Raw genomic sequence first — 224,123 nt, 5'->3', positions numbered from 1 at the left:
GCCTGCGCGATTGGCTGCACGATCTTGGGTTGACCATCCACACGGAACGTTGCACGGAAGGCCGTTGCATCGGCATCGAAGTAGAGATGCATGGACGTTGCCATTTCGATGCCGCCCGCCTTCGTCAGCGTCCGATAGAAATTCAGGTCAACAAGCGAGATATCGCCTTGCGAACTGAACGCGGCGGCGTGCTGGCTGACCATGATCGGGCGCCCCATCAACGTGCCGTAGGGCGAGCCTTGGGCGCCTGCAGAAATCGGCAGATAGATGGGGTAGTTACCCAGCGTCAGGCCGAACAGCGAGGGCAGGGCGTCGGGCGTGATGAGCCACACAGCGCGCGGGAACGAGCCCGGGGGCAGGCGCGAAATCATCTTCGTGATGTTGGCGAGCAACACTGTCTGCGTCGCTTGGCCGCTTTCCTTGGAGACGGCCACGGAGGCGGCACCGTTGAATGCGCCTTCGGGCTGGCCCGCGCCAGTGCCGTAAAGAATGGCTTCGTTGGTCTTCCAGCGGATCGAACGAGCCATCAAACCCGGCAGGTACGATTGCAGGGCGTTGGTGTCGGCCAGCAATTCGTCCGTAATCGGGGTAAGCGCCATCAACTTGTGCAGGCGCATTTGCGAGGTGCCGAGCTTCGGTTTCGTTGCGGTGGCCGCGCTGGCTTCTTGTTGCCAGTACGCACGAACGCCGTCAGTACCCCACGGGGTCGTTTCATCCTTCGGGAACACCATCGAGTTGCCGCCGACGTTGACGTTATCCGTCATCGGCAACAACGCATCGTCTTCCAGCGAGAGCGTGAAGATTTCGCCCGAGAAAGCAGGAGGTACGAGGAAACCGCCATCGACGCCGCCCGCTTCGTTGCCGTAGGTGGTCGGCGCAGAAGCACCGATCAGCAAACGGCGGTCAGGCAGCGAGCCTTGATTGTTGGCAGCGGCCTGCACCGAACGTGCGAACTCGCCGAAGCTGCAGAAACCGCGCTTCGGGTCGCGTTCCACGTTTTCCACGACTTCCACGCGGGCGCCTTCTGCGGCCGGCAGCGTGACCGAGCGTTCGGCTTCCGCCTGGGCTTCTTCGCGGGCGATTTGCGCGTTGATGCCGTTGATTTGGGCCGTGAGGGCGTCGTACTTGCCGACTTCCTCTTCGGTCATCTCGCGGGCATCCGCGTTTGCGGCGTCGAGAAGCGTGCGGGCTTCCGCGACGGCCTTTGCCTTGCGCTCTTGAAGCGCACGAATGGCTTTGTTCATTTTCAGGGCTCCAGAAATGAAAAAACCCGCCAGAAGGCGGGTGTGTTTGGGTGCGGCCGATGGGCCGCGATGGCGGGGCTCTACGGAGCCCTGAAAGGGGTTACGTTTCGCGCGGCGTGTAGCCAGCGCTGGCAGAGACGGCGGCGGCTGTCAGTTGCGTCATATCGTCGGGATTGGCCCACGACACATAGCCGTTGAGTGACACAACAAGGTCTTTCGTGTCGTCGGGTGCGAGCAGGTCGATAACACTGGCAGCGTTCGCCAGGACGGCGGCGTGGTCGGCGGCGTGCGGGGGCTGCTGCGCAATGATTTCGTCAAACTTAGCGGCCACGGCGGCGAGTGCTTCGGCCTTGTTTGCGGCGCGAACGCCAAACGAATAGCTCATCGTGTCACCTCGGGTTATTTGCTCAAAAGGTCGATTTCGCGTGCGCGCATGTCATGAGCGCTCGCGCGGTTCTTACTCTTTGCAGACAGGTTGCGGCTCATGCTCTTGATGACTTCTTCAATGGTCATCACGCCATCGACCATGCCTTCGGATTTCGCAGCAGCGGCGCCCAGCACGCGGCCTTGGCCCATGCCACCGCGCACCGCATCGACGTTCACGCCGCGATTGCGGGCCACGGCGCGCGTAAAGGCACCGTAATACTCATCAATGCGGCCTTGCATGGCGGTGCGTGCCGCCTCGCCCAACGGTTCGTAGGGGTTGCCTTCGGTCTTGTATTTGCCCGCGCTCACAAGCGTCGTCGCAACGCCGTTCGCGTCCAACGCCTTGCTGTAGTCCTGATGGGCGGCATAGACGCCAATCGACCCGACTTCGCCGCCCGGCGTAACGTAGAACTCGCTTGCGGAAGACGCCAGCCAGAAGGCGGCAGAGGCGGCAAGGCTGTTTGCAATAGCCACCACAGGTTTCGTACTGCGGGCGCGGTAAATCTCGTCAGCCAATTCCTGAACGCCATAGACAGAACCCCCAGGGGAATCAACGTCAATCAGGATTGCGCCGATGCTGTCGTCGGCCATGGCCGCACGGAACGACGCGGCGAAGCGCTGCGTGCTCATCGAGCCCGGGCCGCTGATATCGTCGGCCATGTTCCCGCGCTGCGTGACGACGCCATACATGGGCAACACGGCAATCGCGCCGTTGCCCGCGCGGTTCGCGCTTTCGCGCCGTGCGGTGATCGTTTCGGCATCTGCGCGCACCGATGCCATGATTTCGGCCGTTGCGGGCAGGCCCGAATGCCAACGCGCCAGGACGAACGCGGCCGCGCTCAGTCGTTCAGGCAGCAGCGCCCAGGGCGTTGAAAGGAATTCCGAAATCAGTAGTTCGCGTTTCATTGCGTGCCCCTCATGGCAAGCTGCGCAAGTTTCAGCGTCGCCGTTGCTTCGTAGGTCTGTGCATCGATGTGCCCGCCTGTCGAGTCGAGCAATGCACGCTGTGCGATGCAGTATTCGAGTGCGGAGGCGGCCGGAACCGAAAGGGCGCCGCCGATGAAGTCGGCATGCTTGGCAAAGAAGTCGTTAAGCGCCGCCTGCGGGTCGTCTTTGCAGTAGGCCGAATGCACGCTCATGGCTTCCTTGCGCGCGACGCGCTCGGCCGCGGCCGTCGCCAGGGCCAGCAGCCGGGCGTTTGGTTGCTCGTTGTTGCTGGGCTCGCCGCTGCCGTCGCCGCCGTCGTTCTGCGGGGGCAATGCGTCGCCGCCTTCGTCGCCGTCGGCGGTGTTTTTTTCGGCTTCGTTCTCTTCAACCATGTTCAGCGGGCGCAATGGCTCGTCCAAACCCTCAAGCGGGTTCAACGACTCCATCAAGCGCGCTTCATTGCGTGTGAGCCAGCCATCCAAAATGCCGTTGTGGTAGTACATCGACCGTGCCTCGGCGTCGCCGCGCAGCAGCGCCGTGACGGGGAATTCGATGTTCAGGTCGCTGTCTTCTTCAAGGAAGGTGAAGCGGATTGCTTCCTCCCAGCGCACAAGCCACGGGCGCAGCGTGTGCATGACGTATTCAAGCGACTGTTGCTCAATGTTCGAAAACGTCGCTTTCTCAAGATCGCCAATCATGTGCGGCGGCACGCGGAAGAGGCGGGCGATTTCGGCAATCGAAAACTTGCGCGTTTCGATGTATTGCGCGTCGTCGTTGCTCACCTTCACTTCGTGAAACTTCATGCCCATCTCAAACACGGCGACCTTGTGGCGGTTCGTGCCGGTCTGCGATTGCTGGTAACGCTCACGGAACAGGCGCCGTTGCTCGTCGTCTCTGAACTGGCCCGGGTATTCGATCCAGCCGGGCGGGCGCGCGTCGTTCATGAAGAAGCGCATGCCGTAATCCTGGGCGGCAATGCCCAGGCTGACCGCCTTGCGCGCTTCCTGAATCGGGTTGTATCCGACGACGCCGTTGCCGCTCAGACCGCGCAAATGGAACACCTCGCCACGTGTCAACACGATCTCGGTGCCATCGAGCTGGCGATAGCGATATCGCCAGCTCGTGTCGGACAGCATTTCGATAACCGTACGGTCGGGATGCAGCGGCAGCAGGTCGGTGACTTCACCCGCGCGATTCGACACGATCCGCGCGAAGCCGTTGCCCCGTAGGGCGAGGTGGCCTTGCAGCATTTCGCGGAACTCAAGCGGGTTTTGGTAGGCGTTTGGCCGACGTGCAAAGAGTGTGTGCAGCCAGTGGTTCTTAACGAGCGTTTTGCCGCCGTCCGCGCCTTCCCTGTAGAGGCAAAACGGCAGCGTTGCGATGCCTTCGGCCAGCACGCGCACGCACGCATACACGGCGGTAAGCTGCAATGCCTGGTCGGACGCGCCGACGTTGGCGCCACGCATCGGCACGGGCTCAAACCAAAAGTTGCCCCAGGGCGAGCGGTCGCCGCTGTCGCCCTCGTCTGCGCGGACATTCAGGAACATCGTTAGCTCCGAGACATGAGCGCGGCAAACAGGGTCAAGCCGATGACGAGCGCACCCACAGTCACGAACGCGGCCGGAATGTTGATCAGCGCAACACCTGCGCCAACCAACACCACGCCGGTAGCGAGCGCGATGTTGTAGGTAAGTGGGCTCATACGAAGTTCATCGAGTAATCGTCCGGCATGACCGGGAAAAGCTCAGTGCCAACCATCGCGCGCCCCGTGCCCATGATGATTGCGACGGGGCCGTCGATCTTGTTTTCGGGCTTTTCCTTGCGTGGGTAGATGTTTTCTTTCGCGTCTTCCTTGGCAACGACGTTTGCCATCATCCAAGCCAAGACGGGGTTGCCGTCGTGATGAAACCGGCCCGACTTCACGGCGGCGCCAACTTCTTTCATCGCGGGGGACATGTTCTGTACGGTCTGGCGGTACTCAACGACCGTTGCGCCGTCCTTCGCCAGTTGGTGCGCAAGCTGCGTTGCGCGCCACGGGTCGTAGACGACTTCACGCACGTCGAAACGCTTTGACATGTCGCGTACGTCTTCGCGGATCAGGTCGAAATCAATTTCGGCGCCATCGGTTGCGATCAGGTGGCCTTGCGCAACCCACTTCATGTACACGGCCTGATTCGTCTTGTTCTCTTCGATGCTGTCTTCGGGCAGGTAGTACCGGCCAAAGGCGTAGTAGTGGTCTTGGCCGTTGATCTGACGCCGGAACAATTGGACGAATGCGCAAATGTCGTTCTTGCTCGCAAGGTCGAGCACGAACCAACATTCCTCGCCCTGGAATTCGTCAATGGACAACATCGGGTCGCTGCACAGCGCCCAATGCTGCATGTTCATCCACGCTGCGCGTGCGGAACACCACAGGTTCAAGTGCTTCGTCTTGAAGCGGTTTTGCTCAATGGGGTTCATCACTGCGCGCCGCTGCTGCGCGAGTAAGAAATCCTCCATGACCGACACACCGAAATTCGGGTTCGCCTTGCGGACGATGGCCGGGGATGCCCAATCGTCTTTTTCGTCAAGGCTGTAGATGACGCCGAATAGCTCGTCGTTCTCAATGACGCCATCAAGAACGCGCTTTAGCTCTAGGTGCTTGTCGTAACACGGTCCGGCTAGGTTGTAGCCCGCCGTCGTGATGATCAGCGTTAGCGGCTGTTCCCGCGCGCCCATGCCCGTTTGCATGGTGTCGAGCAGGTCGGGCGTGTCGTGTTCGTGGAATTCATCGATGATCGCGCACGACGGTGATGCGCCGTCGCCCGGTTTCCCGATGACCGGTTCGAACTTGGACCCGTCTGCATCAATGACCATCGACTTAGCCCACAAGTCGATGCCGCAATAGCCTTTCAGGGCAGGCGTGCGCTCCACCATCAAGCGCGCAGGCTTGAACACTTCCCACGCTTGTTTTTCAGTGGTCGCGCCGCTGTAAATCTCGGCGCCGAATTCGCCGTCGCAGGTGAACATGTAAAGGCCAATGATGGCCGCTATCACGCTCTTACCGTTCTTGCGGGGGATTTCGTCGTAAATCTCCCGGAACCGCCGCAAGCCATCCTTTTTGCGCTTCCACCCGAAGGGAACCACCAACAGGAAGCATTGCCAGGGTTCAAGCGCAATGTTTTGACGCTGCGCCGCCCATTTGCCTTTGGTGTGCGGCAAGCGCTCACCAAACGCGCAGATCGCTTCGCCTGCCTCAGGATCAAAGCGATAGGGGTATCCCTTCGCCTTGGCCGCTTCAAGGTCGTCTAGATGCCTTTTGCAAGCCGAGACGACGTATTTGCCAGCCGGAATCTTTCCGGCCACCACGTCGCGGGCATAGCGGTTCGCTTTATCAACATGTGGGCAGCGCATGACCTTGCAATACGCCGATGGGGTGTAAGAACGAGGCCGTGTTTAGCGGCCTCGCTTCACCAAATCCGCAAACGGGTTCTTTGCTGCATCCGGCGCCGCCTTGGCGACACGTGACCGGCTGGATGGCGTCATGCCGAACTCAATCAGCATTTTTGCCATCTGGTCGAATGCCTTGTTGGCGATTGCCAGGAACGGCGATTGCACCGGAAAGCCGCTCGGCGCTTTCACGACCGGCCCATACTTCGCCACCTGTTCATTGGCATGCCTCCAGCGGGCGAACGCCTCGCAATAGAGGGCCAGGGCTGCTGCGTCCATGGACGTCAATACGCCCGCGTCTTCAAGCTGCTTTGCCACCGTGGGCCAGTGCTTTGCGGCTTCCACTGAGAGCCATTCCGGCGCCGGGGCGCCTCTTGGCGGCTTCGGCTCATCCTCGGGCAATGGGCGCTTGCCGGGATTGCCGCGCACGAGTTTGAGCGCTGTCGGCGTTGGCTTTCTTCCCCGCATGATGGTCGTGTGTTGGAGCGTGAAGGTCGGCGCTACCCCGCCGCTGTGCCGTTGGAGACGGCCATCGCTTGCTTTTCACGCAGTGAGCGTTGCCGCTTGGGATACGGCTTTGCCAGCGGCGCAACACGGTTGCGCATGCCCGCATCAAGCGGCATGACATAGGTGTGTTTCCATTCAATCGGCCCCCAGGTCACGCGTGCGCCTGTCAGGCGCGCAATCGCCTGCGGTGAAGCCGTTCCATATTTGCTGTCCGCCGTGCGCTTGTGCATCGACACGCCGTCAATGAGGATGGCACGCTGCGGCTCAGATGAGCCCATATAGAGCCAATTTCCGGCCTGATAGATGCCGCCGTGGTGGCCTTGGGCCGGGTCGGCATAGGAGACGATGAGCCGCAAGCCCGGGGATTGCTGGAGGAGCATCCGCACGGCGAGCGCGACGATTTGTGAAACCGGCGCCGTGTGCCGGGTGAGCGCAACCCGCACAAGCTCACACACCTCGGTTTGGGCCAAGTTGTAGCGCGTACCGATATGGTTGTTCGCACCTCGGCCAAACAACACAACGCCGATGAACCTACCGTCTTCCCACACGCCGACCTTGACGAGCTTGCCCGCAGGCATGCATTCGGAGTAATGCCAACGCTCGCAGGCGAACAATGCCGCCTCATGGCTGGCCCAATCCCCGCGTAACCGCGATTCAGAACGCATGGCCGCACGCAGGGCACACCGTCTTGGTTTTTTCGTCTAGGCGGCCTTGCTCATCTGCGCTCGCAGGCGCAAACGACGGGTCACTCATCGCGCCGGCAAGCTCTTTGGCCGAGAAACCGATGACGCCCAGGTCGAAGCCATTGCCGTCAAGCTCGGTCAATTCAAGCGCCAACAAATCCTTGTCCCAACCTGCGGCCTCGGCTAGCTTGTTGTCAGCCAGCACGTAGGCGCGGCGTTGCGCATCCGTCAGGTGTGCGAGGCAGATAACGGGAATTTCGGTCATGCCGAGTTGGCGCGCGGCCAGGACGCGCCCATGGCCCGCAATGATGGTGCCGTCAGCATCAACGAGGACCGGGTTAGTCCAGCCGAACTCACGCAGGCTTGCGGCGATCTGCGCGATTTGCTCGGCGCTGTGTGTGCGAGCGTTGCGCGCGTAGGGGATTAGGGCCTCAATCGGGCGATATTCGACGCCTAACCGGGTTTTGGCTTTGTGCATACCCCTTACCTTAATTTCGCGCATACAAAAATTGAGGCTCAGGCGCGGTCTTTGGCACTCGCTGCCCAGCGATTTGACGCCCCCTCCCTCCCGCAGAACCCCCGCTGCGGGCCGCTTGGCGGGGCGCCAGCAAAAGGGCGCAAGCGAGCGGCAAGGGCTGCGACTGCGACCACGCTGCGCGCGTTGGAGCGCGTTCTAATGCGCCTCACGTGGGCGAGCCAATCGCACCCGACCGAAGCCGCCGTCTTCGGCTGCTGTCTTGCGGTCGTGACACGGTTTGCAAAGGCTCTGCCAGTTAGACCGATCCCAAAACAACGCCGTGTCGCCACGGTGCGGCGTCTTGTGGTCAACGACCGTCGCAGGAGTGATGCGGCCTTGCTCAACACACACCCGGCCCATGCATAAGGGATGGTCACGAAGGAATGCCGCACGGGCTTTAAACCATGTGGACGTGTACCCGCGCTGATTTGCATTGCCCCGATTTGCATCCATGCGCTTGCGCATTGCCGCTAAATGCTCGGGACAAAGACCCTCTCTGTTTTGGACAAGCAGCGCGCAACCCGGTTGCCTGCATGGGCGTTTAGCGCGTTCGGGCATGAAATAGAAAAGGCGCCCGAAGGCGCCTTTTGTAAATTCGCCCAAGCCTGGGCGGGATGCAATCGCTGGGGGGACTGATTGCACGATGGACAAATCATAGTGAACTTGTCCCAGGGCGGCAAGAACGCCCCGCAAATCGAAAGAGGGCGCAACCGCAATGGTGTTCCTCTGTGTTGACGCGTGATTCGAACTCGCAGGCAAAAAGAGCGGGGCGTGTGATTTTTTCTGAAGACCAGGACACAAACTTTGACAATTTTCCGGTTGAAGTCGTGGTATCGGTATGGTTTTCACCAAGCGCGGGAGACGGGCATGTCAGGCGGAAAAACGGAATACCCAATTGCGACCTTGAACTCAGTTACCGAGCGAGGCGGGCGTGTGTCCAAGGTCTTTGGCAATGCGAGCCTCTACGACCTCGGCATTGCGTGCGTCGGGGATATCGTCAGCTACGAAGATGGCACGGAAGCCACCATTATCGACGGCGCCGGTCTTGGGGCCGTGTTTTCGGGAAAACCCGTCGCGCTGGTCGGTTCTCGCCTTAGCAACGGCGACAGGATCGTGAAATCTACGCAAACCACTCATTGCATTGTGGAGCATGAAGGGAGGTCGATCCCCGGTCTGTTTGACCCGAACTATGTCCCACCGGCCATTGCTTAAAGGGAGGGTGTCCGCATGATGAAAAAAATTGCCCGGTTTGGCGACTCCACGACAACTGGGGGAAAAATCATTTATACGCCTGGCACGTGCATGGACAACGGAAGAGTGTGGGCAGTCGCTGGAAGCCTCGCCACCTGTGGCGAATGCAAGGGCTCTTTCGGTATCTCTGCCTCTGCTCATGACACAACTGACGAGGGTAAGGCGGCAGTGGTGGACGACGATCTAGTTCTATGCCCGTGTGGAAAGAATCGTGTTATTGCCGGTGCAGACGCTGGTACTTCTACTGAGGTTGGTCACGCTTCGCATAAGACCGTGGACGGTCAGCGCGAAGCAGAGCCACATCGGCTTTCCGATTCTGCGCAATCATTTGACGAACAATATGTTCTCTTTGATTCCGATAGCGGCGCGCCATTGGCGAATGTTCACTATCGAATTTGTACTAGCTCAGGACAGGTCTTTAGCGGTGTGACAGATGCCTCGGGTCTTACTCAACGTGTCAAAACTTTTGGGGCGGAATCGCTTCGCCTTGAAATTGTACAGTGAGGAATGAATATGGCCAATTACGAACTCATCCACGACACAGCAACCACAAATACGGTGCCGGAATCCAAAGTGCCGGTCCCTGTAAACACCGCTAGAATATGCCCAAATTACTCCAATGCTGAGTTTCGAAAGCTCGTAATGAAGCTTAGGGGCGCCGCAGTGATTCTTATTAATGATCGAATTGCGGACGTTGCACGGTGGGATAATGCTGCAAAGGAGCGAGCAGAATTCTGGTTTGGGCGAGCGGATGATGCCCTTCGCTTGAAATTGAGGGACGGGCTTCCAAAGCTGGCTTCCTCTATGAAAGAGTTGGTCCCAGAAAACATTATTCGCTGGGATGAGCAAGAACAACGGAATATTACGTGCTCAGTCGTACCTGACAGCGGGATGAACGACGCCGCAGTGTGTAAGCCGGACTCTGCACGAAGAATTATTGCTATTTACTCTCATTTTTGCACGCTTGACGACGTTTTCGTCGCTGACAAGTGCAAGCTGAAAGCACTAATTCACGAGTGCTCTCACTATGTGGATACATTCAATTCTGATGACGTTGTCTATGGTCATGGACATGGCCTCTCAATCTGGGCGCGGACAAGCGTAGAGCAAGCCCATAAAAACGCTGACAACATTGCGTGTTATGTAGCCCACTATGAAGATATGCGCGAATTTAGGGCGAGAGGAATATGGGTGGAATGATGAAAAATTTCCTGCGTGTGTTTCTTCTATTCGTTGGCATACTGTCTTGTATTCATGCACATGCCTGCACCGTATCGGAGAGTTTCCATGAGAGTGTTCCTCTGAATTATACGGGAATCCCTGGGGAGTATCGACTTAGGATGGTCGATATGGTGCTTGAGGCTAGAAAATGGCCGGACGCGGATATAATTGCCGAAATCGTCACGAATGCTGCTGCCGAAGAGGATAATCCTTCAGCCTTGGCAAAATCGAGAGGTGAGCAGTTGAGGGATTTTTTTATCCAATTGGGAATTAAACCGGAACATGTTTTCGTGTCGTCATCGCAAATCCTTGATAAGCCGTTTCCTTTCGATCGCCACACAGGGCGCGGAGGCTATCTGCAACTTGCTGTGAGTCTTTCGCCCTGGTGTCATCACGGTTGCCAACACCTTTGCGACGATCCACGGGTGACGCCGACAACAAGAGTTATCAAATGATTTATCGCCTGAATTAGGGCACTCTGCGGGGTGCTTTTTTTCTGTCCGGGCGGCAAGTCGAACCATACGGCTAATTGGTCGCACACTTTGAGGACATGAGTGAATTTAAGAAGAGGAAGATATGGGTGGAATAATAGGCAATCTCTTTCGTTTGCTTCTTCTGATCAGCAGCCTATCTTGTCTCTGTGCAAATGCCTGTACGATATCTGAGGATTTCCGCGAGGGCGTTCCTCTGAACTATTCGGGCATTCCTGGGGCGTACCGCCTGAAGATAGTTGATATGGTTCTAAATGCGAGAAAATGGCCCGACGTGGATATAATGGCCGAAATTGATACGCTTGCGTATATAGGCGAAAAAAATCCCTTGGCGTTGGCGAAATCGAGAGGTGAGCAAATTAAGGATTTTTTAATTCAATTGGGTGTCAAGCCTGAACATATTTATGTTGACGCGCATATCATTAAGGAGCCTTTTCCTTTGGATCGCTCAACGGGACGCAGTGGATATCTGCAACTAGGTTTTGGTCTTTCGCCTTGGTGCAAGAACGGCTGCCAACATCTTTGCGACGATCCACGGGTGACGCCGACAACAAGAGTTATCAAATGATTTATCGCCTGAATTGGTGCACTCTGCGGGGTGCTTTTTTTCTGTCTGGGCGACAAGTCGAGTCATGCGGCTAATTGATGTGATGACTTCCAAGTCAAGAAATTGAAGAAATAAATTAATGAAAAAATTTCGCTTCCTTGATAAAGCCGTCATCCGCCCACTGTGGAAACTCTCGGATGAGACCTGTACTGCCGTTGATGTGGACGAGCTGTCTATGGACAAGGCCCCGCCCAAGCTGACCTATCAGGAGCCGCCACCGCCAGCTCCAAAACCTCCGCCGAAGCCCAAGCCCAAGCCCAAACGGGACGCATTGGATACGCTCATCGCCCTTGATAACGCCATCACCCGTTACAAGGCTTGGCTGAATGAGCCACCAGCACCCAAGCCAGCCCCGGCACCGGCACCGGCACCTGCCCCTGCGCCCAGGAGGCCGAGGGTTAAGCCGTTTGACCTGCTGGATATCCCGGGCGCCATGGACAGCATCGGCTGGCCCGTCGCCGCCAAGCTCCAGCGCCGATGGTTTGCCGGGGCGCTGAACTACGCGAACACCGATGAGGGCGCGGCACATGGCATCAACCAGAACGGTCAGCCCTTCCCGCCCAGCATGATCGACACCACCACGTGCACCCTCGATTGGATTTTACGTTTCCCGCGGGCAAAGGAAGCGTTTGAAGCGCTGCAAAAGCGTGAACTGATGTTTAACCGTAATGCCATAAAGGCACTAAGACGTACCTTTGAAAAGGTGGCGCCAACTAGAAATTGCTTGAGTACGTGGAATGTTTGTGATGGAAACATGCACGAATACCACAAAAGATTTAATTTTCAACATATCACGGTTGATACTGATTTTATTAGTAAATCTAAAATGGCTGTAAAGGGGGTAATCGATCCTCTTTGGATGGATGATTTGTATGGGGCGCTTGGTGCGTTCTCTTTTTGTGTGGCAGTGGATAGCTATTCTTGGCAAATTTACACCAACGGGCAGGCGCGATTGGAAATCTACGGGGTATCAATTTATGCGCGCGATGTTTTTACGTTCCACGATCGGTCAGATGAAAATGGAACGCAGTATCTCGGTCATTGGAATAAGACGGGATTTATCGTTGTTCCAGAGGCGACTGTTGCTGGTGAGTTGACCAAATCGAACGGGTACATGTATCCCGTCGCTGTAAACAACTTAATCTCGGAAAGAAAGGTTTACTATCCAGTGAGAAATAAAGACTATCGGAACTGGCAAATTCAACACCAACAGGGAGGTGACTTTATTATCTATTCTGATAGGCGGCGCGTTCCGGTTTCGAATCTTGTTTTTGAGTTTGATGCATGAGGCGCGGCTATATTTATTTCATGGTGTTGGTCCTTGCCATTGCTGGCATCCGATATATTTTTCTGGCTGTTCAGCGGCTGCATCCTAGTGAGTGTAGGGAGCGAGAGGTCCAAGAGGTATCATCAAAAATGCGGCGGCAGGGGGTCGTTCCGCTTTACGAGGCACAAATTTGTGCTATCGGCATGCGGCCGAAATATTTGTTCAGGCTGTACGATAAAAGCACGAGGGAACTGATGACGGAGCGAACTTTCTACGATAATGATCCGGGAATGAATTGGGGGGATCATGAGGTTTGGTATGGGGATAATGAATTTGTCCAATTACCTCCCACACTTTGGGATCGCTTCACGGCAAAATTACCGTGAATCATGATGGTACTTATTGGTCATCGGTTTTAAAGTGAGGGGGAAATGTGCAAGGCATTGGCTACACTGCAATTTTAGTCGTCTTGTTGACGGGGGCATTCTTCTTGTGTGTGCCAATGATCGGGTGTTTCATATATTTCGTTGCGCTCAGATGCAATGCAAAAGACAGCGAAAGGCAGGGGAATCGGGAGCGTCGGCGCAAGGGATTTAAGCGCTTTGTTAAATGGATGTTCATGGTTCTTTTGGTGCTGCTCTTGTTGGCCTTGTTTTGGCGGCATCTTGAGTTGAGCCAGAACGGATACCTAAGCACGTGGTTGATCGGTATGGTGGCTGTCAGTCCCTTTGATGTGGTGATGCTCGGGTTTTTTGCATTATTCGGGGCATGCGCGGGCTATCTGTTGGCAAATATCCCGCTTCCGTGGTTTGGGAGGAATGGGCGTTAGCAAACAGCCAAGCTGTACTTACGCTTCAGCGATAGCCCAACCATCCGCAGAGGCTTTAACAAAGACGGGCGTCAACAGGTCAAGCGCGCGCGTTTCCAGTTTGCCCAGGCGATAGCCCACTTCATCCGCGCGACGGTGCACGGTACTGCGGCTTTTCCCGAAAAGCTCGGCAACATCCCGGATGGGGATCGGCGTTTGCCGCAAGTCCGCGTAGTGGCGCCCGACAAGCAAATCCATCATCGGCATGGGCACATCATCAAAGCCGGGCCGCAGCCAGTCGGAAAGGGTCTTGATTGCCTGCGTGCGGTCACGGTCGAAGAAGTAGCGCCGCTCGCCGTCGTCGTAGTCGTGATAGTCGGTCAACCCGAAGCGGGCGCGCACGCTGGCGGACTCGGGCGGCGGCAGCAACCGCACAACCATGTCGCGGATGTTCGTGCATTGCTGGTGCACCTCAAGCGCGGTCAGGCCGTCAAAGCACACGGTGCTAACCCGCAAGCCTTCGCGGACTTCTGACTCTTTGACAAACTGCCGCATGATTTTCGCCATGATGCTTTCCGGCGTGACCGGGTATGCCCGCATGAGGTACGCGAAATGCAGGGCGCGGGGAACGGAAAGGAAGATAGCGGGCATCTTTATACCTCTGTAGGGACAAGGCTATAAACGTCCACGATGACGCCGGGACACTCGGCATAGCGCTTGGTCAACACCATCTCGCAAAGCTGCGAGTCGTCTGCGAAGAGAATGCCCGCCAAGCCGTCTAGAACGGCCTTGACGACGTTATCGAGATCGGGCTTGGGGGTGGGCAACTCCAACCCTTCCAAAGCGGCTGCACGCCGTTTCTTGGGCCACGATTTCGGGATCGGCAGGAACACGGCCATCGTCACGCCGAGCGGCCCGGCCAGTTGTTCGAGCTGCTGCCCGTGCATGACGCCGGTTGCGGTCACGCGGACGTGGGTTTCGTATGCCCGCGTCTTGCTCGGCGTGTATGTCTGTGTGAACTCGTGCCCGTTGGCGCGGATGGTGCGGAAGCGCGGGCGGCCTTTGGGGATCGGGACGCCCGTGATGGCAACGCGGATGGCTTTCATGCGCGCCCCCGCTTGCCCAGGATGCAACGCACCTTCGCCATTTCCGCAGCGACGCGCTCGGGATTGGCGACGGCCTTGCCCGGCGCGGGCAGGGAAGGGACGTGCTTCGGGACGGGCATCACCTCGCCGCACATGACTTCCGCCAACGCTGCCGCAAAGCGGTTGCGCAGCGCGTCGAGCGATTGGTTGAGCATGTCGAACTGGCCGACACGCGTTGCGGCCCAATACACGGCCGGATGGCTCCAAACATCGAGGCCTTCCGCACGCAACCGCAGTTGCAGGCACGCTTCGGCCATGGCCGCATCGACGTTGATTTCGGGGCGGCACGCTTTGATGAACTCAGCCGCAGACGGCGGCCAATCGCAGTGCGCGCGGCAGAACTTCAAGCCCGTACGCACCTCGTCAGGCGACAAGCCCGCTTCTTCGAAGGCTTCCACCCAGGATTCCCGCCAGTTGGCGATTGCCTGTTCGCTCTGAAAGCGCTGACGCCACACGCCCGGGTAAGCGCCATCGAGCCGGTTGTAAAGGTGATCCATCCACGAAATGCCGAGCGACGGATGCGGGCGCAGCCAGCGGCTTGCGGGCTGCATGGTTTCGGCAGGGTTGGCGGGTGCGTTCATGCGTCGGGCCTCCGGTTGCGGTTGACGTAGGCGGTGGGGTCGAACTTCGCGGCGTTGCCCTGGGCTTTCGCCAGCCCGGCCCAATCCGCCCGGATGGCTTCCATGAACGCCGAATCCCAATCCGCGTAGCGATAGCCCTTCGCGTGGCACTTGGCCCGGAACGATTCGAGATGCGCGGTCAAGTTGCCGTAGCCCTTGGCGCAGGCCCATTCGCTGACACGGGGGCTGATGCCGAAGTCGGGCGGCATGGCCGTTTTGCGTTTCCCCCCGGGCTTGGTCGTCGCCGCGCAAGGGGGGGGCACACTCGCGTTAGCGAGTGTGGGGGGTGTATTGGAATCCGGAATCAGGAATCCGGAATCAGGAATCAGGAGTTTTTGCACCGTGCTTGCATGGTGCTCGTCTGGTGCGCGTGATTCAGATGCGCCCGCGTGTTCCTGCGTTGCTTCGCAGGTATGGATTTCTTGCACCATGCTTGCCCCGGTCGAGTCTGGTGCGGGCACCGTGCTTGCAGCTTCTTTTACGTGGGGGTTTTGGTGCTTGGCGAAATTCACGACCTGAATGAACCGCGCGTCGCCCACAGCGTAGCGTTCGATGAAGCCCAGGCGAGCCAAGGCCCACAGGAGCGCATCAACGTCGCATTCGTCGTAGGGGAGCGCTTCGACCTTGATGCGCCTGGGCCGGTCTTCAAGGCGCCCGGCGCGGTCTGCCATACACCACAGGGCTTGGAACAAGAGCCGACCAAGCGGCGAAATTTCCGCGAGCCGCTCACTCAGAAAGAATGAAGGCTTGATATTGCGAGCGCGTGCCATTGTGTTGCCTCGCATCTATTCGTATTGATGGGCAACCGCAATGGCCTTTGCCGTCGACTTCAATTCACGCAAGCGCTGCATGCGCATTTTTTCAATGCCAGCGTCGTGAAGGATTGCGCCATAGTGCGGGTATTCATTGCCCAACAAATCAACCCAATTCAATTCGGGCCGCAAGGCAATGAACAACCGCACGTAGTGGTGCGGAATCTCGTTGCGCACTGCGAAATGCGAGACCCGGGAACGGGTCACACCCGTGATGCGCATGACGTTGGAAACGCCGCCAAAGGCGGCGATGATCTGGCGGGCATCCATGTTCCTGGGCTCCTGTCGAATGAGGATGTTTAAGGAAAAATGAGGAAAAATTCAGAAAAGCAGGGATAAATGAGGATGAATAAGGACTAAATTTTTTACGGAAGTATCTATCGGTGGCGGATTTACTCGGCTATTGTTTTCACATCCTAGACGCGCAATTCAGAAAAGTCACAAGCGCACCGTAAAAACCCAAATTCAATATTGGGGGTGTCCATGCTTAGGCTTTTCCGTCAACGCAAATACCTGCGTTCGCTCTCACGTGCCAATCGGCGCTCTTGGTTCAATCAGTGGCGCAACGCATCCCCTCGTATCCCCATCGGTGCATTGCACCTGCCGAAAGCCGTGATCGGCAGCTATTGCTATGTGAGGTTCGAATGAGCACGCCCGTGGATACCTTCCGCGTGCGTGCATCGTCGTTCGGCCGCTTGATGGACTGCGCGCATTCGTGGGAGTGGACCTACATCGATGGCAAGGGCAAACCGGCAGGCTTGCGGGCATTGCTCGGCATCGCGTTGCACGCGAGCACGGCGACCAACGATCAAGCGTTGATCGAAGGGCGCAAGGTGACGCCGCTTGAGTCGGCCGCCGTCTTCGTCGATGAACTGAACCACCCCAAACAGGAAGTTGACTACGGTTCCGACGACCTGACGAAGAAGGAAGCCCAAACGATCGGGCTTGCCCTGCACACGATGTATTGCACGACGGTGGCGCCGCACATGCGCTATATCGACGTGGAAACCAAGCTCACGCCGATGCCGATCCAATGCGGCGGGGTGATCATCGAATTGACCGGCACGATGGACCGGGCGCGCGTCTGCGAAACCGCACGCGGCCCCGTGATCCCCGATCTGAAAAGCGGGCGCGGGGTGGTCGTCAACGGGATGGCGAAGATTAAGGGCCGCTCTGCGCAGCTTGGCATTTACCAATTGCTCTATGAGCACACCAAGAATGTGCGCACCGCCGGCGCCCAGGTGATCGGGCTCGGCACGACTTCCAAACCCGCTGTTGCTGTGTCTCAAGTGTTCGATGCGCGCCGCGTGATCGTTGGTGACAACGACTCGCCCGGGCTCATCGAGTACGCGGCCGACATGTTCCGTACCGGCCTTTTTCCCCCCAACCCGTCAAGCGTGCTGTGCGACAAGCGCTATTGCGCGCGTTGGGATTCCTGCAAGTTCCACGAGTAGACCCGCCATGAACGTAACGATTCCTCCCGGCCTTGCGGCCGTTGCAGGCACGCGCGACGTGATTACAACCGCCGAAGCTGCCGCCATTCTCAACTTCAAGGAAAACACCTTGCGCAAGTGGTCATGCCACGAGCGCGGGCCGATTCGCCCGGTGCACATCAACGGGCGCTTGGGCTGGAAAGTGACCGACATTGCCGAACTGCTGGCACATGGGGAACGGTAATGAGCGAGCCCAACAACCAACCCAACGCGGCCGACATTGCCACGATCAAACAGACGGGCAAGAGTGTTGCGAAAGACGCGGGCATGAACAACGTTCGCGCTTACTTCGAAAGCCAAAAGGGCATGTTGGCCGACGTGCTGCCGCGCCATCTGACGCCCGAACGCATGTTGCGCATCGCCCTGGGCGCGTTGCGCACGACCCCGAAGCTCATGCAGTGCACGACGCAAACCCTGTTCGGCGGCGTGGTGCAACTCGCCCAGCTTGGGCTTGAACCCAATACGCCGTTGGGCCATGCGTACCTGATTCCGTTCGAGAACCGGCAGAAGGGCATCACCGAAGTGCAAGTCTTGATCGGCTACAAAGGCTTGATCGAGTTGGCCCGGCGCAGCGGGCAGGTGATCAGCATTGCGGCGCACGAGGTCTGCGAAAAGGACTATTTCGTCTACGAGTACGGCCTGGATGAAAAGTTGGCGCATCGCCCGGCCATGGGCGACCGTGGCCCGGTGGTGAGCTTCTACGCGGTGGCGCTGCTGAAAGACGGCGGACACGCATTCGAAGTCATGTCACGCAAGCAAGTGGAAGCGATCCGCGACGAAGCGCAGAACTACAAATTCGCACGGGACAAGGCCGCGAGCGTGTGGGGCAAACACTTTGTCGAGATGGGCCGCAAAACGGTGCTGCGTCGGCTGTTCAAGTATCTGCCCGTCAGCGTCGAAATGGCCGCCGCCCTTGCCATTGACGACAAGGCCGACACGGCGGCAGCGGTGGCCGATCTTGACCACATCATCGAAGGTGAATTTGCCGTCGTGCCCGATGAAGACGCGGCCGTCTACGCGGGCCAGGAGCAAGCACCGCCCGCAGTGGAGAACAAGCCTTCGCCCACGGTCGATATGTCGGATCTCAAGCAAGGCGAGCCGGTCGCAGCGCAGCCGCACCGCGACCCGACCACTCGCCGCCGTGCCCTGGACTAACCCCCTTGACGCTCGGCTGTCCCTGTTGAGCGGCTTGTCTCGCCGTCGCCCCGAGTGGGTCAGGGAAGGCCGGGCACCCCACGCCATGAGCCTATCGACCGCCCGGCAATCCATCTTGCTTGATGGGCAGACGGCCATCGCTCGCAAGGTCTTTGATTTCGTGCCCATTCAAGACGCATGGACCGCGCATCAAATCGCACAAACCATGCATCGGACAACGCGCGCACTCATGGATTTTCGCGTGCTGCAAGCCTGCCTCTCTGCCCTCACTCACTCGGGCCTTGTGTGTGAAGCCAAGCCCGGTCTCTATCAACGTCAAGCGCTACGCGTCGCAAACATGAATGAGCCCATCCCCATGAAGGCCGCAGCAAAGAGCGAGCCGCCGCGCGCCAACCCGGCGCAACCGCAACGCCAGCAATCGGCCGTCGATCTGCTGTCCGAACTGGCCGAGCGTGCGCGCACCTTGGCGACCGACTTGGAAGCCGCCGCCGAATTGATCGTCAAAGAGCAGGAAGAGAAAGAAGCGCACTTGCAAAAGCTGGCGCAGTTGCAATCCATCCTCAAGAGCTTGGCCTAACCCACGGAGAACACACCATGACTGACCACACCAACACCACGAGCGGCAAGGAAATGGCATCGGAAACCATCGCGGGCGACCTGCTGCGGGGGCTGCTGACCGAACTCCGCTTCATGCCTGACATTTGGCAAAAGCTGTCCGAGAAGGAACAGACGCAAATCGTTGAACGTTGCCGCGAGCGCGTGACGAAGAACGTGCGCGACGCGGTGAAGCTCATTGCGTCGGCTGGGCGTGTGTGTGTGACGGGCGATCTTAAGAAGGTGAGCATGTCCGATAAGGTCGAAGCGGTGTTCGCGTTGCCGATGCGTGATCCGTCGTTGGCCGAACTGTGCGAAGCCAGGGGGAAGGCTTGCTTGATCGTCGTTGCAAGTGCGGACGAACACATGGGCGGGGTCGATGCGCCGATGGCCGATCCCGATCAACGCGAGCTGCCCGACATTGACGCGGCCGGTTCCATCATCGAGCAAGCGCGCCGCCGCTCGAAGGACGCAGGCAACAAGGGCACCGATGAAGGCGAACCGCAAGGGGGCAAGTGATGCGCCTGACAAACATCGAAATCGAAAACTTCTGCGGCGCGCGTAACGTCTCGCTTCCCATCACGGAATTCGTCACGCTCGTCTGCGGCCCGAACGGCGCGGGGAAGTCGTCCATTGTCGATGCCGTTGATTTGGCGCTGGCGGGTTCCGTTCGGCGTTTCGAAGACAAAGGCGACTATGCCGCCCTTGTCTCACGCGGCGCCAAGCTCGGCACGGTGCGTGTGTCGTATGACATTGACGGCCAGGAAGGCAGCAAGTATGCAGAAATGCCGGACGGATCAACGACGACGCAAGGCGCCGTTGTGCCGGGCGGCGTTGAATTCATGACCAATGCTCGGCGCTTCGCAGATTTGGGTACGGACGAGCGGCGCACGACCCTCTATGACCTGTTGGGCGTCCAAATGACGCCGACCAACATTGCGGGGATGCTGCGCAAGCGCGGATGCGACGCCTACTTTGTGGAAGAGGTCGCGCCGCTTGCCTTCGATGGGTTTGCAACGGCATGCGCCTACGCCCAAGACCGCGCCAAGGAACAGCGCGGCGTGTGGAAGGGCATTACACGCGAGACGTACGGCAGCAAGAAAGCCGATGGATGGAAGCCCGCGCAGGTCGCGCCGTTCGATGAAAACGCGCATGTGGCGCACATCGAGAGGGCTGGGCGCCTGGACGACGATCTGGCGTTCAAGCTGCAAGTGCTCGGCGCCCTGGAAGAACGGCAGCGCCAACAGGAAGCGGCGGGCCATTCGCTCGTGTGCCCGTACTGTGGCGGATGCGTGGCGCTCGCTGGCGGTGGGTTGATCGAGCACGACGGCACGCCCGCGCCCGATCTGTCGGCGGAAATCAGCGATCAACGCGACGCCATCGCCGATGCGCGCACGCACCTTGCGGAAACGAACAAGGCCATCGAAGCCTCCGAAGCGCTGCGCGACGCCGCCAGCAAGCATGCACAAATTGAAGAGGATGCAGCGAAAGTGCATGAAGCGGTTTGCGCCTGGGTGCAGATTGCCGACATGCTTGCGCCCGATGGTATCCCGGCCGAACTGTTGGCGCAGGCTGTCAAGCCCTTTAACGACACGCTGCGTATGCACGCCATTCTTGCGGGCTGGCCGATCCCGCGACTCAATGACGCGATGTTGCTGCAAGTCGATGACCTGCCTTACTACGTCCTGAGTGAATCGGAGCAATGGCGCGTCGATGCGCTCGTGACGGCGACCATTGCAACGCTGTCGCATACGCGCTTCATGGTGCTGGACCGTTTCGACGTGCTGGACGGCATCGGCCGTAGCGAACTGCTGGAGTGGATGGAGAAGGCGCGCGCCCATCTGGATTGCGTTCTGTTGTTCGGCACGCTCAACAAAGCCCCTGCCAGCGAACCGGGTTTTATGCGTGTGTACCGTGTGGACAACGGCGTTGTGTCGGTGATTTGAAGTCGCGCGATAAAGGCGAATCACGACCCCATGGGTTGAAATGTCACGGCGTGATAGAAGGCGGACGCACTAGGAACTCGCCGAAGCGATTTTGATTGCAGCTTCAAAAAGCCCGGTAACAGAGAAAGAAATGCAAGACGTGATCCGAGGTAATGGCAATTGTCCCCCGGATATCGTACGCACATTGTGCGTCCCGACCCTGGGCGGGTTTCTTGTCAAGGTCGGGTTCCGGCATACGGTGGAGCACGGTTGCGAGCCCCTATTTATTGCAAAACGAGGGTAGACACGGAATGTGTACGAATGTAAAAACTCACAAAAGATCAGAAATACAAGGGTGAAACATGAGCAAACGCAGGGCGCAAGCGGCATTTAGGCAAGGCAATACGGGATAACGCCTAGTCCACGCTGCATCGACGACTTTTGCGCTAGACACGCAATCGGCATTTCTTTGTCTAGCGCTTTCCGCTGTTTCTTAAAGCAATTCCTGACCATAGGAAGGGGGCTTGTTGACGTTTTTTTCTGATGTAAATGTAGTTTATATCTGAATTTAGCAACGATTATATCGGGAGGTAAAAATGCCGGAAGTGACCGAGAAAACAGGGCAGCGTAACGTTTTCTGGACAGCGCAAGAGCGGGCGTTCGTGGCTGCCGAAGCGTTGAAAATCAGCATTAAAAATAAGTCGTTGACCGAGATGAAATGTATTCGGATGGCGCAAGCGAAGTTGCCAGCCGAACGTCAGCGCCCGAACCTTTGGGATTGGCCCGCTGCTTCTAAATGGGTCTTGCCGCTTTGGGCGCAGTTGCTTGAATTGACGGGCGCAGGCAAGACGATGGAGGAAGCCTTAACGGTCATGACCGAGCCGGGCAAAGCGCCCGCGCCCGTCGAGCAGGTCGAAGAGGTGAAGGCTGAGCCCGTCGAGCATCGCGGCCTTGTGCGTTGGAACAACGCAGAGCGCAAGCAAATTGCTCGGCGCATGTACCACTACATGCAGGCCGGAGAGACGCGCCTGGACGCGTTACGCGCCGCTGTGCGTGAACTGCCGAAGGAGCGGCAACGCACCATCAACACGATGTCACTGGTCGGTGACTGGATCGACGAAGCGTTGACCGAAGCCGCGCGCAACTTCCAGAGCTTCAAGGAACGCGAAGCCATCGAGCAGGCCCAAAGCGAATACCTCGCACAAGAGCAAGCGGCGGCCGTTCAGCGCGGGATTGAAGAACGCATGACGGCAATGACGCTTGAGGATTGCGTGCGCATGATGGCCCAAAAGGCCGTTGGCTTGATTGTTGCCGACATTGAAAAGGCGGTCGATAAGGCAATCAGCGCACGCATTGCCAACATGCCGGGCGTGATGGCGTCGCCCGTGCTGCGCGCATCGTTGGGCATCCAAGGCGTGCAGGCAGAGAATGTGCGCACCGTGCCGCGTGACCATCGCCCGCGCGTGTGTGTCGTCGGCTTGCTCAACCAACAAGAGCAGGACGTGAAACACGCGTTCGGCGACGCGCTCGAATTCGTCTTCGTGAAGTCACAGGGCACGGGCGGCAGCGGCGCGCATGGCGGGCACGGGATGCTTGAACGTGGCGCCCGCTGCGACCTGGTTATCAGCATGGTCAACTTCAACGGGCACGACGTGGACAAGGCTGCCAAGAAATTGAACGTGCCTTTCGTGCGCGTCAATGGCAGCGTGTCGGCGCTCAAGAAGTGGCTGACTTCGTGGATGAACGGGGAGGTGGCGTTGCATCATGAGCGCACAACCGCGTGAAGCCCTGGAAATGTGGACCGTGTACGAACGGCCCAAGGAATACCCGCAAGGTTTCCTTGCGCGGCGCTGGATCGTCACGGATATAGCGATGGCGACAGAGACGTACTACACCGCGCCGACACTTTCGCAGGTGCGCGAGTGCTTGCCGGGTGGGCTGTTTTGCCAGCCGCGTGCAGAGCTTGACGACCCGGCGATTGTTGAAACGTGGTTCTAAGGCGGTAGAGAGCAGCACGAGCTAGGGCAGTAGACACCCGCAACGGGTTGACCCTGCCAACGTTGCAAGGCCATTTCCGAATAACAACAAGGCCATGCAATGCGCGCCATTTGGCGCATGCAGTACACGCGCGATGCGCGGGATTGCCGCATGAACAACAACGAAGAAGTAGACCCCCACATGGCTGCGCAGCTTTGCGCGTATCTGCGCACGAGTCTGACGCTGTATGGGAGCGGCCCGATCCGCAGTCCGATGGTGCGCCGCCATGAAGAGAACTTGCGCGCCTGGATCGCAATGATTGAGGGCCTTGTACCCGCTTGCAAGGTGGTGAAGTCGGCGCACGTTCAAGACTGACAGCCCCCTAGGAGTCCCCACAATGAGCGAAGTATTTTTGCCGTGCCCGTTCTGCGGCGCGCAGGCCGAGCACATCCACGTTTATGCGGGCGAAGAGGTTGTGAGGTGCGTAGAGTCGTGCGCCGGGTTCAGTGGCGAGACCTTGGAAGCGGCGGCGACGCGTTGGAACACGCGCGCCGATGCCGCGCACGCGAGTGCCGACATAAAGCAGGCATGGCGCGAGGGTTGCCAATACGGCCTGACTGTCGGCCGCAAAGACCCTGCCGTACAGGAAGCCGCCTACATGCGCGGATACAAGGGCGCGCAGGCCATTTCGCAAATGCTGCTTGAGGCGGCACGCGATGCGCTCAACGCCAGCGCACGCCTGTTCGCCGATGAGATGACCGACATGCGCCTCAAGATGGTTCAGAAGGCGCTGCGCAACATCAACGCGGCGATTGCAAACGGCATCGGGGCCGACGTTGCCCAGGTGTACGCCGCTGGCTGGGGCAAGTGCGCTAAGTGGGCCGACCGGGCCGACCTTGTTTCCGATATTGGCTCACCCGCCTACGAACGTGACCGCATCGCGGCAATGGCGAAGCTCGGGGGCGAGCAATGAAGGATCAATGTTTGTTTGAGATTCGGCAACGCGGCGTTGCGGTCGCTGCCGTTACAGGTCCGCGCGCTGATGCCGTTTGCGAGGCGTTGCGCTGCGCGTTGAAGTACGAACAGGACGGCGCCGTTGAAGTCGTGGAATTGCTCACGCTCTACACGACGCCCGACGCAGGAAGCGCCAATGGCTAGGAACAAACAATCGAAGTGCCCGCACCCGGATTGCGTGGGCGGGTTTGTGTATGAACCGGCAAACGCTGACGCGCAACAAGAACATCGGTTCGCAAACAAGCACGTACAGAAACCCGGTCGCTCGCGTTACCCGTGCCCCGTGTGTAGCGGCACAGGACACGTGCGAAGGCACAGGTAACGGCATGGGAGGCTGCGCTTGGACATTGCGCCGTCAAAGGTGAAACGGGTTAGGACGATTGAGCACCGCAACCAATTTGGGAGGAAGAACCAACGCGGCGGCATCTGGTGCGACGCGTGCCCGGCACTGGCAACAAAGGTTGTTGAGGTCGAGCCGGACGAAGCAGGCGAAGGCGTGTCTTCGTCCTTCACGTGGCGGTTGTGCGACGACTGCGCGGACCTTGCGAGGCAAGGTTATTGGCGCACGTTGTATTGCCGGGTGAAGGCGGTAAAGCGGTTCAGGACTGGCGAAGGTAACGAATAGACAGGGGACTGATATGACGAACGATGAGGAACAACAGCACACGTGTAAGCCCGGCAACCTGGGGGACGCGTGGACGCAATTTGAAATCGACATTGCGGAGACGGACGCCGCGCGCTTGGACGATATGAAGTCATGCTTCTACAGTGGAGTGCTCGCGTTGCTGGCCGTGATTCACGCGGCGTGTGAGACGGCGCCGGAGGGCAAGACGGGCGAGACCGTCGCCGATGCGTTGAACGCGGCCGAGCGGGAAACGCGCGCCTTTTTCAATGACGACGAAATCCCCGATGGTCCTATTACGCTCAAGGTGTTGACCGTCGAGGCGGTGACGGCTGATGAACTCGTCGCCAAGGTGCGCGAGGTCTTGCCGCTCACGCCCGAGCACGAGGCAGAAATCCGCAAGATGCACGCCGCCCGCGCGGCACGGATTGCAAAGCAGCACTAGCGGGGGCAAGCCATGACCGACACTGACGAAATTTGGAAAGTGCCTGAGCTTGCGGCCTACCTGGGAATGGCGGTTAGCACTGTCCGCAGCTACGTCACGAAGTATCCCGAGCGCTTGCCGCCGCGTATCTCAGAGCATGGGCATGCCCGCTGGCGTAAATCGGTGGTCTTGGAATGGGCCAAAAAGGCGGGGCGGGAAGACGGCAGAGCGGGGGCGGCGCCGGGCCAGGAGAACGCGGCGCGGCCCCGCTAAGTGGGTTCCGTGGGTATCGCTGACGTGTAGCAACAACGGACGGCTCCCAAATCGGGGGCCGTTTTTTGTATGTGTCCGGATGGCGTTACTTGGGCGCCGGTCCCGTACATGGGCCTTACACGCGAGCTAGGGGCGAAAAAAAAGTTAGCCGGTACTAACCGGCTAACTCTTTTAAATACTGGTGGGGCGTGAGTGACTCGAACACTCGACCTACGGATTAAGAGTCCGCTGCTCTACCAACTGAGCTAACGCCCCGCGAAGAAATGAGACTATATCAACCTTTTTCAGATCGCGCTAGTCCCTCGTGCAATTTTTTTCGAATCGCGTGCATGGACGTATAGCGCATCGATGAATTGGGCGACGCCGTGCGTCGGATGTTTGTCGCGGTGGCGCACGATGAGCAGCGGTCGGGCGATGCGGGGCAGGCCGCTGTTCACCTCCACCAAGCGGCCGTCGCGCAGCGCATCGGCCACTACGTGGCGCGACAGGCAGCTGATGCCGTAGCCCGCAGCCACCGTGCGCTGGATGGCCTCCGAGTGGCCGAGTTCCAGCGCCACGTGCAAGGGCCCCACCACCGAGGCGATACGGCTGTCGACAAGTTCGCGCGTCCCTGAGCCGGGCTCGCGCATCAGCCAGCCAGCTTCGCGGAGCGCGGCGTGCGAGACAGGGGTTCCGCCCCGCGTGAGCGGGTGCCCTGGGGCGGCAACGATCACCATTTCATCGTCGAGCCACGTTTCGATTTCCAACGCCTCGCCGCGGCAGGTGCCCTCGATCAGGCCGATGTCCACCTCGAAGCGCTGCACGGCGTCGACCACATCCTGTGTATTGCCGATCAGCACGTCGAGCTGGCTGCCAGGCGCGATCTGCTGCTGAAAGCTCGCGAGCAGAGCAGGCAATACGTAGTTGCCGATCGTGCTGCTGGCCGCGAGCTTGAGCCGCACGCTGGCGTGTTGCGTAGCGTGTTCGAGCGCATCGGCGTGATCCAGCAGCGCCTGCGCCTGTGGCAGCAATTGGCGGCCGAGCGCATTCAGGTGCAGACGGCGCGCGTGCCGATCGAACAGCGGATGCCCGAGCGTGGTCTCCAACTCCGCCAATGCGGCACTCACCGCCGACTGCGACAAGCCGAGCTGCTCACCGGCAGCGGAGGTCGTCTCGCACCGGGCGATGGCCGCAAACGTGGCCCATTGACGCAGGGTGACGCGCGGGGCTTTATTATCCATAGAACTGGTTGTTATTAGAAAAATTACCTGTTTTACATGTTATCACGTGCCGCATATCGTTATGCGTATAGCGAATAAGCAAGGCGTATGTGATGACAATTGCACAGAAACAGCTGGCACCCCAAGGCATCGCCCCGTGGTTCGATGGTCGCGCGCTGATTGGTGTGGGCGCGCTGTTCGGCTTCGCGGGGGTGGCGGTTGTGCTGGGTGGGATGGCGTGGGCGGGCCGGCTGGGTTTGAGCGCGCTCACGCTGGCCATCTTGCTGGGGATGGCCGTGGGGCATGTGCCGGGGCACCAGCGCTGGCTGACGCCAAGTGCCATTCAGTTTGCGCGCCACACGTTGCTGCGCGCCGGGGTGGTCCTCTACGGGGCGCGGCTGACGCTGACGCAGATCCACGACCTGGGCGCCTCGGGCGTGGCGATCCCCCTATTGGTGCTGGTGCTGACGATGGCGGCCGGCTCGTGGATCGGTACGCGTTGGTTTGGCCTTGCCCGCTCCCAGGCGATGCTGGTGGCGGCTGGCAGCGCCGTGTGCGGTGCGGCTGCGGTGTTGGCGGTGGCGCCGGCCGTCAAGGCGCAGCCGCGCGAAACCGCTGTGGCGATTGCCAGTGTGGTGCTGTTCGGCACCGTGGGCATCTTCCTGTATCCGTGGCTGTATGGGCTGCTGCCGCATGCCGGCATGGCCATCGCGCCGGAGCACTTTGGCGTTTATATCGGCTCGACCGTGCATGAGGTTGCGCAGGTCATCGCGGCAGCGCGGCCGCTGGGCGACGATGCGACGAATGCGGCCGTAGTAAGCAAGATGGTGCGTGTGCTGGCGCTTGCTCCGCTGCTCGTGGTGCTGGCGTGTACCGCGCCGGCGGAGGGCAGTGGGGCGGTCAGTGAGTCCCGCGCATCGCGTAAGGCTGCGCTGCGCAAAGCCGCCGGTCACGCCTGGAAAGCCATGCCGTGGTTCGCTGTCGGGCTGCTGGGCGTAACGCTGCTGAACTCGGCAGGTGCCATTCCCGCCGCATGGCACGCCCCCATCGACGCCATCGACACCGCCATGCTGGCTTGCGCGATGTTCGCCATCGGCACGCAGACACATGTGCCGATGCTGTTGAAGTCCGGCGTGCGCCCGCTGTTGTGCGCGGCGGTGCTGTGGATCGGGCTGGTGGCTGTCGGCGCGCTCGTCAACGTGGGTGTGCGCTGGCTGGTAGGTTGATTCTGCGTGCACAGCGACGACAAATTCTCTTGGAAGGCGTGCAAGTCGCCCGGCCGCACGCGGCGCTGATGCTTTTCGAAGATGCGACCTAGTATGAAAGCCTCTCAGAGAAACGGAGGCCCCCCATGCCGCAGCATCCCGTGGTTTCAAGAGACGAGTGGCTCATCCAGCGCCGGGCACTGCTGGCTCGCGAGAAGGAAGCCATCCACCTGCGCGACGCCATCAATGCCGAGCGCCAGGCGTTGCCCTGGGTGAAGGTCGATACGGAATACGTGTTCGACACACCCGATGGTCAGAAAACGCTCGCCCAGCTGTTTGATGGCCGCAGCCAGTTGGTGGTCTATCACTTCATGCTCGGCCCGGGCTGGGAAGCGGGTTGCCCTGGGTGCTCGTTCCTGTCGGATCATTTCGGCGGCATGCTCCCGCACCTGAATCATCACGACGTGACCTTGGTCGCCATTTCTCGTGCGCCCATGGCTGAGATCGCGGCCTATAAGAAACGGATGGGCTGGCACTTCCCGTGGGTGTCGTCGTTCGGCACGACCTTCAACCACGACTACCGCGTGAGCTTTTCACCCGAAGAACTCGCCAGCGGCGCAGTCGACTACAACTACACCGCCACGCCTCGTGAGCAAGCGCACGACGAGCTGCCCGGCATGAGCGTGTTCTACAAAGACGAGGCGGGCAACGTGTTCCACACGTATTCAACGTATGCGCGCGGTCTCGAAGATATGGTCGGCACATTGCTGCTGCTCGATCGCGCGCCGCTGGGCCGTAACGAGACCGGCCCCATGTCGTGGGTGCGCCGTCACGACGAATACGAAGACGCGCCGAAACCGCATGCGTGCTGCACGTCGTAAGACAGAGCGGGAGGAAGGCGGGAAAGGGATTGGTGCCCGGAGCCGGGATCGAACCGGCACGCGCCGATGAGGGCGCAGCGGATTTTAAGTCCGCGGTGTCTACCAATTTCACCATCCGGGCATGGCAGCCGATGCAAGACAATACATGCACCGATGCCACAAAAGAAAACGCCCCGCACGAAGCGAGGCGTTTTCTATTATTTGGCTCCCCGACCTGGGCTCGAACCAGGGACCTACGGATTAACAGTCCGGCGCTCTACCGACTGAGCTATCGGGGAATCGCTGTAGCAGCGAAGAAATGAATTCTAACTAGTTTCTGATCTCGCCGTCAACACCTTTTTTACGCTGACGGTAAAAATTGGAGATCAGCGTTCGAGGTACTGCTCCTTGTCCTTCACGTCCTTCCATTCGTCGGCGTCGGGCAAGGGAGCTTTGGTCTTGGTGATGGACGGCCAGCCAGCGCTTGCGAGGTCGGCATTGATGGCGATCCACTTCTGCTGATCGGCCGGCACGTCCTCTTCCGCGTAGATGGCGTTGACCGGGCACTCGGCCACGCAGACGGCGCAGTCGATGCACTCGTCCGGATCGATGGTCAGGAAGTTCGGGCCTTCGCGGAAGCAGTTGACGGGGCAGACGTCCACGCAGTCGGTGTACTTGCAGCGGACACAGCTTTCGGTAACGACGTGAGTCATTTCGCTTGGAGTTGAAGCTAGGAATTCGTGGGGAGCGCGGTCACGGCGGGTGCCGAGCCGGCAAACACGCATTGTAACGCAGCCGCCGTGCCCAACCGCTGCGTCATCCGTGCGCTGTCAGACAGTTTTGGCATGTGGTTATGCGTTGGCGTAAGGTTCGGCGCGGTGCTCATTGCGCATGCTCGATCACCATCTGCACGCGTGTGATGCCGTTGAACGTGTTGTTATCGAGCCGGTAGGCCACGTAGGCGGACCCGCCAAGCGGCTCGGCGTGGTTGAACCAGATGGCGTCGAAATGCTGCTTGCCGCGGCCGAGCTTGAGCTTGAGGTGCTTGTCTTTCAGCACGGCTTGCGACAGCACATCGAACTCCCCGCAGAAGCTCGGTGCGGGAAAGCCCTGGCCCCAGACGTGGGTTTCGAGCAGTTCGACGAACTGCGGCGTGAAGCATTCGGGGTCGGCCTCGCCATCGGTTTCGAGCACGCGTGAGAGCAGCGCCTCGGTCAGCCATTCGCGGCCGACGGCTTCGAAGGTGGTGACAAAGTCATCGAAGCCGTCTTCGCGCAGCGTGAGGCCGGCCGCCATCGCATGGCCGCCGAATTTGACGATGAGCCCGGGGCGGCGCTTGTGCACGGCATCCAGCGCATCACGCAGGTGGAAGCCGGGGATCGAGCGGCCGGAGCCCTTGATGACGCCGTCGTCGCCGGGCGCGAAGGTGAAGACGGGGCGATGAAACTTGTCCTTGATGCGCGAGGCCACGATGCCGATCACGCCCTGGTGCCAGGTCTCGTTGTACACGGCGATGGTGTGGCGGCCCGCGCCATCGAAGGTATTCATGCCGTCGAGAATGGCCAGCGCTTCTTGCTGCATGCCGGCTTCGATTTCGCGGCGCTCGCGGTTCATGCCGTCGAGTTCGGCGGCGATGGCCATGGCGCGGTCGTAGTCGTCGGTGAGCAGGCATTCGATGCCGAGCGACATGTCGGCCAGGCGCCCGGCGGCGTTCAGGCGCGGGCCCAGGCCGAAGCCGAGGTCGAACGTCGATGCACGACGTGCCTCGCGGGCCGCCACGCGGAAGAGGGCGGCGATGCCCGGGCACATCCGCCCGGCGCGCATGCGCTTGAGGCCCTGCGCGACCAGCAGGCGGTTGTTCGCATCAAGCTTGACGACGTCGGCCACGGTGCCAAGCGCCACCAGGTCGAGTAGTGCATCCAGGCGCGGCTGATCCTGCGGTGTGAAGACGCCGCGCTGGCGCAGTTCCGCCCGCAATGCGAGCAACACGTAGAACATCACGCCCACGCCCGCCAGGTTCTTGCTCGGGAAGCCGCAGCCCGGCTGGTTCGGGTTGACGATGACGCGCGCCTCGGGCAACTGCGCGCCCGGCATGTGGTGATCGGTGACGACCACGTCGATGCCCAAGGCATTGGCCGCGGCCACGCCCGCCACATCGGCGATGCCGTTGTCGACGGTGACGAGCACGTCGGGCTTCTCGCGCGCGGCCAGCGCCACGATCTCGGGCGACAGGCCGTAGCCGTATTCAAAGCGGTTCGGGACGATGTAGCTGACTTGCGCGCCCAGCATGCGCAAGCCGCGCACGCCGACGGCGCAGGCGGTGGCGCCGTCGCAGTCGTAGTCGGCAATGATCAGCAGGCGCTTCTTGGCGGCGATGGCGTCGGCCAGATAGCGCGCCGCATCGTCGATGCCCTTGAGTTGCGATGGCGGGATCAGGTCGGCCAATTCGGTCGACAGTTCATCGGGCCGGGCGACGCCGCGTGCGGCCAGGATGCGCGCCAGGACAGGATGGATGCCGTGGCCGGCCAGCGTACTGGCGGCGTCGGTGGAATGCGAACGGACAGCGATGCGGGTCATTCAGGCAGACATCGAAAGAGGGGACAGCGCATCGCGCAGGGTGCGGGCGCGCGTGAAGCGGCGCAGCCAGCCGGTCAAGTCACGGCGGTTGGCGCGGTAGTGGGCGTAATGCGAGTCGCCGGTCAGCACGAGCGAGACGGCGTCGATGCGACCATCGGCCAGCGCATCGGCGGCGGGGGTGAACCAGTCGCGGTCATAGGCGCGCAGGGTTTCGATCCAGTCGTACCAGTCGGCGGACAGATAGGGGCGGGTGGCGGCATCCAGCAACGCGGCGGCGCTGGTGTCGTCGAACGGCACGGCGGCCAGCGTCTCGGCGCACAACTCGGTGGCATTGGCGGCGTGGCACAGGCCCGCGAAGAATGCGTCGTTGCCGATCATGCGCTCGGCAATCGGCCGGGTGTTGACCAGCGCGCCCTGGCCGAACAGCCAGACGGAATTGACCGGCAGCAGGCCGCGCGCCTCACGCGCCTGATTGACGGGGTGGTCGTACCACGTCATCTGGATCTCGTTCTGGAACTTGCGCCAGGCGCGTTCCTGCTCGCCCTTGTGCATCCAGATGTCGATGTTGTGGCCAGAGGCGCGCTGCGGGGCGGCGGCAATGAGGTCGCCGAAGGGCGAATCGGCGACGTACCAGCGGGCGGCGTGCGTGGCATCGAGCGTGATGCTCATCTCGGCGACCAGCGGCGCGATGGCGGCGCGCAGCGTTTCGGCGTCGGCGGCCTCCAAACGGAGCTGGGCCGGGTCCAGCATCACCAGATGGTCCCGCGCGGCGTGGATGTGCACCGGCTGCAGGCAGGCCCAGGTGCGCGTGTCGGCGTGGCCGCCATCCGCCAGGCGCATGTACGGGGCGGACGGCAGGGGCGAAATCGGTAGCCCGGCGTGCGCCGCCAGCCAGCGCTCGTGCGGCAGCGTGGGCAGGTAGGCGTCGTCGTGGCGCTCGCGTTCTGCCTCGCGTGCGCGGGCAAGCAACCTTTCCAGGCCCGGCAAGGTCAATTGACGGTAAGCGTCGTCCGCCACCTCGGCAGCGGGTGCGCAAAACGGGACAATCAGGGTGAGTTCAGGAATCATGGCTCCGAGATTGTAAACTTCCGGCTCGTCGGCCAGTGAGCCGGCAGAATCACATCAAATTGCACCCACGGGGAATCCCCTTTGAAATTTCCATACGAATGGCAGATCGGCTGGCGGTATACGCGTGCAAGCAAGCGCGCCAGCCGCAACAGCTTCATCTCTTTCATCTCGCTCATCTCGATGCTCGGCATTGCGCTTGGGGTGGCGGCGCTGATCATCGTGCTCTCGGTCATGAACGGCTTCCAGAAGGAAGTGCGCGACCGCATGTTGTCGGTGCTGGCGCATATCGAGGTGATGGCGCCCAACAGCTTGCCCGACTGGCAGCGCACCGCCAACGAGGCCATGCAGAACAAGGAAGTCATCGGCGCGGCGCCGTACGTGGGCGCGCAGGCCATGATCACGCGCGACGATGCGGTGCGCGGCGTGCTGCTGCGCGGCGTGTCGCCCACCGATGAGCCGAAGGTGTCGGACATCGGCAAGGACTTCAAAGCCGGCAGCATGGACGACCTGAAACCCGGCGAATTCGGCATCGCGCTGGGCAAGGAACTGGCGCGGGGCCTGGGCGTGCAGGTGGGCGACAAGGTCACGCTGCTCGCCCCGCAGGGCACCATCACGCCGGCCGGCGTGTTGCCGCGCCTGAAGCAGTTCACGGTGGTCGGCACGTTTGAATCGGGCCACTACGAGTTCGATAGCTCATTGGCGTTGGTCAATATGGAAGACGCCGAGCGCCTGTTCCGCCTCGATGGCCCGACCGGCGTGCGCCTGAAGCTGGTCGACATGGACCGCGCGCCGCAGGTGGCCGAGGCACTGTCCCGCACGCTGACCGGCGAGCTGTACATCCGCGACTGGTCGCGCCAGAACCGCAACTGGTTTGCCGCCGTGAAGACCGAGAAGAAGATGATGTTCATCATCCTCACGCTCATCATTGCCGTGGCGGCGTTCAACCTGGTTTCCACGCTGGTGATGACGGTGACGGACAAGCAGGCCGACATCGCTATTCTGCGGACCATGGGGGCGCAGCCGGGCTCGATCATGAAGATCTTTATCGTGCAGGGCGTGGCGATCGGCTTTATCGGCACGCTGCTGGGCGTGGGCTTTGGCACACTCATCGCTTACAACATCGACGTGATCGTGCCGTTTATCGAACGGATCTTCCACGTGCAATTCCTGCCGCGTGACATCTATTTCATCAGCGAACTGCCCTCGGACCCCCGCGTGAACGACATTGCAACCATCGGCATCATTTCCTTCATCCTGGCGTCGGTGGCGACGCTGTATCCGAGCTGGCACGCCTCGCGCGTGAACCCGGCGGAGGCGCTGCGTTATGAGTGAGGCTGTCATGACTTCCATGGAAGCGCCAGCCGCCATGCCCCAAGGTGCGCAGGGTGCCGTGGTGCAGGCTGAAGGGCTGTCCAAGTCGTTCAAGCAAGGCGGTTTGAACGTTGATGTGCTCAAGGGCGTGGACATCCGTATCGGCGTGGGCGAGAAGGTTGCCATCGTGGGCGCGTCGGGCTCGGGCAAGAGCACGCTGCTCCATGTGCTGGGCGGGTTGGATGAGCCGACGTCGGGCCGCGTCTCGCTGTTGGGCAAGCCGTTCACCGCCATGAAGGAGCGCGAGCGCAACACGCTGCGCAATCAGGCGCTGGGCTTCGTCTACCAGTTCCACCATCTGCTGCCGGAATTCACCGCGCTGGACAACGTGGCTATGCCGTTGCGCATCCGTGGCGTGGAAGAGGCGCAGGCCCGCCATACCGCGCAGACGATGCTGGAGCGTGTGGGCCTGGGTCCGCGCACGGCGCATCGCCCTGGCGAGCTGTCCGGCGGCGAGCGCCAACGCGTGGCCATTGCGCGCGCACTGGTCGGGTCTCCCGCTTGCGTGCTGGCCGATGAGCCCACCGGCAACCTGGATGACCACACCGCCGCCGACGTCTTCGACCTGATGCTGGAGCTCACGCGCACGCTGGGCACCAGCTTTGTCATCGTCACGCACGACATCGACTTGGCTGGCCGTTGCGACCGCGTCTTGCGCCTACGCGACGGCCATCTGCATCAGGAGCGCTGATCGAAACGGCACTATCGGAATTGGCGGATTCCAGCGGGCCCGCCTTTCCGGTACGTTGCCGGTTTTTCCAACGCAGGACCGACCATGTGGATCGACACCCATTGCCATCTCGACGCCCGCGAGTTTGATGCCGACCGCGACACCGCGGTGGCGCAGGCGCATGCGGCGGGGGTGAACCACATTGTCGTGCCGGCCGTGGCGCGCTGGAATTTCGATACCGTGCGTACGCTGGCGCACCAGCATGCCGGCTGCAGCTATGCGCTCGGCATCCACCCCATCCACGCCGCACAGGCCAGTGACGACGATCTTGTCGAACTGCGCCGACAGGTGGCGGCATCGATGGACGATCCGCGCTTTGTGGCCATCGGCGAGATCGGGCTCGATTTCTTCATCCCCGATCCGAATGTCGAGCGGCAGAACGTCGTGTTCCAGGCGCAATTGCGCATCGCGCGCGAATTCGATTTGCCGGTGTTGATGCACGTGCGCAAATCGCAGGATCAGGTGGGTAGCGCGGCCATCAAGGCCGGCGTGCGCGGTATTGCGCATGCCTTCAACGGCAGCCCGGAGCAGGCCCGGCGCTTTGTCGACGCCGGTTTGAAACTCGGGTTTGGCGGCGTCTTCACCTTCTCGCGCGCCAACCGCGTGCGCCGGCTCGCAGCCGACATGCCAATCGAGGCGATCGTGCTCGAAACCGACGCGCCAGATCTCGCACCGTCCTGGCTGTCTGACGACCAGTTTGGCGAGCAGGCTGGGGTGCGCAATGCACCGGCAGAAGTGGCGCGCATTGCTGCAGCGCTGGCGGAACTGCGCGGCATTTCCATCGAGGCGCTGGCCGAACAGGCGCGCCGCAATAGTCTCGAGGCCATTCCTCGCCTTGCACCGCTGCTGCAAGCCTGACGCGCCCCCATGCGCTCGGGTTTGATCGGCTTTGTGGCCGGCTGCATGGTGCTGCAGACGCAAGCCACGCTTGCACCCATGTGGCAACCGATGGCTGTGCTGGCGCTGTGCCTGCTGCTGGCGTTCATGGCGCGGCGCCGGGTACGTCTTCTCCCCATGTTGCTCACGGCGATGGCCATTGCCGCCGGCTTCGGGTGGGCGGACTGGCGTGCGCAGCAACGTCTGTCTGTTGTGCTCAGCCCGGCGTGGGAAGGCAAGGACATCCTCGCGACGGGCGTGGTGGCCGATTTGCCGCAAGTCGATGACGAGGCGACGCGCTTCCTCTTCCAGATCGAATCCAGCGATGCGGGCGACGCCCTGCCGCCGCGCGTGCGGCTGTTGTGGTATGGCGCACGCGGCTGGGGCAAGGCGGACGAGGAGGGCGCCGAGCCCGATCGGCGTGCCGGCATTCCCGACCTGCAACCCGGCCAACGCTGGCAGTTGACCTTACGCGTCAAGCGCCCGCACAGCCTCATCAACCCGGGCGGTTTTGACGGCGAATACGCGCTGCTCGCCAACAACATCCGCGCCACAGGCTACGTGCGCACCGGCAAGCGCGCCCAGAACACGCCACTGGAAGATGCCGAAGCAGGCTTCTGGCTAAGCGTCGAACGCTGGCGGGCAGCGGTGCGTCGCCACATCCTGGCCGCACTGCCCGATGCACGTTACGCGCCGGTGATCGTCGCGCTGGTGGTGGGCGATCAAAGCGGCATTGCCCGTGAAGATTGGGAGCTGTTCCGCCGCACTGGTATCAGCCATCTTGTTTCGATTTCGGGCCTGCACATCACGATGATTGCGGGTCTGTTCGCCACGTTCTGGATGGCCTTATGGCGCTGCTCCTTCGGTCTTGCGCGCTGGTTGCGCATGCCGTTGCCGCTGCGCATGCCGACCCCGCGTGCAGGCGCCATCGCGGCGATGCTGGCGGCGTTTGGCTACTGCCTGCTTGCCGGGATGGGCGTGCCAGCGCAGCGCACGCTGCTGATGCTCTCAACGGTTGCCGTCGCTCGGCTGACCGATCGCAATGTGCCGGTCAGCCTGTCGCTGTGCTGGGCTGCTGCCGTGGTGGCGGCGGTGGACCCCTGGGCGGTCATGTCAGCCGGGTTCTGGCTGTCTTTTGGCGCGGTGGCGATCATCTTCCTTGCGGCGCAGATGGTGCTGGATGGCCAGCGCAGCCGCGAAGTACAGCCCTGGTGGGGCCGTGTCCAGCGAGGCTTCTCCGGCGCAACGCGCATTCAATTTGCCGTCACGTTCGGTTTGTTGCCGCTGACGTTACTGCTGTTTCAACAAACCTCCGTGGTGTCGGCGGCGGCCAACGGGCTGGCGATTCCGGTGGTGAGCTTTGTGACCACGCCGCTGGCCTTGATTGGTGCAGCGCTGCCGGATCCGCTGGCGCAACCGGTGCTCGCGCTGTCGGAAGCGAGCTTCGCTTGGCTGATCGTCTGGCTTGAATGGCTGGCGCGACCGGTCTGGTCGGTGTGGGTGGCACCGATTGCGCCACCGTGGGCATTGGTCCTGGCAACGGGCGGGGTGGTGCTGTTGCTGGTTCCGGGTGGGTTTCGCGCATGGGCTTGGCGAGCGCAGGGCGCCGTGCTTCTGGTGCCGCTGGTGCTGGCGCGCGTGCCAGTGCCGCTGCCGAGCGAATTCCGCGTGGTGGCCTTCGACATTGGCCAGGGTGCCGCCACGCTGGTCGAAACCGCCAGCCACCGCCTCCTATTCGATACCGGTCCGCGCTATGGCGATGACGCGGATGCCGCAGCCCGCGTCATCGCCCCGTACTTTCGCGGGCATGGCGTGGACGAACTCGACGCGCTCATCGTCAGCCACGAAGACAGCGACCATGCCGGCGGCACCGAAACGGTGATGGATGCGGTGCAAGTGCGCACCATGTTGGCGTCTTTGCCCGAGAAACACGCCCTGCGCGACGTGGTCGAAACCCATGGCATCAGCCTGACAGCCTGCGTGGCGGGGCAGACCTGGACGTGGGATGGCGTGGACTTCGAGGTGCTTCACCCGGTGGCGGCGCCCGCCGATGGTGCGGCCGTCTCCAGCAACGCCCGCAGTTGTGTGCTGCGGGTTGGCAACGGCCGCCATGCCGCCTTGCTGACGGGCGATATCGAGAGTGCCCAGGAGGCGGCGCTGGTGTCCGCTGAACCGGAGCGGCTGATGGCAGACATCTTGCTTGTACCGCATCACGGCAGCAAGACAAGCTCCAGCGGCGCGTTCTTGGACGCGGTTTCCCCGCAGGTGGCGATTTTCCAGGTCGGCTACCGCAACCGGTACGGACATCCGCACCCGCAGATATGGCAGCGCTACGTAGCGCGCGACATCGAGCGGCTGCGCACGGACAAGACCGGTGCCGTCGTCATCCAGACGCACGGCGATGCACTGGAGGTCCAGACGGCGCGGTCCATGCGGCCACGCTATTGGTCCTCCGCGCAGGAAGTGGAAGCCCTGGCGACAGCCACAGACAGAATTGGTGCGCTGCCGTAAAACTTGGTTGCACAGCGGGTTGGCCCCATTGTGGCGCGTAAAACTGCCGTGCTATAAAAACCGCATGTTGCGCAACCGCGTGGCATGGCAGTCCGTCAGGGGAGAAAAGCATGGCAGTCCGGTTCTACGATGAAATGCTTAACTGGCACGGGGAACCCAATCCCCACGCTGCCGAACCGGCCCCGGCCGCGCTCGTCCAGCAGGGCGAGGTACGCGGCCACTATGGGCGCTTCGCCGAATGGCTGGGCGCGCAGTCCGCCACCACGCTGCAAAACAAGCGTGCCGAGGCCGACCTGATCTTCCGCCGCGTCGGTATCACCTTTGCCGTGTACGGCGACAAGGACGAGTCGAACAGCGGCACCGAGCGCACGATCCCGTTCGACATCATCCCGCGCATCTTTCCGGCCAGCGAATGGGCCACGCTGGAGCGCGGCCTGCGACAGCGCGTCGACGCGCTCAACCGCTTCCTGCGCGACATCTATCACGAGCAGGACATCCTGCGCGCCGGGGTCATCCCGCCCGAACAGATCTACAACAACGCGCAATATCGCCCCGACATGCTCGGCGTGAACGTGCCGCGCGACATCTATGCGCACGTGGCCGGCATCGACATCGTGCGGGCAGGCGAGGGCGAGTTCTACGTGCTGGAAGACAACCTGCGCGTGCCCTCTGGCGTGTCGTACATGCTGGAAAACCGCAAGATGATGATGCGGCTGTTTCCAGAACTGTTTGCGCGCAATCGTGTGGCGCCGGTCGCCCACTACCCGGACTTGCTGCTCGACATGCTGCGCAGCGTGTCGCCGCAGAACATTGCCGACCCGACCGTGGTGGTGCTGACGCCGGGGATGTACAACTCGGCGTATTTCGAGCACGCGTTCCTGGCCCAGCAGATGGGCGTGGAACTGGTGGAAGGGCACGACCTCTTCGTGCAGGACGATCACCTGTATATGCGCACCACGCAGGGGCCGCAGCGCATCGACGTCATCTACCGTCGCGTGGACGATGACTTCCTCGATCCGCTGGTGTTCCGCCCGGATTCTTCGCTCGGTGCGGCGGGCTTGCTGTCGGTCTATCGCGCGGGCAATGTCACCATCTGCAATGCGATTGGCACCGGTGTGGCGGACGACAAGTCGATCTACCCGTACGTGCCGGACATGATCCGCTTCTACCTGGGCGAGGAGCCGATCCTGAACAACGTGCCGACCTACATGTGCCGTCGCCCGGACGATCTGCAATACGTGCTCGACCACATGGGTGAACTGGTGGTCAAGGAAACGCACGGCGCGGGCGGCTACGGCATGTTGGTCGGCCCGGCGGCCACGAAGGAAGAGATTGCCGCGTTCCGCGAGGTGGTGAAGGCGCACCCCGATCAGTACATCGCTCAGCCGACGCTGGCGCTGTCAACGTGTCCGACGTTTGTGGAATCCGGCATCGCGCCGCGCCATATTGATCTGCGGCCGTTCGTGCTGTCCGGCAAGGACGTGCGCATGGTGCCGGGCGGCCTCACGCGCGTGGCGCTGCGGGCAGGCTCGCTGGTGGTCAACTCGTCGCAGGGGGGCGGGACGAAAGATACGTGGGTGCTGGAGCGCTGAGCGCTCGCACATTGTCGCAGCTCGCAATCGACAAATCGAATACGCAAAGGGAACGCCATGCTCAGCCGCACCGCAGACCACCTTTTCTGGATGGCGCGCTACACCGAACGGGCCGAGAACACTGCCCGCATGCTCGACGTGAACTATCAGACCTCGCTGCTGCCGCAATCGGCGGAAGTGGCGGAGCAGGGCTGGTGGGCGATGCTCGATATCTCCGAACTCACGCGCGTGTTTGACGAGCGTTACGGTTTGCTCTCGCGCGATGACGTGATCGACTTCATGGTCCGCGACATGACCAACCCGTCGTCGATCATGAGCTGCCTGCGCGGCGCACGCGAGAACGCCCGCGCCGTGCGCGGCTCCATCACCACCGAGGTGTGGGAGACCATCAACACCACGTGGCTGGAGGTGCAGCGCCTGATCGGCGAGGGCATGCTGCGCGATGATCCGTCGCAGTTTTTCGAGTGGGTGAAATTCCGCTCGCACCTGTCGCGCGGCGTGCAGCTTGGCACCATGCTCAAGGACGACGCGTTTTACTTCATGCGCCTGGGCACCTTCCTGGAGCGCGCCGACAACACGGCGCGGATTCTCGACGTCAAGTTCCAGTCGACGCCCACGCGCGACGAGAGCGCCGCCGAACACGCGGACTTCTATCACTGGGCAGCGATTCTGCGCTCCGTGTCGGGCTTCGAGGTCTACCGCAAGATCTACCGCAATGTGATCACGCCTACGCGCGTCGCCGAACTGCTGATCTTGCGTAGCGACATGCCGCGCTCGTTGCTGGCCAGCATGGATGAGGTGGTCGGCATCCTGTCCACTGTGCGCAACAGTCAGTCCGCCGAGACCGAGCGTCGCGCTGGTAAACTCCACGCCGACCTGCGGTATGCCCGCATCGAAGATATTTTTGCGGTTGGCCTGCACGCGTGGTTGACCAACTTCCTGGAGCGCATTGGCGACCTGGGTAACAGCATCAGCCAGGACTTCCTGGTGCCTCTCGATGTGGTGTGACGCGCAGGGCATTTTGTCTTTATCAAGGCGCGGCCTTTGGGCTGCGCCTGTGCCATCGTGAAATACCAAATTCGACATACGACGGTCTACCGTTATGCCGAGCCGCTGCGCCATAGCGTGCATGAACTGCGCTTGACGCCTCGTAGCGGCCCCCTGCAGCAAGTGGATAGCTGGCAGATCCACGCCCCAGGCAACCTCACGCGCGCCTCCGACGGTTTCGGCAATGTGGTCCACCACTTCACGCTGGGCGGCCGCGCAGGCGATGTGACCATCGACGCATACGGCATCGTCGAGGCGTTTCCAGCGCACGCTTCGAGCGGTCACCGTTTTGTGGATGCACCCGGCCACGGCCGCTATTGCGTCTCGCCGCTGTACTTTCTCGCCACGACACCGTTGACTTCCGCCACCCCGGAAATGCGCGCGTTTGCGCACGAACACGGGCTGGTCCCAGGCGATGCGGACTCGGCATTAAATCTGGCGCGAGCCATCGCACAGCGTGTGCGCTACAAGCCCAATGCCACCGACGTCGGTACCACCGCTGCCGAGGCATTCAACCTGGGCGCGGGCGTCTGTCAGGATCAAGCGCAGGTCATGGTGGCGTGCTGCCGGGCAGCGGGTGTGCCTGCACGCTACGTCAGCGGCTATTTCCATGCCGCTGGCGAAGAAGACCTCGCCAGCCACGCATGGGCAGATATCTGCGTCGATGCCGAAACGCATACCTGGTGCAGCATCGACGTGACCCATCAATGCTTTACCGACGGGCGCCACATCCGCCTGGCGGTGGGCCGCGATTACCAATCTGCGGCGCCCATTCGCGGTATCCGCGAGGGCGGCGGGGCGGAGACGCTGGACGTCAGCATCTCGATCGAACCCCTGCCCGCCGAAGCCGCCTGAGTGAACTGAGCACCCCTTCCAAGCGCGACAACCGGTTGGTGTTGCCGCGCTAGAATCCTCCCAACCCGATTTCGTCTGTTGCTTCGCTCATGACTTATTGCGTTGCCATGCGCCTGGACGCTGGCCTGGTCTTTCTGTCGGATTCCCGCACCAATGCGGGCGTCGACGCCATTTCCACCTTCCGCAAGATGACGGTGTTCGAGCGCGAGGGGGATCGGGTCATGGTGTTGCTGACCGCCGGCAATCTAGCCATCAGCCAGGCGGTACGCCAAGTGCTGACAGAGGCGCGCGACAAGCCGCGCTCGCTGTGGACGGCGCGCGATATGTTCGAGGCCGCCACCATCGTCGGCGAGGCCGTGCGCGAGGTGTATGACCGCGACGCCGCCGCCCTGGCCAAGGCGAAGATCGACTTCAACGTCAGTATCATTTTTGGCGGGCAGATTGGCGAAGAGCGGCCGCGTCTGTTCAACGTGTATGCGGCCGGCAATTTCATCGAGGCCACGCCCGAAAACTGCTACTTCCAGATCGGCGAGGCCAAGTACGGCAAGCCCATCATCGACCGTGTGGTCACCCCGGCGATGCCGCTCGATGAAGCGGCAAAATGCGCGCTGATCTCCATGGATTCGACGCTGAAGTCGAATATCTCCGTGGGTTTGCCGCTCGATCTGCTGGTGTACGAGTCCGATTCCCTGCGCGTGACGCGCTTTGTCGCCATCGACGACGAGAACCCCTATTTCGCGATGATCCGCAGCACCTGGGGCAAGCGTCTGCGCCAGGTGTTTGCAGAAATCGACGATCCGGATTGGGAAACCCATGCCGAGCCTGGGCACCCGTTGCGCCGCGAGGGCCACCCGTCGACGCACGTCGAGCCTGTCCGCATTGCGCCCCCGTTCGCCGATGCGCCAGCCGTGCCGCAGCGCGCGCCCGGTCCGGTGCTGGAGCAGGTCGCCACGGTACAACGGGTGGCGGGTGGTACGCACGATCCGCACTGACACCGCCCAGGAGCCGCCCGATGCGCGATGTGATGCTGTTCTCCCATGCCAACGGCTTCCCGGTCGGCACGTATCGCAAGATGCTGGGCGTGCTGAACGACACATTCGATATTCGCGCGGTAGAGCGCTTTGGTCATGACCCGCGCTTTCCGGTCACGCATGCGTGGCCGGGGCTCGTCAAGGAACTGCTGGCCGAGATTGACGCTCAGCCCGAGCCGGTCTGGCTGGTCGGCCATTCACTCGGTGGTTTTTTAAGCCTGATGGCCGCGTTGCGGCGTCCTGAACATGTGCGTGGCGTGGTGATGCTGGACTCGCCGGTGATTGCCGGTTGGCGCGCCAAGCTCCTGCGCGTGGCGCAATGGTTGGATATCGATGACCGCCAGTCGCCGGCGGCATCGACCAAGAACCGGCGCAATCTGTGGCCGGATCTCGATTCCGTGTGGAGCCACTTCAAAGCCAAGAAAAAATTCGATCGTTGGGACGAAGACGTGCTGCGGGATTACGTGCAACACGGCACCGAGCCCACGGGCCGTGATGGTGAGCGCACGCTGCGCTTCTCGCGCGAGGTCGAATACGAGATCTACCGCACTTTGCCGACCAACATGGGCCGTAAAGTGGCTGGCGGCACGCCGTTTCCGGTCAGCTTCATTGCTGGCACGCGCTCGCGGGAGATCCGTCAGGTCGGCTTGGGCGCGACTCGCCGCCTGGTCGGCAGCCGGCTGCGCTGGATCGAAGGCAGCCATCTGTATCCCATGGAAAAGCCGCTGGAAACCGCCGCACTGATCCGCCAGATGATCAACGAAATGCGCGCCAACGCAGGCGCCATGCGGCACGCTGCCTGAACGAGCGCGCCTGCGGCAAATTCCACCGATCTGTCACGGATGGGGCAGAGCACCTTTGGTATAATCCGGCTTTCCTCGGCAAGCTAGGTCATGACCAAGTTCGTATTCGTTACCGGTGGCGTAGTGTCCTCACTCGGCAAGGGCATCGCCGCCGCCTCGCTCGCGGCCATTCTCGAGTCGCGCGGCCTCAAAGTCACCCTCCTCAAACTCGATCCCTACATCAACGTCGACCCGGGCACCATGAGCCCGCTGCAGCACGGCGAGGTGTTTGTGACCGAAGACGGCGCAGAAACCGACCTCGATCTTGGCCACTACGAGCGCTTCGTCTCGGCCAAGATGCGCAAGTCGAACAACTTCACCACCGGCCAGGTTTATGAATCCGTGATCCGCAAGGAGCGTCGCGGCGAGTACCTCGGCAAGACGGTGCAGGTCATTCCGCACATCACCAACGAAATCCAGGCGTTCATCGAGCGCGGCGCTGCCGCCTCGCACGACGGCAAGGCCGATGTGGCGATCGTGGAAATTGGCGGTACGGTGGGCGACATTGAATCGCTGCCGTTCCTGGAAGCCGCACGTCAGATGAGCCTGCGCCTGGGTCGTAACCAGGCTGCGTTCATTCACTTGACGCTGGTGCCGTTCATCGCCAGCGCTGGCGAGCTCAAGACCAAGCCGACCCAGCACTCGGTGCAGAAGCTGCGCGAGATTGGCGTGCAGCCGACCGCGCTGCTGTGCCGTGCCGACCGTCCGATCCCCGACGATGAGCGCGCGAAGATTTCGCTCTTCGCCAACATGCCGCAAGACGCGGTCATCTCGGTGTGGGACGTCGACACCATCTACAAGATCCCGCAGATGCTCAACGAGCAGGGGCTGGATCGCATCATCTGCGAAGAGCTGCGCATCGACGCGCCGCCGGCGGACCTGTCGGTGTGGGCCCACATGGTGCACACGCTGGAGAACCCGCAGCACGAGATCACCATCGGCATGGTCGGCAAGTATGTCGACTTGACCGAGTCGTACAAGTCGCTGATCGAGGCGCTGCGCCACGCCGGCCTGCACACCTCGACGCGCGTCAACATCGAGTACATCGATTCCGAAGAGTTGGAGTCGGGCCACATGGACGTGCTCAAGTCGCTGGACGCGATCCTGGTGCCGGGCGGTTTCGGCAAGCGCGGTACGGAAGGCAAGATTCGCGCGATCCAATACGCTCGTGAGAAGGGCGTGCCGTACCTAGGCATCTGCCTGGGGATGCAGTTGGCCGTGATCGAATTCGCCCGCCACCTGGCTGGCATGACGGACGCCAACAGCACGGAATTCAACGACGCCACCGAGCATCCGGTGGTCGCCCTCATCACCGAATGGCTGGATCGTGATGGCGCGGTGGAAAAGCGTTCGGCCGACTCGGACATGGGCGGCACCATGCGCCTGGGTTCGCAGCGCGTGCCGGTGCAGTCGGGTACCAAGGCAGCGACGATCTATGGCGCGGAAGTCAACGAGCGCCATCGCCATCGCTACGAGGTGAACAACCACTACGTGCCGCAGCTGGAAAAGGCCGGGATGATCATCTCGGCGCGCACGCCGTCGGAAAACCTGCCGGAAATGATGGAGCTGCCGGCGTCGATGCACCCGTGGTTCGTTGGCGTGCAGTTCCACCCGGAATTCACCTCGACGCCGCGTGATGGCCACCCGCTGTTCAAGGCCTACGTGGAAGCCGCGCTGGCCCATCACCAGCAGACTACGCAACGCGCGGTCGCTTAAAGCGACAAGCGCACGGGAACATCATGAAACTCTGCGATTTCGAAGTCGGCCTCGACAAACCGTTCTTCCTGATTGCCGGCACGTGCGTGATCGAATCCGAGCAGATGGCGATCGACACCGCCGGCACGCTCAAGGAGATCACGGGTGCGCTGGGCATTCCGTTCATCTACAAGTCGTCGTTCGACAAGGCGAACCGCTCGTCGGACACGTCGTTCCGTGGTCTGGGCATGGAAGAGGGCCTGCGCATCCTGGCGGAAGTCCGTCGCCAGGTGGGCGTGCCGGTGCTGACTGACATCCACGAGATCGACGAGATCAAGCCGGTGGCGGAAGTCGTGGACGTCCTGCAGACGCCGGCCTTCCTGTGCCGCCAGACCGATTTCATCCGCGCCTGTGCGCAGAGCGGCAAGCCCGTCAACATCAAGAAGGGCCAGTTCCTCGCGCCGCACGACATGAAGAACGTCATCGACAAAGCGCGTCACGCTGCCCGCGATGCCGGTCTGCCGGAAGACAACTTCATGGCCTGCGAACGCGGTGCCTCGTTCGGCTACAACAACCTCGTGTCGGACATGCGCTCGCTGGCGATCATGCGCGAGACGGGTGCTCCGGTGGTGTTTGACGCCACGCACTCGGTGCAGTTGCCGGGCGGTCAGGGCACCAGTTCGGGCGGTCAGCGTGAATTTGTGCCGGTGCTGGCCCGTGCGGCCATTGCCACGGGCGTGTCGGGCGTGTTCATGGAAACGCATCCGGACCCGGCCTGCGCCAAATCAGACGGCCCGAATGCCGTGCCGCTGCGCCGCATGAAAGACTTGCTGTCAGTACTGAAAGAACTGGATGCGCTCACCAAGCGCAGCGGTTTCCTGGAAAATCAGTTCGACTGATTGACTGATCCCAACCCGACCGGCGGCAGCGTAGGTAACACACACCCGCTGCCGTCGTCGTTTGTTGCTGCTTCGGAGAGAGACACATGGCCGCTGGCTACATCCTCGCGTACGTCAACGTGACGGACCCCGTGCAATACGAGCAATACAAGGTGCTGTCGACCAAGGCCTTTCAGGCCCACGGCGCCGAGCCGCTGGTGCGTGGCGGCAAGACCGAATCGCTGGAAGGCGAGTGGAACCCCACCCGGGTGGTGGTGCTCAAGTTCCCGAGCTACGACGCCGCCAAGGCCTTCTACGACAGCGAAGAATACCTGGCCGCACGCGATGCGCGTGCCAAGGCCGCAAAGATGAACATGATCGTGGTTGAAGGCGTCTGACGGGCGTTTCGACTTCGTTGCATTACCTGCTTTAAAAGACCAAGAGGGATTTTCATGAGTGCCATCGTAGATATCATCGGTCGCGAAGTGCTGGACTCGCGCGGCAACCCCACCGTCGAATGCGACGTGCTGCTGGAATCGGGCGTGATGGGCCGCGCCGCGGTGCCGTCGGGCGCCTCCACCGGCTCGCGCGAAGCCATCGAACTGCGTGACGGCGACAAGTCGCGCTACCTGGGCAAGGGCGTGCTGAAGGCCGTCGAGCACATCAACACCGAAATCTCCGAGGCCATCATGGGCCTGGACGCTTCGGAACAGGCCTTCCTGGACCGCACCCTGATCGACCTGGACGGCACCGAGAACAAGAGCCGCCTGGGCGCCAACGCCATGCTGGCCGTGTCGATGGCCGTGGCCAAGGCTGCCGCTGAAGAAGCTGGCCTGCCGCTGTACCGCTACTTCGGTGGTTCGGGCGCGATGCAGATGCCGGTGCCAATGATGAACATCGTCAACGGTGGCGCACACGCCAACAACAGCCTGGACATCCAGGAATTCATGGTGATGCCGGTTGGCCAGCCGAGCTTCCGCGAAGCCCTGCGCTGCGGCGCCGAGATCTTCCACGCACTGAAGAAGATCCTGGCCGACAAGGGCATGAGCACCGCCGTGGGTGACGAAGGCGGTTTCGCACCGAACTTCGCCAGCAACGAAGAGTGCCTGAACACCATCCTGTCGGCCATCGAGCAGGCTGGCTACAAGGCCGGTGAAGACGTGCTGCTGGCGCTGGATTGCGCCGCGTCCGAGTTCTACAAGGATGGCAAGTACCACCTGGAAGGTGAAGGCCTGCAACTGTCGTCGGAAGACTTCGCCAACTACCTGGCGAACCTGGCCGACAAGTTCCCGATCGTGTCGATCGAAGACGGCATGCACGAGAGCGACTGGGCTGGCTGGAAGGCCCTGACCGACAAGCTCGGCAAGAAGGTGCAACTGGTGGGCGACGACCTGTTCGTCACCAACACCAAGATCCTGAAGGAAGGCATCGAGAAGGGCATCGCCAACTCGATCCTCATCAAGATCAACCAGATCGGTACGCTGACCGAAACGTTCGCCGCCATCGAGATGGCCAAGCGCGCCGGCTACACCGCCGTGATCTCGCACCGCTCGGGCGAGACGGAAGACAGCACCATCGCTGACATCGCCGTCGGCACGAACGCTGGCCAGATCAAGACGGGCTCGCTGTCGCGCTCGGACCGCATGGCCAAGTACAACCAGCTGCTGCGCATCGAAGAGGACCTGGGTGATATCGCCAGCTACCCGGGCAAGTCGGCGTTCTATAACCTGCGATAATCCCTCGCAGTTTCGCCTCATGTGACTGTGCGACCGCCGCTCTGGCGGTCGCGTGGCATTTGGGGCCCGAGTACCGCCAACGCTTGTCCCTATGCGCCTGATTACGCTGTTTCTGCTGCTGTTGTTGCTTGCCATCCAGTACCCGCTCTGGCTGGGCAAGGGCGGCTGGCTGCGCGTGTGGGACATGCAGAAACAGGTGACCGCGCAGAATCAGCGCAACGCTGAACTGAAGCAGCGCAACACCAAGCTCGAAGGCGAGGTGAAGGACCTGAAGGAAGGCACGGGCGCCATCGAAGAGCGCGCGCGCTATGAGCTTGGGATGGTGAAGGACGACGAAGGCTTCGTGCAGTTTGTCGCGCCGGCGCCGAAGACCAGCCAAACGCCGCTGCCACCGCCGCCGCCTGCGGGCCAGCAGGCTCATCACTGAGTCTGTCAAGCGAACGCGTCACGGATGACGCGCTCGTTTTCAAAACAATTTCCCCGATTTACCAGTAGTACGGATAGCCCCAGACAGGCGCACCGTAGCTCACACCCCAGCCACCATGGTGGCGCCACCCGCTGCCGTAGTAGACCGAATAGCTCCCGTAGTACGGATAGGGTGCGTAGTAGGGCGTTGCCGCATAGGCGCGTGCCTCGGCATCACGCTTGACGGCCTGGTCGGATTCACGCAGCGCCTTGGCGTTCAGCTCGTCCAGTTTTTTTCGGTCTTCCGCTGACAGCGGGGCCGCTGCGGCCGATTGCGTGTCGGCTGGCAAGCGCGCGGTGTAAGGCGTGCCGCCCGGGCCACGTGGCACGGCGACGCAGGCAGACGCCAGCAATGTCACCACGACGGGCAATGCCAGCGCGCCAATGCGGGACAGATTCAACGACTGGAAGGTGGAGTCAGACATGATGCGCTCCGCAGTAAGCGGCAGATGACGAAACCGGCGACTTAGAGCGCGGGCGGCACCCTGAAGTGCCGCGCGCCATGCATCTTCATACTATGTCGCGGCGTTCAATGGCGCTGTTCCGATGCGCCCTGAATACCCTGCGCGACGGTGTCCTGCGCGAACAGCTGTGCACAGTCCACCGCGTCGAAGCTGTAGTGTTGGCCGCAGAACTCGCAGTCGATCTCCACCTTGTCGCGCTCTTCCAGAATGCTCTTGACCTCGGCTTGGCCGAGCGTACGCAGCATGGCGCCCACGCGCAGGCGCGAGCACGAGCAGCGGAAGTGCGGGTTCAGCGGTTCGAACATGCGGATGCCTGCGGCTTCCATTTCTTCCCAATACAAGCGCTTGATCAGGGTGTCGATGGGCTGTTCGAGCAGTTCGTCGCGGCGCAGGGTTTTGCCGAGCTGGCAGACGCGTTCCCACGTGTCGAGGTCCTGTTCCTGCACGTCCTTGTGCAGCGGCTGGCCGGTTTCGCCAACTTGCGCTGGCGTATTGCCCGGTCGGCCTTCCATGGCCCCGCCATACGAAGGCAGACGCTGCAGCAGCATGCCCGAGGCAGCCTTGGTGTCAGCGGCGAGCCACAGGCGCGTATCGAGCTGTTCGGAACTCTGCATGTAGTGCTCGAGCACCTCGGTGATGGTGGCGAGCGGCCCGTTTTCGTCCGCCAGGGGCACGATGCCCTGATACGGCTGCTGACCCGGCAGCTTGTCTTGCGGATCGAGCGTGATGGCAAAGCGGCCGTGGCCGTGTACGTTGACCATCTCGGCAAGCGTGGCATCGTCGGCAATCTCGGTGCCTTCGGCGATCTTGGCGGTGGCGCGCATCGACAGGTCGGAGTTGCACTCCACGACCAGCATGCGCACCGGGCCATCGCCGTGCAGCTGCATGACCAGCGCGCCATTGAACTTCAGGTTGGCCGACAACAGCGCCGCGGCGGCCATCATCTCGCCCAGCAGCGTTTGCACCGGGGCGGGGTAGCGGCGACGGCGCAGCACCTCTTGCCAGGTGCCTTCCAGGCGCACCAGTTCACCGCGCACGGGCGCAGCGTCGAATACAAATTTCTTCAGCTCGTCAGTCATCCATCAATCCGTTTCAGTTGCTGCTTGTACATCGCCTGGCGCACGGCATACGTCTCCGTATTCAGGTGCATCTTGGCGATGTCGTCTTCCGTCAGTTTGCGCACGGCCTTGGCGGGTGCGCCCAGGATGAGCGTGCCGTCTTCGAAGACCTTGCCTTCGGTGACGATCGCCCCCGCACCCACCAGGCAGTTCTTGCCGATCACCGCGCGATTGAGCACCACCGCCTGGATGCCGATCAGCGAGCCTTCGCCGATGGTGCAGCCGTGCAGCATGGCCTGGTGGCCGATCGTCACGCGGTCGCCGATGTTCAGCGGGCAGCCCGGGTCGGTATGCAGCACCGAGCCTTCCTGCACGTTGCTGGCCTCGCCCACCGTGATCGGCTCGTTGTCCCCGCGGATGACGGCGCCCGGCCACACGCTGGCGCGTGCCTTGAGCTCCACGCGGCCGATCACGGTCGCTTCAGGGGCCACGTAGGCGTTTTCGTCAATGGTCGGGGCAACGTCGCCGAGTTGGTAGAGGGCCATGCGATCGGTCTCCAGAATCTGTCTAGATGGGGAAATTGCGCGCGTCTTCAAGCCTGCCGGGCGGGGCGCGGCCGACACGTCGATTTAAAATGGCGGAAAGCCAGAATTGTACGCCGATGACCGCTACACAGCCTTCCCACCAGCCGCCCACCGACTCCTTGCGCCATGCCGCGTTGGCTGCCTTGTGCCTGACCGATCCTGCCGCCAAGGTTGACGCCACATTGCGCCTGGGCGAAAGCGCCCAGCACGCTGACGACGCGAGCTGGGGCATCGAACAGGCGATCGCAGCACCGGACAGCGGCGTCCCGGGCCGGCCAGAAGCGCCGGTGCTTGTGCCGCCGTCCCAGGTTCCGCGTCGGCGTGCGATCGATACGCCGCGTGGGCGCGCCGCGCTGCTGCATGCGCTGGCGCATATCGAATTCAACGCCATCAACCTTGCACTCGATGCGGTGTGGCGTTTTGCCGGCATGCCGGTCGCCTTCTATCAGGACTGGATGCGCGTGGCAGCTGAAGAGGCGACGCATTTCTCGCTGCTGTCTGCGCACCTGGCCACGCTCGATTGCCGTTACGGCGATCACCCAGCCCACGACGGCCTCTGGCAGATGACCGAAAAGACTGCCGCCGATCCGCTTGCACGTATGGCCCTGGTGCCGCGCACGCTGGAGGCGCGTGGGCTTGATGCTTCGCCGCCGATTCGCGCCAAGCTGGCACAGGCCGGCGACATGGCGGCCGCCGGCATCCTCGACATCATCCTGCGCGACGAGATTGGCCACGTGGCGGTCGGTAACCGCTGGTACCGGTGGCTGTGCGAGCGGGCGGGGCTTGATCCAGTGCCAACGTATCGCCAGTTGGCCGAGCAATACGGTGCGCCACGGCTGCGCGGGCCGTTCAATCTCGACGCCCGCCGTCAGGCCGGTTTTGACGACGACGAGATTGCCGCGCTGGAAGCCTCGTTCTAAGCGCCACGGCGTTGCCCGCTCGCCGCTATAATCGTCGGAAAAAGAACGATCGTTCGATTTCTATTTGTTCGGTGACGGAAACCATGGACTCCACCTCGCAGCCGGCCGCGCGCCAAGCTTCCCGCTCCACCTACCTGCATGTGCGCGGCCTGCGCTATCACATCCGCGAATGGGGCGAGCCCGGTGCGCCGATCCTGTTCCTGTTCCACGGGTGGATGGATGTGTCGGCGTCGTTCCAGTTTCTCGTCGATGCGCTGCGTGAGCGTTGGCATATCGTGGCGCCGGACTGGCGCGGCTATGGCCAGTCGGCCCGGTTGACGGATGCTCCCGGTGTCGAAAGCTACTGGTTTGCCGACTACGTGGCCGATCTCGAAGCCATCATCGACCACTATCAGCCCGAAGGGCAGGTGACGCTGGTCGGCCACAGCCTGGGTGCCAACGTGGTGTGTCTGTATGCGGGCATCCGGCCCGAGCGCGTGCAGCGCGTGGTGGATCTGGAGGGATTCGGCATGTCGGCATCGAAGGCGTCGCAGGCGCCGCGCCGCTATGCACGCTGGCTCGATGAGCTGAAGGACAAGCCGCGCCTGAACACCTACGCCACCGTCGAAGACGTTGCCGCGCGCCTGCAGAAGACCAACCCGCGCTTGCCTGCAGACAAGGCCGCGTTCCTGGCGCAGCACTGGTCGAGCCAGAACGCCGAGGGCCGCTGGGAAATCCTCGGCGATCCGGCGCACAAGATCATCAATCCGCAGCTCTATCGGCTGGACGAGGTGATGGAGATCTGGCGCCGCGTCACCGCGCCGGTGCTGCATGTCGAGGCGGTCGATTCGCCCACGCTGAAGGCGATTGCGGGCGATGTGCCGCTGCCTGAGTTCAAGGCGCGCTTTGCCGCGTTTCCTGATTTTCGTGAGGTGCTGATTGCGGATGCCGGCCACATGCTGCATCACGATCAGCCCGAACAGGTCGCTGCGCTGATCGAGGAATTCTGTCTCCAGCGCTGAGCTGCAACGCTCAGTCCAGAAACCGCTGTGCCGCGCCCGGCGGCGGCAGGATGCAGGTGTCTGACCGCCCAAACCATCGATAGCGGTTGCGCGCGACGCAGCGGTAAAGCGCGTCGCGCAACGGCACCGGGATCAACCAGCCGACCCACGCCAGCCGCCACGGCCAGCCAAGCACATGCAGGACGCGCAGCACGGCAGCGCTCTCGCGCCACGCATGGCCGCCTCGCACGAACAGCACGGTGTTCACGTCATCCGGATTCACGCCAGCTTGCTCGAGCAGTTGCTGCCCCGTCTTGCCTTGCATGGACGCGAAGCGCAGCACGCCTTGCCGATCGTGTCGCAACAGAAACTGGATAGAGCCGCTGCACAGCAGGCAGTGCGCATCGTAGACGACGATCATTTGCGCTCCAGCGTTGTCAGGTCCAGGTAGCCGCGATAGGCGGCAACGACGCCCAGCAGCGGCACGCTGGCGCGGATGTTGAAGTGGAAGCGATCACCGCTGCCGGTTTCTTCGGCCAATACGTCAGGCCGCAGCCAGGCAGGGCAGGGGATGCCGAGGAAGCGCAAGCCCTCCAGGCGCATCTGCAGCACGCCGCGCTCCGCTTCCAGCGCAAAGAACAGACGCACCGCGCCGAGCCGTTCCATGATGCGCCCCTGATGCAGCGACAACGTCGAACGCATCGTCTGGCGCGGGAAATGGCGCGTCCAGGTCTCCTGCTGTGGCGTGGCGTCGAGTGTGAAGCGGATCGGGCCGCGTGTTGGTGTACGTGGCGTGCGGATGCACCATGCGAGCCCGCGCGCCAGACGCGACGCAGGCGGTTCGGTCTCGACCTCGCCGTGCAGCACGACCCGCCCTGCAATGCGGTGGAACGCCTGCACCGCCGGTGCCAGTTCCGCGTACTGCGCGCCGAGGATGGTTTCGTAGAGCGAGGCGGTCATGCGTGCGCTTCTTGCATCGTGATCGCCAAGCCGTCGGTTTCGCGCGCAAAGTCGTCCAAGGTCAGCAGGCCGACGCAGGGCATGGCGCCGCGTCGCGGCAACGTCCCTTCCAGAAAGCGGCGAACCAATGCGGCAGCGGCCAGTGTCGGCACGTACGGGCCGTCACCGCGAAGGGCGATCAAGTGCCACAAGCGTGAGCGCGATGTGCCGTCCGCCAGCAGCCCGTCGACGCGCAGATGCATGCCGCCCGCGTCCGAGCCCCAGTTCTCGAACCAGTCGGACGCCGCCTTCAGCCAGCGCGTGTGTCGTGCCCAGTTGTTGACCAGCCCCGCGCGCGCCAGCGCGGCCATCACGTTCATGCCGCGATGCAGGAAGCGCAGTTCCAGTCCCGCGCCGAAGCGCACATGCGGCGTTCCCGGATAGCGTTGAGGAAACAGCGCCAGATCCGGCACGTCACACGGCGACATCAACCGCTCACCCACGGGCGCCGGGTAGGTGTGGCGCCATGTGCCGCTCCAGCCGAAGACTGGCTCGCCCGCGCCCGCAGATGCCAGCGGCTTGCCGCAATACGTCAGGATCGCCTGGATGGTCAACAGCCCACGCTCCGTGCGGTTGCCAGGGCTCATGCCGATATCAATGGATTGCACCGAGGTCATGTCGCGCGTCAGGTGGTCAACGGCCGCACCCGATAGCGCTGGCACCGAACTCGCGCCGCTGACGACCAGTACATCGGCTTGCTTGGCCGCCGCGTCCAGCGTGGCAATGTCCTGCACAAACGCGCGCCCATCGGCCAAGTCGATGTAGTGCACGCCCGCGGAGATACATGCGCGCGCGACGTGGTAGTCCTGACCTTGGAACGGTCCACCGGTATGGATCAGCAGGTCCGGGACAAGCGTGCGCAGCGACTGATCGAAATTGGGAGCATGGATGTCGATGGCCTCGGCGCGCAGGGTGGCACGCGCCTTCGGTTGCAAGGTGGCGACCAAGGCTTGCGCTTGCGGCAACGATCGACCGGCAATCGTCACTGTCAGCGAGTCGTGGGCTGATAGCCGCTCGATCAGCCTTTGCCCAAAAAAGCCGTAGCCGCCGATGACAACGACGTGCATGTCATGCAGCGGTGCGGTCATTCCGCGGCCACATGCAGCTTCGTCTGTAGCCCCGCATCGTTGCTCGAATGCGTATGCACGAGCGTTTTGTCCGGATTCGCGTAGCGGTAAGCGCGGCGCAGCGCCATGGCCACTTCATGGAAGCCCGACAGAATCAACTTCTGCTTGTTCGGATACAGCGCGATATCGCCCGCTGCGAACACGCCTTGGCGCGAGGTCTCATACGCCGTGGTTTCCACGGTGATGCGGCCTGCGCGCATCTCCACGCCCCAGTTGGCGATCGGGCCTGGCTCCGACACCAAGCCGTATAGCGCGATCAATTCATCGCCGGGCAGGGCAGTTTCGCCATCGCGTCCGCGAATGGCCACGCCGGTGAGTGTGCCGTCGGGCGTGCTGTCCAAACGGGAAACCATGCCGAGCACGAAATCCATCTCGCCGGCGGCCACGGCTGCGCGCATTTCGGCGACGCTCGCATCGGCCGCGCGAAAGCCCTCTCGCCGATGCACCAGCGTCACGCGCGCCGCCACCTTGCGCAATGCCAGCGCCCAGTCGAGCGCGGAATCCCCGCCGCCGGCGATGACGACGCGCTTGCCAGCAAAACGGGCCGTGTCGCGCACGGCGTAGTGCAGGTGGCGGCCTTCCAGTGCGGCGGCTTCGGGCAGCGATACGCGCTGTGGCGTGAAGGCGCCGTTCCCTGCAGTGATGAGCACGGCAGCGCAGTCGAATACGTCACCGGCGCTCGTGGTCACGCGGAAGCGCTGGCTGTGCTCGGCTTGCAGCGTTTCAACGGTTTCCGCGCGGCGGTTGCACAGAATGGGGTAGTTGAACGGCGCGCACTGCGCCAGCAGCCGGTCGACGAGTTCCTGCGCGGTGCACGACACCAGCGCGGGGATGTCGTAGATCGGCTTTTCCGGATACAGCTCGGTGCATTGGCCGCCGGGGCGGTCCAGCGCATCGACCAGTACGCACGACAGCCCCAGCACGCCGGCCTGAAACGCCGCAAACAGACCCACTGGCCCCGCGCCCACGACAAGTACGTCGATGCGTTGCGCGATGGGCGGGGCGGATTCAGCGGGGAGGGTTGCGGCGGAAGTCATGACAAAGCGTAGGGAACGAAACAATGGGCGCACTATAGCGTGCAGCAACCGGCGCGCCGCGAACACCGCCACGGGCAGTCGGGTCTTCCCGGGGCCGTCTGGTCGTGGGGTGAGCGCCCCCGGTGACGCGCCGCAGCAGTAAAATGATGGAATGCCAAACATCTCCACCGCCTCCGCCCGAAACGCCGATCTGCACTGCCATTCCACAGTGTCCGACGGCATGCTTGCGCCCCAAGAGGTGGCGGCGCGTGCCGCCGCCCACGGTGTGACGCTCTGGGCGCTGACCGATCACGATGAAGTGGGTGGCCAAGCCGCCGCGCGCGAGGCTGCCACATCGCTTGGCATGGCCTATCTGCCGGGCGTGGAAATCTCCGTCACCTGGGCAGGGCGCACCCTGCACATCGTTGGCCTGGGCATCGATCCGGAGAACGCCGATCTGGTGCAGGGGCTCGAACGCACCCGCTCCGGCCGCTGCGCCCGTGCGGAGGACATCAGCGCTGCCCTGGCCAAACTCGGCATCGAAGGTGCGTATGAAGGCGCGCTGCGCTATGCCGGCAATCCCGACATGGTCTCGCGCACGCACTTCGCGCGCTTCCTGGTGGAGCACGGCCACTGCAGCGATATCTCCGAGGTGTTCGACCGCTACCTCGGTGACGGCAAACCGGGCTACGTGCCGCATCGCTGGGCGCGCCTGGCTGACGCGATCGGCTGGATCAAAGGCGCAGGCGGTGTCGCGGTGATGGCGCATCCGGGGCGGTACACGCTCTCGCTCGTGGAGCACAGTGCGCTGTTCGACGAATTCAAGGATTTGGGCGGGGCGGGCGTTGAAGTGGTGACCGGCAGCCACACGCCCGATCAATACGCCCTGTATGCCGACGTGGCCCGCCGCTACGGCCTGCTGGCGTCGCGCGGGTCCGATTTCCATGGCCCCGGTGAAGGCCGCATCGAACTGGGCGAATTGCCGCCGCTGCCTGACAACCTCACGCCGGTGTGGAGCCGGTGGATGTCGTAGGTTTTCGTACCGTACCTCGTACCCACCCGCGCCCCGCATGTCCCAGTTCTTCCAGATCCACCCGACCACGCCGCAAGGACGCCTGATCCGCCAAGCGTCCGACATCATCCGCGCTGGGGGCTTGGTCGCGCTGCCTACGGATTCTTGCTACGCGCTTGCCTGCCACCTGGACGACAAAGCGGCCGTCGAGCGCCTGCGCCGCGTACGCGGCATCGACGAGAAACACCACCTCACGCTGATGTGCCGGGATTTGTCCGAGCTGGCCACGTTTGCGCGCGTCGACAACAAGCAGTATCGCGTGCTGAAGGCGGCCACCCCTGGCCCGTTCGTGTTTCTGCTGGAAGCCACCAAGGAAGTGCCGCGCCGGCTCTCGCACCCGTCGCGCAAGACCATCGGCCTGCGCGTGCCCGAACACCCGATCCCGTTGGCGCTGATGGCCGAGCTGGGTGAGCCGCTACTGTCGGCCACGCTGCAGCTGCCCGGCGACGACGAGCCGCTGAACGAGGCCGAGGCCATCCGCGGACGGCTGGAAAAACAGCTCGAACTCGTCATCGATGGCGGCCCAGCGCCAGCCGAACCCACCACCGTCATCGACCTGACCGGCGGCGAGCCAGAGCTCGTGCGCCGGGGCCGGGGCGATCCGGCCCGCGTGGGCCTGTAAGCATGCGTTGGCGGCCGGCGGCCGGCCGCGCGCGCTTGCTACAATAGCCCGCCTATGGACCCCACCCTGATCCAGAACATCGCGGTTTACGCGATTCCCGTCCTGTTTGCCATCACGCTGCACGAGGCGGCGCATGGCTATGTCGCCAAGCATTTCGGCGACGATACGGCCTATGTCATGGGCCGTATCAGCATCAATCCGCTGCGGCACATCGATCCAATCGGCACGATCGCGATGCCGCTGCTGCTGTATTTCGCCACCAGTGGCGCCTTCGTCTTCGGCTATGCGAAGCCGGTGCCAGTGCGCTTCGGCCGTCTGCGGGATCCGCGCTGGCACGGCATGTGGGTGGCGTTGGCCGGGCCGGCCACCAACTTTGTTCAGGCGATCCTCTGGGGTGTGCTGGCGGTGCTGTTTGCCGTGGGCGGCGTGAATGAGCCCTTCCTGATTGGCATGGCGCGCGCCGGCATTCTGGTGAACATGGTGATGGCCGCGTTCAACATGTTCCCGCTGCCGCCGCTCGACGGCGGGCGCGTGCTCTCGGCGCTTCTGCCGCCGCGCGCCGCGCTGGCGCTGTCGCGCATCGAACCGTTTGGCTTCTTTATCGTGATGGCGTTGATCATTTCCAACGTCATCACCAACGTCTGGATGCGCCCGATCATGGCGCTGCTGTTTCACATGCTGCAGTGGATTCTGAGTCCGCTGCAGATGCTGTTTTCCTGAATTCCTGAGTCTCCAACTCCATTTCCCACATGTTTCCTGACCGCGTTCTCTCCGGCATGCGTCCGACCGGTGCCCTGCACCTGGGGCACTACCACGGCGTTCTGAAAAACTGGGTTCGGCTGCAGGCCGAGTACCCGTGCTATTTCTTCGTCGCGGATTGGCATGCGCTGACCACGCACTACGAATCGCCCGAGGTGATCGAGGAATCCGTGTGGGAAATGCTGATCGACTGGCTGGCCGCCGGCGTTGATCCGACGCAGTCCACGCTGTTTATCCAGAGCCGCGTGCCGGAGCATGCCGAGCTGTTCCTGCTGCTCTCGATGGGCACGCCGCTGGGCTGGCTCGAGCGCGTGCCGACCTACAAGGACCAGATCGAGAAGCTCAAGGAGAAGGACCTCTCTACCTACGGCTTCCTCGGTTACCCGCTGCTGCAGGCCGCCGACATCCTGATCTACCGCGCCGGCTTCGTGCCCGTGGGCGAAGACCAGGTGCCGCACGTTGAGATGACGCGTGAGGTCGCCCGCCGCTTCAACTACCTGTACGGCCGCGAACCGGGCTTCGAAGAGAAGGCGCTGGAAGCGGCCAAGAAGCTCGGCGGCAAGCGCGCCAAGCTGTATCTGGAACTGCGCACTGCCTATCAGGAGCGCGGCGAAGACGAAGCCCTGGAGCAGGCCCGCGCGCTGCTGGCTGAATCGCAAAGCCTGTCGATGGGTGACCGCGAACGTCTGTTCGGTTACCTGGAAGGCGCCCGCAAGATCATCCTGCCCGAGCCGCAGGTGCTGCTGACCGAGGCATCGCGCATGCCGGGTCTCGACGGCCAGAAGATGTCCAAGTCGTACAACAACACGATCCGCATGCGCGAGGACAAGGAAACCGTCGAGAAAAAGGTTCGCACCATGCCGACCGATCCGGCCCGCGTGCGCCGCACCGATCCTGGCAATCCCGACAAGTGCCCCGTGTGGCAACTGCATCAGGTCTATTCCGATGCCGATACCAAGGAATGGGCGCAGAAGGGCTGCCGTAGCGCTGGCATCGGCTGCCTCGAGTGCAAGCAGCCCGTGATCGACGGCATCCTGCGCGAGCAGCAACCGATGCTCGAGCGCGCCCAGAAGTACATGGACGATCCGTCCCTGCTGCGCGCCATCATCGCCGACGGCTGCGACAACGCCCGCAAGGTCACGCAAGAGACCATGCGCGAAGTGCGCGAGGCGATGGGCCTGGCCTATAGCTGACGAGTTGGCGATGTCAGCCGCTGCAGTGGATCCGCACACGCTCGCTGCGCCCTCGCCGTGGGTGGCGCGCTGGGCGGCTGAACTGCCGGCCGGCGCGTCTGTGCTGGACGTGGCTTGCGGTAGCGGTCGCCACGTGCGCTGGCTTGCCGCGCGAGGCTTGCGTGTGACCGGCATCGACCGCGATGCTGCGGCGCTGTCGGGTCTCGCGGGCATCGCCGACACCATCGTCGCCGACATCGAGGGCGGTCCGTGGCCGTTGTCGGCCGGGGCTGTGTTCGATGCCGTCGTCGTTACAAATTACCTGCACCGACCGCTGTGGACGCACTTGCTGGCGGCCGTTGCGCCCGGTGGTCGCCTGATCTACGAAACCTTCGCCGCGGGAAACGAAACCGTCGGAAAACCGTCCAACCCGGCATTCTTGCTGGCGCCGGGTGAACTGCTCGATGCCGTGCGAGGTCAATTGCGGGTGATCGGCTACGAAGACGGCTTCCTGGCATCGCCCCGAAACGCCTATGTGCAGCGGATTTGCGCGGTGCGCGAGCGGGCCGGGGTGCAGGCGCCGCGCTACGCACTTTGAACTTGCTGAGGACGGCCGCTTACCCGTCTCGTGGCGGGGTTCAGATGTGGCGAATCCGTTCTGACGATCCGGTACAATCCGACTGTTTACGTTCACGCTTTTGTCTGCTTTCGAAACCATGACCCAGATTTCCGGCAGTCTCGTCGCCATCGTCACGCCCATGCACGAGGACGGCAGCCTTGATTTCCCGTCGCTGCGCAAGCTGATCGATTGGCATATCGCCGAGGGCACCGACGGCATCGTTATCGTCGGCACCAGCGGTGAATCCCCGACCGTGTCGGTGGAAGAGCACCGTGAGCTGATCCGCGTGGCGGTCGAGCAGGCCAACAAGCGCGTGCCGATCATCGCCGGCACCGGCGGCAATTCCACCACCGAGGCGGTCGAACTGACGGCCTACGCCAAGCAAGTCGGTGCGGATGCCTCGCTGCAGGTCGTGCCGTACTACAACAAGCCGACGCAGGAAGGCATGTATTTGCACTTCCGCAAGGTCGCCGAATCGGTGGACCTGCCGGTCATTTTGTACAACGTGCCGGGCCGTACCGTGGCCGATATGACGGTCGAGACCATGCTGCGTCTGGCCGATGTGCCGGGCATCATCGGCGTGAAGGAAGCCACCGGCAACATCGACCGTGCCGCGCAGCTCATCAAGGGCGCGCCGGCCTCGTTCAAGATCTACAGCGGGGATGACCCGACCGCCATCGCGCTGATGCTGCTGGGCGGTCACGGCAATATCTCCGTGACGGCCAACGTGGCGCCGCGCGCCATGCACGAACTGTGTGCCGCTGCCATGCGCGGCGACGTGGAAACGGCCCGCCGCATCCATATGCAACTGCTGTCGGTGCATAAGAACCTGTTCGTGGAATCGAACCCGATTCCCGTCAAATGGGCCCTCCAGGCCATGGGCAAGATGGGAGGCGGCATTCGCCTGCCGTTGACCCCGCTGGCACCCCAGTATCACGAGGTCGTGCGCGCATCCCTGAAGGATGCCGGGCTGCTCTCCTGATGTTCAACGGCTCTTCCTTGGTTATTCAAGCCATCGTTCTCGTTTGAAGGATCGCAAGTCAATGAAACTGCACCAAACCCGTCGCGGGGCTGTGGCGACGTCTGCTCATCTGTTGCTGGCCGCGCTGTCGGTTGCCCTGATTTCCGGTTGCGATACCGTCAATGAGGTGATGCAGCCGGATCGCATCGATTACAAATCGCAGGCCAAGAAGGGCCCGACGCTGGAAATTCCGCCCGACCTGACCAGCGTTCAGGCGGATCGCCGTTATGCTGCGCCGGACACGGGCACGACCACGTTGTCGGCCTATACGTCGACGGCGCCGAAGGTCACCACGCCGGGTTCGGGCACGGACAACGTGCTGCCCGCCGTGTCCGACATGCGTATCGAGCGCGATGGCAACCAACGCTGGCTGGTCGTCAAGACCACCCCCGATGCGCTCTGGCCGCAACTGCGCACGTACTGGCAGGAGCTTGGTTTCCTGCTGGTGATCGACTCGCCAGAGACCGGCATCATGGAGACCGACTGGGCTGAGAACCGCGCCAAGATTCCGCAGGACATCCTCCGCCGGACGATTGGCAAGGTGTTCGATGGCCTGTATTCGACGGGTGAGCGCGACAAGTTTCGCACTCGTATCGAGAAGGGCCCGAACGGCACGGTGGAGGTCTATATCTCGCACCGTGGCGCGCAGGAACAACTGGTCGGTTCATCCAAGGACCAGACCGTGTGGACGCCGCGTCCGGCGGATCCCGAGTTGGAAGCCGAATTCCTCTCGCGCCTGATGCAGCGTCTGGGCGCCAGCAAGGACGCCGCGCAGCAGAAGCTCGCGCAAACGCAGGCGGCACATCCGGTGGAAACGGGCGGAAAGGCGACGGAAGGTGTCCAGGCCGCACGCGTTGCCGGACCGTCGCTGCTGGCGCAGGCAAATGGACAGCCGGTGCTGAACGTGCCAGAGCCATTCGACCGCGCATGGCGTACCGTGGGTCTGGCCCTGGATCGCGTGAACTTCACCGTGGACGATCGCGATCGCGCGCAAGGCGTGTACTTCGTGCGCTACGCCGATACCAAGGCCGAAGCCAACGCACCGGGCTTCTTCTCGCGTCTGTTCTCGGGCACGAAGATCGAAGACCTCAAGCGTGCCAAGCGCTACCGCGTGGTGGTCAAGGATGCTGGCAATGCGTCGACTGTTCTCGTGCAGAACGACGACGGCTCTGCGCAGACTGGCGACATCGGCAAGCGCATTCTGTCGCTGCTCGACGAGCAACTGCGCTGATCAGCGTGATGCAGTACCGCTGCTGTGTGGGCTGAGCGATGACCCTACGATTCGCCAGCCTTGGCAGCGGCAGTGAAGGGAATGCGCTGCTCGTCGAGTCCTCCGATGGAACGACGTGCACGCGCATCCTGCTCGACTGCGGATTCGGCATTCGCGAAACCGTGCACCGGCTGGAGCGTCTTGGCTGTGCACCGGAGTCTCTCAACGCCATTCTCGTCACGCACGAGCACGGCGATCATGTCGGCAGCGCCTACGCCGTTGCCGCCAAATTCAACATCCCCGTTTGGACCAGCCACGGCACCTATCGCGCGACGGAAAAATTGCGCGGTGCCGATCGCGCCGCCGTGCGCTTCTGCCGAGCCGACGACGTGTTTAGTGTTGGTGACCTGCAGATCTCGCCTTACACGGTGCCGCACGATGCGCGCGAGCCTCTGCAGTTTGTCTTCAACGACGGCGCGCGACACCTGGGTGTGCTGACGGATGCGGGCATGTCGACGGAATATCTGTGCGCGCATCTGGAAGGCCTGCACGCGCTCGTGCTGGAGTGCAATCACGACCGCGAGATGCTGGCCAATTCGCCGTATCCGTGGTCATTGAAGCAGCGCATCGGCGGGGATTTTGGGCACCTGGCCAACGACATTGCCACCGCGATCCTCACGCGTGTTCGGCACGACGCCTTGCATACGGTGGTGGCAGCGCACCTGTCCAAGCAGAACAACACGCCGTTGCTAGCCGGCGAGGCCATTGCGATTGCGCTCGGCATTGATGTCAACGATGTGCCGATCGCGGATCAGGAAGAAGGGCTACCCTGGCGCACCGTATAAGCGGCGCTTTGCTTGTCTTGTAAGATTCAGAAACAACTTGAACTGGCAACCGGGCGATCGAGATGTTGTCTAGCGCACGCCCATGAAAAAAGCCGACCCGAAGGTCGGCTTTTTTGTCTCGCGAGAAACGCGATTATTGCTTAGCAGCCGGAGCCGAAGCAGCAGCGTCCGAAGCAGCGGCAGCCGGAGCCGAAGCAGCAGCGTCCGAAGCGGCAGCAGCCGGAGCAGCAGCAGCGTCCGAAGCGGCAGCAGCCGGAGCCGAAGCAGCAGCGGCCGGAGCCGAAGCTTCCGGAGCAGCAGCCGGAGCAGCGGCTTCTTCCTTCTTACCGCAAGCAGCCAGAGCCACAGCAGCCATCAGCGAGGCGATCAGGAGAGACTTTTTCATTTTTTCGATCCTTAAACTGAATATGGAAAGCGAACAACAGAAAGGGCGATGAATAATTACCGGTAATTATCGCTCTGGTACGACTTCTTCTATGCCAACTGCCAACTCGCACAGGGGCGCCTTGGCAGCAAGCTAACGCCGGATTATAGCGGCGTTTGACTACCCTGTGTAGCTGAGTGGGGCCTGACGCACGCTCGAGTTCCGCGCTTTTGTAACCATGTGTTTCAACGGGATTCAGCGTGGTGCTGGGCCTGCCAACCGCAACCAGCCTTCTTCATACCAGGCGTGCAGTGTGTCCATCAGATCAGGCAGGTCGGCGGCCGCGTCGACCGACGCCGCACTCGCACGGCGGTGGTCTGCCAATGCGGAGAGCCACGCAAGCAATGTTCCTGATGGCTCGAACGTGTCGCCATTGATCCAGAAGCGTTGAGTGTCATACAGCGCTTGCGTGCGAGCGTCGAGCACGATGCCTTCCTTGCGCGCGCGCGCAGTGAAGCGGGCCAGCGGCAGCCGCGGCTGCGTCACGAAGTCCACGTGATCCTTGGGCTCGGACAGATAAGCACCGAGGAATTCGCCGACCAGCTCTGGCGTCCAGCGCAGCGCGTTCAGCTTTTGCGCGAGAGCCTTGACCATGGCGGCCGGCAGTTCGCCGGGGTGCTCCGTGGGTTTCTGATCCGGGTCGGCGTAGCGGCCCTCGAAGTTGGGGTCGTCTTCCAGCGTTTGCGACAGGAACCCGAGGAAGTGGCCCGCGAGCTCGCGGTACGCCGGTGAGCGGAATCCGATCGAGTACGTCATGCAATCACCCTCGGCCACACCGTCGTGCGCGTAGTGCGGAGGCAGGTACAGCATGTCGCCGGGTTCCAGTACGAATTCTTCTTCGGGCTGGAAGTTGGCGAGGATCTTCAGCGGCAGATCCGGCACGAGGGTGAGATCGTCTTGCGCGGAAATCCGCCAGCGACGTTTGCCATGGGCCTGCAGCAGGAACACGTCGTACGAATCGAAGTGCGGGCCGACGCCGCCGCCGTCGGTGGCGAAACTGATCATCACATCGTCGAGTCGTGCGTCTGGGATAAAGCGAAAGCGCTGCATGAGCGCTTCGACGGCGGGTTCGACAAGATTCGCGCCCTGCACGAGCACCGACCAGTTGCGCGTCTTGCGCGAGGGCAGGGGGCGCTCGTCGAAGGGGCCGTGATTGAATGACCACCGCCCACGCGATTGCGCGATCAGGCGCGATTCCACATCAGGGCGTTCGGCCAGCGCCAGCACGCGCTCGGGAGACAGCGGAAAGTGCAGCGCACGCATCTCTTCAGGCGAGAGTGCTTGCCGGATCAGCAGAGGTTTTTTCTGCCAGTGCGTGCGCATGAATTCGCGTGGCGACAAGCCGCCCAGCAACTGTGCGGGCTGACTCACTGGAAGCGCAGTTTGGACACTGCCTTGGACGCCGCCATCGGCAGCGTATAATGAGACTTCGTTCATGGAGTGCGCAATTGAAAATCGCGAAGAATACGGTGGTGTCGGTGGCTTACAAACTGTCCGACGCGCAGGGCAACGTCATCGAGGAATCCGATGAGCCGATGGTGTATTTGCACGGCGGCTATGATGGCACGTTCCCCAAGATCGAGGAAGCGCTGGACGGCCATGAGCAAGGCTTCGAGACGAAGCTCCAGCTCGAGCCGGACGATGCTTTCGGTGATTACGATCAGGAACTGATCAAGATCGAGCCGCGGGACCGCTTTCCCGAGCCGCTTGAAGTGGGCATGCAGTTCGAAGGTGTGCCTGAAGATGGCGACGAGGAAGATGCCATCGTCTACACCGTCACGGATGTGGCGGAAGACAAGGTGGTGCTGGACGGCAATCATCCGCTGGCCGGCATGGCGCTGCGCTTTGAGCTGAAGGTGACGGACGTGCGTGAAGCCACGGCTGAAGAGATCGAGCACGGCCACGTGCACGGCGAAAACGGCCTCGAAGTGGTGGATGAGGACGAAGACGACGACAAGCCGCACACGCTGCATTGATCGTCTGACGCGCATATGAGAACGGGAGCTTCGGCTCCCGTTTTTCATTGCATCGGCGCCGGAGTGATTTCTGGTGCCGGGGCAGGGGTGTTGTCGGTACGTCGGCTGCGGATGTGAAAAAGCGGCGTGCGGCCGGGCGTGACGGATACCTCCAGCCAACGATCGAGTACCGGCGAGCCATACGTGCGCGCGCGCATGACGTGCGGATCGGGGCGCCCGTCCTCATCCTTGAGCGGGCGGTCGAGGATGAACGTCTGGCTGGCGCCATGGATGAGCAAGACTGCACCATCGTATTCACGCGTGAGGGCGCGCAATTGGCGCTTGAGTCCGAGATAGCCATCGTGTGGACGCCGGCGCAGCAGTCCATCGAGCAGGTTCGGCGCGCGACGCCGCTCCCAGCCATCTTCGAACAGCGGATCGGCCTGCATCATGATCACCACGCCGGCCAGTTTGTGCTGGCGGGCAACCGTGAAGGCGCGTGTCAGCCATTGGCGGTTGGCTTCCAGGCGGTCTTCATATTCGCCGTTGCGGCCGCCGGCGGCCTTGTAGTTGTTGTTGTCACCCGGCACGTTGAGGGTGACGAACAGCACGCCGCCGCTTTCCCACCGCGTGTTTTCGCGATAGCTGCGGAACTTGGCCTGGTCGGACTGGCGCATCACCTTCATGGTGCGCTGGCCGAGCGTGTTGTCATCGGGGTAGAACAGTTCGCGCACGCGCAGCAGCCGCTCGATGGGGTCGAAACCACCGGCGGCGGGGCGCTGGCAATCGCTCCAGTCGTGGTCGCCGGGGATGTAGACGACGGGCGAGATCAGGCTGTCGAGCAGATCATGGCGCGCTTCCAGCAGCGTATCGGCGCACGATTCATCGCGGCCCTTGAGGTTGCCCAGGTGGACGACGAAGGCCGGGTGCTCGGCGTCAATCGCATCGAGCAAGGTACGCGCGGCGCCGACATCCTCCGCGCGTTCGGGCACGTTGCCGATGACGGCGAAGCTGAATCCATTCGCTGCGCCTGCCCGGTTTGCAGATGCAGCGTGCACCGCGCCGCCCGCCAGCAGGGCCAGTGCGATGGCGAGGCATTGCAGCGAGCGAGGCACCAGCCCGAGGCGCTTCATCAGGTAGGCGGGTTCGACAGCGCCTTGAGCCGATACAGCGCATCGAGGGCTTCGCGCGGCGTCAGATCATCGGGGTCGATGCCGGCGAGGGCATCCGCGAGCGCGCTGTTGGGCGGCTCGGCTGGGGCGTCGTCTTCGTCTTCGATGGGCATGTCGTCGGGGAGGGCGGCGAGGGCGAACAGGTCGAGCTGCGGTGTGGCGCCCGTGTCCGCGGAATGCTGCTCCAGCCATGCGAGGCGCTTGCGCGCGGCGCGGATGACGGGCTGCGGCACGCCTGCCAGTTGCGCAACCTGCAGGCCGTAGCTCTGGCTCGCCGGGCCTTCCTGCACGGCATGCAGAAAGACAATGCCGTCGCCGTGTTCCACAGCGGAGAGGTGCACATTGGCCGCCTGCGCAAACTCCTGCGGCAATTGCGTCAGTTCAAAGTAGTGCGTGGCGAACAGCGTGTGGCTGCGGTTGTGCGACAGCAGGTGGCGCGCAATCGCCCAGGCGAGCGCCAGGCCGTCGAAGGTGCTCGTGCCGCGCCCGATTTCGTCCATCAGCACCAGGCTGTTGGGCGTGGCGCGGTGCAGGATGGCAGCGGCCTCGGTCATTTCGACCATGAACGTTGAACGCCCGCCCGCCAGATCATCCGCCGCGCCGATGCGCGTGAAGATGCGATCGATCGGGCCGATGGTGGCGGCCTCCGCCGGCACGAAGGCGCCCACGTAAGCGAGCAGCACGACCAATGCGGTCTGGCGCATGAAGGTCGATTTACCGCCCATATTCGGGCCCGTGATGAGCAGCAGCTTGCGGGTGTCCTGCAAGACGCAGTCGTTGGCGACGAACTGTTCGACCTGCTGTTCGACCACCGGATGCCGCGCGCGCGTCAACTCAATGCCAGGTGTGTCCGTCAACGTCGGGCGTGCCCACGACAGCGCGTGCGCACGCTCTGCCAGTGCAGCGAGCACGTCGGCCTGCGCCAGCGCAGCGGCGATGCGCTTGAACTCGGCCAGATGCGGCAGCAGCTTCTGGAGCAGATCTTCGTAGAGCACCTTTTCGCGCGACAACGCGCGATCCTGTGCGGAGAGCGCCTTGTCTTCAAACGCCTTCAGCTCGGGCGTGATGTAGCGCTCGGCGTTCTTGAGCGTCTGGCGACGGCGGTAGTCGTCGGGCACCTTGGCGGCCTGGCCGTTGGTGACTTCGATGTAGAAGCCATGCACGCGGTTGTATTCCACGCGCAGGTTGGCGATGCCGGTGCGCTCGCGCTCGCGGGCTTCCAGGTCGACGAGGAACTGGCCGCAGTTTTCGGAAATATCGCGCAGCTCATCCAGATCGGCATCGTAGCCGCGGGCGATGACGCCGCCGTCGCGCACCATGGCAGCCGGCTCCGCCATGACGGCGCGCTGGAGCAGAGCGTGGGCATCCTCAGGCAGCGTGAGCGCGGCATACAACTCTGTCAGCAATGGAGCGGCATCGCTCTGCGGCAACTCTTCGCGGATCTCCGGCAGGCGCGCGAGCGTATCGCGCAGCGACGACAGATCGCGCGGGCGTGCCGACAGCAACGCCAGTTGACCGGTAATGCGCTCCACATCCGACAACGTGCGCAGCGTTGCCCGCAGCGTTTGCCAGTCGCTGCCGAGCAGCACTTCGATGGCCTGTTGGCGCGCTTGCGGTATCGCGCGATCCCGCAGCGGGTGGTGCAGCCAGTGACGCAGCAAGCGGCTGCCCATGCTGGTGGCACATGTGTCGAGCAGCGAGAACAGCGTGGGGGATTCCTGCCCGCGCAGCGTCTCGGTCAGTTCCAGATTGCGGCGCGTGGCGGTGTCCAGGCCGATGAATTCGCTCTCGTGTTCGACCGTCAAGCCGATCACGTGGCGCAGCGACTGGCCTTGCGTGGCGGCCGCGTAGTTCAGCAGCGCACCGGCGGCGGCGAGGGCAGCCGTCAGGGTTTCCGCGCCGAAGGCGACGAGGCTTGCCACGCCCAGTTGTTCACGCAGGCGGCGTGCGCCGGCTTCCACGTCAAAGTGCCAATCGGGCAGGCGCGTGCGCGCTACGTCGGCCTGGATGGCGTTCAAGGTGGCGTCGTCGGCCAGCACTTCGGCGGGGCGGATGCGCTCGAGCTCGCGATCGAGCTGGTCGGGGCTGCATTCCATCACGCGCAGCTCGCCGCCAACGAGGTTCAGCCATGCCAGCCCGATCAGCGGTGCAACACCACGCTTGCCCGGCAGTTGCGCGATGGCCAGCAGGTGGTTGTCGACCTTGTCGGAGAGCAGTGCGGCATCCGTCAGCGTGCCGGGCGTGACAACGCGCACGACCTTGCGCTCAACGGGGCCCTTGGTGGTGGCCGGGTCACCGATCTGTTCGCAGATGGCAACCGATTCGCCCAGCTTGACCAGCTTGGCGAGGTATTGCTCCACCGCGTGGAAGGGGATGCCCGCCATGCGGATCGGCTGCCCGTTGGAGCTGCCGCGCGCGGTGAGCGTGATGTCGAGCAGGCGGGCGGCCTTCTCGGCGTCTTCAAAGAAGAGCTCGTAGAAGTCGCCCATGCGATAGAAGACAAGCGTGTGCGGATGCCCCGATTTGAGCCGCAAATATTGCTGCATCATCGGGGTGTGCTTGTCCAAGGGGCCGTATTTCGGGTCGATCTCCAGAGCCGGAGCGGCGGACTGTTCAGCCATGCGGTGCAAATGGGTACTCAGGCGCGGCGCGATCGATCGGTCGCGCGCGGAAGGTGTGGAATCGCGCAATTGTTGCATACCCGCGATGCGCTTTCACCGCACATCGTCTGCCGCGCTGCTCGCGAGTCGCGCTTCCAGATAGTCGAGAAAGCACGCAATGCGCGAGGCAAGCTGCGTATTGCGGTAGTAGACCGCGTGAATAGGCTGTTGCACCTCGACCGTAGCGTCAGGCAGCACTTGCACGAGATCGCCTGCGCGCCGGTCTTCCGCCGTCATGAAATCCGCCAGGCAGACGATGCCGGCGCCTTGCAAGGCCAGTTGCCGCAGGGTTTCGCCGCTGGAGGCTTTGAGCGTGGGTTCAATGTGCAGGCGATCGCCGTGTGGACCGCGCAGGGGCCAGTGGTTCAGCGATTCGGGCTGCACGAAGCCGAGCAGTGCGTGCTTGTGCAGATCGCTGACGCTGCGCGGCCGGCCATGTGCCTTCAGATAGGCCGGGCTGGCGAGTACACGCAGCCGCCGCGTGCCGAGCAGCCGCGCGCGCAGCGTGGAGTCGCGCAGCGTGCCGATGCGAATGGCGACATCGGTGTCTTCCTCCAGCAGATCGATGATCAGGTCGTTGGTGTTCAGCTCCAGGTCGATCTGCGGAAACTGTGCGCGGAAGTCCGGCACCAGCGGGGCGATCACGTGCAGCATGAATGGCATGGCGGCGTTCACGCGCAAGCGCCCCGCGGGCTGTTGGCGGCGCAGGGCGATCTGCTCTTCGGCTTCATCCACAGCCGCAAGAATTTCCCGCGCGCGGGCCAGGAAGGCAGTGCCTTCGTCGGTGAGCGCCAAACGGCGCGTGGTGCGCGAGAGCAGGGTGGTTTCCAGCTTCTCTTCCAGCCGCCGCAGTGCGCGGCTCACGCCCGATACCGTCTGGCCGAGCTGTTCGGCGGCGGCCGTGACGGAGCCGGTATCCACCACGGTGCGGAAGGCCAGCAGTTCTTCGAGCGTCGTCTTCATCGTCGATTATCAATTTCCAGTCAAAAGTATTCTGCACAACACGGGGTTTTTTGCAAAGACGCGCGCGCCCACACTCCGGTCATCGATTGAACGGAGGGCACCATGCCTATTGCGTTGTTTGCGCTCACCCTGAGCGCGTTTGCCATCGGGACGACGGAGTTCGTCATCGTTGGCCTGATTCCCACGGTGGCGGCGGATTTGAGCATCACGCTGCCGTCTGCCGGGTTGCTGGTGAGCCTGTATGCGTTGGGCGTGGCGGTGGGCGCGCCGGTGTTGACCGCGCTGACCGGTCGGCTGCCGCGCAAGACGCTGCTGCTGTCGTTGATGGCGCTGTTCACGCTGGGCAACCTGCTGGCGTGGCGTGCGCCCACGTATGAATCGCTGGTACTGGCGCGCGTGCTGACGGGGCTGGCACACGGGGTGTTCTTCTCGATTGGGTCGACCATCGCCACGAACCTGGTGCCGAAAGAAAAGGCCGCGAGCGCCATCGCCATCATGTTCACGGGGCTGACGGTGGCGCTGGTGACGGGCGTGCCGCTGGGCACCTTCATCGGCCAGCACTTCGGCTGGCGCGAGACCTTCCTGGCGGTGTCGGCGCTGGGGGCGATCGCCTTTGTCGGCAGCCTGCTGTTCGTGCCGCGCAAACTCGCGCAATCGGCACCGGCGTCGCTGATGCAGCAGGCCAGGGTGCTGGCGCAGCCGCGTCTGCTGATGGTGTATGCCAAGACCGCCATCGGCTACGGCGGCTCGTTCATCCCGTTCACGTTCCTCGCGCCGATTCTGCAAGACGTAGCTGGCTTCAGCGCTGGGGCAGTGGGCTGGGTGATGCTCGTCTATGGTGTGTCGGTGGCGGTGGGCAACCTGTGGGGCGGTCGCCTGGCTGATCGCAAGGGGCCGATTGTTGCCCTGCAGATCATCTTTGCGCTGCTGGCGGCGGTGCTGTTTCTGTTCACACTCACGGCGCATCATCCGTGGACGGCCGTGGCGACGGTGCTGCTGTGGGGCGCGGTGGCGTTCGGCAACGTGCCGGGGCTGCAGGTGTATGTGGTCAAGCAGGCGGAGCGCTATACCCCGCAAGCCGTGGATGTGGCGTCGGGCCTGAACATTGCGGCCTTCAACCTCGGCATTGCCGGCGCGGCATGGGCGGGCGGGCTGATTGTCACGCATCTGGGCCTGATGCATACGCCGTGGATTGGCGCACTGGTGGTGCTGGTGTCGCTGGGCCTGACGATATGGAGCGGTGTGCTGGACCGCCGCAATGGCGTCGGCCCGCGCTTTGATGGCCCGATGCCAGCCGCTCACTGACCCCCTCCTTCTTCAAGACAAAGGACAACGCAATGACCAACGCTTTCAACGTGCCCGTCTTTGGCGTGGGCACCTTCCGCCTGAAGGGCCAGACCGTGATCGACTCCGTGCGCACTGCGCTGGAACTCGGCTACCGCGCCATCGATACCGCGCAAATCTATGAGAACGAGGCCGAAGTCGGCCAGGCCATCGCGCAATCGGGGGTGGCCCGCAACGACCTCTTCCTGACCACCAAGATCTGGGTCAGCAACTTTGCAGCCGACAAGCTGATCCCCAGCTTGAAGGACAGTCTCGCCAAGCTGCGGACCGAGCAGGTGGACCTGACGCTGATCCACTGGCCGTCGCCGCAGGGCGAGGTGCCGATGGCCGAATACCTCGGTGCGCTGGCTGAAGCCAAGCGGCAAGGGCTGACGCGCGCGCTGGGCGTGTCGAATTTCACCGTGTCGCTCCTCAAGGAGGCCATCGGCATCGTGGGGGCAGACAACCTCGCCACCAACCAGATCGAACTGCATCCGTATCTGCAGAACCGCAAGGTCGCGGCCTTTGCGCGGGAGCAGGGCGTCCACATCACTTCCTATATGACGCTGGGCGTGGGGAAGGTGCTGGCCGATCCGGTCATCGCCGACATCGCTCGGGCGCACGGTGCGACGCCCGCACAGGTGGCGCTGGCCTGGGCGTTGCAGCAGGGCTATTCGGTCATTCCGTCGTCCACCCGGCGCGCCAACCTCGAAAGCAACCTGGTCGCCAGCACCTTGCGCCTGACCGATGCCGACATGGCGCGTATTGCCGAGTTGGACCGGGGCGAGCGCATTGCCAACCCATCGGGCATCGCACCGGCCTGGGATTGATCCAGATCAACTTAAAGGGGAGGCACCCTCCGAAAGCTGACCGCCAGCGACGGCCGGCGGCTCAAGATTGTTGAGCGTGTTGCCGATACACCTTCCGGAACTCTAAAACCAATGGAGAGACGCTTTGCGCACTTCGCGCAGGGTGCCTCCCACTCCGGAGACTCTGGAATGAGCAAGCTCAGCTTCCGTCAAAAGCTCTGGCTGCCGCTGATCGTCAGCCTGATCGCATTGACGTTGATCTCGGTGGTCAATGCGTACCAGGCCCGCGCGATTCGCATAGAAGAGCGCAAGAACAGCTTGGTGAGCGTCAGCACCATGGCCGTGAATCTCGCCAAGCAGTACGACGAGCTGGCCAAGAGCGGCGCCATCACCAAGGAAGAAGCGCAGAAGCAGGCAATCGACCGCTTCAAGGCCCTGCGCTACGACAAGGACGGCTACTTCACCATCACCAACTCCAACAACGTGGTGGTGATGCACCCGATCAAGCCGGAGTTCATCGGCAAGGATCAGTCCGGCTTCAAGGATGCACAAGGCAACGCGGTGTACGTTGGCCTGACCAGCGCCGGCCGGAATCCCAATGGTGGGTTCCATAGCTACGTCTGGCCCAAGGTGGGCGGGACGGAGCCCGTGCCCAAGACAGCGTTTGCCCTGCGCTACGAGCCGTGGGACTGGGTCTTCTCGACCGGCGTCTACATGGACGACATCAACGCGGCGTTCATGACGTCGCTGTACCAGACCGGCGGCTTGCTGGCGCTGGTCGGCATGGTGCTGCTTGCGCTCGGCACAGCGACCAACCGGAGTCTGCAGAACACGCTGGGCGGTGACCCGGCATACGCGGCCGAGGTGGCCAACCGCATTGCTGGCGGCGACCTCACGGTCGACATTGCCACCCGCCCGGACGACCGCCACAGCCTGCTCTACGCCATGGGCCGCATGCGTGGCGCGCTGGTGCAGACCATTGGCAGCATCAAGGGCGCGTCGGACACCATCGGCACCGCCACGCGTGAAATCGCTAGCGGCAACCTGGATCTTTCCTCGCGCACCGAGCAGCAGGCGAGTTCGCTGGAAGAAACGGCCTCGGCCATGGAACAGCTCATGTCGACCGTGCAGCAGAACGCCGACAACGCGCAGCAGGCCAACCAACTCGCCGTGTCCGCCTCGGATGTGGCCGTGCGCGGCGGCGATGTGGTGACGCGCGTGGTGGAGACGATGGGCTCGATCAACGCGTCGTCGCGCAAGATCGTCGACATCATCGGCGTGATCGATGGCATTGCGTTCCAGACCAACATCCTCGCCCTGAATGCCGCTGTGGAAGCGGCGCGCGCAGGCGAGCAGGGCCGCGGCTTTGCCGTCGTGGCCGGCGAGGTGCGCAGCCTCGCGCAGCGCAGCGCGGCAGCGGCCAAGGAGATCAAGGGGTTGATCGACGACTCCGTGGCCAACGTCAACGCCGGCAGCGTGCTGGTGGAAGAGGCGGGCGAGACCATGCGCGAAGTGGTGGCCAGCGTGAAGCGCGTGACCGATATCGTGGGCGAGATCTCGTCGGCCAGCCAGGAGCAGCGCTCGGGCATCGAAGAAGTCAGCCACGCCGTGACGCAGTTGGACGATGCCACGCAGCAGAACGCCGCGCTGGTGGAGCAAGCTGCCGCCGCTGCGCAATCACTGGAAGAGCAGGCCGTGAGCCTCACGCAGATCGTGGCGCAATTCCGCTTGCATGCCGATGCGCTGCGCGCGACGCCCGCACCGGTGACGAGGGTGGCGCCGACCGTTGCACCGGTGGCCCCAGCTGCCCCGGTCGCGCCAGTTGTCGCCAAGGCCGACACGCCGCGTCGCCAGCCCGCCAAGCCGAGCCCCGGTGCGGCCAAGCCCAAGCTGACATCGCGCAAGGCGCCCGTATTGAGCAAGCGTGAAGACCAGCCGGCCAGCAAACCGGCCGAGAAAGCTTCCGAGAAAGCGCCCGCCGCGGTGCCGGCAAGCCTCGTCAAGGCCAAGCCGCTGGTGGCTGCGGGCGACGATTCCGACTGGGAAACGTTTTAGGGCCTGTTCCGATCTGGAACGTGCGCACGCAACGGGAATTTGGGCTGCAGGGCTAGGCGTGGACAGCGCCGCTTAGCCGGCTAAGCAAGCTGGTCGCAACGACGCCATGCGGCCCAAATTCCCATTGCCCTCCGGGTTGACCCGAGCAGGAGCCATCTGCTTTGTCGGCACGCCTTGCAAAGGGAGCGCCCCTTTGCGGCGGCGTCCTTCGCGCATCTGGCCCCTGCTCGAGTCAACGTGCGCACGTTGCAGATGGGGACAGGCCCTAATCAGGCGTCCAGCGCTGGGCCATCGATCCGCTTGGCCCAGCTTTCCACCTCGCCGCGCGCAAGCCGGCCTTCCACCAGCTTGCGCCACGACGGCGTGAGCGGCAGCGCCAGCATGGCTTCCAGCGCGGCGCGGTCCAGCATGTTGCGATAGAGCACATCCAGCACGCGCGCCAGCGACCACTGCGGCCAGGGGCGTTCGAGCCATTCGAGCGTATCGCCCGCGCGCAGCGTGCCACCTTCCAAGACCCGGTAGTACCAGCCCGTGCGCCCCGTGTGTTGCACCCGGCGCGCCATGTCGCGTGTGCCAAAGCGGTCGTTGAGTTTCCAGCACGGCTGGCGCAGTTGTGACACCTCCAGCACCACACTGCCCGCACGCAAGCGATCACCCACGCAGACATCGGCTTCGGTGATGCCGACGGTGCTCAGGTTCTCGCCAAAGGCGCCGGGTTGCGCGAGCACCGCTTGCGCTCCAGTTCCGGCACCGCTGCCTGCACCGATGTCCGCCTGCCACGCCGCGTAATGGTCGAACGGATAGTGGTGGATCGCCTTGTCGGGGCCGCCATGCACGCGCAGGTCGCCTTGCTCATCACCAACGATGCCGTTGATGCCAATTTCCACTGCGTCGGACACCGGACGCTTATCGATGGCGCTGCGTGAGCCCGGGCGTGTGTAGTCAACAGCGCGCCCCGTGAGGATGGCGTCGATGCGGATGGGTGTGGGGAGCGTCAAGCGGCCTCCGCGCGATCCAGCCAGGCGGTGAACACGTCCCCCGCGCGCTGCGACAAGCGCTGCGCCACGGCAGGCGCCTGAGCCCGCAGCACGCGCGGGTCGATACCCGCTGCGCCGAGCTCTGCGGCATGGCCGATCAACCAGGCCTCCAGTTCATCCAGATTCGCTTCCAGATGGAATTGCAGCCCCAGCGCGTGGTGGCCGATGGCGAAGGCCTGCTCCGCGCAGGTGGCCGTGGAGGCAAGCCGCTGCGCGCCGGGCGGGAGGTCATACCGATCGCCATGCCAATGCAGCACCGGTGTGCCATCGGCCAAGGGTGCAAGCGGCGAATCCTGGCCCGCAGCCGTGAGCGTGATGGGTGCAAAGCCGATCTCCTTCACACCCATCGGCTTGACCGATGCGCCCAGCGCACGCGCCATCAACTGCGCGCCCAGACAGATGCCCAGCAGCGGCTTGCGCGCGGCCAGGCGCTGGGCAATCGCTTCAGCTTCGTCGCGCACGAAAGGGTAGGTCTCATCGTCATACGCCCCGATCGGGCCACCGAGCACGATGACCAGATCGGCGGTGGCGATGTCGGTTGTCGGTACGGGCTGCACACCAACGTCCACCGTGCGCACCGTGTAGCCGCGTGCGTGGAGCAGCGGCTGCAGCAGGCCGAGGTGCTCGAATGGAACGTGACGCAGGGCGAGGGCGGTTTTCATTGTCTGCGGTCGGCTGAGCGTGAAAGATCAGGCGCATTGTGACGGACGGGCGCGGCCAGCAAAACCCGTGCGGCAAGCGAGGGTTTGTCGCCAGCGCGGTCCGACCTCAGCGCTCCACTTGCCGGCCGCAAGGGGGCGAGCGCCAAGTTAAAAGGTCCATGCATGGAGCTTGGAGGTCCGACGGTGGAGAAAAAAGGTCTGCTCTCGGAGCTCGGAGATCCAGGCGTGGAGCAAAGAAGGTCCATGCATGGAGCTCAGAGCTCCGACGGTGGAGCTAAAAGGTCCACTCATGGAGCTTCGAGGTCCGAAGGTGGAGTAAGACGCTCCATTTACGAGGAGCGTGTCGGGCCGGTCGAGAGTGTCAGGGGGAGTGTCAGAATTCCCGTGTTCAAGGCTGCGACGCGGCAACAAAAAAGCCCGCGCGATGCGGGCTTTTTCTTTGGGCAAGACGGCTATTAAGCCTCCGCCTTCGACCGCGAGAACGGCGACGTGATCTTGATCATCTGCACGAACGCCTTGGGGTTGCCGGCCAGGATCTCGCCCTGGTCCAGATAGCCCGATTCACCGGTGTAGTTGCCCACCAGGCCACCGGCTTCGGTCACCAGCAGCGAGCCGGCGGCCATGTCCCACTTGCTCAGGCCTTGCTCGAAGAAGCCGTCGAGTCGGCCGCAGGCCACGTAGGCGAGGTCCAGCGCGGCGGCGCCCGGGCGACGCAGGCCGGCGCAGTTTTCGGTCATGGTGGCGAACAGGCGCGTGTAGTCGTACAGACCTGCCATGTCGCGGTAGGGGAAGCCCGTGCCGATCAGGCAGTCGGCCAGCTTATCGCGGCGCGTGACGCGGATGCGGCGGTTGTTCAGGAACGCGCCGCCGCCCTTGGTGGCGGTGAAAAGCTCGTCGCGCGTCGGGTCGTACACCACGGCTTGCGTGACCACGCCACGCTGCATCAGCGCAATCGATACGCCGTACTGCGGGAAGCCGTGGATGAAGTTGGTGGTGCCGTCCAGCGGGTCGATCACCCAGACGTTTTCGCTGACGGTTTCGCCGTCGGCCCAGGATTGGCCGGACTCTTCCGCTAGAATCGCGTGATCGGGGTAGGCAGTCTTGATGACTTCGATGATCGCGGCTTCAGCCGCGCGATCGACTTCGGTGACGAAATCGTTGTGTTGTTTGCGCTCGGTGCGCAGGCTATCGACGTCGAAGGACGCGCGATTGATGACGGTACCGGCCTTGCGAGCAGCGCGGACGGCGATATTGAGCATCGGATGCATGACGGATCTCCGCGCCTGGTGCGTCTTTAGCCCCAGGCGAACAACACAGCGAATTGTGGAAGAACGAACGGCGGACAAGATTCCGCCGTCAAAAGAGTGGCCGTATTGTATATGAACCCCGCCTCCGGCGCCCCGGAAACCATACCAACCCCCACCCCAGCCGACCCCGAAACGTTGCGCCAGCGCGCCGCGCGCTGCCGTTTCGTGCTGGTCGAAACCAGTCATCCGGGCAATGTCGGCTCCACGGCACGCGCGCTCAAGACGATGGGCTTCGGGAATGCCGGCAACTTCGTACTCGTGTGCCCGCGCGAGGCGGATGCCCAATCCCACGCCGATGCTGTTGCCATGGCAAGCGGCGCGGATGACGTCCTGGCCAGCGCCCGCGTGGTCGACGACATCGGTGAAGCACTGGCCGGTGCGTCGCTCACGATCGCGTTGACGGCCCGCCCACGCGAGTTTGGCCCGCGCCGCATCGGTCCGCGCGCCGCTGCGGAAGAGGTGGCCGCCTTGCTGGCCGCGCCGGATACGACCGTCGCTTTCGTCTTCGGCAACGAGCGTTTCGGCTTGCCGAACGAGGTGGTGGAGCGCTGTCATGTCGTCACGCACATTCCGGCCAATCCGGCGTATGCGTCGCTGAACCTGTCGCAGGCGGTGCAGTTGATTGCGTATGAAGTGCGCATGGCGCTGCTGGCCGACACCGGCACCGGCGACACCCGGATGGAAGGCGTCGGCTTTGTCGGCGAGCCTGCCACGGCGGAGCAGATCGACGGCATGTTTGAACATCTGGAGCAGGGTCTCGTCGAGATCGGTTTTCTCGATCCGGCCCAGCCGAAGAAGCTGATGCCGCGCCTGCGGCGTCTGTTTGCCCGCACGCAGTTGGAGGCCGAAGAGGTCAACATCCTGCGTGGGATCGCCAAGCGCATGCTTGGTCGCCGTGCCGAAGCCGCTGGCGTGACCAAGGCGCCCACCGGCGCCGCCGACGACTGTCGCTGACCTCCGAGAAGCCGCCCGTTGTTGACCAAACGAGGCGGTGTCCCCATGCATGTCGGGCTAAAACCCTGGCCGTAGAAGGTCAAGGGAATGCCTTACACTGCCCTCAGCGCATCGCGCATATCGATATAACGATCCACCCACACCACCAAGATGTTCACACGCATTCGCGAAGATATTGCCGCCATCATGGAGCGAGACCCGGCCGCGCGCAGCCGCTGGGAAGTGCTGACCTGCTATCCGGGTCTGCACGCTGTCATCGTCCATCGGGTCGCGCATGCGTGTTGGAACGGCGGCTTCAAGCTGATGGGGCGGTGGTTCTCGCACCTGGGGCGCTTCTTGACCGGCATTGAGATCCACCCCGGTGCGACGATCGGCCGGCGCGTGTTCATCGATCACGGCATGGGCGTGGTGATTGGCGAGACGGCGGAAATCGGTGATGACTGCACGATCTACCAGGGCGTGACGCTCGGCGGTACGTCGCTGTACAAGGGCGCCAAGCGGCACCCCACGCTCGGCAAGGGCGTGGTGGTGAGCGCGGGCGCCAAGGTGCTCGGCGGCTTCGTCATTGGGGATGGTGCGCGCGTGGGGTCGAATGCGGTGGTGCTCAAGCCGGTGCCGCCGGGTGCCACGGCAGTGGGCATTCCCGCACGCATCATCGAACGTGATGCGGCCACCGAAGCCAAGTCGGCGCTCAAGCAGGAGTTCTCGGCCTACGGCATCACGCCGGATGCGGACGATCCGGTGTCGCTGGCGCTCAAGCGCTTGATTGACCACAGCGAACTCCAGCAGGAGCGCGTCGAGTCGATTCTTTCTGCGTTGGATCGCCTGGGTGCGCACCTCGAGAATTCGCCGAACGATCCGTTCGATGCGAGTGAGCTGAAGCGGATGCTGAAGTAAGGACGGGCAGGTGACGGTTTATGCCGTCACTTGCTCGACTGTCAGCGTGCCGTTTTCCAGCTTGAGAAAGCTGCCGCGCGGCTGTGCATGATCGAAATCCCAGTCGGAGAGTACCCAGCGCTCACCGCTCGGCTCGTGATGCAGTTGCGGGCGGTGCGTGTGGCCGTGAATCAGCGTGGGTGTGTCGGCGGCCTTGAGCAGCGCATCGACGGCTTCGGGCGCGACGTCGCCCATCATCGCAGCGGCACGCGGTTCACCCGCGACATTGGCGGACATGGCCCGGCCGGCTTCGCTTTCCGCGCGCATCTTCTGCGCGATCTTCAGCCGCCAGCGCAGCGGCATCGTCAGGAATATGCGTTGCATCCATCGCTTGCGCGTCCAGTGGCGAAAGCGCATGTAGGCCACGTCGCGCGTGCAGAGGGCGTCGCCGTGGGCGAGGGCGATGCGTTGGCCGTCGCCATCGTCGACCTCCAGCACGCTGGGATCGGGCAGCAGCGTCGCGTGCGCGGCGGCCAGGAAGCGCTTGCCGAGCAGGAAATCGCGATTGCCGTGCATGAACAGCACGCGCGTACCGGCGTTCGCTACTTCGGCGAGCAGGTTGGCGACATGCTGGTGGAACGGATCGGCCAACTCTTCATCGCCGACCCAGTATTCGAAGAAATCACCCAGGATGACGAGCGTGCGGGCCTCGCGGGCACGCGTGCGCAGGAAGCGCTCGAACGCGGCGGCGGTGGCTGGCATGCTGGCCGTCAGGTGCAGATCCGAAATAAAAAACACCGGCCCGGAAACCCGGACCGGTGTCTTCAGCGCGGAGGCCTGTGAGGCGTGCGCTGCGTCACTCATTCGATCACTTCAGCGCTTTCGATGATCACGTCTTCCATCGGCACATCCTGGTGGAAGCCGCGATTGCCCGTGCGCACCGAGCGGATCTTGTCGACCACATCCATGCCTTCCGTCACTTTGCCGAACACGGCGTAGCCCCAGCCTTGCGGCGTCGGCGAGGTGTGGTTCAGGAAGTCGTTGTCGACCGTGTTGATGAAGAACTGGGCCGTGGCCGAATGCGGGTCGTTGGTGCGTGCCATGGCAATGGCGCCGCGCTCGTTCTTCAGGCCGTTGTTGGCTTCGTTGTCGATCGGGGCCTTGGTGGGCTTCTGGTTCATCTTCTCGCCCGGCTCGAAACCGCCGCCCTGGATCATGAAGCCCTTGATGACGCGGTGGAACACGGTGCCGTTGTAGTGGCCGTCCTTGACGTAGCTCACGAAGTTGGCGACTGACTTGGGTGCCTTTTCAGCGTCCAGCGCGAGGGTGATGTCGCCGTGGTTGGTGTGCAGCTTGACTTGGGTCATGGTGAATTCCTTGGGTGGGCAAAAAACGTTGTTCGGGCGTTATTTGGAGACGACGGTGGCCGATTCAATCACGATCGGCTTGACGGGCACGTTCTCGTACGAGCCCTTCGTGGTGGTTTCCACAGCCTTGATTTTGTCGATGGTGTCGGTGCCGTCGACCACCTTGCCGAAGACGGTATAGCCGAATCCGTCCCGACCAGGGTAGTTCAGCATGTTGTTGTCGACCACGTTCACATAGAACTGGGCGGTGGCGGAGTTCGGGTCCATCCTGCGGGCCATGGCGATCGTGTACTTGTCGTTCTTCAGGCCGTTATTCGCCTCGTTTTCGACAGGCGGGCGGGTGTCCTTCTCCTTCATGTCGGCTGTGAGGCCGCCGCCCTGGACCATGAAGCCGTCCATCACGCGGTGGAAGATCGTGCCTTTGTAGAAACCGTCCTTCACGTATTGCAGGAAGTTGGCGACCGTCTTGGGCGCTTTGTCCGGATACACCTCAACGGTGAAGCTGCCCATCGACGTCTTGAACTGCACGCGCGGTGCAGGCGTTGCGGCGGCGGTGGCGGTTACGGCCAATGCGCATACGAGTCCGGCAAAGAGGGAGCGAATACGGAGCATGGTCTGGATGGGGAGAGCTTGAGGGTGGGAAAACGTGTCGGCTGCGTCTTCTTAATGACGCTTGGCCGGCTTGGCCTTCACGCCGCTGGCAGCGGGCAGCGTGGTGGTGGCAGGGTCAGCAGGCGCGGCAGGGTGCACGCCTGGCAGATCGGGCAGGGCATCCAGGCGCGCGCGCGCCGTGGCGTTTTTCGGGTTCAGCTTGAGTGCGCTTTGGTACGACTGTGCGGCGAGGCGAACGTAGACATCGCCCAGGCTGGATTGCACCAGCGCATTTTCCGGAGCCACGCGGTTCGCCATGATCAGGCTGTCGCGCGCGCGGAGCAGTTCACCACGCTCGGCATACAGCGCAGCCAGGTTGATGTACGGCTCGGGCAGTTCGGGGAAATCCTGCGTCATCTGGCTGAAAGCGACGATGGCATCGTCACTGCGGCCCAGGCCAGCGAGCGCGACACCGCGTTGGAAGCGGGCCTGCGCATTGCGCGGCTGCGAGGCGACGTCCTTGTCGAGCTCGGCCAGCGCCTGGGTGTACTGCTTCTTGGCCAGCTCGTCATCAATGCGCTTCTGACGTGCGACCTGTGGCGGCGTCTGCGTGCTGGGGGTCAGGTCTGCTGGCAGGGCAATGCCGGCGGTCTGCGCCAGGGCGGGTGCCGCCGATACAGCGAGCAGGCAAGTCAGGGTGGCAGCGCACAGGGTGGCAGCGTGCTCGCGCAGCGGTCTGGTCATGAGAATCGGTTCCGTTATACTCCGCCGCATTCTAACAAACCGTCTTTGCGCGCAGCAGTGGCAACGCGCGCCGGAAAAGGTTCTTGATTGGGAGCAGACCGATCGCACGGCCTGCCTACCCATCGGGGCAGTTCCGGTAAAATGTGCCGCTTATTTGCGCTCGCGCATCAGCCGCACATGGCAATTGCGCCCGCCGGCATCCAGCCCAGTACCTCAGTACGTGGCGGCGCGCTGAATCTCCCGACACCGATTCATGGAATCACTCAAGATCTACAACACGCTCGCGCGTGAGAAACAGACGTTCGTCCCCATCGAGCCCGGCCGCGTGCGCATGTACGTGTGCGGGATGACGGTGTACGACTATTGCCACGTCGGGCATGCGCGGGTGGTGGTGGTGTTTGACATGGTGCAGCGCTGGCTGCGTGCGTCGGGTTACGACGTGACCTACGTGCGCAACATCACTGATATCGACGACAAGATCATCAAGCGGGCAGTCGAGAACGGCGAGACCATGAGCGCGCTCACCGGCCGCTTTATCGACGCGATGCACGAAGATTTCGCCGCGCTCGGTACGCAGCGCCCCGACCATGAGCCGCGTGCCACCGAATACGTACCGCAGATGCTGAGCATGATCGGTAAGCTGCAGACCAACGGCCTGGCCTACCAGGCCGCCGACGGTGATGTGAACTACGCCGTGCGCAAGTTTCCCGGCTACGGCAAGCTCTCGGGCAAATCGCTCGAAGACCTGCGCGCGGGTGAGCGCGTGGCGGCCAACGATGCCAAACAGGATCCGCTGGACTTCGTGCTGTGGAAATCCGCCAAGGCAGAGGAGCCGGCCGAGTCGCGCTGGGCGTCGCCGTGGGGTGAGGGCCGCCCGGGCTGGCATATCGAGTGCTCGGCGATGAGCTGCGAACTGCTGGGTGAGCATTTCGACCTGCACGGCGGCGGCGCGGATCTGCAATTCCCGCACCACGAAAACGAAATCGCGCAGTCCGAAGGCGCCACCGGCAAGACCTTCGTCAACATGTGGATGCACAACGGCTTCGTGCGCGTGAATGACGAGAAGATGTCGAAATCGCTCGGCAACTTCTTCACCATTCGCGATGTGCTGAAGGTGTATGACGCCGAAGTCGTGCGCTTCTTCATCCTGCGCTCGCACTATCGTAGTGACCTGAACTACAGCGACGCCCATCTGGACGACGCCCGCCACGCGCTCACGCGCCTGTACACCGCGCTCAAGGACGTGCCCGCTGCTGCTGGCGCCCGACCGGATTGGAACGAACCGCACGGCAAGCGCTTCCTCGAGGCGATGAACGATGACTTCAACACGCCGGTTGCCGTGTCGGTGCTGTTCGAGCTGGCGAGCGAAGTGAACAAGACGCGCTCGCCCGAGTTGGCCAATCAGCTGTCTGCCTTGGCTGGTGTGATGGGGCTGCTGGGCCGCGATCCGCATGCCTTCCTGCAAGGCGGTGTATCGGCTGATGGCCTGGATGCGGCAGAAGTGGAAGCTCGCATCGAAGAACGCCGCGCTGCCAAGGCTACCCGTGACTTTGCTCGTGCTGATGCCATCCGTGCCGATCTGCTGGCCGCTGGCATCGTGCTGGAAGACAAGCCGGGCGGCGTGACTGAATGGAGACGCGCATGAACGCGGCGGCCAAGAAGGCCAGTAAGGTTAGCGTTGCGCGCAGTACGACCGCCAAAAAAGCGCCGCCGGTGAAGGCGCCAGCTGTCAAAAAAGCGGCAGCCAAGAAGGTCGACGGTGTCGCCAGCAAGACGGTCGCAGCCAAGGCGCCGGCTAAACGTGCGCCGGCATCCAAGGTGCCTCTGCCCGAAACGCTCGCGACGAACGAGGCGCTGCCTGTACCGGCGGAAGTGGTGTTGTCCGGCCCGCCGGAGTACTGGCAGGAAGCCTGCGCCGACTTGATGAAGCGGGATCGCATCCTGCGCAAGATCATCCCCGCGTATGGCCCGGCGCACTTGGCCTCGCGCGGCGATCCGTTCGTGACGCTGGCGCGCTCCATCGTCGGTCAGCAGATTTCGGTCAAAGCCGCGCAATCGGTGTGGGAGCGCGTGGTGGACGTGTGCCCCAAGCTGGTGCCCGCACAGTTCATCCGCGCCGGCCAGGAGAAGCTCGCAGGCTGTGGTTTGTCCAAGCGCAAGGCTGAGTACATCTTGGATCTGGCCGATCACTTCCGCAACGGCACGGTACACGTGGCGAAGTGGGCTGAGATGGAAGACGAGGACGTCATCGCTGAGCTCACGCAAATCCGCGGGATCGGCCGGTGGACGGCCGAGATGTTCCTGATGTTCAATTTGATGCGCCCCAATGTGCTGCCGCTGGACGACATCGGGCTCATCAACGCGATTTCCCAGAATTATTTCAGTGGCGAACCCGTCACCCGCAGCGAAGCGCGCGAGGTGGCCGCCAACTGGGAACCGTGGCGCACCGTGGCCACGTGGTACATGTGGCGCAGCCTCGACACGGCGACCACCTATTGATCTGTTATTTTCGATGAAACGTCGCGCGTCGATCGGCGGTCAAAATCCGGTAGAATGCGCGCCTTCAAGAGCCTTTCAGAAGATCCATGAAAACAACCTTCCTGGAGTTCGAGCAGCCGATCGCAGAACTTGAATCGAAGATCGAAGAGCTTCGATTCGTTCAAGACGATTCCGCTGTCGATATTTCTGAAGAAATCTCCCGCCTGGCTTCCAAGAGCCAGCAGCTCACCAAAGATCTGTACGCCAACCTGACACCTTGGCAGGTCGCGCAGATCGCGCGTCACCCGCAGCGTCCGTACACGCTCGATTACGTCCGCGAAATCTTCACCGACTTCCACGAACTGCACGGCGACCGCACTTTCGCGGACGACCTGTCGATCGTTGGCGGTCTGGCGCGCTTCAACGGCCAGCCTTGCATGGTGATCGGTCACCAAAAGGGCCGCGACACGAAGGAACGCGCACTGCGCAACTTCGGCATGTCCAAGCCCGAGGGCTACCGCAAGGCCAAGCGCCTGATGGAACTGGCCGACAAGTTCGGTCTGCCGATCTTCACCTTCGTCGATACGCCGGGCGCGTTCCCGGGCATTGACGCCGAAGAACGCGGCCAGTCCGAAGCCATTGGCCACAACCTGTTCGTCATGGCAGGCCTGAAGGTGCCCCTGATCGCCACCATCATCGGTGAAGGCGGTTCGGGCGGTGCACTGGCGATCGCCATGGGCGATTCGGTGATCATGCTGCAGTTCGCCACGTACGCCGTGATTTCGCCGGAAGGTTGCGCGTCGATTCTGTGGAAGACCGCTGAGAAGGCACCGGAAGCTGCCGAAGCGCTGGGCTTGACCGCGCATCGCCTGAAGGCGCTGGGCCTGATCGATAAGATCGTCAACGAGCCGCTCGGTGGCGCGCACCGCGATCCGAAGGGCATGGCGACGATGCTCAAGCGTGCACTGGCCGAATCGCTGCGCCAGTTCCAAGGCATGAAGACGTCTGAACTGCAGGCCCGTCGTCACGAGCGCCTGATGGCCTATGGCAAGTTCAAGGAAACCGACGCGCGCTGATTTGTCCGCTGCGCTGGTCAACAAGGTCGCACAACGCGTTGCCGCGTGTGCGGCCTTTGTTGTTTCTGGCGAGGCGGAAGCACCGACGGTGGCGATTGCGTTGTCGGGCGGCCGGGATTCCGCCGCGCTGCTGCACGCGTGTGCTGCGTGGCGCGATGCGGGTGCCCGCGTGCGGCTCGTCGCGCTGCACATCCACCACGGCCTGCAGGACGATGCCGATGTCTGGCAATGCGCCTGTGAGCGCATGGCGGAGGCGGCTGGGATCGCGTTCCATGCGCGCCGTGTCCACGTAGCAACCGAGGTGGGGCGGGGTGTCGAAGAGGCCGCACGCGATGCGCGGTACGCTGCCCTGGAGGCGCTTTGCGCGCAGACGGGCGCGTCGATGCTGCTGACGGCGCATCACCAGGACGACCAAGCCGAAACCGTGCTGCTGCAATTGATGCGCGGCGCTGGTGTTGATGGCCTTGCCGCCATGCCGATGGTTCGCGCGGGCGTTGTCACATTGTTGCGTCCGTGGATCGACGTGCCGCGCAGCGAGATCGAACTGTACGCACACACGCACGCGCTCACGTGGATCGAAGATCCGTCCAATAGCGATGCGCGCTATGCGCGTAACGCGCTGCGGCCGCTGTTGGCCGGTATGGCCGAGCATTTCCCGGCGTATCGCGAGGCGCTTGCGCGCAGCGCGATGCATCTGGCGGATGCCGCAGCACTGATCGACGAGATTGCGCAGGCGGATTTGGCGCGGATCGTCTCGACGGAAGGGCTCGACGTAGCGGCGCTGACGGCGCTATCCATGGCGCGTCAGCGTGCGGTGTTGCGGGCATGGCTGGCGCAGGTGGGTATGCGCGCCTTGTCTAGCCGTCGCCTGGATGATCTGCGCACCCAATTGATTGACGCGCGTGAGGATGGCGCGCTGTGCATTGCGTTGCCGGCAGGGCAGATCAGGCGTTATCGCGGCCTCGCGTGGATCGAAATCCGCGCCAGCGAGGTGGTCGACCCGGTTGCAGTCACCATCGATGCGGGGCGGTTCGACGCGGCACATCGGGTTGAGCGGCGGGTGGATGTGGGCGAATGGGGCGGGGCGCTGGTGTTTTCGCCTGTGGCGGCTGGTGGAATCGACGCCGAAACCTTGCGGGCGCCCTTGTCATTGGTGCCTCGACGCGGCGGCGAGCGCATCGTGCTGCGCCCTGGTGGTCCATCGCGCGCACTCAAACAGGCCTACCAGGAAGCGGGCATCCCCGCCTGGGAGCGCGGGCGCCTGCCGCTGCTCTATGCAGGGGAAACGCTGGTCTTTGCTGCCGGGGTGGGCATGGACCATGCCACGGTGGGGTGCGGCCCGGGCTGGCGGATCACGTGGGCTGCCGGGCGATGAGTGCCTTCTGGCGCACATCTTGACTCGGCACAATCCGCCGTTTTCTTGCCGATCGCTGCAAATTGCTGTATTTTCAAAGGCTTTTGCACCGCTCCGCCTCCTCTCGATCTTTCCAAGATGGCTCTCATCGTTCACAAATACGGTGGCACCTCGATGGGTTCAGTTGAACGCATCAAGAACGTCGCCAAGCGCGTTGCCAAGTGGCACCGTGCAGGTCACCAGATCGTGGTCGTTCCGTCGGCCATGTCCGGCGAAACCAACCGCCTGCTGGGTATGGCCAAAGAGATTTCGGCCCAGCCCGACCCGCGTGAACTCGACATGATTGCCTCGACGGGCGAGCAGGTAAGCGTGGGCCTGTTGGCCATCGCGCTGCATGCCGAAGGCATCGATGCCCGCAGCTACACCGGCTGGCAAGTGCCTGTGAAGACCGATTCGGCCTACACCAAGGCCCGCATCCAGTCGATCGACGACGAGCGCGTGCGCGCCGATCTCGACGCTGGCCGCGTGGTCGTCATCACAGGTTTCCAGGGCATTGACGGCGAAGGCCATATCACGACGTTGGGCCGTGGTGGCTCGGATACGTCGGCCGTGGCGGTTGCCGCCGCGCTCGAAGCCGATGAGTGCCTGATCTACACCGACGTGGACGGCGTGTACACGACCGATCCGCGCGTGGTGGATGACGCCCGCCGCCTGGACAAGATCACCTTCGAAGAGATGCTGGAAATGGCCAGCCTCGGCTCCAAGGTGCTGCAGATTCGCTCGGTGGAGTTTGCCGGCAAGTACCGCGTGAAGACCCGCGTGCTGTCGTCGCTGACCGACCCGCTGATGCCGCTCGACGTCGAGATGAACTCGGGCACGCTGATTACTTTTGAGGAAGATTCGAACATGGAAGCCGCCGCCATTTCCGGCATCGCCTTTGCCCGCGACGAAGCCAAGATCACCGTGATCGGTGTGCCGGACAAGCCCGGCATCGCGTATCAGATCCTGGGCCCGGTCGCCGACGCCAACATCGACGTCGACATGATCATCCAGAACCAGTCGGTCGAAGGTAAGACGGACTTCACCTTCACCGTGCCGCGCGGCGAATACCAGCGCGCTCTGGCGATCCTGAACGACAGCGTGAAGGGACACATCGGCGCAGCCAGCGTGTCGGGCGATCCGAAGGTGTCGAAGGTGTCGGTGGTGGGCGTGGGTATGCGCTCGCATGTGGGCATCGCCAGCAAGATGTTCCGCACGCTGTCGGAAGAGGGCATCAACATCCAGATGATCTCCACTTCGGAAATCAAGATCTCGGTGCTGATCGACGAGAAGTACATGGAGCTGGCCGTGCGCGCGCTCCACAAGGCGTTCGAGCTGGATCAGGCTTAATCGACTGAGCTGCGACCGGGTGGCGACCCGGGGCCACAGATTCTCACCGCGTGTCATGCTGTTGTCGTTGACCGGGTGGGGTGAAGTGGCTAGAATACGCGCTTCGTTGCACGGGCTCCTTCGTGTGACGCAAGTTTGGGAGACGTGGCCGAGAGGTCGAAGGCACTCCCCTGCTAAGGGAGCATCCGGGCCAAAACCTGGATCGAGGGTTCGAATCCCTCCGTCTCCGCCAGTTTGGCGCTTCTCGCGGGAAGCGCACACAACAGGCGGATGCGAGTCGAGATGACGTGACGGCTCGCATTGCACTGCACGTCAAAAAGCCCGCATGGTTTGCGCCATGCGGGCTTTTTCTTTGTCCTTCGCCGATTGCAGAATTGACGTTGCATGCGCCACCCGAAGATGGCGCACACGTCGTGTCAGCGCAATCAGTCTTGGCCGACGCTTTCCGGCACGCCTGCGGTTACGTTGAAGCCGCAATCCACATACGTGATCTCGCCGGTCACGCCGCTGGCCAGATCCGACAGCAGGAATGCAGCCACGTTACCGACTTCGTCGATGGTGACGTTACGGCGCAGCGGGGCCACGTCTTCCATGTACTTCAGCAGCTTGCCGAAATCCTTGATGCCCGAGGCGGCCAGCGTTTTGATCGGGCCGGCCGAGATGCCGTTGGCGCGGATGCCCTTCGGGCCCAGCGCGCCGGCCAGGTAACGCACGCCGGCTTCCAGCGAGGCCTTAGCCAAGCCCATCGTGTTGTAGTTCGGGACGATGCGCTCGGCGCCAAGGTAGGTCAGGGCGAGCAGCGAGGCGTTGGGCGACAGCATCGGCAGCGCAGCCTTGGCCAGCGCCGGGAAGCTGTACGCCGAGATGTCGTGCGCGATGCGGAACGACTCGCGCGACAGGCCGTCGATGAAGTTGCCGGCAATCGCCTCGCGCGGCGCAAAGCCGATCGAGTGCACCAGGCCATCGAAGTGGCCCCAGTGTTGGCCGAGGTCTTCGAACACCTTGGCGATCTGCTCGTCACTGCCGACGTCGCAGTCGAACACCAGCTTGCTGTCGAACTCGTTGGCGAATTCGGTGATGCGGTCCTTGAAGCGTTCGCCGACGTAGGTGAAAGCCAGTTCAGCGCCTTCGCGCTTGCAGGCGTTGGCAATGCCGTAGGCGATCGAGCGGTTGGACAGAAGGCCGGTAATCAGAATGCGCTTGCCAGCGAGGAATCCCATGTTTTCTCCGTACAAATGTGGGCAACGTCGCACCGATATGCCACTGCGGTCACTCCGTGGCGGCATGCGGGCGGTTTTGTCGGCGCGATCATACCGGAAAGCTCCGGCCCACTCGTGGTTTTGCGCAGTGCCGCAGAGGCTCGCTACCCTTGTCAATGCGGGACGATCCTCGGGGGTGATTTGGCGGGATTGCGTTGACAGGGCGTTAGAATCGTCCGAAACACGCTTTCAGACGGCGGTGGAGTGGAGTCAAGACATGCAAGAACAACGGGGGCACGAGGCGGCATGAGCGTGCTTGCAGCGGCATACAAGCTGTACGGGCGGTTTCTCGCGGCACTGGCTTGCCTGTTGGCGGCCGTCGGTGCAACGCCGAGCTGGGCGGCACACGGCTATGCCGAATACGGGGACTTGAAATACCCTGCCGGCTTTTCCCACTTCGGTTACTTGAATCCGAAGGCGCCCATCGGCGGCATGCTGCTGTTGGGCAATCCTGACCGCCGTACGAGCTTCGACAAGTTCAATCCGTTCACCATCAAGGGGACGTCCGCGCCGGGGCTGACCCAGTTGGTATTTGAGAGCTTGCTGATCGGTAGTTGGGACGAGACCGCCAGCGGCTACGGGCTGCTGGCCGACGACGTGGCGGTCGCGCCGAATGACCTCTCGGTGACCTTCCATATCAACCCGCGTGCGCGCTTTTCCAATGGCGACCCGGTGCGCGCGTCGGACGTGAAGTATTCATACGACATGCTGATGGGCAAGGGGGCGAGCCCCGCTTATCGCAGTATGACTGCCGATGTGGCCAAGGTGACGGTGGTGGATGCCGCCACCATCCGCTACGACTTCAAGCGCAAGAACAAGGAGCTGCCGCTCATCGTCGGCGGCCTGCCGGTGTTCTCGCCCAAATGGGGCAAGGGCAGCGGCAAACCGGAAGACCCGAACGAAGGCAAGGACGTCTCGTTCGATAAGCTGACGTTCCAGGAGCCGGTGGCCAGTGGCCCGTACCTGATCGAACGGTTTGATCCGTCGCGCGGCATCACCTTCCGCCGCAATCCGAACTACTGGGGGCGCGATCTGAATGTGCGTCGCGGCTCGTTCAACTTCGAGCGCATCCAGTACAAGCTCTACAAGGACGAAACTGCGCGTCTGGAAGCCTTCAAGGCCGGCGAGTACGACGCCATGGTGGAGTATCGCGCCAAGAACTGGGCCAAGAGCTACGTCGGCGTGAAGTTCCGCAGCGGCGAACTCATCAAAAGCGAGTTTCCGCACCGCAATGGCGCCGGCATGCAGGGTTTCGTCATGAACCTCCGGCGGCCGCTGTTCAAAGACTTGCGGGTGCGCAAGGCGTTGTCACTGGCGCTGGATTTTGAATGGTTGAACCGGCAACTCTTCTACGGCGCCTATCGCCGGCTGGACAGCTATTTCGCCAACAGCGAACTGGCTGCAGCCGACTCGCTCACCGGTACGCCAAGCAAGGGCGAGCTGGCGCTGCTGGAGCCGTTGCGCAGCATGGTGGACCCGGACGTATTTGGCGTGTTGGCCGGGCCGCCCTCGACTGATCCGCCGAGTTCGTTGCGCGACAACCTGCGTCAGGCGCGCCGCCTGTTGGCGCAGGCGGGGTGGACGTACGAAGACGGCGCACTGCGCAATGCTAAGGGCGAGCCTTTCGTCTTCGAGATGCTCGATGACGGTGGCGCCATGAGCCGCGTCATGGCCGCGTACGCGCGTAACCTGGAAAAGTTGGGCATCCAGGTCAATCAGCGCGTGACGGATTTCGCGCTCTACCAGAAGCGGCTGGAAGAGTTTGATTTCGACATGATCTCGCTGCGCTTTCCCGATTCGCAAAGCCCCGGTAACGAGCTGAAAGATCGGTTCGGCTCCGCTGCGGCCGACGAGCCTGGCTCGGACAACGTGATCGGTCTCAAATCGCCCGCCGTGGATGCGCTGATCGATGACGTGCTGCGTGCCGACGACCGTGATGAACTGATCACCGCATCCCGCGCGCTTGATCGGGTGCTGATGCACGGCTGCTATGTGATTCCGCACTGGTACTCTCCCACGCACCGTGTGGCCTACAACAAGAACCTGATGTATCCGGACCGTCTGCCGTACTACTACTCGGCCGAAGCCTGGGTGCTGACGGCGTGGTGGCGCATTCCCGCGCCCAGCCATTGAACGCTTCGCGCTAACGTGATGTCGCCATGTTTGCCTATTTGATCAAACGGCTGCTGCTCCTGATCCCGACGCTGATTGGCGTGATCACGCTCACCTTTGCGGTGATCCAGTTTGTGCCCGGTGGCCCTGTCGAGCAGATGATGATCGAGATGAAAGGGCGGGGCGCCGGCGGCGAAGCCAGCGGTGGCGGCGCCTTCGACTACCGCGGGCGACGTGGCGTGGATGCCGAGAAGATCAAGGAGATCCGCGCGCTGTACGGCTTCGACAAGAGCCCGGTCGAGCGTTACTTCCTGATGCTCGGTCGCTTTGCGCGCTTTGACTTGGGCGAGAGCTACTTTCAGCATCGCAGCGTGTGGGAGCTCATCAAGTCTAAGTTGCCGGTATCGATCTCGATCGGGCTGTGGACGTTCTTTCTCACCTACCTCATCGCGGTGCCGCTTGGGATTGCCAAGGCGGTGCGGGCAGGCAGCCGGTTTGATCTGGTGACCAGCATCATCGTGTTGGTGGGCTACGCCATTCCAGGCTTTGTGCTGGGCGTGCTGTTACTGGTGCTGTTCGGTGGAGGCACGTTCTTCCAGTGGTTCCCAATTCGCGGCATTACGTCCGACAACTGGGATCAATTGAGCCTGCTCGGCAAGGTGACGGACTACCTCTGGCACATCACGCTGCCTGTGACCGCGTCGGTGGTGGGCAGCTTTGCCGTGATCACCATGCTGACGAAGAATGCATTCCTGGAGGAAATCCGCAAGCAGTATGTGCTGACCGCACGCAGCAAGGGCTTGTCGGAGCGGCGCGTGCTATGGAAGCACATCTTCCGCAATGCGCTGCTGCCGTTGGTGACGGGCTTTCCGACGGCATTCATCGGCGCGTTTTTCACCGGCTCGCTGCTGATCGAGCAACTGTTCTCGCTCGACGGCATGGGGCTGCTTTCGTATGAGGCCGTGATGCGGCGTGATTATCCGGTCGTGCTGGGAACGCTGTATCTATTCACGCTGATCGGGTTGGCGGCACGGCTGATTTCCGACGTGTGCTACGTGCTGGTGGATCCGCGCATCCACTTCGGCTCGGTTGGTCGATAGGCGGACAGGCACATGACTCAGTACTCCCGCACTTCCGCCCATCCGTCCAACGTCGCGGCGCCGCACGCGGTACGCCATTCGCCGTCGCCGCTCAAGCGCGCGTGGCGGCGTTTCAAGCAGCACCGCCTCGGTTATTGGAGCCTGATTCTGTTCGTGGCGCTGTTCGTGCTCAGCCTTGGCGGCGAACTCATCTCGAACGACCGGCCGCTGGTCGTCCGCTACCACGGCACGTGGTACTTCCCCATCGTGAAAACCTACCCGGAGACGGCCTTCGGCGGCGATTTCACCACGCCCACCGACTACCTCGATCCGTACATCCGCGACAAGTTCAAGGAGCCGGGCAGCTTTGCGATCTATCCGCCCAATCCGTATTCGTACGAGACGCTGAACTACTTCTCAAAGGAGCCCAACCCCGCGCCGCCATCGGCAGAGAACTGGCTCGGTACGGATGACCGCGGGCGGGATGTGTTTGCGCGGCTGCTATATGGCTTTCGGGTGTCGGTGCTGTTTGGGCTGGCGTTGACGGTGCTCGGGGTATTCGTCGGCACGCTCACGGGGGCGTTGATGGGCTTCTTCGGTGGGCGCTTCGACATGGTCTCGCAGCGGTTGATCGAAATCTGGAGTTCGATGCCCGAGCTGTACCTGCTGATCATCTTCGCATCGATCTTCACGCCGAGCCTGGGGCTGCTGATCATCCTGTTGTCGTTATTTGGCTGGATGGGACTCTCGGACTACGTGCGTGCCGAGTTTTACCGCAATCGCTCGCTGGACTACGTCAAATCGGCGCGAGCGATGGGGCTGTCGAACTGGCAGATCATGTGGCGGCACATCATGCCGAATAGCCTGACGCCGATCATCACCTTCCTGCCGTTCCGCATGAGCGCGGCCATCCTCGCGCTTACTAGCCTCGACTTCCTCGGCTTGGGCGTGCCGCCCTCCACCCCTAGCTTGGGTGAGTTGTTATCGCAGGGCAAAGCCAACCTGGATGCGTGGTGGATTTCGTTGTCGACCTTCGTGGTGCTCGTGCTGACGCTCGTACTGTTGACCTTCATGGGCGATGCCTTGCGCGATGCCTTCGACACGCGCCTGTCGTTCGCGCAACTGCGCGCGCGTCAGAAGCCGACGGAGGGCAAATGACCCGTGTCGATCTGCGTTCCACCGCGCCCAAATACGACGGTCCGCTGCTGCGGCTCGATGATCTGTGCGTGCACTTCGACTCCGAGCACGGAGAGACGACGGATGCCGTCAAACACGTTTCGCTCGATTTGCACGCCGGCGAGCGCTTTGCGCTGGTAGGGGAGTCCGGCTCGGGCAAATCCGTCACGGCGCTGTCCATCATGCGTCTGCTGGCGGATGCGCGATACAGCGGCCGCATCCTGCTCGCTGGCCGCGATCTCCTTGCGGCCAGCGAGCGTGAAATGCGCGGCCTGCGTGGTGCGGATGTCGCCATGGTGTTCCAGGAGCCGATGACGGCGCTCAACCCGCTCTACACCATCGGTAACCAGATCGTCGAAACGCTGGAGCTGCACGAAGGCCTCGACAAGCGCGCGGCCAAGGCTCGCGCCATCGCGCTGCTGGAGCGAACGGGCATCAAAGAGGCACCGCGCCGGTTCGACGCGTTTCCGCATCAGCTTTCGGGCGGCCAGCGTCAGCGCGCGATGATTGCCATGGCGCTCGCATGCTCGCCCAAGTTGCTGTTGGCTGATGAGCCTACGACCGCGCTCGACGTGACGGTGCGCATGCAGATCCTGCAACTGCTGCGCGAACTGCAAGCCGAGTTCGGCATGGCCATCATGCTCATCACGCACGACCTGAACATGGTGCGTGCCTTTGCCGAGCGCGTCGGTGTGATGGAGCAGGGCGTACTGGTCGAAACCGGCAATACGACGGACGTGTTTGCCGCGCCTCAGCATCCCTACACCGTCCGTCTGCTGGAAAGCCGCCCGCAGCGTGATGTGCTGCCACTGGTGCCGCTCGCGCCGGTGCTACTCGAAGCCGACAAGCTGACCGTCACCTACGAGCGCCATCGCCCCGGCTTTGCGGGCTGGTTCCGCAGCGATCCATTCACGGCGGTCGATGCCGTTTCGCTGCAACTGCGCGAAGGCGAAACGCTTGGCATCGTGGGCGAGTCCGGCTCGGGCAAGACCACGCTCGCGCAGACACTGCTGGGCCTGCAGGCGCCCAAGGGCGGCGATCTGCGGTTTCTCGGCAACTCATTGCTGCGAATCTCGCGCGAAGACCGGCGGGCGGTGTGCGCGCGCATGCAGGTGGTTTTTCAGGACCCGTACGGCTCCCTTTCGCCGCGCATGACGATCGAGGAGATCGTCGGAGAAGGGCTGGCGTTGCATCAGCCCCACGTCAACGCAACGGAACGCCGGCACCGCGTGATCGAGGCGTTGCGCGAGGTCGGGCTGGACCGCACCGCATTGGGGCGTTATCCGCATGAATTCTCAGGCGGCCAGCGCCAGCGCATCGCCATTGCACGCGTGCTGATCCTAAAGCCTCAGGTGTTGGTGCTCGATGAGCCGACCTCCGCACTGGATGTATCGATCCAGCAGCAGGTGCTTTCTCTGCTGTCGACTCTTCAGAAAAAGTACAACTTGTCGTATCTCTTCATCAGCCACGACCTGGCTGTCATCCGCGCCATGTCACATCGCGTGGTGGTGATGAAGGATGGAAAAGTGGTGGAAGAGGGCGACACCGAAGCGGTGTTAGCGTCACCTTCACACCCTTACACCTGCAAGCTGATGGCGGCCGCCTCACTCGTCCCGGCGCGGGATAACCCGTAAAAACCGGCAGTTTGTGCCCCAGATTGGTGCGGTTGCAATGCACCATTCTTGTCAGGATACGCATCCAAAGTGATGCCTAAGTGCTTGATTCGGCTGTGAATTTAAGCAAATTTGTAACGACCTTTGACAAGTCAAAGTGTCACTTTTATCATCCTCCGAGATTGTTTTATCAAGATTCGGACTGGTCTCATTCGCGCTGTCATATGTCGGTGCGATCATTGTGAGTTTCCGAGGGAGAACCAATGCAGCACTTCGTACTTCATTCCATGGCGCGCCTAGCGGTAGGGGTTGTGATCGGCTGCGGCGTGATCGTGTCGAATGGCGTACAGGCTGATACGGTCTTCAAGGACACCGAAGTCCGCGCCGACGCCAAGCCGGAAGCCAAGCCCGGCCTCATCTCCAACGTGATGAGCAAAACCGGCGACGTGGTCATGAACGCGCTGGGCATGATCGGCCTGCGCTACCGTTTCGGCGGCAACACGCCGGAATCGGGCCTCGACTGCAGCGGTTTCGTCCGCTACGTCTTCAACGACACCTTTGGTTTCCTGCTGCCGCGCCGCGCCGTGGAAATGAGCCGCGTAGGCACCAGCGTCGATATGGCGGAACTGCGTCCCGGCGACTTGGTGTTTTTCAACACCATGCGCCATACGTTTTCGCACGTCGGCATCTACATCGGCGACAACAAGTTTGTGCACGCGCCGTCCACTGGCAGCAAGATCCGCGTGGATGATATGACCGCCTCGTACTGGGTGTCGCGTTACAACGGTGCCCGCCGCATCGAAGGCAATTCCGGCACGTCGATCAAGGAAGGCGCCGACAATTTCGTCGAGCAACTCAAGCGCGTTGACCCGAATGCATCTGGCAAGCCCCTGGCGTTGTACGGCGGCTGATCCGCTGGATACATCGACTGAAAAGAAAAGACCGCCGCGGCGGTCTTTTTTGTTGTCTGCGTGGAGCGTTCAGTGGGTCGGCAGTGGAGAGGCGGCTGTGGTCTGCGGCAGGCGAAGCTTTTCGCGCAGCAGGGGCATGGCTGCCTGGGCCGCTTGTTCGCCGGCCAGGATCGCTTCGTTGCGGGCTGTAAAGTCGCTGCCCTTCACGAATGGCAGCGACGGCGAGATCACCACGTCAGCCTGTGCCAGTTCGGTCTTGTTGATGCTCTGCCCCATGATGGCCGTTGTTTGCAGCAGCATGCTGGCCTGGCCGGATACTGACTGATTGGACGGATCCGCCGAGATGTTCACCGCAATCACAAACGTCGCGCCCATCTGCTTGACGTAGGTGACGGGCACCGGTGCCACCAGGCCGCCATCCACGTACTGGCGGCCGCTGATCGTTACCGGCTGGAACACGCCCGGGACGCTGCACGACGCGCGCACCGCCTGGCCAGTATTGCCTCGGCGGAACAGGATCGGTTTCCCGCTGGTGAGGTCCGTGGCGACAATGCCCAGCGGAACGCGCATCTGCTCGATGCTCTTTTGCTTGACCAGTCGGTTGATGTAGTTCTCTAGCGCTTCGCCCTTGAGCCAGCCGCCAAAGCGCGTGCCGAAGGGCAGTGCCCAGTCCGCGATCATGGCCTCATCCATCTTGAGCGCCATGCGGTTCATTTCCAGCCCCGACATGCCCGAAGCGTAAATCGCCGCCACCACGCTGCCCGCGCTGGTGCCGGTGATGTAGTCGATTTGGATGCCCTGCGCCTCCAGCATCTTGATGACACCGATGTGCGCGAAGCCCCGCGCGGCGCCGCCCCCCAGCGCCAGCCCGATGCGCACCGGCGGCGTGGCCGATTGCGACGAAGGCGGCAACACGGCGGTGGACGGCGTCACCGGAGTCTTGCCGGACGAAAAGCCCGTCACGGTACAGGCGGAGAGCAGGGAGGTGCCGGTGGCACCCAGAAAGAGGCGGCGTTGCATGAGAAGTTGGGGCGGTTCAGTGGCGCGCGCGGATGCGCGCTGTAATCGGCCGCCATTGTGCCAAAGTTCGGCGGCAGGCCGGTCCAGTCCTGGGGACGCGGTTGCTATAATTTCGGTTTTGATAAAGGCCGCTCACGATCCATCACGGATCCCACCAAGCGGCCTTGTTCGTTCAGCCATTCCTATGACACAGCGCGTCCGCACTCGTTTCGCTCCCAGCCCCACTGGTTTCATCCACCTCGGCAACATCCGCTCGGCACTCTACCCGTGGGCCTTCGCCCGCAAGATGAAGGGCGACTTCATCCTGCGCATTGAAGACACCGATGTGGAGCGCTCCAGCCAGGAAGCCGTTGATGTGATCCTGGAAGCGATGGACTGGCTGGACATGGACATCGACGAAGGCCCGTTCTACCAAATGCAGCGCATGGACCGCTATCGCGAGGTCATCGCGCAGATGGTAGAAAAGGAACTCGTCTACCCGTGCTACATGAGCACCGAAGAGCTCGACGCCCTGCGTGAAGCACAGCGTGAGCGCGGCGAAAAACCCCGCTACGACGGTACCTGGCGCCCCGAGCCCGGCAAGGTTCTGCCGACGCCGCCCGCTGGCGTGCAGCCCGTGATGCGCTTCAAGAACCCCATCGGCGGCAGCGTGGTGTGGGACGACGCCGTCAAAGGCCGCATCGAAATCTCCAACGATGAGCTCGACGACCTCGTCATCGCGCGCCCGGACGGTACGCCCACGTACAACTTCTGCGTGGTCGTCAACGACATGGACATGCAGATCACCCACGTGATCCGCGGCGATGACCACGTCAACAACACTCCGCGCCAGATCAACATCCTGCGCGCCCTGGGCGGCACGCCGCCGGTCTACGCGCATCTGCCGACCGTGCTGAACGAGCAGGGCGAGAAGATGAGCAAGCGCCACGGTGCCATGAGCGTCACCGGCTACCGCGATGCCGGCTACCTGCCTGAAGCCATCGTCAACTATCTCGCCCGCCTCGGTTGGGCGCACGGCGATGCCGAAATCTTCTCGCGTGAGCAGTTCATCGAGTGGTTCGACCTGGAGCACCTGGGCAAGTCGCCCGCGCAATACAACCCCGAGAAGCTCGCTTGGTTGAACAACCACTACATCAAGCAGGCGGACAACGTGCGCCTCGCTGGCCTGGTGAAGCCCTTCATCGAAGAGCTGGGCGGCAAGGTCGATGGCGGCCCCGTGCTCGCCGATGTCGTTGCGTTGGTGAAGGACCGCGCCAACACGCTGCGTGAAGTCGCACAGACGGCGTTGCTGTTCTACCGCACTGATCTGGCCGTCGAACCGGAGCTCGCCGCGCAGCACCTCACGGACGACGTGCGCCCGGGCATCGCAGCCTTGGCTGAAAAGCTGGGCGCATTGCCGGAGTGGAAGCGTGAAGCCATCAGTGCCGTCTTCAAGGAAGTGCTGGCGGCGCACGGCTGGAAGATGCCCAAGCTGGCGATGCCGGTGCGCCTGCTGGTGGCGGGGCAACTGCAAACACCGTCGATCGACGCCGTGCTGGAACTGTTCGGTCGAGACGTTGTTCTGCGTCGTCTGGCTGCGTGATGCAGCCATCGCAAAAAAATTTGCGAAAGGGTATTGCCAAGCGCTAATTACTTCCCCTATACTCTTGTTTTCGCTGCAACACGAAGCGAAACGCAGCAAGAAGCCAGCAGTAAGAAGTAGTTAGCAGTACTTGGGGCTATAGCTCAGCTGGGAGAGCGCTTGCATGGCATGCAAGAGGTCAGCGGTTCGATCCCGCTTAGCTCCACCAAAATGCCGGAAGATTCGATTCAAAAATAATTTGAAAAGAAGCTTCCAAAATGCTGAAAAGTTCGATATAGTAGCGGACTTCGCAGCGTAAGACGGAAAGCGTTGCAAAACAGTTTCTGTCCCCTTCGTCTAGAGGCCTAGGACATCACCCTTTCACGGTGAGTACAGGGGTTCGAATCCCCTAGGGGACGCCATAACAAGAGCTTAACCAGAAGCTCAATCGCAAAGCCAGTCTCTAGCTGGTTTTGCAACCGACACGGAGCGGTAGTTCAGTCGGTTAGAATACCGGCCTGTCACGCCGGGGGTCGCGGGTTCGAGTCCCGTCCGCTCCGCCAAATCAAAACCCGCTGCTTGCAGCGGGTTTTTTCTTTTGTATTTTCCGTTTCAATTCCCTACCCGCTTCCCTTTAAACGCGCATTCAGCACAGTGCGCGAGGCGTTGGAATTGGGAAATTAATCGGGAAGGCGGCTGACGCGATTGAAATAGCTGACCAGCAGGGCGCCGGCCACCATCAAGCTCAAGCCGTTGGCAGCCCAGAAACCTGCGGCACCGCGCAACGCAGCGGCTGTATCGCCCAACAACCCGAAGCCCAAGACATAGCCGCCACCGAGGCCCACGCCCCACAGCGAGAGCGCGTAGATCACGGTTGGGATCAATGCGATCTTGTACGCGCGCAGAATGAATGCCGCCATCACCTGCAGCGCATCGAACATCTGATAGAACGCGATGAAAGGCAGCAGCGGTACGGCGATGGCCATCACCGTTGCGTCGCGCGTGTACAGGCCGACTAGCCCATGCCGCAAGAACAGCACCGCGGCGCCGACGATGGCCGCACAGAGGACGGCCAGCTTGATCCCATTCAATGAAATCCGCCGCGCGGCGACGCGATCACGGGCGCCGATGGACTGCGCGGCCAGTGTCGACGTAGCGATCGACAGGGACAGCGGCACCATATAGGCGACTGCACCCAGGTTCGCGGCGATCTGGTGGCCGGCCAGCACGACCGTGCCCAGACGCGCAATAAAGATCGCCATCAACGTGAACGAGGTGATCTCGATCAGGTAGGTGAAGCCCATCGGCACGCCCAGGCGGATCAGCGCCCACAATCGCGCCCGGTTTGGTGGTGAGTAATGCGTGAAGATCGAGAACGGCGTGTACGCGGGGTTGCGTATCAAGATGGCGGCCGCTGCGATGAACGACAACCAACTGATGATCATCGACGCGAGCGCACAGCCGGGGCCACCCATTGCGGGGAGCCCCATGCCACCGTATAGGAACAGTGCGTTGAGTGGAAACTTGAGAACGAGCCCGGCCAGTTGCAGCACCGTCACCATGACCGGGCGGGACAGCGCGTTGTTCAGCGCGGAGTAGATGCGGAACCCCAGCGCCGCCGGCAATGCGAGCGCTTCGTAGCGCAGATAAGCGGTCGCCTTGTCGGTTAACTCTGGCGTGGCGTCCGCCAGGCGCAGCAGCGGTGCGGGGAACCAGAGGATCAGCATGCCGATGGCCGCCAGAAGCAGTCCGAGCCAGATGGCCTGGCGCACTTCTTCGCCAATCTCGCCGTGCCTTTGCGCGCCGTAGAGTTGCCCGGCGATGGGGGAGAGCGCCTGCAACACCCCCATCAGGCTGATGTACACCGTCACGTAGATCGAGCCACCGAGCCCGATCGCGGCAAGATCGGCGGCGGAGGCGCGCCCGGCCATGGCCGTATCGAGCACGCCGAAGGTGATTACGGCCAACTGGCCAATCAACACCGGCCAGGCCAGTGCAGTAATGCGGCGAACGTCGGCGAGAAACATTGGCGGATTGGGCGCGACGTCGTTACTGGCGCAGCTTGCGTCGGCGTGTCGTAGTAGGGGCGGGTGGGGGATGTGTGGCGGCTGCAGCCTCGGTCAAGCGATACATGCGGAAATGCTCGTCGCGGTCAGCGGGGCGGCGGCCTTCCCAGATCAGGCGCCACTCATAGTTTGAGACGCTCGACGGTGCACCGTAATCGTATTGGTCGTGACGCAGCAGGATGTCGCAGTTGTCCTCCGCATTGCCGAAGCGGATGTGACCGAAGTAGGCGAACGAGGCAAGCTGCGCATCGCCCATGCGGATCGGCTGCACGCACGTGTAGGTGCGCGGCAGTGCGAGCGCGGCCGATTGCGCCACGTCGCGGTAGGTCTTCGCATAGTTGATGGTAGGCAGCCACAGCGTCATCATCAGCACCCACATCAGCGTGGTGCCGGCGGCGGAGATCACCACCGCGCGCCAGATGGCCTTGGGTGCGCGCGATGTGCGCCACGCGACAATGAGTATCCACGCGGCCGTCACCAGCAGGGCCCAGGCGAGGGCTGTCCAACTGAACTCGGGGCGATAGCCCGGCACGATGCGGTACACGTTGCGCGCGAGCTGCGGCGGAAAGCCCGTCATCTTGGCGATCCACAACAGCCACACCGTGCCGCCGAGGATGGTAAAGGCCAGCAGCGCAAACCAATCAATGGCGCTGATCACGCCGCGCTGCAGCGTGGGCAGGGCAAACGCGGCCAGCACAGCCATCGGTGGAATCAGCAGCAGGAAACTGTCGTCGCCCGGTGCCGGTTGCAGCAGCAGGAGCAGCAACTGCGGCACCAGCATAGCCAGCGGCAGCGCGATATGCGGGGCGGTGCGCATGCCGCTCCAGCTTCGCCATGCCCAGGCGGCCAGCGGCCACACGGGCCACGCAAACAGCGGCAGGTTGCGCGCGATAAAGCCAAGCGAATGGGCCGTCGGGCCGGCGTACTGGTGGCGATCAAAACGGGCCCATTCGCGGATGTAAGTCACTGCGTCCGTCGGATTGGTCGCCAGCAGATAGGCGATGGCCGGCCACGCCCCCCCGAGTACCAGCGATACCGGCAGCGCGATCGTCAGAAGCGGGCGCACGGGCAAAACACGCGTGGCCTGCGCGACCAGCAGCACGGCAACCGTGATCACCAGCGGCAGGATCGGCCCGCCTGCCAGCGACAGACAGCCGATGCCGATGCCATAGATGACGCTGCCGCGCACGGGCTTGTCGAGCGCGCGAATCAAGCCATATACCGCCACCGCGACGAAGCAAAGCGCGCCGACCAGCGGCGTGGTTTCGTGCCCCCGCTGCGCCAAGCCAACGCAGGCGAGGAAGATCAGCAGCGCGCCATCGGCGAGCGTGCGGCCATAGTCGCGCGTATTCGGTTGGCCGCCGAAGACAAATTCAAAGGGCTGGACTTCAGCGCGGCGGCCGAGCAAGTAGGCGCCGTACCAGATGCAGGCGGAGGTGATGAAGAAGAACAGGGCGGTGGCCAGGCGCGAGGCATCCGAGGGCCCCAACCATTGCCCGAACACGCGGATGAACGCCCCACCGATCCAGAACACCAGCGGCCCCGACTGCACGACCGGGCGCCCGACGATGTTCGGCATCAGCCAATCCTGCGTGTTGCCGGTGGCCAGCGTCCACATGGCGCCGAAGCCGGCGGCGTCTTCGTTTTTCCACGGGTCGCGCGAGAACAGGCCTGACAGGCCATAGATCACGCAGATGGCGAGCAGCAGCCAGCGCGGCAGTTCGCGTGTAGCTGCTGCAGTCAGGCGGATGCGCGAGACGCGGGTGGTGTTCATCGGGTGTCAGACCAGGCGAGCCTGGCCAGGGTTGCACGACAGCGTGCCGATCGTAAGAAGAGCGGGCGCAAACGCCCAGCCGGGAGCCCACAAACAAAAAAGGCAGCCGCAGCTGCCTTTTTCTGACCAGTGAGACGGGTCATGTAGTGAGCCGTCTCCGGCGCCGATATTACTTGGCAGCCTTGCCGATCTTGCTGCCGAACTTGTTGCGGAACTTCTCGACACGACCGGCCGTATCCAGAACCTTTTGCTGGCCCGTGTAGAACGGGTGCGATTCGGACGAGACTTCGATCTTGGCCAGGGGATATTCCTTGCCGTCTAGCGTGATCGTTTCCTTGGTTTGGATGGTCGAGCGGGTGATGAACTTGAACTCGCTGGACATGTCCTGGAACACGACTTCGCGGTAATTCGGGTGAATGCCTTCTTTCATGATGGGCCCTGGGGTTGAGGTAGCCAATTCGGGGCGCGCTTCAGGTGCTCGGGTAGTCAGAACACCGTGCGACCAGCCGTCGAATCACTTGCCGGGTGGAGAAACGGCGATTATGCCAGAGAAACAAAGGCTTGGGCAACGCGCCGCCCGCAAAATGCGCCAGGGCCGGCGTACGAAAAGCAATTCATTCATCACTTGTTGTGGTGAAAATCCGACCCGGTGAGCTCTGTATGCCATGTCCGTCGCGCCGGGTCTTGCAGATAGAAGGCCTGCAGCAGCGCGTACAGGGCCGGCAGCGTGTCGAGCAAGGCTCCGGGCTCGACGAAGAACACCTCGGATGCCACCGCAAAGAACTCCGCTGGGTGCTGCGCACCGTATGGGTCGAGCAGCGACAGGATGGAATCCGTCTCCCAGCGATGTTCGGGAAGCTGGTCACATCGATCGACAAAGGCGTCGTATTCCGCGTAAAGCGCGTCGGCCCACGCTTCACGATCGAGATTGGCGTGCAGCCGCGACGAGAAGGCCGGAATGCCGTCGGACTCGCCATTGCGCATGTCCAGCTTGTGTGCAAATTCGTGGATCACCACGTTGTACGGCAGCGCATCGTGGGCAGCCAATGCGCCGCCGAGTTCGATGTCTTGCCACGACAGGATGACCGGGCCGTGCTCCCACGCCTCGCCGGCGGCCTCTTCGCGCACGTGCTGAACGACGCCGTCTTCGTCCATCACCTCTTTGCGGATCACGAACTCGCCCGGGTAGATGACCACGCCGTGCCAGCCGCCATACCACGCGATGCCGAGCTCCAGGATCGGTACGCTCGCCTGCACGGCAATGGCGACCACCATCTCATCGGTGAGCGGCAAGCCGTGCGCGGTGGTGAACTCCTTTTCGGCGATGAAGAGTGTTGCGGTTTCACGCAGGCGTGCGAGATCCGCTTCGGGCCAATCCAGCAAGAAGGGCAGGCAGGTCAGTGTGCGTGACCACAGCGCGTCGGAAATGGCGTAGCGCGACAGGCGCCGCGATCGTGCGCGGCCAGAGAACCAGCGGAAGACGGACGAAAGCATGCGCCAAGTATATCGACACCCCGCCTGCGGCTTTGCGACGCCGGCTTTGGTCCAAACGCGAGAGTCAGGCGACGGAGAGCAGCCGCGCGCCGCGCTGGTTGGCAACGTAGACCGCTTCGGTGCGGCTACGAACTTTCAGGCGCCGATACAGCGTGCTGATATGCGCCTTGGCGGTGGCCTCGGAGATGTTCAGCATGCGACTGATGGTCTTGACGGGGTGTCCGCGCGACAGCAACACCAGAATCTCGTACTGGCGCGGCGTGATGCCGAGCAGCTTGGGATCGGTTTGCGGATCGCCGGCCAGCGCCGGGTTGGGCGCGCCGTCCAGGCGAGATTCGGGCAGCAGCGCGCTGGCCGGAATGTATTGCCCGCCCACCAGCACCAGCTCCAGCGAAGCCGCGATGACCTCGCCCGGCGAATGCTTGAGCGTATAGCCCGACAAGCCCATCTGCATGAGCGTGCGGATGATGTCGGGGGATTCGGATTCGGCCAGCACGACCACGTGGCGCGCGTGCGGCCGGTGCATGATCTCGCCGATGGCGGACAGCTCGTCGAGATGCGGCAGCGGTAGGCCAATCACAAGAAGACCAGCGTCGGCATTGGATTCGATGGCGTCAAACATGCCGTCGTCTGGCTCAACGACGGTGACGCCGGTGACGCCTTTGAGCGTCCGTAACAGGTGCGCAATGCCCGTACGCACCAACGGATGGGCTTCGATCAAAACAGTGTTCATCGTTGTTCTCGACCTGTTACCGATCTTGCGAACATCCTTGTCGCCCCAGACGATAAAGCAGGCCGGAGCAGACCCCCGTTCCGAATCATTCTAGTGGCGTATCAAGAAAATGACAGTTGCCACGGTCATGCCTCGGGACCCTTGCCGATACGCCTTAGCCACTGTAGGTCAGTGTGTGCCGGGGCGCGTAATCCACTCGTTACGAAGCGGGTCGACGCAATGGCGTGGTTTTGTGGCGGCTCTTGTTTCAGGCGCGACACAAAAACGTGTGCCAACTTGGCGCGAACCCTCTTCCGGGCGCGGAATATCCCGTAAAAACAAGGCGTTAATCATCATGGCATGGATGTCGCTCTATGCCCCATGGGGAGGAGAGAGCCATGCCAACCATTGCGCAGCGCTGTGCTCGGCGTTGGCCGTTGCGGCGGACGGTCGATTGGGCGGGAGTGGTTGCGAGCCTTGCGGCCATGGCGGTCATGGTGCCCGCGTTCGCAATAGGCAGCGACTTCGCCATTCGTGGCGCTTTCACCGATACGTTGCCGGTGCGAACCGCCATCGGTCCTGATCCCACCCGCGCATTCGATCCATCCATCGGTTTCGCTCAGCCCGTGTTCTGGGCCGGCGAACAGAGTACGTCGCATGCGTGGCTTAACCATCCTCCGCCAAGGGGCATGTGCGCAACCCCCCCGGAAGTGGGGGTGCGACCGCCCGTGGCAGCGGGCTTGGGCATGACGCACGCCGAATTGCACGCCGGATACGGGTGACGCACGGACAACACCTTCGCTGCGCGCTCCGTACACACCGATGTGGCGTTGGCGCAACGTAGGGCACGGCGGCAGGGCTGCGCCGCATGGTTTTGTGCTCCGTCCCCCGGCGGGCACTCTTTTCTAACGGAAGCCAAGTGGGGTGCTCGATATGCAAACGACACTGACTGCGTGTGCGGCACCCGGGCCACCCCTCGGCCGCTGAGCGGTCGTATCCCGTGCGTTTGGGCAAAGAAATGGGGGGCACAGCGCCAAGCTGTACCCCGCCCAGGAAGAATGACGAGTCAGGCTGTATGCAGCGGGTGTTCAGCGCGGATGCCGTGCTTTTGCATCAGCCGATACAGCGTCACGCGGGATACCGCCAGTTCGCGCGCGGTCATGCCCATATGGAAGCCATTGCGGGCGATGGCGGTGCGGATGGCGTCGGATTCGGCGCCTTCCCGCGCTTCCTCCAGCGTCTGGCCCGAAATCGACGCATAGCCTTCCAGATGCAGATCGGCCGCGGAGATCTTGCGGTTGTCCGTCATCACCAAGGCGCGGCGCACGCGGTTGATCAGCTCGCGCACGTTGCCGGGCCAGGGGTAATGCATCATCGCGTGCAGTGCGCAGGGCGTGAAGCCGCGGATGCGGTGCGAGGCCTCATTGGCGTGCTGGGCGAGGATGTGCTCGGCCAGCAGAACGATGTCACTGCCGCGCTCACGCAGCGGCGGCACGGAAAGCGTGAGCACGCAGAGCCGGTGGAAGAGGTCGGTGCGGAATCCACCGTGGTGTTGCGCGGCTTCCAGGTCCACGTGTGTGGCCGAGATGATGCGGATATCCAGCGGAATCGCCTGATGCCCACCCAGCCGCGTAATCGTGCCTTGTTGCAGGAAACGCAGCAGGCTCACCTGGCTTTCCAGCGGCAAGTCGCCGATTTCATCCAGGAACAGCGTGCCGCCATTGGCGCGCTCCACCCAGCCGATATGGCGCTGGTGGGCCCCGGTGAAAGCGCCTTTCTCATAGCCGAACAGTTCGGACTGGATCAGGTGCGGGGGAATCGCACCGCAATTGATGGCGATGAACGGCCCGCCGGCCCGCGCCGATGCCTCGTGAATGGCCTGTGCGGTCAACTCCTTGCCGGTGCCGGACTCGCCTGCGATGAACGCCGGAGCGCTGTTCTGTGCGACCTTACGGATCGCGCGGAACAGGTTATGCATGGCCGGGCATTCGCCGAGCATGCGGGCGCTGTTGGGTTTGGGGGTCGGCGTGGACTCTTGCGCCAGCGCGGCCATGCCCCAGGCGTGGCGCAGCGAGTAGGCGGCTTCGTCCGTGCGCAGCGGCATCTGTACATAGTCGACGCAGTAGTCGCGCACGAGTTGGCGCACGCGTTCGTGGTTCAGCAAGTTGGCCGGCAGTGCGGCCACCCATCCCACGTGCGGCACCTGCATGCAGCGCTCCAGCAGGTCCAGCTCGGAGGCGGAGAACCCGCTGCCAAAATCGATCAGCCCAGCCTTGGGCACCCCATCGCGGATCGCGCAGCCGAGCTCGCGCACCGACGTGACACGCCGTACGTGCCAGTCCGCGCCCAGCACCGTCTCGTCGATCTCCGCCATCCCCGCGCGTGACGCAACCACGACGGTTCGGCACGCACTTGTACATTCCAGCGACGTTTCGCGCATGGTTTTCCCCCGTTCGTTTTTCGTGGTCTTTCCCCTGCTGCCCAGGCGGCTCAGCCCAGGCAGGTTTGCAGTATGGTTGCCGGGGTTGGCTTTTGCGATGACGTTTAAGGACGAGGGCAGCAAACGCTTGCGGGCGGCGCACGTAATGCAAATGAACTAGCAAGTTTCACAGCGGTGACGAGAAAATCCGCTGCTCAATCAAGCCGTTGCCGAAGCAATAAAAAAGCGCACCACTGTGGGTGCGCTTTTCGATACGTGGCTAAACCGTTTGAAGAGACTTAGCCGCCGCGTTTCATCATGTCGAAGAACTCGGCGTTGTTCTTCGTCGACTTGAGCTTGTCGAGCAGGAATTCCATCGCCTCGACTTCATCCATGTCGTGGATGAACTTGCGCAGGATCCACACCTTCTGCAGGATGTCCGGCTTGATCAGCAGTTCTTCACGGCGTGTGCCCGACTTGTTCAGGTTGATGGCCGGGTAGACGCGCTTCTCGGCCAGGCGACGCTCCAGGTGCACTTCCATGTTGCCGGTGCCCTTGAACTCTTCGTAGATCACGTCGTCCATGCGGCTGCCGGTTTCGATCAGCGCGGTACCGATGATGGTGAGCGAACCACCTTCTTCCAGGTTACGTGCGGCACCGAAGAAACGCTTCGGGCGCTGCAGCGCGTTGGCGTCCACACCACCGGTCAGCACCTTGCCCGAGGTCGGCACCACGGTGTTGTAGGCACGAGCCAGACGCGTGATCGAGTCCAGCACGATCACCACATCCTTCTTCAGCTCGACCAGACGCTTGGCCTTTTCGATGACCATTTCGGCCACTTGCACATGGCGCACGGCCGGTTCATCGAACGTCGATGCCACCACTTCGCCGCGCACGGTGCGCTGCATTTCGGTCACTTCTTCCGGGCGCTCATCGATCAGCAGCACGAACAGCTCGGCTTCCGGGTGGTTGGTCGCGATGGCGTGCGCAATGTGCTGCAGCATCACGGTCTTGCCCGACTTGGGCGACGCCACCAGCAGCGCGCGCTGGCCGCGGCCGATCGGGGCAATCATGTCGATGATGCGGCCGGTGATGTTCTCTTCGGCCTTGATGTCGCGTTCGAGGATGAGCGGCTTGTTCGGGTGCAGCGGCGTCAGGTTCTCGAACATGATGCGGTTCTTGACCGCCTCAGGAGGCTGCGTGTTGACCTTGTCGACCTTCACCAGCGCGAAGTAGCGCTCGCCGTCCTTGGGCGTGCGGACTTCGCCTTCAATCGTGTCGCCGGTGTGCAGGTTGAAGCGGCGGATCTGCGATGGGCTGATGTAGATGTCATCCGTGCTGGCCAGATACGAGGTTTCCGGCGAACGCAGAAAACCGAAGCCATCGGGCAGCACTTCAAGCGTGCCGTCGCCAAAAATCGTTTCCCCCTGTTTCGCCTTCTTTTTCAGGATGGCAAACATCAACTCTTGTTTGCGCATGCGCTGCGCGTTATCGATCTCCAGCTGTCCCGCCATTTCCAGCAATTGGGACACGTGCAGGGATTTCAGTTCTGTCAGATGCATAGACGAAAGAATGGGAAGGGCCCGAACGGGCAGCGAAACGAAAAACGGGGGAGGGGGGAAAGGTCGAGCGAACGCTCGGGGAAACAGATTCGATGCAATTTTAGCACAACGCTGACGGGCTTCCAGGCGGAAGTGCGCCAGCGTCTGTGCGGGTAGTGCGACGGATTGCGCGCTACCCGTAAATACGGCTTACAGGTGGCTGTCCAGGAATGCGGTCAGTTGCGACTTGGACAGTGCGCCAACCTTCTGCGCGGCCACAGCGCCGTTCTTGAACAGGATCAGCGTCGGGATGCCACGAATGCCGAACTTGGCCGGCACGCCCTGGTTTTCATCGACGTTGATCTTGGCGATCTGCACTTTCTCGCCGTAGTCCTTGGAGACTTCGTCCAGGATCGGGGCGATCATCTTGCAGGGGCCGCACCATTCGGCCCAGAAATCGAGGAGCACGGGTTTGTCGGACTTGAGCACGTCGGCCTCGAAGGACGCGTCGCTCACATACTTGATCTGGTCGCTCATGGCGGGAACCTCTGTTATTTCGTAAAAGCTGGCGACGTGCGCCAAACCCATACATTACACGATTACGCGAACCGGCGTGTATTGGGGCCTCTGTCAATGCAGGTGCTGCTGATATAGTACCGGCGCCCCCTTTTTCAACTGTTGATTGTCGCTATCAGGCTGATAGCGATGGCTGCAGTTTGTTGTCACCTGTTCTCCGCTGCATGCAGACGCTCGCTTTCGCGCCCGGCCCAGCATTCCTCTCACGTGCCGCCGATGCGGCGTGGCGTTTTCTCGACGCGCATCCGCAACCTTCTGGCGCTGCCACCGTGGTTGTGCCGACCGCCGCGCAAATCCCCGGCGTGCGCAGTGCGCTGCATGCCAGCGCGCAGGCTGCGGGCACGCCGCGTTTGCTGCCGCGCATTGTGACGCTGGGTCACTGGTTGCTGGATTTGCCACCCGAGCCCGGATTGCCCGCTGCACGCACCGCGCTGTCGCGACTGCTGGCCGTGCAGCAGGCACTCAAGACGCAAGCGTGGCTGCGCGAAGCACTTGGTGCGCAGGACGATGCGGCGCTCTGGGGCGTGGCCCAGGTGCTGGTGACCGTGTCCGATGAGTTGTCGCAGCGGTGGCTGACGCTCGATGCGGCGGATAGCGATGCCGAAGGCCGACAGGATGAACTGGAAGGCGCGCTGGCCGAGGCGCTGGAGCGCACGTATGCGCAGTTGTCGGAGCGGTTTCTTGGCACCGAGTCGCGCATCGTGCTCACGTTCTGGCGCCTGCTTTCGAGCGCGGCAGACCCGATTCCGGTGCGATTGCGTGCGATGCGGCGTTTGCTCGACGCGCTGCGCGGGCCGATCGTGTGGATGAGTCCGACCGACCCGGAAGCCGTTGATCTGGATTTTTTGCAGCGAGCCGCCGAGCGCGTACCGGTGCTGAGCATCGGCTACGACTGGAATGCAGCGCAGGCGTCGTTTGCCGACGCGGCGACGCATGCGGATTTCCGCAACCTGCTGCTCCATGCGTGGCCCGAATGTGCGACACCCGCACAGGCCGCGGACGATGACGCCGATCGCCAGATTCCCGCACCTGTCCTGCGCATCGCCGGTGCGGCGCGCTTTGAGGACGAAGCCGCCTTTGCCGCCCATACGCTGGTCGATTGGCTGAACGCAGGGCGTCGTTCCTTGGCGCTGGTGGCGCAGGATCGCATCGTTGCGCGGCGGGTGCGGGCGCTGCTTGCGCGCGTGAATGTGCCGGTGCGTGATGAGACCGGCTGGAAGCTCTCCACCACGCGCGCCGCCGCTGCGTTGATGCGCTGGGTCGATGTCGTGCAGGGCGATGGCGATACCGCTGCGCTTCTCGACCTCATCAAGAGCCCGTTTTGCCTGCGCGATGCTGACACCGGCACCGGTGCGGGCACCCCCGCGCCCGCGTGGGTCACGGAGCTGGAGCGTCGCGTGCGCCGGCACAACGTCACAGGTGGGTGGGGGCGCTTGCGGCGCCTGGTGGCGGACCGCCCGGCCGACGATGCGGATGGCGAGCCGCAAGTCAGTCGCTTGGCCGATCGACTGGGCGTGCTGGCTGACGAGGCAGCGCTCTGGCGCCGCGCCGGCAATGCCACGCTCGACGCCTGGATGACATTGCTGTCCGGCACGCTCGATCGACTGCACATGCGCACCGGGCTGCAGAACGACGATGCTGGCCGTCAATTGCTGGATTGGATCGACCGCTTGCGTACCTCCGTGCATGGCAGCGCGGATGCGGGAGCGCGCTTCTTGCTGGTCGAATGGCGCGCGTTGCTGTCGATGTTGCTGGAGTCGGCCGTCTTCAGCGAGCCAGCGCCGCCGGCGGACCGGCGTGTCGTCATCCTGCCGCTCAACGGCGCGCGCATGCGGCGCTTTGATGGCGTGGTGGTGGTGGGCTGTGACGATGCGCAGTTGCCCTCCGCACAGCCGGAGTGGCTCTTTTTCTCCAACGACGTGCGCCGCGAACTGGGGTTGCCCGACCGCGCACAGCGTTTCGCCCAGCAGGCGCGTGACCTGGCCGAAGTGCTGCTCAATCAGCCGGAGGTCGTGCTGAGCTGGCAACGCCATGGTGGGCGCGGCGAGCCCAATCGGCTATCGGGTTGGCTTGAGCGCTTGCAGCGCCGTCTGGCCGTGAGCGGTGTGCGTATCGATACCCCCGTTGTGTTGCCAAGCCTGCAGACGACCAGCCAGCCAACCGACATGCCCGCACCCGCAGCGCCCGCGCTGGTGCCCGGCACACTGAGCGCTGCCGCCTACAACAGCCTGCGCCGCTGCCCGTATCAGTTCTTTGTCGGTCGCATGCTCCGGCTAGGTGAGTTGGAAGAGGTGTCCGACGAACTGGAAAAGCGCGATATCGGCGAGATCCTCCACGCGATCCTGCATCGCTTCCACCGGCAACTGCTGGAGACGCCGATGCACGACGCAGCGGATCGCCGGGCGCTGCTGCAGACCATCACCGATGAGCTGTTCGGCCGACTGCTGGCCGAGGACGGCAACGCGCTGCGGTTCTATCGACGCTGGCTGGGCGTGATGCCGTCGTACCTGGCATGGCAGGCCGCGCGCGAAGCCGACGGGTGGCACTTCGACGCGGGCGAAGTGGAGGTGGATACGTCCATCACCCTGCCGAACGAGCGCCCGCTGCACTTGCGCGGCCGAATCGACCGCATTGATGTGCACGCAGAACACGGTGTGGCGGTGCTGGACTACAAGACGCAATCGCCCATGGTGCTGGTGCGTCGCGCCAAAACGCCGTTCGAGGATTGCCAGTTGCCGTTCTATGGCGTGCTCGATGCGCGCGCGGATCGGGGTGGTTGGGTCTCGCTCGACGGCGAGGCGCGCGGCGACAAACGCGATGTCGAGTTGCCGGATTTCACGCAGGTTGTCGACTGGTTGATCGAGCAGATGCAGAAAGACATGACGGCCGTGGCGGCCGGGGCACCGCTGCCGGCTTTTGGTGATGAGTCGGCGTGTCGCTATTGCGCCGCGCGCGGCCTCTGCCGCAAGGGGTATTGGACCAATGGCGCACCACGTGAGCCGGAGGGCCAGGCATGAGCGACCACGCTTACGAGCGCGACGGCGCGGCGGTCTCACCCGAGGACTTTTCGCGTGCTGCGTGCGATCCGCGGCGCTCTGTCGTCGTGGAGGCGTGCGCGGGCAGCGGCAAGACGTGGCTGCTCGTTACGCGCATGCTGCGCTTGCTGCTGGCGGGCGCAGCGCCGGGCGACATTCTCGCTATCACGTTCACACGCAAGGCTGCCGAAGAGATGCGACAGCGCTTGCTGGACATCCTCGCGCAACTGGCGAGCGCAGACGATGACGGCGTGGTGCGCGAGCTGATTGCGCGCACGGTCGATGAGCGCGATGCGCCAGCGCTGGTCGACGCAGCGCGCGGGTTGTACGCGCGTGTATTGGAATCGCCGCAACGCATGGCGATCGATACCTTCCACGGTTGGTTTGGCTCATTGCTGCGCGGGGCACCCTTGTCTTCGGGCGTACAGCAGGGCGCCTCGTTGCGTGAAGATGCCGGTCGGCTGCGACGTGAGGCGTGGGCACCGTTCTGGCGCGGTCTGCTGGCGGAAGATCACGTGCAATTGCGCGTCGCATACGAAACGCTTGCCGATTTGGTTGGCGATTTTCAGGCCGGCAGGTTGCTCGATGCCATGTTTCACCAGCGCAGTGACTGGTGGGCCTACAAGACGCAGGCGGGCGGGCGCCCGTTGGATGCGCTCGACACATTGCTCGGTGACGACGCGACGATCGATCCGTTGATCGAGACGCTGCAGGATGCGGCGCTGCTGACTGACATGCTGCGAGCGTCTGGCTGGCTGGGGCAGGGTGGTGCAGCCGAGGGCAAGCGCGCGGTGACCATCGAATCGGCGGTGACAGCCGCACGCGGGATCGATGTGTCCGGCGAAGCGGCACGCGCGCAGGCATTTGATGCGTTGTTTGCCGCCTTCCACACGCAGGCCGGCAAGGCACGCGCGTGCAAGCCGACCAAGGCACTCGTCAAGGCCATTGGCGATGACCACGCGCAAACGCTGGTGACCCTGCACGCCACGCTGTGCGAAGCGCTGACCACCGTTCAGGCGCGCCGCCAGGAAGCGCACGTGCGCGCCGTCAACGCTGCATTGTTTGCACTGGGTGATGCGCTGATCGACCGCTACCAGGCCTACAAGCGCCAGGCGCGCGCCATGGACTTCACCGATCTGGAATGGGAAGCCGCCCGCCTGATGCAGCAAGAGGACACGGCGGCCTACCTGCAGGTGCGGCTCGATGCGCGCTACAAGCATCTGCTGCTCGACGAATTCCAGGATACGAACCCGATGCAGTTGCGCATCCTGCAAGGCTGGCTGGCCGGCTATGCGGGCACCGGCACGCAGCCGAGCGTGTTTCTGGTGGGCGATCCAAAACAGTCCATCTACCGCTTTCGCCGTGCAGATGCGCGCTTGTTTGATGCTGCTCGCGAGATGCTCGTCGCCGAGTTTGGCGCCATCGTGCTGCGCACGAACCGCACGCGCCGCAACGCGCCGGCCGTGCTGGAGTGGGTCAACGCCGTCTTTCAGCAAGCGCGGGCGCGTGGTGATTACCCCATCTACGCCGAGCAAAGCACCGCCGTTGATGCACCCATCGGGCAAGCGCTGCTGTTGCCGCTGGTGCCCGTGCCCGAAGCCGCGGAGGTGGATGAAGCTGCCCCGCGCGATACGCTGACCGAGCCGCGTGAAGAGACTGGCGACACGCAACGCTACGACGAGGGCCGCCAGGTCGCCGCTTGCCTGCGCGCATTGCACGCCAACGAACGCATTCGCGAAGGCGGCATGGAGCGCCCGGCGCGCTGGAGCGATTTCCAGTTGCTCGTTCGCCGCAAGCGCTACCTTGCCGACTACGAGCGCGCGCTGCGTGACGCCGGCGTGCCCTACATCAGCCCACGCCGGGGCGGCTTGCTCGCCACGCTCGAAGCGCTTGACCTGTGTGCGTTGCTCGATTTCCTGATGACGCCGCAAGCGGACCTCTCGCTAGCGCATGTGTTGCGCAGCCCGATGTTTGCCGTCACGAATGACGATCTGATCGCCATCGCGCAGGCCGGCGACAGCACGTTCGCGCCGACGTGGTGGGAGCGCCTGATCGCACTGTCGAATCACGCAGATGCCGCGCCGGCATTGCGCCATGCCCATCGCATGCTCGCGCGCTGGTTGGCGGTCGCGCCCACGTTGCCTGTGCACGATCTGCTCGATCACATCGTCTACACCGGTGAACTCAAGCGCCGCTACGCCGAGCGCGCGCCAGCGGCCAATCGCGACCAGGTACTCGCCAACCTCGATGCATTCCTCAAACTCGCGCTCGACTTGGATGGCGGCCGCTACCCGAGCCTGCCGAAGTTCACGGCCGAGTTGCGCGCCATCCGCCAGGGCGACGAGGACGAAAGCCCCGACGAAGGCACGCAAGCCGATGCGGAAGCGCCGGATGCCATCGACGCCGAAGTCGCCAGCGAAGGCCTCGATGCGGTGCAGATCCTGACCGTGCACGCGTCGAAGGGGCTCGAGGCACCGTTTGTGGTGTTGCTCGACACCCATCACAGCGACACCCGTGCTGATAGTGCGGGCATCCTGATCGACTGGCCCCCCGGCGCTGAGGCGCCCACGCATTTCTCCGCATTCGGCAAGACCGCCGAGCGGGGCCGCGCGCGCGATCCGCTATTCGCGCAGGAAAACACGCTTGCCGAGCGCGAGAACTGGAACCTGCTCTACGTGGCGATGACGCGTGCCCGTCAGGCGCTGATCGTCTCCGGGGTGGCCAACAAGCGCGATGCCACGGCAGCGCAATCGGTGGAGGAGGGCGATGTGCCCGAGGTGGATGGCGCCGCCAGTTGGTACACGCTATTGGCGACAGCGGGCGTCGCATCCCCGGCGCCGATGCTCGACGACGCGGTGGCCCCAGAGGGGAGGACCTCCGAGCGCGAAACCGTGTCGTACCACGACTTCCGCGCGCCGCTCACGGTAACGGTGCGCGTCGGTGGAACCGGTGCGCAAGCCGAAGGCACCGATATCGTGTTTGATCAAGGTGCCGTTGCGCAGGGCGAACTGCTGCATGCCGTGCTGGAACGCCTGACGCGCCATGGCTTGCCAGAAGAGGCCCCAGACGCCGACACCATCACACGCTGGTTCGGGGCGACGGGCACCACGCAAACCGAGGCCACCCGAGCCACGGAAGCGGTGCGCCGCATGCTCGCAGCCGATGCCCTGGCGCACGTATTTGACCCCGCGCATTTCGACGCTGCTCACAACGAGGTCGAACTGTTCAGCCCCGATGGCGCGCTGCTGCGTATCGATCGCCTGATCGAGCGCGGCAACGAAGTCCTCGTCGTGGACTACAAGCTGCGTTTGCTGCCCGTTGAACGCGCCGCCTACGCAGAGCAGTTGCGTGGCTATGTCGCCGCCGTTACGCCGATGTATCCCGGACGTACTGTTCGCGCAGGCGTGGCGACAGCGCAAGGCGAATGGATCGATCTGGACGCGTTGCCCAAGCCGGCACAGCCATCACACGACGACAGCCAAGGCGCGCTGTTCTGACGCGGGCAGCACAAACAAGAAAAGGGGAAGGGTGATGCGGAAGGGAGATAAGAAGGGGGACGAGCCTGACCCTCGGCACTGGCAGGAAACGGCTGTGGCTGCTTCGTTCCCGACCTGACCAGGTTGACCGCGCCACCATGCGAGGAGGCCCGTCCGACCGCCATTGTAACCGACTCGCGTATCCCCACCTGAATATCCTTGCAATTCGCTCGGCGCACACGCGGGTTGACCCCTCGGAATGCACGTCGGAAATCCACTTCGCTTTGCTACAATCCGCCGCATGAGTTATCAAGTGCTCGCCCGCAAGTGGCGCCCTCGCGATTTCACCACGTTGGTCGGTCAGGAACACGTGGTGAAAGCGCTCACGCATGCGCTCGAACAGCAGCGCCTGCACCACGCCTACCTGTTCACCGGTACGCGCGGTGTCGGCAAGACCACGCTGTCGCGCATCCTTGCCAAATCGCTCAATTGCGTGGGCGCGGACGGGCAGGGCGGCATCACCGCGCAGCCCTGTGGCGTATGCCGCGCGTGCACGGAAATCGATGCCGGGCGCTTTGTCGATTACATCGAGATGGACGCCGCCTCCAATCGCGGCGTCGACGAGATGGCACAGCTGCTTGACCGCGCGGTCTACGCGCCGACGGTCGGCCGCTTCAAGGTCTACATGATCGACGAAGTGCACATGCTGACCAACCACGCCTTCAACGCGATGCTGAAGACGCTGGAAGAGCCGCCCGAGCACGTCAAGTTCATCCTCGCGACCACCGACCCGCAGAAGATTCCGGTGACGGTGCTGTCGCGCTGCCTGCAGTTCAACCTTAAGCAGATGCCGCCCGGGCACATCGTGTCCCACCTCGATCGCATTCTCGGCGAGGAAGGGATCGCCCACGAGCCGAATGCGCTGCGCCTGCTGGCGGCGGCCGCTCAGGGTTCGATGCGCGATGCGCTATCGCTCACCGACCAAGCCATCGCGTATAGCGCGGGCGAGGTGAGCGAAGCCGCCGTGCGCGGCATGCTTGGCGCGATTGATCAGAGTTACCTAGTGCGCCTGCTCGATGCGCTGGCCGACGAGAACGGCGCCGGGCTCGTCGAGATTGCCGATGAGATGGCCGGGCGCAGCCTGAGCTTTTCGGGCGCGCTGCAGGATCTCGCATCGCTGCTGCAGAAGATTGCGCTGGCGCAGGTCGTGCCCGCTGCCGTGCAGGACGATTGGCCTGAGGCCGACGATGTGCGCCGCCTGGCCGAGCGCTTCGATGCGCAATCGGTGCAACTGTTCTATCAATTCGCCAATCTGGGCCGCAATGAACTGGCGCTTGCGCCGGACGAATACGCTGGCTTCACGATGACGTTGCTGCGCATGCTGGCGTTCCAGCCCGGGCAGTCGGGCGGGGACGTGACACCGCCTTCGGGTGGCGGCGGCAAGCGAGCGATGCCGTTGGCAGCGGCGCCGGCTGCATCGACGCGTCCGGCGGTGACGGCGACTGCGCCGATGGCGGCGCCGGTTGCCCAGGCAGCGCCGGTGGCGGTGCGCCCGGAACCCGTAGTGGAGACGCCGCGCGCAACGTATCAGGCAAGCCCGCCGGCACCTGCGCCAGTGGTCGCGGTTGCTGAGGCGCCTGCAGCCACACCGGCCGCGCCGGTGCGTCGCTCGCCGGCCATGGAGGCATTGGCGGCTGCGCGTCAGGCATCGAGCCGTGGCCGTGGCGGTGCTTCGGCGCCAGCAGCGGCACCGATGGCCGCGCCTGCGCCGGTCGCACGTCCAGCCGCTCCCGCTGCGGGGCCGCGTCCGAATACGGCGAATCCCGCGAATCCGGTTGCGGCGCCGGCCTCCCCGCCGCCGCGCCGTGAGCAGCCGCCTGTGGCTGCCAAGCCCGTCGATGATGGCCCGCCGCCCTGGGACGAAATGCCTGGCGAATTTGCGTCCCCTTCGTTTGAAGAGATGGATGCCGCGTTTGCCGGCTGGGATTCCGCTTCGAGCACGCGCCCTGGCACATCGGAGCCCGTAGCGCGTCCTGCGCAGATCGAAGCACCGGTTGCAGTGCCCGTGCCGGCCAAGACCGCCACGCCGGAGCCTGTCGCCGCGGCGACGCCGCCTGACTTGAGCGCCAGCAGCCTCACCACGTTCGATGGCAACTGGCCTGCGCTGGCGGCCAGCCTGCCAATGCGCGGTTTGGCGCAGCAGCTGGCTTACCAAAGTGAGTTGGTCGCCGTAGAAGGCGTCACGATGCGCTTGCGCTTGCCGCTGCCCGCATTGACCGAGGCAAACGTCGTCGAACGACTTGAGGCGGCGCTGACAGAGCACTTCGGCACGCCCGTTCGTGTGACGTGCGATATCGGTGCCGCGCGCGCTACCGCCGCCGCCGTGGATGCTGAGCAGCGTGCCGAGCGGCAACGCAATGCCGAAGACGCCATCGCCGCTAACCCGTTTGTCCAGGCGTTGGTGCGCGACTTTGCCGCGCAGGTCGTCCCCGGTTCGATTCAACCGCACGCGCACTGAATCGTCTCAACGTCTGAACATTGAACACCGGCGCGCCCACACGAGCGGCGCGCTTTGTATGACCCATTCCAAGGAGCAACGACCATGATGAAAGGCCAGATCGCCGGGCTGATGAAGCAAGCCCAGCAGATGCAGGAAAACATGAAGAAGGCGCAGGAGCAGCTCGCCCTGATCGAGGTGGAAGGTGTGTCCGGCGCCGGCCTCGTGAAGGTAGTGATGACTTGCAAGAACGACGTGAAGCGCGTGTCGATCGACCCGAGCCTCGTGGCCGAAGGCGAAGACAAGGAACTGCTGGAAGACCTCGTTGCCGCGGCGTTCAACGATGCCGTGCGCAAGGCCGAGGCCACCACGCAAGAGAAGATGGGCTCGCTGACGTCGGGCCTGGGTGGCATGGCGAGCATGCTGCCGCCGGGCTTCAAGCTGCCGTTCTAAATTCAGGATCGCGCCATGGTGCTGGAATCCGCGCTGCTGCATGTCAAGCCGGGTGAGGAGGCAGCGTTTGAGGCCGCCTTTAACGAGGCTCGCCACATCATCGGTGCGATGCGGGGCTTTATTTCGTTGACGTTGTCGCGCTGCGTGGAAAAGCCCAGCGACTACCTCCTTCTGGTGCAATGGCAGACGCTGGAAGACCACACCGTGGGCTTCCGGCAATCAGCGGAATACCAGCGCTGGCGCGCCCTGTTGCATCACTTCTACGACCCAATGCCGGAAGTGCTGCACTACACGGCGGTTGCGGAGCACCCCTGATGCGCAACGGTCCTGGCACGCCATCGGCGCTGCAGATGTTGGTCGAGGCCCTGCGTGTGCTGCCGGGCGTCGGCCCTAAATCTGCGCAGCGTATGGCGTATCACTTGCTGCAGCATGATCGCGACGGCGCGGCGCGCTTGGCGCAGGCGCTGGGGGAGGCTGCCGAGTCCATCCAGCACTGCAGCCGTTGCAACACCTTCACCGAGCAGGACGTCTGCGAAACCTGCCTCGACCCGCGTCGCGATGCGTCCGTGCTGTGCGTGGTGGAAACACCGGCCGATCAGATGATGATCGAGCAGACGCTGACCTATCGCGGCCAGTACTTTGTGCTGATGGGGCGGCTCTCGCCGCTGGACAACATCGGCCCGAAGGAGATTCACCTCGAACGCTTGCTGGCCCGCGCGACCGATCCGGCGCTGGGCGGGCCATGCGCCGAGGTCATCCTTGCCACCAATTTCACCAGCGAAGGCGAGGCGACGGCCCACTACATTGGGGAGATGCTCAAGGCGCGCGGCATCAAGGCGACGCGTCTGGCGCGTGGTGTGCCGGTGGGCGGTGAGCTGGAGTATGTGGATGCGGGCACCATCGCCCGCGCGGTGCTGGATCGGCGCCAGCTTTGAGCCGGCGCCGGTGCTGGCGCCAGTTCGTCAGAATTCGGTGTGCAGGCGCGTACCGAAGAACACCGCGGGGCCGCGATCCGCGTTGTAGCCGGGGTTGCGAATCCACTGCACGTCGGCGCTAACCCACAGATGCTTGGCCGCCTGGAAGCTGTAGAACGCCTCGACGATCTGCTCGGGCGCGTAGTTCAGCTTGCCATCCCCCAGGAAGACGCCCATGCCGCCTTGCTGCAGATAGCGACGGTGATCCGGCGACAGCATGTTGATGGCCGCCGCCAGCCCGACGGTGTCTTCCGAGCGGCCCCACTTGCTGCCCCTGACCACGGCGCCAAATGAGATGGCGCGGTCGATTTCCGTAAACGAATACGTCTCCGTTTTGCCATCTGCCCACGAAGCGCGCGCGAAGAGGCCGATGTCGTCATAGAGCTGCTGTTCGCCGCCAATGCCGATGCCGACCTTGGTGTTCTCGCGCCGCACGAGGTTGATGTCCGGCGCGCTTCCGGTGGATTGGCCGAGTGCCAGGGCATCGTCATAGCGCGCCATGTTGGCCTTGTTGCGGAAGAGCATGACGCGCAGCTTGCCTGGCTGGCCTGCCAGCGTATGGCTGTGCTCGACTTCGAAGACGTCGCCGTAGTGGCGCACGACGCGGGTATCCAGTGCCAGACCGTTCGACTCGATCGGCTGGATGAAGCGGCCCAGGCGATAGGCCCAGTCGCCGTCGTAGTACTCCAGCGCGGCGCCTGAGGTATAGCCGCGGGCGTCGGCGGCATAGTCAAAGGCGCCGTGCGTGAGGAATGACCAGTTCAGGAATTGCGTGCGCGGGTCGTGGGCGTAGGTCACGCTGTCGAATACGTCGAGCACGGAGAAGTTGCCTGCCGTGAAGACCAAGCGACGCTTGTCGACCGGGCCGGCAAACTGGTTCATCTCAGCTTCCTGGTCTTCCCTATCGCCGCCCGGGCCGCCCAGGCCGACCGTCTGGCGGAAAAAGGCGCGCGCGCGGTAGACCGTTGGGTCGGCGCCAGCGGTCTTGGCCAGTTCACCGTTGCTGAAGCCGCCCAGGCCGTGCAATTCCGAGAAGGCCTTGCCGAAGGCGACTTCCGGGTTGATATGCACTTCCGCGCCTTGCCACAGGCGCATGCCCAAGTCGAGCGTGGTGGTGACCGAATAGCTGGTGGTGGATTGCCCGGACAGGCTGTTCTGGCCGCTGTACGGCGAGTGGAACGACAAGTCGTGCTGCCACACATAGGTGGCCTGGCCGTGCACGGCAAAGCGGTCCGGATCGTTGATCGCCCAGCTTGATGCGTTGTCGTCCGCCAAGGCGTGCCCGGCGCACAGCATCAGGGCAAAGACGGGCGACAGGGCGGTCAGGCGAGAGAGGCGGGCGTGGAACGGCGGCATCATGACGACAAGCGGCAGCAAGGGGAGCGAAGGCCGTTAGAATCCTTTTCTCGGATCGGGGACGGCCAAAAGTCCGCCATGGTAACCGTGGGTGGATGAAGGCCGGATGAAACACGCACGGAACGTGCCTCGATGTCGTATTGGATGTTGTGTATTTCCCACCTTCGGCACCCACGATGAACCTTGCCCGCTTCGATCTTGTCACCCTCGGCCTGTTTGTGGCGGTGGCCCGGCTGGGCAGTATCTCGGCCGGCGCGCGGCAGTCGAACCTGGCGGTGGCTGCGGCCAGCAAGCGGATTTCCGACCTCGAAGCCGCCGTGGGTGCGCCGCTGCTGTATCGCCACGCCGCCGGCGTGGAGCTGACCGAGGCGGGGCAGGCGTGCTTCCGCCACGCCGTGGGCATCCTGCAGGATGTCGAGCGCATGGCTGGCGCACTGTCCGACTTCGCCGCCGGCACACGTGGCCTGGTGCGCGTGTGGGCCAACACCTCGTCGATTACGCAGTTCCTGGCCGATGACCTGGCCGCGTTCATGCTGGCCAATCCGGCCATCCGCATTGCCCTGGAAGAGCAGGACAGCGGCGACATCGTGGCTGCGCTGCGCGAGAACCGGGCAGACCTCGGCATCTTCGCGGCCGGCACGCCATGCGAGGGGCTGCAATCGTTCGATTACCGCGAGGACGATCTCGCCCTGGTCACGCCGCGTGGCCATCCGCTGGCCGGTCGCAAGCAGGTGAGCTTCGCTGATGCGGTGGACTTCGATTTCGTCAGCCTGCCGCCGGGAACGTCACTGGCCGCGCAACTCCTCGAAGAAAGCCAGCGCCTGGGCAAGCCGCTGCGTTTGCGCATTCAGGTGCGCAGCTTTGAAGCCGTTTGCCGCATGGTCGCTTCCGGTCTTGGCGTGGGGGTGCTGCCGCGCATCGCGGCGCAAGGGCATGTGTCGAGCTTGCCGGGTGCCGGCCTCGCGCTGGTGCCGCTCCAAGACGAATGGGCGCATCGCCGCTTGCTCGTCGGCGTGCGCGATCCCGATGCGCTGACCAGCTCCGCGCGCCTCCTGATGACCCATCTGCTCGGCAATCCTGCCGCGCTCTGAATTCAACGTGCTTCGTACCACCATGTCGACACAGGTTTTGCAGAACATCCGCGTGCTCGAACTCGGGCAACTGATTGCGGGCCCATTTGCCGCCAAGACACTCGCCGATTTTGGCGCGCAGGTCATCAAGATCGAGCCGCCGGGGCAGGGCGATCCGCTACGCAAATGGCGGATGCTGCATGAGGGCACCTCGGTCTGGTGGGAGGCGCAGTCGCGCAACAAGCAGTCCGTCTGCGTGGACCTGCGCGTGCCGGAAGGACAGGACGTCGTGCGCAAGCTGGCCGCTGAGGCCGATGTGCTGATCGAAAATTTCCGCCCCGGCACGATGGAGAAGTGGGGCCTGTCGTACGAGGCGCTCTCCGCCATCAACCCGAAGCTGATCATGCTGCGCGTGTCGGGCTACGGCCAGACCGGCCCGAAGCGCGACGAGCCTGGCTTTGCGGCGATTGCCGAGGCCATGGCCGGCTTGCGCTATTTGACCGGCGAGCCGGGACGTCCGCCCGCGCGTGCCGGCCTATCGCTGGGCGACACGATTGCCGGCCTGCACGGCGCGCTGGGCGTGCTGCTGGCCTTGTACGAACGCGATGCGCGCGGCGGCAAGGGGCAGGTGATCGACGTCGCGTTGTACGAATCGGTGTTCAACCTGACAGAGAGCCTGCTGCCCGAGTATTCGGTGTTTGGTGCGATTCGCCAGCCGGCCGGCGGGGCGCTGCCGGGCATAGCGCCATCCAACGCGTATCGCTGTGCGGGCGGCGAGTATGTGCTAATCGCCGCGAACGGCGACAACATCTTCCGCCGCCTGATGCTGAAGATGGGTCGGCAGGATCTGGCAGATGATCCAAGCCTCGCTCGTAACGATGGCCGCGCCGCCCGTGCGGAAGAAATTGATGCTGCCATCAACGCCTGGACGGGCACGTTGCCCATCGCTGACGTGCTGGCCGCGCTGCACGAAGCTGAAGTGCCCAGCGGCCCGATCTACACCATCGCCGATATTGCCGCCGACCCGCATTACCGCGCGCGCGGCGTCATCGAGACGGTGCGCGCGCAGTCGGGCATCGACGTCGAGATGCCGGGTGTGGTGCCGAAGCTTTCCGCCACGCCGGGCGCCGTGCAGGCGAGCGCGCCGCGCCTGGGCCAGCACACGCGCGACGTGCTGCGCGGCCATGGCCTGACCGATGCACAGATCGACGCGCTGGTGTCGCAAGGCATCGTTGCAGAGGCCAAGGGCTAAGCACTACGCAGCTAGGACCATCCCGCATGTTGTGTGGCAAACCGTTGCGGTAATATCGCCGCCAAGGCAATCGCCGCCGCAGAGAACAACGCATTCCAGGAGATGAGCATGGGGACACGAGGCATCGGCCGCTGGGCAAAATGGATGGGCGCAGCCCTGTGCGCAGCGAGCCTGCTGGCCGCCAGCCCTGTCGCTCTGGCGCAGGGCAAGCCTGAAAAGAGCAAGGTCACCATCGCGGTGGGCGGCAAGGCGCTGTTCTACTATCTGCCGCTGACGATTGCCGAGCGTCTGGGCTACTTCAAGGATGAAGGCCTGGACGTGGAGATCGTCGACTTTGCCGGTGGCGCCAAGGCGCTGCAGGCCGTGGTGGGCGGCAGTGCCGACGTGGTGAGCGGCGCTTACGAGCACACGCTGGTGCTGCAGGCCAAAGGCCAGATGTACCAGGAGTTCGTGCTGCAAGGCCGCGCCCCGCAGATCGTGCTGGCGGTCAACAACAAGACGATGCTCAACTACAAGTCGATCGCCGATCTGAAAGGCAAGAAGATCGGCGTAACCGCGCCGGGCTCGTCGACCAACATCATGGTCAACTACGTGCTGGCGCGCGCCGGTATCAAGCCGAACGAGGTATCGATCATCGGCGTCGGCCCGAGCAGCGGTGCGATTGCCGCCGTGCGTGCCGGCCAGATCGATGCCCTGGCCAACCTCGATCCGGTGATGTCGATGCTCACGCAAAAGAACGAAGTGCGCGTGATTTCTGATACCCGCACGCTGGCCGATACCAAGGCGGTGTTCGGCGGCAACATGCCGGCCGGCTGCCTGTATGCGTCCACCGCGTTCATCCAGAAGAATCCGAACACCACGCAGGCGATGACCAACGCCATGGTGCGCGCGCTCAAGTGGCTGCAGAAGGCGGGCCCATCGGACATCGTCAAGACCGTGCCGGAAGCCTATCTGCTGGGTGACCGCGCGCTGTACCTGGCTGCGTGGGACAAGGTGCGCGAGGCCATCTCGCCGGATGGCACGATGCCTGCCGACGGCCCGGCCACAGCGCTGCACACGATCGCGGAATTTGACGCCGAGGTGAAGGGCAAGCCGATCAAGCTGGACCAGACCTTCACCAACACCTTCGTGCAGAAGGCCAACGCCAAGTACAAGTAAGCCTTTCGGAGTTTCACGATGCGCCCGGTCCCCACCGGGCGCATTGCTTTGGACGATTCCCCATGCCCCATCCCGCGCTTTCGTTCGATCAAATCACCTGCACCTTCCTCTCACCCGACAACCCCGGCCAGCGCTACACCGCCGTGCAGAACACGACGCTGGATGTGCAAGCCGGCGAGTTCGTCTCGGTGGTCGGCCCGACCGGCTGCGGCAAATCCACTCTGCTGAACTTGGCGGCGGGCTTGTTGCAGCCGTCGTCCGGGCAAGTGAGGGTGTTTGGCGAGCCGCTGGTTGGCATCAACCGCCGCGCCGGCTACATGTTCCAGGCCGAAGCGCTGATGCCGTGGCGCAGCGCGCTCGATAACGTGCTGGCAGGGCTGGAGTTTCGCGGCATGCCCGACAAGGAAGCGCGCGACTTGGCGATGTCGTGGCTGGCGCGCGTGGGCCTGGCAGGGTTTGAAGACCGCTATCCGCATCAACTGTCGGGCGGCATGCGCAAACGCGTGAGCCTTGCGCAAACGCTGGTGCTCGACCCGGACATCATCCTCATGGACGAGCCGTTTTCCGCGCTCGACATCCAGACCCGCCAGTTGATGGAGAACGAGGTGCTGGACCTCTGGGCCGCCAAGCGCAAGGCGGTGCTCTTCATCACGCACGATCTGGACGAGGCCATTGCCATGAGTGACCGCGTGGTTGTGCTGGCAGCCGGCCCCGGCACGCACCCGATCGGCGAATTCACGATCGACCTGCCGCGCCCGCGCGATGTGGCGGAGATCCGCGACCAGGCCGGTTTTGTTGATCTGCATTCGCGCATCTGGGATGTGCTGCGCGAAGAAGTGCTCAAGGGCTACGCGCAACACCGCCGCGTGGCTTGAAACCGGCTCCTGATCCTACTGCGCGCCCCGATCTTGGCTCTGCGATGCTCACCGTACCCATGTACGGTTGCGCTTCTCGAACCAACCTCGGCGCGCTCGCTACGGATCAGAAGCCGGTTTGAACCGATTCAGGACTCTTTCTCATGGCTAATCGTCCGCTTTCCCCCTTCGCGCTGCGCAGCTGGCAGCTTGGTTTGTTGGTCGTCACGCTGGGTGTGTGGCACTTCGCCACGCGCACGCAGGAAGTCGCGTTCTTCTTCGGTGAACCGCTCATCGTTGCCCAGCGCATCTGGGCATGGTTCGTGACCGAAGGCGATATCTATCAGCACCTCGGCGTGACGCTGGCTGAGACAGTGCTGGCGTTTGTTATCGGCACGGCCAGTGGCTTGGGTGCCGGCTTGTGGCTGGCGCTGAGCCCGGCAGCATCCGCGGTGCTCGATCCGTACATCAAGGCCGCCAACTCAATGCCGCGCGTGATCCTCGCGCCGATCTTTGGCGTGTGGTTCGGGCTCGGTATCTGGTCGAAGGTCGCGCTGGCGGTGACGCTGGTGTTCTTCATCGTCTTCTTCAACGTCTACCAGGGCGTGAAGGAGGTGAGCCCGGTCGTGCTGGCCAATGCGCGCATGCTGGGCGCATCGCAGCGACAACTGCTGCGCTTCGTCTATCTGCCGAGCGCGACGAGCTGGGTGTTCTCGTCGCTGCATACCTCGGTCGGTCTGGCCTTTGTGGGCGCGGTGGTGGGGGAGTACCTCGGCTCCGCGCGCGGTGTCGGTTATCTGATCCTGCAAGCCGAAGGCACGTTCGACATCAACACCGTGTTTGCCGGCATCGTCGTGCTGACCGTGTTCGCACTGGTGCTCGACTGGCTGGTCGGCCTGGTGGAAAAACGCTTGATGCGCTGGCAGCCCAAAACTGGCGAAACGGAAAAACTCTAAAGACGGCATCGTCACATCGACCCTGCACCGAGCAGGGTCATGCAACTAGACGGTCGGTCTACTACAATGCAATTCACCATGAGCAAGCACCCCGAACCCGTCACCGTTGAAGGCGCCGAAGCCCGGCATGACACCCGCGATCGCATTCTGGACGCCGGTGCCGAGCTGATCCTCGGGCGCGGCTTTTCGGCCGTCGGGCTGGCGGAGATTCTCGGCCGTGCGCAGGTGCCCAAGGGCTCGTTCTATTACTACTTCGGGTCCAAGGAAGACTTTGGCGTCGCCATGTTGGAGCGCTATTTCCAGGACTACGACGCCGGTGTGGTCAGCTTGTTCAACGACACGCGCCTGACCGGACGTGAACGGCTATTGCGCTATTTCGCCGCCTGGATTGATCTGCATGAGCGCAGCGCGTGTGAGGTCACCTGCATGGCGGTCAAGTTGTCGGGCGAGGTGTCCGACTTGTCGGAGCCGATGCGCAAAGTCTTGTCGACAGGGATGACTCGGATGGTCGATCGCATTGCCGTGGCCATCGAGGCCGCTGTGGCCGACGGTTCGCTCGCTCCCGTTGCAGACGCACGCAGCCTGGCAGAAGGGTTGTACGCAATGTGGATGGGTGGCGCGCTGCTGGCCAAGGCGCACCGAACGGTTGACGCATTTCAGAGCTGTGTTGCGCAAACCGAGGTCCTATTGGCTCAACCCGCACATTGAGCGCAACCGAATGCATTTGCCAGCGAGGCACGTTCCTCGCTTTTTCTTTCACTCCGGTTCTAGATGACCGGTCGAATAGTCTCTCTCTCAGGAGCTGATATGACCCAACAATTGCTGTCCCCCGTTCAGGTCGGTCATACGACCCTCGCCAACCGCGTCGTCATGGCGCCGCTGACGCGTTCACGCGCAGGCCAACCCGGCGATGTGCCGACGGAGCTGAACGTGACCTACTACGCGCAACGCGCCAGCGCCGGCCTGATCGTGACAGAGGCCACGCAAATTTCCCGCCAGGGCCAGGGCTATGCGTGGACGCCTGGCATGTACACCGACGCGCAGGAAGCCGGCTGGAAGGCGGTGGTGGACGCAGTGCACGCGAAGGGTGGCCGCATCTCGCAACAGCTGTGGCACGTGGGCCGCATCTCCAACACGCTGCTGCAGGAAAATGGCCAGGCGCCGGTTGCGCCGTCGGCCATCGTCGCCAAGGGCGCGCAGAGTTTCGTCGTCCACCCCGACGGCACCCCCGGCAACGAGCCGACCAGCGAGCCGCGCGCCCTGGCCACGGAAGAAATCCCGGGCGTCATCGCGCAATACCGCCAGGCCGTGCTGCGTGCACGCCGCGCCGGTTTCGATTTTGTCGAAATCCACGCAGCCAATGGCTATCTGCTGCACCAGTTCCTTTCCACCAACAGCAATCAGCGCACGGACCAATACGGCGGCTCGTTGGAAAACCGCGCACGACTGATTCTCGAAGTGGTCGACACCGCTATCGCCGAGATCGGTGCTGATCGCGTCGGCATCCGCCTGTCGCCGCATTTCGTTGCACACGATATTGCTGATGCGCAAGCTGAAGAAAGCGCGCTGTACCTCGCGCGTGAACTGACCAAGCGCGGCATCGCCTATCTGCACATCGCCGAGCCGGATTGGGCGGGCGGTCCGGAGTTGTCTGGCGATTTCCGCCGCCAACTGCGCGACGCCTTCAAAGGCACGTTGATCGTCTGCGGCAACTACACGGCGGAAGAGGGCGAGCAGATGGTCGCCTCGGGTCTGGCCGATGCGGTTGCGTTTGGTCGTCCGTTCATCGCCAACCCGGACCTGGTGGCGCGCTTCCGTGCAGGTGCGTCGCTCAATACGCCGGATCGCACAACCTTCTATGGCGGCCAGGAAAAGGGCTACACCGACTACCCGACGCTGGAAGAAGCGGCCTGATCGGACGTTGCCCAAAGAAAAACCGCGCGGGGTTTGCTGCCCGGCGCGGTTTTTTTCGTTCAGCGTGGATGCGCTTACGGCTGGATCACCACCTTGCCCGTCACCTTGCGCGCCGCCATATCGAGCAGCGCCTGCGTCGTCTGCTCCAGTGGGTAGCGCGCCGAAATATGCGGCCGGATCTTGCCTTCCTGCATCCAGCCGAGCATTTGCATCATGTTCGCCAGATTCGCCTTCGGCTCGCGGCGCACGAATTCGCCCCAGAACACGCCCACCAGCGATGCACCCTTGAGCAGCGCCAGGTTCAGCGGCATTTTCGGAATCTCGCCGTTGGCAAAACCGACCACCAGATAGCGTCCGCGCCAGGCAATCGAACGGAACGCCGGTTCCGCGTAGATCCCACCCACCGGGTCGTAAATGACGTCGGGGCCCTTGCCGTCGGTCAGTTCCTTGATGCGCTCGCGCAGGTCTTCGGTCGAATAGTTGATGAGCGCATCGGCGCCGTGGTCTTTGCAAACGGCGAGCTTCTCGTCGGTGGACGCTGCCGCAATCACGCGCGCGCCGATCGCCTTGCCGATTTCAATCGCCGCCAGCCCGACGCCGCCCGCCGCGCCCAGCACCAGCATCGTCTCGCCGGCCTTCAGTTGCCCGCGATCGACTACCGCGTGGTGCGACGTCCCGTAGGTGAGGGTGAACGCCGCAGCGGTATCGAACGCCACGCCGGGCGGCATTGGCATCACCACTTTGGCCGATGCCTTCACCTGCGAGGCAAACGCGCCGTGGCCCAGGAACGCGATCACATGGTCGCCGGCCTTCACGTGCGACACGCCTTCGCCCACCGCGTTGACCACGCCCGCCACTTCCGAGCCCGGCGTAAACGGCAGCTCCGGCTTGAACTGGTATTTGTTCTGGATGATCAGCACGTCGGGAAAATTCACCCCCGCGGCTTTCACGTCGATGACGACTTCGCCAGCGCCAGGCGTCAGGTCCGGCAACGTTTCAATCACCAGCGACTCGGGCGGGCCCCAGGTTTTGCAGACGACGGCTTTCATAGTGTGTCTCCTGATCAATCTAGCGTTGGATTGTTCGTCATCTCGCGTGCTTCTTACGCGATTTCGTCTGGCAGTGTAACCGAATAAAAGCACGGTCGTTCGCTTCGATGGTGCCCCGTCTTTAGTGCCGCTTTCGAGCGTCTTGGCAATGCATTTTTGTAAGCACGTACAACGTGCGGATGAGCGCGATTCATGAACGTTGCTCGGTTACAATCCGCGCCATGCATATTCTCATCGCCAATGACGACGGATACCTCGCGCCGGGGCTCGCCGCGCTCCACCGCGCGCTGCAGCCCCTGGGCCGCGTGACGGTGGTCGCGCCGGAACAGAACCACAGCGGTGCATCGAACTCGCTCACACTGCAGCGTCCGCTGTCGGTGTTCGAGGCCTCCGAAGGGGCACAGAAGGGCTTCCGCTTCGTCAACGGCACGCCAACGGACTGCGTGCACATCGCGCTGACCGGCATGATCGAGGAGCGCCCCGATCTGGTCGTCTCCGGCATCAATCAGGGCCAGAACATGGGCGAAGACGTGCTGTATTCGGGCACCGTCGCCGCCGCCATCGAGGGCTATCTGTTCGGTATTCCGTCGATTGCGTTCTCGCAGGTCGACAAAGGCTGGACGCATCTCGATGCCGCCGAGCGCGTGGCTCGCGAAGTGGTGGAACGTTACTTGACGGATCCGCTCGACGGCTCGGTGCTGCTCAACGTCAACATTCCCAATCTGCCCTACAGCGAACTGGCGGGCTGGCGTGCGACGCGCCTGGGCAAGCGGCACCAATCGCAACCGGTGATTCGTCAGGCCAATCCGCGCGGCGAACCGATCTTCTGGGTCGGCGCCGCCGGCGACGCGAAAGATGCCAGCGAAGGCACCGATTTCCATGCCGTCGCCAATGGCTTTGTCTCGTTGACGCCGCTGCAGCTCGATCTGACCGACACGGCGCAATTGCGCGCAGTGCGCCGCTGGCAGACGTCATGATTGCCACGGTGGCCCATGTCTGAACGTTCGCGCGATCGGCGCTTTCCTCTGCCGCTCGATGCTGTCGTCGAACGCAAGCCGGTGGAGCGTCAGCGTGAGACGCGTATTTCGTCCGGCGTGAGCGCTGTGTCGCGGCCGACGCCTGCGCGCACCGCTTCGGTGGAACGTGTGGCGGCTGGGTCTGCTTCAGCGCCCGCGCCGCAGCGCGTTGCCGGCGTCGATGCCGCGGTGGGGGCCGTTGCCGCAAGCGCTGTGCAGGCACGTACGCAGGCAGCGCATGCAGCGGCGGGCGGCATGGCATCGGATCGCGCGCGTCAGGCGCTGGTCGCCCGCGTACAAGCGGCCGGTGTCAGCGATGCACGGGTGCTTGCAGCCATCGGTTCGGTGCCGCGTCACTTGTTTGTGGATGCCGGTCTGGCCTCCCAGGCCTATGAAGATTCCGCGTTGCCGATTGGGCATCAGCAAACGATATCGAAGCCCTCAGTGGTGGGGCGCATGATCGAATTGCTGATGCGCCAGCGGCCGGCGCGCCAGGGTGCACCGCTTGCGCGTGTGCTGGAGATCGGAACCGGTTGCGGTTACCAAGCCGCTGTGCTGTCGCAACTGGCCGATGAGGTGTATTCGATCGAACGCGTACGCCCGCTGCATGAAAAAGCGAAAGCGAACTTGCGGCCACTCCGTGTGCCAAACATCCGTCTGCACTACGGCGACGGCATGCTGGGCTTGCCGAAGGCGGCGCCTTTCGATGCGATCATCCTGGCCGCCGCCGGAATGGAAGTGCCCCAGGCGCTGCTCGATCAGCTCGCTATTGGTGGCCGTTTGATCGCGCCTGTTGCCACCGAGCGCAGCGGCGGCCCGGCGCAGCAGCTTGTGCTGATCGAGCGCAGCAGCCGCTTCCAGTTTCACAGTACTGCCCTTGAAGGCGTTTTCTTTGTCCCGTTAAAATCAGGAACTGTTTAGCATGTTCATTTCCCGGAGCTTCATGAACCGTCCAAGCCCGAGTCGCCTAAGCTTCGGCGCCAGCCGGCTCGCTGTGGCAATGGTGTCGACCGCGCTGCTGGCGGCTTGCGCATCCTCCGGCAACCAAGCGCCTGTTCTCGACCGCACCTCGCGTGCGGGCAGCACGAGCGCCGCATCGCAGGAGCCGCCGCCCCCCGGCTACTATCGGGTCAAGCGCGGCGATACCTTGTACAGCATCGCCCTGCGCAACGGCCAGTCAGCGCGTGATCTGACGGCCTGGAACAACCTCGCCAATCCGAATCAGATCGAAGTCGATCAGTTGATCCGCGTGGTGCCGCCCAACGCCGACGTCAGCAGCAGTGGCGCCGTCGTTACGCCGGTTCGCCCGCCCAATACGGCTACGCAACCGGTCGATTCAACGCCTGCTACCCCAACGACGGCGGCTTCGTCCGGCGCCGTTGCCGGGGCAAGCGACAGCGCGATCGCATTGGCGTGGCCCGCACGCGGTTCGCTCATCAATCGCTTTGATGACAAGAGCAATAAAGGCATCGACATTGGCGGCAAACGCGGTGACGCGGTGCTCGCCGCCGATGACGGAAAAGTGATCCACGTCGGACCCTTGCGTGGGTACGGGAATCTTGTCATCATCAAGCACAACGACACGTTCCTGACCGCCTACGGCAACAACGAAAAGGTTCTGGTCACCGAGCAATCCACGGTTAAGAAAGGGCAAAAGATCGCCGAGATGGGTAGTACCGATGCGGATCGCGTGAAGCTTCATTTTGAAGTGCGCCGCAACGGTAAGCCGGTCGATCCGATGCGCTTCCTTCCGCCTCAATAGAGGAATGCATGCCGCGCCAGAAAGCCGCCACGCCCGCCACCCCCGTCGATGACAACATCGACGCTGCAGATGGCCAAAGCGCCCCAAATGGGCGTGCGGGGCGGCGCGCGCGCGGCGCCACACAATCCCCGGCTGAAGAGATTGAAGTCGTCGATACGCTGATCGACGACGCGCCCGTCCGCGAATCAGCGGACCTTGCCGATAGCGCAGAGATCGACGAGCCCGATGAGGACGAGGAAGACGCCGAGGAGGCAGAAGAAGCCGCCCCTGAGGAAGACTTTCGCAAGGTGCTGCAAGCGGAGCTTGCTGCCGACACCGTTCAGCACTACCTGAATCGCATCAGCATCAAGCCGCTGCTGACGCCGGCCGAGGAGTTGCATTTCTCGACGCTGGCCAAGGCCGGGGAGTTTCCGGCTCGACAGGTCATGATCGAGCGCAATCTGCGCTTGGTCGTGAGCATCGCGAAGGGGTATTTGAACCGCGGTGTGCCACTGCTTGATCTGATCGAAGAGGGCAACCTTGGCTTGATGCACGCGATCGAGAAGTTCGACCCGGAGCGCGGGTTCCGCTTCTCGACCTATGCGACATGGTGGATTCGCCAAAGCATTGAACGCGCGATCATGAACCAGGCGCGTACGGTGCGTCTGCCGGTGCACGTGATTCGCGAGCTCAACCAGGTGCTGCGCGCCAAGCGCCATCTGGAAAAGAGCGGTGTCGATGGCCGCGACGCGAGCCTTGAAGATATCGCCCACTTGCTCGGCAAGACGACGGACGAAGTGCAGGACGTGCTCTCACTCAATGAGCACACGACCTCGCTCGATACGCCGTTCGATCTCGATCCGGGTACGAGCTTGCTCGATTTCCTGTCGGATGAGCACGGCGCTTCGCCGGATCAGGAAGTTGCGCATCGCGAGTTGTCGCAACTGATGAAGTCGTGGCTGGCACGTCTGTCAGACAAGCACCGTTATGTGGTCGAGCGCCGCTTCGGCCTCAACCACATCGAGCCTGCCACGCTGGAAGAACTCGCCGCTGAAATGGGGCTGACGCGCGAGCGTGTGCGCCAGATCCAGCAAGAAGCGCTGGTCAAGCTCAAGCGGCATTTCGCCTCGCAGGGCGTGCGCAAGGACGCGGTGCTGTAAGGCGCCGCTGCTCCTTTTCTTCGCTTTCAATCGTTTCGCAGTTCCAGCAGCATCGGTTGATGGTCCGATGCCTGCGTGGCGCTGTTCACGTTGACACGCAACACGCGTGTCTTCAGTGGTTCGCTGATCAGCATGAAATCGCACGCGTAGGCTGGCTCAGTCCAGCCGGTGCGGTCGTGCACGCCGAAGGTCGGCGGTTGCGGTGCTGATCCGTGAGCGACTTCCCATGCGTCGAGCAGCGCCGGTTCGCGGGCGAATGGCACCGTGAGCAAGCGTTTCGGTGTGGACTTCGGCTTGCAGTTGAAATCGCCACAGATGACGGTGGCTGTGGTTTGCGCGAGCGGGCGAAATGGGCCAGTTTCCGGCTCCGGCCCGAGTATCGGCGGGTGCGTCGTTCGCGCGCAGCCTTCAGCATGCATCGCGCGCAGTGCATCGACTTGCGCTAGCCGTTGGGTTTCGGAGTAGTACTCCAGATGCGTCGTGACGACGCGCAACGGCCCAAACGGCGCTTGCAGGATGGCTTCGATGGCCATCCGGGGCATGGTCGGCGTTGTGTCCGGCGGGCGGGGCAGTGCATGGCGAACGACATACAGGACGGGCAGCCGGGTAGCGATCGCGTTGCCGAAGCGCTGAACGCGAGCGACGTCATCGCGCTCCAGTGCGAATCCGCCGATCACGGTGTATTGCGCGCCCAGCGCGTCGGCGAGTTCGCCCCATTGGTCGGCGCTTGGCCCGCCCGGCAGATCGGTGAACCCGGCGGTGACTTCCTGCAGACACAAAACGTCGATGTCGCCAATCGCGCGTGCTTCCGCCAGTTGCCTAGCCAGATCTACCCGCCCGTTGACGCCCCGGCCCCATTGGATGTTCCACGTCAGGATGACAGTGCCCATGCTGGTCCTCCGGTGTCTTACAATGCCGCCCTTGTCCTCAATCACCCCAGGCTCGCCCGTGTCTCAAGCTGCACCCAACGTCACGCCTTCGTCTCCTGACTCAGCAACGGCTGCGCCCGCCAAGGCGCCGCGCGGGCGCAAAAAGCCCGACATGCTGGTAGCGGGGCCGCTGGACATCGTCTCGCTCGATGGCGAGGCCCGGGGCATTGGCCGTCTCACCAATGAGGATGGCACGACCGGCAAGGTCGTCTTCGTGGAAGGCGCACTGCCGGGTGAGCAGGTGATGTACCGCAGCCACCGCGTCAAGCCGTCGTACGAGCAGGCGAGTGTGGTCAGCATTTTGCGCCAGTCCGCTTCGCGCGTGACGCCGCGGTGCCAGTTCTTTGGCGTGTGCGGAGGCTGCTCGATGCAGCATCTGGATGCGCGTGCGCAGGTCGCCATCAAGCAGCGCGTGCTGGAAGACGATCTGTGGCATCTCGCCAAGCTGCGCCCGGACGTCGTATTCCGGCCGGTCGCCGGGCCCGACTGGGGCTACCGCTATCGCGCGCGCTTGACTGTGCGCCACGTGGCGGCCAAGGGCGGCGTGCTGGTGGGCTTTCACGAGCGCAAGAGTAGCTATGTGGTCGATATGACCTCGTGCGAGGTGCTGCCGCCGCACGTGTCGGCACTGCTGGTGCCGTTGCGTGGGCTGGTGGGGCGTCTATCGATTTTCCAGCGCATGCCGCAGATCGAACTCGCGGTCGGCCAGGATGTGACGGTGCTGGTGCTGCGCAATCTGGAGCCGCTCACCCCCGAGGACGAGGCTGAGTTGCGCGCCTTTGCTGACCAGTACAACGTTCAGTTCTGGCTGCAGCCGAAGGGGCCGGATACGGTCTATCCGTTCTACCCGCTGGATCGCTCGCTGACCTACACGCTGCCGGAATTCGGCATCACCATGCCGTTCAAGCCGACGGATTTCACGCAGGTCAATCACCAGATCAACCGTGTGCTGATGTCGCGCGCGCTGAAGCTGCTCGACGCGCAGCCGGGCGATCGCTTGCTCGACCTGTTCTGCGGCATCGGGAATTTCACGCTGCCGATGGCCACGCGCGCCCGCGAAGTCATGGGCATCGAAGGCAGCGAGGTGCTGACCACGCGCGCGCTTGCCAACGCCAAACACAACGGTTTGGATTCAAAAACGACGTTTGCGTGCCGCAACCTGTTTGAAGTCACGGCGGACGATATTGCTGCGCTGGGTCAATTCGACCGCTGGCTTATCGACCCGCCGCGCGAAGGTGCGTTGGCGGTGTCCAAGGCGCTGGCGGAGCTTGCACAGCGTGGCGGCGAGGCGACGCAGTTCTTGCCGAAGCGGATCGTCTATGTGTCGTGCAACCCGGCCACGCTGGCGCGCGATGCGGGCCTTCTGGTTCACGAGGCCGGCTATCGACTGGCGGGCGCGGGCGTGGTGAACATGTTCCCGCACACGTCGCATGTGGAGTCGATTGCAGTATTCGAGCGCGATTGAGCGAGATGTTTGTGGGCAAAGAAAAACCGGCGCACCAGGCGCCGGTTTTTTGTTTTGCCAACCGCTGCGATGATGCTCAGTCGCGATTGCCGCCGAAGATCCCCAGGATCGCCAGCAGGTTCGTGAAGATGTTGTAGACGTCCAGGTAGATTGCCAGGGTGGCGGTCACGTAGTTGGTCTCGCCGCCGTTCACGATGCGCTGCACGTCGAACAGGATGTAGGCCGAGAAGATCGCAATCGCCAGCACCGAGATCGTCAGCATCATCGCCGGCAGTTGCAGCCAGATGTTGGCCACCGAGCCGACGATGAGCACCAGCACACCCATGAACAGCCACTTGCCCAGGCCCGAGAAGTCGCGCTTGCTGACTGTGGCCACTGTCGCCATCACCCCGAAGATGATCGCCGTGCCGCCGAACGCCGTCATGATGAGCGACGCGCCGTTCGAGAAACCCAGGATCATGCCGATCAGGCGCGACAGCATCAGCCCCATGAAGAACGTGAAGCCGAGCAGCAGGGCCACGCCCACGCCGCTGTTTTTGAAGCGCTCAATGGCGTAGAAGAACCCGAACGCGACAGCCATGAAGATGACAAAGCCGATCAGCGGGTTGCGCGCCATCAGGCTGAAGCCGGTGACGACGCCGATCCACGCACCGAGGATGGTAGGGATCATGGAAAGCGCGAGCAGCCAATAGGTATTGCGCAGCACGCGGTTGCGGACGGCCAACGCGCCGGCGGTGCCGGAAGCGCCAAAACCGTACGTGTTGAGTTGGTTGTCCATGCGAACTCCTTGGGTGAATGACATTGCAGGCAATACGACGACGCACCGAATGTGGCATCCGAGGTGTGCTTTTGCAAGCCGCATCGTCCCTACTTGGAGGGAAGAGGATGCCACGCGGTTCCGGCGCCCGGCGCATGATCCGGTCAGAAAACGTGCTGTTGGGGTGACTTCTTGTGCCCTTGATAAGGCAATCCTAAGGCCTTTGGCTGCGATTGTCGTCCCAGTCTACTGGAGTGATGGGCAGGTCGCCTTTTGCGATGGTCGGTCACTCCGGCGGGTTGCACCGCTTGACATCCAATCCGGCTCTGCTCCGTGTTAGAATCTAACGTTTATCTTTCACGTAACACCTTCATTTTTTGGAGTTTTTAATGGCGATCGAACGCACCCTCTCGATTATCAAACCGGACGCAGTGGCCAAGAATGTCATCGGCCAGATCTACGCCCGTTTCGAAGGCGCAGGCCTGAAGGTCGTCGCGGCCAAGATGATCCACCTGTCGCGCGCTGAAGCTGAGCAGTTCTACGCCGTGCACAAGGAGCGCCCGTTCTTCAAGGATCTGGTGGACTTCATGATCTCCGGCCCGGTGATGGTGCAAGCGCTGGAAGGCGAAAACGCAATCGCCAAGAACCGTGACCTGATGGGTGCAACCGACCCGAAGAAGGCTGAGAAGGGCACGATCCGCGCTGACTTCGCCGACAGCATCGACGCCAACGCCGTGCACGGCTCGGACGCAGCTGAAACGGCTGCCGTGGAAGTCGCTTTCTTCTTCCCGGGCCTGAACATTTACAGCCGCTAAGCGTCAACACTAGACTGGAACTGGCGGCTGTCAGGTTGCAAGACATGAATGATGTGGTGAATCTCCTCGATTTCGACGCACAGGGCCTCGTCGCGTACTGCGAGAGCCTGGGCGAGAAGTCGTTCCGCGCCAAGCAATTGCAGCGCTGGATTCACCAGTCGGGCGCGTCCGATTTTGGCGAGATGACCGATCTCGCCAAGTCGCTGCGCGAAAAGCTTGCGACCCGAGCCAACATCCAGGCGCCGGCGGTCATTTCCGATCACCTCTCGTCGGACGGTACACGCAAGTGGCTGGTTGACGTGGGGCAGGGCAATGCCGTCGAGACGGTCTACATCCCCGAAGAGACGCGCGGCACGCTGTGTGTGTCGTCTCAGGCGGGATGTGCCGTCAACTGCCGGTTCTGTTCGACCGGCAAGCAAGGTTTCTCGCGCAATCTGAGCACGGGCGAGATCATCGGTCAGCTGTGGATGGCCGAGTTCGCCATGCGCAAACAGCTTGGCCGTGGCCCCAAGGACGACCGCGTCATCACGAACGTCGTGATGATGGGTATGGGCGAGCCGCTGCTGAACTACGACGCTGTGGTGCCGGCTCTGCGCATGATGCTGGATGACAACGCGTATGGTCTGTCGCGCCGCCGTGTGACAGTGTCCACCTCCGGCGTGGTGCCGATGATGGACCGCCTCGCGCGCGATGTGCCGGTGGCGCTGGCCGTGTCGCTGCATGCGTCCAACGACGCGCTGCGCGACGTGCTTGTGCCGCTGAACAAGAAATACCCGCTGGCCGAACTGATGGCAGCCTGCCGCCGCTATCTCGAGTTCGCGCCGCGCGATTTCATCACCTTCGAATACTGCATGCTCGATGGTGTCAACGACACCGTCGAGCATGCCCGTGAACTGTTGCGCGTCGTGGCCGACGTGCCGTGCAAGTTCAACCTGATCCCGTTCAACCCGTTCCCGGAATCTGGGTTGAAGCGCTCGAACAACGAGCAGATCCGTCGGTTCTCGCAAGTGCTGCTGGATGCGGGCATCGTCACCACGATCCGCAAGACGCGTGGCGATGATATCGATGCGGCTTGCGGTCAGCTTGCCGGCGAGGTCAAGGACCGCACGCGTCTGGCCGAGCGTGGCAAGTTCGGCAAGATCGTTTCGGTTCCTGTGGTTGGAGCCACTCCGGGAGCAGATTCCACTCAACCTATGGGTACCGCATGAAGCGTTGGTCGACTGCTGTCAGTCTGGTCTTCACGCTGGCAGCCGCCGGGTGTGCAGTGTCGCAGCCGCCGGCCCAGCCACCGACACAGACACAAGACCCCACGACGATCCCTGAGAAAGCCGACGCCGGTCGCCGTGCCGGGATCCGGTTGCAGTTGGCGATGCAATACCTCGAAGCTGGCCAGAACGCGACGGCGCTTGAGGAGATCAAGAACGCCATCGCGATCGATCCGAATGTGCCGAATGCGTATCACATCCGGGCGCTGGCTTACATGAACCTGGGTCAACGTGAGCAAGCAGACGACAGCTTTCGCAGTGCGTTGGCTGCGACGCCGCAGGACGGCGACCTTTTAAACAACTACGGCTGGTTCCTGTGCGGGCAGGGCGGCAAGCCTGATCAGGGCATGGCGATGTTGCGCCGGGCCATCGAGGCGCCGGCTGCCGGCAACCCGTCCAAGCCGTGGACCAACCTGGGCGTCTGCCAGATGCGCCAGGGCGATCTGGAGGGCGCGGAGAAAAGTCTCACGCGCGCCACCTATATCGATGCCAATAATCCGCTGACCAACGTAACGTTGGCGCAGCTGTACTACAAACGCCGCGAATACGCGCGTGCCATGCCGTTCATCGAACGCGTCAATAGCCGCAACCCGACGGCCGAGAGCCTCTGGTTGGGTGCCCGCATTGCGCGGCGCCTGGGTGATGCTTCGCAGCAGAACGCATGGAGCGCACAGTTGCAGCGCCGTTTCCCCAATGCGCCCGAAGAGGCGGCTTTCGAACGAGGAGCATGGGATGACTGACCGCGACGTGGTAAGCGCTGCTGATCTCTCCCAGGGATCGGGGCCTGCCTCGAATTCGCCCAACGCCGCATCGCCGGAACGCGACGATGCGCTGCGAGAGATTGCTGAACGCTTGCGTGGCGGTCGGGAGCGTCAGCGCCTGACGGTCGAAGATCTAGCCACGCGCTTGAAGGTCGCACCAGGCAAGTTGGCGGCCGTGGAGTCTGCGGATGTCGGCGCATTGCCTGACATGACCTTCGCAAAGGGACTAATCCGCGCGTATGCCCGTGCGCTGCAGGTCGATGTTGACGACCAGCTTGCGCGCTTGAATGCCCGTGTTCCGGTGACCAACATTGGGTTGCGGCCCGAGGGTGGCTTGGGCGAGTCGTTCTCCGACAAGCCGAGTTTTGCCAAGCGCCGTGGTAACCGCGGCTGGCTGATTGGTGTCCTGGTGGCCGTGGTGGTGGCCGGTGGCGCATTGGCCGGCATGGACCGCTTGAAGCAGTGGTTGGCGACGCAGACTGCTGTCACGCAAACCGCAGAGCCCGCCACGAAGGAAGTCGCGCCGACGGAACAATCTGCGACGGCGGGCACAACCCCGTCGCCAGCACCTGCGCCGTCCGAAACGCCGGCAGCATCGATGCCGACCCCGCTGACGCCCGTTGCGCCGGCTGCCCCCGCTTCTGGCGTGGTGACAGCGCCGTTGGCACCGCCGCCGACACTTCCGCGATCGGATAGAGGGGCCGCATCCGCACCAGCGGTGGCTGCGGAAGGCACGAAGCCGGCTGTTGTCAACGTCAACATGCCTGCTACTGAGTCCGTCAAGCCGGCCGAGGCAGCCGCGCGTAGCGGCACGGTTTCGGTGCGGTTCTCCGGCGCATCGTGGTACGAAATCAAGGACAAGTCGGGCAAGACGCTTGCCAGCGGCGTCGCCAAGGAAGGAGACGCCCGCGACCTGAGCGGCACGCCGCCGTTCAAGGTCGTCTTCGGCAATGCCGAGGCGGTCGAGTCGCTGACCGTGGGTGGTGCTTCGGTCGACCTCCAGAAATACGCCCGCAACCGCGTGGCACGGGCCACGCTGCCCTGAACCGTTTTTGCTGAATGGCGCTGTGCCTGCTTGGCACGGCACCTCGTCTGATCATGGAAATCTCCACGCCTCTCGATTGCGCACCCGCCTTGGCTGGTCCACTGCCGCGCCGGAATTCGCGCGGGGCAGAAATTCGCTGGGGTGCGAACGTCGTCCATGTGGGCGGCGCCGCGCCCGTCTGCGTGCAATCGATGACGAACACCGATACGTCGGACGCCATCGGCACGGCGATCCAGGTCAAGGAACTGGCGCGCGCGGGCTCTGAACTCGTGCGCATCACGGTGGATACGCCGGCAGCTGCCGCGGCTGTGCCAGCCATTCGTGAACAGCTCGATCGCATGGGCGTGGACGTGCCGTTGGTGGGCGATTTCCACTACAACGGCCACAAGCTGCTGCAGGACTATCCCGAGTGCGCGCAGGCGCTGTCCAAGTACCGCATCAACCCGGGCAACGTGGGGCAGGGTGCCAAGCGCGACACGCAATTCGCGCAGATGATCGAGATCGCCTGCCGCTACGAAAAGCCTGTGCGTATTGGCGTGAACTGGGGCAGCCTGGATCAGGATCTGCTCGCGCGCATCATGGACGAAAACGCTAAGCGCGCGACGCCATGGGATGCCCGTGCCGTGATGGTCGAGGCGCTGATTACCTCGGCGATCCAGTCTGCGCAGAAGGCGGAAGAGATTGGTTTGCCGGGCAATCAGATCATCCTGTCGTGCAAGGTCTCGGCTGTGCAGGATTTGATCGCGGTGTACCGCGAGTTGGCGCGTCGCTGCACCTACGCACTGCACCTCGGCCTGACCGAGGCTGGCATGGGCAGCAAGGGCATCGTGGCATCGACGGCGGCGCTGTCGGTGCTGCTGCAGGAGGGCATCGGCGATACGATCCGCATTTCGCTGACGCCGGAGCCCGGTGCGCCGCGCGAGAAGGAAGTCATCGTCGCGCAAGAGATTCTGCAGACCATGGGCCTGCGCAATTTCACGCCGATGGTTATCGCGTGCCCGGGCTGCGGTCGCACCACCAGCACGGTGTTTCAGGAGTTGGCGGCGCGCATTCAGTCGTACCTGCGCGAGCAGATGCCGATGTGGAAGGTGCAGTATCCCGGCGTCGAAGAGATGAACGTGGCGGTGATGGGTTGCATCGTCAACGGGCCGGGCGAGAGCAAGCACGCCAATATCGGTATTTCGCTGCCGGGCACGGGTGAATCGCCTGCCGCACCGGTGTTCGTTGACGGCGTGAAGGTGAAGACGCTGCGCGGCGAGCGCATCGCAGAAGAATTTCAGACCATCGTCGACGAGTATGTGCGCACGCATTACGGTGCCCAGACTGAGACGGCGTAAGGCTTCAGAGCAAGATTTGACAAGCCGGCCCACGAAAGCGGCCGGCTTTTAACGTGACATCATGAGCGATACCAAACAACAACGCGTGCAGAAGATCGCCGGCGTCAAGGGCATGAACGACCTGCTACCCAGCGACGCCCCGCTGTGGGAGCACTTCGACAACGCCGTGCGCAGCATGCTGCGCGCCTACGGCTACCAGCAGATCCGCACGCCGATCGTCGAGCAGACGCAACTCTTCGTGCGCGGCATCGGCGAGGTGACGGACATCGTCGAGAAGGAGATGTACACCTTCACCGACGCGCTGAACGGCGAGAGCTTGACGATGCGCCCGGAAGGCACCGCCGCCGCAGTGCGCGCCGTCATCGAGCACAACCTGCTGTACGACGGCCCGAAGCGCTTGTGGTACACGGGCCCGATGTTCCGCCATGAGCGCCCGCAGCGCGGCCGCTATCGCCAATTCCACCAAGTGGGTGTGGAAGCGCTGGGCTTTGCCGGCCCGGACATCGATGCCGAAGTCATTCTGATGTGCCAGCGGCTGTGGGACGACCTCGGCCTGGTCGGCCTGAAGCTCGAGCTGAATTCGCTCGGCCAGGCGGAAGAGCGCGCTGCGCACCGCGCCGATCTCATCAAGTACCTGGAAGGCTTCAAGGACATCCTGGACGAAGACGGCAAGCGCCGCCTGTACACCAACCCGCTGCGCGTCCTGGATACAAAGAACCCCGCGCTGCAGGAAATGGCTGCCGGCGCGCCCAAGCTGATCGACTATCTGGGCGACGAGTCGCGCGCGCACTTTGAAGGCGTGCAGAAGCTGCTCAAGGCCAACAACATTCCGTTCACGATCAACCCGCGTCTGGTGCGCGGGCTGGATTACTACAACCTCACCGTGTTCGAGTGGACGACCGACAAACTCGGCGCACAAGGCACCGTGGCCGGTGGTGGTCGTTACGACCCGCTGATCGAGCAGATCGGCGGCAAGGCGGCACCGGCCTGCGGCTGGGCGATGGGTGTTGAGCGCATCATCGAGCTGTTGCGCGAAGAAAAGCTGGAGCCCGAAGCGCAAGGTTGCGACGTCTACATCGTCCACCAAGGCGATGAGGCGCAGGTGCAGGCACTGGTGGCGGCTGAGCGTCTGCGCGATGCCGGCCTCGACGTCATCCTTCACGCGTCAGCGGAAGGGCGCAACGGCAGCTTCAAATCGCAGTTCAAGCGCGCCGACGCAAGTGGCGCATCCTATGCGGTTATCATTGGCGACGACGAAGTCGCCCAGGGCGTGGCGCAGATCAAGCCGCTGCGCGGTGATCCGACTGCGGATGCCCAGCAGACCGTGCCGTCCGATCAGCTCGTCGACCGCCTGATCGACGCCATGGTGGCAAGCAGCGACTAACCCCGGCGATTCACTCCAAATATCAAGCTCTGCAAAGCATGGCCTACGACCTCGAAGAACAGGAACAACTAGAGAGCCTCAAGCACTGGTGGCGCGACAACGGCAACGTGATCACGTGGATCGCGATCGTGGTGCTGCTGGCCGTGGCGGGCTGGTTCGGCTGGAAGAACTGGCAGCGCAAGCAGGCGGGCGAAGCCTCTGTGCTGTACGAGCAGGTGCAGAAGGCCGTCGATGGCAAGGACGCTGAAAAGATCAAGCGCGCCGCGACCGACATGGAAGACAAGTTTGGCGGCACCGCGTATGCGCAAATGACCGCGCTGGCCGCCGCCAAGGCGCTGTACGAAGCGAACGATGCGGCAGGCGCCAAGGCGCAGCTGCAATGGGCCGTCGACCACGCGCATGACGACGAATACAAGGCATTGGCGAAGCTGCGCCTGGCCGGTTTGCTTCTGGACGAGAAAGCCTACGATCAGGGCCTCGCGCTAGTCTCCGGCGACGTGGCTCCGGCGTTTGCTGCGCTGTATGCCGATCGCCGTGGCGACTTGCTCGCTGCGCAGAACAAGACGGAAGACGCCCGCGCTGCCTATAAGCTCGCGCTGGAAAAGTTCGGCACGGCGGATGCCTCGGCGCGCCAAATCGTGCAGTTCAAGCTGGATGCCCTGGGCGGCGCCTGATCGGCCCAGCTCACGCGCAATTCAACGCATAACAAAAGGATTCCGAATTCATGATTCACGCACTTGAGCAGGGTGGTGTCGCGCGCGGTGTTGCACGATCGGCGCGCGTGGCGGTGCTGGCGCTGGCGGCAGCAGCTGTCCTCGGCGGTTGTTCGCTGTTCAGCAGCAAGACCAAGCATGAGCCGGCCAAGCTGCAGGAAGTGCAGCAGGTCCTGGGCGTGCGTCAGGTGTGGAGCGTGAGCGTTGGCAAGAGTGGTCGCTATGTGATGCAGCCTGCAGTCGCAGGCAATAGCGTCTACGTGTCGGCCGCTAACGGCACCGTGACTGCATTGGAAGGCTCGACTGGCCGCACGCTCTGGCAGGGCAAGGCCGATGCGGATCTGACCACCGGCCCCGGCAGTGACGGTACGCTGACCGCCGTGGCGGGTGAGAAGGGCGCGGTGATTGCCTTTGACGAGAAGGGCGCCCAGAAGTGGAAGATTGCCGTCAACGGTGAAGTGCTGACAGCGCCGCTGGTGGGGCAGGGGCTGGTGATCGTGCGAACCACGGACGGCCGCATCTTGGGCCTGGACGCCAGCAATGGCGAGCGCAAATGGATCTATCAACGTTCGCCGTCGGCACTGAACCTGCGTACCGGCATGCCGATGGTCTTTGCCGGTGACAACATCGTCCTCGGCTTTGCCGGTGGCAAGCTGGGTGCGCTGGCGGTCGGCAACGGCGGGCTGCGTTGGGAAGCCGCCGTGTCGTATCCGCGTGGCGTATCCGAAATCGAGCGTCTGAACGATGTGACCGGTGCGCCGTCGGTTAGCGGTTCGCAGGTTTGCGCTGCGAGCTTCCAGGGTCGTATCGCCTGCTTCAATATCAGCAACGGTGCGCCGCAGTGGGCGCGTGACTTTTCGTCGCCGACCGGCGTGACGCAGGACGATGACGCATTGTTTGCGGCGGATGAAAAATCCGTCGTCCACGGCTTTAATGCAACGAACAGCGCAGAACTGTGGAAGAACGACGCGCTGCTGTGGCGCGACCTTGGGGCGCCGCTGGCCTTTGGTCGTGCGGTCATCGTGGGTGATTTTGAGGGCTGGCTGCATTTCCTCTCGCGCGACGACGGCAAGTTCGTCGCCCGCGTGAAGACCGACAGCAGCGCCATCAACGCGGCACCCGTGGTGGTCGGCCAGACGCTGGTCGTGCAGACGAGCGGCGGTGGCGTGTACGGCTACCTGCCGAAGTAATACCCGTCGCCGCGCGCCAGTTGCTCGCGGCGACAAACGAATCACTCGGGGCGGAACAATCGCCTCGGACCCGCGCCCGCGTACCCCGCGGGCGTCTTGCATCTGTTCGGTGGGCCTGTGGGTGACCGTTGGGGTGCCAACTGCAGTTGCAACAATCGGAATTTGCCGTAACGCCATTCGCGTGCGGTACACAAGCATGAAACCAGTCATTGCCCTCGTTGGGCGGCCGAATGTCGGCAAATCGACCTTGTTCAACCGGCTGACGCGCTCGCGTGACGCGTTGGTCGCGGACATCCCTGGCCTGACGCGCGATCGTCACTACGGTGAGGGCCGCGTCGGCGATCGTCCGTTCATCGCCATCGATACCGGCGGCTTCGAGCCCGTCGCCAAGGAAGGTATCGTCGCGGAGATGGCCAAGCAGACGCGGCAGGCCGTGGTCGAAGCCGACGTGGTCATTTTCATCGTCGATGGTCGCTTGGGGCTGGCGCCGCAGGATCGCGTGATCGCCGACTACCTGCGCAAGACAGGGCGCCGCATTCTCCTGGCCGTCAACAAGGCCGAGGGCATGCGGTACACCGCTGTTGCCAGCGATTTCTACGAACTCGGCCTCGGCGACCCCGCGGCCATCTCGGCGGCACATGGCGATGGGGTCAATGACCTGGTGGCGGAAGCGCTTGATCTGGCCTTCGCCGAGCGCCCGGAGCTTGCCGAGGCAGCCGATGCGCACGACCATGGCACGCGCATCGCCATCGTCGGCCGCCCGAACGTGGGCAAATCGACGCTGGTGAACGCGCTGATCGGTGAAGAGCGTGTGATTGCATTCGACATGCCAGGCACCACGCGTGATGCCATCTACGTGGATTTCGAGCGCAACGGCAAGCCGTACACGCTGATCGACACGGCCGGCCTGCGCAAGCGCGGCAAGGTATTCGAGGCGATCGAGAAGTTCTCGGTGGTCAAGACGCTGCAGTCCATTGCCGATGCCAACGTGGTCGTGCTGCTGCTCGATGCGCAGCAGGATATTTCTGACCAGGACGCGCATATCGCCGGGTTTATCGTGGAATCGGGCCGTGCACTGGTGATCGGCGTGAACAAGTGGGATGGCCTGACGGGCCACGCACGCGATCGCATCAAGCACGATCTGGAGCGCAAGCTGCAGTTCCTGTCGTTTGCCAACGTGCACTACATCTCGGCCAAGGAAAAAACCGGTATCGGCGCGCTCCTGAAGTCCGTGGACGCGGCGTATGCCGCCGCCATGGTCAAGCTGCCGACGCCCAAGCTCACGCGCGTCCTGATGGAGGCGGTCGAGTTTCAGCAGCCGCGTCGTGCAGGCGTGTCGCGCCCGAAGCTGCGGTATGCGCACCAAGGTGGTTCCAATCCACCGATCGTGGTGATTCACGGCAATGCGCTGTCGAGTATTCCCGAAACATATCGCCGCTTTCTGGAAGGGCGCTTCCGCGAAGCCTTTCAACTCAAGGGCACCCCGCTGCGGATCGAATTTCGTACGAACAAAAATCCGTACGCCGAATCGAAGGATTGAGCATCGAAGCGGCGGTGTTCGACCGAGGGAGCGTGTGACGCGGGGCAATCGAACGGGGGATCACCCATCGGCGCTGTCATTTCATATGGCGGAGTGACGGGTTTTCCGTTTGCTTTCCCCGATTTCTAAGGCTAAATTCTCGAGACATGGCGCTGGGTATCTGTAGACCCGGCGCCATTGGCGTCGTTTAGACCCATCTGGCCGACTCTTTTGACGAACTTTTTTTGCGTCGCCTGCTTGAACCCGGGCTTCCGAGCCCCATAACCCATCACTAAACCTATAAATCTGGAGTGTGCCATGAGCAACAAAGGGCAATTGCTACAAGACCCGTTTCTGAATGCGCTGCGTAAGGAGCATGTGCCGGTGTCGATCTATCTCGTCAACGGTATCAAGCTGCAAGGCAATATCGAGTCGTTCGACCAATACGTCGTGCTCCTGCGCAACACCGTCACGCAGATGGTGTACAAGCACGCAATCTCCACCGTGGTGCCGGCCCGTGCCGTGAATTTCCGCGTGGACGAAGCGTCCGACGCCTGATCTGCCTCGCTCCCGCCGCCGTCCGCGCGGCGGGACGCTTCCACCCTCGATTTCTCCCTCTCATTTCCTCCCTCTCATTTCCCCGCTTGGCATCCCATCCCACCTCCAATTCGGAGCCGACGCGCGCCATCCTGGTCGCCGTGGATTTCGGCAAACATGATTTTCAGGAAAGTCTGAGCGAACTGGCGCTGCTGGCCTCCACGGCTGGCTCGGAGCCCGTGCGTGCCGTGACCGGCAAGCGTTCCAGGCCCGATGCGGCGCTCTTCATTGGTGCCGGCAAGGCGGAAGAGGTGCGGATCGCTGCGGACGAAGAGGATGCGGAAATCGTCATCTTCAATCACGCGCTGAGTCCTGCCCAGCAACGTAACCTTGAACGTTTTTTCGGGCGCCACGTGGTGGACCGGACCGGTCTGATCCTCGACATCTTCAGTCAGCGTGCGCAAAGCCACGTCGGTAAGGTGCAGGTGGAACTGGCGCGCGTGCGCTACCAGTCGGCGCGTCTGGTGCGGGCGTGGAGCCACTTGGAGCGCCAGAAGGGCGGGGTTGGCCTGCGTGGCGGCCCTGGTGAGCGCCAACTCGAGCTGGACCGCCGGATGCTGGACGAGCGCGCCAAGCGTCTGTCGTCCGAGCTGGACAAGCTGCAGCGTCAGCACGACACGCAACGCCGTGCGCGCGCGCGTAACGATGCGTTCTCCGTCTCGCTGGTCGGCTATACCAACGCCGGTAAGTTGACGCTTTTCAACGCGCTGACCAAGGCGCGCACATACGCGGCCAACCAGCTGTTCGCCACGCTCGATACGACGTCCCGCCGGTTGTATCTGGAGGGCTTGGGCAACGTGGTGTTGTCCGACACGGTCGGTTTTATCCGCGACTTGCCGACGCAGCTCGTGGCTGCCTTCCGCGCCACGCTGGAAGAAACCGTGCACGCCGACGTGCTGCTGCATGTGGTCGACGCCGCCAGCACGGTCAAGCATGAACAGATGGAGCAGGTCGATCGCGTGCTCGATGAAATCGACGCCAGCGGTATTCCGCAGATTCTGGTGATGAACAAGATCGATGCGGCCGAGGAACTGCGCGTACAGGGCCCCCGTATCGAGCGTGACGAAAACGGCGCGGTGCGGCGCGTGTTTGTTTCCGCCATCGACGGAACCGGGCTGGATTTGCTGCGTGAGGCCCTGGTCGAAACCGCCATCCGCCTGCGCGAAAACCCGGCGCCGAACGGTGGGGAATTCGACCCCCGCTTCGACACGCGTCGCGACGCGCTGCCCGCATCCCGTGACGAACTGTCGCAAAGCTTGCTGAACGACGGCGCTTCCGCCGAACGTGACGAGCAGGACTGATAGAATCCCCCGTTACCTCTTTAGCAGTCAGACTAGGACCCAGCCCGATCGCTCATGCCCGAGATTTCGACTCAGTCATCTTCCATGGCTTCGCAGCCCACGCCGGTGCGAGGTTTGTGGCACCACCTGCGCGTGCTGCTTTCTCTGAATGATCCGCGTTGGGGGCGGGGCGACAAGGATAGCGCCAACGCCGAGCGCCAAGACAAAGACGAGCCGAAACGCCAGAGCAAGCCGCCCCAGGAAGGGCCGCCTGATCTGGACGAACTGTGGCGCGACTTCAACCGCCGACTGAACAACCTGTTCGGCCGCAAGGACAGCGGTAACGGAGGCAATGGTGGTCCGTCGCCGCTGCGTCCGAGTAGTGGTCGCGGTGGTTCCGGTTTGGGTGTCGGCGTGTTGCTCGCTGTGCTGGTCGGCCTGTGGGCGGCCAGCGGCTTCTTCATCGTGCAGGAAGGCCAGACCGGCGTGATCCTGCAATTCGGTCGCTTCAAGTACCTGGCGACCCCCGGCATCAACTGGCGTCTGCCGTATCCGATTGAGTCGCACGAGATCGTCAACCTGTCGGGCGTGCGTACGCTCGAGATCGGCCGCACCACGCAGATCAAGGATACGAACCTCAAGGACTCGTCGATGCTCACGCAGGACGAGAACATTGTCGACGTGCGCTTTTCGGTTCAGTACAACATTGCCGATCCGGTCGAGTATCTGTTCTTCAATCGCACGGACCGCGACGGCGACCAGGAGCTCGTGACGCAGGCTGCCGAAACGTCGGTGCGCGAGATCGTCGGCCGCAACAAGATGGATTCCGTGCTGTACGAAGGGCGTGATGCTGTCAGCCGCAATCTGGCGGAGTCGATCCAGCGCATTCTCTCGGCGTACAAGACTGGCATCCGTATCCTCAGCGTCAACGTGCAGAGCGTGCAGCCGCCCGAGCAGGTGCAGGCGGCGTTCGACGATGTGACCAAGGCGGGCCAGGACCGCGAACGCGCCATCTCGGAAGGCCAGGCCTACGCCAACGATGTGGTGCCGCGCGCCAAGGGTACGGCGGCGCGCTTGGTGGAAGAGGCGCAGGGCTACAAGGCCCGCGTCACGGCACGTGCGGAAGGCGATGCCGCGCGCTTTGGCTCGGTGCAACGCGAATACGCAAAGGCGCCGCAAGTCACGCGCGATCGCATCTATCTGGAAACCATGCAGGACATCTACGCCAACGCAACCAAGGTGATGGTCGATCAGAGCAATGGCAGTCTGCTGTATCTGCCGCTCGACAAGTTGATCGCGCAGACGCAGGGCGATACGTCGCGTCCCGCGTCGGCGCCCGGTGCGTCGCCGCAGGACAGTGGTTCTGCGCAAGGCGTGCCCACGCCCTCCAACCCGTCGTCGATGAGTGACGCCGACTCGCGTTCGCGCGAGGCGCTGCGTAACCGCGACCGCGATTCCCGCTAAGAGGAGGGCATATGAATCGTCTGATTTCTGCCCTCGTGGCGCTCGTAATCGCTCTGGCGGTGTTCTCGTCGGTGGTGTTTGTGGTGGACCAGCGGCAATACGCCGTGGTGTTCGCCTTTGGTGAGATCAAGCAGGTCATCAAGGAGCCGGGGCTGCATTTCAAGCTGCCGCCGCCGCTGCAGAACGTCGTGTTCATGGACAAGCGCCTGCAGACCATTGATGTGGCCGGCGCTGACCGCTTCATTACGGCCGAAAAGAAGAACTTGCTGGTCGATTGGTTCGTGAAGTGGCGTGTGGCCGAGCCGCGCCTGTTCTACGTGAGCTTCAAGGGCGACAACCGCCTCGCGCAGGACAGCATGACCCAGAAGATCAACGCCATCGCCCGCGATGAGTTTGCGCGCCGCACGGTGTCCGACGTGGTCTCCACCGATCGCGAAGCCGTGATGCAGAGCATCCTCAAGGGGGTGCAGGAGTACGGTAAGTCGGTCGGCGTGGACATCATCGACGTGCGGCTGAAGCGCGTGGACTTGCTGGCCAGCGTGACGGAATCGGTCTATCGCCGCATGGAAGCCGAGCGTAAGCGCGTGGCCAACGAATTGCGCTCGACTGGCGCCGCTGAAGGCGAAAAGATCCGCGCCGACGCCGATCGTCAGCGTGAAGTTGTGCTGGCAGACGCCTACCGCGATGCCCAGAAGATCAAGGGCGAGGGCGATGCCCGCGCCGCCGACATCTACGCCGATGCGTTTGGCCGCGATCCGCAATTCGCAGCGTTCTGGCGCAGCATGGAGGCCTATCGCGCGTCGTTCCGCGATCGCAAGGATGTGATGGTGTTGCAGCCCAACAGCGATTTCTTCAAATACATGCGCAGTCCGAACGGTGCCGGCGCAGCCGCAGCGCCGGCTGCTCAAACGGGGCGCCATCGCTAGTACAATGCGTCGCTGATCATTTGAGGCGGACAGACCCCGGCTTGCCGGGGTTTTGTTCGTTCGCCACCCGTACCCCATGGAAGAGTCACTCCCCACCGTTTTGCTGGCCGCGTGCGCGCTGGTGCTCGTAGTTGAGGGCATCCTGCCGTTCGTCGCCCCGCAGGCTTGGCGTCGTGCCTTCCAGATGCTGACCGAGCTGCCCGACGAAAAACTACGCGTGATCGGGCTGGTGTCGATGGCGCTAGGGCTGATCCTGCTGCGCTTGCTGCATCACTGAGCCGCAACCCGCTTTCCCTGCGCCATTCGCAAATTCGCTGAAATTCCGCCGTACCGAGACTGTTGACCGAGACCGCCATGCCGACCAACTGGCTGCTGCCTGAATCCATTGCCGATGTGCTGCCCTCCGAGGCACGCAAGATCGAAGAGCTGCGCCGTCGCATGCTCGACCTGTTCCGCACTTACGGCTACGAACTGGTCATGCCGCCGATGCTGGAGTACATCGAGTCGCTGCTCTCCGGTACCGGCCATGATCTCGATCTCAAGACCTTCAAGCTCGTCGATCAATTGTCCGGCCGGACCATCGGCCTGCGCGCTGATATCACGCCGCAGGTCGCCCGTATCGACGCTCACTTGCTGAACCGCGCTGGCGTGACGCGCCTGTGCTACGCCGGTTCGGTCTTGCACACGCGTCCGAGCGGCTTCCACGTCACGCGCGAGCCGCTGCAAATCGGCGCCGAAATCTACGGCCATGCCGGTCTGGAAGCCGATCTGGAGATTCAGGACCTGATGCTAGCGGCGCTGTCGGCCGCCGGCCTGGCCGATGTGCGGCTGGACCTTTGCCATGTCGGCGTGATCGCCGCGCTGCTCGAGCAATCGCCCGTAGCGGCAAGCGTGCAGGATGAGCTGTTCACCGCATTGGCCTCCAAGGACGCGCCGGCGTTGCGCGCCATTACCGCTGGTCTGCCCGCAGCGCAGCGCGATGCGCTCAACTTGCTGCCGTCGCTGTATGGCGGCGTGGATGTGCTGGCTCGTGCACGTGCTGAACTGCCTGCGTTGCCCGCCATCGGCCGTGCGCTGGACGATTTGGCAACGCTGGCCGAGCGCGCCGGCGGTGCCACTGTCAACATTGATCTCGCCGATCTGCGCGGTTACCACTACCACAGCGGCGTGATGTTCACCGCCTACGTGGCCGGCGTGCCCAATGCCGTGGCGCGCGGCGGCCGGTATGACAAAGTCGGTGAGGCCTTTGGCCGTGCTCGCCCTGCCACAGGGTTCTCGCTCGATTTGCGTGAGGTCGCCGGCATTTCACCGGTGGAAGCGCGTTCCGCCGCCATCCATGCGCCGTGGTCGGGCGATGCCAAGTTGCGCGAGGCGATTGCCGCCTTGCGCGCTGCCGGCGAGATCGTCATCCAGTCTCTGCCGGGCCATCCGGAAGATCTGGAAGAGTTCGCCTACGACCGCCAGCTCGTGGAAGAGGGCGGCCGTTGGATCGTCAAGCCCCGCAACGCCTCTGCGTGAGGCTGTTGCATAACGTTCTGTAAATACCCGGTAATTTCAGGGAAGACCCTGGCAACAAGGGTAGAATACGTTTTTAACCCATCTGCAAATTCAACATGTCCGCACCAGCAGTGAGCCAAGGACGCAACGTCGTCGTCATCGGCACCCAGTGGGGTGACGAAGGTAAAGGGAAAATCGTCGATTGGCTGACCGATCATGCGCAAGGCGTGGTTCGTTTCCAGGGCGGACATAACGCAGGCCATACCCTCATCATCGGCGGCAAGAAGACGATCCTGCGTCTGATCCCGTCGGGCATCATGCGCGACGGCGCAACGTGCTACATCGGCAACGGCGTGGTGCTCTCGCCCGAGGCCCTGTTTAAGGAAATCGACGAGCTGGAAGCTGCCGGCGTGCAAGTGCAAAACCGCCTGCGCATCTCCGAAGCGACCACGCTGATCCTCCCGTACCACATCGCCATCGACAAGGCGCGCGAACTCAAGCGCGGCGCCGCCAAGATCGGCACGACCGGCCGTGGCATTGGCCCGGCATACGAAGACAAGGTGGCTCGCCGCGCGCTGCGCGTGCAGGATCTGTTCGACCCGGCCTACTTTGCCGAGCGCCTGCGCGAGAACCTGGACTTCCACAATTTCGTCCTGACGCAGTACCTGAACCACCCTGCACTGGACTTCCAGCAGACGCTGGACGAGATGCTGTCGTACGCCGAGCGTCTCAAGCCGATGGTGGCCGACGTGTCGGCTGAGCTGTTTGCTGCCAACGCCGCCGGCAAGAACCTGATGTTCGAAGGCGCGCAAGGCACGCTGCTCGATATCGACCACGGTACCTATCCGTTCGTCACGTCAAGCAACTGCGTGGCGGGCAATGCCGCCGCCGGTGCTGGCGTGGGCCCGGGCCAACTGCACTACATCCTGGGTATCACCAAGGCGTACTGCACGCGTGTGGGCTCCGGTCCGTTCCCGAGCGAACTGTACGACGCGGACAACCCCGCTCGCCAGGACCCGACCGGTGTGCGCCTGGCCAATGTCGGCAAGGAATTCGGCTCGGTGACTGGCCGCCCGCGCCGCACGGGTTGGTTGGATGCTGCGGCGCTGCGTCGTGCGATCCAGATCAACGGCGTGTCGGGCCTGTGCATCACCAAGCTCGACGTGCTCGATGGGCTGGAAACGATCAAGCTTTGCGTCGGCTACAAGCTCGATGGCAAGGAAGTCGACATCCTGCCGCGTGGCTCGGACACCGTGGCGCGCTGCCAGCCGATCTACGAAGAGTTCCCGGGCTGGAATACGTCCACCTTCGGCTTGAAGGAGTGGAGCGCGTTGCCTGAGACCGCCCAGGCTTATCTGAAGCGCGTCGAAGAAGTGGCCGGCATTCCCATCGCCATGATTTCGACGGGCCCGGACCGCGACGAAACCATTCTGCTGCGTCATCCATACAAGGACTGACGCGCGTCGCTCGGATTCGCCCGGTCACTCACCGGGCGAATTTGTATTGGGGCACTGCTTTATAGAACATGACGGCGGCACCCGCTCCGCATTCACGATCAAGACGAGGAACACCATGAACCAGCCGATCAACGACGACTCGCATCTGTGGGTGTCCTGGGACGACTATCACGGCCTGATCGAGCGTCTGGCGCTGGTCGTGCACGAGTCGGGCTGGAAGTTCGACCAGATTCTGTGCCTGGCGCGCGGTGGTCTGCGCGTGGGCGATCAGCTTTCGCGCATCTACGACCTGCCGCTGGCCATTCTGGCGACCAGCAGCTACCGAGAGGCGGCCGGCACGCAGCAAGGTGACCTCGATATCGCGCAGTACATCACCATGACGCGTGGCAACCTGTCGGGCCGCGTGCTGCTGGTGGATGATCTTGTCGATTCGGGTGTCACGCTGGAGCGCGTGGGCCGTCACCTGAAGGAGCGCTATCCCGCTGTGACTGATGTGCGCACCGCCGTGCTGTGGCACAAGGCGTGCTCGAAGATCAAGCCGGACTACGCTGTGCAGTTCTTGCCGACCAACCCTTGGATTCACCAGCCGTTCGAGGAATACGACACGCTGCGTCCCCACAATCTTGCTGCCTGGATCAAGCGTGGCAAGGCGCGCACGGCAGGTAACGGCGACGCTCCGGCAGCGTGATTCGTTGGCGGGTGCTGTCGAAGCATGGATGGAGTGGCGTGTGCGGCTTGCGCCGTGCGTGCCACTTCGGTAACCTCACGACACGAGCTGCAACATTGGCTCGAAACCCGCGTACAGATTGGCTTTGCGGCCAGAGTGCGCGGATGATCGAAGCGCGGCGCGTCTTGATGGATGTGTCGGGCGTCGAACCCACCCAGCGCTTGGGGCAGGTGAGGCCGGTGAATCTGGTCGCGCCCTGGCGCGATAGCCAAGACACAATGCACGTCGCCCTTTGCGGAATGTCGCATCAGCTACTGAGCAACACAGATCCGATCCCGGAAAAGAAAAACGGCGCAACTTGCGTTGCGCCGTTCCTAAACTCTGGTGCCCAGGAGAGGACTCGAACCTCCACGGAGTTACCCGCTAGTACCTGAAACTAGTGCGTCTACCAATTCCGCCACCTGGGCAGGTGTGCGTGTACCGAAGCTGCAATTATTACGGGTTCAAGCGAACCTGTCAACACTCTAGAAGAAAAAATTGAATCAACCGACTTATCCGATCCCGAGCCGCGAGGAAATCCTCGGAGTGCTGCGCACGTCGGGGTCTCCGCTGTCTGCCACCGACATTGCCAAGGCGCTTTCCGTTACGCGCAAGGAGCATGACGGCTTTATCAAACGTCTGACCGCCATGGAGCGGGATGGTCAGATCGAACTCAATCGCAAAGGGCGCTACGAGTTGGCGCACCAGCCCAATTTCATCGAAGGTCGCGTGATCGGCCACCGCGATGGCTACGGCTTCTTCGTCCGGGACGATGGCGAGCCGGACATCTTCCTGCCCGAACGTGAGATGCAGAAGGCCATGCACGGCGACCGTGCTCTGGTGCGCGCCGTCGGCTATGACCGCCGCGGGCGCTCAGAAGGGCAGATCGTCGAGATCCTGCAACGTGCCAATAAGCGCATCATCGGCCGGCTGCTGTCGGAAAGTGGCACGCTGGTGGTGGCGCCTGAGGACAAGCGTCTGGGCCGCGACATCCTGATTGCGCCCAAGGGGCAGGGCAAGGCCAAGGTCGGCCAGGTGGTGAGCGTGGAGATCCTCGAATATCCGGATCGCTACGTGCAGCCGATCGGCCGCGTGGTCGAAGTGCTGGGTGAGATTGATGACCCCGGCATGGAGATCGAAATCGCTGTGCGCAAATACGGCGTGCCGCATGAATTTTCCGAGCCGACGCAGCGCGAAGCCGAGGCGCTGCCCGACGTGGTTCGCGATGCTGATCTGGCGGGGCGCATTGATTTGCGCGATGTGCCGCTGGTCACCATCGATGGTGAAGACGCGCGCGACTTTGACGATGCCGTCTATGCCGAACCGGTCAAGATCGGTCGCAGCAAGGGCTGGCGTTTGATCGTCGCGATTGCCGACGTGTCGCACTATGTGCGGCCGGGGCACCCGCTGGATGCGGATGCGATTGATCGGGCGACCTCGGTGTATTTCCCGCGCCGCGTGATTCCGATGCTGCCGGAGAAGCTCTCCAACGGCCTGTGCTCGCTCAACCCGGAAGTGGACCGCCTATGCATGGTCTGCGACGCGGTGATCACGGCCAAGGGGGAGATCAAGGCGTATCAGTTCTATCCGGCAGTCATGCACTCGAAGGCGCGCCTGACCTACAACGAGGTTTGGGCGATCCTGTCGAATGTGAAGGGTCCGGAGGCCGCCAAGCGCGCGCCACTGGTGCCCCATCTGCAGGACCTGTACGAGCTGTATCAGACGCTGCTCAAGGCGCGTCGCGAGCGTGGCGCGATCGACTTCGATACGACCGAGACGTACATCGTCTGCAATGCGCAGGGCAAGATCGAGCAGATCCTGCCGCGCACCCGCAACGATGCGCACCGGCTGATCGAGGAGTGCATGCTGACGGCCAACGTATGCGCGGCGGAGATGCTGGAGAAGTACAAGCATCCGGCGCTGTACCGCGTGCACGCGGGCCCGACGGAAGAAAAGCTGCAAGCACTGCGCGCCTTCCTGAAGACCAGCGGCCTGACGCTGGGCGGTGGCGACAAGCCCCAGGCTGCCGACTACGCGGAGGTGATGGAAAAAATCGCCGCGCGGCCTGACGCGCCGATGCTGCAGACCATGCTGCTGCGTTCGATGCAGCAAGCGGTGTATAGCCCGGACAACATCGGGCACTTCGGGCTTGCCTATCAGGCATACGCGCACTTCACCAGCCCGATCCGCCGCTATCCGGATTTGCTGGTCCATCGCTCCATCAAGGCGATCCTGCAGCGCACGCGTTATGTGCCGGTGCTGGCGCCGGGTGTGCAATTGAATAGCGCGTTGTCGCCCAAGGCGCGTCGTCTGCAGGCTGAAGCCGAAAAGGGCGTGCCGGCGGCGGTCGTCAACAAGGCCAAGGTCGAGGCGATCTGGCATGAGCTGGGCGTACATTGCTCGGCCAACGAGCGCCGTGCCGATGAGGCCTCGCGCGATGTGGAAGCCTGGCTCAAGTGCTATTTCATGCGCGACAAGCTTGGCAACGAGTTCTCGGGCACGGTCAGCGCGGTCACGTCGTTTGGCATCTTCGTGCAGCTTGACGAGTTGTACGTGGAAGGCCTCGTGCATGTGACGGAGCTTGGCAGCGATTACTTCCAGTACGACGAAGCCCGCAACGAGCTGCGCGGCGAGCGTACCGGCATTCGCTACCGCTTGACCGACCGCGTGCGCGTGCAGTTGCTGCGTGTGGACCTGGATGCGCGGAAGATGGACTTCCGCCTGATCCAGGAGCCCTCGACGAAGGCATTGCGTCCGGCCAAGGTCACCGGTGCGCCGGAAGCCGCGGGTGCGCGCCAACCGGCTGTCGCCACGCCGGCACCGCCGGTGGGTCGCAAAAAGCCGCGTCAATTGGCGGCCCTGCTGGGCGGCACGGCCAAGCCGGAAGAGTCGTTTGACGAGACGCTGGATCGCGTTTTCGAAGAGCAGCCGGTGTTTGAACCTGGCTCGCGTGCTGTGCCGCCGGGCCATGCGCACCCCAAGCCGGCGCGCAAGAAGCAGCCTACGCGTGCGGCCAAGCCCAAGGGCGGCGCCAAAACCGCCGCGCCGCGCAAGGCGGCCGGCAAAACCACACGCAAGCCGAAGGGGCGCTGAAGTGTAGAAAGGCGGCTGGGGAGCGAGGGCGGACAGGTACAATCGCGCCATGTCTAAATCCAAGCTCCTCATCGGCTTTCATGCCGTCACCGCCCGACTGCGCCACGGCGCCAAGTCGATCGACGAAATCTATTTCGAGGCCAACCGCCGCGACCGCCGCATGCAGGATTTCCTGAAAGCGGCGGAAGCAGCGGGCGTGCGCCTGATCCCCGCTGACACCGACCGCCTGCGTGGCATTGCCGGCACCGATCGCCATCAGGGTGTGGTTGCCAAGGCAGAGTCGCTGTCGCTGGCACTGAATCTCGACGAATTGCTCGATGGCATCGAGGGCACGCCGCTGTTGCTGGTGCTCGACGGTGTGACCGATCCGCATAACCTGGGCGCTTGCCTGCGCGTGGCCGATGCGGCCGGTGCGCATGCCGTGATTGCACCGAAGGATCGCAGCGTTGGCATCAACACGACGGTGGCCAAGGTGGCCAGCGGCGCGGCCGAGACCGTTCCGTACATCACCGTGACCAACTTGGCGCGCACACTGCGCGAGCTGCAGGAGCGCGGCGTGTGGGTGATCGGCACGGCTGACGAAGCCGAGCAGGATCTCTATCAGGCTGACTTCAAGGGCCCCATCGCGATCGTGATGGGCGCCGAAGGCGAGGGTATGCGCCGCCTGACGCGCGAAACCTGTGATGCGCTGGTCAGCATTCCGATGGCCGGCAGCGTGGAAAGCCTGAACGTGTCGGTCGCCAGCGGCGTTTGCCTGTTCGAGGCGGTGCGTCAACGCGCTGCGGCACCCGCCAAGAAGGGATGAGCATCGAACCATCGGCCGCGTCTGACGCGGCTGCATTGGCCCAGGCGCACGCCTGGGTCGACGCCGCGCAGCACGTCATGGTGTTGACGGGCGCTGGCGTCTCGGCGGAATCCGGCGTGGCCACGTTCCGTGACGCGCTTACGGGCTTGTGGGAGAAGTTCAAGCCCGAAGACATGGCCACCGAGGCTGCTTACCGCAAGCACCCGCGCATGGTGTGGGACTGGTACCAGGAGCGCCGCGAGCGTGTGCTGCAGGCCCAGCCAAATCCCGCACATTTGGCGATTGCCGCGTTAGCCAAGCGCAAGGCGGTGACGCTCGTCACGCAGAACGTCGATGGTCTGCATCAGCGGGCCGGTAGCGAAGGCGTCATCGAACTACACGGCAATCTGTTTGCCAACAAATGGCTAGGCGGATGTGGCAAATGCGATGTCTCCACGGCCTTGCCGGGCCGGCCGCCGCGTTGCGCGACATGCGGTGCGATGCTGCGCCCGGGCGTGGTGTGGTTTGGTGAACAGCTTCCGCTGGTGGCGAACTACCGCGCCGAAGAGGCGGCCAACACGTGCGACGTCTGCCTGGTGGTGGGCACGTCCGGCATGGTGTATCCGGCGGCCGGATTGCCGGGTCTTGCGAAGGACCACGGCGCCAAGGTGATCGTCGTGAATCCGGAGCCGAGCGCGCTGGATGCAACGGCCGATTTGGTGATCCACCAGCCGGCGGGCGTGTGCTTGCCCGCCATGCTGGGATAAGGCACTGCCTTCCTTTTAAGCCGCTACGCGCAGCGGCTCAATCAACGCTTCCAACTTGATCGCATCCGCTGCAAACAGGCGGATGCCTTCGGCCAGCTTTTCCGTTGCCATGGCATCGGCGTTCATGTGCCAGCGGAACGATTTCTCATCAGCGGGCAGGCGGACGATGTTGGCGGCATGCGCGTTGTCCGGCGAGAGCTTGCGCTCGACGGGCGCGTCGGATTGCTGCAACTGGGCGAGCAGGTCCGGGCTGATGGTGAGCAGGTCGCAGCCAGCCAGCTCGACGATCTGCGACACATTGCGGAAGCTCGCGCCCATCACCTCGGTCGGGTAATCGAACTTCTTGTAGTAGTTGTAGATGCGCAGGACGGACTGCACGCCCGGGTCGTTCGCGCCGCCTTGCGCGACCGGGTCCCAGTTGGCGCCAGCGTCTTTCTTGTACCAGTCGTAGATGCGGCCAACGAACGGCGAGATGAGCTGCACGCCCGCTTCCGCACACGCCACGGCTTGCGCCAGCGAGAACAGCAGCGTCATGTTGCAGCGGATCCCTTCGGCGCGAAGCTGGTCTGCCGCGCGAATGCCTTCCCACGTCGATGCAATCTTGATCAGCACACGCTCGCGCGCCACGCCGCGCGCCTCGTATAGCGCGATCAGATGCTTGGCCTTGGCGACCGTCGCTTCCGTGTCGAACGACAGGCGCGCATCCACTTCAGTCGACACGCGGCCCGGGATGATCGACAGGATCTCGCAGCCGAACGCCACGAGCACGGCATCGATGATGTCTTCCACACTGTCGCTGCGCGCGTCGCGCACGGCTTGTTCCAGCAGCGGGCGGTATTCGGCCTTTTGCACGGCCTTCAGGATCAGCGATGGGTTGGTGGTCGCGTCGCGCGGCGCGTAGGCGCGCATGGACTGGAAATCGCCCGTGTCGGCGACGACGGTGGTGAACTGCTTGAGTTGATCGAGCTGAGTCATGAAGCGAGTCCGTGGTACGTTCCAGCATTGCGCTGGAGGTGGAAGGATGAACCGATTGTACTCCGCGGGTTTGGCTCCGCCAGCCGGCTGAGATCCAGCGTATTGATCCGGTACACTACCGGGTTTTCCGATCCCGACCGAGTGTTTGCGATGACGCAGGATGAACTGAAGGCACTGGTGGCGCAGGCCGCCGCAGATTACGTATTGGCCAACATGCCCGAAGGCGCGGTACTGGGCGTGGGCACTGGTTCGACCGCCAACCTGTTCATCGACGCGATGGCCCCGCACAAGGCACGCTTTGCCGGCGCGGTGTCCAGCTCGGAGGCTTCGACGCGTCGCCTGCAGGGCCACGGCTTTACCGTGCTGGATCTGAATGAAGTCGACGCCATTCCCGTGTACGTGGACGGCGCCGATGAGATCGACGCTTCGGGCGCCATGATCAAGGGCGGTGGCGGTGCGCTCACGCGGGAGAAGATCGTCGCATCGGTCGCCAAGACGTTCGTATGCATTGCCGACGGCAGCAAGCTGGTGGAGACGATGGGCGCATTCCCGCTGCCGGTGGAAGTGGTGCCGATGGCACGTGCCGCCGTGGCGCGCCAACTCGCCGCGCTCGGCGGTCAGCCCCGTCTGCGCATGACCAAGGAAGGTCAGATCTACAAGACCGACAACGGCAATGTGATCCTCGACGTGGTTGGCCTGCGCATTGCCGATCCGAAGGGGCTGGAGTCGGTGGTCAATGACATTCCGGGCGTGGTCACCGTGGGCCTGTTTGCCAAGCGCGGTGCCAATGTGCTGCTGCTGGGCACGGAAGCGGGCGTACAGCGACGCGATTTCTGATCGCCACTAGGCCATAAGGCCACCGAGCATCCAACAACATGCCGTTCAGTTCACGCTGAACGGCATGTTTGCTTTTGAGCCTCGTATTGGCTGCCCTAGTCGCCCTTACCTACGCCGGGTGATACGACACCGCATGCGCGCAGCACCAGCTGCACGACTTCCTCCGTGCGCTCGGCAAAAGCCTTTTGCGTGAGTGCGCGCTTGCCCGAGAGCGCGCGGATCTGCGCTTCGAAATCGGCGTAGTGCTGCGTGGTGGACCAGATCAGGTACATCAGCGTCTGCGCGTCGACCGGCGCGAGTTGCCCGCGTGCGATCCAGGTGTCGATGACCTGCACGCGCGTGTCGAACCACGGTTTGACGCGCTGCGCGAGGATGTCCTGCATATGCTCCGCGCCGTGGATGATCTCGTTGGCCCAGACCTTGGAGCCCAATGGCCGGCGGCGCGACAACTCCATCTTTGCGCGTACATAACCGCTGATAGCCTCGGCTGGATCGTCGCTGTCTTCAAACGAGTTGGCCGCGCGGTGCCAGTCTTCAAACAAGTCTTCGAGCACCCGCTTGTACAGCGCCAGCTTGGTCGGAAAGTAGTAGTGCAGGTTCGCCTTGGGCAGGCCGGCGCGCTCGGCAATCATGGCGGTGCTCGCGCCTTCGAGTCCGCGTTCGGCAAAGACGGCTTCAGCGCAGGCCAGCAGATGCGCTTCGTTCGAGGCGCGGATATGCGCCTTGCGCCGCCGCATTGGCGCTGCGGTTTCGGTGTTCTCTGGGGGTGCGGCTGCGGCTGGGTCGTCTCGCATGGTGGTCTCGTGCGGCGTTTCTGCGCAGGGGATGCCGCGCTGCGCCTCATTCTAGTCGCTGCGATGGCAGCACGGCATCTCTCGACCGCGAGGTCGCACTTCTCATGCTGCGCCGCAATGGCACGCTTCTCGCTTTAAAAGCCTGTCTGCGAAAGACATTGATTTGACAGGAATCCTCGTCTACAACCTGTCCATTCGGACAGGATTACGTTGGCGGGGAATGCCCCGAAAACGCTGTCCGAAGCAACACGATCCGCATGCACCGCCCGCGTGCGGAGATGCCCCAAAACACGGCCGCTGATGCACCGCATGGGTGTGACAAGCAGGCCGGTATGGCGGACCCCAAAGGAGCGACACGCAATGAGTGCAGCACCCGAAGCGTTGGAAACGACCCGGCTCGATACGTCGATCCAGGTCAACGGCAAGCGATTGTGGGACAGCCTGATGGCGATGGCGAAGATTGGCGCGACGCCCAAGGGCGGCGTCTGCCGGCTTGCGCTGACCGATCTCGATAAGCAAGGGCGCGATCTCATCGTCAGCTGGGCCAAGGAGGCCGGTTGCTCGGTGACGGTCGACCAGATGGGCAACGTGTTCATGCGACGCGCCGGGCGCAATCCGGACGCGCTGCCGGTCATGACCGGTTCGCATGCGGACTCCCAGCCGACCGGCGGCCGCTTTGATGGCATCTATGGCGTACTTGGCGGGCTGGAGGTGATCCGCAGCCTGAACGACCACGGCATCGAGACCGAGCACCCGATCGAAGTCGTGATCTGGACCAACGAAGAGGGCTCGCGCTTTGCGCCGGCCATGGTGGCCTCGGGCGTGTTTGCGGGTGTCTTCACGCTGGAATACGGCCTCTCGCGCAAGGACGTGGACGGCAAGACCATCGGCGAAGAACTCAAGCGGATCGGCTATGCCGGCGACGTGCCGTGCGGGGGCCGCAAGCTGCACGCCGCGTTCGAGCTGCATATCGAGCAGGGACCGATACTCGAGGCCGAGCAGAAAACCATCGGCGTGGTGACGGACGCGCAAGGCCAGCGCTGGTACGAGATCACGCTGACCGGTCAGGAGGCCCATGCGGGCCCGACGCCCATGCCGCGCCGCCGCGACGCGCTGCTGGGCGCCGCGCGCGTAGTGGATCTGGTCAACCGCATCGGGCTAGACCACGCGCCGTTTGCCTGCGCGACGGTCGGCATGATGCGGGTGCACCCGAACTCGCGCAACGTGATCCCGGGGCGGGTGTTCTTCACGGTCGATTTCCGGCATCCGGAGGATGCGGTGCTCGCAAAGATGGACGCGGCGTTGCGCGAAGGCGTTGCCAAGATCGCCGGGGGCATCGGGCTGGAAACGCAGCTCGAACAGATCTTTTACTACGAGCCCGTCAAGTTCGATGCCGCGTGTGTGGCATCCGTGCGTGCTGCGGCAGAGCGCTTCGGCTATTCGCACCGCGACATGGTGTCCGGCGCGGGCCACGATGCCTGCTACCTAGCGCAGGTGGCGCCCACGTCGATGGTGTTCGTGCCGTGCGTCGACGGCATCAGCCACAACGAGATCGAAGACGCCACGCCCGAGTGGATCGAGGCCGGCGCGAATGTTCTGCTGCACGCGATGCTCTCGCGTGCGTGCGAGCCCGCTTCATAGCGCAACCGTGGTCGCCGTCGCAGCACCCCAAAACGAAAGCCGTCCCGACCTCGCCTGTGCGAGGCCGGCGGGCACGGCTGTGTCCTCACACGGAAGAAGGAGCCACCATGGCTATCAAGGAAACGGGCGATATTGCCGCGCACCGTCTGTCGTCGGAGCAGTTGTCGTGCGAGTTTGCCGACATTGCGCCGTTGCTCGATCCCACCGCCGCGGCCGCTGCGGCCAGCCGCTGCCACTACTGCTACGACGCGCCGTGCGTGCAAGCGTGTCCGACGCAGATCGACATCCCCAGCTTCATCCGCAAGATCGGCAACGGCAACCTCAAGGGCGCAGCGGTGGACATCCTCTCCGCTAACCCGCTCGGCGGGATGTGCGCGCGGGTGTGCCCGACCGAGATCCTGTGTGAAGGCGCGTGCGTGCGCAACGATCAGGACGCGCAGCCAGTGGCGATTGGCGCGCTGCAGCGCCATGCCACGGATTGGGCGATGACCACGGGCGTGTCGCTGTTCAAGCGCGCGCCTGATACGGGGCGCCATGTCGCCGTGGTCGGCGCTGGGCCGGCAGGGCTGGCGTGTGCGCATCGCCTTGCACTCGCAGGGCACCGCGTCACGCTGTTCGACGCACATGCCAAGCCGGGCGGCCTGAACGAGTACGGCATTGCCGCCTACAAGACCGTCGACGATTTTGCGCAGCGCGAGGTGGCGTGGTTGCTGTCGGTGGGCGGCATCGAACTGAAGACCGGCGTGGTACTGGGCGGCGACATGACGCTCGATGCGTTGCGCAAGCAGCATGACGCAGTGTTCCTGGCGATGGGCCTGGGTGGCGTGCGCGCGCTGGCGCTGGAAGGCGAAGACCTATCAGGCGTGATGAACGCCGTCGACTTCATTGAGCAGGTGCGCCAGGCGGCGCCGCTGGAAGCCGTGCCGGTCGGCCGGCGCGTGGTGGTGATCGGTGGCGGCAACACCGCCGTGGATGCGGCTGTGCAAAGCCGCAAGCTCGGTGCGACGACGGTGACGATGGTCTACCGGCGCGGTGTCGAGTTGATGAGCGCCACCTGGGCTGAGCGCGAATTTGCGCAGAAGAACGGCGTCACCCTCATCACGCATGCCAAGCCAGTGCGATTGATGGGTGAGGGCGGTCAGGTGACCGGCGTGGAGTTCGAGCGCGCGGGTGACGCAGGCGAACGCTTTACGGTCGATGCCGACATGGTGCTCAAAGCCATTGGCCAGACGCTGGTGCCGATTGGCGTGGATGGCGAACTGCTGACCGTCGACGGCAGCCGCATTGCCGTGGACGCGGGCGGGCGCACTACGTTGCCCGACGTGTGGGCCGGTGGCGACTGCGCCGCCACGGGCGGCGTCGATCTGACGGTGCAGGCTGTGCAGGACGGCAAGGTCGCCGCCGCATCCATCGACGCTTATCTGGCCAGCCTCACCGCCAAGGCGGCCTGAGCCGCATCCCCGAACAACATATTCCACGGAGCCGAACATGGCTGACTTGCGCTGCACGATTGCCGGCATCAAATCGCCGAACCCTTTCTGGCTGGCTTCCGCGCCGCCCACCGACAAGGCCTACAACGTCAACCGCGCGTTTGAGGCGGGCTGGGGCGGCGTGGTGTGGAAGACGCTCGGGCTCGATCCGCATGTGGTCAACGTCAGCTCGCGCTACGGCGCGGTGCAATGGAACGGCCAGCGCATCGCGGGGCTGAACAACATCGAGCTGATCACCGATCGTCCGCTGGATGTGAACCTGCGCGAGATTGCGCAAGTCAAGCGCGACTGGCCCGACCGCGCGCTGATCGTCTCACTGATGGTGCCGTGCAACGAGCAAGACTGGAAATGGATCCTGCCGATGGTGGAAGACACCGGCGCCGATGCGGTCGAGCTCAATTTCGGCTGCCCGCACGGCATGAGCGAGCGGGGCATGGGTGCGGCGGTCGGCCAGGTGCCCGAGTACGTGGAGATGGTGACCCGGTGGGTAAAGGAAGCGACCAAGCTGCCGTGCCTGGTGAAGCTCACGCCCAACATTACCGACATCCGCCTGGGTTCGCGCGCGGCGTACAAGGGCGGGGCGGATGGCGTGTCGCTCATCAACACGATCAACTCCATCGTCGCGGTCGACCTGGACCAGATGGCACCGATGCCGACCGTGGATGGCAAAGGCACGCACGGCGGCTACTGCGGCCCCGCCGTCAAGCCGATCGCGCTGAACATGGTGGCCGAGATCGCCCGCGATACGCAGACGCCCAATCTGCCGATCTCCGGTATCGGCGGTATTTCCAACTGGCGCGATGCGGCGGAGTTCATCGTGCTGGGTGCCGGTAGCGTGCAGGTGTGCACGGCGGCCATGCATTACGGCTTTCGCATCGTGCAGGACATGGCCGACGGCCTGGCCAACTGGATGGATGAAAAGGGCTACGCCACGCTGGACGATGTGCGCGGCCGCGCCGTGCCCAATGTGACGGACTGGAAATACCTGAACCTGAAGTACGACATCAAGGCGCGCATCGACCAGGATCGCTGCATCCAATGTGGCCTGTGCCATATCGCCTGCGAAGACACCTCGCACCAGGCCATCACGCGCGAGAAAGACGGCAAGCGCCACTTCGAGGTGATCGACGCCGAATGCGTCGGGTGTAATTTATGCATGCATGTCTGCCCGGTCGAGCAGTGCATCACGATGGAGCGGGTGGATGCGGGCGACTACGCCAACTGGACGACGCATCCGAACAACCCGGCGCGCGCGGTGGCAAGCACGCCCGACGCAGGTGCCGCAGAGCCAGCGCCTGCGGCCAAGGCGGCGTGATCTTTCCTTGTGCTCACCGGCTTTGATTCCTACAAATGAGCCTGACGCGCGCCGCAGAGCGCGCCAATAACCCGTGGAGGTCTTTCAATGAAGCAGGCAGCGCACCCCGCCGAACCGCTCGCGGCCGGCAGCAGTCTCTATAACGACGATCTGGCGCCCACCGGCGTGGCCCAGCGCACCTGGAAGTGGTACCACTTTGCGGCGCTGTGGGTCGGCATGGTGATGAACATCGCGTCGTACATGCTGGCTGCCGGGCTGACGGAGCAGGGCATGTCACCGTGGCAGGCGGTGGTGACGGTGCTGCTGGGCAACGCCATCGTGCTGGTGCCGATGCTGCTGATCGGCCATGCGGGCGCCAAGCACGGCATTCCGTATGCGGTGCTGGTGCGTACGTCGTTCGGCACGCAGGGGGCGAAGCTGCCGGCGCTGCTGCGCGCCATCGTCGCGTGCGGCTGGTATGGCATCCAGACGTGGTTGGGCGGCAGCGCCATCTATACGCTGGCCAACATCCTGACGGGCAATGCCCTGCATGGCGCCGCGATGCCGTTTCTCGACATCTCGGTGGGCCAGTTGGCGTGCTTTCTGTTGTTCTGGGCGCTGCAGCTCTACTTCATCCTGCACGGCACCGATTCGATCCGCTGGCTGGAAAGCTGGTCCGCTCCCATCAAGATCGTGATGTGCATCGTGCTGGTTTGGTGGGCCACGTCCAAGGCGGGTGGTGCGGGCTCGATGCTCTCCACGCCGTCGCAGTTCGTGGCGGGTGGCAAGAAAGAGGGTCTGTTCTGGGCAACGTTCTGGCCGAGCCTCACGGCCATGGTTGGCTTCTGGGCGACGCTGGCGCTGAACATTCCGGACTTCACGCGCTTTGCCAAATCGCAGCGTGACCAGATCGTCGGCCAGTCGATCGGCTTGCCGCTTCCGATGGCGCTGCTGTCGGTCATCTCGGTGGTGGTCACGTCTGCCACCGTGGTCATCTATGGCAAGGCCATCTGGGACCCAATCGACCTCACCAGCCGCATGACCGGTATCGGCGTGGGTATCGCGCTCATCATTCTCACGCTGGACACCATGTGCTGCAATCTGGCGGCGAACCTCGTTGGGCCCGCATACGATTTTTCCAGCCTGTGGCCGAAGGGCATTTCGTACAAGACGGGCGGGTTGATCACTGCCACCATCGCCATCGTGATGATGCCGTGGAAGATTCTGGCCACGTCCGAGGGCTACATCTTCACGTGGCTGGTGGGCTATTCCGCGCTGCTGGGGCCGGTGGCCGGCATCATGATGGTCGACTACTTCCTCATCCGCGGCACCCGCCTGAATGCGCGCGAGCTGTTCGACGAGCGCGGCGAGTACACCTACACCGGCGGCTGGAATCTCGGTGCGGTGGTGGCGCTGGCCGTGGGCGTGCTGCCTAACCTGCCGGGCTTTCTGCATACCGCCTTTCCGAGCGTGTTCCCGAACGTGCCGGCGTTCTTCAACACGCTCTACACGTACGCGTGGTTCGTTGGCCTCGTGCTGGCGGCGCTGGTCTACAGCGCGTGGATGAAGCTGCGCGGCAGCCCGAGCGCCAGCGTGGCGAGTGCCTGAAATTCATCCAACTGCGCACCCACACAACCCACAAGGAGGCAGCGACATGACGACCCTGATCCGTGGCGGCACGGTCATTGATGCAGACCGCACCTGGCGTGCCGACGTGCTCTGCGCCAGCCCAGAGAGCGGCGGCACCATCCTGCAGGTGGCGGCGCAGATCGACGCGCCAGCAGGCGCCACGGTCATTGATGCGCACGGGCAATACGTCATGCCCGGCGGCATTGATCCGCACACGCACATGGAGCTGCCTTTCATGGGCACCACCGCCATCGATGATTTCTTTACCGGCACGGCGGCGGGCTTGGCGGGCGGCACCACCAGCATCATCGACTTCGTGGTCCCCAGCCCGCGCCAGCCGTTGATGGACGCCTTTCGCGAATGGCGCGGCTGGGCCGAGAAGGCCGCCGCCGACTACGGTTTCCACGTTGCCGTGACGTGGTGGGACGAATCCGTGCATCGTGATATGGGAACGCTCGTGCAGGAGCACGGCGTCTCCAGCTTCAAGCACTTCATGGCTTACAAGAACGCGATCATGGCCGACGACGAGGTCCTGGTGAACAGCTTTTCGCGCTCGCTCGAGCTGGGCGCCTTGCCCACCGTGCATGCGGAAAACGGTGAACTCGTCTTCCAGCTCCAGCGCCAGTTGCTCGCGCGCGGTATCACGGGGCCCGAGGCGCATCCGCTGTCGCGCCCGCCCGAGGTGGAAGGCGAGGCGGCCAACCGCGCTATCCGCATCGCACAGGTCCTGGGCGTGCCGGTGTACATCGTGCATGTGTCGGCCAAGGATGCGGTGGACGTGATTGCCCGCGCGCGCAGCGAAGGCCTGCGCGTGTTCGGCGAGGTGCTGCCTGGCCACCTCGTGATCGACGAGGCGGTGTACCGCGACCCGGACTGGACGCGTGCCGCCGCCCACGTCATGAGCCCACCGTTTCGCTCAGCCGAGCATCGTGAAGCGCTGTGGCGTGGGCTGCAGGCCGGTCAACTGCACACCACTGGCACCGACCATTGCACGTTCTGCGCGTCGCAAAAAGCCATGGGCCGAGAGGACTTCACCAAGATCCCCAACGGCTGCGGCGGCATTGAGGACCGCCTTTCCATCCTGTGGCATCACGGTGTCAACGCGGGTCGCATCACGCCCAACGAGTTCGTGCGCATTACCTCAACCAACGCTGCGCAGATTTTCAACCTGTATCCGCGCAAGGGCGCAGTGCAACCCGGTGCGGATGCCGATCTGGTGGTGTGGGACCCGGCGGCCACCAAGACGATTTCCGTGAAGACGCATCACCAGAAGGTGGACTTCAACATCTTCGAGGGGATGACGGTGCGCGGCGTGGCCACCCATACGCTCACACGGGGCGCGCTTGCCTGGGCCAATGGCGACCTGCGTGCCGTGCGCGGCGCGGGGCAATATCTCAAGCGTCCGCCGGCGGCGGCGTATTACGACGCCATCCGCCTAGCCAATGCCCGCCGCACGCCGCATGCTGTGGATCGCCCTGCCGAGGCGCTGGCTGCGGCAAAGTAATACGCGATATGTGTCAAAAGCATGACCGCTCGTTGACTGGGCGGTCTTTTTTTTTTGCGGCAAAGAAGTCACATGCGCCACAGTTGAGCGTTTGCGATACGCATATTGTTGAAAACAGAGTTAAGTCGTGCGTTAAGTGGCCGATAAGACGGACGCGGTGGCTCATATGCCGCCGACATCGCGTGCCTCCACAAGAGGCCCCCGATGCTGCCCGCGCAGTCGTCTGACCCGGAACACCATGAAACTTGCACTCAAACTCCCCTTGGCCTTTGCCGCCGCGTTGATGTTGATGTTTGCCGGGGCCATCTATGGCATTGCCTCGCTCAATCACTCGATCATCGAATACAACACCACCGTGCAGGCCCGCGCCGCCGACGAACGTGCAGTGACGAAAATGCTGGTCACCTTCAAGACCCAGGTGCAGGAATGGAAAGACACCCTGCTGCGCGGTGAAGACCCGAACAAGCTGGACAAGTACTGGGGCGCTTTCCTCAAGCGCGAGCAAACCGTGACGGACCAGGCCAAGGCACTGCAGGCCGCGCTGCCGCCCGGCAAGAGTCGCGATCTGATTACGCAGTTCGCCGCCGCCCATACCACCATGGGCGAGGGCTATCGGAAGGGCCACGACATGTTTGTGGCCGCATCGTTTGATCCGACCGTGGGTGACAAGGTCGTGGCCGGCGTGGACCGTGAACCCGCACGTCTGCTGGATGAGGCCGCCGCTGAAATTGCCGCCGAAAGCGCGGCGGTGTCGGCCAAGACTGCAGAGGCCGCGCATACCGCGCTGGTGGTCAGCGTTGCACTGATGCTGGCGGCGTTCGGGCTGGGGCTGGGTGGCGCGTTCCTGTTCAGCCAGTCGATCACGCGACCGCTGTCCCGCGCGGTGAATGTGGCGCGCACCGTGGCGCAGGGCGATCTGGCGAACATCTATGAACCGCAGGGCACCGATGAAATTGCCCAGCTGCTGATCGCTCTGAAGGACATGCAGCGCAGCCTCGCCAGCGTGGTGAGTGAGGTCCGTCGCAATGCCGAAGGCGTGGCCTCGGCCAGTGCGCAGATTGCGTCGGGCAACCTGAACCTGTCATCACGCACGGAAGAGCAGGCGGCCTCGCTGGAAGAAACCGCCGCCAACATGGGCGAGTTGACCGCCACCGTGCACCGCAATTCGGAGAGCGCGGTGCAGGCCACCACCTTGGCCGGCCATGCGTCGGACACCGCAGCACGCGGCGGTCAGGTGATGAGCGATGTGGTGCAGACCATGCGCGGCATCTCGGAGAGTTCCGCCAAGGTCGGCGAGATCATCGGCGTGATCGACAGCATCGCCTTCCAGACCAACATCCTCGCGCTGAACGCGGCGGTGGAAGCCGCTCGCGCCGGCGAGCAAGGCCGCGGCTTTGCCGTGGTGGCCGGTGAAGTGCGCACGCTGGCGCAACGCAGCGCATCAGCGGCCAAGGAGATCAAGGGATTGATCGGCCAGTTGACCGAGCGGGTCGAGGCGGGCGCGAAGCTGGTACACGAGGCCGGCGGCATCATCGACGACATCGTTGCCTCGGTACACCGTGTCACGCAGATCGTGGCGGAAATCTCTTCGGCCTCGACGGAGCAGAGCACGGGCATCGAGCAGGTGAACATTGCCGTGGGCCAGATCGAGGAGGTCACGCAGCAAAACGCGGCGTTGGTGGAGGAGGCCTCCGCTGCCGCGCAAGCCATGGCGGACCAAGCCGGCGCACTGCGCCGCGCCGTGGCGATCTTCAAGTTGGAGGATGCCGCCGTGCCGGCATAGGCGCCGAGCGAGTGCCCAGAAAGCAAAAAAGCCGTTCAGCGCAAACTGAACGGCTTTTTGTTTGTGTCGGCAGATCAGGCCGACGGCGGCACGTAGCCCGAAGCCTCGTCGGCGCCTTCGCCAAAGAAGTACTTCTCGGTCTGCTTGAGCAGGTACTGGCGCGCGCGCGTATCCGCCATGTTCAGGCGGTTTTCGTTGATCAGCATGGTCTGATGCTTGAGCCAGCCGGCCCAGGCTTCCTTCGAAACGCTTTGCCAGATCTTCTTGCCCAGTTCGCCGGGCAGAGGCGGGAAGTCGAGGCCTTCGGCTTCCTTGTCGAGCTTGATGCAGTGGACCATGCGGGCCATGGAGATTTCCTCTTGTGTGGCGGATGCGTCGCCCTGGTGGGACATCATCAGGCGCGCGCGGAATTCGGTATTGTAAAACGCGTGGCCGACATCACCGGGATTCCGGTATGCCGCCCAGGGGCATATTGGGGCTTACAGCTTCTTCATTAGCACCATCGAGCGCCGCTGCCAGTTGTAGAGCTTGCGGCGGTCTTCCGGCAGGTCGTCCACGCTGGCGCGCACGAAGCCGCGCTTGAGGAACCAGTGTTCCGTCCGCGTGGTGAGCACGAACAAGCGCTTGAGGCCCAGCGCACGGGCGCGAACTTCCGTGTGTTTGAGCAGGCGTTCGCCGTCACCGGTGCCCTGACTGTCGGGTGAGACGATCAGGCAGGCCATCTCGGCCATGCCGTCCTTCGGATACGGGTACAGCGCCACGCAGCCAAAGATGATGCCGTCGTGCTCGATGACCGAGAAGTTGGCGATGTCGCGCTCGAGCAGCCGGCGCTCGCGCGGCACTAGCGTGCCGTCGGCTTCCAGCGGTTCGATCAGCGAGACGATGCCGCCCACGTCGTCCAGCGTGGCTTCGCGCAGGTATTCCAAGTCGGTGTGCGACACCATGGTGCCCACGCCGTCGTGCAGGAACAGCTCGAGCAGGATGCTGCCGTCCAGCGCAAACGGGATCACGTGGGCCCGGCGCACGCCGCCGCGCATCGCCTTGACGATGTGCTGCAGGTAGTAGGCCGTGTCGTTCGGCAGGCTGCCGTCGCGCAGGCGCTCGATGGCGGTTTCCAGTGACAGATCCTGCTGCAGCTTGCCCACGCGGTCCATGATGCCCGGCAGCTCGGTGATGAAGATCAGCTTGTCGGCCTTGAGCGCCGTGGCGGTGTTGGCGGCCACGTCTTCCATCGACAGGTTGAACGCCTGCCCCGTGGGCGAAAAGCCCAGCGGCGAGAGCAGCACGATCTTGCGGTTGGCCAGCGAATGCTGGATCGACTCCGCATCAATCTTGCGCACCAGCCCCGTGTGCTGGAAGTCCACGCCGTTGACGATGCCCACCGGCCGCGCCGTCACGAAGTTGCCCGACACGACCGACATGCGTGCACCGGCCATCGGCGTATTGGGCAGGCCCTGGCTGAAGGCGGCTTCGATGTCCAGACGCAATTCGCCGGAGGCTTCCTTGGCGGATTCCAACGCGGCGGCGTCCGTCACGCGCACGCCATCCACGAACTGGGTTTGCACGTTGCGCAGGGCGAGCTGCTCTTCCACCTGCGGGCGCGAGCCGTGCACCAGCACGATGCGCATGCCCATCGCGTGCAGCAGGGCGAGATCATTGACCAGCCAGCCGAGCATGCCGGCCTGGACCAGCTCGCCACCAAAGCCGATCACGAACGTCTTGTCGCGGAAGGCGTGGATGTACGGCGCCACCTCGCGCAGCCAGTCCACGAACTGTTGCTGCTCAGGCGTGGGCGGGATCGGAGCGACGTTGACAGAGGCGGGCGTGTGAGCGACCAAGGAAACACCAGGCGGAACGCCAGGAGCAGGGGCGGAGGAGCGAGCGGTCACGGGCGGAGGAGGGAAGGCGGCACGGGGCGCGGGAAAGATGCGCGGATTATAATCCCGCCCGATGTCAGATTCCCACGCCAAGCCGCAGTCTGCGGCGCCCTCCCGACCCCTGCCGAAAGACACTCAGCCGCCCGAGCGCAAGCCTGGCGGCAATGGCCGTTCGCAGCGTCGTCCGAAGCCCACGCCGGAAGAACTCGCCGCCGCGCTGGAGGCCCGCCGCGCACGCGCCAACCGTGTTCCGCCGATCACGTTTCCCGAGGCGCTGCCCGTGTCGGCCCGGCGCGACGAGATCGCTGAGGCTATCGCCGCCAACCAGGTGGTGATCGTCTCGGGCGAGACCGGTTCGGGCAAGACCACGCAGTTGCCGAAGATCTGCCTGTCGATTGGGCGGGGCATTGGCGCGGGCGGTACCGGGCTGATTGGCCACACGCAGCCGCGCCGGATTGCCGCCACATCGACGGCCAAGCGCATTGCGCAGGAGATCGGCACGCCGGTGGGCGAACACGTGGGCTATCAGGTGCGCTTTAACGATGCGCTGTCGGCCGGCGCGTCGGTCAAGCTGATGACCGACGGCATCTTGCTGGCCGAGACGCAGAACGATCCGCTGCTGCGCGCGTACGACACGATCATCATCGATGAGGCGCACGAACGCAGCCTCAATATCGATTTCCTGATCGGCTATCTGAAGCAGCTCCTGCCGCGCCGGCCCGACCTGAAGATCATCATCACCTCGGCTACCATCGATGCGCAGCGCTTTGCCGAGCACTTTGCCGGGCCGAAGGGTCCGGCGCCGGTCATCGAAGTCAGCGGACGGCTGTATCCGGTCGAGGTGCGCTACCGCCCCGTCCAGCGAGACGAGAAGGACAAGGAGCGCGATCTCTACGAAGCCCTCGTCGATGCGGTGGACGAACTCGCCCGCGAAGGCTCCGGCGATGTGCTGATCTTCCTGCCCGGCGAACGCGAAATCCGTGAGGCCACCGAGGCGCTGCGCAAGCACCATCCGGCGCATACCGAGATCCTGCCGCTGTTTGCGCGCTTGTCCGTGCAAGAGCAGGAGCGTGTGTTCCGCCCATCCAACGCTCGGCGTATCGTGCTGGCAACCAACGTGGCCGAAACCTCGCTGACGGTGCCGGGCATCCGCTACGTGGTCGATACGGGGCTGGCGCGCGTCAAGCGCTATTCGTATCGCAACAAGGTCGAGCAACTGCAGATCGAGCCGGTGTCGCAGGCCGCGGCCAACCAGCGCGCGGGCCGTTGTGGTCGGGTGGCCGACGGCGTGTGTATCCGCTTGTACGAGGAATCGGATTTCATCGCGCGGCCGCGCTTTACCGATCCGGAAATCCTGCGTTCATCGCTGGCGGCGGTGATCCTGCGCATGAAGGCGCTGCGGCTGACGGACGTCGAGCAATTCCCGTTCATCGAGCCGCCGCTGGGTCGTGCGATTGCCGATGGCTACCAGCTCCTGCAAGAACTCGGCGCCGTCAACGACGAGAATGCACTGACGCCACTGGGCAAGCAGGTCGCCCGTCTGCCGCTGGATCCGCGTGTGGCGCGGATGATCCTGGCCGGCCGCGACCACCAGTGCCTGCGCGAAATGCTCATCATTGCGAGCGCGTTGTCCGTGCAGGACCCGCGCGAGCGACCGCAGGAACTCCAGCAGCAGGCCGACCAGGCGCACCGTTTGTTTGCCGACGAGAAATCCGAATTCCTCGGCTGGGTGAAGCTGTGGAAGTGGTTTGAAGAGGCGATCGCGCACAAGAAATCGAACAAGCAGTTGCAGGAGAATTGCCGCTCGCATTTCCTCTCGCACGTGCGGTTGCGCGAATGGCGTGATGTGCATTCGCAATTGCACACGACGGTGGCGGAGCAGGGCTGGAAGCTCAATGAAACCGATCCGACCTACGAGCAGTTGCATCTGGCGCTGCTGACGGGGTTGCTGGGCAATATCGGTGTGCGCATCGAAGAGGCCGACGGCAAGGGCCGTGAATACCTTGGCGCGCGCGGCATCAAGTTCTTCCTCTGGCCGGGTTCGGCCATTGCACGCAAGGCAGGCAAGTGGGTCGTGGCGGGCGAGCTGGTCGAGACCAGCCGCTTGTTTGGCCGCACGCTCGCGCGCATCGAGCCCGAGTGGGTGGAGAAGGTCGGCGCGCACCTGCTGAAGGTGTCGTGGAGCGATCCGCATTGGGAGAAGAAGGCCGGCCAGGTGATGGCCTTCGAGCGCGGCACGCTGTACGGCCTGCCGATCTACCAGCAGCGCCGCGTGCATTTCGGGCCGATGCAGCCGAAGGAAGCGCGCGAGATGTTTATCCGCCGGGCGCTGGTCAACGGCGAGTTCGAGACGCGCCTGCCGTTCTTCGCGCACAACCAGCGCCTGGTGCGCGAGATCGAGAACCTCGAGCACAAGTCCCGCCGGCAAGACGTGCTGGTGGACGACGAGTTGATCTACGCGTTCTACGACAGCCAGATCCCGGCCGATATCTACAACACCGTTTCGTTCGAGCGCTGGTATGCCGAGGCCGCCAGCGCCAGTGGCAAAGCGGGCCAGAAACTGCTGTACCTGAATCGCGATGACCTGATGCGGCATGAAGCGGCCGGCATCACGACCGACCTGTTCCCGAAGGTGCTGCCGATTGCCGGCATCGATATGGGCCTGACGTACCACTTCGAGCCCGGCAGCCCACGCGATGGCGTGACGCTGACGGTGCCGCTGTACGCACTCAACCAAGTGCCCGCGCAGCGCGCCGAATGGCTGGTGCCCGGCATGCTCAAGGAGAAGGTGCATCTGCTGCTCAAGAGCCTGCCGCAGAAGCTGCGCCGCCATTGCGTGCCGTTGCCGGACTATGCCGCCGGTTTTGTGTCGCGCGTGCGGCTGGGTGATGGCGACCTGCTTGACCGCCTGATCGCCGATGTGCGTGAACAGACCGGCATCATGCTCAAGCGCGCCGACTTCAAGCTCGAAACGCTGCCCGCGCATCACTTCATGAACTTCAAGGTGATCGACGAGCACGGTCGCCAGCTCGACATGGGCCGCAATCTCGCCCAGTTGCGTGCCGAACTCGGTGGACGTGCGCAGCAGACCTTCCAGTCGATCGCTGCGAAGGACGCAGCCGTCATCGGTGCGCAGGAGAACGCCAAGCCCAGCAAGAGCGGCAAGGGCGAGGCGCCGTCCAATGCGGCGCTCTATTCCGGCCTCACGACATGGAATTTCGGCGAACTGCCCGAGCTGCTGGAAATCCGCAAAGGCAACCAGACGCTGTTCGGCTATCCGGCACTCGTCGATGCGGGTGACCACTGCGACGTGGAGGTCTTCGACGATCCAGCCGAGGCCACGCGCATCCATCGGCTGGGCCTGCGCCGGCTGTTTGCGATCCAGTTGCGCGAGCCGTTGAAGTACCTGGAAAAGAACATCCCGGGGCTGTCGCAGATGGCCATCCAGTTCATGAACCTCGGTACGCAGGACGAACTGCGCGACCAGATCCTGGATGCCACGCTGGAGCGCGCCTGCCTGCAAGATCCGCTGCCCACCGACGATGCCAGCTTTGGCGCCCGCAAGGACGAAAGCCGCGCGCGCCTAACACTGCTGGCGCAGGAAATTGCACGGTTGGTCGGCGCGATCCTGGCGGAATACGCCCAGATGCCGCGCAAGCTGCAGATCGCCAAGCCGTTCGCGGCGGCGTATGCCGATATCGACACGCAGCTGAAAACGCTGATGCACAAGCGCTTTATCGAGGCGACGCCATACGCGCAATTGCAGCACTTTCCGCGTTACCTGAAGGGCATCGCGCTGCGCATCGACAAACTCAAGGCCGATCCGGCGCGCGATACGCAGCGGATGCAGGAGATGGCGCCGCTCATCCAGCAGTACCAGCGCGCGGAAAAGATGCTGCGCGTGCAAGGGCAGGGCGGCAGCGACCCGCGCATGGAGGAGTTCCGCTGGATGCTGGAGGAGTTGCGCATCGCGCTGTTTGCACAGGAGTTGCGCACGCCGGTGCCGATGTCGGTCAAGCGGCTGCAGAAGGTGTGGGAATCCATGCAGCGATAGGCTGCAGTGCTTTGTCGGGCGTGGGGAAAGTTCCCGCTTTCTTTTTTTGATTTGTGTCAGCGGTGCCCTAAAGGCGGGCGTTAGAATGGCTGGCTAAGTTGCTGAATCTTCTCGCTATGTCTGCCTCGCGCGCCTCGTTTGCCCCCCGTTGGTTTTCCACGCTTGTCCTGTCGGCCGCTGCTTTGGTGGCCGCGCACGTGGCGCGTGCTGAAGTCGTCACCGTGCTCAATTCGGGCGACGCAAGCGTCTCTTTGATCGACAAAGACAGCCGCAAGGTGCTGGAGACGTTCCCGATCGGTAAGGAGCCGCATCACCTGATCGCCACGCCGGACGAAAAATCCCTGATCGTCGCCAACGCGGTCGGCAACGATCTCGTCTTCCTCGATCCGATCACCGGCAAGATCCAGCAGCGCGTGCCGCGCATTGATGACCCGTACCAGATCGGTTTCTCGCCCGACCAGAAGTGGTTCCTGACCACCGGCAACCGCCTGGATCGCGTGGACATCTACCGTTGGGACGGCCACGCACTCACCCTCGCCAAGCAAATCCCGGCGGCCAAGACGCCGAGCCACATCGCCTTTACCGCCGACAGCAAGATCGCGTTCATCACCGTGCAGGATTCCAACGAGGTGATGGCGATCGACCTGCCCACGCAGACCGTGATGTGGCGCATGACCATTGGCTCCGCGCCGGCCGGCGTGTGGGTCACGACGGACCAGAAATACCTGCTGGTGGGCATGACTGGCGCTGACTACGTCGAAGTCATCGACTGGCACACCCGCACCAGCGTCAAACGCATCCCGACCGGCAAGGGCGCACACAACTTCCGTGCGCTGGGTGACAAGCGCCACCTGTTCCTGTCGAACCGCGTGTCGGGCACGATCAGCATCATCGATCAGCAGACGCTGACCAAGGTCGGCGATATCACCGGCCTGCCGCCCGGCCCGGACGACATGGAACTGACCGCCGACGGCAAGCAGCTCTGGGTGACCTGCCGCTGGGCCAAGACCGTGGCGATCGTCGATGTGGCAAGCCGGTCGGTGGTGGAAAAGATCAAGGTCGGGCGCTCGCCGCACGGCATCTACTTCCGTTCGCGCGCGCCGCTCCTCTAAAGCGTGACGATCATGAAAGCTGGCCTGTCGATGCTGCGCACGATGGCCGCCACGGCGGCGCTGGGGCTGTGCGCGCTGGCGAGCGCTGCCCCGGGTGGCGCAGATGGGAACAAGCAGGCCGGCGCGTGCAAAGGCACCGTCTACCTGACGTTCGACACCGGCAGCATGAGCCAGGCGCAGTTGATTGCCGACACGCTGCGCCGCCACCGCATTCACGCCACGTTCTTCCTCGCCAACGAGAAGACGATCCACGGCGACAGCACGCTGGACGACGGTTGGGCACCGTACTGGAAATCGCTCGCTGCTGACGGCCACGCTTTCGGCACGCATACCTTCGATCACGTCTACTACAAGGGCGAGGCTGGCACCGACAAGGTCCGCTTCCGCCCGCAGTTTGGTGAGCAGGGCGGCCGCAATGTCGTCTGGGGTGAGCCCGAGTTTTGCGCAGAGCTCAAACGCAGCGCTGACCGCTTCAAGGCCATGACTGGCCAGCCGATGGACCCGCTGTGGCGCGCGCCGGGCGGTCATCTTTCTGCGACAACGGAAGGCTGGGCCAAGCAATGCGGCTTTGCCCACGTGGCCTGGGCGCCGGCTGGCTTCCTCGGCGACGAGTTGCCGTCCGAGCGTTATTCAAATGCAGCGTTGCTCGACAAGGCGCTCGCCAATCTGCGCGATGGCGACATCACCATGGCGCACTTGGGCATCTGGTCGCGCAAGGACCCATGGGCGCCGGCGGATCTGGAGCCGCTGATCACCGGTCTGGAGCGCAAGGGTTTCTGCTTTGCCACGCTGCGCGATCATCCGCAATACAAGGCCTGGTTTGCTGCCCAATCGGCTAAACCCGCAGCAGCGCGCTGACATGTTCGACTGGATTGCCGACACCTTCACGCAAGCGCAGGACGTGCTCTTTCAGCACGTCGTGATGCCGATTACCTACGCCATCGGCCTGGGTGGCTACGTGGAAGATGCGTACCCCGGCACCGAATGGCTGCTGATGGGGCTGGTGCAGATCGCCGTGTTGCTGCTGGTTTTCCGTCCGCTGGAGCGCTGGCGCCCCGTGGAGCCGGTGCAGGATCGCAAGGCCATACGCGCAGACATCATCTACACGCTGTTCCATCGCCTCGGCTTCTTCCCGCTGCTGCTGTTTTTCACGCTGCAGCCGCTGATCGACGCACTGGACGGCAAGCTGCGGTTCTGGGGCTGGGCGCACCTGAACGTCGAAGACTGGTGGCCGGGCGTGACGTCCGTCGCCATCGTCAGCTTCGTGATCTATCTCGTGCTGTTCGATCTGCTCGACTACTGGTATCACCGCCTGTCGCACAAGTTCCATTGGTGGTGGAACCTGCATGCGCTGCACCACAGCCAGCAGCAGATGACGCTGTGGTCGGACGACCGCAACCACATCCTCGACGATGTGTTGCGTGGTGCGGTGTTTGCCATCGCGGCGCTGGCCATTGGCGTAGAGCCTTCGCAGTACGTGCTGCTGGTCGCCATTTCGCAGTTGCTGCAGAGCCTGCAACACGCCAATGTGCGGCTGCACTTCGGCTGGTTGGGCGAGCGGTTGCTGATCTCGCCGCGCTTCCACCGGATGCATCACGCCATCGGCCTGGGGCACGAAGTGCCGGGCAAGCCGGGCGTGCTGGGCGGCTGCAACTTCGGCGTGCTGTTCCCGTGGTGGGACATGCTGTTCGGTACCGCCATCTTCTCGCCGGAGTACCACGCCACCGGCATCCGCGACCAACTTCCCGCGCCGCAAGGCCGCTCCCGCGACTACGGGCGCGGGGTGTTGCGCCAGCAGTGGCTTGGTCTCAAGCGGCTGTTCGGCCGCGCATAAAATGGGGCCGCTGCGTGGCCGGCGGCATGTCGGCCCGCTGTGCTAGGCTGTCCGCTCCCTGATTTCCCCTGTTTCCCTGCATGAACGATCTGATTCGCTCGTTTGGCCGCGCACTGCTTTCGCAGCTGCATCCGCGCATGTTGTTCCTGACGGTGTTGCCGTTCATCGTTGCCGTGGTGGTGTGGGGCGCTGTGCTGTATTTCGGCTGGGATGCCATGAACGGTATCGCCAGAAGTGCCGTCGAGGGCTGGACGTTCATGGGCTGGATCAAGAGCGGCCTCAACGCGATCGGCATGTCGGGTTTGTGGTCGGCCATCGCGCCGCTGCTGGTCATTACGCTGCTGGTGCCGGTGATTGTGGTGTCGATCCTCGTCTTCGTGAGCGTGACGGCGGTGCCGTCGGTCATGCGCTTTCTGGATCGCAGCTATCCGCAGTTGGAGCGTCGCAAGGGCGGGTCGTTGATGGGCAGCGCGTTGCATGCGCTGCTGTGCACGCTGGTGTTCCTCCTCGTAGCCATCATCACGTTGCCGCTGTGGCTGATTCCGCCGTTCTTCGCGCTGATTCCGCCGCTGCTGTGGGGCTGGCTGACCTATCGCCTGATGACCTATGACGCGCTGGCCGACCACGCCACGGCCGAGGAGCGCCGCGCGATCATGCAGCGCTACCGGTTGCCGCTGCTCGGCATCGGCGTGGCGGTTGGCATGCTGGGCTCGGCGCCGACGCTGTTGTGGGTATCGTCGGTGGTGACGATCGTGCTGTTCCCGCTCATCGCCATCGCCGTCATTTGGCTGTATGCGTTGATCTTTATCTTCTCGGCGCTGTGGTTCGGCCACTTCTGCCTGCGTGCCCTGACGCGCCTGCGCGCCGAGGCGCCGCCCGCGCGCATGGTGGAAGCCAGCGTGATCGAAGTCACCACCATTGAATTGCCCCGCGAATAATCAGAACCATCAGAAATCAGAACCATCAGGACTGACATGGCTTTCGGCATGATCATCATCGGCGACGAGATCCTCTCGGGCCGCCGCGAAGATAAGCACCTGCGCAAGCTGATCGAAGTGCTCGGTGAGCGCGGCCTTGCGCTGGAGTGGGCCGAGTACGTCGGCGATCAGCCCGCGCGCATCACCGATGTGCTCAAGCGCACGTTTGCCACCAGCGACGTGGTGTTCTGCACCGGCGGCATCGGCGCCACCCCCGATGACCACACGCGCCAATGCGCCGCCGCCGCGTTAGGCGTACCGCTGGAACTGCATCCAGAAGCCCGCGAGCAGATCACGCTGCGCATTGCCGAGACGGCCGCAGGCGACCCGCTCAAGGCGGATCTATCCACGCCCGAAAACCAGCACCGCTTCAAAATGGGCGAGTTTCCGCAGGGCGCGCGCATCATCCCGAACAGCTACAACCGTATCCCCGGGTTTTCGGTGGCGCATCACCATTTCATGCCGGGCTTTCCGGTGATGGCGTGGCCGATGATGGAGTGGGTGCTCGATACCTACTACGCCGATCAATTCCACCGCGCGCCGCGTGAAGAGCGTTCCTTCCTGGTATTCGGCCTGCCGGAGTCGCGGCTGACGCCGCTGATGGAGCGCATCGAAGCCGAGTTCGATGGCGTGAAGGTGTTCAGCTTGCCCAGCGTGGGCGATGCCGCGCGCGGCGAGCGCTATGCCCGCTCGCACATCGACCTGGGCGTGAAGGGCTCACCCGAGGCGGTGGCCAGCGCCTATGTCGTGCTGCGCGAAGGCGCGCTGGCGCTGGGCGGCGAGATCATCGAAACGGACGCCGCAGCGGCGTCCTAATTGGCTGGGCTGATCGGCTCAGGCGCCGTGCCAGGGCAGGCCACGGAAGCACCAGCCTTCCACGGTCTTGCGGTGGCCTTCGCCATCCTTGGCACCTTCAAAACCTTCCAGCACATCCATCGCGTGCTTGTAGCCGGCTTGCGCGGCGGCCACGGCGGCATGCTTCGAGCGCGCTGCGCTGCGGCACAGAAATAGCACCGGCGCATCCTTCGGTACGGCCGCTTCCAATGCGCTGAGGAAGTTCGGGTTACGCACGCCGCCCGGATACTGATTCCACTCCACATGAACGAACTGGCTGGGTGGCACCTCTGGCGTGCCGACCCAATCCAGTTCCGCCCGCGTACGCACGTCCACCAGCCGGGCCTGCGGATCGGCTGCCAAGAGCGCGGCCGCTTCTTGCGGCGACAGGGCGCCGAAATACGGCAGCTGGTCAGCTTCACGGCGGGCGGCAGCCGCTTCTAGCAGAGACTCGCGGGTGAGTGTGGTTGCAGTCATGGCGATGGCGGGAATGGAAAGCAAACATTCTAGCCCCGCTGGCCAGGGGTACAGAAGTGAATCACCGGAATGGTGCGGATTTGATGCGGCCGCACAATAGCGGTGCTTTATTGATTTTTGAGCACTACGGTGGTGCGTTAGCTATGCTGGCTGGACAGCCGAACGCTGTGAGCGGCGCTGCGGTTGCACGTTCGCGCGTGCCTTTGCACCGGCCCGAGCACCGTGCCAGCCAAGGGCTGCCAAGGCGCTGCACTATTTGCGGGAGGCCATGCCCGTCTGCGGGTCGTGATTGGCATGCTTTCTGCTAAGATTTCCGCGGTCTTTTTCGGGGGCGTCAGGTAATACCGGGCGGCCTGGCTGGAAAGAAGATGTTTCGGGGTGAGGGCGGGTCGCACGGATCCGTCACACAACCGGCTCACAATGATTTGCGTTATTGCGCTACCAGGAGAATGGCATGTCCCAAAGCATTGCAGACGTGATGAAGCTCGTGAAGGAAAACGACGTCAAGTTCGTCGATTTCCGCTTCACCGATACCAAGGGTAAGGAGCAGCACGTCTCGGTCCCCGTTTCGCACTTCGGCGAAGACAAGTTCGAAAGCGGTCACGCATTCGACGGTTCGTCGATCGCCGGTTGGAAGGGCATCGAAGCGTCGGACATGCTGCTGGTGCCGGATTCGAACACCGCCCACATCGACCCGTTCTACGAAGAGCCGACCCTGGTGATGACCTGCGACGTGGTCGAGCCGTCGGACGGCAAGGGCTACGACCGTGACCCGCGCTCGATCGCCAAGCGCGCTGAAGCCTATCTGAAGAGCTCCGGCCTGGGCGACGCCGCCTACTTCGGTCCGGAACCCGAATTCTTCATCTTCGACGGCGTGACCTGGAACGTTCAACATGCAAGGCTGCTTCGTGAAGATCCATTCCGAAGAAGCCCCGTGGTCGTCGGGCAAGGAATTTGAACACGGCAACTCGGGCCACCGTCCGGGCAAGAAGGGCGGCTACTTCCCGGTCGCCCCGATCGACACGTTCCAAGACATGCGCTCGGAAATGTGCCTGATTCTCGAATCGCTGGGCATTCCCGTTGAAGTGCACCACCACGAAGTGGCTGGCCAAGGCCAGAACGAAATCGGCACGAAGTTCAGCACGCTGGTGCAACGCGCCGACTGGACGCAGCTGCAAAAGTACGTGATCCAGAACGTCGCGCACACCTACGGCAAGACCGCCACGTTCATGCCGAAGCCGGTCGTGGGCGACAACGGTTCGGGCATGCACGTTCACCAGTCGGTGTGGAAGGACGGCCAGAACCTGTTCGCAGGCAACGGCTACGCCGGTCTGTCGGAATTCGCGCTGTACTACATCGGCGGCATCATCAAGCACGCTCGCGCGCTGAACGCCCTGACCAACCCGGGCACGAACTCGTACAAGCGTCTGGTGCCGGGCTTCGAGGCTCCGGTCAAGCTGGCGTACTCGGCGCGTAACCGTTCGGCTTCGATCCGTATTCCGTACGTGGCAAACCCGAAGGGCCGCCGTATCGAAACGCGCTTCCCGGATCCGCTGATGAACCCGTACCTGGGCTTCTCGGCGCTGTTGATGGCCGGTCTGGATGGCGTGCAGAACAAGATCCACCCGGGCGAAGCTGCCGACAAGAACCTGTACGACCTGCCGCCGGAAGAAGACGCAAAGATCCCGACCGTGTGCTCGAGCCTGGATCAGGCCCTCGAGTACCTGGATAAGGATCGCGAGTTCCTGACCCGCGGTGGTGTGTTCTCCAACGCCATGCTCGACGCCTACATCGAGCTGAAGATGGAAGAAGTCACGCGTTTCCGCATGACGACGCACCCGCTCGAGTTCGAGATGTACTACTCGCTGTAATTGAGCGAGCGCCCCGGCCGATGTGTCGGGGCAACGCGACGGTTGTGAAAGGAGGGCGGCGAAGGTCGCCCTTCCTTTTTGTGAAGGGAAGGTTTGTGGCTAGAATGAGCGACCGCCGGAATTGGACGACCGATTTCCGGCGCCCGATCGACGTTTCCGCCAGATTTCATTCATGTCCCGCCCTTCCTCACGCATTGCATTCGGACTGTTTGCCAGCGCAGCGGTGTTTGCCGCGTTGTCCATGCAGGCACCTGCGTACGCAGATGACGTCTATCTGTGTACGGGCCCGAATGGCGTGCCGGAGTACCGCAACAGCGGCAACGTGAAGGGTTGCAAGAAGCTGACGCTGCCTGACGTGGTAACCGTACCGGGCACCCGCAGCCCTCGAAGCGCAGGGGCTGCGCCGGCGCCGGCGCAGAACGGCAATAGCAATGCAGGTGGTGGTTTCCCGCGCGTGGATAGCGCCACGCAAAAGGCACGTGACGGCGAACGCCGCCAGGTGCTGGAGGCCGAATTGGCCGAAGAGGAGCGCAAGCTCCAAGGTTTGAAGGCCGAATACAACAACGGCCAGCCCGAGCGCCAGGGCAATGAGCGCAACTATCAGAAGTATCTGGACCGCACCGCGCAGTTGAAGAGCGACATCGAACGCAGCCAGGCCAATGTCGATTCCATCCGCCGGGAGCTGGGCAACCTAAGGGAGTAATACAACGATGCGTCAACTGATCCGCAAAGCGGCACGCCGCGATGACAAGGAACAGACGACGCCACCCGCGCCGTCAGCGTTCGCCGGTTCTGACATCGACGCCGGAGACACCATCGATGGGCCGCCGCCCATTCCGTTCTCGCCCAACGCGCCGCCGTCGTACCCCGGGCTCGACGCGGTGCCCAATCCCGTCCTGTTCGTCCGCCATCCGTCGCTGACGATCTACTACGCCAACCCCGCCGCTGAAGCCGCCCTGGCCGTGTCTCGCCGCCAACTGGTGGAGATCTCGCTGCACGAGCTGTTTGCCGACCCGTCCGAGTTGGCGGAAATGATCGCCACGGTGGCCGGTCGCCAGTTCGACGCCAAGCGGCGCGATGTATCGCTCGATCGCCCCGGTCATGAGCCCTTGCATGCGCACGCGGTGGTGGGCGCCCTCGACTTTGCGCCGGGCGCCGTGCTGCTGGAACTGCTGCCCAATGAGCAGAAGATCCGCAGCGAGCGCGAAGAGCGTCTGCTGGACCTCACCTCCGCCAACAAGGAACTGATCCGCAACCTCGCGCACGAGATCAAGAACCCGCTCGGCGGTATCCGCGGTGCCGCGCAGTTGCTGGAATTCGAACTGCCCGAGCGGTCGTTGCGCGAATACACCCAGGTGATCATCAAGGAGTCCGACCGGCTGCAGACGCTGGTGGACCGCCTGCTGGAGCCGCACCGGCACCCGCATATCGTGGGCGACGTGAACATCCACGAGGTGCTGGAGCGCGTGCGTTCCGTCGTGCTTGCGGAGTTCGCGCACGGCTTGCGCATCGTGCGGGACTACGACGCCAGCCTGCCCGAGTTCCGCGGCGACAAGGAACAACTGATCCAGGCGGTCCTCAACATCGTTCACAACGCAGCGCATGCGCTGGGGCCTCGCATCGCACAGGGCGATGGCGAGATCATTTTGCGCACGCGCGTGGCACGACAAGTCACGATTGCAAAACGTCTTTACAAGCTGGCATTGGACTTGCATGTAGTGGACAACGGTCCTGGTATCCCGGACGACATCCGCGAGCGAATCTTCTTCCCGCTGGTGTCCGGACGGGAGGGGGGAAGCGGGCTGGGCCTGACACTCGCGCAGACTTTCGTGCAGCAACACGATGGCCTGATCGAATGCGAGAGCAGGCCAGGTCTGACGGATTTCCGCATTCTTGTACCGCTGCATTGAGGTTTCGCATTCAGTCAGCGCACAAGGGCCCAGGCAAGACGATGTCAAGCAGACGAACCAACACATGAAGCCAATCTGGATAGTCGACGACGATCAATCCATCCGCTGGGTCCTCGAAAAAGCGCTGGCACGCGAGAGCCTGCTGTCGCGCAGTTTCACCAACGTTCGCGACGCGCTCAACGCGCTGGATGAAGAAACGCCGCAGGTACTGATTTCCGACGTGCGCATGCCCGGCGGTTCGGGGCTGGACCTGCTGCAGGCCATCAAGACGAAGCATCCTGGCTTGCCGGTCATCATCATGACCGCGTATTCGGACCTCGACAGCGCGGTTGCGGCATTCCAGGGTGGCGCCTTCGAATACCTCGCCAAGCCGTTCGACGTGGATCGCGCGGTCGAGCTGATCCGCCGCGCGCTGGAAGAAAGCCTGCGCGAGGAAGAGATCGACGATCGCCTGGGTGATTCGCCCGAGATTCTCGGCCAGGCGCCCGCCATGCAGGACGTGTTCCGCGCGATTGGCCGACTGTCGCAATCGAACGTGACGGTGCTGATTACCGGCGAATCCGGTACGGGTAAGGAGCTGGTGGCCCGCGCGCTGCACAAGCACAGCCCGCGTGCGAGCGGTCCGTTCATTGCGCTGAATACGGCGGCGATTCCGAAAGACTTGCTGGAATCCGAACTGTTCGGCCACGAGCGCGGCGCCTTTACCGGTGCGCAGACCATGCGCCGCGGCCGCTTCGAGCAAGCTGAAGGCGGCACGCTGTTCCTCGATGAAATCGGCGACATGCCGTTCGACCTGCAGACGCGCCTGCTGCGCGTGCTGTCGGACGGGCACTTCTACCGCGTGGGCGGCCACAACCCGCTCAAGGCCAACGTGCGCGTCATCGCGGCGACGCACCAGAACCTGGAAACGCGCGTCAAGGACGGCCTGTTCCGCGAGGATTTGTTCCACCGCCTGAACGTGATCCGCCTGCGCCTGCCCGCGCTGCGCGAGCGCCCGGAAGACATCACGCTGCTGGCACGCCATTTCCTGCAGAAGAGCGCAAAGGAACTCGGCGTGGAGCCCAAGCGCATGTCGGACGATGCGTTGGCGCATATCGCCACGCTGCCGTTCCCCGGCAACGTGCGGCAGCTGGAAAACCTCTGCAACTGGCTGACCGTGATGGCGCCGGCGCAGATGATCGAAATCAAGGACCTGCCTTACGACCTCGTACGCGGTAGCGCGCAGACGCTGCCGGCGGCGGGCGATGCGGGCGCGGCGCGTCCGGTGTTTGGCAGCGAGCCCTCGCACGGCGGCGAGCCGTACGGCGTGACGCCGTCGGCAGACACACACGCGGTCGGTGCTTCCGTTGCTGCGGGGTGGGAACGTGCGTTGGCAGGCGAGGCCAAGGCCATGCTGGAGGCCGGCCAGCCCGAAGTGATGGACGTGCTCACGCGCCGTTTTGAAAAGGCCATCCTGGAGGCCGCACTGGGTGTCACGCGCGGGCGCCGTGTTGAGGCGGCTACGCGTCTGGGCATTGGCCGCAACACCATTACGCGCAAATTGCAGGAGCTCGGCTTCGACTGACGCATCAACGAAGCTGACACCACCGAATATCGTCGAGCTTGGCGATTGGGATTGGGCGGATTTCCGATAAGGGAATCCGCCCTTTTTTTTGTGCGCCGCCGGCGCGGGGGCGCTTAGTGCAGGCGGTGTTTCAGCTGTGACAACTCTTCGTGGGCACGCATGACGGCGGTTTCCACGGCGTGGTCCACTTTGCTGCTGGCGTTCTGGCAGGCCATCTTGGCGCGGTCGGAGGCGGCTTCGAGTTTGTCGATGGCTTCGACGAAGGTCTGTTCGTCCTGCGCGTTTTCCAGACGCGAGTGACATTGGCGGGCTTGCTCGTCCAGTTGCTGGACCGATTGCTTCAGCGCGTCGGGCACATCCTTGTGCGAGGAACAGGTCCGGGCCAGTTCAGCAATGGTGCTTTCCGCGTGTTCAAAGCGCTGGCGTAGTTTCTGGGTTTGCATGAGGGGCTCCTGTCGGTGCGTTGAAAAAGGGTGTTGGCACCGCTCGCACCGTTATGAGGCAGTCACATGGTGCGAAGTGGTGCAACGCCCCAACAAGGCGCAAACGCCGTGCCGCGTGCGGCATGCGGCGCGACGAGAAACCTGAAGAATGGCTGAGGGCGCGGAAGCCCAGGACGATGCCTCAGCCGCGCGGTGCGGGCAGGGCAGGGGCGCGCGCCCCAAGAATGCGCTCGGCCACTTCGGCGAAACCGCTTCCGCCTTCCGCGGAGGTGAGGTAGGCGGGCGGCACGGGCAGCGTATCAATTACATCCAGCACGTTGGCCACCCCAACCGAGAGCGGGAAGAACTCGAACATCGCTGCGTCATTCGCGGAGTCGCCCACGAACACCCAGTGTTCGCGCTCGGCGTGCAGTTCGACACCGAAGGCACGGCGGGCGAGCGCCACGCTGGCGCTCAACTTGTCGTGCTTGCCGAACCAGCCATTGACGTGGATCGAACTGACGGTCGCGTGCATGCCGTGGGTGCGCATGATGTCGACGATGTGCCGGACCGCGCTTTGCGGCAGCGGCAATACCTGCTCGGCATGGTCGATGGCGAGGTCCGCCGCATGCCACGCCTGGTCCGACGCGAGCGCGGACCCCGGCACGGCGCGCAGGATCTCGGCGCCCACCTCGCGGATGCGTTCGAGATTGCGATGGCGCGTCTGGGCGTCGTCCACAAAATCGGTGGCCAGGTGCCCGCGCGCATCCACGCGCATGGCAAAGGCGCCGTTCTCGCCGATGGCTGCATCGACGGGCCACAGCCGTGCAATAACTTCGCACCAGGCGATCGAGCGGCCGGTCACGGGCACGACCTTGATGCCCGCCCGATGCAGTCGCTCCAGCGCCGAGTACGTCTGCGCCGGCAGCTTGCCTCGCGTTGTGAGCGTGCCATCCACGTCGGTGAAGACGCCTTTGATATTGCGCAGCGCATCATCGGAGAGTTGGTGCAACGCTTGGGGAATGCGTCGCGCGGCAATCGCGGGGGCGGTTTCAGGCGAGTCTGGAGCGGCGGGCGTGGTGGGCGGGGCGAGCATGCTGCACGTGCAATTGAGGGTGGTCTCAACTCATTCTAACGGCCGTTGCAAGGCAAACCTTGGAGGGTTTTCCCAATTTCTTTGTGACAGAAAGACAAGTAACATCCCGTTGTCATAAAAGTGACCGACCGTTCGTTTAGAGTCGGCGCGCCGTGGGCGGAGCGAGGGAGCCCGCCACAACGTCGAGGCACACGAAATCAGGAGAAACAATGACGATCAAGAAGATTGCGGGGGCAGCAGCTGTGCTGGCTGCGTGTACGTTTGCGCAAGGCGCGTACGCAGTGACGGAAATTCAGTGGTGGCACTCGATGGAAGGCGCCTTGAACGACAAGGTGAACGAGATCGCCGGCAAGTTCAACGCCAGCCAGTCGGACTACAAGATCGTGCCGGTCTACAAGGGCCAGTACGATGAATCGCTGGCAGCGGGCATTGCGGCGTTCCGTGCCGGCAATGCACCGGCCATTCTGCAAGTCTTCGAAGTCGGCACCGCAACGATGATGAACGCCAAGGGCGCCATCGTGCCGGTGGCCAAGATCATGAAGGACGCCGGCGAGAAGTTCGACCCGAAGGCCTATGTGCCGGCCGTGGCGGGCTACTACACGTCGAACAAGGGCGAGATGCTGTCGTTCCCGTTCAACAGCTCGACGACGATCATGTATTACAACAAGGACGCCTTCAAGAAGGCCGGCCTTGACCCGAACAAGCCGCCCGCAACGTGGCAGGAAGTGGCCATCGACGCGGCCAAGCTGAAGGCTGCTGGCTTCCAGTGCGGCTATACGACCGACTGGCAATCGTGGGTGCATCTGGAGAGCTTCTCGGCCTGGCACAACGTGTCGTTTGCCACCGAGAACAACGGCTTTGGTGGCCCGAAGGCGCGTCTGAATTTCAACGGCCCGGTGCAGATCAAGCACATCGAGAACCTGCAGGACATGCAGAAAAAGGGCTACTTCACCTACGCCGGCCGCAAGGACGAGCCCAAGGCGAAGTTCATCGCGGGTGAGTGCGCCATGCATACGGGTTCGTCGGCGGCGCTGGCGAACATCCGCAAGAGCGTGGGCACCAAGTTCGCGTTCAGCCCAGCACCGCTGCCGTACGAAGCCGGTGTGCCCGGCGCGCCGCAGAACACCATCATCGGCGGCGCGTCGCTGTGGGTGATGGGCGGTCACAAGGCTGAGGAGTACAAGGGCGTCGCCAAGTTCTTCACGTTCCTGTCGCGCCCGGAAGTCCAGTCCGACTGGCACCAGGCCACCGGCTATCTGCCCGTCACCATGGAAGCGTACGAGCTGACGAAGAAGTCGGGTTACTACGACAAGAACCCGGGCGCTGATGTGGCCGTCAAGCAGATGATCGTCAAGACGACAGACAAGTCGCGCGGTATTCGTCTGGGCAACTTCCCGCAGATCCGTCAGGTGATTGACGAAGAGCTGGAATCCGTCTGGGCCGGCAAGAAGTCGCCGAAGGAAGCGCTGGATGCAGCCGTTGCCCGTGGCAACGAACTGCTCGCCCGCTTCGAAAAGACCGTCAAGGAATAAGCGCTCCGCTGCGCTAGTCTGAACCGCCGGCCCCGTGCGCTTGCACCGGCCGGCGGTGCGTTTTTGGAATGTCGCATGGAAAAACGCGTCGTCTTTCGATCGCGCTGGCTGCCGTATGTGCTGGTGGCCCCGCAGATCGTCATCACTCTGGTGTTCTTCTTCTGGCCGGCGGGGCAGGCGCTGTATCAGTCGCTGCTGCGCCAGGATGCCTTCGGCATCAATCTCGAATTTGTCGGGCTGGAGAACTTTCACGACCTCTTTGCCGATCCGACCTATCTTGGGTCATTCAAGACCACGGCGGTGTTCGCCATTGGTGTGGCGCTGGTCGGGCTGGGCACTTCGCTGGCACTGGCGTACTTTGCTGATCGCGCATTGCGTGGCGCCACGTTCTACAAGACCTTGCTGATCTGGCCGTATGCGATTGCACCGGCCGTGGCGGGCGTGCTGTGGAGCTTCCTGTTCAACCCGTCGCTCGGCATCGTGTCGTTCGTGATCCGCAAGATGGGCGTGGACTGGAACTTCGTGCTCAACGGCGGGCAGGCGCTGACGCTGGTGGTCATCATCGCGGCGTGGAAGCAGATCAGCTACAACTTCCTGTTCTTCCTCGCGGGGCTGCAGAGCATTCCCAAATCGCTGATCGAAGCGGCGGCCATCGATGGTGCCGGGCCGTGGAAGCGTTTCTGGTCGATCGTGTTTCCGCTGCTGTCGCCCACGACGTTTTTCCTGATGGTGGTGAACGTCGTCTACGCATTCTTCGACACCTTCGCCATCATCGATTCGGTCACGCAGGGCGGGCCGTTCAAGGCGACTGAGACGCTGGTGTTCAAGGTCTACCAGGACGGCGTGCGCGGGCTGGACATCGGTGGCTCGGCCGCGCAGTCGGTCATCCTCATGGGGTTGGTGATCGTGCTGACGATCGTCCAGTTCCGCTACGTTGAACGCAAAGTCCAATACTAAAAGGAGGGCATCAGATCATGATTGAACGCCGTCCATTCCTGGACTTCCTCACGCACGTTGTGCTGATCCTTGGCGTGGTGATCGTCGCGTTTCCGGTGTACGTGGTCTTCGTCGCGTCGTCACTCACGACCGAAGAAGTGCTGCAGGCGCCGATGACGCTGATCCCGGGTTCGCACCTCATCGACAACTACCGCGAAGTGTTGACGCACGGCATGGGCAACTCGGCTACGCCGGTCGGCACCATGCTGATGAACAGCCTGATTATGGCGCTGGGCATCTCGCTCGGGAAGATCGCAATCTCCATCATCTCGGCCTTCGCGATCGTCTATTTCAAGTTCCCGCTGCGCAAGACGTTCTTCTGGCTGATCTTCGTCACGCTGATGCTGCCGGTGGAAGTGCGGATCCTGCCCACGTACAAGGTGGTGTCGGACCTCGGCATGCTGAACAGCTACTTTGGTTTGACGATCCCAATCATCGCGTCGGCTACCGCCACCTTCCTGTTCCGGCAGTTCTTCCTGACGATTCCCGATGAACTGGCCGAAGCCGCGCGCATCGACGGCGCCGGTCCGCTCAAGTTCTTCTGGGACGTGGTGTTGCCGCTTTCGCGCACCAGCATCGCGGCGCTGTTCGTGATCCAGTTCATCTACGGTTGGAACCAGTACCTCTGGCCGCTGCTGATCACGACCGAGAAGAGCATGACCCCCATCGTGCTGGGCGTGACCCAGATGATCTCCCGCTCCGGCGATTCCGCCACCGACTGGAACCTGCTGATGGCCACCGTGATGCTGGCCATGCTGCCGCCCGCGGCCATCGTGATCGGCATGCAGCGGTGGTTCGTGAAGGGCCTGGTGGAAACTGAAAAGTAAGCGAAAAGTTAAAGACACATCGCAATGGCAAAACTGTCTCTACGCAACGTCCAGAAGCACTACGCCAACCTCCAGGTCGTGCACGGCATCGACATGGAAATCGGCGATGGGGAATTCATCGTCATCGTCGGGCCCTCGGGCTGCGGCAAGTCCACGCTGCTGCGCATGGTGGCGGGCCTTGAGCCCATCACCGGCGGCGAGGTGTGGATCGGTGATCGCGTCGTCAACGAACTGGAACCCGCCGAGCGCGATATCGCGATGGTGTTCCAGAACTACGCGCTGTATCCGCACATGAGCGTGTTCGACAACATGGCGTATGGTCTGAAGATTCGCGGCTTGCCCAAGAGCGATATCCAGGCGCGTGTTGAACAGGCTGCGGGCATTCTCGAGCTTGGCAAACTGCTCGACCGCAAGCCGCGTCAGTTGTCGGGCGGTCAGCGCCAGCGTGTGGCCATGGGCCGCGCCATCGTGCGCGAGCCTGCGGTGTTCCTGTTCGACGAGCCGCTCTCCAACCTCGACGCCAAGCTGCGCGTGCAGATGCGCCTGGAGCTGAAGGACCTGCACCGCCGTCTGCGCACGACCAGCCTGTACGTCACGCACGATCAGGTGGAGGCCATGACGCTGGCCGATCGGATGATGGTGCTCAACGGCGGCCGTGTGGAGCAGATCGGCACGCCGCTGGAGGTGTACTCGCGTCCGGCGAGCACGTTCGTCGCCGGCTTCATTGGCTCCCCGCCGATGAACCTCGTGCCGGTGTCGCGCCACGCAGGCGAGGGCGCGCAGATCCGCGTGGATGGTGCGAAGGAGGGCTATGCGCCGGCAACGCTCGGCCACCTGCCGATGGGCCTGCATCTGCCCGAGCACGCTTTGATGGGTCTGCGCCCCGAACACATTGAGCCATGCGCCGCGGATCAGGCCATCGCCTTCATCGATGTGCGTGTGGTCGAAGCGCTCGGCGCCGATGCATTTGCCTACGGTTCGCTGGCTGGTCACCCGGTCGTTGTCCGCCTGGAACCGCACGCCAGCGTGAAGGCCGGCGACAAACTGCCCATCACCGCCTCGGCCGATCACCTGCACTGGTTCGACCCGCAGACCACCCGCCGCATCGAGGCCCTGGCATGAGCGACGCACGCGCCTTGCCGGCTTGGCCGTATCCGCGCGCCATTGCACATCGTGGTGCGGGCAAACTGGCGCCCGAGAACACCTTGGCCGCGTTCCGCCACGGCGCCTCGTTCGGCTACCGCATGTTCGAGTTCGACGTGAAGCTCTCGGGCGATGGTGTGGCCGTCCTGCTGCACGACGCCACGCTGGATCGCACCACGAACGGTACCGGCCGCCTCGACGCACTCACGCTCAGCCAGATCGCACAGCTGGACGCCGGCAGCTGGCACAGCCCCGCCTACGCGGGTGAACCGGTGCCCACGCTGGCGGCCATCGCGCGTTATCTGCGCGCCAACAACTTCCTCGCGAACATCGAGATCAAGCCGGTCCCGGGCGCAGAGTGGCGCACGGGCGCAGCCGTGGCGCTCGATGCCCGCACGCTATGGGCCGGCGCTGACGTGCCGCCGTTGCTGTCGTCGTTCTCGGAAGAGGCGCTGGCCGCTGCGCGAGACGCGGTGCCGGAACTGCCGCGCGCGCTGCTGCTCGACAAGCTGCCCGCCGACTGGCTTGGCCGCCTGCGCGCGCTCGACTGCGTTGCGCTCGACGCCAACCACCGCGAGCTCACGCCCGAAATCATTGACGAGGCACACGCCGCCAGCTTCCGCGTCTGCTGCTATACCGTCAATGACGTCGATCGTGCGCAGTTGCTGTGGAGCGCCGGCCTGGACGGCCTAATTACCGATTGGGTCGACCGGATTTCGCCTGTGGGAATGTGAAGAAAACGATCCTTTGACGTGTCAAAACAACGGTTTCTTGGCACGTCAAGGAATCGGAATATTCGTTATAAACGTGCTATGCTTCCCGCCCGTGAAGACTTAGGTCCTTCCCGCACAACTTGTCTGTAAAAGCTGTCTCGGTGCCTCCTTTCTGCCATGCGCGATCCGGTCCGATCAGGTGATTTCAGGCGATTTAGTTTGCGATCCGCTAACCGGTCAAGCCGTGTCGCGGAAGGTTGATGAACCCGCTGAACTCCGGCAGACCCGGAGAAAAGTGAGCGCCCCATGACTGAGCTGTATAAGCAGTATCTGGACACTTCGTACCTGTCCGGCGGTAACGCCGCCTACGTTGAAGATCAGTACGAAGCGTACCTTCAAGATCCCACGTCCGTTAGCGAGGCACTGCGCGCGTACTTCGATGCGCTGCAGAACGTCCCCGCCGTCAACGGTTCCAACGCCCGGGATATCCCCCACGCCCCCATCGTCACCTCGTTCGCTGAGCGCGCCAAGTCTGGCCCGATCAAGACGATCGTCGCGTCCGCCGATTCCGATATGGGTCGCAAGCGCGTGGCGGCAACGCAGCTGGTGGCTGCCTACCGCAACGTGGGCCTGCGTTGGGCCGATCTTGACCCGCTCAAGCGTCAGGAGCGCCCCCCGGTTCCGGATCTGGACCCGGCTTTCTACGGTTTCACCGAAGCCGACCAGGACATCGTTTTCAACGCCAGCAACACGTATTTCGGCAAGGAATCGATGAGCCTGCGCGAGCTGGTCAACAACCTGCGCGAAACGTACTGCGGCTCGATCGGGGCCGAGTTCATGTACATCAGCGACCAGGCGCAGAAGCGCTGGTGGCAAGAGCGTCTGGAAACCATTCGCTCCAAGCCGACGTTCTCGGCTGAAAAGAAGAAGCACATTCTGGAACGCCTGACGGCCGCTGAAGGCCTCGAGCGCTTCCTGCATACGAAGTACGTCGGTCAGAAGCGCTTCTCGCTGGAAGGCGGCGAGAGCTTCATCGCGGCCATGGACGAACTGATCCAGCATTCCGGCGCCAAGGGCGTGCAGGAAATCGTGATCGGCATGGCCCACCGCGGCCGTCTGAACGTGCTGGTCAACACGCTGGGCAAGATGCCGGCTGATCTGTTTGCCGAATTCGAAGGCAAGCACGTGGACGACCTGCCGGCCGGCGACGTGAAGTACCACAAGGGCTTCTCGAGCGACGTGACGACCCCGGGCGGCCCCGTCCACCTGTCGCTGGCGTTCAACCCGTCGCACCTGGAAATCGTCAACCCGGTCGTGGAAGGCTCGGTCAAGGCACGCCAGGAGCGTCGCGGCGACAAGCACGGCGCGCAAGTGCTGGCTGTGCAGGTGCACGGTGACGCAGCCTTCGCTGGCCAGGGCGTTGTGATGGAAACGCTGAACCTCGCGCAAACGCGTGGTTACGGCACGGGCGGCACGATCCACATCGTCATCAACAACCAGATCGGCTTCACGACGTCGGACCCGCGCGATTCGCGCTCGACGCTGTACTGCACCGACGTGGTCAAGATGATCGAAGCGCCGGTCCTGCACGTGAACGGCGACGATCCGGAAGCCGTCGTGCTGGCCATGCAACTGGCCGTGGACTTCCGCACGGAGTTCCAGAAGGACATCGCGGTCAACATCATCTGCTTCCGCAAGCTCGGCCACAACGAGCAAGACACGCCGGCGATGACGCAGCCGCTGATGTACAAGAAGATCGGTACGCACCCCGGCACGCGCAAGTTCTACGCTGACAAGCTGGTCACGCAGAACACGCTGAAGGCCGAAGAGCCGGACGCCCTGGTACAGGAGTTCCGCGCCGCCATGGACGCCGGCAAGCACACGGTTGACCCGGTGCTGTCGAACTTCAAGAACAAGTTCGCAGTGGATTGGCTGCCGTTCCTGAACCGCAAGTGGACGGACTCGGCTGATACGGCTGTGCCGATGGCTGAACTCAAGCGTCTGGCTGAGCGCATCACCGCCATCCCCGAGCACTTCAAGCTGCACCCGCTGGTTGAGAACGTCGTCAACAACCGCGCCAAGATGGGTCAGGGCGATCTGTCGCTGGACTGGGGCATGGGCGAGCATCTCGCATTCGCCTCGCTGGTGGCGTCGGGCTACCCGGTGCGTATTACCGGTCAGGATGCTGGCCGCGGTACGTTCACGCACCGCCACGCCGTGCTGCACGATCAGAACCGCGAGCGTTGGGACGCCGGTACTTACATCCCGCTGCAGAACGTGTCGGAAAGCCAGGCACCGTTCACCGTGATCGACTCGGTGCTGTCCGAAGAGGCCGTGATGGGCTTCGAGTACGGCTACTCGTCGGCCGAGCCGAACACCCTGGTGATCTGGGAAGCCCAGTTCGGCGACTTCGCCAACGGCGCGCAGGTCGTGATCGACCAGTTCATCTCGTCGGGCGAAGTGAAGTGGGGCCGCGCCTCGGGTCTGACGCTGATGTTGCCGCACGGCTACGAAGGTCAGGGTCCGGAGCACAGCTCGGCGCGTCTGGAACGCTACCTGCAGCTCTGCGCAGACCACAACATGCAAGTGGTGCAGCCGACCACGCCGGCGCAGATCTTCCACCTGCTGCGTCGCCAGATGATCCGGATGTTCCGCAAGCCGCTGATCATCCTGACGCCGAAGTCGCTGCTGCGCAGCAAGGACGCGGTGTCGCCGCTGAGCGATCTGGCCAAGGGGCACTTCGAAACGGTGATCGCCGATACGGCCGAAGACCTGAACGCCGCCAAGGTGAAGCGCGTCGTGGCCTGCTCGGGCAAGGTCTACTACGACCTGGTCAACGCTCGCAAGGAGCGCGGCCAGACCGACACCGCCATCATCCGTGTGGAACAGCTGTATCCGTTCCCGCACAAGGCGTTTGCGGCTGAGCTGAAGAAGTACCCGAACCTCGCCGAAGTGGTGTGGTGCCAGGACGAACCGCAGAACCAGGGCGCCTGGTTCTTCGTGCAGCACTACATCATGGAAAACATGAACGACGGTCAGAAGCTGGGCTATGCAGGCCGCCCGGCATCGGCATCGCCGGCCGTGGGCTACTACGCGAAGCACAACGAGCAGCAGAAGGCGCTGATCGATGCGGCATTCGCCAAGCTCAAGGGCTTCGTGCTGACCAAGTAAGCGACGCGCGCATCAAGGCGGCAGCTTCGGCTGTCGCCTTGGCGCATCTCCGCACCCGAATTCGACCGTCGAATTCCATTCCATATACGAATTGAGCGCGGCCCCGCTCAGAAGGGCGCGCACACATGAATCCAAGGAACCACCGAAATGGCTATCGTTGATGTCAAGGTCCCGCAGTTTTCCGAGTCCGTTGAAGAAGGCACGCTGATCTCCTGGAAGAAGAAGCCGGGCGAAGCCGTAGCCCAGGACGAAATCCTGATCGAAGTCGAGACCGACAAGGTCGTGCTGGAAGTGCCGGCTCCGTCGGCTGGCGTGCTGGCTGAAGTGCTGGTGGCGGACGGCGCAACCGTCACGTCGGAACAACTGCTGGCCAAGATCGACACCGAAGGCAAGGCAGGCGCCGCCGCACCGGCAGCCGCTGCCCCGGCTCCGGCCGCTGCTGCACCCGCACCGGCAGCCGCTGCTCCGGCCGCTGCTGCTGCTGCCACGGGTGGCGTGGCCATGCCGTCGGCTGCCAAGCTGATGGCTGAAAACAACCTGTCGGCTGGTCAAGTGGCCGGCACGGGCCGCGATGGCCGCATCACCAAGGGCGACGTGCTGGGTGCCGTAGCTGGTGGCGCCAAGCCGGCTACTGCGGCTGCTCCGCAAGCCGCACGTCCGGCCCTGCAGCAAGTCGCTGCACCGGTCGACTTCGCCGCCCTGGGCGACCGTCCGGAAGAGCGCGTGCCGATGAGCCGCCTGCGCGCCCGTATCGCCGAGCGCCTGGTGCAGTCGCAATCGACCAACGCCATCCTCACCACCTTCAACGAAGTCAACATGAAGCCGGTGATGGACTTGCGTGCCAAGTTCAAGGACCAGTTCGAGAAGACCCACGGCGTGAAGCTGGGCTTCATGTCGTTCTTTGTGAAGGCGGCTGTGCACGCGTTGAAAAAGTACCCGGTCATCAACGCATCGGTGGACGGCAACGACATCGTCTACCACGGCTACTTCGACATCGGTATCGCTGTCGGCTCGCCGCGCGGCCTGGTGGTGCCCATCCTGCGCAATGCCGACCAGATGAGCCTGGCCGACATCGAGAAGAAGATTGCTGAATTCGGCCAGAAGGCCAAGGACGGCAAGCTGACGCTGGACGACCTGACCGGCGGCACGTTCTCGATCTCGAACGGCGGTACGTTCGGCTCGATGCTGTCGACCCCGATCATCAACCCGCCGCAATCGGCCATCCTGGGCGTGCACGCCACGAAGGACCGCGCTGTGGTGGAAAACGGCCAAGTCGTGGTTCGCCCGATGAACTACCTGGCCATGTCCTACGACCACCGCATCATCGACGGCCGCGAAGCTGTGCTGGGCCTGGTGGCGATGAAGGAAGCGCTGGAAGATCCCGCACGTCTGCTGCTGGACCTGTAATCGACTGCGTTGATGACACGAGACGCCGCCCACGCTGTGCGGCGGCGTCCGAATCGAGGATTTCTCCATGAGCAAAGAATTTGACGTGCTGGTGATCGGCGCCGGCCCCGGTGGTTACATCGCCGCTATCCGCGCTGGCCAGCTGGGCCTGAACGTGGCGTGCTGCGAAGGCAACGCCTACGACGATCCGAAGAGCGAGCCGCGTCTGGGCGGCACTTGCCTGAACGTGGGTTGCATTCCGTCGAAGGCGCTGCTGGCTTCGTCGGAAGAGTTTGAGAACGTGAACCACCACCTGGCCGACCACGGCATCACGGTGGACGGCGTCAAGGTCAACGTGGCCAAGATGCTCAAGCGCAAGGACGACATCGTCGGCAAGATGACCAAGGGCATCGAGTTCCTGTTCCGCAAGAACAAGGTGACGCTGCTCAAGGGCTACGGCAAGTTCGTCGGCAAGACCGACGCTGGCTACCAAGTGGAAGTCGCGGGCAAGGCCGGCACGGAAGTCGTGACCGCCAAGCATGTGATCATCGCCACGGGCTCGAAGGCACGCCATCTGCCGAACGTGCCGGTCGACAACGTGATCGTTGCCGACAACGAAGGCGCACTGAAGTTTGCCGAAGTGCCGAAGAAGCTGGGCGTGATCGGCGCTGGCGTGATCGGCCTGGAGCTGGGCTCGGTGTGGCGTCGTCTGGGTTCGGAAGTGACGATTCTCGAAGCACTGCCGAGCTTCCTCGGCGCGGCTGACGAATCCGTTGCGAAGGAAGCCAACAAGCTGCTGACCAAGCAGGGCCTGAAGATCAACGTCGGTGTGAAGGTTGGCGAGATCGAATCGTCGGCCAAGGGCGTGAAGGTGAACTACACCGACGCTGCAGGCGCTGCACAAGTGCTGGAATGCGACAAGCTGATCGTCTCGATCGGCCGCGTGCCGAACACCGACAACCTGGGCCTGGAAGCCATCGGTATGGCAACGGACCCGCGTGGCTTCATCGAGGTGGACGACCACTGCGCGACCAAGCTGCCGAACCTGTGGGCGATCGGTGACGTGGTGCGTGGCCCGATGCTGGCGCACAAGGCAGAAGACGAAGGCGTGGCTGTGGCCGAGCGCATCGTCGGCCAGAAGCCGCACATCGACTACAACTGCATTCCGTGGGTGATCTACACCTTCCCGGAAATCGCATGGGTCGGCAAGACGGAACAGCAGCTCAAGGCCGAAGGCCGTGAGACCAAGGCTGGTCAGTTCCCGTTCATGGCCAATGGCCGTGCACTGGGCATGGGCGCATCCGACGGTTTCGTGAAGGTCATCGCCGATGCGAAGACCGACGAAATCCTGGGCGTGCACATCGTTGCTGCCAACGCCTCGGATCTGGTAGCCGAAGCCGTGGTGGCGATGGAGTTCAAGGCTGCGGCGGAAGACATCGGCCGCATCTGCCATCCGCACCCGTCGATGTCGGAAGTGATGCGCGAAGCTGCGCTGGCTGTCGACAAGCGTCAGCTCAATATGTAATCGCTTGTCCTAAGACAGGCACGATGCCCGGCTATCCACAAGATGCCGGGCATCGGTCCATTTGGGCCGCCAAACGGCTGGCCCCACGCACATCAAGCAGATGAACGTCCAGGAAACCTACCTACAGGAACTGAAGGCGCGCGGCTATCAGCCCGACGAGGCGCAGCAACGTGCCGTCGATCGCCTGCAGCAGTGCTACGACGAATGGAGCGCCTACAAGGCTCGGCGCTCAAGCGCGTTGCGCAAGATGCTGGTGCGCCCGGAATTGCCGCGCGGCGTCTACATGTGGGGCGGGGTAGGGCGCGGCAAGTCGTTCCTGATGGATGCCTTCTATAGCTGCGTGCCGCTGGTGCGCAAAACGCGCCTGCACTTTCACGAGTTCATGCGCGAGGTGCATCGTCAACTGGAAGAGTTGCGTGGCCGCGCCGATCCGCTGGACGAACTCGCGCGCCGCATCGCCAAGAAATACCGCCTGATCTGCTTTGACGAATTCCATGTCAGCGACGTCGCTGACGCGATGATCCTGCATCGGCTGCTCGATCAGCTGTTCGCCAACGGCGTGCAGTTTGTGATGACGTCCAACTACCGGCCGGATCTGCTGTATCCGGACGGCCTGCATCGCGACCGTGTGCTGCCCGCCATTGCGCTGCTGCAAGAGAAGCTGGATGTGCTGAACGTCGATGCCGGCATCGACTACCGCAAGCGCGCGATGGAGCAGGTGCAGGCGTATCACACGCCGCTGGGCGCCAAGGCGAACTCGGCGTTGCGTGATGCGTTTGCCGCCGTGGCAGAGGGCCCGGATGACTCGCCAGTGCTGCACATTGAACACCGAGAGATTCGCGCCGCGCGCAAGGCAGGTGGCGTGGTGTGGTTCGATTTCGCCACACTGTGCGGCGGGCCGCGCTCGCAGAATGACTACCTGGAAATCGCCTCGCGTTTCCACACCGTCATCCTGGCTGACGTGCCGAAGATGACGCCGCGCATGGCCTCCGAAGCGCGCCGGTTTACGTGGCTGATCGACGTGTTCTACGACCACAAGGTCAAGCTGCTGATGTCGGCCGAAGTGCCGGCAGACGAGCTCTATACCGAAGGCCAGATGGCCAACGAATTCCAGCGCACCGTCTCGCGCATCATCGAGATGCAGTCGCGCGAATACCTCGAGGCACCGCGCCGCGAGGTGGATACGTCGCTGACCTGACGACCGCCGACCCGCTGATTCGCCTAGTGCGATAGCGGCGGGTTGCGGTGCGAAGACGGCGTGGGCGCCGGTCGCAAACTTGCGCCAAAGAAGTCCTGCGCCGTGGGCTCGTTCTTCCGATTGACGTTGCGGAACGCGCCTTCCACCAGCATCGGCGCGATGTTGCTCACATCCGTCTGCGAGGCGATGGTCACGTCTTCGGTAAAGCCACGTTCGCACAGTTCGCGGCCCGAGACGGAATCCAGCATCCACGCCTTCATCATTCCCGTCTGGGAGGCTTCGCGGTAGATGGCGCGGGCGGCCAGGGCCTCGGGCGACAGCGCCTGGGGTAGGAAGCCGGCCACCGTCTCCGACAGGTGATGGACGATGGCGCCAGCCGCCAGCCAGTCTTCGAGCGCGGGACGCAGGCTGCCATCGGCCCAGCGTTCTCCAGATGCCACCACGGCCACGCGACGGCCCAGCCGCGATGCCGCTTCCGCCACGGCGCGCGCATTGCGCAAGCAGCCTGCAAACGTCGGCGTCGACCCCGTGGCCAGTGCCAGCGTCGCCCCATTCGGGGAGGGCAGGACGAGGCTGCTGCCCATCGGCAATTCACGCAGCGACGCGGGCGACAGCGTGTAGCCCGGTTGGCTGCGGTTGGTGCCCGCCAGCATGGCGCCCGCCCGGCGAGCAAAGGTTTCGGCGCTGCCATCCCGCCACGGATACGGGTAGATGCGCGCACCGCGCGCCACGGCAACGTCCACGCAAGTGCAGAAGGACAGCACGTCCACCACGATGACCACGTCGCAATGCGGTGCCAGCGCGGATGCCCCGTGCTCGCCCCATTCGCAGTGAATGTTGTACAGGCTGAATTCGGTTGCCACGGCGCCCTCCTGTTTGCCCAGTGCAGCTATTCACTATAGGCGCCGTATTTTTTTGTGGGGCCGCACCGTGTGTCTAGAGTGCCGTAAAAGGCGCTTATTCCGTTCCATTTTTAATTGGACACGCTTGATTCGTATCAAGGGGGCCCTGGGGGATGCTGGCTAGCATCACCTCATAATGACGACGACACTCGCCCCCAATCTCCCGACCGCACCGGTTGTCGGTACAAGCTTGCCGACCCAGGCCGGCGAGACGCGGGCGTCGCATGTCACCTGCTATCACTGCGGCTCCGATCTCGACGCGGGCACTGCGCTCCACGGCGAGATTGCCGGACACCCCCGTGACTTTTGCTGCGCCGGCTGCCAGGCGGTCGCGCAGACCTTGCACGCGTCGGGCATGGGCCACGTCTACGACGGCCCAATCGCCTTTGCCAAACCGATCGATGGTGAGCAGCGCGCGGAAGCCGAAGCCGTCTGGGCGACCTATGACCTGCCCGTGATGCGCGAGCGCTTTGTGCGCACACGCAATGACGGCGCCGAAGAGCTTTCCCTCGCCATCAGCGGCATGCGCTGTGCGGCCTGCGTCTGGCTGATCGAGCGGGCGCTGTCACGCGTGCCGGGCATACGCGAAGCCACCGTCAACTACGCTACCGAGCGCGCCCGCATAGTTGGCGACGCGGGCGCCGTGCGCTTGTCGGAGGTGTTTGCCGCCATCGCCAACGTCGGCTATCAGGCTTGGCCTGACCAGCCTTCTGCGCGCCGCACGGCTGAAGCACGCGAGCGCCGCAGCCTGCTGATCCGCCTTGGCATCGCCATGCTCGGGATGATGCAGGTGATGATGTACGCGTGGCCGGTGTACCTCTACAGCGGCGAGATTCCGCTGGGCCAGACGCGCCTGATGCAGTGGGCCAGCCTGGTGCTGACGGCCCCCGTGGTGGTCGTATCTGCCGGGCCGATCTTCCGCAGTGCGTGGCAGCAGCTGCGGCACGCGCATGTCGGCATGGACGTGCCGGTGGCGCTCGGCATGGGTGCGGCATTCGTCGCCAGTGTGATGGCCACGCTGCAAGGCCACGGCGAAACGTATTTCGACTCGGTGACGATGTTCGTCGCCTTTCTGTTGGCGGCGCGCTATCTGGAATTGCGCGCGCGGCAGAGTGCGGCCTCTGGCGCCGAAGCTCTGGTGCGCCAGTTGCCCGCCACGTGCCGCCGTGTCGATGGCGATACGGGCGCGGTGGAGACCATTCCTGTCGCCGCGCTTTGTGCTGGTGATTGCGTCGAGGTGCGTGCCGGCGAGGTGCTTCCCGCGGACGGCATCATCGAACAGGGCGTCACCGAGATCGACGAGTCTCTCCTTTCCGGCGAGAGCGTGCCGCGCCCGCGCGATGTGGGTGCCGCCGTGCTGGCTGGCAGCTACAACGTGGTCAGCGCCGTGCGCGTGCGGGTGAGCCGCGTGGGCGCGCAGACACGCTTGGCCGCCATCGTTGATTTGCTCGAGCGTGCATTGAGTGACAAGCCGCGCATGGCTGAACTCGCCGATCGCGTGGCTGGCCGCTTCGTGGCTGTGTTGCTGGGCTGGGCGCTGCTGACGGCGATTGCCTGGTGGTGGATCGACCCAACCCGCATGTTTGCCGTGACGGTGGCGGTGCTGGTGGTGAGTTGTCCCTGCGCGCTATCGCTGGCCACACCTTCTGCGTTGGCCGCAGCGAGCGGGGCACTGGCAAGGCGCGGCGTGCTGGTCACGCGTGGTCATGCCATCGAAAGCCTGGCGGCCGTGACGGACGTGCTGTTGGACAAAACAGGCACGCTCACCGAGGGGCGCCTGCGCCTGCTCAGCATCGAAACCTTCTCCCACGTGGATGCTGAAACCTGCCTGGCGATGGCCTGCGCGATGGAGCAGGCGGAGAACCACCCCATCGCGCAATCGCTGCGAGCTGCGACACCCGAGCCGATGACGTTGCCGGCGGTGGGGCACGCCACCAACGTGCCGGGGCAGGGCGTGCATGCGGAGCTGGACGGCCAACCGGTGCGATTGGGCACGCAGATGTTCGCCGCGCCGCGTTATGCGCATCGAGCGGTCGTTGCTACCCGCTACGGCGCCGAAGCGCCCATGGAAGAGGTGCCCCCGGCCGCGGCGTGCACCTCCATCTGGCTCGGCCGCGATGGCGAGCCGCTCGCGCGTTTCACACTGGCCGATACGCCGCGTGCCGATGCGCCGGCTTGTCTGGATGCGCTGCGCGCGCAGGGTCTGCGCTTGCATCTGGTGTCCGGCGATGCCCCCGAGACCGTGCGCTGGTGGGCGAATCGCCTCGGTATCGATCACGCCATCGGTGGTGCCAGCCCGGAAGACAAACGCGCCTATGTGCGCAAGTTGCAAGCCGAAGGCGCGCGCGTGCTGGCGGTCGGCGACGGGATCAACGATGCGCCGTTGCTCGCGCAGGCGCAGGTGTCGATCGCCATCGGCACTGGTGCGCCGCTCGCCCAGGCCGGCGCCGACGCGATCCTCACCGAGCCGCGCCTGTCCGCCATTAGCGATGCCGTATCGATCGGCCGCCGTACGTTGCGCGTGGTGCGCCAGAACCTCGCCTGGGCCTTTGCTTACAACGCCATCAGTATTCCGCTCGCCACGCTGGGGTGGCTGTCGCCGCTGGTGGCTGGCGTGGGGATGTCTGTGTCGTCGCTGCTGGTGGCGCTCAATGCGTGGCGCCTGACGCGCGCGGTCTAGCGCACGGACGAGGAGGGGGAAATGGAAACACTGTTCTTGCTGATCCCGCTGTCGCTGATGGCGGTGGTCGCCATTGTGGGGGCGCTGTGGTGGGCGGTCGGCTCGGGCCAATACGACGACATGAAGAGCCCGGCTGAATCGATTTTGCTCGACCCGGACACCCCCGCGCGAAGCGCGACGCGGCGCGACTGAACTGCCGGACTGAATGACCTGTGCGCGATGGTCGGGGTGCCTTGATGCACGTCAAGACCCCAAGCTCGTCCGATTCTTAACATGACCACATCAAACCAACTACCTTGGGGAGCAAGCATGGAACCATCCAGCGCGTTGCAGCACACCCAGACCTTCAATTACCGCGTGGTGCGCCAGTTCTCGATCATGACGATCGTCTGGGGCATCGTCGGTATGGCGGTCGGTGCGCTGATCGCGGCCCAGTTGATCTGGCCGCAACTGAACTTCGGCGTGCCTTGGCTGACGTACGGCCGACTGCGTCCGCTGCATACCAACGCCGTCATCTTTGCGTTTGGCGGTAGCGCGCTGTTTGCCACGTCGTACTACATCGTGCAGCGCACGTGTCAGGTGCGCTTGCTCTCCGATACGCTGGCTGCCTTTACCTTCTGGGGCTGGCAGGCGGTGATCGTGGCTGCGGCCATCACGCTGCCGCTGGGCATCACCAGCTCGAAGGAATACGCCGAGCTGGAATGGCCGATCGACATCCTCATCACCGTGGTGTGGGTGGTCTACGCCATCGTGTTCTTCGGCACGATCATCAAGCGCAAGACCAAGCACATCTACGTGGCCAACTGGTTCTTCGGTGCGTACATCATCACGATCGCGCTGCTGCATATCGTCAACAACGCAGAGCTGCCCGTGACGATGTGGAAGTCGTATTCGGCCTACGCCGGCGTGCAGGACGCGATGGTGCAGTGGTGGTACGGCCATAACGCCGTGGGCTTCTTTCTGACCACCAGCTTCCTGGGGATGATGTATTACTTCGTGCCCAAGCAGGCTGAGCGTCCGATCTATTCGTACCGCCTATCGATCGTCCACTTCTGGGCGCTGAACTTCACCTACATGTGGGCGGGCCCGCACCACCTGCAGTACACCGCGCTGCCGGACTGGGCGCAGTCGCTGGGCATGGTGTTCTCGCTGATCCTCCTGGCGCCGTCGTGGGGCGGCATGATCAACGGGATCATGACCCTCTCGGGTGCCTGGCACAAACTGCGCACCGATCCGATCCTGAAATTCCTGGTGGTGGCGCTGTCGTTCTATGGCATGGCGACGTTCGAGGGCTCGATGATGTCCATCAAGACCGTCAACGCGCTGTCGCACTACACCGACTGGACCATCGGCCACGTGCACTCCGGCGCGCTGGGTTGGGTGGCGATGATCACCATCGGCTCGATGTACTACATGATCCCGCGCTTGTTTGGCCAGCAGCGCATGTACAGCACGCGCCTGATCGAAGTGCACTTCTGGGTGGCCACGATCGGCGTGGTGCTCTACATCGCCGCCATGTGGGTGGCCGGCGTGATGCAAGGTCTGATGTGGCGTGCTACCGAAGCCGACGGCACGCTCACCTACAGCTTTGTGGAAGCAGTGAAGGCGACGTATCCGTTCTACTTGATCCGCCTGATGGGTGGCCTGTGCTTCCTCGGCGGCATGCTGCTGATGGCCTACAACGTGTTCAAGACCGTCCAGGGCAACAAGGCGGTGGATGCACCGATCCCTCAACCCGCGCAAGCTCCGCTGGTCGCGGCACAGTGAGGAGACGAACATGAGCAACCAATCCAACAATCGTTTCTTCACGCACGAAACGCTGGAAAAGAACATCGGCTTGCTGATCGTGCTGACGCTCATCGTCGTCAGTATTGCAGGGCTGGTACAGATTGTGCCGCTGTTCTTCCAGCATTCGACCACCGAGCCGGTCAAGGGGATTGCGCCGTATTCGCCGCTGCGGCTGGCGGGGCGCGACGTCTACATCCGTGAAGGCTGTGTCGGCTGCCACTCGCAACAGGTGCGCACACTGCGCGCGGAAACCGAGCGCTATGGCCACTATTCGCTGGCCGGTGAATCGGTGTTCGACCATCCGTTCCTGTGGGGCTCCAAGCGTACGGGTCCGGATCTGGCGCGCGTGGGCAAGCGCTATTCGGACGACTGGCACCGTATCCACCTGCGCGATCCGCGTGAGGTGGTGCCGGAGTCGAACATGCCGTCGTACGCATGGCTTGCCAAGACGCCGCTCGACAACAGCGACATCGAAAAGAAGATGCACGTGCTGCGCCAGCTTGGCGTGCCGTACACCGATGCGCAGATCGCCGGTGCGCGTGAGCAGCTTGCCGGTAAGACGGAAGAAGACGCCGTGGTCGCTTATCTGCAAGGCCTGGGTGTTGAGCTTCGCAACGTGCGCGACATGGCCGGTACGCCCGCCGATGAATCGGCTGCCACCGTTGCCGCCAAGGAGTAAGCCATGGCCATCCTGAGTGGAATTGCGACGGCGGTGTTCCTGGTGCTGTTCGTGGGCATCAGTTGGTGGGCGTTCTCGGCGCATCGTCGCGCCGCCAACGAGGAATCGGCCATGCTGCCGTTCCTGCTGCCCGATGAAGCCGAGGTCGCCGGTGCACGCGCTCGCGCGTCGCACTCGCATCAATAAGGACACAAGATCATGAGCGACTTCATTTCCGAGTTTTGGGGGTATTACATCGCGGCGATTGCTCTGGTGGGCATCGTGTGGTGTATCTGGCTGTTGTTCTCGCAACGGCGTATCCAGATTCCGCCGGGGCATAGCGCCGGTGACGATACGGGCCATGTGTGGGACGGCGACCTGCGCGAGCTGAACAACCCGCTGCCGCGCTGGTGGATGTGGATGTTCCTGCTGTCGTGCGTCTTTGCCTTGGGGTACTTGGTCCTGTACCCGGGGCTGGGTTCATACGCTGGGGTGCTGGGCTTCTCCACACGCGGTGAGTTGGCCGCGCAGCGTGCCGAAGCCGACGCGACGGTGCGCCCGTTCTACGAGCGCTACGCCAGCATGGACATCAAGCAAATCGCCGCAGATCCGCAAGCGCACGAGATCGGTCAGCGTCTGTTCCTGAACAATTGCGCGCAATGCCATGGTTCGGACGCGGCGGGCTCCAAGGGCTTTCCCAACCTGACCGACGGCGACTGGCTGTATGGCGGCGATCCGGACACGATCCTCACCACCATCACCAAGGGTCGCCATGGCGTCATGCCGTCGTTGGCTGCAGTGGTGGACGGCAACCAGGCCGTCAACGTTGCCCACTATGTGCGGTCGCTGTCGGGCCTGTCGTCTGACCCGATCAAGGCGTCGCGCGGTGAATCGACCTTCAAGTCGGTCTGCGCGGCCTGCCATATGGCCACCGGCAAGGGCAACCAGGCGCTGGGCGCGCCCAACCTGACCGACCGTACGTGGCTGTACGGCAGTTCGGAGGCGACCATCGTCGAGACCATTCTCAAGGGCCGTGACAACACCATGCCGGCGCACGAGAACCTGCTCTCGCCCGAGAAGATCCGCATGTTGGCGGCCTACGTTTGGGGGCTGTCGAATAGCAACCCGAGTCACACCCAATGAGCGACCAAGAGCCAGCCTGGCGCCCCATGACGCCCGCCGCCGCCACCTCGGCGGCGGGCGTTGACGATGCACCGACGGAACAGATGCTGTATGAGGTGCGGCGCAAGATCTATCCGCGCGCCGTGACGGGCGCGTTCGCGCGCTGGCGTGTGTGGCTGGTGCTGGCCACGCAGCTCGTTTTCTACGGGCTGCCGTGGCTGCAGTGGAATGGCCGCCAGGCGGTGCTGTTCGACCTCGGCGCACGCAAGTTCTACCTGTTTGGTCTTGTGCTGTGGCCGCAAGACGTGATCTACCTGACGCTGCTGCTAGTGCTGTCGGCGTTGGGTTTGTTTTTGTTTACTGCGGTGGCGGGGCGACTCTTCTGCGGCTATGCCTGTCCGCAAACGGTCTACACGGAAATCTTCATGTGGATCGAGCGGCATATCGAAGGCGACCGCTTCGCCCGCATCCGCCTGGACGGCGAGCGCTGGAGCCTGCGCAAGCTGCGCCTGAAAACGGCCAAGCACACTGCCTGGGTGGTGATTGCGCTGTGGACGGGCTTCTCGTTCGTCGGCTTCTTCACGCCCATCCGCGAGCTCGGCCTAGAAGTGTGGACGTTCGCGCTGGGCCCATGGCAGACCTTCTGGTTGCTGTTCTATGCGTTCGCCACGTGGGGCAATGCCGGCTTCATGCGCGAGCAGGTATGTCGCTACATGTGCCCGTACGCACGCTTCCAGAGCGTGATGGTCGATCCGGACACCTACGTCGTCACCTATGACACGGAGCGCGGCGAGCCGCGCGGCAGCCGTTCGCGCAATGCGGATTTTGAAGCGCAGGGCCTGGGCGCGTGCGTGGATTGCAGCATCTGCGTGCAGGTCTGCCCGACGGGTATCGACATCCGCCAGGGGCTGCAGTACGAGTGCATCGGCTGTGGCGCCTGTATCGACGCGTGCGATCAGGTGATGGACAAGATGCGCTACCAGCGCGGCCTGATCCGCTACACGTCCGAACGCGCGATGCACGAGCGCCTGACGCCGAAGCAGGCCCGCCGGCACCTGCTGCGTCCGCGCGTGCTGATCTATACGACGATCATGCTGGTACTCATCGCCGGTTTTGTAACGGCACTGGCCATGCGCAAGCCGCTCAAGGTGGATGTGATTCGCGACCGCGGCGCGCTGGCGCGTGAAGTGGATGGCGACAAAATCGAAAACGTTTACCGCCTGCAACTGATGAATGCGTCCGAGCGCCCCGTGCGCGTGACGGTCACGGCAGAAGGCTTGCCGGCGCTGCAAGTGCTCGGTGGCAGCGGTGAATCGACCACGCTCGAACTGGCCCCCGCAGCCAACCGGTTGCTGCCTGTTCTCGTGCGCCGTCCGGCCGATGACATACCGCCCGGCTCGCACAAGATCCGTTTCGTCATCCAAGCAGATAGCGATCGTGACAGCTTGGTGCTGCGCGAACCGTCCAGCTTCATCGTGCCGCGCTAACGCGGTATTCAGCGGTATCCCCAACAGGAGGCACAGATGCACGCAACGCAAACTTCCGCCCAAGCCCGACCGTGGTGGCGTGAGCCTTGGCCGTGGCTGCTGATGGCCGGCCCCTTCGTCGCCATGATTGGATGCGGCGTCACCATCTGGCTGGCCGTGTCGCATCCCGACCCGGTCATCCAGGACAACGTTGTGCGACGCGGGTTGGTGATCGAAAAGACCGCCGCCGTATCGGCTTCGCGTTCCGCCGATGCCGCCCACGCGGAGGTCCGATGAAACGCCGCATCCTGATGTGGATCCTGTGGCCGGCGTTTTTGTGTGCCGCGCTGGCCGAGCTGGTCGTTTTTGCGGTGGTCGATCCCGCAGACCTGCGCTTTTTCGGCGAGCAGATCACCGTGTCGGCCGATGCGGTCTACACGGTGTCTTTCTTTGTGTTCTGGCTGTTGTGCGGCTTGTCGAGCGCGCTCACGCTGTATGTGTCGCCGGGTATCGGCAAACTCGAAGCGCATGAGCATCCGCTCATTTGAGCGGCTGCCGGAGGCGGGTTTAGTGGGGAAGGCGGGTTCAGGTGGCCTGACCGCTCATCACTTGGCGCAGGCCCGCCATGTCGATCAGCTTGACGTGGCGCTGGCGGATCTGGATCAGGCCCGCCTCCGCAAAGCGCGAAAACAGACGGCTCACGGTTTCCAGCTTCAGGCCCAGGTAGCTGCCGAGTTCTTCACGGCTCATACGCAGCACGAATTCGGTGGACGAGTACCCACGCTGCGCCGAACGCTTGGACAGGTTCAGCAGAAACGCGGCCAGGCGTTCCTCGGCGCGCATCGAGCCGAGCGTCAGCAGCATCTGGTGGTCCTGCGAAATCTCCTTGCTCATGATCCGCAGAAACTGATGCTGCAGCGACGGCAGCCGACGCGAAAGCTGCTGCAATTCGTCATAGCGCACCACGCAGACTTCGGTGTCTTCCAGCGCCGTGGCATCCGACACATGCCGCATATCGCCAATACCATCCAACCCGACAATCTCGCCCGGCAGGTGAAAACCGGTGATCTGGTGGCGGCCGTCTTCCAGCGTCAGATGTGTTTTGAGTGTGCCAAACCGAATGCCGTACACGCCCTCGAGCGGATCGCCCAGTGCATACAGCGTTTGCCCTTTCTTGATGCGGATGCGCTCGGTCACCAGCTCATCCATTTTGCGCACGTCATCCGAATTCATGCCCACAGGCAGGCAGATTTGCCCCAGTACGCAGGTGGAGCAGCGCGAGGCTTGGTCGGAGAGTGCGATTCGTGTGAGCACAGGCGGGGGCGTGAATTTCGAGCGGGTGAAATGAGAAATTCTTATGGTGCAACTGGGCCGTATTATAGCGACGACCTTGCTGCTATCGGATGTTTCCGATGGCGTGAATCGCGGAAAACCCAGTTGATTCCCGCGCGTAAAACCATAACTTTGGTCCATATCAAAAGAGCATCAAAAAGATGAGTGCGGCTGCGCTGTTGAGCGTTTTTCTGATCGCGCTGCTTGGGGGGGTGCATTGTTTGGCGATGTGCAGCGGCGTTGCGCTTGCCGCAGAGCGGGGCGCTGCGCCGGTGCGTATCGTGTCGCGCCGCCGGCTGTGGTTTGAGCAGGTGGTCATGCACGCAGGGCGGTTGACCACGTATGCGTTGTTGGGCGCTGCCATGGGTGCGCTGGGCGCGACGGTTTGGCGTCAGCAGTGGCTGCCCATCCAACGCGGGCTGTTTGCACTGGCCAGCTCGCTGCTGCTGGCGTACGGGCTTTTGCTGCTCTTGCGAACAACGGGGGATGCCTGGCGCGCCCCGATGGTGGAGCGAGTGCTGGGTCGCTTGGCGGGAGGCGTGTCCGGTTTGGCCGCCCGGCTGGGAGGTCGCTTGGGCGCGCAGCCTCCGTTGGTTCGTCGCTACATGATCGGACTCGCCTGGGGGCTGGTGCCGTGTGGCATGGTCTACGGCGCGCTCGCCGTTGCGTTGTTGGCAGGCAACGCAGCCTCCGGCGCTGTGGTCATGCTGGCTTTTGGTGCGGGCACGCTACCGAATCTACTGATGATGTCGGGGCTCGCCGGCTGGTTGCGTGGGTTGTCTCGTCTCCGATGGGCGCGGGGCGCGGCGGGCGCCACCATTGCCGCATTCGGTATCTGGGGATTGGTCTGCGCCGCCTGGCTGCCAGAGATGCTCAACGCACACGGCTTCTGTTTGGTGCTGTAGGCGTTTGAAGCGCCGGGGATGGTGATCCCGCCTGGGATGGCGAGTTCAAACATCTTCCCGGTTGCGGCGCCGCCAGAAATTGCCCTACAATCGACCACAATTCGACTCGCCCTCCGCGCAAATTAACAATCCCAAGCGCGGCACCAGGCGACGCCATCCAGCGGCAATGCCGCCCTGGACCGTCGATTCGGGCAGGTGGCCAGTCTCTTCGGCAGCCGCCCGGTGCAGTATCCGTCCCCATGGCGGCGGAAGAAATTGCCCTTGTGGTGCCTGACCGGCACCGGATCAACTCGCTCCTCCGGCCCTTTTTTTGCGGGCAAAGCCACTGCGTTACGGTGCATGGCCCAATTGAATCTCCATTGGCCATCGCGCGCCGGGCCCGGGCGGGCAACAGCATTCTGAAATGCCGCGTGCGTCGCGGCGGAACGACAAACCTCAAGCGTGACGGCGACCTGCCGCGCGCGAGCAATGACGAACCGTTCAACCTGATGAATACCCAAGAGGCGAAAATCGTCCTCGAGACCGCGCTGATCTGCGCGCAGGACCCGTTGCGAGTCAATGACTTGCGCAAGCTGTTCGACGAAGACGTTTCCGCGGACACCATCCGCGTGTTGCTCGAAGAGCTGCGCCAGGATTGGCTCAATCGCGGCGTCGAACTGGTCGCGCTGGCTTCGGGTTGGCGCCTGCAGAGCCGCCCAGAGATGCGTGTGTATCTCGATCGCCTGCATCCGGAAAAGCCGCCCAAGTACTCGCGCGCCGTGATGGAAACGCTGGCAATCATCGCGTACCGCCAGCCGGTGACGCGCGGCGATATCGAAGACATTCGTGGCGTGACCGTCAATACGCAGGTCATCAAGCAGATTGAGGACCGTGGCTGGATCGAGGTGATCGGTCATCGCGACGTGCCTGGTCGCCCCGCGCTGTATGCGACCACCAAGCAGTTTTTGGATGATCTCGGGCTGCGCTCGCTGGATGAACTGCCGCCGCTGGAAGATGCCCGCGCCCAGGCACAGGCAAGCCTGCTGGAGCAGGGTGCGATCGAGTTTGAGGGTGGCGCCATTGCGGTGGCGGAACTGACCGAGTTGGTCAACGAAGCCCCCGATAACGGCGCACCGGAAGCCGATGGGAACGTCGATGCACCGATTGAGGCATCGAGCGAGTCTCCCGTTGTTGACGGCGAACCTGCTGCGGAAGCCGACTCGCCCCTTGCCAGCGTGCTGGAGGGCGAGTCGGAAGACGAGCACAAGACCACGGCCGAGCCGTCTTCGGCTGCCTCGAGCGAACATTCGTAATGCCATGCCAGCCGTAGAGTCGGCACATGGCCTGATCCCTTAGATTTTTTGAAAGACGTTGTGAGTACCCAGCCAGATTCCATGGATACACGTATGCCGGCCGATGCCGACGCTCAGCCGCCACGACAAGAGGGCGGTGACGGGACCGAGTCCGCGCCGCGCCGTAAAGGACTGCGCCGCGGTCTGCGCAACCTCGTGGCCTCGCGCCGCCAGCCGCAAGAGGGCCGCCCAGAAGGCGAGTCCGGCGATGCGGCAGGCGCGGAGGCAGGTCAACCTGCGCAAGCCCGCAAGAGCCGGGCGCCACGGGCGCGCAAACCGAAGGATGCGGCTGGCGAGCCTGTAGTCGTGGCTGAGGGCGCTGCACCGGCGGAGCAGGCACCGGCAGAGGGCCAAGGTGAGCGACGTGGCCCGCGCGGCCGTTTCGGCAAGAACCGTCGTCGCCAGGGCGAGGGACAGCCAACAGCGGAACGTGCCGAACGTACTGAAGGTGCGGGCGCTGGCAAGCAAGCGGGTGGCCGTGGCAAGGGGCAGAACCGCAACGGCAAGCCGCAAGGCAAGGCTGGCAGCCCGAGCCAGAATCGCAGTGGCAAGGGCCCCAAGGGTGGCAAGGGTTCCGAAGACGTCTTCCAGTACGTGATTTCCGGCGCGTACGACGCCGAAGTCGATGCTGGCGGCGCGCCGCAGTCCAGCAAGGTGCGTGAGCTCACTGCCGAGGACGATGCGCCCAAGCTGCACAAGATCCTAGCTGACGCTGGCCTCGGCTCGCGCCGCGACATGGAGGACCTGATCCTGCAAGGTCGCGTCTCCGTGAACGGTCTGCCGGCGCACATCGGCCAGCGCATTCTCGCCACCGACCAGGTGCGCGTGAACGGCAAGCTGATCCAGCGCAAGCTGCCCAATAAGCCCCCGCGTGTGTTGCTGTATCACAAGCCGGCCGGCGAAATCGTCAGTCAGTCCGATCCGGATGGCCGTCCGACCGTGTTCGATGCGCTGCCGCGCATGAAGACCGGGAAGTGGGTCGCCGTCGGCCGCCTGGACTTCAATACCGAAGGTCTGTTGATCTTCACGACGTCCGGCGACATTGCGAACCGCTTTATGCATCCGCGTTACGGTGTGGAGCGCGAATACGCAGTGCGCACGCTGGGCGAACTGGCTGAAACGGACCGTCAGAAGCTGCTGCACGGCATCCAGCTCCAGGATGGCGAAGCCAATTTCCTGCGTTGCGCTGACGGCGGCGGTGAGGGTGTCAATCACTGGTACCACGTTGCGCTCACGGAAGGCCGCAATCGCGAAGTGCGCCGCATGTTTGAAGCGGTCAACTTGACCGTGTCGCGCCTGATCCGGACGCGCTATGGCAGTTTTGTGCTGCCGCGCGGCCTCAAGCGTGGGCGCTGGCAAGAGGTCTCGCCCGAAGATGTGCGCACGCTGATGGGCACGCTGGGCATGAAGGTCCCGACGGCCAGCTCGGGTGAGAAGAGTCGCCAGGGTGATCGTCGTCGCCAGCCGGCGCCGGTGCTGATGGGGCCGATGTCGTCGGGCTTTACCGGGGAAGCGAACTTCCAATCACGCGGTATGGGTATTGAGAATGGCAACCGCGCTCAACCTGCGCAACGCCGTCAGTCGAGCCCGCGCCAGCCGGATCCGATGCAGACGTCCATGGGCTACATCAACGTGGGTGGCCCGACGACGCTGACCGCGCGTACCCGGATGGGCGGGCGCCCGGACGGGCGTGGTGGCTCTGGTGGTGTGGGCGGAGGCATGCGTGACGGCAATCGCACACTCGGTGGCAAACGCCCTGCTGGCAAGAGCGGTGGCGGCATGCCGAACGGCAACAAGGCGCCGCGCGGCGGCGGGAAGCGCGGCGGCAAGCGCTGAGCATTGTGGGTGCAATCCGCCGCACAGCGGATTCTGCGATCTCTCGGGGCAAACTTTGCGTTTTGCCCCGAGACGGATTACAATGTGAGTCTAATCAAAAGTCATCCTGCAGAAGATGGGCGAATGATATGGGCGTTGCGCCCATTTTTTTTTGCTTCAGCAGGTTGGCCAGACCGGGAAATTCTTCAGGAAAAACGTGCATCTGACTGATCTGATTGAGAAAACCCTCACCGCCATGGGTTACGAGCTGGTGGAAGTGGAACGCGCGCCAGCCGGGTTGCTGCGCGTGTATATCGATCAGGCGGAAAACGGTATCGTCATTGAAGATTGCGAAAAAGTGAGCCATCAGCTCACGCGCGTGTTCGAGGTTGAAAACGTCAACTACGAACGGCTGGAAGTGTCGTCACCGGGGCTGGATCGCCCGCTGCGCACGCTGGTCAACTTCACGCGCTTCGCTGGCCTTGAGGCTAAGGTGACGCTGCGTCTGCCAGTGGGCGGACAGAAGAATTTCACGGGGATCATTCAGGCTCCGACGGGGGAGCCGGGTCAGGAACGGATCGGCCTCGAATTCGAGGGCAAGGATGGCCCGGCACTGCTGGAATTCACGCTGGCGGAGTTGGACCGCGCCCGGCTGGTGCCCGTGCTGGACTTCAAAGGAAATCGAAACAAAGGGAACAAGCAATGAGCCGCGAAGTTCTGTTGCTCGTCGATGCGCTTGCGCGCGAAAAAAACGTCGACAAGGATGTGGTGTTCGGGGCGCTGGAGGCCGCATTGGCTTCGGCGACCAAGAAGCGCTTTGAAGAAGACGTGGATGTGCGCGTGGCGATCGACCGCGAGTCGGGCGAACACGAAACCTTCCGTCGCTGGCTCGTCGTTCCCGACGATGCAGGCCTGCAGGAGCCGGACAAGCAGATTCTGCTGTTCGAAGCCAAGGAGCAGGATCCTGACATCGACGTCGACGATTTTGTCGAAGAGCAGATTGAGTCGGTCGAATTTGGCCGCATCGGCGCGCAAGCCGCCAAGCAGGTGATCCTGCAGCGCATCCGCGATGCCGAGCGCGAGCAGATCCTGAACGACTACCTGGATCGTGGCGAAAAGGTCATGACCGGCACGATCAAGCGCGCCGACAAGAAGGGCCTGATCGTTGAAACCGGCCGCGTCGAGGCGCTGCTGGCACGCGACCAGATGATCCCGAAGGAGAACCTGCGCACGGGCGACCGCGTCCGCGCGTACATCCTGAATGTCGACCGCACCGCACGCGGCCCGCAGATTGAGCTGTCACGCACCTGCCCGGACTTCCTGATCAAGCTCTTCGAGAACGAAGTGCCGGAAATGGAACAGGGCCTGCTGGAGATCAAGGCGGCCGCGCGTGACCCAGGCGTGCGTGCGAAAATTGCGGTCGTTGCGCACGACAAGCGGATCGACCCGATTGGTACCTGTGTTGGCGTGCGCGGCACGCGTGTGACGGCAGTGCGTAACGAAGTCGGCGGCGAGGCCGTGGACATCGTGCTGTGGTCGGAAGACCCGGCGCAGTTTGTGATCGGCGCGCTGGCGCCCGCGCAAGTGCAGTCCATCGTCGTGGATGAGGAAAAGCACAGCATGGACGTGGTGGTCGACGAGGAAAACCTCGCCGTGGCCATCGGCCGTAGCGGCCAGAACGTGCGTCTGGCGTCGGAGCTGACCGGTTGGCAGATCAATATCATGACGCCGGCCGAATCTGCGCAGAAGCAGGCTGAAGAAAGCTCCGTGGTTCGCCAGCTGTTCATGGCGAAGCTGGATGTGGACGAAGAGGTTGCCGACATCCTGATCGAAGAGGGCTTCAGCTCGCTCGAAGAAGTGGCCTACGTGCCGCTGCAGGAAATGCTGGAAATCGAAGCGTTCGACGAAGACACCGTCAACGAGCTGCGCAACCGCGCCCGTGACGTGTTGTTGACGATGGAGCTGGCGAAGGAAGAAAAGGTCGAGAAGGTGTCGCAAGACCTGCGCGACCTCGAGGGGCTGACCCCGGAGCTGATCGGCAAGCTGGCCGAGGGGAACATCCAGACGCGCGACGACTTGGCCGAGCTGGCCGTGGACGAACTGGTCGAAATGACCGGCGTCGACGAAGAACAAGCCAAGGCGCTGATCATGAAGGCGCGTGAACACTGGTTTTCGTGACGTTGCGACCGAGCGTTGATCGTTTTTCGCAATCTCACTTAAAACCAAGCATCGAAAGGGTTTGAATGGCAAGCACAACAGTTGCCCAACTCGCTGGCGAATTGAACCGTAGCGCTTCGGCGCTGCTGGAACAGTTGCAGGCCGCGGGCGTGCAAAAGGCGACGCCGGAAGACGTCATCACCGAATCGGACAAGACCCGTTTGCTCGACTATCTCAAGCGAGCACACGGCAGCGCCGAGGATGGCGCGCGCAAGAAGATCACGATCACCAAGCGCGAAACCAGTGAGATCCGCCAGGCGGATGCCACCGGCAAGACACGCACCGTGCAAGTGGAAGTCAAGAAGAAGCGCGTGCTGGTCAAGCGTGACGAGCCGAGCGCGGTACCGGCAGAAGCCGAAGCTGAACCGGCTGCCCCGGTTGTCGACGCCGAGGAGATCGCACGTCGCGAGGAAGAACAGCGCCGCCAGGCCGAATTGCTGGCCCGCCAGGAGGCCGAGCTGAAAGCGCGCCAGGAAGCGATGGAGCGCGAGGAAGCCGAGCGCCGCGCCCGCCAGGAAGCCGCCGAAGCTGAGCAGAAGCGCCAGGCTGAACTCGCTGCCAAGAAGGCGGAAGAGGAAGCCGTGGCTGCCCGCGCTGCTGCTGAAGCGTCGGACGAAGCCCCGCGCCGCAAGGCCGAGGAAGACGCCGCACGTCTGGCAACCGAGCGCGAAGCCGCGCAGAAGGCTGCTGACGAAGCCCGCGTTGCCGCCGACAAGATCAAGGCCGAGGAAGATGCCGCGCGCAAGCGCCGCGAAGCAGCCGAGGCCGAAGCCCGCGCCATCCGCGAAATGATGAGCGCGCCGGCTCGCGTGCTGAAGACGCCCGCCGAGCGCAAGGCCGAAGAAGTCAAGAAGGCCGAGCAAATGGGCACGCTGCACAAGCCGGTCAAGCCGGCTGGCGAAGCACGCCCCGCTGCGGCTGCCAAGAAGCCCGCTGCACCGGCACCCGCCGCTGCGGCACCGAGCTCGCCGTCTGGCGACAAGAAGGGCGGTCGTGGCAAGTCGGGCTGGCAAGACGATAACCGTACCGGTAAGCGTGGCGGTCTGAAGACCCGTGGCGACACCGGCGGCGGTGCCGACGGCTGGCGTTCGGGCTCCAAGGGCGGCCGCAACCGCCATGGCGACGACAACCGCAATGCCTTCCAGGCACCGACCGAGCCGGTCGTGCGTGAAGTGCACATCCCGGAAACCATCTCTGTGGCCGATTTGGCGCACAAGATGTCGGTCAAGGCCGCCGAGGTCATCAAGCAGATGATGAAGCTCGGCCAGATGGTCACGATCAACCAGGTGCTGGACCAGGAGACCGCGATGATCGTGGTCGAGGAAATGGGCCACCAGGCGGTCGCAGCCAAGCTGGACGATCCGGAAGCGCTGCTGGTTGAGGGTGTGCAGGAGCAAACCAACGCCGAAGCCGAAACCCGTCCGCCGGTCGTGACGGTGATGGGCCACGTCGACCACGGCAAGACCTCGCTGCTGGACTACATCCGTCGCGCCAAGGTTGCGGCGGGTGAAGCCGGCGGCATCACGCAGCACATCGGCGCGTATCACGTCGAAACCGATCGCGGCGTCATCACCTTCCTGGACACCCCGGGTCACGAGGCCTTTACGGCCATGCGTGCGCGCGGTGCCAAGGCGACCGACATCGTGATTCTGGTGGTGGCGGCCGACGACGGCGTCATGCCGCAGACGAAGGAAGCCATCGCCCACGCAAAGGCGGCTGGCGTGCCCATCGTCGTGGCGATCACCAAGGTCGACAAGCCTGAAGCGAACCCGGACCGCGTCAAGCAGGAACTGGTGGCTGAAAGCGTGATTCCGGAAGAGTACGGCGGTGACGTACCGTTCGTGCCGGTGTCGGCCAAGACCGGCGCAGGCATCGACAGCCTGCTGGAAAACGTGCTGCTGCAAGCCGAAGTGCTGGAACTGAAGGCACCGGTGGATGCACCGGCCAAGGGTCTGGTGGTGGAAGCGCAGCTGGACAAGGGCAAGGGCCCGATCGCGACGGTGCTGGTGCAGAGCGGTACGCTCAAGCGCGGCGACGTGGTGCTCGCGGGCACGGCCTACGGCCGCGTGCGCGCCATGCTCGACGAAAACGGCAAGCCGGCGAAGGAAGCTGGCCCGTCGATCCCGGTGGAAATCCAGGGTCTATCGGAAGTGCCGGGCGCTGGTGAAGAAGTGCTGGTCCTGCCGGACGAGCGCAAGGCGCGCGAAATCGCGCTGTTCCGCCAAGGCAAGTTCCGCGATGTGAAGCTGGCGCGCCAACAGGCTGCCAAGCTGGAAAACATGCTGGAACAGATGAGCGAAGGCGACGTGAAGTCGCTGCCGCTGATCATCAAGGCCGACGTGCAGGGCTCGCAGGAAGCGCTGGTGCATTCGCTCAAGAAGCTGTCGACCGACGAAGTGCGTGTGCAGGTCGTGCACGCGGCGGTGGGTGGCATCACCGAGTCGGACGTCAATCTGGCAACCGCGTCGAAGGCCGTCATCATCGGCTTCAACACGCGGGCCGATGCCGGTGCGCGCAAGCTGGCCGAGAACCACGGCATCGACATCCGCTACTACAACATCATCTATGACGCTGTGGATGAGGTGAAGGCTGCGATGTCGGGCATGCTGTCGCCGGAGAAGAAGGAAGAAACCACGGGCCTCGTCGAGGTGCGTCAGGTCTTCCACGTGCCGAAGGTGGGTGCGGTGGCCGGTTGTATGGTGCTGGACGGCTTCGTCAAGCGCAACTCGCTGGTGCGGGTGCTACGTGCGAACGTGGTCATCTTCTCGGGCGAGCTCGATTCGCTCAAGCGCTTCAAGGACGATGTGAAGGAAGTGAAGCAGGGCTTCGAATGCGGCCTGTCGATCAAGAACTTCAACGACGTTCAGGAAGGCGATCAACTCGAGATCTACGAGATCACCGAGGTGGCGCGTACGCTGTAATGCGTTGGCCGGACGCTTCGGTGTCCGGCTCGATTTTGCGACGGTGGCCCGGGCGCGTCCCGCGCCACCGTTTTGTCTTTTTGGGGCGCTGGCGTGTGCTGGCGATCCCCGTGTGAGGAACACACTATGCCGAAGAAATCGGGATCGGCCTCGGGCCGTAACGTGCGCATTGCTGACCAGATCCAGCGCGATCTGGCCGAGCTGATCCAGCGCGAAATCAAGAACCCGGCGATGGGGCTGGTGACGCTGCAGTCCGTCACGCTCACGCCGGACTATGCACACGCCAAGGTCTACTTCACGGTGCTGGGCGCTGAGCCCGAAGCGGCGGCTGCCATCCTGAACGAGAAGGCTGGCTACCTGCATTCGCTGCTGTTCAAGCGCCTGCACATCCACACGGTGCCGACACTGCATTTCCACTTTGATGGTTCGGTGGAGCGCGGTATCGAGATGTCGCGCCTGATCGACGAAGCCAACGCCACGCGCGCCAAAGACGACTGACGATGGCTGAGCAACATACGCCCAAGCCGGTGAAGCCGCCGCGCCGCGATGTGCACGGTGTGCTGCTGCTGGACAAGCCGATCGGCTGGTCGAGCAACGATGCGCTGATCCGCGCCAAGCGCCTGCTGTGGGCGAAGAAGGCCGGGCATACCGGTACGCTCGATCCGCTCGCCACCGGCTTGCTGCCGCTGTGCTTTGGCGAGGCGACGAAGTTTTCGCAGGATCTGCTCGACGCGGACAAGACCTACGAGACGGTTGTACGTCTTGGTATCAAGACCAGCACGGCTGATGCGGAAGGCGAGGTGTTGAGCGAACGCCCGGTCTCGGTTACGCCCGAGCAACTGGCGGCGGTGGTCGCGCGCTTTGTCGGCGAGATCGACCAGGTGCCGCCGATGCACTCTGCGTTGAAGAAGGACGGCAAGCCGCTGTACGAGTACGCGCGCGCTGGCCAGACGGTGGAGCGCGCCGCGCGTCGCGTGACGATCCACGCCATCGATGTGCTGGCAACCGATCGGGAGGCTGCCGAGCCGACGGTCACGTTACGTGTGTCGTGCAGCAAGGGCACTTACATCCGCACGTTGGGCGAAGACATTGGAGAGGCGCTGGGCTGTGGTGCACATCTGGTCGCACTGCGCCGGACGCAGGTCGGCAACCTGACACTGGAAGGCGCGGTGACACTCGAAGCGCTGGACGCGGCCGCCGAGGATGCGCGCACCGCGCTGCTAGCGCCGGTCGACGCGCTGCTGCAGACGCTGCCGCGCGTGGAGCTGGATGCTGAAGAAAGTCGTCGCTTCTTGCATGGTCAGCGCTTGCCGTTGCGATTGGCGTTGCCGAATGCCGAGCAGGTGCGCGTGTATGGCGTGCGGGATGCGGACTCGGCATCGTTGCTGGGCGTGGCAGCCTGGCAGGGCGGCGTGCTGCGGCCAGAACGGCTCGTGCATCTTTAAGCTCGTCTGCGACTGCGACCAACAAAAATGCCACGCGTGATTGCGTGGCATTTTTGTTTGCGCGATATGGCTTCAGTCAGTGCGCACCGGCCGCCGCATCGGCACCGCCGCCCCCCGACTTCGCCGGCTTGGTTAGCCAGATGAACCCGATCAGCACGATGAAAAGCACCGCCGAAATCCAGAAAATATCGTTGGCGCCCATCATCGCGGCCTGCTGGGAGATGATGCGCTCGATCGTGCCGTTGGCCTGCAGGTTGGGCATGCCCAGCTGCGTGTATTGGTTGATCGAAGACGTGTACGCCGGGTTGTATGGGTTGGCGTGCTCAACGAGTTGCGCGTGGTGCAGGGCCGAGCGGTTATCCCACACCGTGGTCGAGATCGATGCGCCGATGCCGCCGAACATGATCCGCACAAAGTTCGACAGGCCCGACGCCGCCGGAATCCGCTCAGGCGGCAGCCCCGATAGGATGATCGAGGTGAGCGGGATGAAGAACATCGCCATGGCCGCACCCTGGATGAGCGTCGGGATCATCAGCGTCCAGGTGTCGACTTGCACCGTGAAGTGCGAGCGCAGCCAGAACACCAGGGCGAAGGTGATGAATGCAGCCGTGGCCACCCAGCGCGCATCCATCTTCGGCAGGTTCTTGCCGATCACGGGCGACAGCAGAATGGCGAAGATGCCCACTGGCGCCAGGATCAGGCCAGCATCCGTGGCGGTATAGCCCACGATGGTCTGCAGCCACAGCGGCAGGATCACGAGGTTGCCGAAGAACAGCCCGTACGCCACCGAGATGGCGACAACGCCCGCGCTGAAGTTGCGTCCCTTGAAGAGCGTCAGGTCCACCACGGGGTGGTCTTCGGTCAGCTCCCACACCAGGAAGAAGGCAAGGCCCACGACCGCAACCACCGTCAGCACGACGATCTCGGTGGAGTTGAACCAGTCGAGTTCCTTGCCGCGATCCAGCATCAACTGCAGCGAGCCGACCCAGATGACGAGCAGCGCCAAGCCGATCTTATCGATGGGTAGCGCGCGCGTTGGCGATTCACGATCCTTGTAGATGACCCACGTCGCATACGCGGCCCCGATCCCCACTGGGATGTTGATGTAGAAGATCCACGGCCAGGTCATGTTGTCCGAGATCCAGCCACCGAGAATCGGCCCCATGACAGGCGCGACCAGTGTGGTCATGCCCCAGAGCGCGAGCGCCATGGAACTCTTGGCCGGCGGATAGGTGGACAGTAGCAGCGCCTGCGACAGCGGAATCATCGGGCCGGCCACCGCACCCTGGATGATCCGCGCGGTAATCAGCATGCCCATGTTGGGCGCCAGACCGCACGCCCACGATGCCAGCACAAACAGGAGGATCGACGTGACGAACAGGCGCACCTGCCCGAAACGCTGCGTCAGCCACCCCGTGAGCGGCACCGAGATGGCGTTGGCCACCGCAAACGAGGTGATGACCCACGTGCCCTGGTTCGGCGCCACGCCGAGGTCACCCGAGATGGCCGGGATCGACACGTTGGCGATGGACGAATCCAGCACGTTCATAAACGTTGCCAGCGACAAGGCCACCGTACCGATCGCCAGTTTGGCGCCGGTCAGTGGCTGTAGCGGCTTGGGCGCGGCGGTTGCCATGCGTCAGACCTTGGGTGCGGGTTGCGAAGTGCGCGCGGCCGGCGGGAGCGATGCGGCCGGTGCCGAGGCGCCACCGCGGCCGGCGTTGGCCGCGATGATGCTGGCGATGACCTGGTCGGCGTCCTTGCCGGCCTGGTCGTACACCGTCGTTTGCAGCGGCGAAGCCGTCGGTGCGGTAGCCAGGCTCTGGCCGCCTTCGTCATGGATATCGACCTTGGCTTCCATCGACAGGCCCACGCGTAGCGGATGGTCCTTCAGTTCTTTCGGGTCGAGCGACACGCGCACCGGCAGGCGTTGCACCACCTTGATCCAGTTGCCCGTGGCGTTCTGCGCCGGCAGCAAAGAGAACGCCGAGCCCGTCCCGGCCGAGAAGCCGACCACCTTGCCGTGGTACGTCACGCTGCTGCCGTACACGTCGGCCACCAGTTCAACCGGCTGACCAACGCGCATGTGGCGCACCTGCACTTCCTTGAAGTTCGCGTCCACCCACAGCTGGTCCAGCGGCACGATGGCCATCAGCGCCGTGCCCGGGGCGACGCGCTGGCCGACCTGCACCGAACGCTTGGCCACATAGCCCGTCACTGAAGCCGGCAGGCTCGTACGTGCGTAGGCGAGGTAGGCCTCACGCACCTTGGCAGCGGCCTGCAGTACGTTCGGGTGACGCTCCAGCGTGGTCTGCTCGGTCAGCACGCGGTTGCCTTGCAGTTGTTCCTTGGCGGCTTCCAGTGCGGATTGCGCGGCCTGCACGGCGTTTTGCGCGTGCGAGATTTCTTCTTGCGA

Annotated in this window: 205 protein-coding genes, 8 tRNA genes, 1 other RNA gene and 1 pseudogene (2 of these 215 only partly in view); 147 read left to right on the top strand and 68 right to left on the bottom strand. The window is 63.3% G+C overall.

The window, feature by feature from the left end; genetic code table 11:
- From ACS7SF_RS02855 to ACS7SF_RS02810, 10 genes are all read right to left on the bottom strand, one after another.
- Positions 1-1,244, bottom strand: the 5' portion of a protein-coding gene (locus tag ACS7SF_RS02855; RefSeq protein WP_439891596.1) for a phage major capsid protein. The gene continues 49 nt to the left of window position 1, outside the view; the window shows 1,244 of its 1,293 coding nt (coding positions 1-1,244); it begins with the start codon at positions 1,242-1,244; its stop codon lies off the left edge, out of view.
- Between the two features lie 100 nt (positions 1,245-1,344).
- Entirely contained in the window at positions 1,345-1,629 is a 285-nt protein-coding gene (locus ACS7SF_RS02850) for a hypothetical protein (protein ID WP_439891595.1), read from the bottom strand.
- 14 nt (positions 1,630-1,643) lie between these two features.
- On the bottom strand, positions 1,644-2,576 hold the full coding sequence (locus ACS7SF_RS02845) for a S49 family peptidase (protein ID WP_439891594.1): 933 nt from the start codon (positions 2,574-2,576) through the stop codon (positions 1,644-1,646).
- Complete coding sequence (locus tag ACS7SF_RS02840; RefSeq protein WP_439891593.1) at positions 2,573-4,144, bottom strand: phage portal protein; 1,572 nt, start codon at positions 4,142-4,144, stop codon at positions 2,573-2,575. Before ACS7SF_RS02840 ends, ACS7SF_RS02845 begins: the two co-directional genes overlap by 4 nt.
- Before the next feature lie 2 nt (positions 4,145-4,146).
- Entirely contained in the window at positions 4,147-4,299 is a 153-nt protein-coding gene (locus ACS7SF_RS02835) for a hypothetical protein (RefSeq protein WP_439891592.1), read from the bottom strand.
- Positions 4,296-5,990: a terminase large subunit gene (locus ACS7SF_RS02830; protein ID WP_439891591.1), complete on the bottom strand. Its 1,695-nt coding sequence runs from the start codon at positions 5,988-5,990 to the stop codon at positions 4,296-4,298. The genes ACS7SF_RS02835 and ACS7SF_RS02830 overlap by 4 nt, the downstream gene beginning before the upstream one ends.
- 42 nt (positions 5,991-6,032) lie before the next feature.
- Entirely contained in the window at positions 6,033-6,494 is a 462-nt protein-coding gene (locus ACS7SF_RS02825) for a phage terminase small subunit P27 family (RefSeq protein WP_439891590.1), read from the bottom strand.
- 32 nt (positions 6,495-6,526) lie between these two features.
- Complete coding sequence (locus ACS7SF_RS02820) at positions 6,527-7,198, bottom strand: hypothetical protein (protein WP_439891589.1); 672 nt, start codon at positions 7,196-7,198, stop codon at positions 6,527-6,529.
- Positions 7,188-7,694, bottom strand: coding sequence for a ParB/Srx family N-terminal domain-containing protein (locus ACS7SF_RS02815; protein WP_439891588.1), 507 nt, complete (start codon positions 7,692-7,694; stop codon positions 7,188-7,190). Before ACS7SF_RS02815 ends, ACS7SF_RS02820 begins: the two co-directional genes overlap by 11 nt.
- 195 nt (positions 7,695-7,889) lie before the next feature.
- Complete coding sequence (locus ACS7SF_RS02810; protein ID WP_439892677.1) at positions 7,890-8,093, bottom strand: HNH endonuclease; 204 nt, start codon at positions 8,091-8,093, stop codon at positions 7,890-7,892.
- 507 nt (positions 8,094-8,600) lie between these two features.
- Here ACS7SF_RS02810 and ACS7SF_RS02805 point away from each other — a divergent pair.
- From ACS7SF_RS02805 to ACS7SF_RS02780, 6 genes are all read left to right on the top strand, one after another.
- Complete coding sequence (locus tag ACS7SF_RS02805) at positions 8,601-8,945, top strand: PAAR domain-containing protein (RefSeq protein WP_439891587.1); 345 nt, start codon at positions 8,601-8,603, stop codon at positions 8,943-8,945.
- A 15-nt stretch (positions 8,946-8,960) separates the two neighbouring features.
- A complete protein-coding gene (locus ACS7SF_RS02800; RefSeq protein ID WP_439891586.1) occupies positions 8,961-9,488 on the top strand; it encodes a PAAR domain-containing protein in 528 nt (175 codons plus the stop codon).
- Positions 9,489-9,497: 9 nt separating this feature from the next.
- Entirely contained in the window at positions 9,498-10,184 is a 687-nt protein-coding gene (locus ACS7SF_RS02795; RefSeq protein ID WP_439891585.1) for a M35 family metallo-endopeptidase, read from the top strand.
- A gap of 140 nt (positions 10,185-10,324) precedes the next feature.
- The gene (locus ACS7SF_RS02790; RefSeq protein WP_439891584.1) at positions 10,325-10,660 is read left to right on the top strand and encodes a hypothetical protein; all 336 of its coding nucleotides are present in this window, start codon (positions 10,325-10,327) and stop codon (positions 10,658-10,660) included.
- A 319-nt stretch (positions 10,661-10,979) separates the two neighbouring features.
- Positions 10,980-11,264 (top strand): hypothetical protein, encoded by a 285-nt coding sequence (locus ACS7SF_RS02785; protein WP_439891583.1) that lies wholly within the window; start codon positions 10,980-10,982, stop codon positions 11,262-11,264.
- Between the two features lie 118 nt (positions 11,265-11,382).
- Positions 11,383-12,591: a DUF6402 family protein gene (locus tag ACS7SF_RS02780; protein ID WP_439891582.1), complete on the top strand. Its 1,209-nt coding sequence runs from the start codon at positions 11,383-11,385 to the stop codon at positions 12,589-12,591.
- 826 nt (positions 12,592-13,417) lie between these two features.
- Here ACS7SF_RS02780 and ACS7SF_RS02775 read toward each other — a convergent pair.
- From ACS7SF_RS02775 to ACS7SF_RS02755, 5 genes are read right to left on the bottom strand one after another with little or no spacing between them, the layout of a single operon-like run.
- Positions 13,418-14,029: a hypothetical protein gene (locus ACS7SF_RS02775; RefSeq protein WP_439891581.1), complete on the bottom strand. Its 612-nt coding sequence runs from the start codon at positions 14,027-14,029 to the stop codon at positions 13,418-13,420.
- 2 nt (positions 14,030-14,031) lie between these two features.
- Positions 14,032-14,484 (bottom strand): RusA family crossover junction endodeoxyribonuclease, encoded by a 453-nt coding sequence (locus tag ACS7SF_RS02770; protein ID WP_439891580.1) that lies wholly within the window; start codon positions 14,482-14,484, stop codon positions 14,032-14,034.
- Positions 14,481-15,104: a replication protein P gene (locus ACS7SF_RS02765; protein ID WP_439891579.1), complete on the bottom strand. Its 624-nt coding sequence runs from the start codon at positions 15,102-15,104 to the stop codon at positions 14,481-14,483. The genes ACS7SF_RS02770 and ACS7SF_RS02765 overlap by 4 nt, the downstream gene beginning before the upstream one ends.
- Positions 15,101-15,913, bottom strand: a complete 813-nt coding sequence (locus ACS7SF_RS02760; protein ID WP_439891578.1) for a hypothetical protein — start codon at positions 15,911-15,913, stop codon at positions 15,101-15,103. Before ACS7SF_RS02760 ends, ACS7SF_RS02765 begins: the two co-directional genes overlap by 4 nt.
- A 15-nt stretch (positions 15,914-15,928) precedes the next feature.
- Positions 15,929-16,225 carry a hypothetical protein gene (locus ACS7SF_RS02755; RefSeq protein ID WP_439891577.1) on the bottom strand — a complete coding sequence of 99 codons (297 nt, stop codon included), beginning with the start codon at positions 16,223-16,225 and terminating at the stop codon, positions 15,929-15,931.
- Positions 16,226-16,599: 374 nt separating this feature from the next.
- Here ACS7SF_RS02755 and ACS7SF_RS02750 point away from each other — a divergent pair, with 374 nt between their 5' ends.
- The 13 genes from ACS7SF_RS02750 (at position 16,600) to ACS7SF_RS02690 (ending at position 25,432) form a co-directional block, all read left to right on the top strand.
- Positions 16,600-17,409 carry a PD-(D/E)XK nuclease family protein gene (locus ACS7SF_RS02750; RefSeq protein WP_439891576.1) on the top strand — a complete coding sequence of 270 codons (810 nt, stop codon included), beginning with the start codon at positions 16,600-16,602 and terminating at the stop codon, positions 17,407-17,409.
- Between the two features lie 7 nt (positions 17,410-17,416).
- Positions 17,417-17,632, top strand: a complete 216-nt coding sequence (locus ACS7SF_RS02745) for a helix-turn-helix domain-containing protein (RefSeq protein WP_439891575.1) — start codon at positions 17,417-17,419, stop codon at positions 17,630-17,632.
- Positions 17,632-18,603: a recombinase RecT gene (locus tag ACS7SF_RS02740; RefSeq protein WP_439891574.1), complete on the top strand. Its 972-nt coding sequence runs from the start codon at positions 17,632-17,634 to the stop codon at positions 18,601-18,603. Before ACS7SF_RS02745 ends, ACS7SF_RS02740 begins: the two co-directional genes overlap by 1 nt.
- Positions 18,604-18,958: 355 nt before the next feature.
- On the top strand, positions 18,959-19,180 hold the full coding sequence (locus ACS7SF_RS02735; RefSeq protein ID WP_439891573.1) for a hypothetical protein: 222 nt from the start codon (positions 18,959-18,961) through the stop codon (positions 19,178-19,180).
- A gap of 17 nt (positions 19,181-19,197) precedes the next feature.
- A complete protein-coding gene (locus ACS7SF_RS02730) occupies positions 19,198-19,716 on the top strand; it encodes a hypothetical protein (protein WP_439891572.1) in 519 nt (172 codons plus the stop codon).
- Complete coding sequence (locus tag ACS7SF_RS02725; RefSeq protein ID WP_439891571.1) at positions 19,716-21,143, top strand: AAA family ATPase; 1,428 nt, start codon at positions 19,716-19,718, stop codon at positions 21,141-21,143. The genes ACS7SF_RS02730 and ACS7SF_RS02725 overlap by 1 nt, the downstream gene beginning before the upstream one ends.
- Before the next feature lie 575 nt (positions 21,144-21,718).
- Positions 21,719-22,906: a hypothetical protein gene (locus tag ACS7SF_RS02720; RefSeq protein WP_439891570.1), complete on the top strand. Its 1,188-nt coding sequence runs from the start codon at positions 21,719-21,721 to the stop codon at positions 22,904-22,906.
- Complete coding sequence (locus ACS7SF_RS02715; RefSeq protein ID WP_439891569.1) at positions 22,887-23,120, top strand: hypothetical protein; 234 nt, start codon at positions 22,887-22,889, stop codon at positions 23,118-23,120. Before ACS7SF_RS02720 ends, ACS7SF_RS02715 begins: the two co-directional genes overlap by 20 nt.
- Before the next feature lie 150 nt (positions 23,121-23,270).
- Entirely contained in the window at positions 23,271-23,474 is a 204-nt protein-coding gene (locus ACS7SF_RS02710; protein ID WP_439891568.1) for a hypothetical protein, read from the top strand.
- Positions 23,475-23,496: 22 nt separating this feature from the next.
- Positions 23,497-24,072, top strand: coding sequence for a Lar family restriction alleviation protein (locus tag ACS7SF_RS02705; RefSeq protein ID WP_439891567.1), 576 nt, complete (start codon positions 23,497-23,499; stop codon positions 24,070-24,072).
- Entirely contained in the window at positions 24,069-24,257 is a 189-nt protein-coding gene (locus tag ACS7SF_RS02700) for a hypothetical protein (protein ID WP_439891566.1), read from the top strand. Before ACS7SF_RS02705 ends, ACS7SF_RS02700 begins: the two co-directional genes overlap by 4 nt.
- A 494-nt stretch (positions 24,258-24,751) precedes the next feature.
- Positions 24,752-25,180, top strand: coding sequence for a hypothetical protein (locus ACS7SF_RS02695; protein ID WP_439891565.1), 429 nt, complete (start codon positions 24,752-24,754; stop codon positions 25,178-25,180).
- A 12-nt stretch (positions 25,181-25,192) separates the two neighbouring features.
- Positions 25,193-25,432, top strand: a complete 240-nt coding sequence (locus ACS7SF_RS02690; RefSeq protein WP_439891564.1) for a helix-turn-helix transcriptional regulator — start codon at positions 25,193-25,195, stop codon at positions 25,430-25,432.
- 179 nt (positions 25,433-25,611) lie between these two features.
- Here ACS7SF_RS02690 and ACS7SF_RS02685 read toward each other — a convergent pair.
- Both ACS7SF_RS02685 and ACS7SF_RS02680 read right to left on the bottom strand, forming a co-directional pair.
- A tRNA-Lys gene (locus tag ACS7SF_RS02685) sits at positions 25,612-25,687 on the bottom strand.
- A 29-nt stretch (positions 25,688-25,716) separates the two neighbouring features.
- Positions 25,717-26,652, bottom strand: coding sequence for a LysR family transcriptional regulator (locus tag ACS7SF_RS02680; RefSeq protein ID WP_439891563.1), 936 nt, complete (start codon positions 26,650-26,652; stop codon positions 25,717-25,719).
- 92 nt (positions 26,653-26,744) lie between these two features.
- Here ACS7SF_RS02680 and ACS7SF_RS02675 point away from each other — a divergent pair, with 92 nt between their 5' ends.
- Positions 26,745-27,857: a YeiH family protein gene (locus ACS7SF_RS02675; protein ID WP_439891562.1), complete on the top strand. Its 1,113-nt coding sequence runs from the start codon at positions 26,745-26,747 to the stop codon at positions 27,855-27,857.
- Between the two features lie 125 nt (positions 27,858-27,982).
- Positions 27,983-28,717, top strand: coding sequence for a DUF899 domain-containing protein (locus ACS7SF_RS02670; RefSeq protein ID WP_439891561.1), 735 nt, complete (start codon positions 27,983-27,985; stop codon positions 28,715-28,717).
- Between the two features lie 30 nt (positions 28,718-28,747).
- Here ACS7SF_RS02670 and ACS7SF_RS02665 read toward each other — a convergent pair.
- The 5 genes from ACS7SF_RS02665 to ACS7SF_RS02645 all read right to left on the bottom strand — a co-directional run bounded on the left by ACS7SF_RS02665 (position 28,748) and on the right by ACS7SF_RS02645 (position 32,341).
- Positions 28,748-28,838: transfer RNA gene (locus tag ACS7SF_RS02665), tRNA-Leu, on the bottom strand.
- 81 nt (positions 28,839-28,919) lie between these two features.
- Positions 28,920-28,995: transfer RNA gene (locus tag ACS7SF_RS02660), tRNA-Asn, on the bottom strand.
- Positions 28,996-29,082: 87 nt separating this feature from the next.
- Positions 29,083-29,409, bottom strand: a complete 327-nt coding sequence (gene fdxA, locus ACS7SF_RS02655) for a ferredoxin FdxA (protein WP_439891560.1) — start codon at positions 29,407-29,409, stop codon at positions 29,083-29,085.
- Positions 29,410-29,578: 169 nt separating this feature from the next.
- Entirely contained in the window at positions 29,579-31,273 is a 1,695-nt protein-coding gene (gene recJ / locus ACS7SF_RS02650) for a single-stranded-DNA-specific exonuclease RecJ (protein WP_439891559.1), read from the bottom strand.
- The gene (locus ACS7SF_RS02645) at positions 31,274-32,341 is read right to left on the bottom strand and encodes a hypothetical protein (protein WP_439891558.1); all 1,068 of its coding nucleotides are present in this window, start codon (positions 32,339-32,341) and stop codon (positions 31,274-31,276) included. It abuts the gene before it with no gap.
- Positions 32,342-32,422: 81 nt separating this feature from the next.
- Between ACS7SF_RS02645 and ACS7SF_RS02640 the strand changes: the two genes are divergently transcribed.
- From ACS7SF_RS02640 to ftsB, 14 genes are all read left to right on the top strand, one after another.
- A complete protein-coding gene (locus ACS7SF_RS02640; RefSeq protein WP_439891557.1) occupies positions 32,423-33,673 on the top strand; it encodes a lipoprotein-releasing ABC transporter permease subunit in 1,251 nt (416 codons plus the stop codon).
- Entirely contained in the window at positions 33,666-34,403 is a 738-nt protein-coding gene (lolD, locus tag ACS7SF_RS02635) for a lipoprotein-releasing ABC transporter ATP-binding protein LolD (protein WP_439891556.1), read from the top strand. The genes ACS7SF_RS02640 and lolD overlap by 8 nt, the downstream gene beginning before the upstream one ends.
- Positions 34,404-34,487: 84 nt before the next feature.
- Positions 34,488-35,300, top strand: a complete 813-nt coding sequence (locus ACS7SF_RS02630) for a TatD family hydrolase (RefSeq protein WP_439891555.1) — start codon at positions 34,488-34,490, stop codon at positions 35,298-35,300.
- A 9-nt stretch (positions 35,301-35,309) separates the two neighbouring features.
- A complete protein-coding gene (locus ACS7SF_RS02625) occupies positions 35,310-37,829 on the top strand; it encodes a DNA internalization-related competence protein ComEC/Rec2 (protein ID WP_439891554.1) in 2,520 nt (839 codons plus the stop codon).
- 110 nt (positions 37,830-37,939) lie between these two features.
- A complete protein-coding gene (locus ACS7SF_RS02620; protein ID WP_426393905.1) occupies positions 37,940-39,421 on the top strand; it encodes a circularly permuted type 2 ATP-grasp protein in 1,482 nt (493 codons plus the stop codon).
- A gap of 57 nt (positions 39,422-39,478) precedes the next feature.
- Complete coding sequence (locus ACS7SF_RS02615; RefSeq protein ID WP_426393903.1) at positions 39,479-40,429, top strand: alpha-E domain-containing protein; 951 nt, start codon at positions 39,479-39,481, stop codon at positions 40,427-40,429.
- A 57-nt stretch (positions 40,430-40,486) separates the two neighbouring features.
- A complete protein-coding gene (locus ACS7SF_RS02610; RefSeq protein WP_439891553.1) occupies positions 40,487-41,323 on the top strand; it encodes a transglutaminase family protein in 837 nt (278 codons plus the stop codon).
- Positions 41,324-41,412: 89 nt separating this feature from the next.
- The gene (locus ACS7SF_RS02605; RefSeq protein WP_439891552.1) at positions 41,413-42,315 is read left to right on the top strand and encodes a peptidase; all 903 of its coding nucleotides are present in this window, start codon (positions 41,413-41,415) and stop codon (positions 42,313-42,315) included.
- Positions 42,316-42,335: 20 nt separating this feature from the next.
- On the top strand, positions 42,336-43,157 hold the full coding sequence (locus ACS7SF_RS02600; RefSeq protein WP_439891551.1) for an alpha/beta fold hydrolase: 822 nt from the start codon (positions 42,336-42,338) through the stop codon (positions 43,155-43,157).
- Positions 43,158-43,247: 90 nt separating this feature from the next.
- Positions 43,248-44,912, top strand: a complete 1,665-nt coding sequence (locus ACS7SF_RS02595) for a CTP synthase (protein ID WP_439891550.1) — start codon at positions 43,248-43,250, stop codon at positions 44,910-44,912.
- Positions 44,913-44,935: 23 nt separating this feature from the next.
- A complete protein-coding gene (gene kdsA / locus ACS7SF_RS02590) occupies positions 44,936-45,790 on the top strand; it encodes a 3-deoxy-8-phosphooctulonate synthase (protein WP_439891549.1) in 855 nt (284 codons plus the stop codon).
- A gap of 86 nt (positions 45,791-45,876) precedes the next feature.
- Entirely contained in the window at positions 45,877-46,167 is a 291-nt protein-coding gene (locus ACS7SF_RS02585) for a DUF1330 domain-containing protein (RefSeq protein WP_439891548.1), read from the top strand.
- A gap of 54 nt (positions 46,168-46,221) precedes the next feature.
- Positions 46,222-47,505 (top strand): phosphopyruvate hydratase, encoded by a 1,284-nt coding sequence (gene eno / locus ACS7SF_RS02580; protein ID WP_048934213.1) that lies wholly within the window; start codon positions 46,222-46,224, stop codon positions 47,503-47,505.
- A gap of 91 nt (positions 47,506-47,596) precedes the next feature.
- Positions 47,597-47,932 carry a cell division protein FtsB gene (gene ftsB, locus ACS7SF_RS02575; protein ID WP_439891547.1) on the top strand — a complete coding sequence of 112 codons (336 nt, stop codon included), beginning with the start codon at positions 47,597-47,599 and terminating at the stop codon, positions 47,930-47,932.
- A gap of 58 nt (positions 47,933-47,990) precedes the next feature.
- On the opposite strand, the gene ACS7SF_RS02570 is transcribed toward ftsB, so the two are convergent.
- The 3 genes from ACS7SF_RS02570 to ACS7SF_RS02560 form a co-directional block, all read right to left on the bottom strand.
- The gene (locus ACS7SF_RS02570) at positions 47,991-48,395 is read right to left on the bottom strand and encodes a hypothetical protein (protein ID WP_439891546.1); all 405 of its coding nucleotides are present in this window, start codon (positions 48,393-48,395) and stop codon (positions 47,991-47,993) included.
- 104 nt (positions 48,396-48,499) lie between these two features.
- Positions 48,500-49,513, bottom strand: coding sequence for an Hsp33 family molecular chaperone HslO (locus ACS7SF_RS02565; protein WP_439891545.1), 1,014 nt, complete (start codon positions 49,511-49,513; stop codon positions 48,500-48,502).
- A complete protein-coding gene (locus ACS7SF_RS02560) occupies positions 49,510-50,037 on the bottom strand; it encodes a gamma carbonic anhydrase family protein (protein ID WP_021194083.1) in 528 nt (175 codons plus the stop codon). The genes ACS7SF_RS02565 and ACS7SF_RS02560 overlap by 4 nt, the downstream gene beginning before the upstream one ends.
- 89 nt (positions 50,038-50,126) lie before the next feature.
- Here ACS7SF_RS02560 and ACS7SF_RS02555 point away from each other — a divergent pair, with 89 nt between their 5' ends.
- Both ACS7SF_RS02555 and ACS7SF_RS02550 read left to right on the top strand, forming a co-directional pair.
- A complete protein-coding gene (locus ACS7SF_RS02555; RefSeq protein WP_439891544.1) occupies positions 50,127-50,996 on the top strand; it encodes a ferritin-like domain-containing protein in 870 nt (289 codons plus the stop codon).
- Positions 50,997-51,079: 83 nt separating this feature from the next.
- Entirely contained in the window at positions 51,080-51,997 is a 918-nt protein-coding gene (locus tag ACS7SF_RS02550) for an alpha/beta fold hydrolase (RefSeq protein ID WP_439891543.1), read from the top strand.
- 10 nt (positions 51,998-52,007) lie between these two features.
- On the opposite strand, the gene ACS7SF_RS02545 is transcribed toward ACS7SF_RS02550, so the two are convergent.
- From ACS7SF_RS02545 to ACS7SF_RS02530, 4 genes are read right to left on the bottom strand one after another with little or no spacing between them, the layout of a single operon-like run.
- The gene (locus ACS7SF_RS02545) at positions 52,008-52,397 is read right to left on the bottom strand and encodes a thiol-disulfide oxidoreductase DCC family protein (protein WP_439891542.1); all 390 of its coding nucleotides are present in this window, start codon (positions 52,395-52,397) and stop codon (positions 52,008-52,010) included.
- Positions 52,394-52,936: a DUF4166 domain-containing protein gene (locus ACS7SF_RS02540; RefSeq protein WP_439891541.1), complete on the bottom strand. Its 543-nt coding sequence runs from the start codon at positions 52,934-52,936 to the stop codon at positions 52,394-52,396. Before ACS7SF_RS02540 ends, ACS7SF_RS02545 begins: the two co-directional genes overlap by 4 nt.
- Positions 52,933-54,063 carry a saccharopine dehydrogenase family protein gene (locus ACS7SF_RS02535; RefSeq protein ID WP_439891540.1) on the bottom strand — a complete coding sequence of 377 codons (1,131 nt, stop codon included), beginning with the start codon at positions 54,061-54,063 and terminating at the stop codon, positions 52,933-52,935. The genes ACS7SF_RS02540 and ACS7SF_RS02535 overlap by 4 nt, the downstream gene beginning before the upstream one ends.
- Complete coding sequence (locus ACS7SF_RS02530; protein WP_439891539.1) at positions 54,060-55,139, bottom strand: NAD(P)/FAD-dependent oxidoreductase; 1,080 nt, start codon at positions 55,137-55,139, stop codon at positions 54,060-54,062. Before ACS7SF_RS02530 ends, ACS7SF_RS02535 begins: the two co-directional genes overlap by 4 nt.
- Before the next feature lie 151 nt (positions 55,140-55,290).
- On the opposite strand from ACS7SF_RS02530, the gene ACS7SF_RS02525 reads away from it, so the two are divergent.
- The 8 genes from ACS7SF_RS02525 to ACS7SF_RS02490 all read left to right on the top strand — a co-directional run bounded on the left by ACS7SF_RS02525 (position 55,291) and on the right by ACS7SF_RS02490 (position 62,438).
- Complete coding sequence (locus tag ACS7SF_RS02525; protein WP_439891538.1) at positions 55,291-56,151, top strand: 3',5'-nucleoside bisphosphate phosphatase; 861 nt, start codon at positions 55,291-55,293, stop codon at positions 56,149-56,151.
- Between the two features lie 37 nt (positions 56,152-56,188).
- The gene (locus ACS7SF_RS02520) at positions 56,189-56,812 is read left to right on the top strand and encodes an L-threonylcarbamoyladenylate synthase (RefSeq protein ID WP_439891537.1); all 624 of its coding nucleotides are present in this window, start codon (positions 56,189-56,191) and stop codon (positions 56,810-56,812) included.
- Between the two features lie 54 nt (positions 56,813-56,866).
- Positions 56,867-57,532: a site-2 protease family protein gene (locus tag ACS7SF_RS02515; RefSeq protein ID WP_439891536.1), complete on the top strand. Its 666-nt coding sequence runs from the start codon at positions 56,867-56,869 to the stop codon at positions 57,530-57,532.
- 29 nt (positions 57,533-57,561) lie between these two features.
- On the top strand, positions 57,562-58,764 hold the full coding sequence (locus ACS7SF_RS02510) for a tryptophan--tRNA ligase (protein WP_439891535.1): 1,203 nt from the start codon (positions 57,562-57,564) through the stop codon (positions 58,762-58,764).
- A 10-nt stretch (positions 58,765-58,774) separates the two neighbouring features.
- Positions 58,775-59,341, top strand: coding sequence for a class I SAM-dependent methyltransferase (locus ACS7SF_RS02505; protein ID WP_439891534.1), 567 nt, complete (start codon positions 58,775-58,777; stop codon positions 59,339-59,341).
- A 118-nt stretch (positions 59,342-59,459) separates the two neighbouring features.
- Entirely contained in the window at positions 59,460-60,344 is an 885-nt protein-coding gene (gene dapA / locus ACS7SF_RS02500; RefSeq protein ID WP_439891533.1) for a 4-hydroxy-tetrahydrodipicolinate synthase, read from the top strand.
- Positions 60,345-60,405: 61 nt separating this feature from the next.
- Positions 60,406-61,614, top strand: a complete 1,209-nt coding sequence (gene bamC / locus ACS7SF_RS02495) for an outer membrane protein assembly factor BamC (RefSeq protein WP_439891532.1) — start codon at positions 60,406-60,408, stop codon at positions 61,612-61,614.
- 38 nt (positions 61,615-61,652) lie between these two features.
- The gene (locus ACS7SF_RS02490; RefSeq protein WP_439891531.1) at positions 61,653-62,438 is read left to right on the top strand and encodes an MBL fold metallo-hydrolase; all 786 of its coding nucleotides are present in this window, start codon (positions 61,653-61,655) and stop codon (positions 62,436-62,438) included.
- 133 nt (positions 62,439-62,571) lie between these two features.
- On the opposite strand, the gene ACS7SF_RS02485 is transcribed toward ACS7SF_RS02490, so the two are convergent.
- Both ACS7SF_RS02485 and ACS7SF_RS02480 read right to left on the bottom strand, forming a co-directional pair.
- The gene (locus tag ACS7SF_RS02485) at positions 62,572-62,823 is read right to left on the bottom strand and encodes a hypothetical protein (RefSeq protein ID WP_439891530.1); all 252 of its coding nucleotides are present in this window, start codon (positions 62,821-62,823) and stop codon (positions 62,572-62,574) included.
- Positions 62,824-63,057: 234 nt separating this feature from the next.
- A complete protein-coding gene (locus tag ACS7SF_RS02480) occupies positions 63,058-64,299 on the bottom strand; it encodes a ribosomal protein uL16 3-hydroxylase (protein WP_439891529.1) in 1,242 nt (413 codons plus the stop codon).
- 11 nt (positions 64,300-64,310) lie between these two features.
- Between ACS7SF_RS02480 and ACS7SF_RS02475 the strand changes: the two genes are divergently transcribed.
- Positions 64,311-64,838, top strand: coding sequence for an FKBP-type peptidyl-prolyl cis-trans isomerase (locus ACS7SF_RS02475; protein ID WP_252678826.1), 528 nt, complete (start codon positions 64,311-64,313; stop codon positions 64,836-64,838).
- A gap of 44 nt (positions 64,839-64,882) precedes the next feature.
- Here ACS7SF_RS02475 and ACS7SF_RS02470 read toward each other — a convergent pair whose 3' ends face one another.
- From ACS7SF_RS02470 to ACS7SF_RS02460, 3 genes are all read right to left on the bottom strand, one after another.
- Positions 64,883-65,950 carry a hypothetical protein gene (locus tag ACS7SF_RS02470; RefSeq protein ID WP_439891528.1) on the bottom strand — a complete coding sequence of 356 codons (1,068 nt, stop codon included), beginning with the start codon at positions 65,948-65,950 and terminating at the stop codon, positions 64,883-64,885.
- On the bottom strand, positions 65,950-68,610 hold the full coding sequence (gene mutS, locus ACS7SF_RS02465) for a DNA mismatch repair protein MutS (protein WP_439891527.1): 2,661 nt from the start codon (positions 68,608-68,610) through the stop codon (positions 65,950-65,952). The genes ACS7SF_RS02470 and mutS overlap by 1 nt, the downstream gene beginning before the upstream one ends.
- A 93-nt stretch (positions 68,611-68,703) precedes the next feature.
- On the bottom strand, positions 68,704-69,612 hold the full coding sequence (locus tag ACS7SF_RS02460) for a LysR substrate-binding domain-containing protein (protein WP_439891526.1): 909 nt from the start codon (positions 69,610-69,612) through the stop codon (positions 68,704-68,706).
- Positions 69,613-69,714: 102 nt separating this feature from the next.
- Between ACS7SF_RS02460 and ACS7SF_RS02455 the strand changes: the two genes are divergently transcribed.
- The 3 genes from ACS7SF_RS02455 to ACS7SF_RS02445 all read left to right on the top strand — a co-directional run bounded on the left by ACS7SF_RS02455 (position 69,715) and on the right by ACS7SF_RS02445 (position 73,799).
- Complete coding sequence (locus ACS7SF_RS02455) at positions 69,715-70,917, top strand: MFS transporter (RefSeq protein ID WP_439891525.1); 1,203 nt, start codon at positions 69,715-69,717, stop codon at positions 70,915-70,917.
- 32 nt (positions 70,918-70,949) lie between these two features.
- Positions 70,950-71,765 (top strand): 2,5-didehydrogluconate reductase DkgB, encoded by an 816-nt coding sequence (gene dkgB, locus ACS7SF_RS02450; RefSeq protein ID WP_439891524.1) that lies wholly within the window; start codon positions 70,950-70,952, stop codon positions 71,763-71,765.
- A gap of 168 nt (positions 71,766-71,933) precedes the next feature.
- A complete protein-coding gene (locus ACS7SF_RS02445; RefSeq protein ID WP_439891523.1) occupies positions 71,934-73,799 on the top strand; it encodes a methyl-accepting chemotaxis protein in 1,866 nt (621 codons plus the stop codon).
- A gap of 269 nt (positions 73,800-74,068) precedes the next feature.
- On the opposite strand, the gene ACS7SF_RS02440 is transcribed toward ACS7SF_RS02445, so the two are convergent.
- From ACS7SF_RS02440 to ACS7SF_RS02430, 3 genes are all read right to left on the bottom strand, one after another.
- Entirely contained in the window at positions 74,069-74,797 is a 729-nt protein-coding gene (locus tag ACS7SF_RS02440) for an MOSC domain-containing protein (RefSeq protein ID WP_439891522.1), read from the bottom strand.
- Positions 74,794-75,498, bottom strand: coding sequence for a glutamine amidotransferase (locus ACS7SF_RS02435; protein ID WP_439891521.1), 705 nt, complete (start codon positions 75,496-75,498; stop codon positions 74,794-74,796). Before ACS7SF_RS02435 ends, ACS7SF_RS02440 begins: the two co-directional genes overlap by 4 nt.
- 455 nt (positions 75,499-75,953) lie before the next feature.
- On the bottom strand, positions 75,954-76,766 hold the full coding sequence (locus ACS7SF_RS02430; RefSeq protein WP_426393839.1) for an inositol monophosphatase family protein: 813 nt from the start codon (positions 76,764-76,766) through the stop codon (positions 75,954-75,956).
- A gap of 111 nt (positions 76,767-76,877) precedes the next feature.
- Here ACS7SF_RS02430 and ACS7SF_RS02425 point away from each other — a divergent pair, with 111 nt between their 5' ends.
- Complete coding sequence (locus tag ACS7SF_RS02425) at positions 76,878-77,759, top strand: RNA methyltransferase (protein ID WP_439891520.1); 882 nt, start codon at positions 76,878-76,880, stop codon at positions 77,757-77,759.
- A 150-nt stretch (positions 77,760-77,909) separates the two neighbouring features.
- Positions 77,910-78,656 carry a serine O-acetyltransferase gene (gene cysE, locus ACS7SF_RS02420; RefSeq protein ID WP_439891519.1) on the top strand — a complete coding sequence of 249 codons (747 nt, stop codon included), beginning with the start codon at positions 77,910-77,912 and terminating at the stop codon, positions 78,654-78,656.
- A gap of 18 nt (positions 78,657-78,674) precedes the next feature.
- Here the strand turns inward: cysE and ACS7SF_RS02415 are convergent, their stop codons facing one another.
- From ACS7SF_RS02415 to ACS7SF_RS02400, 4 genes are read right to left on the bottom strand one after another with little or no spacing between them, the layout of a single operon-like run.
- On the bottom strand, positions 78,675-79,499 hold the full coding sequence (locus ACS7SF_RS02415) for a UDP-2,3-diacylglucosamine diphosphatase (protein WP_439891518.1): 825 nt from the start codon (positions 79,497-79,499) through the stop codon (positions 78,675-78,677).
- Positions 79,496-80,002 (bottom strand): peptidylprolyl isomerase, encoded by a 507-nt coding sequence (locus ACS7SF_RS02410; RefSeq protein WP_027677677.1) that lies wholly within the window; start codon positions 80,000-80,002, stop codon positions 79,496-79,498. Before ACS7SF_RS02410 ends, ACS7SF_RS02415 begins: the two co-directional genes overlap by 4 nt.
- A gap of 39 nt (positions 80,003-80,041) precedes the next feature.
- Positions 80,042-80,614: a peptidylprolyl isomerase gene (locus tag ACS7SF_RS02405; RefSeq protein WP_439891517.1), complete on the bottom strand. Its 573-nt coding sequence runs from the start codon at positions 80,612-80,614 to the stop codon at positions 80,042-80,044.
- A 51-nt stretch (positions 80,615-80,665) separates the two neighbouring features.
- Positions 80,666-81,337 (bottom strand): hypothetical protein, encoded by a 672-nt coding sequence (locus ACS7SF_RS02400; RefSeq protein ID WP_439891516.1) that lies wholly within the window; start codon positions 81,335-81,337, stop codon positions 80,666-80,668.
- Positions 81,338-81,590: 253 nt separating this feature from the next.
- Between ACS7SF_RS02400 and cysS the strand changes: the two genes are divergently transcribed.
- From cysS to ACS7SF_RS02370, 6 genes are all read left to right on the top strand, one after another.
- Positions 81,591-82,982 (top strand): cysteine--tRNA ligase, encoded by a 1,392-nt coding sequence (gene cysS, locus ACS7SF_RS02395; RefSeq protein WP_439891515.1) that lies wholly within the window; start codon positions 81,591-81,593, stop codon positions 82,980-82,982.
- On the top strand, positions 82,967-83,836 hold the full coding sequence (locus ACS7SF_RS02390; RefSeq protein ID WP_439891514.1) for a DNA-3-methyladenine glycosylase family protein: 870 nt from the start codon (positions 82,967-82,969) through the stop codon (positions 83,834-83,836). The genes cysS and ACS7SF_RS02390 overlap by 16 nt, the downstream gene beginning before the upstream one ends.
- An 86-nt stretch (positions 83,837-83,922) precedes the next feature.
- The gene (locus ACS7SF_RS02385) at positions 83,923-84,891 is read left to right on the top strand and encodes an acetyl-CoA carboxylase carboxyltransferase subunit alpha (RefSeq protein ID WP_439891513.1); all 969 of its coding nucleotides are present in this window, start codon (positions 83,923-83,925) and stop codon (positions 84,889-84,891) included.
- Positions 84,860-86,266: a tRNA lysidine(34) synthetase TilS gene (gene tilS, locus ACS7SF_RS02380; protein ID WP_439891512.1), complete on the top strand. Its 1,407-nt coding sequence runs from the start codon at positions 84,860-84,862 to the stop codon at positions 86,264-86,266. The genes ACS7SF_RS02385 and tilS overlap by 32 nt, the downstream gene beginning before the upstream one ends.
- 117 nt (positions 86,267-86,383) lie before the next feature.
- Positions 86,384-87,634, top strand: a complete 1,251-nt coding sequence (locus ACS7SF_RS02375; RefSeq protein WP_426393820.1) for an aspartate kinase — start codon at positions 86,384-86,386, stop codon at positions 87,632-87,634.
- Positions 87,635-87,772: 138 nt separating this feature from the next.
- Positions 87,773-87,866: transfer RNA gene (locus ACS7SF_RS02370), tRNA-Ser, on the top strand.
- Positions 87,867-88,059: 193 nt separating this feature from the next.
- Here the strand turns inward: ACS7SF_RS02370 and fabI are convergent.
- Positions 88,060-88,854 (bottom strand): enoyl-ACP reductase FabI, encoded by a 795-nt coding sequence (gene fabI / locus ACS7SF_RS02365; protein WP_426393819.1) that lies wholly within the window; start codon positions 88,852-88,854, stop codon positions 88,060-88,062.
- A gap of 285 nt (positions 88,855-89,139) precedes the next feature.
- On the opposite strand from fabI, the gene ACS7SF_RS02360 reads away from it, so the two are divergent.
- The 5 genes from ACS7SF_RS02360 (at position 89,140) to ACS7SF_RS02340 (ending at position 95,784) form a co-directional block, all read left to right on the top strand.
- Entirely contained in the window at positions 89,140-91,026 is a 1,887-nt protein-coding gene (locus tag ACS7SF_RS02360; RefSeq protein ID WP_439891511.1) for an extracellular solute-binding protein, read from the top strand.
- 26 nt (positions 91,027-91,052) lie between these two features.
- A complete protein-coding gene (locus tag ACS7SF_RS02355; RefSeq protein WP_439891510.1) occupies positions 91,053-92,105 on the top strand; it encodes a microcin C ABC transporter permease YejB in 1,053 nt (350 codons plus the stop codon).
- A gap of 12 nt (positions 92,106-92,117) precedes the next feature.
- The gene (locus ACS7SF_RS02350; protein WP_439891509.1) at positions 92,118-93,242 is read left to right on the top strand and encodes an ABC transporter permease; all 1,125 of its coding nucleotides are present in this window, start codon (positions 92,118-92,120) and stop codon (positions 93,240-93,242) included.
- On the top strand, positions 93,239-94,894 hold the full coding sequence (locus ACS7SF_RS02345) for an ABC transporter ATP-binding protein (RefSeq protein WP_439891508.1): 1,656 nt from the start codon (positions 93,239-93,241) through the stop codon (positions 94,892-94,894). The genes ACS7SF_RS02350 and ACS7SF_RS02345 overlap by 4 nt, the downstream gene beginning before the upstream one ends.
- Before the next feature lie 242 nt (positions 94,895-95,136).
- A complete protein-coding gene (locus ACS7SF_RS02340) occupies positions 95,137-95,784 on the top strand; it encodes a C40 family peptidase (RefSeq protein WP_439891507.1) in 648 nt (215 codons plus the stop codon).
- A gap of 69 nt (positions 95,785-95,853) precedes the next feature.
- Here ACS7SF_RS02340 and ACS7SF_RS02335 read toward each other — a convergent pair whose 3' ends face one another.
- Positions 95,854-96,804, bottom strand: coding sequence for a patatin-like phospholipase family protein (locus ACS7SF_RS02335; protein WP_439891506.1), 951 nt, complete (start codon positions 96,802-96,804; stop codon positions 95,854-95,856).
- 184 nt (positions 96,805-96,988) lie between these two features.
- Between ACS7SF_RS02335 and gltX the strand changes: the two genes are divergently transcribed.
- From gltX to ACS7SF_RS02315, 4 genes are all read left to right on the top strand, one after another.
- Entirely contained in the window at positions 96,989-98,386 is a 1,398-nt protein-coding gene (gltX, locus tag ACS7SF_RS02330) for a glutamate--tRNA ligase (protein ID WP_439891505.1), read from the top strand.
- A 132-nt stretch (positions 98,387-98,518) separates the two neighbouring features.
- Positions 98,519-98,594, top strand: a tRNA-Ala gene (locus tag ACS7SF_RS02325).
- Between the two features lie 117 nt (positions 98,595-98,711).
- Positions 98,712-98,787, top strand: a tRNA-Glu gene (locus ACS7SF_RS02320).
- 64 nt (positions 98,788-98,851) lie between these two features.
- A tRNA-Asp gene (locus tag ACS7SF_RS02315) sits at positions 98,852-98,928 on the top strand.
- Positions 98,929-99,045: 117 nt separating this feature from the next.
- On the opposite strand, the gene ACS7SF_RS02310 is transcribed toward ACS7SF_RS02315, so the two are convergent.
- The 8 genes from ACS7SF_RS02310 to trxA all read right to left on the bottom strand — a co-directional run bounded on the left by ACS7SF_RS02310 (position 99,046) and on the right by trxA (position 108,908).
- Positions 99,046-100,392, bottom strand: a complete 1,347-nt coding sequence (locus ACS7SF_RS02310; RefSeq protein WP_439891504.1) for an MATE family efflux transporter — start codon at positions 100,390-100,392, stop codon at positions 99,046-99,048.
- Positions 100,393-100,414: 22 nt separating this feature from the next.
- Positions 100,415-102,205: an ArnT family glycosyltransferase gene (locus tag ACS7SF_RS02305; protein ID WP_439891503.1), complete on the bottom strand. Its 1,791-nt coding sequence runs from the start codon at positions 102,203-102,205 to the stop codon at positions 100,415-100,417.
- Positions 102,206-102,374: 169 nt separating this feature from the next.
- Complete coding sequence (locus ACS7SF_RS02300) at positions 102,375-102,635, bottom strand: type B 50S ribosomal protein L31 (RefSeq protein ID WP_316659081.1); 261 nt, start codon at positions 102,633-102,635, stop codon at positions 102,375-102,377.
- Between the two features lie 191 nt (positions 102,636-102,826).
- Positions 102,827-103,699 (bottom strand): zinc-dependent peptidase, encoded by an 873-nt coding sequence (locus ACS7SF_RS02295; RefSeq protein WP_439891502.1) that lies wholly within the window; start codon positions 103,697-103,699, stop codon positions 102,827-102,829.
- Between the two features lie 64 nt (positions 103,700-103,763).
- Positions 103,764-104,432 (bottom strand): LuxR C-terminal-related transcriptional regulator, encoded by a 669-nt coding sequence (locus tag ACS7SF_RS02290; RefSeq protein ID WP_439891501.1) that lies wholly within the window; start codon positions 104,430-104,432, stop codon positions 103,764-103,766.
- Positions 104,433-105,477: 1,045 nt separating this feature from the next.
- Positions 105,478-106,851: a sigma 54-interacting transcriptional regulator gene (locus ACS7SF_RS02285; protein WP_439891500.1), complete on the bottom strand. Its 1,374-nt coding sequence runs from the start codon at positions 106,849-106,851 to the stop codon at positions 105,478-105,480.
- Between the two features lie 278 nt (positions 106,852-107,129).
- Positions 107,130-108,392 carry a transcription termination factor Rho gene (gene rho, locus ACS7SF_RS02280; protein ID WP_048934259.1) on the bottom strand — a complete coding sequence of 421 codons (1,263 nt, stop codon included), beginning with the start codon at positions 108,390-108,392 and terminating at the stop codon, positions 107,130-107,132.
- 189 nt (positions 108,393-108,581) lie between these two features.
- Positions 108,582-108,908: a thioredoxin TrxA gene (trxA, locus tag ACS7SF_RS02275; protein WP_439891499.1), complete on the bottom strand. Its 327-nt coding sequence runs from the start codon at positions 108,906-108,908 to the stop codon at positions 108,582-108,584.
- 203 nt (positions 108,909-109,111) lie between these two features.
- Here trxA and ACS7SF_RS02270 point away from each other — a divergent pair, with 203 nt between their 5' ends.
- Together ACS7SF_RS02270 and ACS7SF_RS02265 are read left to right on the top strand one after the other, a co-directional pair.
- Positions 109,112-111,964 (top strand): PD-(D/E)XK nuclease family protein, encoded by a 2,853-nt coding sequence (locus ACS7SF_RS02270; RefSeq protein ID WP_439891498.1) that lies wholly within the window; start codon positions 109,112-109,114, stop codon positions 111,962-111,964.
- Positions 111,961-115,479, top strand: a complete 3,519-nt coding sequence (locus ACS7SF_RS02265; RefSeq protein WP_439891497.1) for a UvrD-helicase domain-containing protein — start codon at positions 111,961-111,963, stop codon at positions 115,477-115,479. The genes ACS7SF_RS02270 and ACS7SF_RS02265 overlap by 4 nt, the downstream gene beginning before the upstream one ends.
- A gap of 55 nt (positions 115,480-115,534) precedes the next feature.
- On the opposite strand, the gene ffs is transcribed toward ACS7SF_RS02265, so the two are convergent.
- Positions 115,535-115,633, bottom strand: an RNA gene (ffs, locus tag ACS7SF_RS02260) — signal recognition particle sRNA small type.
- Positions 115,634-115,759: 126 nt separating this feature from the next.
- Here ffs and ACS7SF_RS02255 point away from each other — a divergent pair.
- The 4 genes from ACS7SF_RS02255 to recR all read left to right on the top strand — a co-directional run bounded on the left by ACS7SF_RS02255 (position 115,760) and on the right by recR (position 119,343).
- Positions 115,760-117,976: a DNA polymerase III subunit gamma/tau gene (locus ACS7SF_RS02255; RefSeq protein ID WP_439891496.1), complete on the top strand. Its 2,217-nt coding sequence runs from the start codon at positions 115,760-115,762 to the stop codon at positions 117,974-117,976.
- 84 nt (positions 117,977-118,060) lie between these two features.
- The gene (locus ACS7SF_RS02250; RefSeq protein WP_048934264.1) at positions 118,061-118,408 is read left to right on the top strand and encodes a YbaB/EbfC family nucleoid-associated protein; all 348 of its coding nucleotides are present in this window, start codon (positions 118,061-118,063) and stop codon (positions 118,406-118,408) included.
- Between the two features lie 15 nt (positions 118,409-118,423).
- Positions 118,424-118,723, top strand: a complete 300-nt coding sequence (locus ACS7SF_RS02245; protein ID WP_426393789.1) for an antibiotic biosynthesis monooxygenase family protein — start codon at positions 118,424-118,426, stop codon at positions 118,721-118,723.
- Entirely contained in the window at positions 118,723-119,343 is a 621-nt protein-coding gene (gene recR, locus ACS7SF_RS02240; RefSeq protein ID WP_439891495.1) for a recombination mediator RecR, read from the top strand. The genes ACS7SF_RS02245 and recR overlap by 1 nt, the downstream gene beginning before the upstream one ends.
- A 27-nt stretch (positions 119,344-119,370) precedes the next feature.
- Here the strand turns inward: recR and ACS7SF_RS02235 are convergent, their stop codons facing one another.
- Entirely contained in the window at positions 119,371-120,741 is a 1,371-nt protein-coding gene (locus tag ACS7SF_RS02235; RefSeq protein WP_439891494.1) for a carbohydrate porin, read from the bottom strand.
- A gap of 173 nt (positions 120,742-120,914) precedes the next feature.
- Between ACS7SF_RS02235 and ACS7SF_RS02230 the strand changes: the two genes are divergently transcribed.
- From ACS7SF_RS02230 to ACS7SF_RS02200, 7 genes are all read left to right on the top strand, one after another.
- On the top strand, positions 120,915-121,829 hold the full coding sequence (locus tag ACS7SF_RS02230) for a LysR substrate-binding domain-containing protein (RefSeq protein ID WP_439891493.1): 915 nt from the start codon (positions 120,915-120,917) through the stop codon (positions 121,827-121,829).
- 22 nt (positions 121,830-121,851) lie between these two features.
- The gene (locus ACS7SF_RS02225; RefSeq protein ID WP_439891492.1) at positions 121,852-123,060 is read left to right on the top strand and encodes a CaiB/BaiF CoA transferase family protein; all 1,209 of its coding nucleotides are present in this window, start codon (positions 121,852-121,854) and stop codon (positions 123,058-123,060) included.
- A 108-nt stretch (positions 123,061-123,168) separates the two neighbouring features.
- Positions 123,169-124,218 (top strand): ABC transporter substrate-binding protein, encoded by a 1,050-nt coding sequence (locus ACS7SF_RS02220; RefSeq protein ID WP_439891491.1) that lies wholly within the window; start codon positions 123,169-123,171, stop codon positions 124,216-124,218.
- Between the two features lie 62 nt (positions 124,219-124,280).
- Positions 124,281-125,093: an ABC transporter ATP-binding protein gene (locus ACS7SF_RS02215; RefSeq protein ID WP_439891490.1), complete on the top strand. Its 813-nt coding sequence runs from the start codon at positions 124,281-124,283 to the stop codon at positions 125,091-125,093.
- Between the two features lie 143 nt (positions 125,094-125,236).
- Positions 125,237-126,028, top strand: a complete 792-nt coding sequence (locus tag ACS7SF_RS02210) for an ABC transporter permease (protein ID WP_439891489.1) — start codon at positions 125,237-125,239, stop codon at positions 126,026-126,028.
- Positions 126,029-126,106: 78 nt separating this feature from the next.
- Positions 126,107-126,736 carry a TetR/AcrR family transcriptional regulator gene (locus ACS7SF_RS02205; protein WP_439891488.1) on the top strand — a complete coding sequence of 210 codons (630 nt, stop codon included), beginning with the start codon at positions 126,107-126,109 and terminating at the stop codon, positions 126,734-126,736.
- Positions 126,737-126,835: 99 nt separating this feature from the next.
- On the top strand, positions 126,836-127,942 hold the full coding sequence (locus ACS7SF_RS02200) for an alkene reductase (protein WP_439891487.1): 1,107 nt from the start codon (positions 126,836-126,838) through the stop codon (positions 127,940-127,942).
- A gap of 74 nt (positions 127,943-128,016) precedes the next feature.
- Here the strand turns inward: ACS7SF_RS02200 and ACS7SF_RS02195 are convergent, their stop codons facing one another.
- Positions 128,017-128,991 carry an NADPH:quinone oxidoreductase family protein gene (locus tag ACS7SF_RS02195; protein ID WP_439891486.1) on the bottom strand — a complete coding sequence of 325 codons (975 nt, stop codon included), beginning with the start codon at positions 128,989-128,991 and terminating at the stop codon, positions 128,017-128,019.
- A gap of 221 nt (positions 128,992-129,212) precedes the next feature.
- Between ACS7SF_RS02195 and surE the strand changes: the two genes are divergently transcribed.
- Genes surE through rpoS form a run of 4 tightly spaced genes read left to right on the top strand, consistent with a single transcriptional unit; the run spans position 129,213 to position 132,908 of the window.
- Positions 129,213-129,968, top strand: coding sequence for a 5'/3'-nucleotidase SurE (gene surE, locus ACS7SF_RS02190; RefSeq protein ID WP_439891485.1), 756 nt, complete (start codon positions 129,213-129,215; stop codon positions 129,966-129,968).
- Positions 129,969-129,983: 15 nt separating this feature from the next.
- On the top strand, positions 129,984-130,928 hold the full coding sequence (locus ACS7SF_RS02185) for a protein-L-isoaspartate(D-aspartate) O-methyltransferase (RefSeq protein WP_439891484.1): 945 nt from the start codon (positions 129,984-129,986) through the stop codon (positions 130,926-130,928).
- Position 130,929: 1 nt separating this feature from the next.
- Positions 130,930-131,769 (top strand): peptidoglycan DD-metalloendopeptidase family protein, encoded by an 840-nt coding sequence (locus tag ACS7SF_RS02180; protein ID WP_439891483.1) that lies wholly within the window; start codon positions 130,930-130,932, stop codon positions 131,767-131,769.
- Positions 131,770-131,777: 8 nt separating this feature from the next.
- Complete coding sequence (rpoS, locus tag ACS7SF_RS02175) at positions 131,778-132,908, top strand: RNA polymerase sigma factor RpoS (protein ID WP_439891482.1); 1,131 nt, start codon at positions 131,778-131,780, stop codon at positions 132,906-132,908.
- Positions 132,909-132,934: 26 nt separating this feature from the next.
- On the opposite strand, the gene ACS7SF_RS02170 is transcribed toward rpoS, so the two are convergent.
- Positions 132,935-133,798: an endonuclease/exonuclease/phosphatase family protein gene (locus ACS7SF_RS02170; protein WP_439891481.1), complete on the bottom strand. Its 864-nt coding sequence runs from the start codon at positions 133,796-133,798 to the stop codon at positions 132,935-132,937.
- Between the two features lie 151 nt (positions 133,799-133,949).
- Here ACS7SF_RS02170 and rlmD point away from each other — a divergent pair, with 151 nt between their 5' ends.
- Positions 133,950-135,302: a 23S rRNA (uracil(1939)-C(5))-methyltransferase RlmD gene (gene rlmD / locus ACS7SF_RS02165; protein WP_439892676.1), complete on the top strand. Its 1,353-nt coding sequence runs from the start codon at positions 133,950-133,952 to the stop codon at positions 135,300-135,302.
- 76 nt (positions 135,303-135,378) lie between these two features.
- Here the strand turns inward: rlmD and ACS7SF_RS02160 are convergent, their stop codons facing one another.
- Positions 135,379-136,080 (bottom strand): Bax inhibitor-1/YccA family protein, encoded by a 702-nt coding sequence (locus ACS7SF_RS02160; protein ID WP_439891480.1) that lies wholly within the window; start codon positions 136,078-136,080, stop codon positions 135,379-135,381.
- 368 nt (positions 136,081-136,448) lie between these two features.
- Between ACS7SF_RS02160 and ndk the strand changes: the two genes are divergently transcribed.
- The 17 genes from ndk (at position 136,449) to ACS7SF_RS02075 (ending at position 153,997) form a co-directional block, all read left to right on the top strand.
- Positions 136,449-136,874 carry a nucleoside-diphosphate kinase gene (gene ndk, locus ACS7SF_RS02155; protein ID WP_199031140.1) on the top strand — a complete coding sequence of 142 codons (426 nt, stop codon included), beginning with the start codon at positions 136,449-136,451 and terminating at the stop codon, positions 136,872-136,874.
- Positions 136,875-136,918: 44 nt separating this feature from the next.
- A complete protein-coding gene (rlmN, locus tag ACS7SF_RS02150; protein ID WP_439891479.1) occupies positions 136,919-138,082 on the top strand; it encodes a 23S rRNA (adenine(2503)-C(2))-methyltransferase RlmN in 1,164 nt (387 codons plus the stop codon).
- Positions 138,079-138,879 (top strand): type IV pilus biogenesis/stability protein PilW, encoded by an 801-nt coding sequence (pilW, locus tag ACS7SF_RS02145; protein WP_439891478.1) that lies wholly within the window; start codon positions 138,079-138,081, stop codon positions 138,877-138,879. Before rlmN ends, pilW begins: the two co-directional genes overlap by 4 nt.
- Positions 138,872-139,945, top strand: coding sequence for a RodZ domain-containing protein (locus ACS7SF_RS02140; protein ID WP_439891477.1), 1,074 nt, complete (start codon positions 138,872-138,874; stop codon positions 139,943-139,945). The genes pilW and ACS7SF_RS02140 overlap by 8 nt, the downstream gene beginning before the upstream one ends.
- A 53-nt stretch (positions 139,946-139,998) precedes the next feature.
- Positions 139,999-141,282 (top strand): flavodoxin-dependent (E)-4-hydroxy-3-methylbut-2-enyl-diphosphate synthase, encoded by a 1,284-nt coding sequence (ispG, locus tag ACS7SF_RS02135; protein WP_439891476.1) that lies wholly within the window; start codon positions 139,999-140,001, stop codon positions 141,280-141,282.
- A 61-nt stretch (positions 141,283-141,343) separates the two neighbouring features.
- Entirely contained in the window at positions 141,344-142,666 is a 1,323-nt protein-coding gene (hisS, locus tag ACS7SF_RS02130; protein ID WP_439891475.1) for a histidine--tRNA ligase, read from the top strand.
- Between the two features lie 38 nt (positions 142,667-142,704).
- A complete protein-coding gene (locus tag ACS7SF_RS02125; RefSeq protein ID WP_439891474.1) occupies positions 142,705-143,340 on the top strand; it encodes a YfgM family protein in 636 nt (211 codons plus the stop codon).
- 50 nt (positions 143,341-143,390) lie between these two features.
- The gene (gene bamB / locus ACS7SF_RS02120; RefSeq protein WP_439891473.1) at positions 143,391-144,569 is read left to right on the top strand and encodes an outer membrane protein assembly factor BamB; all 1,179 of its coding nucleotides are present in this window, start codon (positions 143,391-143,393) and stop codon (positions 144,567-144,569) included.
- Positions 144,570-144,765: 196 nt separating this feature from the next.
- Positions 144,766-146,109, top strand: coding sequence for a ribosome biogenesis GTPase Der (gene der / locus ACS7SF_RS02115; RefSeq protein WP_426393747.1), 1,344 nt, complete (start codon positions 144,766-144,768; stop codon positions 146,107-146,109).
- A gap of 297 nt (positions 146,110-146,406) precedes the next feature.
- A complete protein-coding gene (gene hfq, locus ACS7SF_RS02110; RefSeq protein ID WP_003263868.1) occupies positions 146,407-146,646 on the top strand; it encodes an RNA chaperone Hfq in 240 nt (79 codons plus the stop codon).
- An 86-nt stretch (positions 146,647-146,732) separates the two neighbouring features.
- On the top strand, positions 146,733-147,986 hold the full coding sequence (hflX, locus tag ACS7SF_RS02105) for a GTPase HflX (RefSeq protein ID WP_439891472.1): 1,254 nt from the start codon (positions 146,733-146,735) through the stop codon (positions 147,984-147,986).
- A gap of 54 nt (positions 147,987-148,040) precedes the next feature.
- A complete protein-coding gene (hflK, locus tag ACS7SF_RS02100; RefSeq protein ID WP_439891471.1) occupies positions 148,041-149,429 on the top strand; it encodes an FtsH protease activity modulator HflK in 1,389 nt (462 codons plus the stop codon).
- A gap of 11 nt (positions 149,430-149,440) precedes the next feature.
- Complete coding sequence (gene hflC, locus ACS7SF_RS02095) at positions 149,441-150,355, top strand: protease modulator HflC (RefSeq protein WP_439891470.1); 915 nt, start codon at positions 149,441-149,443, stop codon at positions 150,353-150,355.
- A gap of 76 nt (positions 150,356-150,431) precedes the next feature.
- Positions 150,432-150,632 carry a DUF2065 domain-containing protein gene (locus tag ACS7SF_RS02090; protein WP_426393739.1) on the top strand — a complete coding sequence of 67 codons (201 nt, stop codon included), beginning with the start codon at positions 150,432-150,434 and terminating at the stop codon, positions 150,630-150,632.
- 77 nt (positions 150,633-150,709) lie between these two features.
- Positions 150,710-151,873, top strand: coding sequence for an ATP phosphoribosyltransferase regulatory subunit (locus ACS7SF_RS02085; RefSeq protein WP_439891469.1), 1,164 nt, complete (start codon positions 150,710-150,712; stop codon positions 151,871-151,873).
- A gap of 95 nt (positions 151,874-151,968) precedes the next feature.
- Positions 151,969-153,309 (top strand): adenylosuccinate synthase, encoded by a 1,341-nt coding sequence (locus tag ACS7SF_RS02080; protein ID WP_439891468.1) that lies wholly within the window; start codon positions 151,969-151,971, stop codon positions 153,307-153,309.
- Between the two features lie 115 nt (positions 153,310-153,424).
- Positions 153,425-153,997, top strand: a complete 573-nt coding sequence (locus tag ACS7SF_RS02075; RefSeq protein WP_439891467.1) for a phosphoribosyltransferase — start codon at positions 153,425-153,427, stop codon at positions 153,995-153,997.
- Between the two features lie 361 nt (positions 153,998-154,358).
- On the opposite strand, the gene ACS7SF_RS02070 is transcribed toward ACS7SF_RS02075, so the two are convergent.
- Positions 154,359-154,443, bottom strand: a tRNA-Leu gene (locus ACS7SF_RS02070).
- A gap of 70 nt (positions 154,444-154,513) precedes the next feature.
- On the opposite strand from ACS7SF_RS02070, the gene rnr reads away from it, so the two are divergent.
- From rnr to ACS7SF_RS02055, 3 genes are read left to right on the top strand one after another with little or no spacing between them, the layout of a single operon-like run.
- The gene (rnr, locus tag ACS7SF_RS02065; protein ID WP_439891466.1) at positions 154,514-157,108 is read left to right on the top strand and encodes a ribonuclease R; all 2,595 of its coding nucleotides are present in this window, start codon (positions 154,514-154,516) and stop codon (positions 157,106-157,108) included.
- A 49-nt stretch (positions 157,109-157,157) separates the two neighbouring features.
- Entirely contained in the window at positions 157,158-157,913 is a 756-nt protein-coding gene (gene rlmB, locus ACS7SF_RS02060; RefSeq protein WP_311527523.1) for a 23S rRNA (guanosine(2251)-2'-O)-methyltransferase RlmB, read from the top strand.
- The gene (locus ACS7SF_RS02055) at positions 157,910-158,659 is read left to right on the top strand and encodes an SIR2 family NAD-dependent protein deacylase (RefSeq protein ID WP_439891465.1); all 750 of its coding nucleotides are present in this window, start codon (positions 157,910-157,912) and stop codon (positions 158,657-158,659) included. The genes rlmB and ACS7SF_RS02055 overlap by 4 nt, the downstream gene beginning before the upstream one ends.
- A gap of 15 nt (positions 158,660-158,674) precedes the next feature.
- Here the strand turns inward: ACS7SF_RS02055 and tal are convergent, their stop codons facing one another.
- A complete protein-coding gene (gene tal, locus ACS7SF_RS02050; protein WP_439891464.1) occupies positions 158,675-159,634 on the bottom strand; it encodes a transaldolase in 960 nt (319 codons plus the stop codon).
- Positions 159,635-159,784: 150 nt separating this feature from the next.
- On the opposite strand from tal, the gene rpiA reads away from it, so the two are divergent.
- Entirely contained in the window at positions 159,785-160,471 is a 687-nt protein-coding gene (rpiA, locus tag ACS7SF_RS02045) for a ribose-5-phosphate isomerase RpiA (protein WP_439891463.1), read from the top strand.
- A 95-nt stretch (positions 160,472-160,566) separates the two neighbouring features.
- On the opposite strand, the gene ACS7SF_RS02040 is transcribed toward rpiA, so the two are convergent.
- Positions 160,567-161,265, bottom strand: coding sequence for a TetR/AcrR family transcriptional regulator (locus tag ACS7SF_RS02040; protein WP_439891462.1), 699 nt, complete (start codon positions 161,263-161,265; stop codon positions 160,567-160,569).
- 360 nt (positions 161,266-161,625) lie between these two features.
- Between ACS7SF_RS02040 and ACS7SF_RS02035 the strand changes: the two genes are divergently transcribed.
- The 6 genes from ACS7SF_RS02035 to ACS7SF_RS02010 all read left to right on the top strand — a co-directional run bounded on the left by ACS7SF_RS02035 (position 161,626) and on the right by ACS7SF_RS02010 (position 170,606).
- On the top strand, positions 161,626-162,906 hold the full coding sequence (locus ACS7SF_RS02035) for a Zn-dependent hydrolase (RefSeq protein WP_439891461.1): 1,281 nt from the start codon (positions 161,626-161,628) through the stop codon (positions 162,904-162,906).
- Between the two features lie 107 nt (positions 162,907-163,013).
- Positions 163,014-164,357, top strand: a complete 1,344-nt coding sequence (locus ACS7SF_RS02030; RefSeq protein ID WP_439891460.1) for an NAD(P)-dependent oxidoreductase — start codon at positions 163,014-163,016, stop codon at positions 164,355-164,357.
- Between the two features lie 37 nt (positions 164,358-164,394).
- A complete protein-coding gene (gene preA / locus ACS7SF_RS02025; RefSeq protein WP_439891459.1) occupies positions 164,395-165,711 on the top strand; it encodes an NAD-dependent dihydropyrimidine dehydrogenase subunit PreA in 1,317 nt (438 codons plus the stop codon).
- Positions 165,712-165,798: 87 nt separating this feature from the next.
- Positions 165,799-167,298, top strand: a complete 1,500-nt coding sequence (locus ACS7SF_RS02020; RefSeq protein ID WP_439891458.1) for an NCS1 family nucleobase:cation symporter-1 — start codon at positions 165,799-165,801, stop codon at positions 167,296-167,298.
- 46 nt (positions 167,299-167,344) lie between these two features.
- The gene (hydA, locus tag ACS7SF_RS02015; RefSeq protein WP_439891457.1) at positions 167,345-168,823 is read left to right on the top strand and encodes a dihydropyrimidinase; all 1,479 of its coding nucleotides are present in this window, start codon (positions 167,345-167,347) and stop codon (positions 168,821-168,823) included.
- Positions 168,824-169,061: 238 nt separating this feature from the next.
- Entirely contained in the window at positions 169,062-170,606 is a 1,545-nt protein-coding gene (locus ACS7SF_RS02010) for a methyl-accepting chemotaxis protein (protein WP_439891456.1), read from the top strand.
- Positions 170,607-170,680: 74 nt separating this feature from the next.
- On the opposite strand, the gene ACS7SF_RS02005 is transcribed toward ACS7SF_RS02010, so the two are convergent.
- Both ACS7SF_RS02005 and argA read right to left on the bottom strand, forming a co-directional pair.
- The gene (locus ACS7SF_RS02005) at positions 170,681-170,953 is read right to left on the bottom strand and encodes an oxidative damage protection protein (RefSeq protein WP_426393713.1); all 273 of its coding nucleotides are present in this window, start codon (positions 170,951-170,953) and stop codon (positions 170,681-170,683) included.
- A 132-nt stretch (positions 170,954-171,085) separates the two neighbouring features.
- A complete protein-coding gene (gene argA, locus ACS7SF_RS02000) occupies positions 171,086-172,495 on the bottom strand; it encodes an amino-acid N-acetyltransferase (protein ID WP_439891455.1) in 1,410 nt (469 codons plus the stop codon).
- A 61-nt stretch (positions 172,496-172,556) separates the two neighbouring features.
- On the opposite strand from argA, the gene hrpA reads away from it, so the two are divergent.
- The 6 genes from hrpA (at position 172,557) to ACS7SF_RS01970 (ending at position 181,276) form a co-directional block, all read left to right on the top strand.
- The gene (hrpA, locus tag ACS7SF_RS01995; protein ID WP_439891454.1) at positions 172,557-176,537 is read left to right on the top strand and encodes an ATP-dependent RNA helicase HrpA; all 3,981 of its coding nucleotides are present in this window, start codon (positions 172,557-172,559) and stop codon (positions 176,535-176,537) included.
- A gap of 116 nt (positions 176,538-176,653) precedes the next feature.
- Positions 176,654-177,649, top strand: a complete 996-nt coding sequence (locus tag ACS7SF_RS01990) for a cytochrome D1 domain-containing protein (protein WP_439891453.1) — start codon at positions 176,654-176,656, stop codon at positions 177,647-177,649.
- A 12-nt stretch (positions 177,650-177,661) separates the two neighbouring features.
- A complete protein-coding gene (locus tag ACS7SF_RS01985) occupies positions 177,662-178,507 on the top strand; it encodes a polysaccharide deacetylase family protein (protein WP_439891452.1) in 846 nt (281 codons plus the stop codon).
- A 1-nt stretch (position 178,508) separates the two neighbouring features.
- The gene (locus ACS7SF_RS01980; protein WP_439891451.1) at positions 178,509-179,483 is read left to right on the top strand and encodes a sterol desaturase family protein; all 975 of its coding nucleotides are present in this window, start codon (positions 178,509-178,511) and stop codon (positions 179,481-179,483) included.
- An 80-nt stretch (positions 179,484-179,563) separates the two neighbouring features.
- On the top strand, positions 179,564-180,421 hold the full coding sequence (locus ACS7SF_RS01975) for an EI24 domain-containing protein (RefSeq protein WP_439891450.1): 858 nt from the start codon (positions 179,564-179,566) through the stop codon (positions 180,419-180,421).
- Positions 180,422-180,457: 36 nt separating this feature from the next.
- A complete protein-coding gene (locus ACS7SF_RS01970) occupies positions 180,458-181,276 on the top strand; it encodes a competence/damage-inducible protein A (RefSeq protein ID WP_439891449.1) in 819 nt (272 codons plus the stop codon).
- An 18-nt stretch (positions 181,277-181,294) separates the two neighbouring features.
- Here the strand turns inward: ACS7SF_RS01970 and ACS7SF_RS01965 are convergent, their stop codons facing one another.
- Complete coding sequence (locus tag ACS7SF_RS01965; RefSeq protein ID WP_439891448.1) at positions 181,295-181,771, bottom strand: rhodanese-like domain-containing protein; 477 nt, start codon at positions 181,769-181,771, stop codon at positions 181,295-181,297.
- Between the two features lie 454 nt (positions 181,772-182,225).
- Between ACS7SF_RS01965 and ACS7SF_RS01960 the strand changes: the two are divergent.
- The 4 genes and pseudogenes from ACS7SF_RS01960 to ntrC all read left to right on the top strand — a co-directional run bounded on the left by ACS7SF_RS01960 (position 182,226) and on the right by ntrC (position 187,116).
- A pseudogene (locus ACS7SF_RS01960) lies at positions 182,226-183,642 on the top strand (3-hydroxylaminophenol mutase).
- Positions 183,643-183,814: 172 nt separating this feature from the next.
- The gene (locus tag ACS7SF_RS01955; protein WP_439891447.1) at positions 183,815-184,345 is read left to right on the top strand and encodes a DUF4124 domain-containing protein; all 531 of its coding nucleotides are present in this window, start codon (positions 183,815-183,817) and stop codon (positions 184,343-184,345) included.
- Positions 184,346-184,352: 7 nt separating this feature from the next.
- On the top strand, positions 184,353-185,552 hold the full coding sequence (gene glnL / locus ACS7SF_RS01950) for a nitrogen regulation protein NR(II) (RefSeq protein WP_439891446.1): 1,200 nt from the start codon (positions 184,353-184,355) through the stop codon (positions 185,550-185,552).
- A gap of 64 nt (positions 185,553-185,616) precedes the next feature.
- Entirely contained in the window at positions 185,617-187,116 is a 1,500-nt protein-coding gene (gene ntrC, locus ACS7SF_RS01945; RefSeq protein WP_439891445.1) for a nitrogen regulation protein NR(I), read from the top strand.
- Positions 187,117-187,229: 113 nt separating this feature from the next.
- Here the strand turns inward: ntrC and ACS7SF_RS01940 are convergent, their stop codons facing one another.
- Both ACS7SF_RS01940 and ACS7SF_RS01935 read right to left on the bottom strand, forming a co-directional pair.
- The gene (locus tag ACS7SF_RS01940; protein WP_439891444.1) at positions 187,230-187,559 is read right to left on the bottom strand and encodes a hypothetical protein; all 330 of its coding nucleotides are present in this window, start codon (positions 187,557-187,559) and stop codon (positions 187,230-187,232) included.
- A 181-nt stretch (positions 187,560-187,740) separates the two neighbouring features.
- Positions 187,741-188,634 (bottom strand): HAD family hydrolase, encoded by an 894-nt coding sequence (locus ACS7SF_RS01935; protein WP_439891443.1) that lies wholly within the window; start codon positions 188,632-188,634, stop codon positions 187,741-187,743.
- 209 nt (positions 188,635-188,843) lie between these two features.
- Between ACS7SF_RS01935 and ugpB the strand changes: the two genes are divergently transcribed.
- The 9 genes from ugpB to zapE all read left to right on the top strand — a co-directional run bounded on the left by ugpB (position 188,844) and on the right by zapE (position 201,125).
- Positions 188,844-190,166, top strand: a complete 1,323-nt coding sequence (gene ugpB / locus ACS7SF_RS01930) for a sn-glycerol-3-phosphate ABC transporter substrate-binding protein UgpB (RefSeq protein ID WP_439891442.1) — start codon at positions 188,844-188,846, stop codon at positions 190,164-190,166.
- Between the two features lie 75 nt (positions 190,167-190,241).
- Positions 190,242-191,123: a sn-glycerol-3-phosphate ABC transporter permease UgpA gene (gene ugpA / locus ACS7SF_RS01925; protein ID WP_252678639.1), complete on the top strand. Its 882-nt coding sequence runs from the start codon at positions 190,242-190,244 to the stop codon at positions 191,121-191,123.
- 17 nt (positions 191,124-191,140) lie between these two features.
- A complete protein-coding gene (gene ugpE / locus ACS7SF_RS01920; RefSeq protein WP_439891441.1) occupies positions 191,141-191,989 on the top strand; it encodes a sn-glycerol-3-phosphate ABC transporter permease UgpE in 849 nt (282 codons plus the stop codon).
- A gap of 24 nt (positions 191,990-192,013) precedes the next feature.
- Positions 192,014-193,111 carry a sn-glycerol-3-phosphate import ATP-binding protein UgpC gene (locus ACS7SF_RS01915; protein ID WP_439891440.1) on the top strand — a complete coding sequence of 366 codons (1,098 nt, stop codon included), beginning with the start codon at positions 192,014-192,016 and terminating at the stop codon, positions 193,109-193,111.
- Complete coding sequence (gene ugpQ, locus ACS7SF_RS01910) at positions 193,108-193,866, top strand: glycerophosphodiester phosphodiesterase (protein ID WP_439891439.1); 759 nt, start codon at positions 193,108-193,110, stop codon at positions 193,864-193,866. Before ACS7SF_RS01915 ends, ugpQ begins: the two co-directional genes overlap by 4 nt.
- Before the next feature lie 285 nt (positions 193,867-194,151).
- Positions 194,152-197,016, top strand: coding sequence for a 2-oxoglutarate dehydrogenase E1 component (locus ACS7SF_RS01905; protein WP_439891438.1), 2,865 nt, complete (start codon positions 194,152-194,154; stop codon positions 197,014-197,016).
- 147 nt (positions 197,017-197,163) lie between these two features.
- Entirely contained in the window at positions 197,164-198,423 is a 1,260-nt protein-coding gene (odhB, locus tag ACS7SF_RS01900) for a 2-oxoglutarate dehydrogenase complex dihydrolipoyllysine-residue succinyltransferase (protein ID WP_439891437.1), read from the top strand.
- A 67-nt stretch (positions 198,424-198,490) separates the two neighbouring features.
- Entirely contained in the window at positions 198,491-199,927 is a 1,437-nt protein-coding gene (gene lpdA, locus ACS7SF_RS01895) for a dihydrolipoyl dehydrogenase (protein WP_439891436.1), read from the top strand.
- A gap of 100 nt (positions 199,928-200,027) precedes the next feature.
- Entirely contained in the window at positions 200,028-201,125 is a 1,098-nt protein-coding gene (zapE, locus tag ACS7SF_RS01890; protein ID WP_426393676.1) for a cell division protein ZapE, read from the top strand.
- 23 nt (positions 201,126-201,148) lie between these two features.
- Here zapE and ACS7SF_RS01885 read toward each other — a convergent pair whose 3' ends face one another.
- The gene (locus ACS7SF_RS01885; RefSeq protein WP_439891435.1) at positions 201,149-201,988 is read right to left on the bottom strand and encodes a 2-phosphosulfolactate phosphatase; all 840 of its coding nucleotides are present in this window, start codon (positions 201,986-201,988) and stop codon (positions 201,149-201,151) included.
- A gap of 175 nt (positions 201,989-202,163) precedes the next feature.
- Here ACS7SF_RS01885 and ACS7SF_RS01880 point away from each other — a divergent pair, with 175 nt between their 5' ends.
- The 9 genes from ACS7SF_RS01880 (at position 202,164) to ACS7SF_RS01840 (ending at position 210,289) form a co-directional block, all read left to right on the top strand.
- The gene (locus ACS7SF_RS01880; protein ID WP_439891434.1) at positions 202,164-204,707 is read left to right on the top strand and encodes a heavy metal translocating P-type ATPase; all 2,544 of its coding nucleotides are present in this window, start codon (positions 202,164-202,166) and stop codon (positions 204,705-204,707) included.
- A gap of 21 nt (positions 204,708-204,728) precedes the next feature.
- Positions 204,729-204,899, top strand: coding sequence for a cbb3-type cytochrome oxidase assembly protein CcoS (gene ccoS, locus ACS7SF_RS01875; protein ID WP_426393671.1), 171 nt, complete (start codon positions 204,729-204,731; stop codon positions 204,897-204,899).
- A gap of 117 nt (positions 204,900-205,016) precedes the next feature.
- Positions 205,017-206,474 (top strand): cytochrome-c oxidase, cbb3-type subunit I, encoded by a 1,458-nt coding sequence (gene ccoN, locus ACS7SF_RS01870; RefSeq protein ID WP_439891433.1) that lies wholly within the window; start codon positions 205,017-205,019, stop codon positions 206,472-206,474.
- A gap of 10 nt (positions 206,475-206,484) precedes the next feature.
- Positions 206,485-207,174, top strand: coding sequence for a cytochrome-c oxidase, cbb3-type subunit II (gene ccoO, locus ACS7SF_RS01865; RefSeq protein WP_439891432.1), 690 nt, complete (start codon positions 206,485-206,487; stop codon positions 207,172-207,174).
- Positions 207,175-207,177: 3 nt separating this feature from the next.
- The gene (locus tag ACS7SF_RS01860) at positions 207,178-207,360 is read left to right on the top strand and encodes a cbb3-type cytochrome oxidase subunit 3 (protein ID WP_439891431.1); all 183 of its coding nucleotides are present in this window, start codon (positions 207,178-207,180) and stop codon (positions 207,358-207,360) included.
- Positions 207,361-207,372: 12 nt separating this feature from the next.
- Positions 207,373-208,296 (top strand): cytochrome-c oxidase, cbb3-type subunit III, encoded by a 924-nt coding sequence (gene ccoP / locus ACS7SF_RS01855; protein WP_439891430.1) that lies wholly within the window; start codon positions 207,373-207,375, stop codon positions 208,294-208,296.
- Positions 208,293-209,762 carry a cytochrome c oxidase accessory protein CcoG gene (gene ccoG, locus ACS7SF_RS01850; RefSeq protein ID WP_439891429.1) on the top strand — a complete coding sequence of 490 codons (1,470 nt, stop codon included), beginning with the start codon at positions 208,293-208,295 and terminating at the stop codon, positions 209,760-209,762. The genes ccoP and ccoG overlap by 4 nt, the downstream gene beginning before the upstream one ends.
- A gap of 36 nt (positions 209,763-209,798) precedes the next feature.
- Positions 209,799-210,038 carry a FixH family protein gene (locus ACS7SF_RS01845; RefSeq protein WP_439891428.1) on the top strand — a complete coding sequence of 80 codons (240 nt, stop codon included), beginning with the start codon at positions 209,799-209,801 and terminating at the stop codon, positions 210,036-210,038.
- Complete coding sequence (locus tag ACS7SF_RS01840; RefSeq protein ID WP_439891427.1) at positions 210,035-210,289, top strand: hypothetical protein; 255 nt, start codon at positions 210,035-210,037, stop codon at positions 210,287-210,289. Before ACS7SF_RS01845 ends, ACS7SF_RS01840 begins: the two co-directional genes overlap by 4 nt.
- Positions 210,290-210,326: 37 nt before the next feature.
- Here the strand turns inward: ACS7SF_RS01840 and fnr are convergent, their stop codons facing one another.
- Positions 210,327-211,001, bottom strand: a complete 675-nt coding sequence (gene fnr, locus ACS7SF_RS01835; protein WP_439892675.1) for a fumarate/nitrate reduction transcriptional regulator Fnr — start codon at positions 210,999-211,001, stop codon at positions 210,327-210,329.
- A gap of 233 nt (positions 211,002-211,234) precedes the next feature.
- Here fnr and ACS7SF_RS01830 point away from each other — a divergent pair, with 233 nt between their 5' ends.
- The 8 genes from ACS7SF_RS01830 (at position 211,235) to truB (ending at position 221,707) form a co-directional block, all read left to right on the top strand.
- Positions 211,235-211,978, top strand: a complete 744-nt coding sequence (locus tag ACS7SF_RS01830) for a sulfite exporter TauE/SafE family protein (RefSeq protein ID WP_439891426.1) — start codon at positions 211,235-211,237, stop codon at positions 211,976-211,978.
- Positions 211,979-212,466: 488 nt separating this feature from the next.
- Positions 212,467-213,270 (top strand): SMC-Scp complex subunit ScpB, encoded by an 804-nt coding sequence (gene scpB, locus ACS7SF_RS01825; protein ID WP_439892674.1) that lies wholly within the window; start codon positions 212,467-212,469, stop codon positions 213,268-213,270.
- Positions 213,271-213,363: 93 nt separating this feature from the next.
- Positions 213,364-215,145, top strand: a complete 1,782-nt coding sequence (gene rluB, locus ACS7SF_RS01820; RefSeq protein ID WP_439892673.1) for a 23S rRNA pseudouridine(2605) synthase RluB — start codon at positions 213,364-213,366, stop codon at positions 215,143-215,145.
- A 196-nt stretch (positions 215,146-215,341) separates the two neighbouring features.
- Positions 215,342-215,830 carry a ribosome maturation factor RimP gene (gene rimP / locus ACS7SF_RS01815; protein ID WP_439892672.1) on the top strand — a complete coding sequence of 163 codons (489 nt, stop codon included), beginning with the start codon at positions 215,342-215,344 and terminating at the stop codon, positions 215,828-215,830.
- On the top strand, positions 215,827-217,302 hold the full coding sequence (gene nusA, locus ACS7SF_RS01810) for a transcription termination factor NusA (protein ID WP_426393652.1): 1,476 nt from the start codon (positions 215,827-215,829) through the stop codon (positions 217,300-217,302). The genes rimP and nusA overlap by 4 nt, the downstream gene beginning before the upstream one ends.
- Positions 217,303-217,367: 65 nt before the next feature.
- Entirely contained in the window at positions 217,368-220,262 is a 2,895-nt protein-coding gene (gene infB / locus ACS7SF_RS01805) for a translation initiation factor IF-2 (protein ID WP_439891425.1), read from the top strand.
- A 126-nt stretch (positions 220,263-220,388) separates the two neighbouring features.
- A complete protein-coding gene (gene rbfA / locus ACS7SF_RS01800; protein WP_045786654.1) occupies positions 220,389-220,760 on the top strand; it encodes a 30S ribosome-binding factor RbfA in 372 nt (123 codons plus the stop codon).
- Between the two features lie 2 nt (positions 220,761-220,762).
- Positions 220,763-221,707 (top strand): tRNA pseudouridine(55) synthase TruB, encoded by a 945-nt coding sequence (truB, locus tag ACS7SF_RS01795; RefSeq protein WP_439891424.1) that lies wholly within the window; start codon positions 220,763-220,765, stop codon positions 221,705-221,707.
- Positions 221,708-221,783: 76 nt separating this feature from the next.
- On the opposite strand, the gene ACS7SF_RS01790 is transcribed toward truB, so the two are convergent.
- Complete coding sequence (locus tag ACS7SF_RS01790; protein ID WP_439891423.1) at positions 221,784-223,343, bottom strand: DHA2 family efflux MFS transporter permease subunit; 1,560 nt, start codon at positions 223,341-223,343, stop codon at positions 221,784-221,786.
- A gap of 3 nt (positions 223,344-223,346) precedes the next feature.
- Positions 223,347-224,123: the 3' portion of an HlyD family secretion protein gene (locus ACS7SF_RS01785; RefSeq protein WP_439891422.1), read on the bottom strand. It continues 510 nt past the right edge of the window; only the last 777 of its 1,287 coding nucleotides appear in the window; the start codon falls outside the window, past its right edge — the gene reads right to left on this strand; its stop codon occupies positions 223,347-223,349.

Source organism: Ralstonia sp. 25C (assembly GCF_051904805.1).
Lineage (GTDB): Bacteria > Pseudomonadota > Gammaproteobacteria > Burkholderiales > Burkholderiaceae > Ralstonia.
The sequence above is the reverse complement of the archived record's forward strand: the minus strand, read 5'-3'. Positions and strand labels throughout refer to the sequence as shown.

What these genes read in the sequence shown, in the direction of transcription:
- ACS7SF_RS02205 (WP_439891488.1), top strand. Translation starts at nt 126,107, where the DNA reads ATGAGCAAGCACCCCGAACCCGTCACCGTTGAAGGCGCCGAAGCCCGG.
- ACS7SF_RS02255 (WP_439891496.1), top strand. Translation starts at nt 115,760, where the DNA reads ATGAGTTATCAAGTGCTCGCCCGCAAGTGGCGCCCTCGCGATTTCACC.
- ACS7SF_RS02040 (WP_439891462.1), bottom strand. Translation starts at nt 161,265, where the DNA reads ATGCGAGACGACCCAGCCGCAGCCGCACCCCCAGAGAACACCGAAACC.
- ACS7SF_RS02225 (WP_439891492.1), top strand. Translation starts at nt 121,852, where the DNA reads ATGTCGACACAGGTTTTGCAGAACATCCGCGTGCTCGAACTCGGGCAA.
- ACS7SF_RS02720 (WP_439891570.1), top strand. Translation starts at nt 21,719, where the DNA reads ATGCCGGAAGTGACCGAGAAAACAGGGCAGCGTAACGTTTTCTGGACA.
- ACS7SF_RS02750 (WP_439891576.1), top strand. Translation starts at nt 16,600, where the DNA reads ATGAGCACGCCCGTGGATACCTTCCGCGTGCGTGCATCGTCGTTCGGC.
- ACS7SF_RS02460 (WP_439891526.1), bottom strand. Translation starts at nt 69,612, where the DNA reads ATGAAGACGACGCTCGAAGAACTGCTGGCCTTCCGCACCGTGGTGGAT.
- ACS7SF_RS02350 (WP_439891509.1), top strand. Translation starts at nt 92,118, where the DNA reads ATGACTCAGTACTCCCGCACTTCCGCCCATCCGTCCAACGTCGCGGCG.
- ACS7SF_RS02310 (WP_439891504.1), bottom strand. Translation starts at nt 100,392, where the DNA reads ATGTTTCTCGCCGACGTTCGCCGCATTACTGCACTGGCCTGGCCGGTG.
- rbfA (WP_045786654.1), top strand. Translation starts at nt 220,389, where the DNA reads ATGCCGAAGAAATCGGGATCGGCCTCGGGCCGTAACGTGCGCATTGCT.
- ACS7SF_RS02285 (WP_439891500.1), bottom strand. Translation starts at nt 106,851, where the DNA reads ATGCGCGAAACGTCGCTGGAATGTACAAGTGCGTGCCGAACCGTCGTG.
- odhB (WP_439891437.1), top strand. Translation starts at nt 197,164, where the DNA reads ATGGCTATCGTTGATGTCAAGGTCCCGCAGTTTTCCGAGTCCGTTGAA.
- ACS7SF_RS02710 (WP_439891568.1), top strand. Translation starts at nt 23,271, where the DNA reads ATGAACAACAACGAAGAAGTAGACCCCCACATGGCTGCGCAGCTTTGC.
- ACS7SF_RS02520 (WP_439891537.1), top strand. Translation starts at nt 56,189, where the DNA reads ATGTCCCAGTTCTTCCAGATCCACCCGACCACGCCGCAAGGACGCCTG.
- ACS7SF_RS02785 (WP_439891583.1), top strand. Translation starts at nt 10,980, where the DNA reads ATGGCCGAAATTGATACGCTTGCGTATATAGGCGAAAAAAATCCCTTG.
- ACS7SF_RS02425 (WP_439891520.1), top strand. Translation starts at nt 76,878, where the DNA reads ATGAACCCCGCCTCCGGCGCCCCGGAAACCATACCAACCCCCACCCCA.
- ACS7SF_RS02445 (WP_439891523.1), top strand. Translation starts at nt 71,934, where the DNA reads ATGAGCAAGCTCAGCTTCCGTCAAAAGCTCTGGCTGCCGCTGATCGTC.
- ACS7SF_RS02570 (WP_439891546.1), bottom strand. Translation starts at nt 48,395, where the DNA reads ATGTCTGACTCCACCTTCCAGTCGTTGAATCTGTCCCGCATTGGCGCG.
- ACS7SF_RS02185 (WP_439891484.1), top strand. Translation starts at nt 129,984, where the DNA reads ATGTCTGAACGTTCGCGCGATCGGCGCTTTCCTCTGCCGCTCGATGCT.
- ACS7SF_RS02075 (WP_439891467.1), top strand. Translation starts at nt 153,425, where the DNA reads ATGAACCAGCCGATCAACGACGACTCGCATCTGTGGGTGTCCTGGGAC.
- ACS7SF_RS02160 (WP_439891480.1), bottom strand. Translation starts at nt 136,080, where the DNA reads ATGGACAACCAACTCAACACGTACGGTTTTGGCGCTTCCGGCACCGCC.
- ACS7SF_RS02250 (WP_048934264.1), top strand. Translation starts at nt 118,061, where the DNA reads ATGATGAAAGGCCAGATCGCCGGGCTGATGAAGCAAGCCCAGCAGATG.
- ACS7SF_RS02080 (WP_439891468.1), top strand. Translation starts at nt 151,969, where the DNA reads ATGTCCGCACCAGCAGTGAGCCAAGGACGCAACGTCGTCGTCATCGGC.
- ACS7SF_RS02400 (WP_439891516.1), bottom strand. Translation starts at nt 81,337, where the DNA reads ATGACCAGACCGCTGCGCGAGCACGCTGCCACCCTGTGCGCTGCCACC.
- ACS7SF_RS01830 (WP_439891426.1), top strand. Translation starts at nt 211,235, where the DNA reads ATGAGTGCGGCTGCGCTGTTGAGCGTTTTTCTGATCGCGCTGCTTGGG.
- lolD (WP_439891556.1), top strand. Translation starts at nt 33,666, where the DNA reads ATGAGTGAGGCTGTCATGACTTCCATGGAAGCGCCAGCCGCCATGCCC.
- ACS7SF_RS02270 (WP_439891498.1), top strand. Translation starts at nt 109,112, where the DNA reads ATGCAGACGCTCGCTTTCGCGCCCGGCCCAGCATTCCTCTCACGTGCC.
- kdsA (WP_439891549.1), top strand. Translation starts at nt 44,936, where the DNA reads ATGAAACTCTGCGATTTCGAAGTCGGCCTCGACAAACCGTTCTTCCTG.
- scpB (WP_439892674.1), top strand. Translation starts at nt 212,467, where the DNA reads ATGAATACCCAAGAGGCGAAAATCGTCCTCGAGACCGCGCTGATCTGC.
- ACS7SF_RS02725 (WP_439891571.1), top strand. Translation starts at nt 19,716, where the DNA reads ATGCGCCTGACAAACATCGAAATCGAAAACTTCTGCGGCGCGCGTAAC.
- ACS7SF_RS02835 (WP_439891592.1), bottom strand. Translation starts at nt 4,299, where the DNA reads ATGAGCCCACTTACCTACAACATCGCGCTCGCTACCGGCGTGGTGTTG.
- preA (WP_439891459.1), top strand. Translation starts at nt 164,395, where the DNA reads ATGGCTGACTTGCGCTGCACGATTGCCGGCATCAAATCGCCGAACCCT.
- dkgB (WP_439891524.1), top strand. Translation starts at nt 70,950, where the DNA reads ATGACCAACGCTTTCAACGTGCCCGTCTTTGGCGTGGGCACCTTCCGC.
- ntrC (WP_439891445.1), top strand. Translation starts at nt 185,617, where the DNA reads ATGAAGCCAATCTGGATAGTCGACGACGATCAATCCATCCGCTGGGTC.
- ACS7SF_RS02605 (WP_439891552.1), top strand. Translation starts at nt 41,413, where the DNA reads ATGACTTATTGCGTTGCCATGCGCCTGGACGCTGGCCTGGTCTTTCTG.
- hrpA (WP_439891454.1), top strand. Translation starts at nt 172,557, where the DNA reads ATGTCAGATTCCCACGCCAAGCCGCAGTCTGCGGCGCCCTCCCGACCC.
- ACS7SF_RS02455 (WP_439891525.1), top strand. Translation starts at nt 69,715, where the DNA reads ATGCCTATTGCGTTGTTTGCGCTCACCCTGAGCGCGTTTGCCATCGGG.
- ACS7SF_RS02210 (WP_439891489.1), top strand. Translation starts at nt 125,237, where the DNA reads ATGGCTAATCGTCCGCTTTCCCCCTTCGCGCTGCGCAGCTGGCAGCTT.
- ACS7SF_RS02235 (WP_439891494.1), bottom strand. Translation starts at nt 120,741, where the DNA reads ATGATGCCGCCGTTCCACGCCCGCCTCTCTCGCCTGACCGCCCTGTCG.
- ACS7SF_RS01940 (WP_439891444.1), bottom strand. Translation starts at nt 187,559, where the DNA reads ATGCAAACCCAGAAACTACGCCAGCGCTTTGAACACGCGGAAAGCACC.
- ACS7SF_RS02545 (WP_439891542.1), bottom strand. Translation starts at nt 52,397, where the DNA reads ATGATCGTCGTCTACGATGCGCACTGCCTGCTGTGCAGCGGCTCTATC.
- hisS (WP_439891475.1), top strand. Translation starts at nt 141,344, where the DNA reads ATGAGCGATACCAAACAACAACGCGTGCAGAAGATCGCCGGCGTCAAG.
- ACS7SF_RS02715 (WP_439891569.1), top strand. Translation starts at nt 22,887, where the DNA reads ATGAGCGCACAACCGCGTGAAGCCCTGGAAATGTGGACCGTGTACGAA.
- recR (WP_439891495.1), top strand. Translation starts at nt 118,723, where the DNA reads ATGCGCAACGGTCCTGGCACGCCATCGGCGCTGCAGATGTTGGTCGAG.
- nusA (WP_426393652.1), top strand. Translation starts at nt 215,827, where the DNA reads ATGAGCCGCGAAGTTCTGTTGCTCGTCGATGCGCTTGCGCGCGAAAAA.
- ACS7SF_RS02215 (WP_439891490.1), top strand. Translation starts at nt 124,281, where the DNA reads ATGCCCCATCCCGCGCTTTCGTTCGATCAAATCACCTGCACCTTCCTC.
- ACS7SF_RS02435 (WP_439891521.1), bottom strand. Translation starts at nt 75,498, where the DNA reads ATGAAAACCGCCCTCGCCCTGCGTCACGTTCCATTCGAGCACCTCGGC.
- ACS7SF_RS02415 (WP_439891518.1), bottom strand. Translation starts at nt 79,499, where the DNA reads ATGAGTGACGCAGCGCACGCCTCACAGGCCTCCGCGCTGAAGACACCG.
- ACS7SF_RS02505 (WP_439891534.1), top strand. Translation starts at nt 58,775, where the DNA reads ATGTCAGCCGCTGCAGTGGATCCGCACACGCTCGCTGCGCCCTCGCCG.
- ACS7SF_RS02385 (WP_439891513.1), top strand. Translation starts at nt 83,923, where the DNA reads ATGAAAACAACCTTCCTGGAGTTCGAGCAGCCGATCGCAGAACTTGAA.
- ACS7SF_RS02775 (WP_439891581.1), bottom strand. Translation starts at nt 14,029, where the DNA reads ATGCCCGCTATCTTCCTTTCCGTTCCCCGCGCCCTGCATTTCGCGTAC.
- ACS7SF_RS02265 (WP_439891497.1), top strand. Translation starts at nt 111,961, where the DNA reads ATGAGCGACCACGCTTACGAGCGCGACGGCGCGGCGGTCTCACCCGAG.
- ACS7SF_RS02780 (WP_439891582.1), top strand. Translation starts at nt 11,383, where the DNA reads ATGAAAAAATTTCGCTTCCTTGATAAAGCCGTCATCCGCCCACTGTGG.
- ACS7SF_RS02035 (WP_439891461.1), top strand. Translation starts at nt 161,626, where the DNA reads ATGAGTGCAGCACCCGAAGCGTTGGAAACGACCCGGCTCGATACGTCG.
- fdxA (WP_439891560.1), bottom strand. Translation starts at nt 29,409, where the DNA reads ATGACTCACGTCGTTACCGAAAGCTGTGTCCGCTGCAAGTACACCGAC.
- infB (WP_439891425.1), top strand. Translation starts at nt 217,368, where the DNA reads ATGGCAAGCACAACAGTTGCCCAACTCGCTGGCGAATTGAACCGTAGC.
- ACS7SF_RS02140 (WP_439891477.1), top strand. Translation starts at nt 138,872, where the DNA reads ATGACTGACCGCGACGTGGTAAGCGCTGCTGATCTCTCCCAGGGATCG.
- recJ (WP_439891559.1), bottom strand. Translation starts at nt 31,273, where the DNA reads ATGACCCGCATCGCTGTCCGTTCGCATTCCACCGACGCCGCCAGTACG.
- ACS7SF_RS02850 (WP_439891595.1), bottom strand. Translation starts at nt 1,629, where the DNA reads ATGAGCTATTCGTTTGGCGTTCGCGCCGCAAACAAGGCCGAAGCACTC.
- ACS7SF_RS02805 (WP_439891587.1), top strand. Translation starts at nt 8,601, where the DNA reads ATGTCAGGCGGAAAAACGGAATACCCAATTGCGACCTTGAACTCAGTT.
- ACS7SF_RS02125 (WP_439891474.1), top strand. Translation starts at nt 142,705, where the DNA reads ATGGCCTACGACCTCGAAGAACAGGAACAACTAGAGAGCCTCAAGCAC.
- ACS7SF_RS02550 (WP_439891543.1), top strand. Translation starts at nt 51,080, where the DNA reads ATGGACTCCACCTCGCAGCCGGCCGCGCGCCAAGCTTCCCGCTCCACC.
- ACS7SF_RS02555 (WP_439891544.1), top strand. Translation starts at nt 50,127, where the DNA reads ATGGCGGAAAGCCAGAATTGTACGCCGATGACCGCTACACAGCCTTCC.
- ACS7SF_RS02485 (WP_439891530.1), bottom strand. Translation starts at nt 62,823, where the DNA reads ATGAAAAAGTCTCTCCTGATCGCCTCGCTGATGGCTGCTGTGGCTCTG.
- ACS7SF_RS02830 (WP_439891591.1), bottom strand. Translation starts at nt 5,990, where the DNA reads ATGCGCTGCCCACATGTTGATAAAGCGAACCGCTATGCCCGCGACGTG.
- ACS7SF_RS02700 (WP_439891566.1), top strand. Translation starts at nt 24,069, where the DNA reads ATGAAGGATCAATGTTTGTTTGAGATTCGGCAACGCGGCGTTGCGGTC.
- ACS7SF_RS02625 (WP_439891554.1), top strand. Translation starts at nt 35,310, where the DNA reads ATGCGCTCGGGTTTGATCGGCTTTGTGGCCGGCTGCATGGTGCTGCAG.
- ACS7SF_RS02560 (WP_021194083.1), bottom strand. Translation starts at nt 50,037, where the DNA reads ATGGCCCTCTACCAACTCGGCGACGTTGCCCCGACCATTGACGAAAAC.
- ACS7SF_RS02620 (WP_426393905.1), top strand. Translation starts at nt 37,940, where the DNA reads ATGGCAGTCCGGTTCTACGATGAAATGCTTAACTGGCACGGGGAACCC.
- ACS7SF_RS02530 (WP_439891539.1), bottom strand. Translation starts at nt 55,139, where the DNA reads ATGACTTCCGCCGCAACCCTCCCCGCTGAATCCGCCCCGCCCATCGCG.
- ACS7SF_RS01955 (WP_439891447.1), top strand. Translation starts at nt 183,815, where the DNA reads ATGTCCCGCCCTTCCTCACGCATTGCATTCGGACTGTTTGCCAGCGCA.
- ACS7SF_RS02470 (WP_439891528.1), bottom strand. Translation starts at nt 65,950, where the DNA reads ATGAAGCGCCTCGGGCTGGTGCCTCGCTCGCTGCAATGCCTCGCCATC.
- ugpA (WP_252678639.1), top strand. Translation starts at nt 190,242, where the DNA reads ATGGAAAAACGCGTCGTCTTTCGATCGCGCTGGCTGCCGTATGTGCTG.
- ACS7SF_RS02810 (WP_439892677.1), bottom strand. Translation starts at nt 8,093, where the DNA reads ATGGGCCGGGTGTGTGTTGAGCAAGGCCGCATCACTCCTGCGACGGTC.
- surE (WP_439891485.1), top strand. Translation starts at nt 129,213, where the DNA reads ATGCATATTCTCATCGCCAATGACGACGGATACCTCGCGCCGGGGCTC.
- zapE (WP_426393676.1), top strand. Translation starts at nt 200,028, where the DNA reads ATGAACGTCCAGGAAACCTACCTACAGGAACTGAAGGCGCGCGGCTAT.
- bamC (WP_439891532.1), top strand. Translation starts at nt 60,406, where the DNA reads ATGAAACTGCACCAAACCCGTCGCGGGGCTGTGGCGACGTCTGCTCAT.
- ACS7SF_RS02795 (WP_439891585.1), top strand. Translation starts at nt 9,498, where the DNA reads ATGGCCAATTACGAACTCATCCACGACACAGCAACCACAAATACGGTG.
- ACS7SF_RS02020 (WP_439891458.1), top strand. Translation starts at nt 165,799, where the DNA reads ATGAAGCAGGCAGCGCACCCCGCCGAACCGCTCGCGGCCGGCAGCAGT.
- ACS7SF_RS02705 (WP_439891567.1), top strand. Translation starts at nt 23,497, where the DNA reads ATGAGCGAAGTATTTTTGCCGTGCCCGTTCTGCGGCGCGCAGGCCGAG.
- ACS7SF_RS02600 (WP_439891551.1), top strand. Translation starts at nt 42,336, where the DNA reads ATGCGCGATGTGATGCTGTTCTCCCATGCCAACGGCTTCCCGGTCGGC.
- ACS7SF_RS01990 (WP_439891453.1), top strand. Translation starts at nt 176,654, where the DNA reads ATGTCTGCCTCGCGCGCCTCGTTTGCCCCCCGTTGGTTTTCCACGCTT.
- ACS7SF_RS02010 (WP_439891456.1), top strand. Translation starts at nt 169,062, where the DNA reads ATGAAACTTGCACTCAAACTCCCCTTGGCCTTTGCCGCCGCGTTGATG.
- hflC (WP_439891470.1), top strand. Translation starts at nt 149,441, where the DNA reads ATGAATCGTCTGATTTCTGCCCTCGTGGCGCTCGTAATCGCTCTGGCG.
- ACS7SF_RS01980 (WP_439891451.1), top strand. Translation starts at nt 178,509, where the DNA reads ATGTTCGACTGGATTGCCGACACCTTCACGCAAGCGCAGGACGTGCTC.
- ACS7SF_RS02085 (WP_439891469.1), top strand. Translation starts at nt 150,710, where the DNA reads ATGCCGACCAACTGGCTGCTGCCTGAATCCATTGCCGATGTGCTGCCC.
- ACS7SF_RS02670 (WP_439891561.1), top strand. Translation starts at nt 27,983, where the DNA reads ATGCCGCAGCATCCCGTGGTTTCAAGAGACGAGTGGCTCATCCAGCGC.
- cysS (WP_439891515.1), top strand. Translation starts at nt 81,591, where the DNA reads ATGGAATCACTCAAGATCTACAACACGCTCGCGCGTGAGAAACAGACG.
- ACS7SF_RS02845 (WP_439891594.1), bottom strand. Translation starts at nt 2,576, where the DNA reads ATGAAACGCGAACTACTGATTTCGGAATTCCTTTCAACGCCCTGGGCG.
- tal (WP_439891464.1), bottom strand. Translation starts at nt 159,634, where the DNA reads ATGACTCAGCTCGATCAACTCAAGCAGTTCACCACCGTCGTCGCCGAC.
- ACS7SF_RS02535 (WP_439891540.1), bottom strand. Translation starts at nt 54,063, where the DNA reads ATGACCGCACCGCTGCATGACATGCACGTCGTTGTCATCGGCGGCTAC.
- rho (WP_048934259.1), bottom strand. Translation starts at nt 108,392, where the DNA reads ATGCATCTGACAGAACTGAAATCCCTGCACGTGTCCCAATTGCTGGAA.
- ACS7SF_RS02740 (WP_439891574.1), top strand. Translation starts at nt 17,632, where the DNA reads ATGAGCGAGCCCAACAACCAACCCAACGCGGCCGACATTGCCACGATC.
- eno (WP_048934213.1), top strand. Translation starts at nt 46,222, where the DNA reads ATGAGTGCCATCGTAGATATCATCGGTCGCGAAGTGCTGGACTCGCGC.
- hflK (WP_439891471.1), top strand. Translation starts at nt 148,041, where the DNA reads ATGCCCGAGATTTCGACTCAGTCATCTTCCATGGCTTCGCAGCCCACG.
- ACS7SF_RS02760 (WP_439891578.1), bottom strand. Translation starts at nt 15,913, where the DNA reads ATGGCACGCGCTCGCAATATCAAGCCTTCATTCTTTCTGAGTGAGCGG.
- cysE (WP_439891519.1), top strand. Translation starts at nt 77,910, where the DNA reads ATGTTCACACGCATTCGCGAAGATATTGCCGCCATCATGGAGCGAGAC.
- ACS7SF_RS02645 (WP_439891558.1), bottom strand. Translation starts at nt 32,341, where the DNA reads ATGATTCCTGAACTCACCCTGATTGTCCCGTTTTGCGCACCCGCTGCC.
- rlmB (WP_311527523.1), top strand. Translation starts at nt 157,158, where the DNA reads ATGTCTAAATCCAAGCTCCTCATCGGCTTTCATGCCGTCACCGCCCGA.
- ACS7SF_RS02515 (WP_439891536.1), top strand. Translation starts at nt 56,867, where the DNA reads ATGGACCCCACCCTGATCCAGAACATCGCGGTTTACGCGATTCCCGTC.
- ACS7SF_RS02390 (WP_439891514.1), top strand. Translation starts at nt 82,967, where the DNA reads ATGGAGACGCGCATGAACGCGGCGGCCAAGAAGGCCAGTAAGGTTAGC.
- ACS7SF_RS01935 (WP_439891443.1), bottom strand. Translation starts at nt 188,634, where the DNA reads ATGCTCGCCCCGCCCACCACGCCCGCCGCTCCAGACTCGCCTGAAACC.
- ACS7SF_RS02335 (WP_439891506.1), bottom strand. Translation starts at nt 96,804, where the DNA reads ATGCAACGCCGCCTCTTTCTGGGTGCCACCGGCACCTCCCTGCTCTCC.
- ACS7SF_RS02340 (WP_439891507.1), top strand. Translation starts at nt 95,137, where the DNA reads ATGCAGCACTTCGTACTTCATTCCATGGCGCGCCTAGCGGTAGGGGTT.
- mutS (WP_439891527.1), bottom strand. Translation starts at nt 68,610, where the DNA reads ATGGCTGAACAGTCCGCCGCTCCGGCTCTGGAGATCGACCCGAAATAC.
- ACS7SF_RS02730 (WP_439891572.1), top strand. Translation starts at nt 19,198, where the DNA reads ATGACTGACCACACCAACACCACGAGCGGCAAGGAAATGGCATCGGAA.
- ACS7SF_RS02430 (WP_426393839.1), bottom strand. Translation starts at nt 76,766, where the DNA reads ATGCATCCGATGCTCAATATCGCCGTCCGCGCTGCTCGCAAGGCCGGT.
- ACS7SF_RS02525 (WP_439891538.1), top strand. Translation starts at nt 55,291, where the DNA reads ATGCCAAACATCTCCACCGCCTCCGCCCGAAACGCCGATCTGCACTGC.
- ACS7SF_RS02305 (WP_439891503.1), bottom strand. Translation starts at nt 102,205, where the DNA reads ATGAACACCACCCGCGTCTCGCGCATCCGCCTGACTGCAGCAGCTACA.
- ACS7SF_RS02410 (WP_027677677.1), bottom strand. Translation starts at nt 80,002, where the DNA reads ATGACCCAAGTCAAGCTGCACACCAACCACGGCGACATCACCCTCGCG.
- dapA (WP_439891533.1), top strand. Translation starts at nt 59,460, where the DNA reads ATGACCCAGATTTCCGGCAGTCTCGTCGCCATCGTCACGCCCATGCAC.
- rlmN (WP_439891479.1), top strand. Translation starts at nt 136,919, where the DNA reads ATGAATGATGTGGTGAATCTCCTCGATTTCGACGCACAGGGCCTCGTC.
- ACS7SF_RS02290 (WP_439891501.1), bottom strand. Translation starts at nt 104,432, where the DNA reads ATGAACACTGTTTTGATCGAAGCCCATCCGTTGGTGCGTACGGGCATT.
- ACS7SF_RS02230 (WP_439891493.1), top strand. Translation starts at nt 120,915, where the DNA reads ATGAACCTTGCCCGCTTCGATCTTGTCACCCTCGGCCTGTTTGTGGCG.
- ACS7SF_RS02800 (WP_439891586.1), top strand. Translation starts at nt 8,961, where the DNA reads ATGATGAAAAAAATTGCCCGGTTTGGCGACTCCACGACAACTGGGGGA.
- ACS7SF_RS01975 (WP_439891450.1), top strand. Translation starts at nt 179,564, where the DNA reads ATGAACGATCTGATTCGCTCGTTTGGCCGCGCACTGCTTTCGCAGCTG.
- ccoO (WP_439891432.1), top strand. Translation starts at nt 206,485, where the DNA reads ATGAGCAACCAATCCAACAATCGTTTCTTCACGCACGAAACGCTGGAA.
- ACS7SF_RS02770 (WP_439891580.1), bottom strand. Translation starts at nt 14,484, where the DNA reads ATGAAAGCCATCCGCGTTGCCATCACGGGCGTCCCGATCCCCAAAGGC.
- der (WP_426393747.1), top strand. Translation starts at nt 144,766, where the DNA reads ATGAAACCAGTCATTGCCCTCGTTGGGCGGCCGAATGTCGGCAAATCG.
- ACS7SF_RS01860 (WP_439891431.1), top strand. Translation starts at nt 207,178, where the DNA reads ATGGCCATCCTGAGTGGAATTGCGACGGCGGTGTTCCTGGTGCTGTTC.
- ACS7SF_RS02180 (WP_439891483.1), top strand. Translation starts at nt 130,930, where the DNA reads ATGTTCATTTCCCGGAGCTTCATGAACCGTCCAAGCCCGAGTCGCCTA.
- ACS7SF_RS02585 (WP_439891548.1), top strand. Translation starts at nt 45,877, where the DNA reads ATGGCCGCTGGCTACATCCTCGCGTACGTCAACGTGACGGACCCCGTG.
- ACS7SF_RS02360 (WP_439891511.1), top strand. Translation starts at nt 89,140, where the DNA reads ATGAGCGTGCTTGCAGCGGCATACAAGCTGTACGGGCGGTTTCTCGCG.
- ACS7SF_RS02840 (WP_439891593.1), bottom strand. Translation starts at nt 4,144, where the DNA reads ATGTTCCTGAATGTCCGCGCAGACGAGGGCGACAGCGGCGACCGCTCG.
- lpdA (WP_439891436.1), top strand. Translation starts at nt 198,491, where the DNA reads ATGAGCAAAGAATTTGACGTGCTGGTGATCGGCGCCGGCCCCGGTGGT.
- ACS7SF_RS02005 (WP_426393713.1), bottom strand. Translation starts at nt 170,953, where the DNA reads ATGGCCCGCATGGTCCACTGCATCAAGCTCGACAAGGAAGCCGAAGGC.
- ACS7SF_RS02345 (WP_439891508.1), top strand. Translation starts at nt 93,239, where the DNA reads ATGACCCGTGTCGATCTGCGTTCCACCGCGCCCAAATACGACGGTCCG.
- ugpQ (WP_439891439.1), top strand. Translation starts at nt 193,108, where the DNA reads ATGAGCGACGCACGCGCCTTGCCGGCTTGGCCGTATCCGCGCGCCATT.
- ndk (WP_199031140.1), top strand. Translation starts at nt 136,449, where the DNA reads ATGGCGATCGAACGCACCCTCTCGATTATCAAACCGGACGCAGTGGCC.
- ACS7SF_RS02615 (WP_426393903.1), top strand. Translation starts at nt 39,479, where the DNA reads ATGCTCAGCCGCACCGCAGACCACCTTTTCTGGATGGCGCGCTACACC.
- hfq (WP_003263868.1), top strand. Translation starts at nt 146,407, where the DNA reads ATGAGCAACAAAGGGCAATTGCTACAAGACCCGTTTCTGAATGCGCTG.
- ACS7SF_RS01970 (WP_439891449.1), top strand. Translation starts at nt 180,458, where the DNA reads ATGGCTTTCGGCATGATCATCATCGGCGACGAGATCCTCTCGGGCCGC.
- ACS7SF_RS02680 (WP_439891563.1), bottom strand. Translation starts at nt 26,652, where the DNA reads ATGGATAATAAAGCCCCGCGCGTCACCCTGCGTCAATGGGCCACGTTT.
- bamB (WP_439891473.1), top strand. Translation starts at nt 143,391, where the DNA reads ATGATTCACGCACTTGAGCAGGGTGGTGTCGCGCGCGGTGTTGCACGA.
- ACS7SF_RS01790 (WP_439891423.1), bottom strand. Translation starts at nt 223,343, where the DNA reads ATGGCAACCGCCGCGCCCAAGCCGCTACAGCCACTGACCGGCGCCAAA.
- ACS7SF_RS01965 (WP_439891448.1), bottom strand. Translation starts at nt 181,771, where the DNA reads ATGACTGCAACCACACTCACCCGCGAGTCTCTGCTAGAAGCGGCTGCC.
- ACS7SF_RS02195 (WP_439891486.1), bottom strand. Translation starts at nt 128,991, where the DNA reads ATGAAAGCCGTCGTCTGCAAAACCTGGGGCCCGCCCGAGTCGCTGGTG.
- ccoN (WP_439891433.1), top strand. Translation starts at nt 205,017, where the DNA reads ATGGAACCATCCAGCGCGTTGCAGCACACCCAGACCTTCAATTACCGC.
- ACS7SF_RS02820 (WP_439891589.1), bottom strand. Translation starts at nt 7,198, where the DNA reads ATGCGTTCTGAATCGCGGTTACGCGGGGATTGGGCCAGCCATGAGGCG.
- pilW (WP_439891478.1), top strand. Translation starts at nt 138,079, where the DNA reads ATGAAGCGTTGGTCGACTGCTGTCAGTCTGGTCTTCACGCTGGCAGCC.
- ACS7SF_RS02765 (WP_439891579.1), bottom strand. Translation starts at nt 15,104, where the DNA reads ATGAACGCACCCGCCAACCCTGCCGAAACCATGCAGCCCGCAAGCCGC.
- ACS7SF_RS02200 (WP_439891487.1), top strand. Translation starts at nt 126,836, where the DNA reads ATGACCCAACAATTGCTGTCCCCCGTTCAGGTCGGTCATACGACCCTC.
- rpoS (WP_439891482.1), top strand. Translation starts at nt 131,778, where the DNA reads ATGCCGCGCCAGAAAGCCGCCACGCCCGCCACCCCCGTCGATGACAAC.
- ACS7SF_RS02790 (WP_439891584.1), top strand. Translation starts at nt 10,325, where the DNA reads ATGGTCGATATGGTGCTTGAGGCTAGAAAATGGCCGGACGCGGATATA.
- ACS7SF_RS02490 (WP_439891531.1), top strand. Translation starts at nt 61,653, where the DNA reads ATGACCCTACGATTCGCCAGCCTTGGCAGCGGCAGTGAAGGGAATGCG.
- truB (WP_439891424.1), top strand. Translation starts at nt 220,763, where the DNA reads ATGGCTGAGCAACATACGCCCAAGCCGGTGAAGCCGCCGCGCCGCGAT.
- ACS7SF_RS01985 (WP_439891452.1), top strand. Translation starts at nt 177,662, where the DNA reads ATGAAAGCTGGCCTGTCGATGCTGCGCACGATGGCCGCCACGGCGGCG.
- ACS7SF_RS02695 (WP_439891565.1), top strand. Translation starts at nt 24,752, where the DNA reads ATGACGAACGATGAGGAACAACAGCACACGTGTAAGCCCGGCAACCTG.
- ACS7SF_RS02815 (WP_439891588.1), bottom strand. Translation starts at nt 7,694, where the DNA reads ATGCACAAAGCCAAAACCCGGTTAGGCGTCGAATATCGCCCGATTGAG.
- fabI (WP_426393819.1), bottom strand. Translation starts at nt 88,854, where the DNA reads ATGGGATTCCTCGCTGGCAAGCGCATTCTGATTACCGGCCTTCTGTCC.
- trxA (WP_439891499.1), bottom strand. Translation starts at nt 108,908, where the DNA reads ATGAGCGACCAGATCAAGTATGTGAGCGACGCGTCCTTCGAGGCCGAC.
- ccoG (WP_439891429.1), top strand. Translation starts at nt 208,293, where the DNA reads ATGAGCGACCAAGAGCCAGCCTGGCGCCCCATGACGCCCGCCGCCGCC.
- glnL (WP_439891446.1), top strand. Translation starts at nt 184,353, where the DNA reads ATGCGTCAACTGATCCGCAAAGCGGCACGCCGCGATGACAAGGAACAG.
- ACS7SF_RS02405 (WP_439891517.1), bottom strand. Translation starts at nt 80,614, where the DNA reads ATGCTCCGTATTCGCTCCCTCTTTGCCGGACTCGTATGCGCATTGGCC.
- rluB (WP_439892673.1), top strand. Translation starts at nt 213,364, where the DNA reads ATGCCGGCCGATGCCGACGCTCAGCCGCCACGACAAGAGGGCGGTGAC.
- ACS7SF_RS02755 (WP_439891577.1), bottom strand. Translation starts at nt 16,225, where the DNA reads ATGGATGCCCGCCAGATCATCGCCGCCTTTGGCGGCGTTTCCAACGTC.
- ispG (WP_439891476.1), top strand. Translation starts at nt 139,999, where the DNA reads ATGGAAATCTCCACGCCTCTCGATTGCGCACCCGCCTTGGCTGGTCCA.
- ACS7SF_RS02565 (WP_439891545.1), bottom strand. Translation starts at nt 49,513, where the DNA reads ATGACTGACGAGCTGAAGAAATTTGTATTCGACGCTGCGCCCGTGCGC.
- ACS7SF_RS02735 (WP_439891573.1), top strand. Translation starts at nt 18,959, where the DNA reads ATGAAGGCCGCAGCAAAGAGCGAGCCGCCGCGCGCCAACCCGGCGCAA.
- ACS7SF_RS01845 (WP_439891428.1), top strand. Translation starts at nt 209,799, where the DNA reads ATGCACGCAACGCAAACTTCCGCCCAAGCCCGACCGTGGTGGCGTGAG.
- ACS7SF_RS02675 (WP_439891562.1), top strand. Translation starts at nt 26,745, where the DNA reads ATGACAATTGCACAGAAACAGCTGGCACCCCAAGGCATCGCCCCGTGG.
- ACS7SF_RS02170 (WP_439891481.1), bottom strand. Translation starts at nt 133,798, where the DNA reads ATGGGCACTGTCATCCTGACGTGGAACATCCAATGGGGCCGGGGCGTC.
- ACS7SF_RS02690 (WP_439891564.1), top strand. Translation starts at nt 25,193, where the DNA reads ATGACCGACACTGACGAAATTTGGAAAGTGCCTGAGCTTGCGGCCTAC.
- ACS7SF_RS01880 (WP_439891434.1), top strand. Translation starts at nt 202,164, where the DNA reads ATGACGACGACACTCGCCCCCAATCTCCCGACCGCACCGGTTGTCGGT.
- ACS7SF_RS02055 (WP_439891465.1), top strand. Translation starts at nt 157,910, where the DNA reads ATGAGCATCGAACCATCGGCCGCGTCTGACGCGGCTGCATTGGCCCAG.
- ACS7SF_RS02300 (WP_316659081.1), bottom strand. Translation starts at nt 102,635, where the DNA reads ATGAAAGAAGGCATTCACCCGAATTACCGCGAAGTCGTGTTCCAGGAC.
- ACS7SF_RS02630 (WP_439891555.1), top strand. Translation starts at nt 34,488, where the DNA reads ATGTGGATCGACACCCATTGCCATCTCGACGCCCGCGAGTTTGATGCC.
- ACS7SF_RS02480 (WP_439891529.1), bottom strand. Translation starts at nt 64,299, where the DNA reads ATGAACGAAGTCTCATTATACGCTGCCGATGGCGGCGTCCAAGGCAGT.
- ACS7SF_RS02540 (WP_439891541.1), bottom strand. Translation starts at nt 52,936, where the DNA reads ATGACCGCCTCGCTCTACGAAACCATCCTCGGCGCGCAGTACGCGGAA.
- ACS7SF_RS02745 (WP_439891575.1), top strand. Translation starts at nt 17,417, where the DNA reads ATGAACGTAACGATTCCTCCCGGCCTTGCGGCCGTTGCAGGCACGCGC.
- ACS7SF_RS01840 (WP_439891427.1), top strand. Translation starts at nt 210,035, where the DNA reads ATGAAACGCCGCATCCTGATGTGGATCCTGTGGCCGGCGTTTTTGTGT.
- gltX (WP_439891505.1), top strand. Translation starts at nt 96,989, where the DNA reads ATGACACAGCGCGTCCGCACTCGTTTCGCTCCCAGCCCCACTGGTTTC.
- ACS7SF_RS02030 (WP_439891460.1), top strand. Translation starts at nt 163,014, where the DNA reads ATGGCTATCAAGGAAACGGGCGATATTGCCGCGCACCGTCTGTCGTCG.
- ACS7SF_RS01905 (WP_439891438.1), top strand. Translation starts at nt 194,152, where the DNA reads ATGACTGAGCTGTATAAGCAGTATCTGGACACTTCGTACCTGTCCGGC.
- ACS7SF_RS02295 (WP_439891502.1), bottom strand. Translation starts at nt 103,699, where the DNA reads ATGCTTTCGTCCGTCTTCCGCTGGTTCTCTGGCCGCGCACGATCGCGG.
- ACS7SF_RS02825 (WP_439891590.1), bottom strand. Translation starts at nt 6,494, where the DNA reads ATGCGGGGAAGAAAGCCAACGCCGACAGCGCTCAAACTCGTGCGCGGC.
- ACS7SF_RS02245 (WP_426393789.1), top strand. Translation starts at nt 118,424, where the DNA reads ATGGTGCTGGAATCCGCGCTGCTGCATGTCAAGCCGGGTGAGGAGGCA.
- ACS7SF_RS02595 (WP_439891550.1), top strand. Translation starts at nt 43,248, where the DNA reads ATGACCAAGTTCGTATTCGTTACCGGTGGCGTAGTGTCCTCACTCGGC.
- rpiA (WP_439891463.1), top strand. Translation starts at nt 159,785, where the DNA reads ATGACGCAGGATGAACTGAAGGCACTGGTGGCGCAGGCCGCCGCAGAT.
- ugpB (WP_439891442.1), top strand. Translation starts at nt 188,844, where the DNA reads ATGACGATCAAGAAGATTGCGGGGGCAGCAGCTGTGCTGGCTGCGTGT.
- ugpE (WP_439891441.1), top strand. Translation starts at nt 191,141, where the DNA reads ATGATTGAACGCCGTCCATTCCTGGACTTCCTCACGCACGTTGTGCTG.
- tilS (WP_439891512.1), top strand. Translation starts at nt 84,860, where the DNA reads ATGGCAAGTTCAAGGAAACCGACGCGCGCTGATTTGTCCGCTGCGCTG.
- hydA (WP_439891457.1), top strand. Translation starts at nt 167,345, where the DNA reads ATGACGACCCTGATCCGTGGCGGCACGGTCATTGATGCAGACCGCACC.
- ACS7SF_RS02510 (WP_439891535.1), top strand. Translation starts at nt 57,562, where the DNA reads ATGTTTCCTGACCGCGTTCTCTCCGGCATGCGTCCGACCGGTGCCCTG.
- ACS7SF_RS02355 (WP_439891510.1), top strand. Translation starts at nt 91,053, where the DNA reads ATGTTTGCCTATTTGATCAAACGGCTGCTGCTCCTGATCCCGACGCTG.
- ftsB (WP_439891547.1), top strand. Translation starts at nt 47,597, where the DNA reads ATGCGCCTGATTACGCTGTTTCTGCTGCTGTTGTTGCTTGCCATCCAG.
- ACS7SF_RS02375 (WP_426393820.1), top strand. Translation starts at nt 86,384, where the DNA reads ATGGCTCTCATCGTTCACAAATACGGTGGCACCTCGATGGGTTCAGTT.
- ACS7SF_RS02220 (WP_439891491.1), top strand. Translation starts at nt 123,169, where the DNA reads ATGGGGACACGAGGCATCGGCCGCTGGGCAAAATGGATGGGCGCAGCC.
- rlmD (WP_439892676.1), top strand. Translation starts at nt 133,950, where the DNA reads ATGCTGGTAGCGGGGCCGCTGGACATCGTCTCGCTCGATGGCGAGGCC.
- ccoP (WP_439891430.1), top strand. Translation starts at nt 207,373, where the DNA reads ATGAGCGACTTCATTTCCGAGTTTTGGGGGTATTACATCGCGGCGATT.
- ACS7SF_RS01915 (WP_439891440.1), top strand. Translation starts at nt 192,014, where the DNA reads ATGGCAAAACTGTCTCTACGCAACGTCCAGAAGCACTACGCCAACCTC.
- ccoS (WP_426393671.1), top strand. Translation starts at nt 204,729, where the DNA reads ATGGAAACACTGTTCTTGCTGATCCCGCTGTCGCTGATGGCGGTGGTC.
- ACS7SF_RS02090 (WP_426393739.1), top strand. Translation starts at nt 150,432, where the DNA reads ATGGAAGAGTCACTCCCCACCGTTTTGCTGGCCGCGTGCGCGCTGGTG.